We start from the raw sequence: 223933 nt of genomic DNA, 5'->3' as shown, positions 1-223933 counted from the left end.
TTCCGTAACCGCGTCCACCACTCGTTCGGACCTGTCGGTCACGATCGGGATGCGAATGGGTCTCATTCGCCGTCCACTGGTCAAAGTGAGACGTTTTCGGCAATGATCTCTGGTGGGACGGGAGGAGCGAATGGTGCGCAAGGCTCTGACGCTGGCGGTCGCGCTGGCAGCGACGATCACGCTGGCCGCCGGGTGCGGTTCGGAGGACACCCCTGATACGGGTGCGCAGGCTCCGTCCGTACTCCCCTCGGTCTCCACGGAGCCCAGCCCCTCACCCAGCGTGACCGAGTCGCCAACCCCGGCGCCCACGACGCCCTCTCCCACGGCGACGGCCAAGCCGCAGAAGCTCAAGATCGGCTCGAAGGGCCCGCAGGTGCTCGCGCTGCAGCAACGGCTCACCGACCTCGGGTACTGGAACGGCAAGGCGGACAGCAAGTTCGGCGGCACCACCCAGCAGGCCGTCCTCGCGATCCAGAAGGCGGCGGGCATCGGCCGGGACGGCACCGTCGGGCCCAAGACGCAGAAGGCACTGGACGACGGCGTACGCCCGAAGGCCAAGTCGAAGACGGGCACCGGCTACCTCGTCGAGATCAATTTGAAGAAGCAGCTGCTGATGTTCGTCAAGGACGGCGCGGTGGTGGCCACGCTCAACACCTCGACCGGTTCGAACGAGCATTACGAGTACGAGGGTCAGACCTACCTCGCCGACACCCCGACCGGCCACTTCAAGGTCGGCCGGCAGATCGACGGCGTGCGGCACGGCCCGCTCGGCGACCTGTTCCGCCCGAAGTACTTCAACGGCGGCATCGCGGTGCACGGGTCGCCCAGCATCCCGGGGTACGCGGCCTCGCACGGCTGCGCCCGGGTGTCGAACGCGGCGATCAACTGGATCTGGGCGACCGGCAAGATGCCGCTGAAGACCAAGGTCTGGGTCTACAGCGCCTGATTCACCCGTCGATCCGGGTGATGTTGCGGATCTTGTTGGAGGCGTCGAGGGCCGCCACCTTGTACGCCTCGGACAGCGTCGGATAGTTGAAGACCGCGTCGACCAGGTAGTCGACCGTGCCGCCGCAGCCCATCACGGCCTGCCCGATGTGCACGATCTCGGTGGCGCCGGTGCCGAAGACGTGCACGCCGAGCAGCTTGCCGTCCTCGGGGGCGACCAGCAGCTTCAGCATGCCGTACGAGTCGCCGACGATCTGGCCGCGGGCGAGCTCGCGGTAGCGCGCGATGCCGACCTCGAACGGCGTCGACGAGTCGGTCAGCTCGTCCTCGGTCTTACCGACGAAGCTGATCTCGGGGATCGTGTAGATGCCGATCGGCTGGAGCTGGCCGATCTCGCGCACCGGCTCGCCGCAGGCGTGGTGCGCGGCCAGGCGGCCCTGCTCCATCGAGGTGCTCGCGAGCGCCGGGAAGCCGATCACGTCGCCGACCGCGTAGATGTTGTCGACCGCCGTACGGTAATTGGCGTCGACCTCGATGCGGCCGCGACGGTCGGCAGCGAGCCCGGCCGCCTCGAGCGCGAGGTCGTCGGTCTGGCCCTGCCGGCCGGCCGAGTACATGACCGTGTCGGCGACGATCTTCTTGCCGCTCTTGAGGACGCAGAGCGCGGCCGTGGCGTGCCGCTCGACCGCCGCCACCTCCTCGCCGAAGCGGAAGGTGACGCTCAGGTCGCGCAGGTGGTACTTGAGCGACTCGATGATCTCGTCGTCGCAGAAGTCGAGCATCTGGTCCCGTCGCTCGACGACGGTGACCTTGGTGCCGAGCGCGGCGAACAGCGACGCGTACTCCATGCCGATGACGCCGGCGCCGACCACGACCATGCTGCGCGGGACCGCCTGCAGGTTGATCACACCGTCCGAGTCGACGATCGTACGGTCGTCGAAGTCCACACTGTCCGGCCGCGCGGGCCGGGTCCCGGCCGCGATGATGATCTTGTCGGCGGTGACCTTGTTTTCCCGGCCGCTGCCGCCGTCGACGTAGATCGAGTGCGCGTCGGCGAACCGCCCCACGCCGGTGATCATCTGGACGTGGTTGCGGGAGAGCTGGTTGCGGATGACGTCGGTCTGCCGGCTGATCACGTGCTGGGTGCGGGCGGCCAGGTCGGAGACGGTGATCTCGTCCTTGACCCGGTAGCTCGAGCCGTACAGGTCGCGCTGGCTCAGGCCGGTCAGGTAGAGCACCGCCTCGCGCAGGGTCTTGGACGGCACCGTGCCGGTGTTGATGCAGACGCCGCCGATCATGTCGCGGCGGTCCACTATGGCGACGCGGCGGCCCAGCTTGGACGCGGCGATCGCGGCCTTCTGACCGCTGGGCCCGGAGCCCAGCACCAACAGGTCGTAGTCATACACATCGCTTAGCGTCGCAGTCCGCGTGCACGGCAGTCCATGGGCGCCATCAGCTTTTTCCGCGGTGTTCGCGTGTTGATCTCGCGGCGCGGCGCCGGGACGGCCGCCGGCGGCAGAGCGGTCCCGTAGATCTCGGCGCAGATCACCACGCTCATCCACGGGACCCAGGGGCCGCTGAGCTCCACCGTCCGGTCCTGGAACCGCAGCGCCACCGACCATTCGCTGAGCCGCATGGCGGAGATGCCGGAAAGCAGGTATTCGTCGCCGACGATCAGCCGCCGGCTGGTGATCACCGCGATCCGGCGTTCGTTTTTCAGGGTGACCGGAAACCAGCCGTACTGCTTCTCCCCTGGGCGCAGCGCGACCGTCGGCGCGACGGCGGCCGGGCGCCCGCCCCGCCGCACCAGGCCGGCCAGCATGGTCATCGCGCGGAACCCCGCGCTGAGTTGTCCGGCGTCGTACTCCAACGCCCCACTCCGTTCTCGACGGACCGCCCCCGTGCGGCCACGTCCGATACTGACCGGTCCCGGGCCGCCCCGACCAGCCAATACCCTTCCCTGGGGGCCGGATTTGTCCGATCCGGCTAATCCTTTAGAAGCGCTCGCAGCTCACCCACTCATCGGGCGCGGGATCGGCGTTGCCGAGAACGCACTGATCCCCGCCCTCGCCGCCGTCCAGGTGGATCGGCTGCTCCGTCCACGCGTGGCCCCACAGCACGTCGTCGCCGTCGCCGCCGTAGAGGAAGGCGCCGCCTCCGCCGCCGAGCAGCGTGTCGTTGCCCCCGAGGCCGTAGATCACGTCGCCGCCGCCGTACCCGTCGATCCGGTTGTCCAGCTCGTTGCCGGTGAGCCGGTCGGCGTGCTGGTAGCTGCCCATCAGATCCTCGACGTCGGCGCCGACCGTGTCACCCTCGCCCGGCGCGCCGTCGTCGCCGGCCTCACCGTCGAGATCGACGACGACCGAGCCGTTGTGGTCGCGGTAATCGACCAGGTCACGGCCGTCTCCGCCCAAAATCACATCCGCGTACGGCTGAGCAGCGTCGCCCTTGAGCGTGTCGTCCCCGCCCCTGCCGTCGAGGTGGTCGCGCCCCGCCGCGCCTTCGAGGTAGTCGTTGCCGGGGCCGCCCTCGAGCGTGTCGTTGCCCGGCCCGCCGACCAGCGCCGTCCCGGTCGCCGAGGCGTACAGCCGGTCGTCCGCGTTGCCGCCGATGATCGCGTCGATGTCCGCGGCGATCGTGTCGCGCTCCCCCGCCTGGCCGTCGTCGCCGCTCACCCCATCGGCGTCGGCGGTCACCGGCAGGTTGCGGCCCGCGTAGGTCACCTCGTCGTGGGCGCTACCGCCGCCGCTGAGCAGGTCGGCGTCGGCCTGTCCCGGCCGGACCGCGGTGTCCTCCCGGATGTCGTCGAGGCCCGGCCCGCCGTACACCCGGTCGTTGCCGAGGTTGCCGCTGAGCTGGTTGGTGCCCGGCCCGCCGTACAGAACGTCGTTGCCCTCGCTGCCGTAGATCATGTCGTCGCCGGCCGCGCCGTTCAGGTAGTCGTCGCCGGCGTGCCCGACCAGGGTGTCGGCGCCGTTGCCGCCCTCGACGCGGTCGTTGCCGGCCTCGCCGTCGAGGCTGTCGTCGCCGTCCTGCCCGTACAGCGCGTCGTTGCCGTCCCGGCCGAAGAGCCGATCGATGCCCGTCCCGCCGTCGATGCCGTCGTTGCCGCTGCCGCCGTAGCTCGTGTCGTTGCCGTCCTGACCGTAGATCCGGTCGTTGCCGGCGCCGCCGTCGATGCCGTCGCTGCCGCTGCCGCCGTACACGACGTCGTTGCCGTTGCCGGCCCAGATGCCGTCGGCGCCGGCCTCGCCGTACAGGATGTCGGCCCCACTGCCGCCGTAGATCCGGTCGTTGCCGGCGCCCGCGAACGCCCGCATCGGCACCGCTGTCCGGTTGGCCACCGTGTCGTTGGAGTCGGAGAGCCACACCTGAATCAGCTTCGCGGTCTTGGCGGTGGTGCATCGGACCTTGGTCCTGTCGCCCTTGACCGCCTTGCAGCCCTTGCCGGCCCGGATGGCGACCCGATCGTCGATGGTGACCGTCAGCCCGCTGCGGGTGATGACGATGTTGTTCACCGCCCTCGCGGCCGCCCCGAAGCTGACCGTGGTCGACGACACCGAGGCCACGCCCGTAGCGGCGGCCTGGGCCGGCGCCGGCATCGCGAGCAGGCCGAGCGAAAGAGCGGTGGGCAACACCAGCCACAGTGGACGCATTTGCACGGCCGGAATGATAGATCATGACGCCTATTCCAAGCACTTGCTTTACATCGACCGTCGCCGAGCGGAGCATTCCAAGCATGTCTTTGGAATCGGAGGGTCGCAGGGTCGTCGGCGACGCCCTGGCGCTGCGCGCACTCGCCCATCCGTTGCGCCTCAAGCTGCACGCCCTGGTCGGCCGCGAGGGCTCGGTCACCGCCGCCGAGGCGGCCCGGCAGCTCGGCGTCAGCCAGGCGCTCGCCTCCCACCACCTGCGCCAGCTGGCAAAATACGGCTACGTCGAGCCCGCCGAGGCCGGCGACAACCGCGAGCGCCCGTGGCGGGTCACGCACACGTCCACCAGCTTCGAGCCGGAAAAGACGGACGAGGCGCAGGAGGCCGTCGAGGCCCTGGAGCGCTTCGTCATCGAGCGCACAGGCGCCCAGTTCGCCGACTGGCAACAACGCCGCGCCGACGCCGACCCTCGCTGGGCCGACCAGACCGGAATCTCCCAGAGCCTGGTCTACCTGACCCTCGACGAGATGACCGAGCTCCACCGAGCCTGGACCGAGCTCATCACCCCCCTGGTCGACCGCCGCCCCCTGGGCGACACAGCGGCCCGCCCCGCAGACGCGATCCCGGTCGACATCACGCTGATCGCCACCCCGCTACCGCCCACCGCCTCCGGCGGCTGACATGCGGGTCCTAGCCAACCGCGACTACCGCCTGCTGCTGGCCGCCAACTTCGTCTCGTTCACCGGCGACTGGATCCTCACCACCGGCCTGGCATACCAGGTCTACGTCCTAACCGGTTCCACTTTGGCCTCCGCCACGATGGTCCTGGCCGCACTGCTCCCACAGGTCACCCTGGGCTCGTTCGCCGGCGTCCTGGCCGACCGCTGGGACCGCCGCCGCACCATGATCGCCTGCAACCTCCTCCTGGCAGCCACCCTGCTGCCGCTGCTGCTGGTCACCCACCCCGGCCGAGCCCCGATCGTGTACGCCGTAGCAGCCATCCAGAGCACCCTGGCAGTCTGCTTCGCCGCAGCCGAGGCCGCCCTGGTGCCCACCCTCATCGCACAGAAGCACCCGCTCGCGCAGCCGGCCCCCGCCGCGCAGCCGGCCCCCGCCGCGCAGCCGGCCCCCGCCGCGCAGCCGGCCCCCGCCGCGCAGCCGGCCCCCGCCGCGCAGCCGGCCCCCGCCGCGCAGCCGGCCCTCACGGCGCAGCCGGACTCGGCCGCGGCGAAGGATCTGGTCACGGCGAACGCGCTGAACGGCCAAGCCCGCGACGTGGCCAGGCTGACAGGCGCGGCCCTGGGCGGTTTGCTGGCCGCCTCCGGCGGCATCCAACTAATCACCCTGGTCGACGCGGCAACCTTCGCCGTAGCCGCCGCCCTACTGACGGCAATCAGGCACCGGGTGGCCCGGGCAAGCTCCCCCGCCACGCCGCCGCGTTTCTTGCGCGACTGGCGAGAGGGCACCCGTATCGCCCTCGGCAACCGCACCCTGCGAACGCTGGCGGCCTTCGCACTGATCACCGGCGTGGGCGAGGCCATCATGATGACCCTCATGGCCCCGTTCGTCCGCGACGTCCTGCACGGCGGCAACGAGGCCTACGGCACCATCATGGCCGTCCAGGCGGTGGGCGGCCTGGCCGGCGGCATGACCGCTACACTGATCGGCCACCGCTTCTCCCCGCGCCTGCTACTGGGCGCCGGAGCAACCGTCTTCGGTCTGCTGGACCTGGTCCTGTTCCTCTATCCACTTGTCAACGACGCCCTCTGGCCCGCCCTCACCGTCATGGTCCTCGTAGGCCTCCCCGGCGCCTTGACCATGGCCGGCCTCACCACGGTCTTCCAGATCTCCACATCAGACAGCCACCGCGCCCGGGTCTTCGGCGCGATCACCGCCCTCAAGGCCACCGCCATGCTGGTCGGCATAACCCTGGCCGGCACCCTCCCATCGCACGCGGGCATAGTCCCGGTAATCGCCCTCCAGGGCGTCGGCTACCTATCCGCCGGCCTCCTGGTCCTGGCCGTCCTCCCCACCACCCGGCCTCCAACCGCCGACCAGACCTCCCGCTTCGCCGCTCACACCAACGCGCACCCGGCCCATCACTCCACCGACCAACCAGCCCCGCCCCCTCACCCCACCAGCCATCCGGGCTCCGCCGTCCAGCCAGCCAAGCCCCCGCACCTCACCCGCCATCCGGCTCCGCCTCCCAACCAGCCAAGCCCCCTCACCTGACCGGCCATCCGGGCTCCGCCGCCCAACCGGCCCTCGCCCCCTGGCCGCACCCAGCCGGCCGCCGAGACTGGCGTTTAGGCCGCCGCGCGGGTGGCCGACTGGCTCGCCTCGGGGAACCAGCTGTCGAGAGCGCGCCGCAGCTCCTCCAGGGGCGCGTCCTCACCCGGACCGGCCGCCCAGGCGATCACGCCGTCGGGTCGGAGCAGCACGGCGGACAAGCGGTCGTCGCCGAGATCGGTTGCCGTGACGGCCTCGACCCGGCCATCGTCGAGCCCTTTGGCATCGGGGTGCAGCAACAGCGCGTGGCCGCTGGTGGTGAGCTCTTCCAGCGGAACGCCGTCGACTGTCAGCGGCGGGCAGGCGGTGCCGGTCAGGGGATGCCTGGCGGGGTAAGGCATCTCGTGACGGATCGTGATGCCGGAGAGCAGGCGGCTCAGGTGCCTGTTGACCTCGGGCAAGTCCATGAGGTCGCTGACGATGTCGCGCAGCGCGTCGACGTGTGGCCCGGGCGCCAGCAACGCCGACTGGGCGCGGGTGTTGGCGAGGACGGCCGCGCCGACCGGATGCCGCTCGGCGGTGTAGGTGTCGAGCAAACTGGCGTTGCCATGGACCGCGGCGGCGAGCTTCCAGCCCAGGTTGACGGCGTCCATCAGGCCGAGATTGAGCCCCTGGCCACCGTTGGGCGAGTGGACGTGCGCGGCGTCGCCGGCCAGCAGCGTGTGCCCTCGCCGATAGGTGCCGGCCTGCCGGGCCTGATCGGTGAAGCGCATGCCGCCGTGAAAGTCGGTGATCTCGACATCGACGCCGGCCACCCGATGGACGCTCGCGCGCATCTCCTCGGCGGTCAGCGGCGCCGACCGATCGGGCTCGGTATCCAGGAAGTCGTAGGTGGCGACCATGCCGTCGCCGTGGAACAGCGTGCCGGCCGCGAGCCGCCCGGGCGCCGGAAGCGGACCGGTAACCCCGGCACGCGCGAACCGGATGGTCATCAGCGGCGGAGTGCCCGGGAACTCGAAACCGGCAAGCCCGCGCACGACGCTGTGCCCGCCGTCGCAGCCGACCACATAACCGGCCGCGACCCGCCTCGGCCCGGTCGGCGTGTCGACGGTCAGCACGCCACCGCTGTCGGCGGCATCCAGCCCCGTCACGGCGTGGCCGAAGAGCACCTCGACCCCGAGGTCGTGCAGGTGGCGACGCAGGAGGGCCTCGAGCGCGGGCTGACCGATCAGCACGCCGCGACGGCCCGGGTCGGCCGCCTCCAGGTCGATCTTGTGAATCCACGCGAAGTGGGACCTGGTCGTGCCGTGATCTTGCTCGAGCTTTCGCAGCCCGTGCTCGTGCTCGCGGTCGAGCTCGGCGCCCAGGCCCCGGCGGCGCAGCGCCTCGGCCGCCAGCGGGCCGATCCCGCGGGCCTTGGGGAGCTCACTCGGCCCGGCTAGGCGCTCCAGCACCATCGGCCGCACTCCCGCGAGCGCCAACTCGGCCGCGAGCAGCAGCCCCACCGGCCCGGCACCCACCACGACGACTTCAGCCTGCATGGCGAACCCCCGCTCCAACATGAGACGAGACGGTCTCGTCTTGAGTTCGACCATAGCGAGACGAGACGGTCTCGTCCAGAGATGGCGTAGGATTGGCCCGTGACCGGCGTTCCGTCCCAGGCCAAGCGGCAGGCCATCCTCGAGGCCGCCACCGAGACGTTCCTCCACTCCGGCTACGCCGCGAGCGTCGACGAGATCGCGGCCGTGGCCGGGGTCGGCAAACAGACCGTCTACCGCCATTTCCGCGATAAGCAGACGCTGTTCCTGGCCGCCGTCGCCGCGGCCCGAGCCACCACGACCGACCAACGCGCCGCAGGCCGGCCAAGAGCAGGCCACCCAGAAGCCGGCCACCCAGAAGCCGGCCACCCGGAAGCCGGCCACCCGGAAGCCGGCCACCCGGAAGCCGGCCACCCAGATACAGGCCACCCGGAAGCCGTCCAGCCCCACGGCGACTGGACGTTCGCGCCGGACGACCCCACCAAGACGCTGACCCGCCTGGGCGAGCGCATTCTCACCGCGGCGCTCTCACCGACCGTGGCCGCCCTGCACCGCCTCACGATCGCCGAGATCGGCAACCACCCCGAGCTCAGCGACCACTGGGGCGACGGCGCCGAGCCGTTCATAGACCACGAGCTGGCCGCCTATCTCCGCCGCTGGGACGAGTCCGGCGTCCTCGACGTGCCCGACCCGGTTCGCGCCGCACGCCAGTTCGCCTACCTGCTGATCACCGAGGGACGCATGGCCTCCGCGTACGGGACGAAGCACCTCACCGCCAAACGGCTCCACACCATCGCCGCCGAGACCGCCGACCTGATCATCCGCGCCCACCGGCCCACCTGATGTCACTCATCTCTCGGGGATGAGGTGCGGGCCGGAGCGCGCAAGAGACGCTCTGGGCACCCGGACGCCCTAGGGAGGCGCAGCGATGGCTTTCGACACGTTCATGGTGTATGCGGGGGTTTATCCGAGCGTTGCCGACGCGGAGGCCGACTACGACCTGGTCAAGGACCTGCATCGGAAAGCCGGACTGATCGACGCCTACGACGCCGCCGTGCTGGAGCGGCGCGAGGGCGGCAAGACCAAGATTGTCCGCAAGCACGAGACACCGACCCGGGTCGGCGGCGTGCTCGGCGGCGGGGTGGGGCTGGCCACCGGCCTGGTGGTGGCGCTGTTCCCGTTCGCGGCCATCGGCGGCGGGCTGCTGGCCGCCACCACCGGCGGCGGGGCGATCCTCGGCGCCGTGGCGGGTCACGCCGCCGCCGGGATGAGCCGGCACGACCTCAAGGAGCTCGGCGAGTATCTCGACGCCGGCCAGGCGGGCCTCGTCGTGGTCGCCGCCTCGGACATGGGCGCCAAGGTCGAGCAGGCCATGCGCCGCGCGGAGAAGCTCGAGGCCAAGGAGCTGAAGGCCGACACGGCCGAGATCGAGCAGGACGCCAAGACGGCAGCCGAACCAGCTTGATTCCCCGGGGGATGCGAACGGCCGCCGGCAGGGGGTGCCGGCGGCCGTTACGCTCCAAATGATCAGCGGCCGTACCGGGACTTCAGGTGTCGCCAGAAGTCCCGGAACATCCATTTGTCGAACTCGGTGATCGAGGTTGCGCTGCCGGCCTTCATGATGAAGCCCTGGCCGGGCAGTGGGTCCCAGTCATAGAAGTCATCCAATCCATAGGTATGCCCCATTTCATGGAGCAAAATATGGATGTTGGTGGCGTTCAGGTTGCTCATGAAGTACTCGGAACCGATCCGCTGACCCCAGTCGCCGCCCGCGCCACCACCGAAGCCGGCGGTGAGCCACAACGAGTGGTCGTAGTGATGTGACGCCCCACCCGGGCAGCCCGAGTAGTTGCCGTCCTGGTGGAAGAAGCGGCCGCACGACTCGACACACTGCGGCGCGTTCTCCCGGATGTTGTTGACGTAGATGTCGACCGACGTGTCGGTCCACTCCAACTGGGCCCGATCGCGCACCGCCCAGCCGACGACCTTCACCGGCACCTGCTTGTAGGGCCAGTTGTTCCAGGCCACGCCGTTGTCGAGCATCTGGTCCATCCACTTCTGGTACTGCCGCTGCAGCGCGGCTGCGACCGCGTCCCGCTGGGCGGCGGTCACGTGCGCGGTGGAGTCCCAGCGAACGCAGTAGTTGATCGCGCCACCGCCGGCGAAGAGCTGGTCCCACCCGTAGTTCTTGAACCCGTACAGGTCGCCGTAGGTCTGCTCCTCATGGGACCAGACCGCGGCGAGCGGCTGCACCAGGCTCGACGGCGGATTCCAGACATTTCCAGAGGGGGGAGCGCTAGTAGTGGGCGAAGTAGGAGGTGACGTGGACGGCGTGGTACTGCCGGTACAAGAAACCCCGTTGACGGAAAAGACCGTAGGGACCGGATTGGCCGTACCAAATGTCCCGGTAAATCCCACGCTCACCGTCCCGCCGCTGGCGACCGAGCCGTTCCAGCTCGCGGCCACCGCGGTGACCGACTGGCCCGACTGGCTCCAGGTGGCGCTCCAGCCCTGACCGACCTTCTGCGAGGCATCCGGGAAGGTGAAGCCCAGCGTCCACCCGTTGAGCGGATCGCCGAGGTTGGTGACCGTGACGGAGGCCTGGAAGCCGCCCTGCCATTGGTTCGGCACGGTGTAGGCGACACGGCAACCCACCGCCGCGTACGCCGGCTTCAGCACACCCACGATCGAGAACGCGACGAATATGCAGGCAAGTGCCCACGCGGCGCGACGTCTCATGGAAAGCTCCTAAGGCATGAAGGAGTGACAGCCCTCGGAACGTGGCACCGGTCCGGGCACAGCTTATATCGATGAAAACGAATGCGGTACCCGGAGATTCACAGGATGGCTCGCGCCGGTTAGCCGACCGGCCGCCTGGCGCCCCTAGGGTCGCAGCGAGGTGATCGCAATGTCCAAGAGCATGCTGGCCGGCAAACGGCCGCTGCCCGCGCACATCACCGTCTATCTCTTCGTCACCATCCCGTTCCTGGCGCTGCTCGCGGCCATCCCGTTCGCCTGGGGCTGGGGCCTGACCTGGCTCGACCTCGCGCTGGCCGCCGGCTTCTACGTGCTGACCTGCCTGGGCACCACGGTCGGCTACCACCGCTACTTCACGCACGGCTCGTTCAAGGCCAAGCGCCCGCTGCGGCTCGCGCTCGCCGTCGCCGGCAGCCTCGCCGTCCAGGGCCCGATCCTGCACTGGGTCGCCGATCACCGCCGGCATCACGCGTACGCCGACAAGGAGGGCGATCCTCATTCGCCCTGGCTGTTCGGCACCTCGCCGATCGCGCTGGCCCGCGGCTTCTGGCACGCGCATCTCGGCTGGATCCTCGACCGCGACCTCACCAACCAGGAGCGGTTCGCCCCCGACCTGCTCGCCGACCGGGACATGCGGATGGTGCACCGGCTGTTCGGGCCGCTGACCGTCCTCACGCTGATCGGTCCGGGCGTGCTCGGCGGGCTGATCACCTGGTCCTGGGCCGGCGCGCTCACCGCGTTCTTCTGGGCCGGGCTGGTCCGCATCACGTTCCTGCACCACGTGACCTGGTCGGTCAACTCGGTCTGCCACATGATCGGGGAGCGGCCGTTCGCGGCTCGCGACAAGTCGGCGAACTTCTGGCCGCTGGCGATCCTGAGCATGGGCGAGGCCTGGCACAACCTGCACCACGCCGACCCCACACAAGCCCGGCACGGCGTACGCCCCGGCCAGATCGACATCTCGGCCCGGGTGATCTGGATCTTCGAGCGGTTCGGGTGGGCACACGACGTGCACTGGCCGACGGCCGAGCGGCTGGCCAAGATAACCAGGGCGGCATAATGACCCGGTGCGAGAAGTAGTAGACGGCGTCTTCGAGCTCGGCCTGGGTTTCGTCAACGTCCACCTGGTGGTCACCGACGACGGCGTCGTGCTGATCGATACCGGTCTGCCCCGCCGCTCCTCGCGCATCGAAAAGGCGCTGAGCGAGATCCGCCGCCCGCTCGGCGAGGTGCGCACGATCCTGCTCACCCACCATCATTTCGACCACACCGGCAACGTCGCCGACCTGCGTACCCGCTCGGGCGCGCGGGTCTTCGCCCACGCCGCCGACGCGCCGGTGATCACCGGTGCGATCCGGCCGCCGGCGCCGAAGAAGCTGCTGGCCCGGATGGCGAGCAAGATGATGCACGCCGAGCCCACCAAGATCGACCAGCTGATCACGGCGGACGAGTCCGAGCCGTTGCCGGGCTTCAACGCGCTGCACACGCCGGGCCACACCCGCGGCCACGTCGCCTATCTGCTCGATCGGGCCGGCGGCGTGCTCTTCGCGGGCGACGCCGCGGCCGGCAACAAGGGCGAGGTCACGAGCGCGCCGCGCGCGGCGGCGGCCGATCTGGCCGAGCTGGACCGCAGCGTGATCAAGCTGGCCTCGTACGAGTTCGACCACGCCGTCTTCGGCCACGGCCAGGCGGTCAGCGGCCGAGCCGTCGACCGTTTCCGGAAGTATGCGGAGACGCTCGGCGAAAGCAACGGCACGTAACGCCGGAAAGTTGCGTTTAGTTTGGAAATCGGCTAACGACAATGCGGTGTGCCGGACATCGGCAGCAATCATCGTGACTGCATGCGAGTCGCTCTGGTCACGGAGTCCTTCCTGCCGGATGTCAACGGGGTCGCGCACTCGGTGGTGCGGGCGGCCGAGCATCTGATGCGTCGCGGGCACCAGCCGATGGTGATCGCCCCGCAGCCGCCGCCGGCGGTGCGTGATGCCCGGGTCGACGTGCCTTATCCGGTTGTGCGAATCGCTTCGCTACCCATGCCGGGCTATCCACAGATCCGCCTCGGGCTGCCCACACCGACGATGACCGGCGCCTTGAAGGCGCACGGCGCCGAGGTCGTGCATCTGGCCAGCCCCTTCGTCCTCGGCGCGTGGGGGATGGCGGCCGCGCGGTCGCTCAAGCTGCCCACCGTCGCCGTCTATCAGACCGATGTGGCCGCCTATGCCCGGGCGTACAAGGTGAGCATGACCGAGGGCGCGGCCTGGCGTTGGATTCGGACCGTGCACAACGCGGCATCCCGGACGCTGGTGCCGTCCAGCGAATCGAAGGCGGCGCTCGGCGCGCACGGCGTGGAGCGCATCCACCTGTGGCGGCGAGGCGTCGATGACGTGCAGTTCCACCCCGGACGCCGCACCGACGGAATGCGTCGCGTGCTGGCGCCCGACGGCGAGGTGGTGGTCGGCTTCGTCGGCCGGCTCGCCGTGGAGAAGCAGATCGACCTCCTCGCCGACGTGAGCCGGTTGCCGGGGGTAAGGCTGGTCATCGTGGGTGACGGCCCGGCCGGGCCGGCGTTGCGCAAGGCATTGCCCAAGGCCAAATTCCTCGGCGTACGGCGAGGGCTTCAGCTGGCGCGCATCTACGCGAGCTTCGACATCTTCGCCCACACCGGACCCTACGAGACCTTCGGGCAGGCGGTGCAGGAGGCGATGGCCAGCGGCCTGCCGGTGGTGGCGCCGCACGCGGGCGGCCCGGTGGATCTCGTGCAGCATGGGCGGACCGGTTATCTGGTGCCGCCGTTCGAGGCTGCCGGGTTCACCTCGGCCGTCCTCGACCTGGCGGCCTCGCCCGAGAAGCGGGCGATGTTCGGGGCGGCCGGTCGGCACGCCATCGAGGGCCGCAGCTGGGCGGCCGTTGGCGACGAGCTGATCGGGCACTATAGGGCCGTGTGTGAGAAGTCGGTCCTGGCGGCCGCCGCGTGAGAATTGTCCGAGTTGCCAATTTCATCGCGCCGCGATCGGGCGGGCTCAAAACGGCACTCCGCAACCTGGGCGCCGGATACCAGGCCGCCGGCCACGAGACCTCGCTAATCACCCCCGGTCCCGATTTTTCGGACATGACGACCGAGCAAGGCCGAGTGATCACCCTCCCCGGCCCACTTGTGCCGGGCGTCGGCGGGTACCGAGTCCTGCTCGACCGCCGCAACATAACCGAGACGATCAAGCGCTTGAAAGCCGACCGGATCGAGATCTCCGACCGCACCACCCTGCGCTGGCTCGGCAAATGGGCCCGCAAACAGGGAATCCCGTCCATGATGGTCTCGCACGAGAGCCTCGACGGCCTCCTGCGCCTGTTCGGCCCCGCATCCGGCCAGAAGATCGGCGACGTGCTCAACCGTCGCACCGCCCGGGACCACGACAAGATCGTCTGCACCACCCAGTGGGCCGCCAACGAGTTCGAGCGCATCGGCGTGCCCAATGTGACCCGCGTGCCGCTCGGCGTGGATCTGGACCGTTTCTCGCCGGAGCGCCACGACCCGGCCATGCGCGCCCGCTGGGCCTCCCCCGACGACGTGCTCCTGCTGCACTGCGGCCGGCTCTCGCCGGAGAAGAAACCCCGCCGTTCGCTTGCGGCCCTGGAGGGCTTGCGGTCTTCGGGAGTACGGGCGGTGCTAGTCGTCGCCGGCGCGGGGCCCCTCCGCAACGCGCTGCAGGAGGAGGCCGCCGACCGGGGACTGCCGGTCCGCTTCCTCGGCCACCTCAGCGACCCGCTCGAGGTGGCCGCCCTGCAAGCCAGTGTGGACGTGGCGATCGCGCCCGGCCCGATCGAGACGTTCGGCCTGTCCGCGCTCGAGACGCTGGCCAGCGGCACCCCGGTGATCGTGAGCTCGGAGAGCGCGCTGCCCGAGGTGATCGGCTCGGCCGGTCTCGCGGTCGGCGGCGAGGGACCCGCCTACACCGCCGCCGTCCAGGAGCTCATGTCCCGCCCGGAGGCCCAGCGCCGCGCCGCGGCCCGGGCGCAGGCCGAGAAGTTCCCATGGTCGGCGTCGGTCGCCGGCTTCCTAGCCGCACACGAGGTCGCTGCCGAACCGCTGCGGTGGAACGCCGGCCGCGCGTAGCTCGCCGGCAAGCTCGGGATTCGCGTTCCGCAGGAACACGACGACCTGATGATCGTCGGCGAGGCCGCAGAGCGCCGCGAGCGTGCCGAGGTTGATCGGGTCGATCGCGGCGACCTCGGCCAGGTCGACGATCAGCCGGAGCGGGCGCAGCTTGCGGACGGCGTGCACCAGCGTCTGCCGGAACTGGACGGCACAGTCGGCGTCCAGGGCACCGTGCGGGCGGATCACCAGGCTCCCGTCGGCGTCCGTCCGGACACCGATCGAGAAGTTTGACATCGGTCCACCTTCCGTCAACCCGGGCGGCACAGCCTATTCGGGCGACGGCATGGCGTCGATCAGTCATTCACCACGTGAATAAAGACTCAGAGCGCGCCAGTCGACAAACTTGAAGTCGGTGCTGACCCGGCCCTGGTCCGGAGTGTTCTCGCCGTCGTGCAGAACGAGCAGGCCGTGCGGGTATCCGGGCAGCGGCACCGAGGTGGCGGCCGCGCCGTCCGAGTGCTGCACGCCGTCGGTCCGCTTGCCGTCGACGACCTGGAAACTCTTGATCGGCCGGTTCGTGCGCCGGTCGTACACGTAGAACTTGCTGTCGCCCTGGCTCGAGACGATCAGATAGCCGTCCTTCTTGCCGGTCGAGTAGATCGTGGCGCCCTCGACATCGGCGCGGATGCGCCCGCCGAAGCCCGGGTCGTCACCGGCGACGCATTCCTCGGTCTCCGGGTCGTAGGTGGCCGGCACGCCGAACTCCGCGACCCGCTCGACGATCCGCGGCACGCTCGCGAAGCGGTCGCCGTCCAGCCGGATCTTCCAGAGCGCGACGTCCTCCTGCGCGGCGTAGAGCACGCCCGCCTCGGCGTCGACGACCATGCCCTCGACCTGCGGGTCCTCGCCCGGCTCCTCGCAGGGCGACCAGGTGGCGCCATTCGGCAGGCGGAACTCGCTGGGCAGGTCGAGCGTGTCGGTGACCCGGTAGGTGACCTTGCCGGCGCGCTCCTCCAGCCGGAAGATCCCGAGCCGGGTGCTGTGCCGCCGGCTGACCACGGCGTACCGCCCGTACGTGGCAAGACCGTAACCGGTCGCCTGGGTCTCCACCTCGTCCTGGCTCTTGGAGAACAGCAGCGGCGCGTCAGCGGCGGTGATGTCGACGAGGCGGCCGCTCGGCTCGATCCGGTAGATCCGCAGCTTGTCGCTCCCGCGATCGGTGACCACGGCCAGGTCTTCCTTCTTGCGGCCGAACCCGGTCACCAGATCGACGTTGTTGAACCGCCCGTCGGCCGGCGGCGCGATCGACTGCACCTCGCGTCCCGCCAGGTCGTAGACCCGCAACCCGCCGTTCTTGGCCGTGCCGATGACCCGGCTCTTCGCCCGGTCGGTCCGGTTGATCCAGATCGCCGGGTCGTCGGCGTCCGCGTCGCCGCCCGCCTCGTCGTCGAAGAGCGCCGGCGTCTCCACCGAAGCCGTGATCTCCTGCAGGTCGTTCGCGGGCTTTCCGGCGGCTTGCGCGGGTGCCGCGACGACGGTGGAGAGGGCGACAAGGGCGACAATGCCAGCGGTACGGCGCATGGCGCCGACGATTCCGGATGACTCTGGCGTACGGGTGACGCGGGTCTTAAATGTAGGTCATGACCGATCTCTGGCAGCGGACCGCCACCGACCTCGCCGCCCTGATCCGCCACCGCGAGGTGTCCCCGGTCGAGGTGGTGCAGGCGCACCTCGACCGGATAGCCGCCGTGAATCCGCAGATCAACGCGATCGTCACCCTGGATCCCGAGGCCGCCCTGTCCGCGGCGCGCTCCGACCTTCCGGAGGGCCCGCTGCACGGCCTGCCCATCGCCTTCAAGGACACCCACGAGACCCAGGGCATGCGTACGACGTTCGGCTCGCCCCTGTTCGCCGACCACGTCCCCGACTTCGACGCCCTGTGCGTCTCCCGCATCACCCGGGCCGGCGCCGTCCGCCTGGGCAAGACCAACGTCCCCGAGTTCGGCGCCGGCTCGCACACCTTCAACCCGGTCTTCGGCGTCACCCGCAACCCCCACGACCTGACCCGCTCCGCCGGCGGCAGCAGCGGCGGCGCCGCCGCGGCCCTGGCCTCGGGCATGCTTCCCCTGGCCGACGGCGGCGACATGGGCGGCTCGCTGCGCAACCCCGCTTCCTTGTGCGGCGTGGTCGGCTTCCGCCCTACTCCAGGCCGCGTGCCGTCCTGGCCCACCGAGACCCCGTGGGACACCCTGACCACCGCCGGCCCGATGGCCCGCAACGTCCCCGACGTGGCACTCCTGCTGTCGGTGATGGCCGGCCCCGACCCCCGCTCGCCCATCGCCTTGGATGCCCCCTTCGTGGCCGACCTTCCCCGCGACCTGACCGGCCTGCGCGTCGCGTGGTCCCCCACCCTCGGCGGCCTCCCCGTCGACCGCGCGGTCCTGGACGTCCTGACCCCCGCCGTGACGCTCTTCGAGTCCCTCGGCTGCAGCGTCGCCTTGGCCGACCCCGACCTCACCGAAGCCGAGCTCATCTTCCGCACCCTGCGCGCCCACCAGTTCAACCTGGCCTTCGGCCCGCTGTACGACGCCCACCCCGATTCCTTCAAGCCGTCGCTGGCCGAGAACATCCGAGCGGGCCGGTCCCTGACCGCTTCGGATCTGGGCCGGGCCGGCCAGGCCTGGGCACGCCAGTGGCGGGCCGGCCTCGACTTCTTCGACCGCTTCGACGTCCTGCTGGCCCCGGTGAGCCAGGTCCCACCCTTCGCCGCCGACTGGGAGTACCCCCACGAGGTGGCCGGCGTCCCCTCCGAGTCCTACTTGGACTGGATGCGCTCCGCCTACCACATCACCGTCCTGGGCGCCCCCGCCTTGTCAGTACCCGCCGGCCTCACCCCAGCGGGCCTTCCCATCGGCCTGCAGATAGTCACCCGCCCCCGCAGCGACCTCCTCACGTTGCAGGTGGGAAACGCCTTCGAGAACGCGCGCGGACCCCTGCTGACCAGCCGAAACGGCCTAGCGGTGGATACCTGATCGGCAACCGGTGGGGTCGCAGGTAGTCTGTGATCGCGGGCCGCTAGCTCAATGGCAGAGCTGAGGACTTTTAATCCTTAGGTTCGGGGTTCGAGTCCCCGGCGGCCCACGAGCGGCTGGGTGGAGTCTGCTCGCGGCGAGCGCGAGCCGGGGCCACTCGTCATGTCTGCTCCGGGGGCCGAGCCCCCGGACGCCCCGCGATGCGGTGGTCGCGCTCGCCGTTTGTGTCACGGGCGGGATTCGCGGAGCCGTGGCTCTAAAATCCTGATTCTTGTGCTTTGCACTTCCCTCGGCGCGAGGGAGGATCAGCCCATGGACGAACATCACGTCCCTGTTCTCGTGGTGGGCGGCAGCCTTGTCGGCCTGACCATGTCCGCGCTGCTCGCCAAGTATGGAGTGGCCAACTTGGTGGTCGAGAGCCATCCCGGCACTGCGATCCACCCGCGCGCGGCGTCGTTCCATCAACGGACGATGGAGGTCTTCCGCTCGGTCGGGCTTCAGCGCGAGGTCGAGGAAGCCGCCGCTCGTGAGTTCCGGCAGGGCGGGGCCATCGTCGCGGTGGAGAGCCTCGGCGGCAAGGAGCTGGCATATTTCTACCGGTCGTACAACGACGGGGTGGAAGGCCTCAGCCCGGCCGATCGCTTGTTCGTCACCCAGGTCGGGCTCGAACCGATCCTTCGCCGGCGGGCGACCGACCTTGGTGCGCAGCATTTGTTCGGATTCGATCTCGTCTCGTTCGAGCAGCAAGATGATCAGGTCGTGTCGGTCATCCGCCCCCACGCCGGCGGTGCCGAACAAGTCGTCACCTCCGACTACCTGGTTGCCGCCGACGGTGCGCACAGCGAGATCCGCGAGCACCTGGGCACACCGATGGACGGCCGGGGCAGCTTCGCCGACTGCGTCACGATCTACTTCCGGGCCGAGATCAACGACCTGATGCGCGAGCGCAACCTCAGCGTCGTGTACGTCAACAATCCCGGGCTGACCGGGTTCTTCCGGTTCTCGATCACGGGAGACTCGGGCTTCCTGGCCGTTTTCGCGACGCTCGACCCCGAAGGCCGCCGCGACACCCATGTGGGCCAGGACATCTCCGCACAACAGTGCGCCGACCTGGTGCGTACGGCATTGGGCGCCGACGCGGCCCGTCCGATCAGTGTCGAAAGCGTCCAACGCTGGAGCGCCATGGCGGTGACCGCCCGATCCTTCCGGAGCGGTCGGGTGTTCCTGGCCGGCGATTCCGCCCACGCGATGCCGCCGACCGGCGGGTTCGGCGGGAACACCGGTGTCGCGGACGCGCACAACTTGGCCTGGAAGCTCGCCTTCGTCACGCGAGGACTGGCCGGAGCCGAGCTGCTCGAGACGTACGACGCCGAGCGCCGCCCGATTTGCGCGCTCACCGTGGAACAGGCGTACACGCGGTACGCGCTGCGGGTGGATCCGTCGCTGCCGCGCGATGACCTGATGCCACCGCTCGACGACGCCGCCATAGAGCTCGGCGCGATCTACCGATCGACGGCCGTCCACGCCGAAGGGCCGCCGGAGAGCCCGCTCGACGACCCGCACGGGCGGTCCTGGGCGGTCGGCGCCCGAGTACCCCACGTCATGCTGCCCGGAACCGGCGGTCCCATCTCCACCCTTGACACCGCCGAGGAGGGATTCGCGCTCCTCGTCGAGGATGAGCGTGCGGGCCGGCGCGAGCTCGTGAACGCGCTCGGCATCCCGGTCGCCATCCACGCCCTCGGGCCGGGCGGCGCACCAGCGGGCGGCGCGCTGCTTCGTCCGGACGGAGTGATCGCGTGGAAGCCGGATAACGCCGGTGACCTGGTGTTCGAGCAGCTTCCCGGCGTCCTGTCAGAGCTGCTGTCGAGAAGATGAAGCGGCCGGTGATCTGGTCTCAGGGCCGGCCGGCGTGCGGCACGTTCACGTCGACCGCCAGGAGGCGACCGTCGCGGGCGTTCTTGCGGGCTTCCTCGTAGAAGTCCGGCGCGGAACACAGGAACAGCGTCCGTCCGTCGTCGCCGCCCAGCATGCAGGCGAACACGCCGCCGCCGGGCTCGACTGTCCGCTCGATCTTGCCGCCCTCGAAGACCCGGATCGCCCGCCCGCCGGTGGCGTCCGCGATCCAGAGCGCACCTTCGGCGTCCAGGCCGCAGCCGTCCGGCGCGACGACCAACTGGCCGATCAGCGGCTCGAGTTCCCGCTCGGTGGGCGTGGGACCGAACTCGGCCCAGGTACGTCGATTCTCGAGCGTTCCGTCCTCAGCGATGTCGAAGGCGGCTACCCGGTTGCCGAAGGTCTCGCAGACCAGCAACACGTTGTCGTCGGTGATGACGCTGCCGTTCGGGAAGAGCATCTCGTCCGCGGCGACGCTGACAGTTCCATCAGTGTCGACGCGGAGCAGCCGGGCCGGTGCCAGCGAAGCCCCGCCCATGAGGTCGAACCCGAACTCGCCGACGAACGCCCGCCCGCGGGAGTCCACGACCATGTCGTTGGGGTGTCCACTCACGTGACCGGACAGGTCGGCGTGGACGCTGAGGCTTCCGTCTGTCTCGACCCGCAGGATCCGTGCGTCTCGCATCGAGACGACGAGCAGTCTTCCGTCCGGCAACCAGCCCAGCCCCGAGGGTTGCTGGGGCACCTCGACCTCCTTGCGCAGGTCGCTGCCGTCGGCTGCAGCCGAGTACACGGCGTAGGTGTAGAAGTCGGAGAACCAGATCCGGCCGTCGTGCCACCGCGGGCACTCCAGGTAGGACAGGCCCTCGATCACGGTTCTGGGTTCCGTCGCGCTCATGGGTCGCTCCGTGTGTGGTCTGGTTGATGTGGACGGTTCAACGCGCGACCTCGAGGAAACGCTCGAGCTCCCGTTCCGGGTCAGGACCGCACGGCTGGAAGACGATCTCGGTGATTCCCTGCGAGCTGATCTGGTCGAGCTTGTCGCGCACCTGCGCACGGGTCCCGGTGAGGGTGACGTCGCGTAACGTGACGTTGCCGCCGGCGTTCCAGGCGGCCTGGTCCGCCTCGTTGAGGCCGACGCAGTGCTGGGCATGGACGGCGAGGTGACGCTCGGCGACCGGTGCACGCTCCACCACGTCCATCCACTGCTCACCACCCGGAAGCGCGCGGACGGCGTCGGGCCCACCGAACTCGAAGGCGCCGTGCAAGGACAATGCCCATCCCGGGCCGCCGGCGGCACGAGCGTGCTCGGAGTCGTCGCTCTCGTCGTCGTCGAGGACGGTGCCCCAGGCCAGGTAGGCCGACCAGGGGTAGTCGTTGGCGAACTCCGGCAGCAGCAAGGTGGTGAACAGTCCGTCGCCGAGCTCGTTGGCCACCTTGTTGCCCTTCGGGCCGAGTGCGCCAACGATCACCGGGACCTTCACCGGACGGTGTGGGGCGTGTCCGTCGGGGTGCAGCATCTGCATGCTGGCCCCTTCCCACTCGACCACCTCACCGCGCAGGAGGCCAAGGTAGGCGCGGATGTAGGAGTCCATGTACGACCAGGTGATCGCCCCGTAGCCCATCGCTCGACGCCCGGTGAACCCGGTGCCGAACGCCACCGCGACGCGGCCCGGAGCGAGGGCACACAGCGTCGCCGTGGCGGCAGCGTTGACCATCGGGTGCCGCAGGCTGGGGACCAGGACGCCCGGACCGAGGCCGATGCGCTCGGTCCGATCCGCTGCCAGGGCCAGCGTCATCCACACGTCCGGGCTCTGTTGCGGGGTGTCATAGACCCAAGCCCGCTCGTAGCCGAGGGTCTCGGCCACCGCGATCATCTCGGGCGAGTCCAGAGCCGTCGGAAAGGCACACGACACCTTCATGGCGAGTCCCTCATCTGGTAGACGGGGAGTACTTACTAAGCGCATAGTCACAGCTGCGCTAGAGTGTGTCAAGCGTCACACCGCACCCTTGGAAGGCGTCATCACCTTGGCTAAACCACGGCAGGCACGGCTGACCGCCGCCGAGGTCGGCCTGCTCCAAGAACTGGACGACGAGTCCCCCAACCTCTGGCCGGCCAACCTCAACGAGGTCGCTCGTAAGCTGCTGACCTCCGCGGTGCGCTGCTTCGCCTCGAATGGCTTCCACGGCACGACAACTCGCGACATCCCCGGCATGGTGGGCCTCAGTCCGGCAGCTCTCTACGTCTATTTCCCGTCCAAGGAGCAGGTGCTCTTCGAGCTCATCCGAACAGGGCACGAGAAAGCGCTCGACTACGTCCGGGCCCCGGAGATCCAGCACCTCGCGGACGCGGCCGAGCGCCTACGCCTCATCGTCTCGCGTTACACCGAGTGGCATGCGCGTCACCACGTGATCGCCAGGGTCTGCCAGTACGATCTCGCGTCCCTGAGCGTTGACCACTACAACGACATCCTCGAGCTACGACATCAGACGAACGCCGTGTTCCGCGGTGCCGTTCAGCAAGGCGTCGACGACGGGACGTTCGCGACCGTCGACGTCAACCGGGTCGCGCGCGCCATGCTGTCACTCGGCATCGACCTGGTCCGCTGGTACCGGCGAGACGGATCGGAGACACCCGAACAACTCGGCCGGTTCAACGCGGATCTCGCCTTGAAAATGGTCACTTCGTAACGGCCGTGACGGCGGACACAGGGCCGGAAACGCGCGCGTCACATATGAGCAACGGGTGGGAAATCAGGCGTTGCCACGCTGGCCACATCATCGCGCAGGATGCACCCGGAGGATGTGGATCGTGAGCTTCAAGGCAGAGTACATCTGGATCGACGGCACCGAGCCGACGGCGAAGCTCCGCTCCAAGACGAAGATCCTGGACGATCAGGCCAAGGGAGCCGAGCTGCCGATCTGGGGCTTCGACGGGTCCTCCACCAACCAGGCCAAGGGCCACTCCTCGGACCGCGTGCTCAAGCCGGTCTTCACCTGCCCCGACCCGATCCGCGGCGGCGACCACGTCCTCGTGCTGTGCGAGGTCCTCAACATCGACATGACGCCGCACGAGTCCAACACCCGGGCCGTGCTGGCCGAGGTCGCGGAGCGGTTCGCGGCGCAGGCTCCGATCTTCGGCATCGAGCAGGAGTACACCTTCTTCGACGGCGCCCGGCCGCTCGGCTTCCCCGCAGGCGGCTTCCCGGCCCCGCAGGGCGGCTACTACTGCGGCGTCGGCGCCGACGAGATCTTCGGCCGCGACGTCGTCGAGGCGCACCTGGAGAACTGCCTGAAGGCGGGGCTGACCATCTCGGGCATCAACGCCGAGGTCATGCCCGGCCAATGGGAGTTCCAGGTCGGCCCGCTGGCGCCGCTCGAGGTGGCCGACCAGTTGTGGGTGGCGCGCTGGCTGCTCTACCGCACGGCCGAGGACTTCAAGATCTCCGCGACCCTCGACCCGAAACCGGTGAAGGGCGACTGGAACGGCGCCGGGGCGCACACCAACTTCTCGACCAGGGCGATGCGCGAAGGTTACGACGCGATCATCACCGCCTGTGAGGCCCTCGGTGAGGGCTCCAAGCCGATGGACCACGTCAAGAACTACGGCGCCGGCATCGACGACCGCCTGACCGGCCTGCACGAGACCGCCCCGTGGAACGAGTACAGCTACGGCGTCTCGGACCGCGGCGCCTCGGTGCGCATCCCGTGGCAGGTCGAAAAGGACGGCAAGGGCTACATCGAGGACCGTCGGCCGAACGCCAACGTCGACCCGTACGTCGTGACCCGTTTGATCACCGACACCTGCTGCACCGCGCTGGAGAAGGCCGGGCAGGCCTGATCTGACTCACCCCAGCAACTCCAGGTGGCCGTCCGAGCCGACGGCCACCTTCGCGGCGTCCAACTACGCAGAGGCCCCAGAAGCGGATGATCCGGGACGATGATCCCGCGGTTCCGCTCGACTCGGCCACAGCCCGGCAATGGGACTGCGAAGATTCCTTCGCTGCTGCCCGCGAACTCCACCGCGCCGCAGCTGCGGCAGTCACCCGCCGCGACCTCGGCGCCTCGAGCCTGAACACTTTGCCGGCTGATCGGCAATGTCAGGTTGGAAGCGCGGAGTTTGCCGAGGAGGGCTATGGCTTCGGATGCGGATTTGATAGGCCGGTCGCTGGATGGCGATGTCGACGCCTTCGTGGAGGTGGTCGAGCGTCATGAGGGCGCAGTCGGTTCGTACCTCGCCCGCCGGGTGGGGCGCGATGCGGCTGAGGACCTATTGGGCGAGGTCTGGGTTGCGGCGTTCGAGTCGCGGCGATCGTACGACCGGTCGTACGACGACGCACTGCCGTGGCTGTACGGGGTGGCGCTGAATCGCTTGCGCCGCCACTGGCGGTCCCGGCCGCCCGAGGACCTGGTCGCGGACGTGACGGACCTGGCTACCGACTGGGATCCGTGGGCGGCGGTGGACCTCGCCGTGGACGCACGGTCGGTGCTCCGGTCGGCCCTGATGCGGCTCAAACCCGAAGAGCGGGAAGTCCTGAGGCTCGTCGCCTGGGAGGACCTGACCGCGGCCGATGCCGCGCGGGCTCTCGGCATGCCGGCCGGCACCGCCCGGCGGCTGCTCAGCCAGGCCCGGACGGCACTGCGCGACGCACCCGGGGTGTCCGCGCTTCTGAAGGATCGCAACAGCGCGAAGGAGAGACACCGATGACCGACGAGCTCGACCTGGTCGGTGAGTTGGGCGGCGCAGAACCACTGCGTCCCGAGGCGTATCAGCGAGCGCGGGCGGTTCTACGGGCCGCGATGGCCGACCCCGGAACCGTGCGGTTGCTGGGCGCGAATTCAGTGGAGGACACGACTGTGGAGACGACTTCGACCGTGGAAACGACAACCGTACGAGACCAGGCATCCAGCCCGGCGATTCAGCGCCGCCGCCGGGGCGGCGCGGCCGCCCGGCTCGGTATCGGCGCCGGGGTGGCGGTTGCCGCCGCAGCGGCGGTCGTCGCCGTGGTCGTCAGCACGTCGGGGAACGGGGGCGTGCAGCCGGCCAAGGATTCCACGGTGGCGGCCGCTGGGCCGGCGACCGCCGGCGGGTCCGGCGGCGGTGCGCCGCTGCTGACCCTGGCCGGATACATCAAGACGAACACCCCGTCGGACGGCGACGCGTGGCTGGTGAAGGCGACCCAGGTCAACGGCACCAAGACCATGCAGGTCGTCTACACGCTCTACACCGACGGTCACGCGATCTACACGGGCAACAGCGTGAAGGACATCAAGCGGGCGATCACCAAGCACCAGGACCAGATGAACGCCGGCGGCTACGCCCCGCTCGTGAAGGCGGCCATCCAGGCGGCGGACGCCAGCCCGGCCGACGGCCGGACCCGGATGCTCAAGGCCGCCAAGGACCCGCTGGTCGGCCTCGACACCGCCGCGCAGAAGGCGGAGTGGGACAAGCAGCAGGCGGCCGCCCAGGAGATCATCAAGGCGAAGGGCGGCAACGCCAAGCCGAAGCCGTACAGCCCTCAGGCCGTCCAGCAGCACTTCGACAACGCCCTGTGGACGTACAGCACCGAGGCGCTCTCCGCCGGCGACGGCAACATTGACGTACGGCAGGGCGTGCTGCGCCTGCTGTCCACCATCGCCGGGGTCAGCGTCAAGGAATCGACCACCAACGGCAAGGCCACGCTGACGATCACCGCCGGCTCCGGCGTGTTCGGCGGCCAGGACAGCGAGGTGCTGACCATCGACGCCAACACCGGCATGCTGGTCAAGGACGTGTCCACCGTGCCGGGGATCCCCCAGGCCTCCACCACGTACGAGTCTTCCCGGGTGACGGCGGCCAACCTCTAGGCCGGCAATCACCAAAGGTGCGGGCTGCCATCCAGGCGGCCCGCACCTGCCGTTTGAAGTCCCCGTTCAGTTTCTGGCGATGTTCGAATAAACTGAACAACATGCAAAACCGAACGCAGCTCGGGTCGGACGGCACGGAACGGCTCCTGCAGCCCGCCCGAGAGCGCCTGCGTGAGCTCGGCATAACCCTTGAAGAAGTGTCACCTGCTCCGGAGTCCGACCGCGGCGTCGATACGCTCGTCGTTCTGTCCCGAGGCGGCAACACCGCTGCTTATTCGGTGCAGGTGAAGGTCCCGATGACCCTGACCTCGGTGGCTCGCGAAAGATCCACCGGGCCTCACCCGCTGCTTGTGGTCGGCGACCGCATCAGCCGACGCAGCGCCGATGCGTTCCGCGACGCGAACATTCAGTTCATCGACGCCCTAGGAAACGCGTTCATAGTCTTCGGCAACGTCTATGTCGACGTGCGAGGACGCACCGATTCGGCCGACCAAGCGGATGCCTACTCGCATCGAAGCAGCGCCCGGCAGTCGGTGAATCTCTTCAGCCGGGGTCGGGCGCAGGTCATCCTTGCCCTGCTCTCCTGGCCGGAGCTGGCCGGCGAACGACGCCGGGAGATCGCAAATGCGGCCGGAACCTCAGTGGGACAGACGCATGAAGTTCTAGGTCAACTCGAAAAGGCCGGGTTCCTGCTTGCAACCTCACGGGAATTGGACCGATTCGACGAGCTTCTCGACTTGTGGACCGCCGCCTACTCGACCGGTCTCGGCCCGCGCCTCGCGGTCGCTCAGTTTCATGGCGATCCCGGCCGGCCGATCAAGAGCGATCGCGCTGTCTTTCTGAGCGGCGAAACGGCTGAGGGAGTCGACATCGCGCGGCCGGCAACGGTGACCGTCTACCTGGACTCCTTCGATCTGAAGCTCGCCGCTGCCAATCGCTGGAGTGCGAACCCGGACCGCGTGCGCAACGTCTCCGTCCGTCACAAGTTCTGGGTCTCGCCTCGCCCAGCTGAAGAAGATCCAGCGACGAAGCCGCGAAACGCTCCCTGGCCGCTGGTATACGCCGACCTCATGGCCACCGGCGATGCTCGCCTCGCCGAGGTGGCCAGGACCTGGAGGGCCGATCATGCTCGACCTGAGCAGAGCTGACCCGTCGCTGCTCCTCCTGGTCGACAAGGTGACGGCCGAGCTCCTGGCCAAGTCGACGCAGCTGGGTGCCGACGAAGTGATGCTCGTCGGGGCGCACTGCCGCGACGTCCTGCAAAGCGCATTCGGGCACGAATTCTCGTTACGCGTCACGGCCGACATCGACCTCGGGTTGGTAGTGGCGAACTGGGCTGCCTATGACGAGTTGGTCACGAGACTTCCGCCGACCGGCAACACCGGCATCCGCTTCCGGATCGCGCAAACTTCCACCGACCTTTTGCCTTTCGGACCAGTGGAGGATCCTCCCGGCACGGTGACGCCGACGTCTCGCCGAGATCCGATCAACGTGTGGGGGTTCGCCGAGGTCTTCGCGGCTTCTCTCTCGCTCGAACTGCCCACCGCGGGAACCATCCGGATTCCCACGGCTGCCGGTTATGCGGCGTTGAAACTTGCCGCGTGGCTGGACCGTAGCGCCTACGGCGAATACAAGGACGCCTCCGACATTGCCACAGTCCTCTACTGGTACTCGACGTCTCCCGCAGTTGAGACCTACATCTATGAGACGGCTCGCGGCCAGAATCTTCTTGTCGAGGCGAACCTGGACGATGCCGTTGCGGCGGCGCGCGTTCTCGGCGAGGACATCGCCGGCATCGTCGGCGCCAAGCGTCTGTCCGAGATCACCGGTCGCTGGTCGACGTCGCCCAAAGATCTCCTGGCTCACCACATGACGGTGACTAATGCACCCGCCTGGGTCGCCTCCTCGGACAGACGGCAGACGCTACTCACTGCGATGGAACGCGGCGCGGGCCTTGGCTGACGAAGCCGGGTGGATAGCCTCTAGCCATGCCGACGTTCGAGATCACCCCGATAGGCACGGTCCGGAACGGGCGGACGGATGTTCAGCACACGGACAACTGGGGTGCGGTTCGCAGCACGATCGTCGTCGATGAGCGGTTCGGGGAAGCCTGCCTTCAAGGGCTGGAAGGCTTCTCGCACGTGGAGGTCCTCTTCGTCTTCGACCAGCTCGCGGAGCTCGACGACTACCGCGAGCCCAAGCCGTACCGCGGCCGCGCCGACCTCCCGCCGGTGGGCATCTTCGCCGGGCGGGGGCCGCGCCGGCCGAACCGCATCGGGGTGACCACCTGCGCGATCGAGGCGGTCCAGGGCCGCGAATTGACGGTGGTGGGGCTCGACGCGGTCTCGGGCACCCCGGTCATCGACCTCAAGCCGGCGATGGTCGAGTTCACCCCGGCTGAGCTCAAGCAGCCGGAATGGGTCAGCCAGATGATGTCGGAGTATTTCCGGCCGTGACCATCAGCGGCAGGACGGCGCGCACCTGAGCGGCCAGGCCGTCCAGGACCGGCTCGCCGCCGGCGGTGTAGGCGAGCAGCGCCTGCTGGAACAGGCCGTCGAGCATCCCGTACGCGGCGGGCGAGGTGACCGACGGTGGGCGGCCGGACAAGGTGGCGTAGCGGTCGATGACCCGCCAGATCATGGCCTCGAGCGCGGCGTCGATCTCGGTGATGGCGCCGCGGAGGCCGTCCTCGAACATGCTCTGCGTGCGCAGGTCGTACCAGAGGCGGTGCATGGGCGCCTCTTCGCGGATGGTCTGCCCGAGCTTTGCCGCGAAGGCCTCGACCAGCTCGCCGGCGGAGGTCGAGTCGCGCACGACGGCGTCGTACCGGGTGACGCAGCGTGCCTTGTAGTAGCGAACGCTGTAGATGACCAGCTCGAGCTTGTCCTGGAAGTAGTAGTGCACGACGCCGTGGCTGAACGGTGAGTTGCCGGCGATCTCCCGCAGGCTGGCCCGGGCATATCCCATCTCACCTAGCGTGAGCAGCGCGGACTCGGCCAGCTCGTCGCGCCGGCGATCGAACTTGTCCACGGGTCGGGTCGGGCTCACGACAACATCGTACGGGTTCTTGACAAGCGTCCAAAGTTTTCTTGACAACTGTCAAGAAGCGGCATGTGATGTAGGTCTCGTCCGAGTCCGCACGCACCCACGGGAGCTTCCATGGCACAGATCGATCTCACCGGCCGCCGCGCCCTCGTCACCGGGGGCGCCCAGGGTCTGGGCGAAGGGATGGCCCGCGCGCTGGCGGCCGCCGGCGCCTCCGTCGTCGTCGCCGACCTGCAGGACGACCTAGGCCCGAAGGTCGCCGAGTCGCTGGGAAAAGAGTCGCTGGGAAACCAGAGCGGCTTCGTGCACCTCGACGTCACCGACGACGACAACTGGGCGGCCGCCGTCGAGCAGGCGATCGGCATCATGGGCGGGCTCGACATCGTGGTCAACAACGCCGGCGTCGAGATCACCAGCCTGATCGTCGACCTGGAGGCGGCCTCGGTCCGCAAGATGCTCGACGTCAACCTGCTCGGCACCGCGCTCGGCATCAAGCACGCCTTCCGCGCCATGCGTCCCGGCGGCGCCGCCGGCAATGGCGGAGTGGTCATCAACGTCGCCTCGGTGGCCGCGACCATCGCGTTCCCCGCCATCTCGGTCTACTCGGCCACCAAGTCCGGCGTCGACCGGCTCACGAGGGTGGCCGCCATGGAATCCGGCAAGCTCGGCTACGGCGTACGCGTCAATTGCATTTATCCCGGTCTCGTGCCGACGGCGATGGGCGCCGGCCTGGCCACCGATGTGGCTCGGATCGGGTTGTTCGCCTCGCCGGAGGAGGCAGTCGGCGCTGTTGTCGAGCTCACGCCGTCCGGCCGGTTGGGTGAAGTCGGTGACATGGCCGACGCCGTGGTGTTCCTGGCGTCCGACGCGGCCCGTTTCATCAACGGCGCCGGCCTGCCCGTCGACGGCGGAATGGGGATGTGACATGGCCGCCAAGCCCGTCATCGTCTACGGCGCCTCCGGCTACACCGGCCGGTTGATCTGCGAATACCTGCGCGAATACAACGTGCCGTTCGTCGCGGCCGGTCGCGACGCCGCCAAGCTCGAGGCGTCCATGCGGGAGAACGTGGCCGGGATCGAGACCGCCGACTACGAGGTCGTCGAGGTCGCGCACGACACCAAGGCGCTCACCGAGCTGTTCCGCGGATCCGCGGTCGTCTGCAACACGGTCGGGCCGTTCAGCGTGTACGGGCCGGAGGTCGCCGAGGCGTGCCTGGCGGCCGGCACGCACTACCTCGACACCACCGGCGAGCAGGACTGGATGATCACCTGCGACGAGAAGTACGGATCCGACTTCGCCGCCGCCGGACTGCTGCTGGCGCCGGGCATCGCGCAGATGTACACCACCGGCGAGATCGCGGCCGAGCTCTGCCTGGAGAAGCCGGGGCTCGACTCGCTCGACATCGCGGTGTTCTGGGGCGGCAGCCCGACCATCGCGTCGACGCTGACGATCCTGGTCAACGCTGCCACCTCCGGGGCGTACCGCCTCGAGCAGAACCGTTACGAGGCCTGGGATCCCGACGCCGGCCTGTACCAGCTGGTCCTGCCGGGTCAGCACGAGCTCGCGCTGGCGCTGCCGTGGGGCGGCACCTCCCACCCGGTCTGGTACCGCAACGACCCGCGGGTCGCCAACGTCAAGGTGCTCGGCGGCGTCTTCAACCGGGCGTTGATGAACGGCGTCCCCCAGATCGTGACGGCGGCCGTCGAGGCGACAAAAGACATGGACCCCGATGACAGGTACGCCGCCCTGACGGCAACCGCGGCGCAGGTGATGAACCAGATGCCGCCCCGGGAGAACCCCCGCCTCAACAAGTCGGTCGACTCGGTGCACGCCTCCGGACCGCTCGGCCGGGCGCACTGCGTCATCTACGGCAACTCGAACTACAAACAGACCGGCCTGATGCAGGCGTATGCGGCTTACCACCTGCTGCAGCGGCCACCACGACGTGTCGGCTTCGCGTCCGGCTGCCAGGCCTTCGGCCATCGCGAGCTGCTCGGCGTGCTGGAGAGCTTCGGCCTGGTCCGCGAGCCCACGGTCACGGTCGAGCGCTGAGTCATGCGGCTCGTCGACTACCTGGACAAGGGCGCTTCGCTCGATCCGGACGCTCCGTGCCTGACCACGGAGGGGGACACCCGGACGTACGGCGAGGTGCAGCGGCTCAGCGTCCGGATCGCGGCGGCGCTGGCCGCTCGGGGGGTCGTTCCCGGAGATCGTGTGGCGGTGCTCTCCGGGAACGACCCGACCGCCTTCACCTGCGTCTTCGGGATCAGCCGGGCCGGCGCGGTCTGGTGCCCGATCAACCCCCGCAACGAGGCGTACGAGAACCGCGAGCTGCTGGACCTGTTCGGCTGCAAGGCGCTGATCTATCAGGCGGCGTTCGCGCCGCTGGTGGCGAAGATCCGCGACGAGCTGCCGGCGCTGACCACCCTGGTGTGCCTGGAGACGGACTGGGACGACTTCCTCACGTCGGACGACCCGGTTGATCTCCCCGCCGCCGACGACCTCGCCATGATCGTCGGCACCGGCGGCACCACCGGGCGGCCCAAGGGCGTCGAGCTGACCGGGGCCAACCTCGAGGCGATGACCGCGATCACGCTGATGAGCTACCCCTGGCCGGACCGGCCGGTGTATCTGGCGCTCGCACCGCTCACCCACGCCGCCGGGGTGCTCTGCTTCCCCGTACTGGCCAAGGGCGGCGAGATCGTCATCATGCGCAAGCCCGACGTGGCCGCGTTCATCGCGAACATCGAGCAGCACCGGGTGACGCATACGTTCCTGCCACCGACGCTCATCTACATGGTGCTGGCGCATGCGGCATTGGATGCCACCGATCTGTCGTCACTGCGATGTTTCTGGTACGGCGCGGCGCCGATGTCCTCGAAGCGGCTGGAGGAGGCGCTGCTCCGGATCGGACCGGTGATGGCGCAACTCTTCGGCCAGACCGAGGCGCCGATGATGATCTCGACGATGGCGCCCGGCGACCACTACCTCGCCGACGGCAGCATCGCGGTGGCCCGCCTCTCCTCGGCCGGCCGCCCGTCGCCGCTGGTCACCGTGGCCATCATGGGACCGGAGGGCGAGCTGCTGCCGCGCGGCGCCACCGGCGAGATCGTGGCCCGCGGCTCGCTGGTGATGCGCGGGTACCACCGCGATCCGGTAGCCACCGCGACCGCCTCGGCGCACGGCTGGCACCACACGGGCGACATCGGCTACCTCGACGACGACAACTACTTGTTCATCGTCGACCGCGCCAAAGACATGGTGATCACCGGAGGTTTCAACGTGTACTCGACCGAGGTCGAACAGGCCCTCATGCAGCACCCGGCGATCCAGGACTGCGCGGTCATCGGCCTGCCCGACGACAAGTGGGGCGAGCGGGTGACCGCGATCCTCCAGCTGCGCGACGGCGCGACCGTCGACAAGGAGGAGATCGCCGCGTTCGTGAAGACGCGTATCGGCAGCGTGAAGACCCCCAAGCAGATCGAGATCTGGGAGGACCTGCCGAGGTCGAAGGTGGGCAAGATCCTAAAAGCCGATATCCGTACGCGTCTGTCAGGCGCGTCCTAGCCCGTTCTCCCTGGGTACGCTCCCACGGGGAGGGAACGTGCGGGGTGAGCTACACGGCCGGCGGCGCGAGCGTGAGGCGCTCGACCGCCTTGCCCAGGAGGTCCGGTCCGGCAGCAGCCGCGCGCTGGTGCTGCGGGGCGAGGCCGGCGTCGGCAAGACCGTCCTGCTCGACCACCTGGCCGAGCAGGCGGCCTTCGGCCGGGTGCTGCGCGCCGCCGGGGTCGAGCTCGAGTCCGAGATCGCGTATTCGGCGCTGCAGCAGCTCTGCGCACCCCTGATGGGCTACCTGGACCGTCTACCGGAGCCGCAGCGGGCCGCCCTGTCGACCGCCTTCGGCCTGAGCGCCGGCACCCCGCCCGAGCCCCTGCTGGTCGGCCTGGCCGTGCTGAGCCTGTTCGCCGAGAGCGCCGCCGAGCGCCCCCTGATCTGCATCGTCGACGACGTGCAGTGGCTCGACCGCATGTCGGAGCTGATCCTCACCTTCGTGGCCCGCCGCCTCGACTCCGAGTCGGTGGCGCTGGTCTTCGCCCTGCGCACGCTCGGCGAGGAGCGCCCGGCCCTGAGCGGCCTCCCCGAGCTGACCGTCGAGGGCCTGCCCACCGCCGACGCGCTGGTCCTGCTCGACTCCGTGCTCCCCGGCCCCGTGGACGCCCGCATCCGCGACCGGATCGTCGCCGAGACCCGCGGCAACCCGCTCGCCCTGCTGGAGCTGCCGCGCGGCCTTTCCCCCACCGAGCTGGCCTTCGGCTTCGGCGGGCTGAGCGCCGCCCCGCTCGCCGGCCGGGTGGAGGAGAATTTCCAGCGCCGCATCGCCGCCCTTCCGGCCGATACCCGCAAGGTGCTCCTGACCGCGGCCGTGGAGCCGGTGGGCGACGTCCCCCTCCTCTGGCGAGCCCTCGAGCTCCTGGGCGTAGGCCCCGACGCCGCCACTCCCGCCGAGGCGGAACGGCTCATCGAGCTCGGTCATCGCACCCAGTTCCCGCATCCTCTGGTGCGCTCGGCCGCGTGGCGTTCGGGCAAGGCCGCGGACCTGCGCGAGGTCCACCGTGCCCTGGCCGAGGTGACCGACCCCGCCACCGACCCCGACCGCCGCGCCTGGCACCGCGCCCACGCCGTGACCGGCCCCGACGAGGAGGTCGCCGACGAGCTGGAGCGCTCCGCCGACCGGGCCCGCGCCCGCGGCGGCCGCTCGGCCGCCGCGGCGTTCCTGGAACGCGCCGCCGAGCTGACCATCACCCCCGCCCGCCGCGCCACCCTGCTGATCGACGCCGCCCAGTCCCACGCCGACGCCGGCAACTTCACCCAGGTCCCCGAGCTCCTGGCCGCCGCCGAGATGGGCACCTTGCAACCTCTGCAGCGAGCCCGGGTGGAACGCCTGCGGGCGCACGTGGCCTTCGTCCTGAACCCGGGCCGCGCCGCCGGCCCGCCCCTCCTCGCGGCCGCGCACCGCCTGCTGGAGCTCGACCCGGCCGCCGCGCGCGAGACCTACCTGACCGCCATCGGGGCCGCCATCCACACCGGCCGCTTCGACGACCCGTTCCTTCGAGAGGTGGCACACGCCGCCGCCGAGGCCCCGCCCGGCACCGATGCCGCGGGCCTTCTGCTGACCGGCCTCACCAGCTGGGTCCTGGACGGCTACGCGGCGGCGGCGCCCACGCTGAACAGCGCCCTGGACGCCATCCAATCCGACGAAGACCTGCATCTCCTGTGGCTCGCGGCGCCTGTCGCCCACGAGGTCTTCCGCATCGACGTCCTGAACCGCATGTCCGACCGTGCGGTGCGGGTGGCCCGCGACACCGGGGCTCTCTCGATTCTTCCGACCGCCTTGGCCGTACGGGCCGGCGTGCTCCACTATCTGGGCCGGTTGGACGACTCGGCAGCGCTGGTGGACGAGGCCGAAGCCTTGATGCGCGCCACCGGAAGCGCCCTGCAGGCGTCCGGCGCGGTGCCCCTGGCCGCCTACCGTGGCCATGATCCCGAAGCGACCGTCCTGATCGACGCCATGTTCCAGGAGGCGAACTCGCGAGCCGAAGGTTGGTCGCTGGCCATCGCCGGCTTCTGTCGTGCCGCCCTGCACAATGGCCAGGGGGACTATCAAGCGGCGCTGACCGCGGCGCGGGATGCGGCCGCCTACCCGGACCTGGCCATCTACACCTGGACCCTGGGCGAGCTGATCGAAGCGGCAACCCGCACCGGCGACCACGACCAGGCGAAAGACGCCCGCGACCGTCTTGCCGCGCGAACCGCGGCGGCCGCGACCGAGTGGTCCCAGGGCGTCCAGGCATTGGCGGATGCCCTGACGACGCCGGCCGCCGAGGCCAAGTACCGCGAAGCCATCACTCATTTCGCCGGCTCGGGCCTGGCGATGCAGGAGGCCCGGGCACATCTGCTGTTCGGTGAGTGGCTACGCCGCGCCAACCGCAGGGCCGACGCGAGGGCGGAGCTCCGCATCGCCCACGAGTCCTTCACCCGGATGGGCGCCGAGGCTTTCACCGACCGGGCGGCCCGCGAGCTGCAGGCCACCGGCGAGGCGGTTCGCAAACGCGCCACGGCCCCGGACCAGCAGACCCTGACCCCTCAGGAAACCCAGATCGCCCGGCTCGCCGTCAACGGGCACACCAACCCGGAGATCGGCGCCACGCTGTTCCTGAGCCCGCGAACGGTCGAATGGCACCTACGGAAGATCTTCACCAAGCTGGGCATCACTAGCCGGCGCGAATTGGCCGGCACTTTCCACTAGCCGTTTTGCTCCAGGAATGCTTCAGGAATGCTTCAGGAATGCAGAAAGCCCGCCCCGATCGCTCGGGGCGGGCTTTCTGTTCACGTTGAGTCCGGCGGCGTCCTACTCTCCCACACCCTCCCGAGTGCAGTACCATCGGCGCTGGAGGGCTTAGCTTCCGGGTTCGGAATGAGACCGGGCGTTTCCCCTCCGCTATGACCACCGAAACAGCCGTCAGCGGCAGAACTACCAGCAACCCGTCGTGGTGACCGGGGTGGTTGTTCGTTTGCTGTGAATCACACAGTGGACGCGTTGAGCAAAAAGTTTAAGGTGGTTAAGCCCTCGGCTTATTAGTACCGGTCGACTGAACCAGTTACCTGGCTTACATCTCCGGCCTATCAACCCAGTCGTCTGGCTGGGAGCCTTACCCACTCAAATGGTGGTGGGATACCTCATCTCGAAGCGAGCTTCCCGCTTAGATGCTTTCAGCGGTTATCCCTTCCGAACGTAGCCAACCAGCCGTGCCCCTGGCGGGACAACTGGCACACCAGAGGTTCGTCCGTCCCGGTCCTCTCGTACTAGGGACAGCCCTTCTCAAGTATCCAACGCGCACGGCGGATAGGGACCGAACTGTCTCACGACGTTCTAAACCCAGCTCGCGTACCGCTTTAATGGGCGAACAGCCCAACCCTTGGGACCTGCTACAGCCCCAGGATGCGACGAGCCGACATCGAGGTGCCAAACCATCCCGTCGATATGGACTCTTGGGGAAGATCAGCCTGTTATCCCCGGGGTACCTTTTATCCGTTGAGCGACACCGCTTCCACACGCAAGTGCCGGATCACTAGTCCCGACTTTCGTCCCTGCTCGACCCGTCAGTCTCACAGTCAAGCTCCCTTGTGCACTTACACTCAACACCTGATTGCCAACCAGGCTGAGGGAACCTTTGGGCGCCTCCGTTACCCTTTAGGAGGCAACCGCCCCAGTTAAACTACCCACCAGACACTGTCCCTCGACCCGATCAGGGCCGCAAGTTAGATACCCAAACCCAACAGAGTGGTATTTCAAGATTGCCTCCACCCGAACTGGCGTCCGAGCTTCACAGGCTCCCACCTATCCTACACAATTAAATTCGGATACCAATGTCAAGCTATAGTAAAGGTCCCGGGGTCTTTCCGTCCTGCCGCGCGTAACGAGCATCTTTACTCGTACTGCAATTTCGCCGGGCCTGTGGTTGAGACAGTGGGGAAGTCGTTACGCCATTCGTGCAGGTCGGAACTTACCCGACAAGGAATTTCGCTACCTTAGGATGGTTATAGTTACCACCGCCGTTTACTGGCGCTTAAGTTCTCCGCTTCGCCCCGAAGAGCTAACAGGTCCCCTTAACGTTCCAGCACCGGGCAGGCGTCAGTCCATATACATCGTCTTACGACTTGGCATGGACCTGTGTTTTTAGTAAACAGTCGCTTCCCCCTGCTCTCTGCGGCCATACCACGCTCCACCCGCACAGGGCTTCACGCGTCCGGCCCCCCTTCTCCCTAAGTTACGGGGGCAATTTGCCGAGTTCCTTAACCACAGTTCGCCCGTCGCCTCGGTATTCTCTACCTGACCACCTGTGTCGGTTTCGGGTACGGGCCGCTCGGAACATCGCTAGAGGCTTTTCTCGGCAGCATAGGATCACTGACTTCACCTGATACGGCTCGGCATCACGTCTCACCCTCAATACACCACGGATTTGCCTATGGTGCGGGCTACACGCTTACCCCAGGACAACCACCGCCTGGGACCAGCTACCTTCCTGCGTCACCCCATCACTAAACTACTACCAACCAGGGTCCTAGACTCACCAGCCTTGGTCCGAAGACCGCCGCCGGCTCGCGTAGTTAGCATGGAAAGGTTCGTCTTGGGCGTTCCTTTGCGGGTACGGGAATATCAACCCGTTATCCATCGACTACGCCTCTCGGCCTCGCCTTAGGCCCCGACTCACCCAGGGCGGATTAGCCTGGCCCTGGAACCCTTGGTCATCCGGCGGAAGAGGTTCTCACTCTTCATTCGCTACTCATGCCTGCATTCTCACTCGTACAGCCTCCACGACTGGATTACTCCGCCGCTTCCCTGGCTGCACGACGCTCCCCTACCCATCCACACGACTGCACCAGCACCGCAAGGGCACTGGCGGATCATTATGTGAATGCCACAGCTTCGGCGGTGTGCTTGAGCCCCGCTACATTGTCGGCGCGGAACCACTTGACCAGTGAGCTATTACGCACTCTTTAAAGGGTGGCTGCTTCTAAGCCAACCTCCTGGTTGTCTAAGCGACCCCACATCCTTTTCCACTTAGCACACGCTTAGGGGCCTTAGCTGGTGATCTGGGCTGTTTCCCTCTCGACTACGAAGCTTATCCCCCGCAGTCTCACTGCCGCGCTCTCACTTACCGGCATTCGGAGTTTGGCTGATTTCGGTAAGCTTGTAGGCCCCCTAGACCATCCAGTGCTCTACCTCCGGCAAGAAACACACGACGCTGCACCTAAATGCATTTCGGGGAGAACCAGCTATCACGGAGTTTGATTGGCCTTTCACCCCTAACCACAGGTCATCCCCCAACTTTTCAACGTTGGTGGGTTCGGTCCTCCACGCAGTCTTACCCACGCTTCAACCTGCCCATGGCTAGATCACCCCGCTTCGGGTCTAGAACACGCGACTAAAAACGCCCTCTTCAGACTCGCTTTCGCTACGGCTACCCCACACGGGTTAACCTCGCCACGTGCCACTAACTCGCAGGCTCATTCTTCAAAAGGCACGCCATCACCCCAAAAGGCTCTGACGGATTGTAGGCGAACGGTTTCAGGTACTATTTCACTCCCCTCCCGGGGTACTTTTCACCATTCCCTCACGGTACTCGTCCGCTATCGGTCACCAGGAAGTATTCAGCCTTACCAGGTGGTCCTGGCAGATTCACAGCAGATTCTAGGAGTCCGCTGCTACTCGGGAACACTGTAAGAAGGTCACACGCTTTCGCTTACGGGGCTCTCACCCTCTACGGCCGGCTTTCCCACACCGTTCAACTAACGAATGACTTTGTAACTTCTCGACCATGTGTCAGCACAATCAAACAGGTCCCACAACCCCCCGCATGCAACGCCTGACAGCTATCACACATACAAGGTTTAGGCTCGATCCGCTTTCGCTCGCCACTACTCACGGAATCACGTTTGTTTTCTCTTCCTACGGGTACTGAGATGTTTCACTTCCCCGCGTTCCCTCTACCCAGCCTATGTATTCAGCTGGGAGTAACACGACATGACTCGTGCTAGGTTTCCCCATTCGGACACCCTGGGATCACAGCTAGGTTGACAGCTCCCCCAGGCCTATCGCGGCCTCCCACGTCCTTCATCGGCTCCTGGTGCCAAGGCATCCACCGTTCGCCCTTGACAACTTAACCACAGAAAACAAGATGCTCGCGTCCACTGTGCAATTCTCAACCAACGACCAACCCAAGACCATCTACGAAAACACCAACACCGTCACAACGGCAGGTATGCCTTCACAATCTTGCCTGGCATTGAAAAACAACCGCGGGATCAATCACCGCGACGGTTGTTCTTTCAGATACCCAACAGGGTGCATGTTTGATCGCCAGGAATTTCAGCCGCACCAGACCCACGTTCCACGCTGCAAGCAGCTGTACTAGCGAGGCCGGCCGTTGCCGAAACCTGACTGGCCAGTGTCTCCGCCTTTGAGCACCCCACCACCGCATTCGGGTGGCGCGGGCTACTGGATCGGTTTCCCGATCTAGTTGCTCCTTAGAAAGGAGGTGATCCAGCCGCACCTTCCGGTACGGCTACCTTGTTACGACTTCGTCCCAATCGCCAGCCCCACCTTCGACGGCTCCCTCCCTTACGGGTTAGGCCACCGGCTTCGGGTGTTGCCGACTTTCGTGACGTGACGGGCGGTGTGTACAAGGCCCGGGAACGTATTCACCGCAGCGTTGCTGATCTGCGATTACTAGCGACTCCGACTTCACGGGGTCGAGTTGCAGACCCCGATCCGAACTGAGACCGGCTTTTTCCGATTCGCTCCCCCTCACGGGCTCGCAACGGTTTGTACCGGCCATTGTAGCATGCGTGAAGCCCTGGACATAAGGGGCATGATGACTTGACGTCATCCCCACCTTCCTCCGAGTTGACCCCGGCAGTCTCCCATGAGTCCCCAACATGACTTGCTGGCAACATGGGACGAGGGTTGCGCTCGTTGCGGGACTTAACCCAACATCTCACGACACGAGCTGACGACAGCCATGCACCACCTGTGACCGCCCCCGAAGGACCTGCCATCTCTGACAGTTTTGCGGCCATGTCAAACCCAGGTAAGGTTCTTCGCGTTGCATCGAATTAATCCGCATGCTCCGCCGCTTGTGCGGGCCCCCGTCAATTCCTTTGAGTTTTAGCCTTGCGGCCGTACTCCCCAGGCGGGGCGCTTAATGCGTTAGCTGCGGCACAGAGAACCGGAGAGGCCCCCCACACCTAGCGCCCAACGTTTACAGCGTGGACTACCAGGGTATCTAATCCTGTTCGCTCCCCACGCTTTCGCTCCTCAGCGTCAGTATCGGCCCAGAGACCCGCCTTCGCCACCGGTGTTCCTCCTGATATCTGCGCATTTCACCGCTACACCAGGAATTCCAGTCTCCCCTACCGAACTCGAGCCTGCCCGTATCGACCGCAAGCCTGGAGTTGAGCCCCAGGTTTTCACGGACGACGCGACAAGCCGCCTACGAGCTCTTTACGCCCAATAAATCCGGACAACGCTCGCGCCCTACGTCTTACCGCGGCTGCTGGCACGTAGTTGGCCGGCGCTTCTTCTGCAGGTACCGTCACTCACGCTTCGTCCCTGCTGAAAGAGGTTTACAACCCGAAGGCCGTCATCCCTCACGCGGCGTCGCTGCATCAGGCTTCCGCCCATTGTGCAATATTCCCCACTGCTGCCTCCCGTAGGAGTCTGGGCCGTGTCTCAGTCCCAGTGTGGCCGGTCGCCCTCTCAGGCCGGCTACCCGTCGTCGCCTTGGTAGGCCATCACCCCACCAACAAGCTGATAGGCCGCGAGCCCATCCCAGACCGAAAAACTTTCCACCACCAACCATGCGATCAGCAGTCGTATCCGGTATTAGCCCCCGTTTCCGAGGGTTATCCCAAAGTCCAGGGCAGGTTACTCACGTGTTACTCACCCGTTCGCCGCTCGAGTACCCCGAAGGGCCTTTCCGCTCGACTTGCATGTGTTAAGCACGCCGCCAGCGTTCGTCCTGAGCCAGGATCAAACTCTCCAACAAAAACCTTTGGAAAAAATGTCCCGGCAACAAAAAGTTGCCAAAGGAATCCAAGCCGGATCAAACCGGCCAGGGAAAAAACTAATTGGCACTGGCTTTACAAGCACCCTGTTGAGTTCTCAAAGAACAACCGCTCCCGGGTCGACCTGCCCCCGGGGCACTCGTTCAACCTTACTAGGTCATCCGAGGATCGTCAACCGGTTTCTCCCGGTTGTACCCCATCTGCCCTAGTACCTCCCCCGCACCAGGCACGCAGCAAGACCGCGTTCCGTAGTTCGAAGGATTTGGCAGGACGGCCGCTGCGGATCTCTCCGCTCGCTCGTCCGCGTCCCTGCCGGCTCGGAAAACATTACAGCGTCGTTCCCCGGGCTCCAAATCGGGTATCACTCTTCCGCATAACCCCAGCTCAGCGCAGCGGAACCGGGAATCCCGCCGACCCAGGGGCTACCGTGCGCCACATGAAGGGCTTCATCGCACCCGGCTTCGAGGCCGTCGCCGACGCCTTCGCCACCGACCCAAGAGGCGGATCCGCCCTGACCGTCCTCCACCACGGCACTCCCGTGGTGGACGTCCACGAGGGTTGGTGTGACGCAGCGCACACTCGCCCCTGGGACGAGCAGACCTTGGTCAACATCTACTCGGTGGGCAAGCCGATCATGGCCGCCGCCGTCCTGCTCCTGGAACAACGCGGCCTGATCTCCTTGCCGGCGCCGACGGCGACTTACTGGCCGTCTTTCAAGACCCCAGCTTCCGTACGGGATCTGCTGGCGCACCTGGCCGCACTGCCAACGTTTCCCGTCCCTCGGCCGACCGAAGCTTGGTCCGATTGGGACCTGCTCTGCGGCGACCTGGCCAACGCCACTCCCGAATGGGAGCCCGGCACCGTGGCCGCCGAGCACGCCCTGACCTACGGCCACCTCCTGGGCGAGCTGGTCCGCCGGGTAGACGGCCGCCCACCCGCCCAGTTCGTAGCCGAGGAGATCGCCGCACCCCTGGACCTGGACCTGGCCTTCGCCCTGTCCACCCAGGACCAGTCCCGCTGCGCCGAGCTCGAGTTCGCAACCCCTGACTGGCCCGCCCAAATGCTCGGCCAGCCGGGTTCCGTACACGCGAGGGCCGTCTCCAACCCTCCAGGCGCCAGAGACCTAGCCGTAGTCAACTCCCCGCTGTGGCGCTCCGCCGCAATCCCCGCAGTCAACGTTCACGCCACGTCGTTGGCCATCGCCCGCTTCTACGCAGCCGTCCTGGACGGCCGCCTCCCCGCCCTTGCCAGACCCCAGCACACCGGAACAGACCTCTTCATAGAGCAGGAGGTCACCTGGGGCTTGGGAGTCCAGATAGAGCCCGACGGCACTTGGGGCCAGGGCGGCCTGGGCGGCAACGCCGGCTGGGCAGACCCCACCCGGGCCCTAGCAATCGCCTACGTAACAAGACGCCTGGGCGACTTCACCGCCGTAGACCGCATAGAACAGGCCCTACACCAGGCGATCCCACTCTGAACCACTCTGACAAAACCCTAATCCCGCCCCCACCCCAGCCGATCCTCACCGTCGCGGAAGAGGGATCAAAGCGGGCCCGTGAGGGGGCGATGGGAGACATGGCTGGTGTCCCCCATCCTCACACCCGCCACGCCGGCGCCGTCCACTGAAGGACGGCGCCGGCGAGTCCCGGCGAGTCCCGCCCAGTCCCGGCGAGTCCCGCCCAGTCCCGGCGGGCTAGTCCCGCATTCGCCGCTCAAAGCTGCCATCCGCCTCAGCACGAACGGTAGCCAACGCCACAGCAAGACCATCCCGAATCGCCCCGCAGCTAGAGCAGCCCGCGACCACACACCCTTGGTGAGCTTCCGCAATAAGCACGATCGCCTGATGCAGAGCCCGAGCCTCAAGCCGCACACGCGCCGCCCCCGGCACCCGCCGAAGCCCCCCAGCAGCAACTTGGATCACGCGCTCAGAAACGCCATAAGCCGCAACTTGCCGCCCAGTACGCAAGAGCACATCCCCAAGAGAATCCACCCCCCGATACTAGTCCCTTGACAACCAGAACCCACACCCCCACCAGCACACTTGGCACACCAGGCCCTCCAACAGCCACAAGCCGGGGCGCGGGGCCACAGGGGACGCGAGTCGCGGGGGGCGCGGCCGCCGGCCGCGCCCGCAGCGTCAGATCACGGGGCGCGTGGTCACGGGCCGCCTGGTCACGAGTCGGGGCCGCGGGGCGCGGGCGCCAGGCGCGGGCCGCACGGCCGCCGAGCGCGGGGCGAGTGGGCGCGAGATCAAGCGTTCCCCCCGCCTCGAGCGACGGAGTCGCAAAGAGCCCCACAGCGACCAGCGACGGCGAGTAAGTATGCGGCAGAGGGGGTGCGGGTGGCGTAGCCCCCGCTACGCGCGACGAAGTCGCGCCAGATAGGACGAGGCTGCCCGGCTCACGGTTTGTGTGAGCACAGTGCAGCCCCAGACTCGTGGCCAGGGGCGGGGTCGAACCGCCGACCTTCCGATTTTCAGTCGGACGCTCGTACCAACTGAGCTACCTGGCCTTGGTGTTACGTGCGGTCCTGACGGGACTTGAACCCGCGACCTCCGCCTTGACAGGGCGGCGAGCACTCCAACTGCTCCACAGGACCTTGCTATCCAGCTGTCTTTCCTGCCTGGCTGATCGGCAGCTTGCGCTACCAACTTACCAGTGCCCCCAACGGGATTCGAACCCGTGCTACCGCCTTGAAAGGGCGGCGTCCTGGGCCACTAGACGATGAGGGCAACTCCGCCAGTATGGCATGTCTGCGACACTGAGCGGCGTAGACCCCAACCGGGCCCCGCTTGAGGCTTGGAAAGCATACGTGATCCACCGCCCCGTCTCCAAACCGGTATCCCGATCGGCTCTGACCTGCGGAAACGTCACCGTGCGGCGGCGGAGACGAGGTTTGCGGCCTCGGCGAGGGTGGTGAGCTGAGCCACGCCGGCGGGCAGCGTGGGGCGCCAGCCGGGGCCGCCGGCGGCGACGAGCAGCGGTGGGTGCGGGTGGGAGAGGACTCGGGTCAGCTGGGCGGGGTCGCCGGTGTCCGCGATTTGTGACCAGAGCACGACGACGGCGGGGCCGGTGCGGGTGATGGCGTCGTCGAGGGCAAGCGGGGGTACGCGTCCGCCCAGCATCCGCGTCGGCACGCCGTTCTGGGCCAGGGCGGCCGCGAGGGCTTCGAGCGGAAGCGTGTGCTGTTCCTCGTCGGCGGCGGCGAGGAGCACCCGCACCGGCGACGAGGGCCGCGGCCGGGGCACCGCGCCGAGCACCTCGCTGACGCATCGCGAGATGAGGTGCTCGACCTCGACGAAGCGCTGGGTGGCCTGGTACCGCTCGCCGATCCCGACGAGCACCGGCACCGCCACGTCGTCCCAGGCCGGGACGACGCCCCAGTCGGCGACGGCCCGCTCGAGGATGGTCCGCATCACGGGCGCGTCCAGCCGCATCGCCGCCCGGGCCAGCCCTCGCGCGGCCGGCACCGCATGCCCGAGAGGTATCGCCTGTCCGCCGCCATCCCGCCCCGTGGCGGGAGACGTGCCGGGAGACGTGGCGGAAGACGTGGTGAGAGAGGTGGGGGGAGATACAGGGGAGGCGACGGAAGCCGATCCCCGGGCCCAAGCCGCCGCCTCGGCCGGGGCCACCCCCTGCGACGTCAGCCGCAGCATCACCTCGAGCCGGTCGAGGTCCTGTGCCGTGTACCGCCGATGCCGCCCCGGCTCGTGTCGAGACGGCCCCAGCCCGTACCGCTGGTGCCAGGTGCGCAGGGTGGTGACCGCCACGCCGAGGCGACGGGCCACCGCACCGGCGCTCAGCGCCTCATCGCCCACCCGACCGCTCCGGAGCCTCGTCGACGGATGCAACCGAAAAGTACGAGGCCAGGCATCCGGTCACCCCGGACAGCCACGGCGCGTACGACCCAGGCTCGGCGGCCAGCCCGGCCCGCAGCGCCGAAACCGATACCCACCGCGTGTCGGCCACCTCCGAGGGGTCCGGCGTCACCCGCGCGCCCGTTGGCAGGTCCCCCAGCAGCACATGGTCGTACTCGTGCTCGACCCGAGATGTCCCCGGATCCACCGCCCGATAGGTGTAGACCCCCACCGGCGTCAGCGAGACCCCCGTGACGCCGAGCTCTTCCGACAGCCGCCGCGCCGCCGCCGAAGCGACGTCCTCGCCCGGCGCCGGGTGCCCGCAGCACGAGTTGGCCCACCGCAGCGGGAACCGGGTCTTGACCGCGGCCCGCTGCTGCAGCAGCACCCGTCCGTTGGCCGGATCCCGCAGGAAGACCGAGAAGGCACGGTGCAGCATCCCCGGCGCCGCATGGGCGTCGGCCACCAACGCCGACCCGACCGAAGTACCCGTACCGTCGACGAGTTCGACGAGATGCGACTCCCGCGCCGTCATCCCACCACCCCCGTGATCCGCGCCGCCGCCAGCTTTCCCGAGATCAGCACCATGGGCACCCCGACGCCCGGTTGGGTCCCCGAACCGGTGAAGACCACGTTGGGAAAGACCGGGTGCAGGTTGCTCGGCCGGAACGGCCCGGTCTGCCCGAAGGTGTGCGCCGCCGCGAACGGCGTGCCGGCCGCCATCCCCTGCGCGGCCCAGTCGTCGGGCGTCACGATCCGCATCACCTCGATGCCGTCCCGGAACCCGACGTATCCGCGCCGCTCGAGCGTCCGCAGCACCGAATCCGCATACCGCGAGGCGAACTCGCCGCGCCAGTTCATCGGCCCGGCGACGAGGTTGGGTACCGGCGCAAGCACGTAATACGTCGTGGGGCTCGGGTTGGTGACCAGTAACGACGGATCGCTCATCAGCATCCCGTCGCGGATCACCTCGTCGAAGGTGCGCTTCCACTGGGCGCCGAAATGAATGTTGTGGTGCGCGATTTTCCCGTACGCGTGCCTGGACCCCACATGCAGCACCACGCAGGACGGTGAGTAACGCAGCCGCCTCGGGATCGCCGCAGGCAGAAGATCGCGGTAAGCGATCGGCAGATCGGGGTTGAGCACGACGACGTCGGCCGGGATCCGCGAGCCGTCAGCCGTGATCACGCCGGTGGCCCGGCCGCCCGAGGTCTCCACCCGGGTCACGGTGGTGTCGTAGCGGAACTCCACCCCGTGCTTCTCGGCCGCGCCGGCCAACGCGCGAGGGACCGCGTGCATGCCGCCCTTGGGATAGAACACGCCGGCGACCGAGTCGAGGTAGGCGATCACCGCGTAGATCGCGAGGGCGTCGTGCGGCGCGAGCCCGGCGTACATCGCCTGGAACGAGAAGATCCGCTGGGTGCGGGGGTCCTTGAAGAACGACGCGATCTTGGGCTGGAGGCGGCGGAACCCACCCATGCCGAGCAGCTTGAGCAGGTTGAGGTTGACCAGGTCGAGCGGGGTGTCGAGGTTGCGGCCGATGAAGTGGTCGCGTTCGAGCAGCCAGAGCTTGCGGGCGAAGTCGACGAAGCGCAGGTAGCCGTCCGCCTCGCGCGGCCCGCACACCCGGGAGATCTCGGCGGCCATCCGCACGGTGTCGGTACGCACGTCCAGAGTGGACCCGTCCGGATAGTAGGCCCGATACGCCGGGTCGAGCGGCGTGAGCTCCAGCCAGTCGTCGAGCCGTTCGCCCACCGCGGCGAGCGCCTCCTCGATCAGCGAAGGCATGGTCAGCACGGTGGGGCCGGTGTCGAACTCATAGCCGGCAACCCGAAGCTGCCCGGCCCGGCCGCCGGGAACCGACTCCCGCTCGACGACGGTGACCTGCCGCCCCGCGGCCGCCAGGTGCAGCGCGCACGCCAGCCCGCCGAGCCCCGCGCCCACCACGACCACCCGATCGGTGGGACCCGTCACGAATCGCATGCGGGACATCATGCCGGGCGCTGGGTGGCGCGGACCGCCAGCTCGATCATGGCGGCGCGCGATTCGGCGGCGAGAGGGGCCGTGGCCAGCGCGGCGATCGCCTCGGCGATCCGCTCCTGGATCATGGTTTCCACCCGAAGGACAGCGCCGGTGTCGGCGATGACCTCGGCGGCACGAGCCGGATCGCCATCGGACAGGACCGCCAGCTGCGCGGGGGTGGCGAGCTGGCGGGCAAGCAACAGCAGAGCGGTCGGTTTGCCGGTGAGCAGATCGTCGCCGGCCGGCTTGCCGGTGACCGACGGATCCCCGAAGACGCCGAGCAGGTCGTCGCGCAGCTGGAACGCCTCGCCCACCAGCGAGCCGTACCGTTCAAAACAAATGTCCAAAATATCCGAAGAAGACGGACCGGCAAGCGCCAGCCCGAACTGCAAAGGCCGCTGCACGGTATAGCTGGCGGTCTTGAGCCGGGCAACAAGCAGCGCACGATCGACCGACCACGAAACGCCAGGCGTCTCACCCAAAATGTCCAAATACTGACCCGCTACCGCCTCGACCCGCATGCGGTCGTAACGCGCCCGCACCCCGAAAAGCGTGGCGGTCGGCAGCGGCGCCCGGGCGATCAGCTGATCCGCCCAGACCAGGCAAAGATCGCCGACCAGGATCGCCGCCGACTTCCCGAACCGGGCTCCATGCTGCTGCTCGAAGATCCGATGCGCCGTCGGCCGCCCCCGCCGGGTCGCCGAGTCGTCCATCACGTCGTCGTGGACCAGAGCGAACGTGTGCATCAACTCGAGCGCCGCCAACGCCGGCAACACCGGTTCGAGCGGCTCCGCGGAGACCCCGCGCCACCCCCAGTAGGCAAAGGTCGGCCGCAGCCGCTTCCCGCCGGCCAGCACCAGATCCCGTGTGGTGCGGGCGAGACCGCCGAGCGCCGGGTCGACGGCGTCGAGCGAGGCGATCTGCGCGGCGAGGAAGTCGGCGAGGGTGCCCTCGATCGCGTCGAGCAGCGTGTCGGAACGGCCGGTGGTCTGGCGCGGTATCGGACGGCGACGATTCTGCTCGAGCGTGTCATTGGCCACGAGATTTACCGTACCCTAGGTTCGAGGTTGCGTCGATTGATGCGTCGATTTGGAAAGAGGACCCCGTGGAAGCGGACCTGGCGAGCGCCTACGAGCGCTGCCGTGCCCTGCACCGGCAGCATGGCCGCACCTACTACCTGGCGACCCGCCTTTTGCCCGCTTGGAAGCGCCGCCATGTGCACGCGCTCTACGGATTTACCCGCTACGCCGACGAGATCGTCGATCGCACCGAGGCGCTCCCGCCCGAGGATCGCGCCGCGCGGCTGACCGAGTGGTCCGAGAGCTTCGTCTCCGGCCTGCGCGGCGAGCCGGTCGACGATCCGCTGCTGCCGGCCGTGCTGCACACGATCGCCGTCTTCGACCTGGACGTGGACGACTTCGCGACGTTCCTGCGCAGCATGGCGATGGACCTGACGATCACGTCCTATGAGACCTACGACGACCTCCTCGACTACATGGAGGGGTCGGCCGCCGTGATCGGCACCATGATGCTGCCGATCCTCGGCTCCTCCGATCCGATCGCCGCGCGCGAGCCCGCACGACAGCTGGGCCTCGCCTTCCAGCTCACCAACTTCATCCGGGACGTCGCCGAGGATCTCGAGCGCGACCGCGTCTACCTGCCCGTCGAGGACCTGGCCCGCTTCGAGCTGACGCGCGACGATCTGCGGCCGGGCAACCCCAAGGTCAAGAGCCTCATCGCGTACGAGGTCAGCAGAGCGCGACGCCATTACGCGTTCGCCGCCCCCGGCATCCCCCTGCTCGACCCCGCCTCGCAGGCCTGCATGCGTACGGCGTACCAGCTCTACGGCGGCATCCTCGACGAGGTGGAGGCGGCGGGGTACGACGTGTTCGCCCGCCGCGCGACCGTGCCGAACAGCCGTCGCGCCTCGGTCGCCGTCCGCAGCCTGCTCACCCGCCCGGGCACGCCGGTGCGGTCATGAGCCGCACCGCGGTCGTTCTGTTCACCCGTGACCTGCGGGTGCACGACAACCCGGCCCTCGCCGCCGCGTGCGCCAACGCCGACAAGATCGTGCCGCTGTTCGTGCTCGACCCGAAGCTCGGCGACCTCTCGCCGAACCGGTCGCGCTTCCTGCACCAGTCCCTCGCCGATCTGCGTACGTCGTTGCGCGACCGCGGGGGCGACCTGGTGCTGCGCGCCGGCGACCCGGTCGAGGAGGCGATGCGGGTCGCTCGCGACGTGGAGGCGACGATGCTCGGCGTGGCCGCGGACGTCACCGCGTACGCGAAAAAGCGGGAAAGTCGCCTGCGCGACGCCTGCGACCAGGAGCGAGTCTCGCTGCGACTGTTCCCCGGGGTCACGATCGCCGATCCGGGCGAGCTGCGGCCGAGCGGCGGCGGGAACGCCTACAAGGTCTTCACGCCCTACCACCGGGCCTGGACGGCGGCGAAATGGCGGGACGAGGTGGCCACCCCGCGCAAGATCACGCTGCCGGAGATCGCGGCCGGGCGCCTGCCGGCGATGCCGGGCGGGGAGTCGCCCGAGGCCGCGGCGGGTGGCGAGAGCGAGGGCCGGCGTCGGCTCACCGCATGGTTGCGCGACCTTGACGCGTACGGGGAAATGCATGACGACCTGCCGGGCGACGGCACCAGCCGGCTCAGCCCCTATCTCCGCTTCGGATGTCTGTCGCCCCTGGCCGTGGCCGGCGCCGCGACGGCTCGCGACGCCGAGCCGTATCTGCGGCAGCTCTGCTGGCGCGACTTCTACTACCAGGTCGCGCTCTCGTTCCCGCGCATCTCCACGAAGCCGTTCCGGCCGAACGCCGGCGACGAGTGGCGCGACGATCCGGAAGCGCTGAAGCACTGGCAGGACGGGCTCACCGGGGTGCCGGTCGTCGACGCCGGGATGCGGCAGCTGCGGGCCGAGGGGTGGATGCACAACCGCGCCCGGCTGATCACCGCCGCCTTCCTCACCAAGCACCTGGGCGTCGACTGGCGGCACGGGCTGCGCTGGTTCTTCCGCTGGCTGCTCGACGGCGACGTTCCGAACAATTCCGGCAACTGGCAGTGGGTGGCCGGCACCGGGAACGACACCCGGCCCTACCGCCGTTTCAATCCGATCCGCCAGGCCGGCCGATTCGACCCCGAAGGCGTGTACGTTCGGCGCTACATACCCGAGCTCGCAGGCATCGACGGCCCGGCCGTCCACCAGCCGTGGCGCCTCCCCGACGAGGTTCGCCGCCGGCTGGATTACCCGGGCCCGCTGGAGTCACACCGCGACGAGGCGGTCTGGCTGCGGCCGTGACCCCCGCCCGGTACGCCTGGGCGGGTCCAGCGGGGCTCGCCGGCTCGTTGCGTCCGTCAAAACGCGGGGCCGGCGGGTCCCGCGCCGTCCACTGAGGACTGCCGGGCGCTCAGTTGCCCTCGCGCCAGCGGTTCTTGCCGTCCTTGGCCGCGGTGCCCTGCTCGTCGTCCTTGGCCGAGCCGCCGCAGACCACGACGTCGCCGTCGGCGGTGCGGGCCTTCGCGCCGGCCGGGGTGCAGTAACCGCCGAGAACCGGGTAGGCCGTGCGGCCCGGGACCGGCTTGCGGGGCAGCGCCGCGATCTGGCGCGCGTCCTCGGACGGGTCGATCGACGCCGGGGGTGTAGCGCTCTGCTGCGGGACGTGCGTCTCGGGCGGGTTCGCCATCGCGCGTGGGCTGCCCGCCGGGTTGGTGGTGGCGATCGTTTTCGCGGCGGGCACCGCCTTCGACGGGGGACCGGCCACGGCCGCCTGATCCGCCGCGACGCCCTTTTCGTACTTGCCGGACATAGCCAGGAGGCCGAAGAACATCGCACCGCCGAGCAACGCTACGAAAAGCAGCGCCGGCGCCACGAAGGCGCCTCGACGGGACGTCTGCGGGGAGGTCACAGGTACACCTTGACGCGCCGGAACGGCACCGCACATGGGCCCTTTGTCCATGCCCCGACGGAGATCCGGCGGAACCTTGGCGGCGGAAAGTCAGCCCGAGTCAAGTGGCCGACAGGACCTGTCGGAGCGTGATCATTCCGGTCGCCCCGGTGACGGCCGGGCGGTACCCGAGGCCGGCCGGCCACTCGCGGCCGAGCGCGACCCACGCCGTACGCAATCCGGCCGCCGCGCCGCCGCCGACGTCCTTCTCGGAGTTGTCGCCGACCATCCAGCCCTCCGCCGGGAGCGGGCGCCCGGCGGCGGCCGCGGCGATCTCGAAGATCCGCCGATCCGGCTTGCGCACCCCCACGCCCTCGGAGATCGTCCACCCGGCGACCAGCCGGTCCAGCCCGGTGCGGCGCAGCTTCGCCTCCTGCTGGGCGACGGTCCCGTTGGTCACCACGAACGGCACGAAGCCGGCCGCCTTCGCGTCGATCAGCGCCGCGTCGATTCCGGGGTCGGGCGACAGCTGCTCGACCATCCCGGCGCGCAGCTCGGTGAGCATCTCGCGCTCGTCGCCGCCGTAGCGGGCGGCGATTTTCGCCGCCAGGGCCTCGCGCTTCTCGTACCCGTCCTGGTCGGCCTCGACCAGCCACGGAACCTCGGATGCGCCGAAGCGCGACGCTGCCCAGCCCTTGTAGGCCGCCCGGCGGTCGATAAGAGTGTTGTCCAGATCGATAAGCAGCAACATTGAGGGTTGTTCACGACCTTCCTCGAGTTGCAGTAGGCGCGAGGTAGGCAACGTGGTCTCCACCGTCGTGAACAACCCTCACACTGTTAATCCTGACAGGCGCTTTTTCGAGGAGGACGGCGTGCTGACATTCACGAATGCGGCGGAACAGGCGGCGTGGACCTTGGCGGAGGCGCTGAGCGAGAAGGCCTTCGCCGCCATGAAACAGGCCGAGGAGGCCGCCGAGGCGTTCCAGTCCGGCAAGGCGGCGATGCGCCGGCAGTTCAAGTCCCGCGGCATGTCCCTGGTGGACGCCGACATCCGCTGGTCGGGGACGAGCCAGGCGCGCAAGGCGATCTCCGACAACGAGTGGTACATGGCCCAGGCGGCGATGTACAACGAGGCGGCGGCCGTGCAGTACGCGAAGGCGCTCTACCTGAAAAAGACTTAGGCGGCGCGGTGGCGGAGAGTCGCCACCGTCGAGCCGGCCAGGGCGAGCAGGCAGTCGGGGAGCTGGCCGTCGGCGATCGCGGCGCCGAAGAGGGCCTCGCCGGTGGGGACGTCGCCGTTCACGTACGCGCTGACGAAGCGCGCGACCCAGCGCTTGTCGTACCGCGCGTCGTCGATGCCGGGGAAGTCGAGGGTCCAGGCGCCGCCGAGCGGGACCTGGCCGACCATGGTGGCCGCGAGGCACCATGCGACGTCCCACGCCCCAACCACGCCGGATCGGTCGACGACCGCGTCGAACGTGCCGACCACGGCATCACTGTCGCCGCTGAGCGCACTCTGCAGAACGAGCGCCGCGTCGTCGAAAGCGTGCTGTGGTACCTCCGTCACGTGAAGAAAGGTACGTGGATCGGTCAAGGAACGCTCGCGTACGGGTCGACAAGCAACGGGATTTCACGCTCCGCGCAGAAGACAGGTGATCCGGGCGGTGCAGATGCGCTCCCCCGAGTCGTCGGAGATGACCACCTCGTAGGTCGCCATCGTGCGTCCCCGGTGCACCGGCGTCGCCACCCCGGTGACCAGGCCGGAGCGGGTGCCCTTGTGATGGGTGGCGTTGATGTCGACGCCCACCGCGAACGGCCGGTCCACCGTCTGCCCGTGCAGCACCGCGCCGACCGACCCGAGCGTCTCGGCCAGCACGCACGAGGCGCCGCCGTGCAGCAGCCCGTACGGCTGGGTGTTGCCCTCGACCGGCATGGTGCCCACGACCCGCTCGGGGGTGGCCTCCTTGAGCTCGATGCCCATGCGCTTGCCCAGGTCACCGCCGCCCCCGGAGGAGAGCAGGGTCTGCAGGGCGTCGGCCGCTATATCCATGAGGGGGAACGTTACCTGCCGGTTCCAGGCTTTCCAGCGACTTCGATCACACACCCCAGGTCGCGCGGCTGGCGCGCTGGTCCTAGGGTCTGCATGACCTATCCGGGCCTTGAGGAGATTCGATGAGCGAGCCCCAGGAGACCGTGGAGACGCGCGGCGACGACCGCGTCGACCTGATCGCCAACGACACCACCGGCGACGGCAAGCCCGACGTCTGGGTGTCCGACACAGACGGGGACGGCAAGCCCGACCTGTTCCAGTTCGACACCGACGGCGACGGCAAGGTCGACATCACCATGGTCGACCTCGACCAGGACGGCAACCCCGACGCGATCGTCGACGGCGACGGCGGCCTGCCGCCGCAGTCCTAAGACCCACCCAACGCCGACAGAGCAACCCAGAGGACGGCGATCGCCACCGCGGTGGTGACGATCGTGGAGGCCGTGTGCCGCCACGACCGCGGCCCGGTGATCGCCTCCGGGTGGCCCAGCTCGCGCAGCACCCGGCGCTGCTCGAGGATCTCGTCGCGGTTCGACGCCGCGTCCCGGCTGAGCGCCACGGCCAGCCGCGCCTGGGCGCTCTGCAGCCGCCGCACGGCCCGCCGCCCGGCGTGACCCACCCGCTCGCCCGCGAACCGGCGGGCCGCCGCCCGGGCCGAGCCGGAGCGCAGCACCGCGATCTCGGCCGGGGTGATGACCTCCGGGTCGCGCAGCGTGCCGAGCCGCTCGACGTAGTAGTCGGCCTCCCGGTCGTGCGCCCGCCGCACCAGCAACAGGATCAGCAGCAGCGGCGGCAGGCCCTTGAGCAGCAGCACGCCCAGCAGCGCCAGCGCGCCGTTGCCGAGCCCGTCGCCGAGCAGCGGCGAGTTCCACAGCACGTGCGACGCCCAGGCGCCGAGGAAGGCGAGCAGGGCCGCGCCGACCCGGTGCGCGGGCCGGCGGTCGCGGCGCACCACGAGATAGCCGATGCCCGCGCCGGCCAGCGCGCCGAAGAGCGTGTGACTCCAGACCCCGGAGAGGAAGCCGCGCAGCAGGAACGTGGCGATCACCGGCTGCACCTGGTCGCCCTGCCCGGCCAGCGCCACCGCGCCGACCGCGAACACGACGTCCTCGACGATCTGGAAGCCCAGCCCCACCATCGCGCCGTAGACGACGCCGTCCAGCACGCTGTTGACCTGGGAACGGGCGATCAGCACGACCGCCACCACGCCGAGCGTCTTGGCGGTCTCCTCGACCGTGGGCGCGGCCAGCGCGGCGCCCCAGTCGGCGGCGAAGTGCGGCGAGCCCAGCTTGGCGACGAGATCCTCCAGCGCGGCGCTCGCCGGGATCGAAACGCTGGTCGCCACCAGGCCACCCCACGCGAGGGCGAGCACGAGCAGCTCGGTCGGCTCCCGCTCGAGGAAGTCGAGCTCCGCGACGACCAGCCAGAACGGCACCGCGAGCAGGGCGAACAACAACACGGCCGCGGCCGTGGCGATCGGGTACGCCGACGCCAGCCGCCCCGCGATCTGCGACATCCGGATCGCGCCCGCGAGCAGCAGGGCGGCGATCACCCAGAACGCCGGGACGCGGGCCAGCGCGGAGAAACGAGCCCCGCCCTGAGCGGGGCGCACGGCGGCGGCCGTCACGGCTCGCGCCCGTCGGTCCGCAGGGTGCGGGTGCTGGCCTCGATCTGCGGGAGCGTGCGGCCCAGGTCGAGGTCGACGCCGCTGATGGTGACCTCGATGGTGAGCCCGTCGGAGACGAAGACCGCGTACCGGCCGCTGCGGCCCGGCGCGGTGTAGCCGCCCTGGAGGCCGATCAGCCCGCCGGCCGTGAAGACCTCCAGCTGCGGGCCGGTGACCTGGTATCCGGGCGTTCCGGTGATCCGCTGCCGGAGGCGCTCGCCGGCCGATCCGAGGTCGCCGGGGAAGGGCCGGACGGTGATCTTGTATTGCACGGCGCCGAGGCGGAAGAGCGCGGTGCCGGTCACGCCGCCGGGGCGGGTGCCGGTCACGTCGAGGGTGGACCCGACCGGCGGGATCACGGTGACGCCGGCGCCGACCGGGTACGGCTCGTTCGCGCTCACCGGCCGCTCGGCCGGCAGAGCGCGGTCGATCGCGGGAAGCCCGAAGGCGAGTCCGGCGAGGGTGGCGACGACCCCGAGAGCACCGAGGAGATTCATCAGCTCACGCCGGGTGACCCTCGCCATGCCCCTACGCTAAACGCTCCCCGGCCCCTCGGCGAGATACGCGGGCGGGACCGCGGAGGTCAACCAGACGCCGTTCTCACTGCGATGGAAGACGTAACCGGCGGCGGCCATCCCGGCCGCGTCGACGCGGAACACCACCACGTCGGAGGAACGGCGGCGCCCGACCACCAGGGCGGTTGGCACGTCCTTGGAAAGGTGGACGTGATGGCGGCTACGCGGGCGCAGCCCGTCCCGCAGGATCGGGTCGAGGTTCTCGCGCGGGGTGCCGTGGAACAGCACCTCGGGCGGCTCGGCCGGCGGCAGCCCCAGGTCGACCTCCACCCGGCGGGAGTGGCCCTGGCTGGCCCGGATCCACTCCACGCCGTCGTCGCGGCGGGCGACGGCGAACCGGGACTTGTCGTTGTTCTCGACGATGACATCGAGCTCGCCGCGGGTGATGCCCAGCGCGGCGAGAAGGTCGGCGACCGGCACCCAGCCGTTCGCGTCGAGCGTGAGCCCGGCCGACTCGGGCCGGTGCCGCAGGACCATCGAGATCCGGCGGCTCACCCGCACCTGGTCGCGGGTCAGGTCGGTCATGTCGAATCTCCGTTAATTTGGCAACTCCATGACCGCAAGGTAGTAAGGGCGGTCTTCGAGGTCGACCGATTTCATGCGCCACGGGGTGCCGCTCAGCAGCTTCTCGAGCTCGTCGGGCGAGCAGTTCAGGTAGTCGAACCACTCGGTGGCGAGACGCCGGTAGCGCAGGCGCAGGCGCAGCTGGCCGCCGATCCGGCCGCGCTCGCGGTTGCGCTGGTGGTACTCGGCGTGCACCGGGTCGGTCGTGCCGTACGGGTCGGTGCCCTGCGCCACGATGCGGGCGCCGGGCTTCGCCAGTTTCGCCAGAGCGGCGAGGAAGACCGGCGCGCGCTCGGCGCCCTCGAGGAGGCCGAGATTGTTGCCGAGCAGCAGGAAAGCGTCGTACCGGGTGGCCGCTCTTTCGGCGTACGCGTCAATGGTTGTCGCCACGACGTCGCGCAACCCGCGTCGCCGAGCTATCTCGATCGCGCCTCGCGAGGTGTCCAGACCGGTCACGGCCATGCCCCGCCGCTGCAGCTCGAGCGCCGTCCGTCCGGCGCCGGTCCCGATGTCGAGCACCTGCCCGCGGCAGAGACGCAAGGCCCGGTGGTCGTGCGGCTGCCACTCGTCGGGCCCGGCCAGATAGTGATCGGCCGGCGCGCCGTTGATCAAGCCGTCGTCCCGCTCGATCACCTCGATGACCGGCCGCGGCACCCGGCCGCCGGCGAGCGGTCTCGGCCCGATCCCGGTGCGCACGGCGTACGCGTCCCGGATCATCTCGCCCCAGACGTCGCCGATCAGTGGCTCATCCATGGTCACTAAACTTAGAGACGAAGAAGGGGCGTTCGCCTTCCCCAGCGCACGCCCCTTGCAACGATGCTACGTCCGACTGAAGTCCGTTCAGTCGCCCTGACGCTGCGTGGGAATCTGCCCCTGCAGCAGGGCGCGAACTTCCGACTCCCGGTAACGGCGGTGGCCGCCCAGCGTGCGGATTGCACTGAGCTTGCCGGCCTTCGCCCACCGGGTGACGGTCTTCGGGTCGACGCGGAACATCGACGCCACCTCGGCCGGCGTTAGTAGCGGCTCAGGATCGTGCGTACGCGATGCCATCGGTCACTCCTCCACAGGTACCTATAGACATCGGCCGGGGTCCCGCCGGCCGGTGCGTCTCTCATGGTCCGGCTAGTCCCCGATGTCCGACATGGGCCGAACGGACGAACGTCCCCCAATTAACGGATGAAGCATGCCCGATTTTTCCGTGTTTTCTACGCCAGATAGTGCCGCGTTTAGTCCGATTATCACGCTTCGGCGAGCCCTGATTACGAAGAGTATTCGCCTCGGGAGCGTTCCCACGGTCGCCAGAAAATCGGGATAAGTCCAGTTTTGGCAGGTCAGTTACAGCGCTCCAGCAGCTGTACGCCGCGCCAGCGATCGACGAGCTTCTCATAAGCCTCGGAAGCCGCGTCCGCGTCGCCCCGGGAGAGGGCGGAAAGTCCGGCCGCCACCAGTCCGGGTGAATCGTCCCCGCTGAGGTCGTCATCCGGGAGGAGGTTGACGAGGCCGCCGTAATCGAGCTCCACGATCGACCGGGGATGGAACTCCTCCAACCACCGGGTGCCCTCCTCGACCGCCTCGGTGATCGGCGCGTCCCCCAGCGACTTGCGCAGCACCGAGACGCCCCGGTGCGCGCGCCGGCGGGCCTTGGAAATCTCGGTGCGGTAGCGCAGGGTGCGCCGGCCGGCGGCGAGATCGATCTCGCGCTCCTCCAGATCGACGAAGACGAACCAGCGCAGCGGCACGCCCCACGTCGCGATCTGCTCGTGCACCCGCGGCACGCCGTGCTCGAGCACCTTGGCGCCGCTGCGCCAGTCCTCGACGATCGCGCGGGCCTGCCCGGCCAGCACCGGCGGCACGAACGCGTCGGCCAGCACGCTGGGCACGCCGTCGCGGGCGTTCAGGGCCGCCTCGGCGACCCGCAGGCGCAGGTTCCACGGGCAGACCAGCAGCGTGTCGCCCCACTCCAGCACGTACGCCTCGTCGGGCAGGTCGGGGAGGCGGGTCCAGCCCGCGCCGAGCGCCTCGAGCACGGCGGAGCGCTGCTTGACCGGACCCTCGACCGGGCCGAGAGCACGACCCTCCCGGGCGTACTTGCGCCAGAAAACCTGGCGGTCGCGGTCGAAGGCGGTCAGCGGTTCGTAAACCCGAAGGTACGACGCGAACAGTGACGGCACGGCGCGATCCTTTCATGAATTCCGCCCCAGCGAACTTCCCGCGCGGGCGTAATCACAGGGGCTTCCGCCCGACTACGCTCGCTATGTCCGGCACCACCCCGGCCGGGGCATCGGCCTCACAAGGGCCTCGACACCAGATCAGGAGAGCAGCGATGGGTGTGTTCGACACCGACGGCACCGACGCCAGCGGGCACGAACAGGTCGTCTTCTGCCAGGACCGGCAGACCGGCCTCAAGGCGATCATCGGCATCTATTCGACGGCCCTCGGGCCGGCGCTCGGCGGCACCCGCTTCTACCCGTACGAGAGCGAGGACGACGCCCTCGCCGATGTGCTCAAGCTGTCCCGCGGGATGGCGTACAAGAACGCGCTGGCCGGTCTCGACCTGGGCGGCGGCAAGGCGGTGATCTGGGGCGATCCGGCCCGCGCCAAATCCGAGGGCCTGCTGCGCGCCTACGGCCGCTTCGTCGAGTCCCTGCACGGCCGCTACTACACGGCCTGCGACGTCGGCACCTACGTGCCGGACATGGACGTCATCGCCCGCGAGACCCGCTACGTGACCGGCCGCAGCCTCGAGCACGGCGGCGCCGGCGACTCGTCCATCCTGACCGCCTGGGGCGTCTTCCAGGGCATGCGCGCGGCCGCCGAGCACACCTGGGGCTCGCCGACGCTCGCCGGCCGCACGGTGGGCATCGCCGGGCTCGGCAAGGTCGGGAAATATCTGGCCGGCCACCTCATCGAGGACGGCGCCGCGGTGGTCGCCACCGACGTCAACGAGACGGCCCTGGCCTGGGCCCGCGCGACCTACCCGCAGATCTCGCTCGTCGCGGACGTTCAGGAGCTGATCACCGCCGACATCGATGTGTACGCGCCCTGCGCGCTCGGCGGCGCCCTGAACGACGACACCGTCCCGGTCCTGCGCTCCAAGATCGTCGCCGGCGGCGCCAACAACCAGCTGGCCCACCCCGGCATCGAGAAGACACTTGCCGAACGAGGCATCCTCTACACGCCCGACTACCTGGTGAACGCCGGCGGCGTGATCCAGGTGGCCGACGAGATCGAGGGCTTCAACTTCGAGCGGGCCAAGCTGCGCGCCACCGGCATCTTCGACACCACCAAGCGGATCCTCGCGCTCGCCGACGAGGAGGGCGTCCTCCCCGCCGTGGCGGCCGACCGGCTGGCCGAGCAGAGGATGGCCGAGGTCGGCCGTCTGCGCGCGATCTACCTCGGCTAGGACCCGTTTTGCGCCCTGCCGCGCGTTCCGGGATGTAAAACCCGCGACGCGCGGCAGTGTCACACGCAACCCGAGGTGCCGAAGGCGGCATCGTCCATGTACCGTAAGACCCACGAGAGATGCCTGACGTCATCGGGGCCCGCCTTCGGGCTGCCCCGAATTCTGTGCGAGGGGGTCGAGCCATGGGGCGCGGCCGTGCTAAGGCCAAGCAGACGAAGGTGGCCCGGGAGCTGAAGTACCACTCCCCGAACACCGACCTCACCGCCTTGCAGCGCGAACTGGCAGGTGCCAGTGGTAAGTCCGACCGTCATTTCGACGACGACAACGATGAGTTCGTCGACGACGACGAGGACGACGCGGACGACGACCAGGACTCCTGGTCGCCTACAAGGCGCTGACCCGTATTGCACAGAGCACGCGGCTGACCGCGTGCTCCCGTGTGTCGCGGTCAACATCCCACGGTTCAAACAACACTGAAGCCCACGCGGGTACGCACCCGCGTGGGCTTCGAGCCTGACTTGCTGCCACCTCATTTTCGAGGACTCGCATCCGGGGAACTGCCCGCGATCGCCCCGCTGATGACGAGGCAGTCGGTTTTTCGTCGTAGCGGGGTTTGCTGCGCCGGAAAATCGCCTGCCTCGTCATCAGCCCCGGAGGGGCGATCGCCCGCGGCGCCGGAGGCGACGCCAGCTAGCAGAGCCAGCTAGCGCGGCCGGTTGTTCCAGTTGTAGAACGTCGGGATGTTCTCGAAGTGGTTCCAGGCGCACACCGCCGAACCGTCCTCTGACGTGCTCTCCGCACGGCGTTCGCGGGCTTGCTCCGCCTCCGCGATGAGAGCGGCCAAGCCGGCCCGGGTGTCTCGCACCCGTGCGGTCACCGGATCGACATCCACGTCCTCAGACGGCCGTGGGTTGGTGATCTCGGGCATGGTCCAGCACTCCCTCCAGTAGGCGAATCTTGCTGTTGCGGCAGTGGTCGGTCTCGGTCATGTCGAACCGGCCATGCTCGAAGTAGCGGTTCGCCGCGTGGGCGCCACCGCAGAAACCGAAGTACGGGCAGGCCTGGCGGCACGCCTCCACCCCGCGCAGGAACTCGGCGACCCACGGGGTGTCCGCGGCCGCCGCGAGGATCTCGCCGAGCGGAGTGGTCAGCACGTTGCCGCTGCTGAAATCGCCATACCGGGGATCGTGGAAGCCGGCCAGCTCGGGCGAGAGCAGCACCACCGAGCCGTCGTGGGCGACGGTGGGTATCGGGTCGAGCCGGCGCGGCAGCAGGTCGTCGGCCGTGCCGTCCAGCACCGCCGACGCGTACCGCAGCGACCACTCGACCTCGCGCAGGTGGATCCGGGGATCCTGGCGCCAGGCGCCGACCAGCTCGGCCCAGAAGGCGGTGACGTCGGCGGCCGCGTGCCGGTTGTCGCGGGTGTTGACGCCCTCGCGCTCCTCGACGTTGATGCCGAGCACCTCGCAACCCAACTCGAGGAAGTACTCGTACAGCTCCCCGGCCACGCCCGGTCGCGGATCGCCGACCACGCAGAGTGCCGAGAACGGGATGTCGTGCCGGCGCAGCGCCTCTATCCCCCGCACGATCCGGTCGTACGCGGGCTTGCCGCCGCGGGTGACTCGCTCGCCGTTGCGCGCCTCGGGGCCGTCGACGCTCACGCTGACCCGCACGTCGTGCTCGGCGAAGAACTCGCACCAGGCGTCGTCGACGAGGGTGGCGTTGGTCTGCACGTGATGCTCGACGCCGGTGAAGGGCGCCAGCAGCGCCGCCAGATGGTCCCGTCCGGCCGCCAGCGGCTCACCGCCGTGCCAGACCACCGAGAACCGGCCGGCCCGGGCGAAGCCCTCGACCGACGCCGCGACGGCCGCGGCCACCTCCACCGGCATCCGCTTGTCGACCGCGCGGAACGGAAGGTAACAGTAGGAACAGTCGAGGTTGCAGAGCGTGGTGGGCTGCATGACGACGTAGGTCGGGACGGCTGCTATGCCGTTCATTCCGCTCCACTTGTTGGCCATGCGCACCCCCGTCCGGCGTCCGCCTAGAGGCTAGGCCGCCCGATCCACCCCGTACATGAAAGATCCGCATGTGTCATAGATAGACACACACGGATTCTTCCACCGAATCGGTCAACCGCGGGTGTACTGCCCCATCATCTGCACCTCGCCGGTGCCGTCGATGACCTCGCCGACCTGCCAGGCCTCGACGCCACGACCGGTCAGGTAGGCCATCGCCCGGTCGGCGTCGTCGGACGAGACGATCGCGAACATGCCCACGCCCATGTTGAACGTGGCCTCCATCTCGGTGTCCTCGATCCGGCCCTTGGCCTGGATGAGGTCGAAGATCGGCTGCGGCCGCCAGGTGGAGCGATCGACCACCGCGTCCACGTGGTCGGGCAGGATGCGTACCAGGTTGCCGGGGATGCCGCCGCCGGTCACGTGGGAGAACGCCCGGACGTCGGTCTCCTCGATCAGGCCGAGGCAGTCCTTGGCGTAGATCTTGGTCGGGGTGAGCAGCTCCTCGCCGAGCGTGCGCTGGGTGCCGAAGTCGTCGACCACCGAGTCGAGGCGCATCCGGCCGGCGCCGAGCAGCACGTGCCGCACCAGCGAGTACCCGTTGGAGTGCAGGCCGGACGAGCGCATCGCGATCACCGCGTCGCCCACCTCGACCCGGTCCCGGCCGAGGATCTCGCTCTCCTCGACCACGCCGACGCCGGTGGCCGACACGTCGTACTCGTCGGGACGCAGCACGCCGGGGTGCTCGGCGGTCTCGCCGCCCAGCAGCGCGCAGCCCGCGTAGCGGCAGCCGTCGGCGATGCCGGCGCCGATCTCGGCGACCTTGTCCGGCACGACCTCGCCGCAGGCGATGTAGTCGAGCAGGAACAGCGGCTCGGCGCCGCAGGCCACCAGGTCGTCGACGACCATGGCGACCAGGTCGATGCCGATCGTGTCGTGGATGTCGAGCTGCTGCGCGATCACCAGCTTGGTGCCGACGCCGTCGGTCGACGAGGCCAGGATCGGGCTCTTGTACTTCTGGGTGTTGAGCCGGAACAGACCGGAGAAACCGCCCAGATCGCCCATCACCTCGGGGCGAGTGGTCTTTTTCACCTTCGACTTCAGGAGCTCCACGGCGCGGTCGCCGGCCTCGATCGAGACGCCGGCTTCCGCGTACGTGACCGACCGCTTACGAACGCCACGGCTCGCGCCCGCCTGCCAAGGCCGGCGGTCACCTTCGGCGCCGTTGGATCCGGCACTGTTGCGCTCGGACACGTGGGTCACGGTTTTCCCCTTAGAGCTGCGCTGTTCTTGAAGATCACGGGTGCTGCAGGGCGTTGCCGCCGCCGGGGCTGGCGACCAACCGGACGGTGTCCCGGTCGTCGTACTCGGTCTCGAGCTCGGCGACCGCGGCCGTGGCGGCTTCGTCGCTGGCGTCCGGCATCGACGCGCGCTTGCCGACGCCCTCCAGGACATGCTTGCCGATCAGATTGTCCGCGGGAAGGGGGATCGGGTAGTTGCCGTCGAAGCAGGCCATGCAGAGCCGCGATTTGGGCTGCTCGGTCGCCTGGATCAGGCTCTCCATCGAGACGTAGCCCAGCGAGTCGGCGCCGATCGACCGGCGGATCCCGTCGATCTCCAGCCCGTTCGCCAGGAGCTCGGCCCGGGTGGCGAAGTCGATGCCGTAGAAGCACGGCCATTTCACCGGCGGCGCCGAGATGCGCACGTGCACCTCGAGGGCGCCGGCCTCGCGCAGCATCCGCACCAGCGCCCGCTGGGTGTTGCCACGCACGATCGTGTCGTCGACCACCACGAGCCGCTTGCCCCGCACCACCTCGCGCAGCGGGTTGAGCTTGAGCCGGATGCCGAGCTGGCGGATCGTCTGCGACGGCTGGATGAAGGTGCGCCCGACGTATGCGTTCTTGGTGAGCCCGGCGCTGTACGGGATGCCGGAGGCCTCGGCGTAACCGATCGCCGCCGGGGTGCCCGACTCGGGGACCGGGATGACCAGGTCGGCCTCGACCGGGTGCTCCTTGGCGAGCCGGCGGCCGATCTCGACGCGGGCCGAGTACATGTTGCGGCCGGCGATCGTCGTGTCGGGGCGCGCCAGGTAGACGTACTCGAAAAGGCAGCCCTTGGGCTCGGGCGCGGCGAACCGGGTGGAGCGCAGGCCGTGCTCGTCGACCGCGAGCATCTCGCCCGGCTCGACCTCGCGGACGAAGCTGGCGCCGACGATGTCGAGCGCCGCCGTCTCGCTGGCGATCACCCAGCCGCGCTCCATCCGGCCGAGGACCAGCGGGCGTACGCCCTGGGCGTCGCGCGCCGCGTAGAGCGTGTTCTCGTCCATGAACACGAAGCTGAACGCGCCCCGCAGGCGCGGCAGCACCTCGAGCGCCGCCGCCTCGACCGACAGGTCGGGACGGCTGGCCAGCAGCGTGGTCACCAGAGCCGTGTCGGAGGTGGCGCCAATCTCGGAAGACCCAGTGGCCTCGAGACCGCGCTCGGCGACCTCGCGGGCCAGCTCGGCCGTGTTGACCAAGTTGCCGTTGTGGGCGAGGGCGATCGTCGTGCCGGCCGTGGTCGCGCGGATCGTGGGCTGGGCGTTCTCCCAGTTCGACCCGCCGGTCGTCGAGTACCGCGTGTGGCCGATCGCGAGGTGGCCGCGCAGGCTCGCCAGCGTCGGCTCGTCGAAGACCTGGGAGACCAGGCCGAGGTCCTTGTAGACCACCACGCCCGAGCCGTCACTCACCGCGATGCCGGCGGCCTCCTGGCCGCGGTGCTGGAGAGCGAAGAGCCCGAAATACGTGAGTTTGGCGACCTCTTCCTCGGGCGCCCAGACACCGAAGACGCCGCAGGCATCCTGGGGGCCGCGCTCCTGGGGGTCGAGATCGTCGGTCAACCGGCCGTCGCCGCCTCGGGGCACCTGATCGCTCCCTGCTCGCTTATCTTGGTCGTCCGCTCCGACCGGCCCAGTGTACGCGAGGCTGAGAGGTGCGGCTCGGCGTCAGTCTTCGGCAGGACGCGCGCCGAGCGGAAGGTATTCGGTGAGATCGGTGCGGATGCCGCTCGCGCGGAGACGACCGTCACTCAGCGCATCCGCCCAGCTCACACGCTGAGTGGCGACCAGCACCCAGGTGACCGGATCCGTTTCGACCACATTGGGGGGTGTGCCGCGCGTGTGCCGAGGGCCCGCGACACACTGAATCGCACCGAAAGGCGGAACTCGTACCTCCACCGAACGGCCCGGAGCACGAACGGACAACTCGGTCAGCAATGCTCGCACAGCGTCACGAAGCACGGACCGTTCGGGTTCGAGACCACGGTCCAGCGCGTCCAACGCCTGTTCAACGGACTCGGATTTATTGTGCGCAGGGGACACGTCGGGACGATACGACTCGCGTAGTTGAGATTGGTACGCGCCCCTGGGTCGCGCAATGGACGTACGACAAGGCATAGTGGCCGACGGTGTTTTTAGTCGCGGGACGTAACCGGCACCCTGAGACAGTCCGGGAAGACCGTGCGACCGGAAGGCGGTGGATGTGACAACGCACCTACGGACCCGAGCGGCCCAAGCCGGTGCGTTACTGGCGGTGGTCGCCGGCGGTATCGCCATGGCGCCCGCAGTGGCGCTGGCCGACCCACCCCAAGTGCAGATCACCAGCCTGCCGACCGACGTCGTGTCGGGCAGCTCGGTGACGATGCAGTACTCGGTGCGCGCGGTCAACAACGGCGGTGGTGGCGGCGGCGACAACGTGCAGGCCAACATCCAGGTGTCCGGCGACGGGATCAAGTGCAACAGCGGCTGTGGCCAGATCACCACGATCGACGGCAACGGCAAGTCCTTCAGCGCGCAGTTCACGGCGCCGACGGTCAACGCGGGCGCCACGAAGACCGCGAACATCAAGATCACCGTGACGGTCCCGAACGAGAACCCCGGGGAGACCACTCAGGCGGTCAACGTCAAGGGCCCCGACAAGCCGCAGACCGTCACGTCGGTCTCCGGCAAGGTCAAGGACCAGAACGGCAAGGCCATCTCGGGCGCGTCCGTCGCCATGAAGGACAGCGCCGGCACGCCGTTCGCGGCGACCACGAACGGCTCGGGCGGCTACTCGTTCAACTCGACCGACTCCAAGCCGATCGCGCCCGGCACGATCACCGTCGGCGCCCTCAAGGAGGGCTTCGACACGGCCACCGTGCAGGTGCAGGCCACGGCCGGCAAGAGCGTGAACGTGCCGCTGACGCTGAAGTCCGTCGAGGCCACCGCGTCGGCCTCGCCGTCCGCCTCCGCCTCGACCGCCCCGAGCGCAGAGGCCTCCGAGGATGCCGTGGCCGAGGAGCCGACCACCGAGGACTCGGCGCCGGCCGGCGCCGACACCAAGAACACCTCCGCCGACCAGGGCGGCGGTGGCGGCTCGCTGCTGTTCATCCTGCTGGGCGGCCTGCTCGTGGCGGCCGGTGTCGGCGCGATCGTGCTGGTGCTGATGCGCCGCAAGGGCAACGGCGGCGCCGGTGACGGCGTCGACGACGACCCGACCGCGATGGGCGGTGGCGGCGCGGTGCCGCCGAGCCAGGGCCGGTTCAACGACGCGACCCGGGTGGCCTCGCCGATGGGCGCGGGCCGGGACGCGACGATGATGGCGCCGCGGGCGGCCGGTTCGCCGATGGCCGACGCGCCGACCATGCTGCAGCGGCCGGTCGAGGACGAGTTCCCCGACCCGTACGGCGCGCCCGCACCCCGCCAGGGTGGCCAGTACGGCGGCGGCCAGTACGGCCACCCGCAGGACGACGGCTACGGCGCGGCGACGAGCGTCTACGGCGCGGCGCAGCCCGGCGGCGGCACCGGCACGTACGGCGCGACCTCCGCGGGCGCCGGCAACGAGTACGGCGCCGCCAACGAATATGGCGCGGGCAACGAGTACGGCGCCGGCAACCAGTACGGCGGTGGCGGCAACCAGTACGGCGCCGCCAACCAGTACGGCGGCGGTGGCCAGCAGCGGTACGACGAGCCCACCGGCATGTACCGCCCCGAATCCGGCCAGGACGACTACGACGACTACGACCAGCGCGGCGGCCAGTACGGCGCCGGCGGCGGTGCCGGCGCGAGCGGCGGCACCTACGGCGGCAGCCAGTACGGCGGCGGCGCCGGTGGCGGCGGCTACGACGACAACCGCGGTGGCTACGACCAGGGCGGCTACGACCAGGGCAACGGCTACGGCGCCCAGGGCGGCGGCACCTACGGTTCGGCGGCCCCAGCCGGTGGCCAGTACGGCGGCGGCCAGTACGGCGGCGCCCCCGCCGGCGGCGGCTACGAGGAGTACGACCAGGGCGGCTACGACCAGCGCGGCGGTCAGTACGGTGGCGGCGGCCAGTACGCCGGCAACGGCTACGACGACAACCGCAACGGCTACGAGCAGGGCGGTTACGACCAGCGTGGCGGCCGCGGCCAGGCCCAGCCGACCCACCCGGGCCAGCGTCGCCCGTCGGAGTGGGACAACTAGCCGGCACGAGACAGCACGAAAAAGCCGGCCAGCGCGAACGCTGGCCGGCTTTTTACTGTCCGTTGTGGATCACTCGGCGGGTTCGATCGGCCCACCCGGGACGGCGTCACCCTCGGAAATCTCCAACTCCACCGAGAGCGCCGCGCTCGAGGAAACCCCGTCGGCCTCGACCGGCGCCGCGGTCTCCATGGCAGCCCCCGCGGCGGCGGTGGCCAGCACGGCGTCGCCGTGGTCACCCACGGGAGCGTCCGGGTTGGCCGCGTGCTCCGGGTCGCCGTGCCTGCCGGCGATCTCCGCCACCCCGCCGAACAGCTTGGGCAGCGTCGACGTCCAGGCCTCGCGCAGCTCGGGCAGCGGGATCGAGAACTCGTCCCGAACCTCGAGCACCGGCTCCCGCGACGTCACGCCGATCGGGGTACACGGCACGCCGTAGTCGGCGGCCAGCGCCACGAACGCCTTGTCGTGCCCGCGCGGCACCGCCACCAGCGCTCGGCCGGCCGACTCGCTGAACAGGTACACGAAGGACGTGGTGCCGTCGTCGGGCAGCGCGATCCGCGCGCCGACCTCGTACCGCAGGCAGCTCTCGACCAGCGCCTGGGCGAGACCGCCGTCGGAGAGGTCGTGCGCCGCCGCGACGTGGCCGGCCTGCGAGGCCCGCGACATCAGCGCGCCGAGGCGCTGCTCCCGGACCAGATCGACCTTGGGCGGCCGGCCGCCGAGGTGGCCGTGGGTGACCCACGCCCACTCCGAGCCGGACAGCTCGGTGGCCGTCTCGCCGAGCAGGAACAGCTGGTCGCCGTCCCCACCCTGCGGGAAGCCCATCGGGATGCGGCGGGACACGTCGTCGAAGACGCCGAGCACACCCACCACCGGGGTCGGGTGGATCGCCGCCGCGCCGGTCTGGTTGTAGAAGCTGACGTTGCCGCCGGTCACCGGGGTGCCCAGCTGCTGGCAGCCGTCGGCGAGACCGCGCACGGCCTCGGCGAACTGCCACATCACGGCCGGGTCCTCGGGCGAGCCGAAGTTGAGGCAGTCGGTGACCGCGACCGGCTCGGCGCCGGTGACCGCGACGTTGCGGAACGCCTCGGCCAGCGCGAGTTTCGCCCCCTCGTACGGGTCGAGTCGCGCGAACCGTCCGTTGCCGTCCACCGACAGCGCCACGCCGAGGCCGGTGCGCTCGTCGATGCGCAGCACGCCCGAGTCTTCCGGCTGGGCCAGCACGGTGTTGCCGAGCACGTACCGGTCGTACTGCTCGGTGACCCACGTCTTGTCGCAGAGGTTGGGCGAGGCCACCATGCGCAGGACCGTCTCGCGCAGTTCGTCGCCCGTGGACGGACGCGGCAGCGTCTCGGCCTTGTCGGCCTGAAGCAGTATCAGGTCGGCGGGCTCGCGGATCGGCCGGGCGTAGACCGGGCCGTCGTCGGCGAGCGAGCCGGGCGGCACGTCGACGACCACGTGGTCGTTCCAGCTGATCACCAGGCGGCCGGGCGACCCGTCGGCCTCGGCCGGGGTGACCTCGCCGATCGCGGTGGCCCAGACGCCCCACTTCTCGGCGACGGCCAGCACCTGGGCGAGGTTTTCCGGCGTGACGATCAGGAGCATCCGCTCCTGCGACTCGCTGGCCAGGATCTCGGTGGGCGACATCGAGGCCTCGCGCAGCGGCACCCGCTCGAGCCACACCCGCATGCCGGTGCCGGCCGCGGCCGCGGTCTCGGTGAGCGCGCAGGTCAGGCCCGCGCCGCCGAGGTCCTGGATGCCGGCGACGAGGCCGGCGTCGTACAGCTCGAGGCAGCTCTCGATGAGCAGCTTCTCCATGAACGGGTCGCCGACCTGCACCGACGGGCGGCGCTGTTCGGCCTCCTCGTCGAAGGTCGCGGACGCCAGCACCGAGACGCCGCCGATGCCGTCCCGGCCGGTACGCGCGCCCAGCAGCACCACGACGTTGCCGACGCCGGCCGCCTCCTTGTGCTGCAGGCGGGACACCGGCAGCACGCCGATGCTCAGCGCGTTGACCAGCGGGTTGCCCTGGTAGGTCGGGTCGAAGACGATCTCGCCGCCGATGTTGGGCAGGCCCAGGCAGTTGCCGTAGCCGCCGATGCCGGCCACGACGCCGGGCAGCACCCGCGCGGTGTCGGGGTGGTCGGCCGCGCCGAAGCGCAGCGGGTCCATCACCGCGATCGGCCGGGCGCCCATGGCGAGGATGTCGCGCACGATGCCGCCGACGCCGGTCGCCGCGCCCTGATAGGGCTCGACGAAGCTGGGGTGGTTGTGCGACTCGACCTTGAAGGTGACGGCGAGGTCCTCGGAGATCTGCACGACGCCCGCGTTCTCCCCGATGCCCGCGAGCATCCGGGTGTTCTGCGGCGCCTTTTCGCCGAACTGGCGCAGGTGCACCTTGCTCGACTTGTACGAGCAGTGCTCGCTCCACATGATCGAGTACATCGCCAGCTCGGAGGCGGTGGGCCGCCGTCCGAGGATCTGCCGGATCCGGTCGTACTCGTCGTCCTTGAGGCCGAGCTCGGTGTGCGGCTGGATCTCTTCCGGCGTGCTGATCGCACGCTGAACGGTGTCCGGCCCGCCGTCGAACTCGCTGACGAGCACATCGGTCGCGGCGAAGCCGGTGGATTTTTCCGGCTGCGTCGTCATTTACTGTCCCCCTGGGTGCTGTCCGCCCGCGGCAGCCCCGGCCAGGGCACGCAGGACGGAAGTGAAGAAGCCGAGACCGTCCAGCGACGGGCCGGTCAGCGCCTCCACCGCGTGTTCCGGGTGCGGCATGATGCCGACGACGTTGCCGGCCTCATTGGTGATCGCGGCGATGTCGCGCTGCGATCCGTTGGGGTTGCCCCGGATGTACCGGGCGACGACCCGGCCCTCGGCCTCGAGCGCGTCGAGCGTCCGCTCGTCGGCGACGTAGCAGCCCTCGCCGTTCTTCACCGGGATCAGGATCTCCTGGCCACCGGTGTACCCGTTGGTCCAGGCCGTGTCGGTGGACTCGATGCGCAGGAGCTGGTCGCGGTTGCGGAAGTGCAGGTGCTGGTTGCGGGTGAGCGCGCCGGGAAGAAGGTGCGCCTCGCAGAGGATCTGGAAGCCGTTGCAGATGCCCAGCACCGGCAGGCCGCCACGGGCCGCGTCGATGACCGTCTCCATCACCGGGGCGAAGCGGGCGATCGCGCCGCAGCGCAGGGCGTCGCCGTAGGAGAAGCCGCCCGGGAGGATCACGGCGTCGACGCCGTACAGCTCGGGGTCGCCGTGCCAGAGGCGGACGGCCTCGGCGCCGGCGATGCGCGCGGCGCGGGCGGCGTCCCCGTCGTCGAGTGAGCCGGGGAAGGTGACCACACCGATGCGCATGGTCAGGCGACCTCCGCCGTAGCGCCATCCAGGTGGATGGTGAAGTCCTCGATCACCGGGTTGGCGAGCAGCTTGTCCGCGATCTCGCGGGCACGGTCGAGATCCGGCTCGCCGGCGAACTCGATCTCGATGCGCCGGCCGATGCGGACGGAGGAGACATCGTTGACGCCGAGCCGGGGCAGTGCGTTCGCCACCGCCTGGCCCTGCGGGTCGAGGATCTCCGGCTTGAGCATGACGTCGACCACGACGCGAGCCACGGGCACTCCTGACTGATAGGTGTGAGCATCGGCAGCCTACCTTGTGAACCTTTGGGCAAGCCCATCGGCCGGTGTCGGCAGCGCGACGCCAGCGGCGCTGAGCAGGCAATCTCGAAGGTGATCTCGACCACCTGTTCGATAGAAGCTTCAACCAAATCCCGGCCATCACACGGTGATATGTGGGAACTGAGGTCTTGGCGAGATCATCGCGGGCGCCTACGGTCGGGTCATCGATCTCCGGAAAGAGCCGGCGACGGCGCCCCCGCCGTCGCCGGTCCGGAAACATCGAGCGAGTCCCGCCGGGGTGCGGTGCGAGGGTCGAGCTCCGCTGCGCCTCGGCGGCGTATCAGAGAATGGGCGCCGGCGCGTAGTGCGCCGCGTCGGGGTGGCCCGCCACGATCGCCGCCACCCGCTCGGCCACCGCCCGCACCTGCGAGGGCGCCGCCCCCACGAACGCCGCCCGGTCGGCCACCAGAGTGTCGATCTCAGCCCGCGAGAGCCGCAGCCGCCCGTCGGCCGCCAGCCGGTCGAAGAGGTCGTTGACGGTCGCGCCCTTCTCCCGCATCGCGAGCGCCACGGCCACCGCGTGCTCCTTGATCACCTCGTGCGCGGCCTCCCGGCCCACGCCCTTGCGCACCGCGGCCACCAGGATCTTGGTGGTGGCGAGGAACGGCAGGAACCGGTCGAGCTCCCGGGCGATCACCGCGGGGTAGGCGCCGAACTCGTCGAGCACGGTCAGGAACGTCTGGAACAGACCGTCGGTCGCGAAGAACGCGTCGGGCAGCGCCACCCGGCGCACCACCGAGCAGGAGACGTCGCCCTCGTTCCACTGGTCCCCGGCCAGCTCGCCGACCATCGACAGGTAGCCCCGGATGATCACGGCGAGCCCGTTGACCCGCTCCGACGAGCGCGTGTTCATCTTGTGCGGCATCGCCGACGAGCCCACCTGGCCCGGCTTGAAACCCTCGGTCACCAGTTCCTGCCCCACCATCAGCCGGATCGTGGTGGCCAGCGACGACGGCCCGGCGGTGACCTGGGCCAGCGCGGCGACCACGTCGAAGTCGAGCGAGCGCGGGTAGACCTGTCCCACGCTGCTCAGCACCCGGTTGAACCCGAGGTGCCCGGCGACCCGCCGCTCCAGCGTGCCGAGCGCGTCGAAGTCGCCGTCGAGCAGGTCGAGCTGGTCGGCCGCGGTGCCCACCGGGCCCTTGATGCCGCGCAGCGGGTACCGCCCGATCAGGTCGTCGAGCCGCTCGTACGCGATCAGAAGCTCCTCGGCCGCCGAGGCGAAGCGCTTGCCGAGCGTGGTGGCCTGCGCCGCCACGTTGTGCGACCGGCCGGTCAGCACGAGATCCGAATACTCCACGGCGCGCTCGGTGAGCCGGGCCAGCGTGCTGACCACGCGCTCGCGGACCAGCTCGAGCGACGCCCGGATCTGCAGCTGCTCGACGTTTTCCGTCAGGTCGCGGGAGGTCATGCCTTTGTGGATCTGCTCGAAGCCGGCGAGCGCGCTGAACTCCTCGATCCGCGCCTTCACGTCGTGACGGGTGACGCGCTCGCGGGCCGCGATCGACGCGAGGTCGACGTTGTCGAGGACCGCCTCGTACGCCTCGACCGCGCCCTCCGGCACCGAGACGCCCAGATCGCGCTGGGCGCGCAGCACGGCGAGCCACAGCCGGCGCTCCATCCGGATCTTCTCCTCCGGCGACCAGAGGGCGGTGAGCTCGGCGGAGGCGTATCGGGCGGCCAGCACGTTCGGGATCGTCACGCGACCGATTCTTCCACGGGCCCCGTCGCCGGCTCGGGCAGCTTGTGCGGCAGGGTGCGCACGTCGCGGCTGCTCAGCATGAAGACGACCGCGGCGATCATCAGCAGCCCCGCGCCGACCAGTGTCGCCTCGCGGCCGGCCGCGTGCGAGATCGGGCCGACCGTCATCTCGCCGATCGGAATCGCCACGAACGAGCCGACCATGTCATAGGAATAGACCCGGGCGAGCTTGTCCGGCGGCACATGCTCCTGCATCGTCGTCTCCCACGCGACGCCGAACTGCTCGAGCGTCAGGCCCGCGACGAGCGACGTGACCATCAGCGCCCACACCTGTGGATAGGCGCCGAGCAGAAAGACCGGAATCGACAGCGGCAAACAGCAGGCGACGCCGAAGAACAAGAACCGCCGCAGCCGCAGCCGCATCGCGATCAGCCCGCCGACGATCATGCCGGCAGTCTGCGCGGCCAGCACGAATCCCCAGGCCCGCCGCCCGAAGGTGTCGTCCGCGACGACCGGCCCGAGCACGAAGAGCCCGCCGGCCCACGCCATGTTCATCACGCCGAAACCGGCGACCACCGTCCAGAGCCACCGCCGCGAGCGGAACTCCGACCACCCCACGCGCAGATCCGTGACGATGTTCGGCCTTTTCCTATCAACACCATTTTCGGGTACGCCGAGGGCAAGCTCGTCCGCGGCGACAAGCGATTCCGGATGATCCGCCTCGGCCGGCGCGGCCACGGGTTTCGGGGCGCCGAGCGCCATGAAACAGAACGCCGAGATCACGAAGGTGGCCGCGTCGACCGCGATGCCCCAGCCCGGCCCGACCGCCGCCACCACGACTCCCGCCGCCGGCGCCCCGAGGATCGCTGCCCCGTTCAGCGCCACCCGGCTGATCGCGTTCGCCTGCTGACGGATCTGATCCGGCACGGTCTGCGGCAGGATCGAGGCGCTCGCCGGCAGCGCCAGCGCGGCCACCATGCCGTTGATCGCCGCGAGGCCGATGAGCAGCGGAATCGTCGCCGAGCCGGTGAGCACCAGGGCGGCCACCGCGCCCTGGGTCAGCGCCGCTGCCAGGCTCGAGCCGACCATCAGCAGGCTTTTCGGCAGGCGATCGGCGAGCACGCCCCCGAAGAGCAGGAACGCGACGTTGACGATCGTGCGCGCGCCGACCACGAAGCCCAGGTCGCTGGCCGAACCGGTCAGGTCGAGGACGGCGAACGCGAGCGCGATCGGGGCGAACGCGTTGCCGAGCGCGTTGATCGTGCGGCCGGCCAGCAGGAGTCGGTAGGACCGGTACCGCAGCGGCGCCGAGACATTCATGCCTGATCCCCCATCTCGAACATCGCTGCCGTGGTGCTGGTGCGGATCGTGCCCGGGGTGCGCGGCGGCCGGGCCGCCTCGTGCAACTCGATGAGAGCCTGGCCGACCCGCTCCCGGATCTCCTGCCATTTGTCGGGGTCGACCCAGAGCTCGGCGTCGGCGAGAAGCTTGGGCCGCGGCGGGAAGTGCGCCTCACGCGTACGCCTGATCAGCTCGTGGGCGAACGCCGAGAACTCGAGCCGGAGCTGCTCGTCGGTCGGCGCCCCGCGGCGCGCCTGCCGCTGCTTGTCGTGGCCGACGTCGTAGCGATAACGCTTGGCAACGCCGCCGCGAATCTTTTCCTCGCCGTCGACCACGATCAGCCCGCCGGCGAGCAGGTTGCGCAGGTGATAGCTCGCGTTCGCATGAGTGAGGCCGAGCTCGCGGGCGACCTCGGCCGCCGTCATCGGCGCGGCGGTGAGCAGCGACATCATCCGCAGCCGTACGGGATGGGCCATCGCGCGCAGCGACGCTTTCTCCTCGCCTCCCAAAGACATGTTGGGGAGTCTAAGCATCCGCGTGCCGACTGTCCAACACTTATTTGGGAGTGGCACACTGCACGAAGAAGCGGCATTGTCGCTAGGGTTACTGACGAGTAGGTACAGCGTAGATACCGAAAGGTCCACCGATGACTGATTTCAACCCCGAGTCGCTCAACTCGATCGGCCCCAAGGAGTTCGCTCAGCTCGTCAAGGCGACGCCGGATTCGAGGATCACCGAGGTCATGTCCGGCGACGCGCGCGGCAAGATCCTCGACGAGGTCTTCAACCGCATGCCCACGCTGTTCCGCGCCGAGAAGGCCGGCAACACCTCGGCCGTCATCCACTGGATCATCACCGGCGCCCCCGGCGGCGGCAGCGACACCTACGAGACCGTCATCGAGAACGGCGCCTGCACGGTCACCAACCAGCCGGCCCGCGACCCCAAGCTCGCCATGACCATGGACGCCGTGACGTTCCTCAAGGTCGTCTCCGGCGACGGCAACCCGATGATGCTGTTCATGACCGGCAAGATCAAGGCGAAGGGCGACCTCGGCCTGGCGGCCAACGTGGCCAAGCTCTTCGACATCCCCAAGGCCTGACGCGCTCCCCGCGAGCGGTCTCCAGCTCCTCGCGGGCCGGTCTTCGGAAGGCCGGCCCGCTCAGAGCAGACCGTTGTCGCGGGCGTAGATCGCGGCCTGGGTGCGGTCGCGCAGCCCGAGCCGGCTCAGGATGTGCGACACGTGGTTCTTCACGGTCCCCTCGCTCACGAAGAGCTGCCGTGCGATCTCGCGGTTCGTGTCGCCCCGCGCGATCAGCCGGAGCACCGCGTGCTCCCGCTCGGTGAGGTCGAGCCGAGGCCCGCCGCCAGTGGGTGGCGCCTCCCGGTCGAGCACCTTCGCCAGCCGCCGGATGGCCGCGGCGTCGTGCTGATCGACACCCGCGTGCGCGAGCCGCACCGCCTGCGCCAGCTCGCGCGCCGGCAGATCCTTCAGCAGATAGCCGCCGGTCCCGGCCCGCAGCGCCCGCACCACGTACTCCTCGTCGTCGAACGTGGTCAGCATCAGCACCCGGCACCCGGGCATCCGCCGCCGCAGGGACTCGGCCGCCTGCAGCCCGTCGAGTACCGGCATCCGCACATCCATCAGCACCACGTCGGCCTCGCGGGACACCGCCAGCTCGACCGCCTCCCGCCCGTCCGCCGCCGTCCCGACCACCTCGATGCCCGGCTCGATCCCGAGCAGCGAAGCGATCCCTTCCCGGATCAGCGCCTGATCGTCGGCAACGAGCACCCGCACCGCCGCCGCCTCGGTCATCGCCCGCCCCGGCCGCGACCCGCGCCCAGGCCCCGGCCGCCCGCGTCCGCTCCCGCCGCGACCTGCGCGCCCTCGCCGAGGCCCCGGCCCCCATCGCCTGCCGCGACCTGCGCTCCCCTGCCGACGCCGAGTCCGTCCGCGCCCGGGACGCTCGCCGTGAGCCGGGTCCCGAGGCCGGGCGCCGAATCGATCAGCAGCGTCCCGCCCAGCGCGGCCATCCTTTCCCGCATGCCCGGCACCCCACTGCCGGCCGCCATCTCGCCGACCGCGAAGCCCCGCCCGTTGTCGGCCACCTCGAGCGTCGCCGCCTCCCCGAACCGCAGCGTCACCCGCACCCGGTCGGCGCCGGCGTGCCGGCGGGCGTTCGTCAGCGCCTCCTGCGCCACGCGATAGAGCGCCTCCAACCCGCCAGGATGATGCCCGGCCTCGCTGCCGCCGAGCTCCAGGGAGATCCGGAAGCCGGTGTCGTCGAGCCCTTCCGCGAGGGCCGCGACCGCCGTGGTCAGCGAGAACGACGCGGCACGCAGAGCGCCCACGGAATCCCGTACCTCCTGAAGGGCGCGACCGGTCGCCCGGCGTGCGTCGCCGACGGCACGGTCGGCCACCCCCGGCTCGCGTTGCCGGAAGGCCTCGGCCTTCGCCAGCTGCACGCTGATCACGGTGAGGTGGTGCCCGACGCTGTCGTGGATGTCGCGGGCCAGCCGGTTTCGCTCGGTCGCCGCGCTGAGCTCGGCCACCCGCCGCTGCGACGTCTGCAGCTCGCCCACCAGCCGCTCGGCTCGCAGCCGGCTGCGCTGCTGCTGATCGGCGACCGCCGCGGTCACCACCGACAGGACCATGCCGATGAAGAACATCAGCAGGTCGGACACGATCTCGGAGTCGGTCCACCAGGACGGCGTGAACGACACCCGCACCACCGCGGCGGTCAGATAGGCCCCGGCCAGCCCGATGCTCCAGCGCCGCCCGAGCGAGAAGTAGGCGAAGAACGGGACGAGCACATAGAGCACCCGGCCGAAGCCGGCCTGGTCGGTGGCCGCGACCACCTCGAGCAGCGCCATCCGCGCGATCAGCAACCCGATCGCCCACCGCCGATCGGCCTCATGCCGGCGCGCCACCTGCTCGACCCCGAGCAGCGCGACGAGCGCGGCCACGAAGCCGGCCAACCCGGCGGCCGACCACGCCGGCGACAGCCCGGCGAGCGCGTAGTAGACGCCGGTGACCAGGACGGCCGAATACAGCACAGAGGCCATCCACCGCAACGGAGGAACCACGTCGCACCGTCCTTTCCCGAGCGTCGGCGCCGGGAAGGCCAGGCTATGCGGGCGTGCCGGGGAAAGCCCAGGTCATCGACCAAAGTCTGGCCAAAGGTCATGTGCCGCATCGACCAAGGTCTGGCGGCCCGGCACTGTCGCCGTCGAGTGCCCGCGGAGCAGTTTCTTTAGAAAGCAAACCCGAAGGAGCTGACCGATATGTCCGATCGCTTCCTCTACCGCCTCGCCGCCTGGGCCGGCCTGCTGGGCGCCGTACTCACCCTGCTCGCCGCCGCCCGGCGCGGCGGCCTGGTGCCGGAGAACGCCCTGACCCACGCCCTCGCTCCACCCGCGACGGCCCTGCTGCTGTTCACCTTGACCGCGCTCTACCTACGCCAGCGCCGCGAGGCCGGCCGCCTCGGGCTGGCCGGCTTCGTCCTCAACCACCTGGGCCTGACCGGCCTGTTCGCGATCGAGTTCCTGACCCACGCGGTCCTGCAGTTCCAGGACGCGGCCACCCGAGAGCAGACCCTGACCGGCCCCGGCCGCCCGTACTTCCTGGTGGTGGCGCTGATCTTCCTGGCCGGCGTGCTGCTCTTCGGCGTCGCCTCGTGGCGGGCGGGCGTCCTGCCCCGCCCACCGCTGGCGCTCTACATGCTCGGGCTGACCGCCGCGGCCCTGCGCACCTCGGTCCCCGAGCCGGTCTATCTCGCCGGCCTGGCGATCGGCTCGGTGGCGGTCTTCTGGCTTTCCCTGGCCCTGCTGCCGGCGAGGGAGAGTGAACTGGTCAGAGCGTGATCCGGCCCTCGACCGCACCCAGCGCGATGTCCGTGCGGTACTGCGCGCCGTCCAGGCGGATGCCGTCCACCAGGGCGTAGGCCGCGTCCCGGGCCGCCGCCAGGTCCTCGCCGACCGCCGTGGCGCTCAGGACGCGGCCACCGGCCGAGATCAGAGCGCCGTCGTCGCGGCGGGCCGTGCCGGCGTGGATCACGCCGGGCACCTCGGCGCCGGTGATGACGTCGCCGGTACGCGGCGTGCCCGGGTAGTTCTTGCCGGCCACCACCACCGTGACGGCCGAGCCCTCGTGCCAGCGCAGCGGCGGCTGCTCGGCGAGCTTGCCGGTCGCCGCCGCGTGCAGCAGCCCCGCCAGCGGTGTCGCCAGCAGCGCCAGCACCACCTGCGTCTCAGGGTCGCCGAAGCGCGCGTTGAACTCGATGACCTTGGGCCCGGCCGGGGTCAGCGCGAGTCCGACGTAGAGCAGTCCGGCGAACGGGATCCCACGGGACCGCATCTCGGCCAGGGTCGGCTCGACCGTCTCCCGCATCACCCGCGGCACCAGGTCGGTGGGCGCCCAGGGCAGTGGCGCGTACGCACCCATGCCGCCGGTGTTCGGCCCCTCGTCGCCGTCGGCCAGCCGCTTGAAGTCCTGCGCCGGCATCAGCGGGACCGCCGCCGTGCCGTCGGTGACGACGAACAGCGACACTTCCGGACCCGGCAGATACTCCTCGATCACGACTGTTCCGCAGTCGGCGGCATGCCGCCGCGCGTCGTCGAGCGAGGACGTCACCACGACGCCCTTGCCGGCCGCGAGCCCGTCGTTCTTGACCACATACGGCGCGCCGGTCGCCGCCAGGGCGTGGTCCACCTCGTCGGCGGACGTGCACGCGTACGAGCCGGCGGTCGGCACCCCCGCCGCGGCCATCACGTCCTTGGCGAACGCCTTCGACCCCTCCAGCTGCGCCGCCGCCGCGCTGGGCCCGAAGCAGGCGATCCCCTTGGCCCGCACCGCGTCGGCGACCCCGGCGACCAGGGGCGCCTCCGGGCCGACCACCACCAGGTCGGCCGCGAGCTCGACGGCGAGCGCCGCCACCGAGGCCGGATCGGTCGCGGTCACGTCATACACGGATGCGACCTGCGCGATGCCCGGATTGCCGGGAGCGGCGGCGAGGAAGTCGACGGACGGGTCGGCGGCGAGGCCCACGGCGAGGGCGTGTTCCCGCCCGCCGGATCCGATCAGAAGTACGCGCACGACCGCCGATCCTACCGGCGGCCTCCTTCCGCACGTCGCACCGCAGGTCGGTCGCGTAAACTTCGGAAGTACCCGGGCATCGCCGAGTACGCGGCGTGTACAGGAGAAGAAGTGCCGGTAATCGTGTTGGTCGGCGCCCAATGGGGCGACGAGGGCAAGGGCAAGGCCACTGACCTGCTGGGCGACCGTCTCGACTACGTCGTCAAGTTCAACGGCGGCAACAACGCCGGCCACACGGTGGTGATCAACGGCGAGAAGTACGCGCTGCACCTGCTCCCCAGCGGCATCCTGACCTCGGGCGTGACCCCGGTGATCGGCAACGGCGTCGTGGTCGACCTCGCGGTGCTGTTCCAGGAGATCGACGGTCTCGAGGCCCGCGGCATCGACACGTCGCGGCTGCGCATCAGCGCGAACGCCCACGTGATCCCCTCGTACAACCGCTCGCTCGACAAGGTCAGCGAGCGGTACCTCGGCGCACGCCGGATCGGCACCACCGGTCGCGGCATCGGCCCGACGTACGCGGACAAGATGAACCGGATGGGCGTCCGCATCCAGGATCTCTTCGACGAGTCGATCCTGCGGCAAAAGGTCGAGGCGGCCCTGAGCTTCAAAAACCAGGTCCTCTCGAAGATCTACAACCGCCAGGCCGTGAAGCCCGAAGACGTGGTGAAAGAGCTGCTTTCGTACGTCGACCGCCTGCGCCCCTACGTCGGCGACACCGCGCTGGAGCTGTCCGAGGCGCTCGACGCCGGCAAGGTGGTCCTCTGCGAGGCGGGTCAGGCCACGCTGCTCGATGTGGACCACGGCACCTACCCCTTCGTGACCAGCTCCAACGCGACGGCCGGCGGCGCCTGCACCGGCTCCGGCATCCCGCCGACCCGCATCGACCGGGTGGTCGCGGTGCTCAAGGCGTTCACCAGCCGGGTCGGCGAGGGCCCGTTCCCGACCGAGCTGCACGACAAGTTCGGCGATTACCTGCGCGAGGTCGGCCACGAGTACGGCACGACCACCGGCCGGCCGCGCCGCATCGGCTGGCTCGACCTGGTGATCGGCCGCTACGCGCAGCGGATCAACGGGGTCACCGACTTCGCACTGACCAAGTTGGACAATTACGACGATCTCGACGAGATTCCAGTCTGCGTGGCCTACGACGTGAACGGTGTCCGCCACGACGAGATGCCGGTCAACCAGACCGACTTCCACCACGCGATCCCGATCTACGAGACGCTCCCGGGCTGGAAGCAGGACATCTCCGGCTGCCGCAGCTTCGACGAGCTGCCCAAGGACGCCCAGCGTTTCGTCGAGTTCGTCGAGCAACGGCTCGGCGCCCGCATCTCGATCGTCGGCGTCGGCCCCGGCCGCGAGGCGGTCATCGAGCGTCACTCGGTGCTGGGCGACGCCTGATGTACGACGTCGTCATCCTGAGCCTGGCCGAGGGCGCGGGCCCGGCGGACGCCTGCGGCGGGAGCTGCGGCGGCTGCGGCGCGGCCGAGAAGGAAGCATGCGACACCCCCCGGGTCCCGGTCCTCCAGCTGGCCGAGCTCCTGAAGGAAAAGGGCGCCCGCGTCAAGACGGTCACCGCCACCTCCGACGAGGAGATCGACGCGGTGCTGTCGCGCTTCGACGGCGATCCCCGCCCCGACGGCCTGACCTGGCCCGATGCCGAGAGCAAGGCCCGGCTGGTGGTGGCGACGGCGGTCGACGGCCAGCTGCGCGCCGTCCTGCGACGGCTCGTCCGCCGGTACGCGCCGGCGCCCAGCAAACGCCCCGCCGATCTGCGGTCCGATCGCACGGTTCCCGATCTCCCCGCGGTCGCCCTGCTGCCGCTGGACGTGACCAACACCACCGACCTCGCGGCCCAGCTCGACCTTCCGCGCACCCCCGCCGGCGTGGCCGAGGCGGTGCTCTCCGGCCAGGTGCGCCGCCTCGACCTGCTGCGCAACGACGGCGGCTCGGTGACTGTCGACGGCGCGCTCCTGGGCGGCGCCGACGACGACGGCCGCGCGGTGCCGTGGCGCGGCCGGGTCGAGGTCGACGACATGCTCCTGTCCGACGGCGAGGAGCCGATCCTGGCCTGCGCGATCGGTAACGGCGGCGGCTACGCGGAGTTCGGCGGTTTCCGCCTGCTGACCGACGGCGACCCCACCGACGGCCGCGTCGAGGTGGCCGTCGCGATACCCAAGGTGGTGAAGCAGCGCTTCCGCGGCACCAAGGTCCAGGTCGAGGTGCGCCGCGCCCGCGGCCGCGCCGTCTCGGTCCTGCCGCGCGACGGTGAGCTGCAGTTTCTCGACGACGGCGTCGGCGGATCGACGACCCGCAAGCGCTCCTGGTGGACCGAGCCGGGCGCCTGGGCGGTGTACGCGGCCAGACCTACCGTGAGAGTCTGAAGTAGTACTGAAGTACGACAATCTCGGGGAGGACGCTTCCGTGGAGGACGAGCACGCCGACCGCGTCTACGTCCCAGGGACGAACCCCACGCCGCCCGACCGGGACGTGGAGCCGTTCTGGGAGGAGGAGGTGGAGGCACCCGTGCACGGCCGGCCGGTGCCGCATCAGGCGCCGCCCCCCGTCCCACTGCCCGGCCCCCAGGGCACGACCGGCCCGCAGCCCGTCTACCGCCCGGTCCCCGTGCCACCCCCACCCGCCATCCCGGTCCCGCCACCCGCCTCCGCGCCACCGGCCGGGCAATACCCGCAAGCCCCGCAAATCCCACCGGCGCCGTCGACGACGCACATCCCGCCGGCCACCCACATCCCGGCGCCCCGCCCACCGATGACCACCCCGCCACCCGCGCACCAGCCGACCGCCGGGCAGCCGGCCGCCGGGCACGCGTCCGCGGCACCGGCGTCCGCCCTCCAACCGCCGGCGCCGAGCCAGCCCTGGCCCAATATCGAGCCCCGCGCCACCGCCGAGCCGCCCACATCTTCAGCGTCCCCGGCCACCGCGCCGGTCTCCGCCGAGCCGTCCGATGACCCGTCCGCGATGCCCACCTCGGGCTCCGGCGTGCACGGCAACCCGGATTCGCCCTGGTCACAGCCCCCGCAGCGAGCGACAGCCGAGGCGCCGACCGGCGAGACCCCACCTGCCCGCGCCACCGCTTCGGCCTCGGTGCCCGGCATCGTCCGCCCCGAGCAGATGCCCCCGGCGCCGCAGTCGTCGGCCCCACATGGCCAGACGCCGCAGTCCGCGGCCCCACACGGCCAGGCGTCCCAGTCCGCGGCTTCGCACGGCCCAAGCCCGCAGTCGCCGGCACCCGACCCGTCCAACGGCGCCATCTATCGCCCGGCCGCGCCGCAGCAAAACCCGGCGCGGCAAGGCCACGCGCAGCACCCGCAGGACCAGTCAAACCAGGGCCACCCCCACCCGGCCCAGCCGTTCCCGCCCCAGAACCCGGCGCAGCAATACCCGCCGCAGCCCAGTCCGGCGCAGCACAACCCCGGCCAGCACAACCCGGCGATCCCGCCCGGCCCGTATCCGCCGGCCATGGTCCCGCCGCAGATGCACGCCCCCGCACAGCCGACCCCGCCGCAGATGCACGCCCCCGCACAGCCGACCCCGCCGCAGGTGCACGCTCCGGCGCAGCCGGCCCCGCCGCAGGCGCCCACCCCCGGTCAGCCCTCGGCCGATCCGTTCGCCGACCTGCCGTGGGTCTCCGACGGCACCCCCACCGCCGAGGAGTTCGCCCGCCGCCGCCTGGCCAAGCCGGCCGAGCCGACCGCCACCATGGGCGCCCGCGCCGTGCTCAACAAGACCGCGCTGGGCCTGGTCAAGCTGGCCCCCGGCAAACGCGAGCAGGAGTACAAGCAGGACGTCGAGATGGTCCGCCGCAACTTCGGCGGCCTGCGCCAGGTCACCGTGGTCAACCCCAAGGGCGGCGCCGGCAAGACCGTCGCCGTGCTGCTGCTGGCCATGACGTTCGGGCAGAAGCGCGGCGGGTACGTGCTGGCCTGGGACAACAACGAGACCCAGGGCACCCTGGGCATGCGCGCCCAGCAGGACTTCCACGCCCGCACGGTCCGCGACATGATGCGCGACCTGCATCTGTTCCGCGGCTCGCACGGCCGGGTCGGCGACCTCTCGCAGTACGTCCGAGCCCAGGGCGAGGGCATGTTCGACGTGCTCGCCTCGGACGAGTCCGCGACCGCCGGCGAGATGCTGACCGCGGCGGCGTTCGGCGAGATCCGCGAGATCGTCAGCCGGTTCTACAAGCTGATCTTCGTGGACACCGGTAACAATGTGCGGGCGCAGAACTGGCAGGCGGCAACCGACGCCACCGACCAGCTGGTGATCAGCATGTCGGCGCGTAACGACTCGGCCGAGACCGCGGCCCGGATGCTCGACCACCTCGAGCAGAGCGGCCGCCAGCGGCTGGTGCGCCAGGCCGTCACGGTCGTCTCGCTGCCGCCGACCCGCAAGGACATCGACCTCCCCGCGATCCAGCGGCATTTCGCGGCTCGCACCCGGGCGGTCCTGATGGCGCCGTACGAGAAGCTCATCGACTCCGGCGAGCCGATCCGGTACGGCCAGCTGTCGCCCAACACCAAGGACGCCTGGTTGAAGATCGCCGCCGCGGTGGCCGAGGGCCTGTAACCGCGACGGCGACCTTTACCGAACTCAGGTCAGAGCGTCGGCCGCGGCCGGGTCGCTGTCGCGGAGGAATTGGGCGCAGCGGGCCGCCTCGTCGGCCTCGCCGATCTCGGCGGCGGCCTGCGACAGGCTGTGCAGGCAGCGCAGGAAGCCCTGGTTGGGCACGTGCGACCAGGGCACCGGCCCGTGGCCCTTCCACCCGTTGCGGCGCAGGGCGTCCAGGCCGCGGTGGTATCCGGTGCGGGCATAGGCGTAGGCGGTGACGGGCTCGCCGGCCGCGAGCGAGTCGGCGGCAAGAGCGGCCCAGCCGCCGCTGAATGCCGGGTGGGCGGCCGCAACCGCCTTGTAGGCCTCGGGGGTGCCGGTCTCGGCGGCCTTGGCCAGCGCGTTTTCGGCCTCGGCGTCGGCGGGCAGCAGCGTGGCCGGCGGCTCGGGAAGCAGATTCTGCATGACTTCATTCAACCGGCCGCATGGGCATGAATTCCCGGCGGGGGATCAATCCCACGCGTCGGACAGGCGAGCGAGTCTGTCCCCGTACTCAATCTGCGTTTGCCAGGCCGAAGGCCATGCTCTGAGCCCGAGTGACGCACCCGCGAAAGCCCCGGCGAGGCAGGCGATCGAGTCGGAGTCGCCCGAGGACGCCGCACCCCGCCCGATCACCGCGACCGGCTCGTCCGGCGAGATCAGGTAGCAGTACAGGGCCGTGGCCAGCGCTTCCTCCGCGATCCAGCCCTCGCCGGTCGCGCGGCACGGATCTCCCGCGAAGTCTCCGGCCGCCAGCGCGCTCTCCACGCGGTCCAGCGCCGCGAGGCATTCGTCCCATCCGTGCGCGATGAAATCCTCGGGCCCGTCGAAGCCCGGACGCTCCCAGAGATCGCCGAGCCAGTCAGTTCGGTAGATGCGGCGCTGCCTGCGGCAGCGATCTTGGAGGGCGGCGAGCAGATCGTCCGGGTCCAGGCCGTCTTTGAGCCAATGGCACGCGTACGCCGTCAGCTCGCTCGCCGCGAGGCCGGTCGGATGTCCGTGCGTGAGTCCCGCCTGAAGCTGGGCCGCGCCGGCCCGTTGATCGTCGCTCAGCCCCGGCATCAGCCCAACCGGCGTGACCCGCATGTTCGCACCGCAGCCCTTCGACCCGGCCTCGGTGGCCTGCTGCCAGGGCCGCCCGTCGGACAGCGCCGCGCACGCCCGCAAACAGGTCATCCCCGGCGCCCGGTTGTTGTCGGGGCTGGCCGCCCAGTCGAGGAAGGCCTGCCGCAGCAGCGGCTCGAGCACACCCGGAGTGATCGACGACGCGGCCAACAGCGACTCGCCCACCGCCAGCGCCATCTGCGTGTCGTCCGTGACCAGCGCCGGCGACCCGGTCAGCTCGCGCGGCCCGCCGGGCCCGTAGGCGGCCACGATCGTCGCGTAGTCCTGGAACTCGGTCGGCTTGCCGAGCGCGTCCCCGTACGCCAAGCCATAGAGCGATCCCGCCACGTTTCGCACGGTGGCTACCCTACGTGTGTGCCCGGAGATCCACTGCACCCCGTTCTCGGCGGGGACATCCCGTTCGACGCCAGCCCGCTCGAGGTCGAGTCGCGCGGCGAGTTCGATTCGCACCTGGCCCGGCGATCCCTGGCCGGGCTGGTGATCCTCGGGTTGCGGCTCGATCGGGACCCGCCCGACTTCACCGGCATCGACGTGAAGGGCGCCCTGTTCGTCGGCTGCCGCCTGGCCGGCCCCGATGTGGAGGTCGACCTGATCCGCCGGGGCGCGCACCTGGTGCCGCCGTTCGACGCGCGGCCGTACCCGACGCATCCGGCCACCCTCTACACCCCCGAGGACCTGTCGTTCGGCTTCGCCCAGGAGGGCTTCGCCGGCATGTACGACACCCTGGTCTACCACCACTTCGTCGAGCACGGCGGGGCCGGTCCCGACATCCGCGAGGCGCTGGCCCAGCGGCTGCACGACGCCGGCATCGACAACGCGCTCGGCAAGGCCCTCGCCGCCTGGTCGGCGACCCACCAGGCCAAGGCCGCGGTCGGCATCATGGGCGGGCACGCGGCGCCGCGCGGCTCGGCCGCCTACCGGATGGCCGCGACGCTGGCCTGGCGGCTCGCGTCGGTGGGCCGCCTGATCGTGACCGGCGGCGGCCCCGGCGTGATGGAGGCGGCCAACCTCGGCGCCTACTTCGCCGCCCGCCCGGCCGGCCAGCTCTCGGCCGCGATCGACCAGCTCTCGGCCGCGCCGCATTTCGCCGATCATGACCCCTACACGGCCGCGGCGCTCGCCGTGCGAGCGGCTTATCCGACCCCGGCGACGTCGGGGACCGACTTGGTGGGCAAGCTGCGGCATGGCGGTCTGGCGCTGCCCACTTGGCTGTACGGGCACGAGCCGGCCAACCTGTTCGCCGGCCAGATCGGCAAGTACTTCTCGAACGCCGTACGCGAGGACTCGATCCTGCGTCTCTCCCGGGGCGGCATCGTCTTCGCCCCCGGCTGGGCCGGCACCGTCCAGGAGATCTTCCAGGCCGCGACCAAGACCTTCTACCAGACCGACGGCCCGTCCGGCGCCTTCGTCTTCCTGGGCGTCGACCACTGGCGAGAGCTCCCGGTCGAGGCCCTGCTACGCCCGCTGCTCGCGAAGTCCCCGCACGGCGACCAGTCCAACTTGATCGTCGTCACCGACTCGCTCGACGTCGCGATGGCGGCCCTGTCCCGCTAGGCGATGTGGACGCGGCGCCAGCTCGTCGCGGGCAGGTCCGACTCGGGGACGTCGGTGAGGCCGTTCTCGTCCATCGCGTTGTAGATGGCGAGCCGCGCCCCCTCGAAGAGGAACTCGATCGCGTGCAGGATCCGCGGCCGCCACTCCGCCACCGTGACCAGCTCGATCACGTTGACCGCCCGGAGGATCCGGCCGCGGGCGTGGCGCAGCGCCGAGTGCGGGTCGGGCCGCCAGTCGAAGTGCTCGTACCAGTCGACCGGCTGGTTCAGGTCGATCTGGTCCCACGTGATCGCGCACTCGTCGAACTTACGGTGAGTGATCTCCACATGGGTGATTCCGAAGTCGAGGACCACCGGGCCGTCGGCGAACCAGCCGCGCTCGGCCATGTCCCACATGAGCCAGCCGGACCGCAGCTTCCGCCCGATGAGCCGCACAAACCTGGTGCGGTGAACGGCCGCGAGGGCTTCCGCGTCGTGGTGCCACGCGGGCTCATAGCCCTCGATACCGAGCACGATCATGATCCTCCGAGGGTCGGGGGGACGATCGTACACATACCTGTGAGTAACCTGCCAAGACGAAAGCGGCCAGTCCCCGCTTTCGGGGACCGGCCGCTCCGCAAAAACAGAAAGCGATTACTTCGAGAGAGTGGTCCCGGTCGAGCGGAGGTTCTCGCAGGCCTCGACGACGCGCTTGGCCAAGCCGTTCTCGGCGAGCTTGCCCCAGGCGCGCGGGTCGTACGCCTTCTTGTTGCCGACCTCGCCGTCGATCTTCAGAACACCGTCGTAGTTCTTGAACATGTGCTCGACGACCGGGCGGGTGAACGCGTACTGCGTGTCGGTGTCGATGTTCATCTTCACCACGCCGTAGTCCAGGGCGCCGTGGATCTCGGAGAGCAGCGAGCCGGAACCGCCGTGGAAGACCAGGTCGAACGGCTTCTCCTTGCCGTACTTGGCGCCGACCGCGTCCTGGATCTCCTTGAGGATCTCGGGGCGCAGCTTGACGTTGCCCGGCTTGTAGACGCCGTGCACGTTGCCGAAGGTCAGGGCGGTCATGTACCGGCCCTTCTCGCCCAGGCCGAGCGCGGCGGCGGTGGCCAGGCCGTCCTCGACGGTCGAGTACAGCTTGTCGTCGATCGCGGCGGAGACGCCGTCCTCCTCGCCACCGACCACGCCGACCTCGATCTCGAGGATGATGTGCGCGGCCGCGGCGTCCTTGAGCAGTGCCTCGGCAATCTGCAGGTTCTCGTCGACCGGCACGGCCGAGCCGTCCCACATGTGCGACTGGAACAGCGGCGCCCGGCCGTTGGCGACCCGCTCCTTGGAGATCGCGAGCAGCGGCCGGACGTACTTGTCCAGCTTGTCCTTGGGGCAGTGGTCGGTGTGCAGCGCGACGTTGATCGGGTAGTTCTTGGCCACCTCGTACGCGAACTCGGCGAGCGCGACCGCACCGGTGACCATGTTCTTCACCGTGGGGCCGGAGACGTACTCGGCGCCGCCGGTGCTGATCTGGATGATGCCGTCGCTGCCGGCCTCGGTGAAGCCCTGCAGGGCCGCGTTGAGGGTCTGCGAGGACGTCACGTTGATCGCCGGGTAGGCGAACGCGCCGGCCTTGGCGCGGTCGAGCATCTCGGCGTAGACCTCGGGAGAAGCGATGGGCATCGGTGCGCTCCTAGCTCAATTGCGAATGCGAGACAGAGGGCAGGACCGCGCTGTCCTCCTCTCCGCAGTATTCCGCAGTCGCTCGGACGAGGGGAAACCGCCCCGAAACTTGGCCGGTTTGCGCGCATGCTGGAGGGGAAACGGCGAGGAGGACACCCGAACTGAGAGAGGAGCGCGACATGACGTACCCCGACGACATCGACATGGAGACGCCGGAGGCGGACGCCGCTGAGCAGGCCACGACCGCGCGCCTCGAGGAGAACGACGGCGAGCCCGCCACGACGCTGGACGACGAGACCCCCGAGTGGGACGCCCAGGAGCAGCACCGGGTCGTGGAGCTGGAGGACGAATACCGCTGACAATTCGGTCGCCGCAACACCTTTGACCGCTGGATCATGGTGGCGTGCTGCTCACCGTGACGACCACCCACGCGCCCGCGACCGACCTCGGCTACCTGCTGGTCAAGCACCCCGGCAAGGTGCATTCGTTCGACGTGCCCACCGGCACGGCGTACGTGATGTACCCGGAGGCGACCGAGGCCAGGTGCACCGCGGCGCTGCTGCTGGACGTCGACCCGCAGCGGTTGCGGGCCCAGCGGGACGCGTTCGACCTGGGTCAGTACGTCAACGACCGCCCGTACGCGGCCTCCAGCCTGCTCGCCGCCGCGCTGGCCAAGGTCTTCCGCAGCGCCCTGCGCGGCGCCTCGAAGGATCGGCCCGAGCTCGCCGCCGAGCCGATTCCGCTGGAGATCCGGGTTCCGGTGCTGCGCGGCACCGCCGACCTGGCCACCCGCCTGTTCACGCCGCTCGGCTGGGCGGTGACGGCCGAGCCGATCCCGCTGGAGCCGGAGGTCGGCGGCGACAGCCGCTACCTCGACCTGCGCCTTTCCGGCACGCTGCGGCTGGCCGACGCGCTCAATCACCTGTACGTGCTGCTGCCCGTCCTCGACGACGCCAAGCACTACTGGGTCGCCCCCGACGAGATCGAGAAGCTGCTGCGCTCGGGCGAGGGCTGGCTGGCCGAGCACCCCGAAAAGGTGCTGATCGCCCGCCGCTACCTCGCGCACAAGCGCGCCCTGGCCGACTCCGCGCTCAAGCGCCTGGAAGCCGACGAGCCGGAGAAGGAGGAAGAGGACGAGCTTCCGGTCGCCCGGAAGTCGCCGCTCGCCGAGCAGCGCCGCGCCGCGGTGCTCCAGGCGCTCCACTACGTCGACGCCGCCCGCGTGCTCGATCTGGGCTGCGGTGGCGGCGCGCTGCTGACCGCCCTGGTCAAGGACCGTCGCTTCACCGAGATCGTCGGCTGCGACGTCTCGTCGCGGGCGCTCGACCAGGCCGCCCGCCGGCTGCGGCTCGACCGGCTGCCCGAGCGGCAGCGCGACCGCATCAAGCTCTGGCAGTCGGCGCTCACCTACCGCGACGACCGGCTGACCGGCTACGACGCCGCCGTGCTGATGGAGGTCATCGAGCACGTCGACCCGCCCCGGCTGCCGGCCCTGGAGGCGAGCGTCTTCGGCCACGCGAAGCCGCGCGCGGTCGTCGTGACCACGCCGAACGCCGAATACAACGTTCATTACGAGGGCCTGACCGGCATGCGCCACTCGGACCACCGCTTCGAGTGGACCCGGGCCGAGTTCCAGGCCTGGTCCGCGAGGACGGCCGAGCAGTACGGCTACACGGTTTCCTTCCGCCCGGTCGGCGAGGAGCACGAAGTAACAGGAGCACCGACCCAGATGGCAATTTTCGAGGTGACGGCATGATCGACGTACCCGAGCTCGCGCTCGTCGCCCTGGTCGGCATCTCCGGATCCGGCAAGTCGACCTTCGCTCGCGCCCATTTCAAGCCCACGCAGGTGCTGAGCTCCGACTACTTCCGCGGGCTGGTCGCCGACGACGAGAACGACCAGTCCGCCTCGGCCGAGGCCTTCGACGTGCTGCACTACGTGGCCGGCAAGCGCCTCGCCGCCGGCCGCCTCACCGTCGTCGACGCCACCAACCTGCAGCCGCACGCCCGCGCCGGCCTGGTCAAGGTCGCCAAGGAGCACGACGTGCTGCCGGTCGCGATCGTCCTCGACGTGCCCGAGGCGCTGGCCTGGGAGCGCACCCAGGCTCGCCCGGACCGCACCTTCGGCCGCCAGGTGCTCACCCGCATGCACCGTGACCTGCGGCGCTCGCTCGGGTCGCTGACCCGCGAGGGCTTCCGCAAGGTGCACGTGCTGCGTGGTCCCGACGAGATCGCGTCCACCGAGATCCGCTACGAGAAGCTGTTCAACGACAAGCGCGAGCTGACCGGCCCGTTCGACATCGTCGGCGACGTGCACGGCTGCCTGCCCGAGCTGTTGGCGCTGCTGGCCAAGCTCGGGTATGACGTGGTGCGCGACGACGCCGGTCGCGCTGTCAACGCCGTACACGTGGATGGCCGGACCTTGATCTTTGTTGGTGACCTGGTCGACCGCGGTCCCGACTCCCCGGGCGTGCTGCGCCTGGTCATGGGCATGGTGGCGGCCGGCACCGCGATCTGCGTGCCCGGAAACCACGAGCAGAAGCTGGCCCGCAAGCTCAACGGCCGCAACGTGCAGCTCACCCACGGCCTGCCGGAGACCCTCGAGCAGCTGTCGCGCGAACCCGAGGAGTTCGCCGGCGAGGTGAAGACCTTCATCGAAGGCCTGATCAGCCACTACGTGCTCGACGAGGGCAAGCTGGTGGTCGCGCACGCCGGCCTCAAGGAGGCCTACCAGGGCCGTGCGTCCGGCCGGGTGCGTAGCTTCGCGCTCTACGGCGAGACGACCGGAGAGACCGACGAGTACGGCCTGCCGGTGCGTTACCCGTGGGCGCGCGACTACCGGGGCTCGGCCGCGGTCGTCTACGGCCACACTCCGACCGTCAAGCCGGAGTGGATCAACAACACGATCTGCCTCGACACCGGCTGCGTCTTCGGCGGCGAGCTGACCGCGCTGCGCTGGCCGTCGCGCGAGCTGGTGGCGGTGCCGGCGGCCCGGGAGTACTACGCCCCGGTGCGACCTCTGGCCGTCCCGGCCAGGCCCGATGACGGCCTGGACATCGCGGACGTGACGGGCCGTCGTCATCTTGATTACGCGTACGGCCGGACGACCGTCGCCGCCGAGAACGCGGCCGCCGCCCTGGAGGTGATGAGCCGGTTCGCGCTCGACCCGGCCACGCTCGTCTGGCTGCCCCCGACGATGGCGCCCTGCTCGACCGCGACGGTCGACGGCTACCTCGAGCACCCGTCTACCGCCCTGGCCGACATGCGCGCGGCCGGGGTCTCCCGCGTGGTGTGCGAGGAGAAGCACATGGGCTCCCGGGCAGTTGTCCGGGTTTCGCGTACGGGTGCGGGCGATGCGATCTGGACGCGTACGGGCCGGCCGTTCTTCGGCCCCGCACTGGACGAGCCGCTGCTGGCCCGGGTCCGGGCCGCCGCCATGCCGCTGTTCGACGAGCTCGGCACCGACTGGCTGCTGATCGACGCCGAACTGCTGCCCTGGTCGGCGAAGGCGGGCGGCCTGATCCGGGAGCGCTACGCCGGGGTCGGCGCGGCCGGCCGGCACGCGCTGCCGGCCGCCCTCGCGGTGCTCGACCAGGTCGCGGCCCGCGGTCTGGACGTCGCGGCACTGCGGGACCGGATCGAGCTGCGCTCCTCCGAGATCGACGGCTACTCCGCGGCCTACCGGTCCTACGTGAAGCCGACCGAGGGCCTGACCGGCATCACGCTGGCGCCTTTTGCCCTGCTGGCCGGCGCGGGTGAGTCGTACGCGTCAAAGGATCATGGCTGGCACCTGGCGCAGGCGGACCGCCTGGTCGCGGCAGACCCGCAGCTCTTCACGACCACCCGGCGGATCGTGGTCGACCTGAGCGACCCGGCCGCCGAGGCGGAGGCCATCGACTGGTGGCTGTCGCTCACCGCCACCGGCGGCGAGGGCATGGTGGTCAAGCCGTACGCCGGGCTGGCCGTCACCGACGACAAGGGCCGGCTCGTGCAGCCCGGCGTGAAGTGCCGCGGCCGGGAGTACCTCCGAATCATCTACGGTCCCGAGTACACCCGCCCCGAGCAGCTCGCCGGCCTGCGGCAGCGCAACCTGGGCCGCAAGCGCAGCCTCGCGCTGCGCGAGCACGGGCTGGGCCTCGCGGCGCTCGACCGCCTGGCCGAGGGCGCGCCGCTGTGGCGGGTGCACGAGTTGGTGTTCGCGATCCTCGCCGCCGAATCGGAGCCGGTCGACCCGCGTCTCTGAAAACTTTTCCACAGGAGCTGTACAGGTACCGGCTACCCAACGGCCGGTACCCTGGCTCCTCGTGGACATCCGTGCGCTGACCGAGCAGCTCGCCCTCAACCCGATGGACCCGACGCAACTGATTCACACGTTCGGTCTCATCGGCGTTATCGCGATCATGTTCGCCGAGACCGGCCTGCTGGTCGGCTTCTTCTTCCCCGGCGACTCGCTGCTGTTCCTGGCCGGCGTGGCGTCCTCGCCCGTCGCTGACTCGATCTTCGGGGACAACACCCGCATCTCCTTCGCGGGCCTGCTGATCGGCGCACCGATTGCCGCCATCGTCGGCGCGCAGCTGGGCCACTGGTTAGGCGCGCGCTACGGCCGCCGGATGTTCGACAAGCCCGACTCCAAGCTCTTCAAGAAGGAGTACGTGGAGAAGGCGGAGTACTACTTCGAGAAGTTCGGCCCCGCCAAGGCCGTGGTGCTGGCGCGCTTCATCCCGATCGTCCGCACCTTCCTGAACCCGGTGGCGGGCACCCTGGGCATGCCGGCCCGCCAGTTCTTCGTGTGGAACGTCGTAGGCGCCGTCCTATGGACCGACGGCATCCTCATCATCGGCCACCTGCTGGCCCAGCAGATCTACGACGCCATCGGCGACAAGATCGACCACTACATCCTGCCCGTAGTGGTCCTGATCGTGCTGATCTCCCTGCTCCCCATCGTCATCGAGATGCTCCGCGAGCGAAAGCACAAGAAAAACGCTCCCACGTCGCAAGACCCCGAGCCTTCGGCAGCGATCGGCGTGGTAGCCGCCGCCAGCATCGCCGGCATAGTCGAGTCAATCCACGACGATGACGACGAAGACACCCCGCGCACCCCGCCCCGCTCACACCGCAGGCACTAGCACTTGCCGGCTTGAAAAGCCGGCCGATACCCCTTGTTGAGTGGGTGATCTCCTCGCCCACTCCCCCACCGCAACCCATACGCCCGTGATCTCCGAGCGATGGCCGGGGTGCGGGGCGGAGCCCTGCGGTCTTGCACACCGACCCGAGACACCACACGCCGGCGGGCAGCCCGCCGGCGTGTTCGCTTCTACGCTCGCCCCCGCAGCCAAAAATCGCCAAACCCCGCCCGCGCCACGAACCGCCCCCACCCGGTAGGGCGGGGCCAGTTAAGCAGCCGGGTACGACATTTCTTCGGAGCTGTCCACAACCTCAGACGGTCATCGCCGCGGACCCGGACAAGCGGTCCAGGAACTCCTCCGGGCAGTCGCGCAGGTTTTCCAGACGACCGGCCGCGAGGGCGCGATAAGTCAGCTGCGCCGCCTCTTCGAGGTTGCGGGCACGCTTGTGGGCCAGCTCGACCGAATCGCCCATGACCACGCAGCCGTGGTGGCTGAGCACGAGACAGTCCGTCCCGTCGGCGGCCATGGCCGCGGTGAGGGCCGCGATCTCGGGGCCGCCCGGCAGCCGGAACGGCACCGTGGAGACCCGCCGCAGGAAGTAGGCGTGGTCGGTGGTGACGATCCGGATGTGCTCGCCGAGCGCGTCGAGCAGCAGGGCGGTCTGCGGGTGCAGGTGGATGACGGCGTTGACGTCGGGCCGTGCCCTGTACAGCGCCAGGTGCAGGGCGATCTCGCTGGTCGGCTCGAGTCGTGACGGAGGCATGGCGCCCACCGAGGCGGGCTCTCCGTCGGCGACGCGCACCGAGGCGAACGTGCCCCGGCTGAGCCGATCGAGCCAGGAGCCGGCCGCGGTCACCCAGATCGCGTCCTCGTCGGGGATCCGCGCGGACAGGTTGCCGCCGGAACCGACGACCAGGCCGGCCTGGACCACGTCGTAGCCCACGTGCGCGAGCTGGTCGCGCAGATCACCCGGAACGTAGTTCATCCGTAACTCCTCTGGTCCGGGGGTGGACTGAGGGGCGGAGGAATTCTGCCTGGCGCCACGCCCCCATAACCGGGTGGCGCCAGGCGATCCCGCTGGTTGCGAGCGGTCAGCGCGCCTTCTTGGTGGCCCGCTTACGCGGCGGGGTCAGAAGGTCCGCGATGGTCGCGATGGCGGTCGGCACGAGGCGGTAGTACGCCCACACGCCGCGCTTCTCGCGCTCGAGGAGGCCGGCCTCCGTCAGGATCCGCAGGTGGTGGCTCACGGTCGGCTGCGACAGGCCCAAGGGGGCCGTCAGGTCGCAGACGCACGCCTCGCCGTCCGTCGCGGACTGGATGAGGCTCAGCAGCCGCAGCCGGGCCGGATCGGCGAGCGCCTTCAACACTCCCGCCAGCCGCTCGGCGTCGGCACGTTCAATTGGCTCGCCGGCAAGCGGCGAGATCTGAGGCATTGTCATTTCCGCCAACGCAGTTCCCACGATCTCCATCCTTCCACCAACTGCATCGATTCTCCTGCATGTGCGCAGGAACGAACCGGCTAACTTTCAGGCCGTAAGGCCGATATCGATCACCTTGTTGGTCGATCGCGGGAGGGCCTCCCGATCGACCTTTAGGTGGCACCGACTTCGGTCTCTGCCTCCTGCAACGCCTCAGCCGCCGTCTGGTCGCTGCCCGTGCGTGTCGGGCTCTCGATCCCCGCCCCCAGGGTGAGGAGCCCCACATTGTCAATTCGTCGATCCGTTTCGGGTCGCCGATCCGTATTCAGAGAGGTACGCACCTGCCTCGCCGTCGTCATCTCGCCACACTGCGCGATCACTCGGCCGGGGCGGCCCGGCACGAGATGTTCACGACCCGATGAAAGCACGGCACCACGCTCTGCGACGGCTAATTCAGTGATGAATTTACGCAGGTCGTGGCGTGCTTCCATCCATCGAGCGTACTGGCTGGAACGAAACAGGCACCTTTCGCCCCGGGGGGGCGGAAGGCGACTATTGACGCACAGCATTGGGTCTATCTGAAAATAAACTTAACAATTACGACGGTCCCTTTCGCCCGTTCCCGGAACCATCGATGCAGCTCAAAGCTCCTATGTCCCGCGTCACATGCGGCAGGGCCCACAGATCACCCGGTCGTGGCGCTGAGAAGGTCCTGTGAATCGTGCCATCGAGCGTTTACCCATTCAGCGAAAAACACCCTCCGACCGGATGGCCCAGGTCTACCCGGACAGCCGATAGGGGTACGTCGCCAGGGGACAAAGTTACCCGTTCGGGTGACCCATGACGGTCGATACGAGACAGCCCGTGACCAGTTAGTCCGTCGGCCGAGCCCAGAACTCGTCGCCTTCGGAGGCCTTCGGCGGGGACGCCGGCGAGGCCTTGCCGGGTTCCCCGGTCGCGCCGTCCCGGGCGAACGACTGATCGGATCCGACGCCGGCGGGGCGCTCGAACGGTGAGGCTTCGGCATCGTCGGAAGTAATGTCCGTCACACCATGGTCCGCCTCGGATGGTTTTCCGGCCGCCGCGGACGTCTGATCCGCCGGGGTAGCGGCCGCCGCGATGGGCGGGGAGGCCACGGCGGGGGGCGGGTCTATGGGCGCCGCGGGTGGGGCGCTCGCGTCGTTTCGGGCAGCGGCCGGCTCAGCGGGTGCAGCGCTCGGCTGGGTGGAGGCAGCGCCCGGCTGGGTGGAGGCAGCGCCCGGCTGGGCGGGCGCGACGCCTGGCTCGTCCGGTGCCGCACCTGCCTCGGCTGAGACGGGCCGTTGACCGGATTCGCTCGGTGAGCCGGATTCGGCCGTGGCACCCATGGCGGTGGGAGTTGAAGTGGCGTCCGCCGGCGCGGCGGGCCGCCCCCAAACCGAGGCCGGGTCGTGAGCGGGCGGCACGACCGGATAGCCGGGACCCGCCGCCGGATAACCCGGAATCGGATAGCCGGGCGCGGGCGGATAACCCGGTGCCGGCGGATGACCCGGAGGGGGCGGATAACCCGAAGCCGGCGGATAGCCCGGCCCAGGCGGCAGAACCCCGTAGCCGGGCTGCGGACCGTATCCACCCGGCGCCGGCGCACCATAGGCCCCAGGCGGGCCGTAGGCACCCGGCGGCGTGACCCAGGGCCCCTGCGGAGGCTGCGGCCCAAACCCAGGAGCCGGAGCCGCAGGCGGCGCGGAAGCAGGCGGCGCAGAGCCAGGCGGCGCAGAGGCAGGCCCGTAGGCAGGCGGCGTTGACGCAGGCCCGTAGGCGGGCGGCGCGGAAGCCGGGTCATAGGCCCCCTGCGCAGGCGGCGCCGAAGCCGGTCCGAAGACGCCGTACCCAGGAGGCGCAGCCGGATAGCCACCGGGATAGGGCGCCCCGTATTGCGGATAAGCCGTCGGCGCGGCAGCAGGCGCGGGCTCAGCCGCACCCCGGAAGAAAACCTTGGGGGCCGCCAGCACAAGGACAGCCACCAACACGTACGCGATGATCTGCGCCGCGGCGAGGGTGACGTTGACGCCCAGCCATCCACTCGGATAGGCCCGGCTGAGCTGATCCCCCAAGGACCAGGCCACGGTGTCGCCCGCCCGCTCGATGGCCACCGCGATCAGCGAGCCCGCCCCCGCGACCGCCCCGAGGCCGCAGACGACCAGGGTGGCTATCCGGGCGGCGTTGCTGCCCCGGCGCAGCGCGATGCCGAGCACCACGTACAGCGCGAAGACGATCACCGCGAGGACCAGGGCGATCGCCGCGCCGAGCCAGACGACGCCGACGTACGTGTCGGGGTCGGTCCCGCCGTCGAACTGCTGGAGCTCCTCGAACGTCCCGCCGATGGCGTCGCGGAAGCGGCTGATCGTCCCCGGCACCACCGCCATCGTCGCGACCGCGTAGAACAGCCCCACCGCCGCCATGATCCAGAGCAGGACGGCGGCGGCCGACACGACCGGCGGCCGCCCCGAGGGCGAGACCGGCACGATGCCCGCCGGCGGCTGAGTTGGGTACGACATCGACGACCCCCAAGGTGATCCGTTGCGCCCGAACCTACCCAAGCCGAGCCGTGATCGCGGAAAAACGCCCCGCCCTCGTGGTCGAGGGCGGGGCGTCGCGCGAAACGGGTCAGGCCGGATCGGTGGGCGGCCGGGGCGGCTGCTGCTGATCCGGCGGCGGCTGCTGCCCGGGATAGGGAGGCAGACCGGGCGCGGGCTGCCCAGGTTGCCCATACGACTGCGGGGCCGGCGGATAACCAGGCTGCGCGGCCGGCGGATAACCAGGCTGCCCGGCCGGCGGGTATCCCGGCTGTCCCGGCGGCGGATACGTCGGATACGGCACGGCCGGATCCCACCCCTGAGCGGGCTGCTTCCGGAAGTACGCGTTGGAAGCCGGCAGCGCCAGCAGGATGATCGTCGCCAGGATGGCAATCAGGACGATCACCGTGATGGTCATGGTGGCCGGCTGGTACCAGGACGGCAGCGCGTCGTTGAGGCGATCCTGGATCTCCGACTGGCTCGGCGCGCCGGCCGTGCTCCGGTCCTCCAGCGAGCCGGTGAGGGCGTTGCCGCCCAGCCCGGCGCCGACGCAGCAGAGCGCGATGCCGCCGATCACCCAGGTGATGATGCGGGACGGGTTCTTGCCGCGGCCGTTGAAGATGCCGAGCACGGCGAAGCCGGCCGCGAGCAGCAGGCTGATGCCCGCGCCGATGCCGTACACGATCCCGATGAGGTTGCCGGCGTCGTCGGCGTTGAGCGAGGTGTCCGCGTACGCGTCCTTGACGGCGTCGGTGGTCGTGCTGAGCGTGGTGAACACGAGGATCGCGCTGATCACCTCGAGGACGGCCACGAGATAGAGCAGGTAGGACGCCACCGTCACGACGGTTGGTCTCGTCCGTGGGGCGGGTGCCGGATATCCGGGAGACGAATAACTCGGGACGGTCACATTTCCCCCTAACTTGATCCACTCACGGTATCGGTAGAGGGCCACATTCGCGACCGTCCCGCACGCACCGTCCCGCTATGGCAACATCAGGCGAAGAAGACCGAAAAATCCGAATATAGGTCGCTCGTTAGAGGGCAGACACGCGCGATCGAGAGCCCCTACACTTCCCCCGTGGCGCAGGCTGAGCAGCAGAGACCTCCAGCCTCCCACCCTGCCCAAGTGCATGCGAGTCGCCGGCCGAGAGCCGAGGCCGACCGCATCCGGGCACCCAACCCATTAAGCCGGCCGCGTGACCACACCGCGGCCGCCCCAGACCTGACAAGGACCGGTGAGTCCCGTGCCCCACGCAGACACCCTGACCGTCGTTCACCATGACGACACCCGCACCAGGTTCAAGAACGTCCGTTACCGGCTGCACCGCGACGGCATACGGATCTGGACGGCCGACGGCGAGCACGTCGTCACCGACATCCTGATGACCGAGGCCTACCGGCAGCGGGCGCAAGAGTGAAAGAGCGGCCCCGGGGTTCTTCCCCGGGGCCGCTTTCGCATCAAGCGCGCGAAACCGTGAGCCCTTCCTTGGCGCCGCCGAGATCCACGATCACGGTGTCGCCGTCCCGGATCGACCCGGCGAGCAGCGCCTTCGCCAGCGAGTCGCCGATGGCCGACTGCACCAGCCGCCGCAGCGGTCGCGCGCCGTAGATCGGGTCGTACCCGTGCTCCCCGAGCCAGTCGATCGCCGCCGGCGTGACCTCGAGCCGCAGCCGGCGATCCGCCAGCCGCGCCCGCAGCCGCCCGATCTGGATGTCCACGATCGCCGACAGGTCCGCCTTGGTGAGCGCGTGGAACACCACGATGTCGTCGAGCCGGTTGAGGAACTCGGGCTTGAAGTGCGCCCGCACCACCGCGAGCACCTCGTCCCGCCGCTCCTCGTCGGTCATGGTGAAGTCGCCGGCCTGCGAGCCCAGGTTCGACGTCAGCACCAGGATCGCGTTGCGGAAGTCGACCGTCCGGCCCTGCCCGTCGGTGAGCCGGCCGTCGTCGAGCACCTGCAGCAGCACGTCGAAGACGTCGGGGTGGGCCTTCTCCACCTCGTCGAGCAGCACCACGCTGTACGGCCGCCGCCGCACCGCCTCGGTGAGCTGCCCGCCCTCCTCGTAGCCCACGTATCCGGGCGGCGCGCCCACGAGCCGGGCCACCGAGTGCTTCTCGCCGTACTCGCTCATGTCGATGCGGACCATGGCCCGCTCGTCGTCGAAGAGGAACCCGGCGAGCGCCTTGGCCAGCTCGGTCTTGCCGACGCCGGTGGGACCGAGGAAGAGGAAGCTGCCCGTGGGCCGGTCGGGGTCGGCGATCCCGGCGCGCGCCCGGCGGACCGCGCCCGCCACCGCGGCGACCGCCTCCTGCTGCCCGATGACCTTGGAAGCCAGCGAGTCCTCCATGCGCAGCAGCTTGGCGGTCTCGCCCTCCATCATCCGGCCGGCCGGAATGCCGGTCCACGAGGAGATGACCTCGGCGATGTCGTCGGCGCCGACCTCCTCCTTGACCATGGGCGGCTCGGTCTTCTCCTCCTCGTCGGCGGCCGACGCGCTGGCGATCTCGTGCTCCAGGGCCGGGATCTCCTGGTACTGAAGCCGCGATGCCTTTTCCCACTCCGCGTCGCGCTGCGCGCGCTCCAGGGCGTCACGAGCGGAGTCGAGCCGCTTCTTCAGCTCGCCGACCCGGTTGAGGCCGCCGCGCTCGCGCTCCCACCGGGCGTTCAGCGCCGTCAGCTCCTCCTCGCGGTCGGCCAGGTCGCGTTCCAGCCGCGACAGCCGGTCGCGCGACGCGGGGTCGGTCTCCTTCTCCAGCGCGAGCTTCTCGACCCGCATCCGGTCGACCTGCCGCTGGAGCTGGTCGAGCTCGACCGGCCGGGAGTCGATCTCCATGCGGAGCCGGGAGGCCGCCTCGTCGATCAGGTCGATCGCCTTGTCGGGCAGGAACCGGTCGCTGATGTACCGGTCGGACAGCGAGGCCGCCGCGACCAGCGCCGCGTCGGTGATCTGCACGCGGTGGTGGGCCTCGTAGCGGCCCTTGAGCCCGCGCAGGATGCCGATCGTGTCCTCGACCGTCGGCTCGCCGACCACGACCGGCTGGAAGCGCCGCTCGAGGGCCGGGTCCTTCTCGATGTGCTCGCGGTACTCGTCGAGCGTGGTCGCGCCGACCATGCGCAGCTCGCCGCGGGCCAGCATCGGCTTGAGCATGTTGCCGGCGTCCATCGAGCCCTCGCCCTTCCCGGCGCCGACGACCGTGTGCAGCTCGTCGAGGAACGTGACGACCTGCCCGTTGGAGCCGCGGATCTCCTCGAGGACGCTCTTGAGCCGCTCCTCGAACTGGCCCCGGTACTGCGCGCCGGCCACCATCGCGCCGAGGTCGAGCGAGACCAGCTTCTTGTCGCGCAGGGTCTCGGGCACGTCGCCGGCCACGATCCGCTGGGCGAGGCCCTCGACGATCGCGGTCTTGCCGACGCCGGGCTCGCCGATCAGCACGGGGTTGTTCTTGGTGCGGCGCGACAGGACCTGCACGACGCGGCGGATCTCGGTGTCCCGGCCGATCACCGGGTCGATCTTGCCGTCGCGGGCCAGCGCGGTGAGGTCGACACTGTATTTCTCCAGCGCCTGGTACGTCTGCTCGCCGTCGGGGGTGGTCACGCGGCGCTCGCCGCCGCGCACCTGCGGGAAGGCCGCGACCAGCGACTCCTCGGTGGCGCCGACGCCCTTGAGCGCGCGGCCGACGGCGCCGCCGACCCGGGCGAGGCCGGCCAGCAGGTGCTCGGTCGACACGTACTCGTCGCCGAGGGGCTGGGCGATCAGCTCGGACTCGCCGATCGCGTTCACGAACTCACGGGACAGCGACGGCTCGGCGGTGCTGGCGCCGCGGGCCGAGGGGATCTGCTCGAGGGCCCGCACCGCGGCGCGGCGCACGTCGGCCGGGTTGGCGCCGACGGCGCGCAGCAGCGCGGGCGCGGTGGAACCGCCGGTGTCGAGCAGCGCGAGCAGCAGGTGCCACGGCTCGACCGTGGCGTGCCCTCGGCGGCCCGCGTCGGCGACGGCGCCGGTGATGACGTCGCGGCTCTTGGTGGTCAAACGTTCGGCGTTCATCGACTCCACCTGATCGGAGAACTTGAGCGGGTGCCACTCAACTCTAGAAGCCTAAAACCACCTCGACAACGTCACAGGCCGAACGGCCGTGACGGTAGACACCAACCCTTCCGGGAGGGCACCCACCTCGCCGTAACGTAACGAATCATGGCCGTACCACCCCTGACCCGCCGGCTTCTTCCGCTTTCTCTGATCTTCATCGTGGTCGGCCTCGCGACCTCGTTCGTCGGTCCCTATCTCGCGCTCTTCCTGGCCGAGGGGGTGCACGCGGGCCCGGTCCGCACCACGGCCTTCCTGGTCGTCGCGCCGATCTCCGGCGTGGCCGTGTCGTGGCTGATCGGCCGCATCTCCGACCGCCGCCCGATCCGGCGCCAGCTGATGATCATCGCGGCGCTCGCCGGCGCCCTGGGCACCGGCCTCACGGCCGTCCTGCGGGACTACTGGGCGGTGCTTGCGGTCACCGTGACGCTCACGGCGATCGCCGGGTCGCTCTTCCCACAGAGTTTCGCGTACGCCCGGCAGATGCTCCACCAGAAGGATCCGGCTCGAGCGGCCTTCGGGATCAGTGCGCTCCGCACCCTGTTCTCGGCGGCCTGGGTCGGCGGTCCGCCGGTGGCCGCGCTCATCCTGGCCGCGCACGGCTTCGGCTGGACCTACGGCCTGGCCGGCGCCCTCTACCTGCTGGGCGCCCTGCTGATCGTCACGATGCTGCCGAAGGTGCCCACCCCGGCCGCCGGCGCCACGCCGAAGGCAGCGGCCGGCCGGGACAGCAACCCCCTCGCGCTCTTCCTGATCATCGCCAGCTTCACCGTGGTCACCACCGCGTCCACGCTCAACGTCCAGGCCATGCCGCTGTTCGTGCAGGACGACCTGGGCGGCACGATCAGCCAGGCCGGCCTGATCCTGGGCATCTGCGCGGCGCTGGAGATCCCGATGATGCTGATCCTCGGGGCGCTGACCACCCGCATCCCGGTCCGCCGGCTGATCTTCGTGGGCGTCCTCTGCGCCGTCGCCTATCACGCGGTCGCCGCCACGGCCACGCACGTCTGGGTCCTGGCCGCCGCCCAGGTGCTCCAGGCCATGGTCATCTCGACGGTCGGGGCGCTGAGCATCTCGTACGTGCAGGATCTGATGCCCGAGCACCCCGGGCGGGCCACCACCATGGTCACCAACACGTTCCCGATCGGCCAGATCGTGGCTGCCCCGCTGTTCGGCCTGGCGCAACACTTCGACTTCCGCCTCGCGTACGCCTTCAACCTCGCCCTCTGTGTGGTCGGCGTGCTCCTGCTGGTGGCCAGCGGCCGGGTCCGCACTCCGGCCCGGAAGCGGATCATTCAGCGCGAGCCCGCGATATCCGCCGCATAAGTCCGGCATATCGCCCATAGTGGAAGGGTGCCTCGCGGAACATCCAGTACGGTTGCAGGCGTGCGCGTACGGGTGGAACAGACTCCGCTGCCGGGGATAGGTGTCCGGCATGACCTGGTCACCTCGAGCGGTCGCACGGTCGGCGTGGTCTCGCACCGCAACGGCCGCCGCGACCTGGTGCTGTACGACGTGGACGACCCCGATTCGTGCCTCGCCTCGATCCCGCTGACCGACGGCGAGGCCGAGGCGCTCGCCGACGTGCTCGGCGCGTCGCTCATGCTCGGCCAGCTCGCCGGCCTGCGCCAGCAGGCGGCCGGGCTGCTCACCGAGCAGATCGCGCTGCCGGCCGGCTCGCTGTTCGTGGGCCGCAAGCTCGGCGACACCCGCGCGCGTACCCGCACCAGCGCGTCCATCGTGGCGGTTCTGCGCGACCGCGAGGTGATCGCCTCGCCCGGCCCGTCCTTCGTCTTCGAGGCGAACGACGTCGTGGTCACGGTCGGCACCCGTGAGGGCCTGGACGGCGTCACCGCCATCCTGGCCGGCGAGCACGACGACTAGGCCGGTCAACTCTATTTACCCGCGGCGGAAAACCCCAGAATAAAGGCGAAAGAGTGCACAGTACGACGATCCTCCTGATCGAGGTCGGCGCGCTGCTCTTCGCGCTGGGCATGCTCGGCCGGCTGGGCCGCAAGGTCGGCCTCTCCCCGATCCCGCTCTACCTGCTCGCCGGCCTCGCCTTCGGGCACGGCGGCCTGGTCCCGCTCTCGGCCAGCGAGGAGTTCATCCAGGTCGGCGCCGAGATCGGCGTCATCCTGCTGCTGGTCATGCTGGGCCTGGAGTACTCCGCCACCGAGCTGGTCGGCAACCTGCGCGCCGCCGCGCCCGCCGGGGTGATCGACGGCGTCCTCAACGCCCTGCCCGGCGCCGGCTTCGCGTTCCTGCTCGGCTGGGGCTGGCAGGCCGCCCTCGTGCTGGCCGGCATCACCTGGGTCTCCTCGTCCGGCGTGATCGCCAAGGTGCTCGCCGACCTGGGCCGCCTCGGTAACCGCGAGACCCCGGTCATCCTGAGCGTGCTGGTCATCGAGGACCTCGCGATGGCCTTCTATCTCCCGCTGGTCACCGCCGTGCTGGCCGGCGTGGGCCTGACCGGCGGCGTCAAGGCGCTGGCCGTCGCCGTGGTCACCGTGATCGCCGTCCTGGTGGTGGCGATCCGCTACGGCAGCACGATCAGCAGGTTCATGTCGGTGCAGGACCCCGAGGCGCTGCTGCTCAGCGTGCTCGGCCTGACCCTGTTCGTGGCCGGGGTGGCCGCCGAGCTCAAGGTCTCGGCCGCGGTCGGCGCGTTCCTGGTCGGCATCGCGCTCTCCGGCCCGGTCGCGCATCACGCGACCGAGATGCTCTCGCCGCTGCGTGACCTGTTCGCCGCGGTCTTCTTCGTCTTCTTCGGCCTCTCCACCGACCCCGCCGCCATGCCGCCGGTGCTGCTGCCCGCGCTCGGCCTGGCCGCGCTCACCATGGCGACCAAGGTGCTGACCGGCTATCTCGCCGCCAAGCGGGCCGGCATCGCGCTCCCCGGCCAGCTGCGCGCCGGCCTCGCGCTCGTGCCGCGGGGCGAATTCTCGGTGGTCATCGCCGGCCTGGCCGTGGCTTCCGGCGTCGAGCCGCGCCTCGCGCCACTGGCGACCGCGTACGTATTGATCACGGTGATCTCGGGTCCGATGCTGGCACGTCTGCCCGATTACCAGTGGTTCAAGAACTTCGTGCGACGCCGGATGGCCGTCCGGCGGCGGCCGGCAAGCCCTCTTCCCGCAGGTGAATAGGGAACGTACGGGCAAGACTGCTCAAAGCTACTGACCAGTATCCGATTGTGACCTCCTAACACTTCCGTAGGAACTTGGGGCGCGCTAGCGTTCGGGCTCGACAAGTTGTGTTAATCGGACTTTACGGCGGGGCGGCGGCGTGACAGTGCGTGAGTCTGCTTTCTACGGGTTCGCAAACCCGGTCGATCCACGGCCGGAGGAGCTGCAGGCCTGGGCATATCAGCCTGAGTCCGTACCACTGGACAACATGCCCCCCGACTGGGATCTGCTGATCGCCGGTGACGTCCTGGCGCCCACGCTCTTCGAGCTGGCGATGGACCGTCAGTGCCCCGCGCGCCGCTTCGCCCAGCACTGCATGTATATCTACGCGGCCGACGGCGTCCGGCAAAACGCCAGCAACCAGCGTAAACGCCGCCTCAAGAAGTATGTGGAGCGGGCCGAGGAGGTCGGCGACGAGCCCATGTCCATCTGGGCTCACAACTGCCGCGTCCTGATGAGCCGCCCCGAGGCCTTCGACTACTCCGACTGGATCGAGGGCGGCCTGGTCCGCCACCCCCGGCGCCTCGGCATGTTCGGCCGCACCACGGGCGGCGGCACTCTAGGGCGCTGAAAAGGCGGCCTCCCCCTGGGGAAGGCCGCCTCTGGTCGGCGCGCTATTTGTCGGAAGCGCGGCGCGGGCGCCACACCACCAGGGCCGTCGAGGGACGCTCCTGGCGCACCAGGTCACGGCCCGAGTACGGGCTCTCCATCTGAGCGATCCGGGTGTACGCCTCGTCGAGCTGGGCCTCCAGCTCGTGGATGCGCTGCTGCAGGTCGGCGACCAGCTGCTCGAGCCCGATGATGCGCTTGATGCCGGCCAGGTTGACGCCGTCGTCCTGGCTCAGCCGCTGCACCTCGCGCAGCAGCGCGACGTCCCGCTCGCTGTACCGGCGGCCGCCACCGCCCGCCCGGCCGGGCTGCACCAGCCCGAGCCGGTCGTACTGGCGGAGGGTCTGCGGGTGCATGCCGGCCAGCCGCGCGGCCACCGAGATGATCAGGACCTTCGCGTCGGAGGCCTGCTCCACCGAGATCTCAACCTCTTCATACATGTGCCACCTCCCGAGAACGTCCTAACCGCCCCGGCGCACGCGCGCCTCGAGCCGTTCCCGCCCGGCCGGCGGGGTCAGTTTCGCGAAACGCTCCAGCGCATCGCGTGCTTCCCCCGTGACACCGTCCGGCACCTGCACGTCAACCGTGACGATCAGGTCGCCGGGTGGTCCGCTCTTGCGAGCCACGCCCTTGCCCCGGGCCCGCAGCTTGCGCCCGCTCGGCGTGCCGGGCGGGACCCGCATGGTGACCGGGCCGTCCAGCGTGGGCACCCGCAGGTCGGCGCCGAGCACCGCCTCGACGATGCTGATCGGCAGGGTCAGCGTGAGGTCGTCGCCGCTGCGCCCGAACAGCTCGTCGGGACGGACGGCCACCTGCACGTACAGGTCGCCGGCCGGGCCGCCGCGGTCGCCGGGCTCGCCGCGTCCGCTGAGCCGGATCCGCTGGCCGTCGGCCACTCCGGACGGGAAGCGGACGTTGATCGTGCGGGTCTTGGTGACCCCGCCGGTGCCGCGGCACTCGGGGCACTTCTCGTCGACGATGGTGCCCGCGCCCTGGCACTCGCGGCACGGCTCGGAGAAGCTGAACGACCCCTGGTTCCGCGAGATCAGGCCACTGCCGTGGCACTGCGGGCAGGTCCGCGGCGTGGTGCCGGGCTTGGCGCCGTTGCCGTGGCAGGTGTCGCACTCGCCGGCCGAGCGCAGCGTCAGCGGCAACGTCGTGCCGCGTACCGCCTGGGTGAAGTCGAGGGTCACCTCGGTCTCCACGTCCCGCCCGCGGCGCGGGCCGCGCCGGGCCGCCCCACCGCCGGGACCCCCGCCCGAGAAGATCGAGCTGAAGATGTCGGAGAAGCCGGCGCCGCCGAACCGCCGGTCGCCGGCGCCGCCCTGGGCCCCCGCGTTGGAGAAGCCGCCGAACAGGTCGGACGGGTCGAACTGCCCACCCGGCGAGCCGGAGCGCGCGCCCCGGCGGAAGGCGCCCGAGCCGAACAGCGAGCGCATCTCGTCGTACTCTTTGCGCTTCTTGTCGTCGGAGAGCACGTCGTAGGCCTCGGACGCGGCCTTGAACTTCTCCTCGGCCTCCCGGTTGTCCGGGTTCCGATCGGGGTGCAGGTCGCGGGCGAGCTTGCGGTACGCCTTCTTGATCTCGTCGGTTGAGGCGGACTTGTTCACGCCGAGCACGGCGTAGAAGTCCTTCTCGAGCCAGTCCTTCGAGCTCATCTCGTCCACCTCCTCCTAGCGGTAGTCCCGCCCACCGCGTCGCGGTGGGCGGGACGAGCTCCGCCGACTGATAGTCCAGGCTTGGGTTGAGGCACAGCCTGTGAGATCACTCGGGGTCGGCGACCGCGACCAGGGCGGGCCGCAGCAGCCGCTCGCCCAGGGTGTAGCCGCGGCGCATGACCTCGACGCAGGTCGGCTCCGTGACGTCGGCGGACGTCTGGTGCGCGACCGCCTCGTGCCGGTTCGGGTCGAAGGGGTCGCCCTTCTCGCCGAACGCGGTGAGACCCAGCTTGCCGGTCACCGCGGTGAGCGATTCCGCCACCGAGGCGAACGGCCCGACCAGGTCGCCGTGCTCGCGGGCCCGGTCGATGTCGTCGAGCACCGGCAGCAGTGCGGTGAGCACCGCTCCCGTGGTGAGCTCGGCGGCGGCCGCCCGGTCCCGGTCGACCCGCTTGCGGTAGTTGGCGTACTCGGCGGTGACCCGCTGCAGGTCGTGGGTCCGCTCGTCGAGCTCGCCCCGCACCGCCTCGAGCTCGGCTCCGAGCGCGGGCTTCTTGTCCTCGTCATCGACGGGGACCTCGGCACCCTCCTCCGGCTCGGCGGCGCGGTGCGCGCCGCCGTTGGAGGACTTGTCCTTGACCGCGGCGGTGCCCTTGGCGCCGCCCTCGGCCTTCGGATCTATCTTGCGTCGGTCCCGGATGACGACCCGCTCGGTCGCCTGACCGTCGTTCTCGTCGTCCGCGGCAGTCACTTCTTGTCGTCCTCCACGATCTCGGCGTCGACGACGTCGTCGCCACCCCCAGCGGCCGGGCCGGCGCCGGTCGCGCCGGGGGCGTCGGAGGCGCCGCCGGGCGCCTGCGTGCCGTCCGCGCCACCGGTGGCGGCCTGGGTGCCGTCACCCTGCGAGTAAAGCAGCGAGCCGGCCTCCTGCGAGACCTGCGACAGCCGCTCGTGGGCCGCCTTGATCTTCTCGATGTCGGAGCCACCGAGGGCGCCGCGCAGCTCGCCGAGCGCCTCGCCGATCTTGTTCTTGCTGTCCTCGGGCAGCTTGTCGCCGCTCTCGGCCAGGAACTTCTCGGTCTGCCACTGCAGCTGCTCGGCCAGGTTGCGGGTCTCCGCGTCCTCGCGGCGCTTCTTGTCCTCGTCCGCGTGGTCCTGGGCGTCGCGCATCATGCGCTCGATGTCGTCCTTCGGCAGCGCCGAGCCGCCGGTGATCGTCATCTTCTGCTCCTTGCCCGTGCCCAGGTCCTTGGCGGACACGTGCACGATGCCGTTCGCGTCGATGTCGAAGGAGACCTCGATCTGCGGCACGCCGCGCGGGGCGGGCGCGATGCCGCTGAGCTCGAAGGTGCCGAGCTTCTTGTTGTACGCCGCCATCTCGCGCTCACCCTGGAAGACCTGGATCAGCACGGAAGGCTGGTTGTCGTCCGCGGTCGTGTAGACCTCGGACCGGTGCGCCGGGATGGTCGTGTTGCGCTCGACCAGCTTGTGCATGATGCCGCCCTTGGTCTCGATGCCAAGCGACAGCGGGGTCACGTCGAGGAGCAGAACGTCCTTGACCTCGCCCTTGAGCACGCCCGCCTGCAGCGCGGCGCCCACGGCGACGACCTCGTCCGGGTTGACGCCCTTGTTGGGCTCCTTGCCGGTCATGCTCTTGACCAGGTCGGCGACCGCCGGCATACGGGTCGAGCCGCCGACCAGGATGACGTGGTCGACGTCGGAGAGCTTGACGTCGGCGTCCTTGATCGCGGACTCGAACGGGCCCTTGCAGCGGTCGAGCAGGTCCTGCGTCATGCGCTGGAACTCGGCCCGGGACAGCGACATGTCCAGGTGCAGCGGACCGTCGGGGCCGGCCGTGATGTACGGCAGGTTGATGCTCGTGGTGGTCGCGGCGGACAGCTCGATCTTCGCCTTCTCCGCGGCCTCGCGCAGGCGCTGCAGGGCCATCTTGTCGGCGCCCAGGTCGATGCCGTGCTCGCCGCGGAAGGTCTTGACCAGGTGGTCGATGATCCGCTGGTCCCAGTCGTCGCCGCCCAGGTGGTTGTCGCCGGAGGTCGACTTGACCTCGATGACGCCGTCGCCCAGCTCGAGCAGCGAGACGTCGAAGGTGCCGCCGCCGAGGTCGAAGACCAGGACGGTCTGCTCGTGGGAGCCCTTGTCCAGGCCGTACGCGAGAGCGGCGGCGGTGGGCTCGTTGACGATGCGCAGGACGTTGAGGCCCGCGATCTCACCGGCCTCCTTGGTGGCCTGGCGCTGCGCGTCGTTGAAGTACGCCGGGACGGTGATGACCGCGTCGGTGACCGTCTCGCCGAGGTACGCCTCGGAGTCGCGCTTGAGCTTCATCAGCACGCGCGCCGAGATCTCCTGCGGCGTGTATTTCTTGCCGTCGATGTCGATCGACCAGTTGGTGCCGACCTCCCGCTTGACCGAACGGATGGTCCGGTCGGGGTTGGTCACCGCCTGGCGCTTCGCGACCTCACCGACGAGCACCTCGCCATTGCGGGCGAAGGCGACGATGGACGGGGTCGTCCGGGAGCCCTCCGCGTTGGCGATGACGGTGGGCTCGCCTCCTTCCAGAACGCTGACGCAGGAGTTCGTGGTGCCGAGGTCGATGCCGACCGCACGTGCCATGGTGTTCCTCGCTTCTTACAGAGCTCGGTTCGGTACAAAGGTTGAGTGGAACCGACTCAATGATGCCACGGGCCCGCCAGGCGTCAAATCCAAGTTGAGCCAACTCGGCGCAAGTGCGTATCCCGCCAGCACTTCGGCAGATACCTGTCCGGTCACGGCATACCGGCACCTGTTGTCCTGCATGCATAGATCGGGCACTCTTTACGCGTGACGACGCACGGTGACGCGGTCGGTCCATCGGCCACATCCGCCGTGGACGCCGCAACGCATGAGCCCGCCGGATCGGACGAGAAGGGCCTGACGAGCACGGTTTCGACCGACGCCGGGAACAACTCTGATCCTACGGAAGCCGTCTTGCCCCGTCAGCCACATCCCGATCCCGAGCCGGACGCGCCGACGCCGGACGATGCCGTGATCGCTGAGAGTGATCAGACCGCCAAGACCGAGTCACCGGAAACGTCCCCCGAACCGGTCGAATACCAGCCGGTAACCGAAAATTCACCGGCCGCCGAAGCCGAAGAAATCGGTCACGAGGAGCAACCAAGCGAGCCGCCACCGCCGCCGAGCGAGCCCCCGGCGATCGAGGCCCCACCGGTCGAGCCCACGCTGGTCGAGCCCACGCTGGTCGAGCCGCCCGCGGCGGTCGGGCACCTCGCCACCGCGCTGAGCCACCTGCGCGCGGCGATCGGCGGCGCCTCGTACCCCCTGGTCATGCCCTCCGCCGAGGAGGCCCGCCGGGTTGGCGCCGCCCTCGTCGCCCAGCTCGACGACTACCTGCTGCCCCGCCTGGCCCGGCTCGACGCGCCTCTGCTGGTCGTCGTCGGCGGCTCCACCGGCGCGGGCAAGTCGACCCTGGTCAACAGCCTGGTCCGGGCGCCGGTCAGCGCGGCCGGCGTGCTGCGCCCGACCACGCGCTCGCCCGTGCTGGTGAGCAACCCCTCCGACCTGGCCTGGTTCCGCCAGGGCCAGCTGCTGCCGGGCCTGGTGCGCACCCCCGAGTCCAGCCCCGACCCCCGTACGCTGCAAATCGTCTCCGCCCCCGCGCTCGGCGCCGGCCTCGCGTTCCTCGACGCGCCCGACGTCGACTCGGTGGTCGAGGGCAACCGCAAGCTGGCCGCCCAGCTGTTCGCGGCGGCCGACCTCTGGCTGTTCGTGACCACGGCCGCCCGCTATGCCGACAACGTGCCCTGGGAGCTGCTGACCACGGCCCGGCTGCGCGGCACGGTGATCGCCCTGGTCCTCGACCGGGTGCCCGCCGAGGCCGCCGGCGAGGTCACCGCCCACTTGCAGGAGATGCTGGTCGCGCGCAACCTCGGCGCCGCGCCGCTGTTCGTGCTGCCCGAGACCAGCCTGGACGGCCAGGGCCTGATCGCCGAGGACGTGATCGGCCCGCTGCACGATTGGTTCGGCCAGCTCGCGGCCGACTCCACCGCCCGCTCGGCGGTGGTGCGGCAGACCCTCGACGGCGCGCTCACCGCGCTCGGCCCGGCGGTGGAGGGCCTCGCCGACGCCGCCGACGAGCAGTCGGTGGCCGCCCGCGCGCTCGACGAGCGGGTGTCCGTCGCCTACCGCAACGCCCGGCAGATCGTGGTCGAGGGGTTGCGCGACGGCCGGCTGCTGCGCGGCGAGGTCCTGGCCCGCTGGCAGGAGTTCGTCGGCACCGGCGAGTTCATGCGCACCCTGGAAAACCGGGTTGGCCTGCTGCGCGACCGGTTCGTCTCGGCGATCACCGGCCGCCCGCTGCCCGGCCGCAACCTGCAGACCGCCCTGGAGTCGCAGCTGGTCACGCTGCTGCGCGGGGTCGCGACCGACGCGGCCGAGCAGGCCTATTCGGCGTGGCAGGCGCACCCGGCCGGGGCGGCGCTGCTCCAACCCGATCTCCAGCGGGCCTCCGCCGACCTGCCGCAGCGCGCCGACCGGCTGGTGCGGGACTGGCAGCAGTGGGTGCTCGGCCTGGTGCGCGAGCAGAGCGCGGAAAAGAGAGTGGTGGCGCGCGGCGCGGCGTACGCGGTCAACGGCGCCGGCCTGGCCGTCATGATCGCCGTCTTCACCTCGACCGCGTTCATCCCGACCGGGCTCGAGCTCGCGGTCGGCGCCGGCACCACGGTCGCGGCCCAGAAGGTCCTCGAGGCCGTCTTCGGCGACCAGGCGATCCGCGGGCTGGCCAACCGGGCCCGCGAGGACCTGCTGTTCCGGGTCGGCGAGCTGCTCGACGCCGAGGCCGCCCGATACACCGACCGCACCGCGGCGACCGGGCTGGACACGGCGCCCGCCGCCGACCTGCGCCGGGCCGCGCTCGACGTGGAGGCCGCGCGGGTGGAACTCGCGTTGACGGGGAGCGCGACATGAGCTTGATTGAGAAGGTGCGTGGCGCGCTGACCGGTGCCGACGGCCGGGTGGACGCCGAGGAGCTGGTGCAGCGCCTGGAGTCGCTGGCCAAGTTCCTCCGCCTCGTGGATCCGTATCTTCCCGACGCCGACCTGGTCCCCGCGCACACGCTGGTCGAGCGGGCCGGCAACCGGCTCTCGCTCTCCCGAGACCACACCGTGGTGGCGCTGGCGGGCAGCACCGGCAGCGGCAAGTCGAGCCTCTTCAACGCGCTCGCCCGTCTCAAGCTCTCGCCCGTCGGGGTGCGCCGGCCGACCACCGGCGCCGCGCACGCCTGCGTCTGGGGCCCGCTCGAGCCGGCCAACCAGCTGCTCGACTGGATCGGGGTGCTGCCGCGCCAGCGCTTCATCCGGGAGAGCGCCCTCGACGGCGACGACGAGGCCGCCCTGCGCGGGCTGGTGCTGCTCGACCTGCCCGACTTCGACTCGATCGAGCGCAGCCACCGCCTCGAGGTCGACCGGCTGCTCGGCCTGGTCGACCAGGTGGTCTGGGTGGTCGACCCGCAGAAGTACGGCGACCGGATCCTGCACCAGGCCTATCTCACCCAGTTCCGCGAGCACACCGGCGTGACGATCGTGGTGCTCAACCAGGCCGACCGGCTGTCCACGCACGACACCGAGGTCGTGCTGGGCGACCTGCGCCGCCTGCTCGAGGAGGACGGCCTTCCCGGCGCGCCGGTGCTGGCCACCTCGGCCAAGCAGCCCGGCATGCTGCACGAGCTGCGCGAGACCCTGGAAAAGACCGTCGCCGACCGGCAGGCCGCGCTGCGTCGCCTCGCCGGCGACCTGCAGACGGTCAGCGAGCCGCTCACCTCGATGATCGGCCCGCCGGCCGCCGAGGACGAGGTCGACCGGGCCACCGTCCGCCAGCTCTCCGAAGCGCTCGCCGCCTCGGCCGGCGTCGGCGCGGTCGCCGACGCCGCCGCGGGCTCCTACCGGCACCGGGCCGCCGCGGCGACCGGCTGGCCCGTCGTCCGCGGTCTGCGCCGCCTGCGTCCCGACCCGCTGCGCCGGCTGCACCTGGCCGAGAAGGCGCCGACCGACGCGGTCTCCACCGACATCGTGCCGCGCACGTCGCTGCCCGAGGCGGACGCCGCGCAGAAGTCGGCGGTCGGCCTCTCGGTGCGCGCCGTCGCCGCCCGCGCGGCCGCGCCCCTGCCGGCCATGTGGGCGCCGGCGCTGACCAACGCGGCCCGCTCCCGCGTCGACGACCTGCCCGACGCGCTCGACCGGGCGGTCGCCAAGACCGACCTCGGCGCCGGCCGCACCCCGCTGTGGTGGCGCGGCGTCGGCATCCTCCAATGGATCCTGGTCGCGGCCGCGGTGGCCGGGCTGGGCTGGCTGCTGACGGGCTACGCGGTCCGCCTCCTCGGCCTCCCCGAGCTGCACTACCCCAAGGTCGGCGCGGTGCCGCTGCCCACGCTGCTGCTGCTCGGCGGCGTCCTGGCCGGCCTGGTGCTCTGGCTGCTGCTCAAGCCGATCGTCGACTGGGGCGCCCGCCGGGCCCGGGTCAAGGCCGAGCAGCGGCTGCGCGCCTCGATCACCGAGGTGGCCCGGGAGTACGTCGTGGCGCCCGTCCGCGAGGTGCTGAACGCCTACGCGCAGGCTCGCGAAGCGCTCACGACCGTTCGTTCGGAGTAGTCTCCGCGCGTTCGAGGACCGGTACGCTCGCGATATGTCGCCATCATCGACCCCGTTCGAGGCGGTCCTGCACGCGGCCCGTGACGTGGCGAAGCTCGACTGCGCGCTGGACGCCGAAATGCTGGGCACCGCCCTGCTCGGCAGCGTCTACTCGATCGCCGAGGCTGACCGGGCCGCGGCGGTGCGCGACTTCGTCGGCGAGTTCCTCTCCGCGACCACCCGGCGCCGCACGGCCGCCGCCACCACCATCCGCGAGGTGTTCGCGGCGCTGGTGCCCGACGCCGCCGGCGCGGCCGAGGTCAGGCGGGGAGCGCAGGCGCCGTCGTGGGCGGCCGAGCTGGGTCGCGTACGCCCCACCGGCTGCTACGCGTACGGCGACGTCTACGGCGACCAGACGTCCTATCTGGTCACCTTCGCCTACGAGAACGAGGACGGCGGCCCCGAGCACGCGGTCGTCGCCCTGGTCGACCACAACATCGGCATCACCAAGGACGTTTTCGTCGGCTCCTCGGCCGAGCGCATCCTCCAGCAGGTGCGCGAGATGTGCGCCGAGGACGAGCTGACCTGGTTCCGCGAGGAAGATCCCGGCCGGGTCCGCGACGAGGTCGACCGCCACCTGGCAATCACCGACGGCCTGGGCGCCCTGCCCGCCGACGGCTCGCTGGCCACCGACCGCGCCCTGGCCGCCGCCCGCCTGGCGCTGCTGCCCAGCGCCAGCACGCCGCCGCTGGCCGAGCCGCCCCACCCGAGCCACACCGAGCTGGCCCGCGACTTCCTGGCCGGCCCCGAGGCCGCCGAGTTCGGCCTCGACAAGGTGAGCGCCGACGACGAGCTGGCGTCCTTGCACTTCTGCGTGAGCCTCCTGCTGGACCACGCCGCCACCCTGCCCGGCGCCGACCCGCTGCGCTGGAGCCCCGCCGTGGCCGGCCTGTTCCTGCTCGACTGGGTGCACCGCCGCGCGGTCCTGGACATGGACGACGCCGCCATGCTCCCCAAGGTGACCCGCGCCTGGTCGGCCTACTCCACGCGCCGGCGGGGCCTGCCCGAGGCGGCCACCATCCAGACCGACGAGCTGGTCGAGGAGATGATCCCCGAGTTCGCCCGCCTCTACGCGACCGGCGAGCGCCGCAGCCCCGCCACGGCCGCCGTGGCCCAGCTGATCTCCGAGGGCGTCGACCCCGACGACCACGAGGCCATCGACGCCTGGCTGGACGCCAACCGCCACCGCCTCGACGAATAGCCAGGGGTCACCAGCGGCCGGTGACGTCCTCGGTGGGCTCGGCGTGGTGGCGGCCCACCCGGGAGCTGCGGCGCTGGGCCGGGGTGTCGTCGGCGTGGTGCAGGCTGCCGGCCCGGTGGCTGCCGCGGTACGGGCGGTCGATCTGGTTCTCCTCGGTGCGCGCCTCGGGGATCAGGTGGCGGGTGTTGAGGCTGCCCGCCGGGTAGCTGCGCTCGAGGATGCGGGACGCTCGGATGTTCTGCGGACGTTCGGCCACGGGTGACCTCCGGCTGTGCTCGGACCGGTCGGGCGACCGGTCTTTGTCGGTGGAACGGGCGCATCGGCGCTGGTGGTGCTGCGGCGATAAGTCGCCGCTATCCGGAATATCCGATAAATCGTTGATGACGTCGCCGCCCTCGGCAAAGTCCACCGGATCGAGGGCGGAAGAAGCGGGCCGGGCAGGCCGGGCGGACCCCTCAGGTACCGACGGCAGGTTCGGAAGAGCGGGCATTCCGGGCAGCGCCGGGAAGGCGGCCGCGCTCGATCGGTGCGGCCTCGAAGACTTGTCAGAACCGGACTTTTTTGCCGAGCCGCCGCCGCGGGCCGCGTGCTTCCCGCCGTACGGATATGAAGAAACCCGGCGCTTGCCCGCCTCGCCCAGAAGCCGGCCCGCCCGCAGCGCCGTCCCGGCGACGCCGGGCGGCAGCAAGGGCGGCGAAGCACCCACCCGGGAGTCGGGATGCACGGGCCCGGGCAACGCCGGCGGCAGGAACGGGACGTCCATGGTGTCGGTGCCGCCATCCGCGAGCTCGCTGGACCCGGCGGTGATCGCCGCGAGCGTGGGCGCCGACGCCAGCCCCACCAGCAACGCCACGATCAGCACATACCGCCGGGTCGGTCCGGAGAATCCGGTATCGGCCCGGTACACCCCGTTCAGCCGCTTCCGCATGACCTTGAGGGGCGGCACGAGGTCCTCGTCTGGCACGGACGGTCCCCTCCTACGAAAATGATCAACATGGATCGGTCTCGGTCAGAAGGTCGAACGACGGATGCCACCCGGGGCTGCGGGACATATGGTCCATTCGTACGGTAGTGACCGTACGAAAACCGCTTATTAGGACAAATAAGGGCACCGATGTGACGGGGGAATTTCCCGACTGTGATCGACCCGACCTGTAACGGGGCTCACGTTCTCTGTCAGGATGAAGGCGACGGCACCGCTGCCGATCTTCCGGGGCGGTGGGCGCCGTCACTCCCCGGCGGGGCCCCGGCCCGCGCCGTACCGTCGCGCGGCAACCTCACCAAGGTCAGGCGCGGCGACCCAGCGGTTCGCCGCGCGGACGGGCAACACCCGCTGCGGGCGCAGAGATGAACAGGGAGACACGGATGGCGAACGGCGATCGCGAACCCGGAGCCGACGCTCCGGCGGGCGGCTTCGTCCAACTGCTCACCCCCGACGGGGAACGCGTCGACAGCGTCACCACGGCGGACGGCACGACGTACACCGTCGACTTCACCGACGACGAATACCGAGAGCTCTACCGCGACCTGGTGACGGTCCGGCGGCTGGACGCCGAGGCGACCGCCCTGCAGCGCCAGGGCGAGCTGGGCATCTGGGCCAGCCTGCTCGGCCAGGAGGCGGCGCAGGTCGGCTCGGGCCGCGCGATGCGCCCGCAGGACATGGCGTTCCCCACCTACCGCGAGCACGGCGTGCTCTACACCCGCGGGATCGACCCGATCATGCCGTTCGGCCTGTTCCGCGGCGTCGACCAGGGCGGTTGGGACCCCAACGAGTTCAAGTTCAACACCTACACGATCGTGATCGGCGCGCAGACGCTGCACGCCACCGGCTACGCCATGGGCATCACCATGGACGGCAAGACCGGCAACGCCGACGGCGAGGCCGTCATCGCCTACTTCGGCGACGGCGCGACCAGCCAGGGCGACGTCAACGAGGCGTTCGTCTGGTCCGGCGTGTTCCACGCCCCGATCGTGTTCTTCTGCCAGAACAACCAGTACGCGATCAGCGAGCCGCTCGAGCGGCAGACCCGCATCCCGCTGTACCGCCGGGCGCTCGGCTACGGCTTCCCCGGCGTGCGGATCGACGGCAACGACGTGCTGGCCACCTTCGCGGTCACCCGGGCCGCCCTCGACCAGGCCCGCAACGGGCAGGGCCCGACCCTGATCGAGGCGTACACCTACCGGATGGGCGCGCACACCAGCTCCGACGACCCGACCCGCTACCGCATCGCCAGCGAGGTCGAGTCGTGGAAGGCCAAGGACCCGATCGCCCGGGTGAAGGCGTTCCTCACCAAGCAGCGGATCGCCGACGACGACTTCTTCGGCGACGTCGACGAGGCCGCCAAGAAGCTCGCGCTCGACCTGCGCGAGCGGGTGCTGGCCATGCCCGACCCGCAGCCGGTGACCCTGTTCGACAACGTCTACCCGCACGGTTCGCCCGAGGTCGACGCCCAGAAGGCGGAGTTCGAGCGGTACCACGCGTCGTTCGAGGGGAGCGCCCACTGATGAGCGAGACGATCACCCTTGGCAAGGCCCTCAACCACGGCCTGCGCAAAGCCCTCGAGGACGACCCCAAGGTCATCATCATGGGCGAGGACGTCGGCAAGCTCGGCGGCGTCTTCCGCATCACCGACGGCCTGCAGAAGGACTTCGGCGAGGACCGGGTCATCGACACCCCGCTCGCCGAGTCGGGCATCGTCGGCACCGCGATCGGCCTGGCCATCCGGGGCTACCGGCCGGTCTGCGAGATCCAGTTCGACGGCTTCGTCTTCCCGGCGTTCAACCAGATCGTCGCCCAGGTGGCGAAGATGTTCTACCGCTCGCTCGGCAACGTGCGGCTGCCGATCGTCATCCGCATCCCGTTCGGCGGCGGCATCGGCGCGGTCGAGCACCACTCCGAGTCGCCCGAGGCGCTGTTCGCCCACATTCCGGGTCTCAAGGTCGTGAGCTGCGCCAACCCCGCCGACGCGTACACGATGATCCGCCAGGCGATCGCCTCGGACGACCCGATCGTGTTCTTCGAGCCCAAGCGCCGCTACTGGGAGAAGGGCGAGGTCGACCTCGCGGCCCCGCTCGAAAAAGCCTTCCCGCTGCACACGGCCCGGGTCGCCAAGCCGGGCGACGACGTGACCGTGCTGGCGTACGGCCCGATGGTGCGCACCTGCCTCGACGCGGCCATCGCGGCCGCCGAGGACGGGCGCAACCTCGAGGTCATCGACCTGCGCTCGCTCTCCCCGCTGGACATGGGCACGGTCTACGAGTCGGTGAAGCGCACCGGCCGCGCCGTCGTCGTGCACGAGGCGCCGGGCAACCTGGGCCTGGGCGCCGAGCTCGCGGCCCGGATCACCGAGGAGTGCTTCTACTCCCTGGAGGCGCCGGTGCTCCGCGTGACCGGCTACGACGTTCCCTACCCGGCCGCCCGGGTCGAGGAGGACTACCTCCCCGATCTCGACCGGGTGCTGGACGCCGTCGACCGCTCGTTCGGCTGGTGACGCCGATGCCGCGGATCAAGGAGTTCACGCTGCCCGACCTCGGCGAGGGCCTGACCGAGGGAGAGATCCTCTCCTGGCTGGTCAAGGTGGGCGACACGATCGAGCTCAACCAGCCGATCGTCGAGGTCGAGACGGCGAAGGCGGCCGTGGAGATCCCGGCGAAATGGGCCGGCGTCGTGACCAAGATCTTCCACGAGGCGGGCACGACGGTCGAGGTGGGCGCGCCCATCGTCGCCATCGACACGCAGCCGGGTGCCGGAGACCTTCCCGAGCCCTCCGCCGAGTCGCTGGCGGCCGTCGAGATCGCGCCGGCCGAAGGAGCGGTCGAGCCTGGCCTCATCGGTGGTCCAGCTCCGGGCGGACGCACGGCCGTCCTGGTGGGTTACGGCCCGAGAAACACAACGGCAAAACGCAGACCCCGATCCGGTACGGCTCCAGCACCGTCGACAACCGCAAGCAACGGCAGCACCCCGCCTGCGGCGGCTGCCACACTCGCGGAAGCACCCGCGGAGCAGCCCTCGAATGTTCCCGCGCCGGCCGCCAGGGCTCTGGCGAAGCCCCCGGTCCGGAAGTTGGCACGGGATCTGGGCGTCGACCTGACCTCGCTCGCGGGGACCGGGCCGATGGGTTCGGTCACTCGGGACGACGTACACCAGGCCGCGGCGCCTGCCCCGGCGGCCACCGCGGCTCCTTTTGACGCTTCTCGCGAGCAGCGGATCCCGATCAAGGGCGTCCGCAAGCTGACCGCGGAAAACATGGTCGCTTCCGCCTTCACCGCGCCGCACGTCACCGAGTTCCTCACGGTCGACGTCACCCGCACGATGAAGGCGCTCGAGAAGATCAAGGCGAGCCGCGACTTCCGCGACGTGCGGATCTCGCCGCTGCTGCTGGTGGCCAAGGCTGTGCTGCTCGCGGTCAAGCGCCACCCGATGGTCAACTCGAGCTGGGCGGGCGAGACCGGCGAGATCGTGGTGAAGGAGTACGTGAACCTCGGCATCGCCGCGGCGACCGAGCGGGGTCTCATCGTTCCCAACATCAAGGACGCCGGGCGTCTCACGCTGCGGGAGCTGGCCGAGGCGCTGAACACACTCGTCCAGGTGGCGAAGTCGGGTAAGACGCCGCCCGCCGACATGGCCGGCGGCACTCTCTCGATCACCAACGTCGGCGTGTTCGGGGTCGACACCGGCACCCCGATCCTGCCGCCGGGCGAGTCGGCCATCCTGGCGTTCGGCGCGGTCAAGCCCACGCCCTGGGTGCACAAAGACAAGATCAAGATCCGTCAGGTGACCACACTGGGGCTCTCGTTCGACCACCGGATCATCGATGGCGAGCTGGGCTCGAAGTTCCTGCGGGACATCGGCGAGTTCCTGACCGACCCGGAGGCGGCGCTACTCTCGTGGACGTAGGCACACGATCGAAACTTAGGCAAGCAATTATTTCGACCTTCGATCGTTAGGCACGTGCTCACGATCACCCCCTAAATCGTTGGCAGCTCGGTTCGGGGCGAGTCACAATGGACTTGCCTCGAACAGAGCATCGAAACGTTTGGCCTCACGAGGGCCGAAGGGGAAGTGACCAGCACCATGAGCATCGTCGACCGCGTCCGTCAGCGCCGGATGATCAACCGCGAGAACCGTGCCATCGACCGGGCGTGGAAGTCCGCGCCGACCCAGGCCATGCGCGACGAGATCGCCATCTTCGCCCAGCGCAAGACCTTCTGATAGCAGCGTCACAAAGAGCCCGTCCGGAGTCCTCCGGGCGGGCTCCTTCTTGTCTGAAGTCTCCCTTAAAGATCAGCGCAGCGTCCCCTTCCGGGCGTACACCGGGATTCCTCACGCCGCCCCGGCCCGGTACGGTTGGGCACGGTTCCCACGCCGGCTCGGCCGGTCGGCACGGAAACCGGGGCCTCAAGGCGCGCCCCGCGCCGGCGGGTCCCGCACGGCCTGGCCTCAGAGCTGGGCACGGCGCTCCGGTGCGATTCGCCGGTGAGTCGCGTCCGTGCAAAGCTGGCACGGCCGCATTGACGAGGAGGCGCTCATGACGTCCGAGGGGCAGTACGCCGGTACGCAACCGGCCGAAACCACGTCGGGCGGCCACACGTCGGACGACTTCCCGCCGGACGCCGACGGCCGCCGAGCCGCCGGTCGGGTCTCGGCGCCGCCGCCCACCGAGGGTTTCCCCAGCTCGTATGCTCCGCCTCCGCAGGCCACGCCGAACGGCGGCTCGCCGTTCGTGGTCCCCGCGGTCCGCACCTTCGGCTCCGGGTCCGACGTGGCCCGGCCCGCCACCCCGAGCGGCACGTCCTACGGTTCGGCCCGCATCCCCGCGCCCGAGGGCGACACGTCACTGCCGCAGCGGGGCGCCGCCTCGCCGTACGGCTCGGTTTCCCCCGGCGCGGCCGCGTCTTCCTACGGCGCCGCGACGCCGCCCGCCGCTTCCTCCCCCTTCGAGCAGCCACCCGCCGCTGCGGGCTCCGCCTCCGGCTCTTCATTCGCTCAGCCGCCCGCCACGCCCGGCTCCTCGTTCGGCCAGCAGCCCGCCGCTGCGGAATCCTCGTTCGGCCAGCCGCCCGCTTCGTCGGGTTCGTCGTTCGTCCCGGCCTCCGGCAATGCCCCCGAGCCACCGCGCTCGGCGTGGGCGCCCCAGCAGGCCGAGGGCGACAGCGCCATCCCGCTGCCCCAGCGCACCCCCGCTTCGGTCGACCCCGGCACGATCGGCGAGTTCGACGGCTTCGCGGCCGGCTCGCCCGGCCGCGGCACACTCCCCGACCAGCCCGCGGCACCTGACGTAGACCCGGCCACCGGCCGCCCGCCCGGCATCTCCGCCTTCGGCGCCCAGCGCGTCCGCGTGCCCGGCGCCACCCTCGGCGACCTGCCCGACGCCCCACCGTCGGCGCGCACCCCGAGCGGCGGCTTCCCCGTGCGCGGCAGCGCCACCCCCGCCACTTCCGGCCCCGCTTCGTCCGTCCTGCCGGGCTCTGGCCCTGCCTCCTCCGGCCTGCCGGGCTCCGGCCCTGCATCCTCCGGCCTGCCGGGCTCCGGCCCTGCATCTTCCAGCTTCGCCCCCGCTTCCGGCCTCCCCGGCTCGACGCCCGGCCTCGGCTCCGCGCCCGACGATGGACGCTCAGGCGATGGCGGCTTCCCCCTGCGCGGCGGCGGCAGCGCCACCTTCCCGACCCGCCGGGGCGAGAGCGGCGGCTTCCCGCTCCGCGGCGCCTCGACGATCCCGCCGGCCCCATCGGCCGAGCCCACGTCGGAACCGCCGGCCGCCCAGCCCCCACCCCCCGTCACCGACCTGCCGATCCGCAGCCAGCAGGCACCGTTCGGTCCGCCGCCCACCGCGGGCGAGCCCGACGGTTCGTTCAGCGCGTTCGGCCCGCCGGCCCCCGGTCTCACGTCAAAGGACGAGCAACTGTCCGACCCCTTCGGCCGCCGCCCCGGCGCCGACCAGCAGCCACCCACCACCCGCCCCGGCGAGTCCGGCCTGCCCGGGTCATCCGGCCTGCCCGGGTCATCCGGCCTGCCCGGGTCATCCGGCCTGCCCGGGTCGTCCAGCCTGCCCGGATCATCCGGCCTGCCCGCCTCCGGTGGCCTGCCCGACCCGTTCGGCCGCACCGCCCCTGGCGACCAGCCGGCCGAGGCACCGTCCTACGGCTCGGCCCGGCCCGCGCCGTTCGGCCAGGCCAGCGACCAGCCGGCCGAAGCGCCCTCTTACGGCTCGGCCCGTTCCGCGCCGTTCGGCCAGGCCGACAACCAGCCAGCCGAAGCGCCGTCCTACGGCTCCGCCCGCCCCGCGCCGTTCGGCCAGGCCAGCGACCAGCCAGCTGAAGCGCCGTCTTACGGCTCCGCCCGCCCCGTCCCCTTCGGCGAGGCCGGCGACCAGACTTCCTTCGGCGCCGCGAGCCCGTCGGCCGACGACAAGCCCTACGGCTCTGCCCGCCCGGCCTCCCCCGTGGCCGGCACCTACGGCTCGGCGAGGCCCGCCCCGTCGTTCGGCGAGCCCGAGGCCACCCCGTTCACCCGCGCCGCCGAGCCCGACTCGGGCGCGTTCGGCACCGCACAGCCACAGGCCCCGTTCGGCGACGAAGCTTCGCCCTACGCCGCCCGCTCCGCGTCGCCGTTCGGCGAGCGCCCCTCCTCGGCGGAGCCCGCCTCTTTCGGCGAGCGCCCCTCCTCGGCCGAGCCCGCCTCTTTCGGCGAGCGCCCGGCCTCCGGCGCCCCCGCATCCGGCGGCCCCGCATCTGGTGCCGCCGCAGCCTTCGGCAATCGCCCGGCTTCCGGCGCGGCCGCAGCGTTCGGAGACCGCCCGGCTTCCGGCGCCTACGGTGACCGCCCTGCCTCCGGCCCTTACGGTGACCGCCCCGCGTCCGGCGCACCCACGTCCTTCGGTGACCGCCCCGCGTCCGGCGCACCCACGTCCTTCGGTGACCGCCCCGCGTCCGGCGCACCCACGTCCTTCGGTGACCGCCCCGCGTCCGGCGCACCCACCTCCTTCGGCGACCGCCCGGCATCGGGCGCTCCCGCCCCGTTCGGCGACCGCCCGGCGTCCGGCGCGCCCGCCACCTACGGTGACCGGTCCGCTTCCCCGTTCGGTGAGCGTCCCGACGACCGCTCAGCCTCCCCCTTCGGTGAGCGCCCCGACGACCGCCCGTCCTCGCCCTACGGTGAGCGCCCTGACGACCGCTCGGCATCACCTTTCGGTGAGCGCCCCGACGACCGGTCCGCCTCGCCTTTCGGTGAGCGTCCCGACGACTGGTCCGCCTCGCCCTTCGGTGAGCGTCCCGGCGGTCGTTCAGCCTCGCCCTACGGTGAGCGCCCAGCCTCCGGCACCCCCACGGCCTTCGGAAACGAGCCGTTCGCGGCCGGCGGCGACCAGTTCGGCTCGCCCTCCGACGGCGGCCAGGACGACCACGCGCTCTACCGCCGCCCCGACTCCCCGGCCGACCCCGACCGGGGCAGCGGCAGCGGCGGATACCCCCAGCGGGTGCCCGGGGCCGCGCTCGGTTCCGCCGCCGGTGCTCCGGTCGTGGCCGAGAGCCGCAACGGCTCGGTCCCGGCTCCGCGCGACCCCGCCGAGCACCAGGGCGCCGTCGGCTCGGCCCGCCCGGTCACCGCGAGCGCCTCAGTGCCCTCGGCCAGCCGGGTGGCGCCCGTCGACCCTGGCGAGCTTCCGCCGCCGGCCGCCGCTCCGCAGGCCCGTGTCTACGGCCGTCCCGCGGCTCCGGCCGAGCCCGAGGACGACCAGCCCTCCGGCGACCTGCCCGCGTCACCGGCGCCCGGCGGGTTCGGCTCACCCGCGTACCCGCAAACCTCTGGTGACCACAACGGACCCGGCGGCGAGCCGGGCGCTCCGGGCATCGCCCCGCAGTCGCCGGCGCGCGCCACCGCCCGGGCCTCGGCGAGCGCCCGTGTCGCCCCGCCCGCGCCGCCGGCGAACCCGGCAAACCCAATGAATCCGGCAAACCCGGCTAGTTCCGCGAACCCGCCGTTCGCCGACTTCATCAGCCCCGGCGCCCCGGCCGAGCAGCCGCCGTTCGGCGGGACCGAGCAGCCGCGCAACCTGCCGCCGTTCGGTGATTTCACCAACCCGGCGCCGCAGCAGTCGCCCTTCAACGACCCGCAGCAGCAGCCGTTCGGTGACTTCACCAACCCGGGCGCGCCCCAGCCGCAGTTCGGCGACTTCGGCAACCCGCCGCCGAACCCCTACGCGCCCGAGCAGTACAGCGAGCACACCACCGACATCGCAGGCCGGGAGAATCCTTACTCCCCGCCGCAGTTCCCGCCGCCGGGCGCCGGCTCGCCGGAGATCTCGGACGCGATCAGCCGTGCCACGGTGACCCCGCCGGGGCCGGACGACACCACCAACTGGCCGGGCCCGGCCGGGCAGGGCCGGTTCGACCAGTTCAAGCCGGAAGCCGAGGCGCCGGCCAAGCCGGAGACGCCGCGGGTCCGGATGTTCCCGATCCTGATCGCGGTCGTGATCGGCGCGGTGTTGCTGCTCGGTCTCGCGCTCGGCGTGGTCTACCTGGTCGCCGGCGACAAGAGCAAGGCGATCAGCGTGAGCGCCGGCGAGTGCGTGAAGCGCGACGGCGACGCCGCGGTGAAGGCCGACTGCGGCGACGCCCAGTCGTTCCAGGTCGTGTCGATCGTCAGCGACGTTTCCAAGTGCGAGGACCCGAAGCAGCCGTACGTCGTGAACCCGACCGACAACGGCCAGAACCAGGTGCTCTGCCTCAAGCCACACAGCTGATGTCATCCTGACCACCATCGCGTCGCCCCGGCCTCCGGGTGCGGCACGATGGTGCGATAACTGCACGTGCGTGGTCGCTTACCGTGGGGCTGGTGATTCTGCTTGCGCAGCAATGGCATCTGGGCTGGTCCTGCTACGGGCGCCCGCGCTGCGGGGCCACGGTTGGCTGAACTCCGGTGGCGAGAATTCCACCTGGCCAGCCTGCGCGGCAAGGGTCGCGCTGCTCGACTTCTGCCGGTTCTGAGTACAACTGCGATCCCTCCACAATGTTGTCGAGTGACGGTCCGAGCACGCTGCGACTAATTGGGCATGGTCCGTCGCGCCGTGCCGGCGGCGGCGACGTCCACGCCGTTGACTTCAATATTCTGAGTCAACTGGGATACTGTTATCCCTGCGAGCCACATACACCACTGCGGATCCGGGAAGATTCATTGGTGTAAGGCCCGGTGGCGACCAGCGGTCCCGACAGACCTACTTCGAGCTGGTCGCCGCTTGCTATTCAGCCATCGGGCTCCAAGCTCTCGCTCGGCCTCATCGGTAGATCCGGCGAGGAAGACACGGCCTCGTCGAAGGCAAGACTTTTCACGAACGCAGCGATACGGTCGGCGTCCGCAGTCGTGAGCCGGATCGGCAAGGTCATGTTCACGAGTAGGTTCGGACGGAGCGGGAGCGTGTACGAGACGGTCTCCGCGCTACGGTCTAGGGCGACGGCAGCCTGGTCTTGCTCCGCATTCGGCGGGATCGTGTTGCCCGTCGAGCGTTGGACCTCCTGCTTTGTCGGCGAATTGCCCGGCTTTTTCGGTGGCCCCCCCGCGTTCGAAGACGTACTTCGCGTGCGCACAACCCGATTCCAGCTGGCATCTTGGTCCAACCATGCCTGGTACATCGTGACCGCAGTGCGGAACCGAGATTTGTAAGCCGCGATCGTCGCGGACGAGTACCGGCTGCCGCTTCGGACCTCGAACCGTCGAAAGAGGTTATCAAGATCAAGGTCTGCGATCTGGACCGTCGATGGGTCATCCTCAACCTGGAGAACATTCGAGACCGCCACACGGAGATTGTGAGCCGTAGTGGCACGGATCTCGTGTTTTTTTGAGGCCCAGTCTAAGAAAGCCAGCAGGCCAGCACCGCTGCCATCGCGCAAGTCGGCCACCGTCAACACCTCCGATCCCGCAGTTAGTCACGCATCGAAGCTTAGCACTGACGGTCTAACTATCAAATAGACCGAACTATGGATCAAGGACAGTTGGACCTCTTGATAGTCGCTCCGTCGCGGAGGTCACGGACGGCTTGGTGGGAGCTGGCCATGATGTGCGGCACGATGGTGCGATGACTGCACGCGTACGGGCGCCCGAGCTGCGGGGCCACGGTTGGCTGAACACCGGTGGCAAGGACCTCACCCTGGCCGACCTGCGCGGCAAGGTCGTGCTGCTCGACTTCTGGACGTACGGCTGCATCAATTGCCTACATGTCCTCGACGAGCTGCGCCCCTTGGAGCAGAAGTACGGCGACGCCCTCGTGATCATCGGTGTGCACTCGCCGAAATTCGTGCATGAGCAGAACCACGAGGCGCTGGCCGCCGCCGTCGAGCGGTACGGCGTGCACCACCCGGTCATCGACGACGCCGACATGCACCTCTGGCAGCAGTACGCGGCGAAGGCCTGGCCGACGCTCGCGGTGATCGACCCGACCGGTTACCTGGTCGCCTCGATGGCCGGCGAGGGTCACGCCGAGGGCCTGTCCCGCCTGGTCGACGAGCTGATCGCGAAGCATTCCGCCGACGGCACGCTGCACCGCGGCGACGGCCCGTACGTCCCGCCCGCCCGCGCCGACACCCTGCTGCGCTTCCCCGGCAAGGCGATCGAGCTGCCCGGCGGCAACCTGCTGGTCTCCGACTCGGCTCGCCATTCGGTGGTCGAGCTGACCCCCGACGGCGAGACCCTGGTGCGCCGCTACGGGAGTGGCGAGCGCGGTGCGCCGTTCAGCGAGCCGCAGGGCCTGCTTCTGCTGCCCCCGGCCGTACGGGAAAAGCTTGGTTTTGATGTCGTCGTTGCCGATACCGTCAATCATCAGCTCCGTGGTCTCCGGCTCGACTCCGGCGAGATCACCTTGGTGGCCGGGTCCGGCAAGCCGTGGCGCGCCGCGGTCGAGGGCACGCAGCCGGCTCTCGAGGCCGACCTGTCCTCACCCTGGGACGTGGCCTGGTACGACGACAAGGTCATCGTGGCGATGGCCGGCATCCACGAGCTGTGGTGGTTCGACCCGACGGCCGGCACGGTCGGCGTCTACGCCGGCACCACCGTCGAGTCGTTGCGCGACGGCCCGATCCCCGACGTGTGGATGGCCCAGCCGTCCGGCCTGTCGGTGGGCGGCGACCGCCTGTGGATCGCCGACAGCGAGACGTCGGCGCTGCGCTACATCGAGGCCGGCGTGCTGCACACCACCGTCGGCCAGGGCCTGTTCGATTTCGGCCACGTCGACGGCCCCGCCAAGGAGGCCCTGTTCCAGCACCCGCTCGGCGTCGCGGCCCTGCCCGACGGCTCGGTGCTGGTCGCCGACACGTACAACGGCGCGGTCCGCCGCTACGACCCCGTCTCCGAAACCGTGTCCACCGTGGACTCGGGTCTCGCCGAGCCCAGCGACGTCCTGGTCACCGCCGCGGGCGAGGTCTTCGTCGTGGAGTCCGGCGGCCACCGCTTGGTCCACCTCGCTCCCGGCATCGTCAAGACCGTCACCGGCGAGCGCCACAAGACCGAGCGCCCGCCGTCCGAGATCGCCGCCGGCCCGCTGACGCTGGACATCATCTTCAGCCCCGCGCCCGGCCAGAAGCTCGACACCCAGTTCGGCCCGTCGACGCGGCTCGAGGTGTCGGCCGCACCGCCGGAGCTCCTGCTCGAGGGCGCCGGCGTGACCACCGACCTGTCCCGCCCGCTGGTGATCAACCCGGCCGTCGCGAAGGGCGTCCTGCAAGTGATCGCGCAGGCCGCGACCTGCGACGTCGACGAGGAGTTTCCCGCCTGCCACCTGACCCGCCAGGACTGGGGAGTGCCGGTCGTCGTCACCCCCGACGGCCCGTCCCGCCTGCCGTTGATCCTGCGCGGGATGGACGAGGGCTAGGCGAACGGCGCCACCACTCGGCCGGCGGCCACGAGGCCGGTTCGGACGCGCCCGGCCAGCTCCACCGCGCCGGGCGTATCCCCGTGCACGCAGATCGACTCGACCTCGCAGCTGACCACCACGCCGTCGGGGGTCTCGACCACACCCTCCACGGCCATCCGCACCGCCCGGGCGACCACCGCCTCCGGATCGTGGATCACCGCACCCGAAGCCGACCGGGGCACGAGCGTCCCGTCCGCCCGATAGCCCCGATCGGCAAACCCTTCCCCCACCACCGGCAGCCCCGCCGCCGATGCCAGCCGCGCGAGCACCGACCCCGGCTGGCACAGCACCGGCATCCCCGAGTCGTAGGCACGCACCGCCGCGACCACCGCCGAGGCCTGCCCCTCGTCGACGGCCGCGGTGTTGTAGAGCGCGCCATGCGGCTTCACATAGTCGACGCGCCCGCCCGCCACGCGACAGAACCCCTCCAACGCTCCAATTTGGTACAGAACGTCATCACGAAGCTCGTCGAGGTCGTAGTCGATCCGCCGCCGCCCGAAGCCCGCCAGATCGCGATAGCCGACCTGCGCGCCCACCGCCACGTCACGCGCCACCGCCGCACGACAGATCCGATGCATGGTGGCCGGGTCACCCGCGTGGAACCCGCACGCCACATTCGCCGAGGTCACGACGTCGAGCAGCGCCTCGTCGTCGCCGAGGGTCCACCGCCCGAAGCCCTCGCCGAGATCCGCGTTCAGGTCAATCGATCGCACGGAACCGCACCGTAGTCCCCGGCCGCGCCTGCGCCAGCGGCGTCACGTCGTCCACCACCCCGATCACCGGGTATCCGCCGGTCGTCGGATGATCCGCCAGAAAGATCAGCGGCTGCCCGTCCGCCGGCACCTGCACCGCCCCCAGCACCACGCCTTCGGAGGGCAATTCGCCGGCCTGGGCGCGGGTCAGGGCACTGCCGGCCAGCCGGCATCCGACGCGGTCGCTCAAAGGCGTGACCGTGTACGGCGACCCGAACAGTTCCCCCGTCACAAACCAATCGTCGCGCGGCCCGCCCCGCACCCCCAACACCAGCTCACCACCCCCTGTGGACAGCCAAGAAAAACTGTCAGACCCCCCTGCTTCACTGGGCCCCACCCAACCGGGCGGGGGCGGTCCGTGGCGCGCCGCCGAGGCTTCAAAATCGCGGACGAGCGGGCCGTGACGCGGCGGCGAGCCCCCAAAGTCGCCGTCGAGCGGACCCTGGCGCACAGGCGAGACCCCAAAATCACGGCCGAGCGTTCCGGGGCGCGACGCCGGGCCCCCAAAATCGCCGCCGAGCGTTCCGGGGCGCGCCGCCGAGTCCGCAACTTCGCCGCCGAGCGGACCCTGCCGCACCGCCGAGCCTCCAAACTCACGGCCGATGGGAAGGGTCATGCCGTCGACGAGCCGAGGCGGGCCCAGCCCCGACAGCGTGTCGGTCGAGCGACTCCCCAGCACCGGCTCGACGTCGATGCCGCCGGCCACCGCCACGTAGGACCGCACCCCACGCTGAGCCCGCCCGACATCAAGCACCGCCCCAGCCGCGACCGCAAAGGCGACCTCAAAAGCAGCCGCGGTCGAGACCGGCTGCTTGTCGACCCGCACCACCCCGAAGGCCCCGGTCACCGCCACCCGAGCCGCAACCTCGAACCGCAGCGCACACCCCATCAGGGTCGTCTCCAGGACGGCCGCCTCGACCGAGTTCCCGACCAGCGCGTTGGCCCGCCGCAACGCCGGCATGTCGAGCGCCCCGGAACGCGGAACCCCCAGATGCGCATAGCCGGGGCGGCCCAGATCCTGCACCGTGGTCAACGGACCCGCCCGCATCACCGTGATCATGCCGGCACCAGGCGCACGCGTGTGCCCGGCGTGAGCAGGGCCGGGTGCTCACGCCGTACGTCGAAAAGCCCTTGATCTGTATGACCCACCAGCCGCCACCCGCCCGGCGAAACCGCCGGATAAATCCCGACATAGTGGTCTGCTAGGGCTACCGAGCCGGCCGGAACGCGAGGCCGCGGAGCGGCGAGCCGAGGAACCGACCATTCGTCCGGGAGCCCGCGCATATAGGCAAATCCCGGAGCAAAGCCGCAAAAGGCCACCTGCAACGACGTCGACGCCAGGCGTTCCACAGCCGCCGACGGTGACACATTCCACCGCGCCGCGACATCTTCAAGATCTTCACCGTCGAAAGTGGTCGAAATCTCGACGAAAGACGCAGCCGCGACCGACGGCGCGGGCGGCGGCGGCAGCCCGGCCAGGAGCGCGGCCGTCGAGGAAATCACACCATCGAGCAGGATCGTTGTCGCGCCCGGCACGATGTCGACGAAGCGCAGCTCACCGGCCTCCCTGCGGCGCCACAGGTCGGCACGCCAGGCCTCCACCTCGTCACTGTCGCGACATTCGATAAGCAGCGCGCCGCTACCGACGGGCCTTACCCTCATGAACATCATCTTGCCGGACGCACCGGGGTGAGCGGACTCACTACTGGCCAGTAACTTACGGTGCCGTAACCTAGGAGGCGTGACGACTACCGCCCCGTTCCGGATGAAGCCGGCCGACCTCGGTAAACCCCGTCTGCGCGGCCGCCTCCATCAGTACGCGTTCTTCGTCGCCCTCGTCTGCGGCATCGTGCTCAGCTCGATCGCGCTCAGCCGCCCCGGCGTCGCCCCCTTTCTGAGCTGTGTCATCTACAGCGCCACCGTGTGCGGCCTGTTCGGGATCAGCGCGCTCTACCACCGCCGGGTGTGGAGCGAACGCGGCTACCAGATCATGCGCCGCATGGATCACTCGATGATCTTCATCTTCATCGCGGGCACCTACACACCCTTTTGCGTGGAGTTGCTGTCGCCCGGCAAGGCCACGCTGATGCTGGCCCTGATCTGGGGCGGCGCGATCGGCGGCGTGGCACTCAAGGTGATCTGGCCGCATCTGCCGCGATGGGCCGGCGCGCCGCTGTACGTGGCGCTGGGCTGGGCCGCGATCGCGATCCTGCCCGATGTGCTGCACCACGGCGGCGTCGCGTGCCTGGTGCTGCTGATCCTGGGCGGCGTGATCTACACGGTCGGTGCGGTCTTCTACGCCCTGCGCCGGCCGAACCCGTGGCCCAGCGTCTTCGGGCACCACGAGTTCTTTCACGCCTGCACGCTGGTCGCGGCCATCTGTCATCACATAGCGGTCTATTTCGCGTTGTACGCGTCGTAGGTCGAGCGAGCCGCCTGCACGTCCTCGATGTGCGTCTCGGCCCACTTCTCCAATCCCTCGACCAGCCCGTACAGGCTCTGCCCAAGTGAAGTGAGCGCGTAGTCCACCCGCGGCGGGACGACCGGATGAACCGTACGCGTGATCAGCCCGTCCCTCTCCAGCCCGCGCAGCGTCTGGGTGAGCATCTTGGGGCTGACGCCCTGGATGCGCTTGGCCAGCTCGGTGTACCGGTGGGTGCCGTCGGCCAGCATCACCACGACCAGCACGCTCCAGGTGTCGCCGATCCGGTCGAGGATCTGCCGGCTCGGGCAGTCGGCGGCGTAGGCATCAGGCAGCATCCCGCCAGTATCTCTCGGGTAAGTACCGCACTTCAAGGTGCCCACTATCTTTTGGGAAGTGATCTCTGACCTGCGGCGTTGGCTCCCTTTGACAGCCATATTAGGGAGAACACCATGACCATCGTCGTCACCGGCGCCACCGGGCACCTCGGCCGCCTCGCCATCGAGTCCCTGCTGGCCAAGGGGGTGCCGGCCAGTGAGATCGTCGGTCTCGGCCGCCAGGTCGACAAGATCGCCGACCTCGGGATCACCGTGAAGCAGGTCTCCTACGACGACGTCGACGCGCTCACTGACGCGTTCCGCGGCGCCGGCAAGGTGCTGTTCATCTCGGGCAGCGAGGTGGGCCGGCGCATCCAGCAGCACACCAACGTGGTTACCGCGGCCAAAAACGCCGGCGTCGGCCTGGTCGTCTACACCAGCGCACCCAAGGCTGACACCACCGACATGAAGCTGGCCGCCGAGCACCTGTTCACCGAGCGCCTGCTGGCCGACTCGGGCCTGCCGCACACGATCCTGCGCAACGGCTGGTACATCGAGAACTACAACGTCCAGCAGGCGCTGGAGCACGGCCTGTTCGGCGCGTCCGGCAACGGCCGGATCGCCGCGTCGCCGCGGGCCGACTACGCCGAGGCCGCGGCGTCCGTCATCGCGGGCGAGGGTCACGCCGGCAAGGTGTACGAGCTGGGCGGCGAGCCGTTCACGATGGAGGAGCTCGCCGCCGAGATCTCCCGGCAGTCCGGCCGGACGGTCACCTACACCGACCTGCCCGAGGAGAAGTACGTCGAGCTGCTGGTCGGGGTGGGCCTCCCGGAGGCCGCCGCCGAGATCTTCGCCGACTCGGACCGCGCGGCTTCGCAGGGCGCCCTCGACGTGCCGCGCACCGACCTCGAGGCGCTGCTCGGCCGCCCGGTCACGCCGCTGTCGACCTCGATCCGCAACGCCCTGTCCTGAGAAAGCGCGCGACGCCGACCCGGGCCGCCAGGGGGATGGACGGCTGCGGGTCGGCGTCGCGGGTTCGGGGGATCAGTAAGCGGGGGGCGGGGGCGGCGGCGCGTCGTCGCGCCGCGTCTCGCGATACTCGGCCGCGTAGCTCGGGCCGGCGACCGGAGTCTGGGTCTGTCGCGTCACCACGGTCCGGCGACGGCTGTTCCAGTACCACAGCGTGACGATCAGCCCGATCAAACCGGCAGCCATCAGGATCCACCCGATGACGTTGATGTCGAGTCCACTGATGTCCGCGTTGACGGCGAACGCCAGGATCGCCCCCACCGCCAGCAGGAAGATACTTCCGCCGATGCCCATCGCCGGGCCTCCTTGTTCCTTACCGGGGTCAATGCCTCGGTGTGGGGTTACCCAGGCGGTCCGATCTGTAATCAGGCAAGCTGGTTCCATGACCATTCGGACGCTCGTACTTCTCCGCCACGCCAAGGCCGAGACCCCCGGCGACGACCCCGATTTCGCCCGCAAACTCACCACACGCGGCGAGAACGACGCGGACGCGGCCGGCGCCTGGCTGGCCGACGAGCGTATCCATCCCGATCTGGTCTTCTGCTCGCCCGCGGCGCGCACCCGGCAGACCTGGCAGGGCGTCTCGATCGCGCTGGCCCAGGCGGGAAAGGGCGGCGTCAGCCCCGAGGTGCGTTACGAGAAGGGCCTGTACGCGGGCGGCCGCACCGAGGTCTTCGACCTGCTCCGCACGGTTCCCGACACCGTCCACACGGTGCTGGTGGTCGGCCACAACCCGACGGTGTCCGAGGTGTCCATCCTGCTCGTCCCCGACGCCGAGTGGGACGGGCAGGAGGTCGAGCTGCGCACCGCTGGGCTGGCCGTGCACCGCGCGAAAGGGCCGTGGGCGCAGACCGAACGGGGATCGATGTCCCTGATCGAGCGCCACACGGCCCGGGGCTGACGTGCTTTAGAAGACTTCCTCGGGAAGGTCCATGATGTCCAGCGTCGCGTTCTCGATGATGCGGCGGTCGGCGCCGACCCGCGGCAGCACCTCGCGGGCGAAGAAGCGGGCCGCCGCGACCTTGCCCTCGTAGAAATGCTTGTCGGCCTCGGAGACCTCGCGGCCGAGGGCCTTGAGCGCGATCTCTGCCTGGCGGAGCAACAGCCAGGCGAGTACGACGTCGCCGAGCGCGAGCAGGATGCGGCGGGAGTTCAGGCCCACCTTGTAGAGCTCGCGGGTCTCGCCGCCCTGGACCGCGCCGAGCCAGCCCATGGTCGCGCCGAGGATCTGCTGGAGCTCGCCGAGCGCCTTGCCGAGCGCGAGCCGCTCCTCCTTGAGCTGGCCGTTGCCGGCCTCGCTCTCGACGAAGCCCTGCATCTCGGTGGCGAGAGTGGCAAGCGAGCGGCCCTGGTCCTTCACGATCTTGCGGAAGATCAGGTCGAGGCTCTGGATCGCGGTGGTGCCCTCGTACAGGGTGTCGATCTTCGCGTCGCGGACGTACTGCTCGAGCGGGTAGTCCTGCAGGAAGCCGGAGCCGCCGTACGTCTGCAGCGCCTCGTGCCCGAGCAGCTCGTACGCCCGCTCGGAGCCCACGCCCTTGACCAGCGGAAGCAGCAGGTCGTTGACCTTGGCGGCGGCCTTGGCCGCCTTCTCGTCGCCGGCGGCCTGCGCGATGGCGACCTTGTCCTGCCAGGTGGCGGTGTAGATGACCAGCGCGCGCAGCGCCTCGGTGTACGACTTCTGCAGCATCAGCGAGCGGCGTACGTCGGGGTGGTGGGTGATCGTGACGCGAGGCGCGGCCTTGTCGTCGTTCTGCACCAGGTCGGCGCCCTGGACGCGGTTCTTGGCGTACTCGAGCGCGTTCAGGTAGCCGGTGGACAGGGTGGCGATCGCCTTCGTGCCGACCATCATCCGGGCGTACTCAATGATCATGAACATCTGCCGGATGCCCTGGTGCACGTCGCCCAGCAGCCAGCCCTTGGCCGGGGTCCCGTGCTCGCCGAAGGTCAGCTCGCAGGTGTTGGAGACCTTGAGGCCCATCTTGTGCTCGACGTTGGTGGCGTAGACGCCGTTGCGCTCGCCCAGCTCGCCGGTCTCGGCGTCGAAGTGGTACTTCGGCACGATGAACAGCGACAGGCCCTTGGTGCCCGGGCCGCCCACGCCCTCGACGCCGACCGGGCGGGCCAGCACGTAGTGGATGATGTTGTCGCTCAGGTCGTGCTCGCCGGACGTGATGAACCGCTTCACGCCCTCGATGTGCCACGAGCCGTCGGGCTGCGGGATGGCCCGCGCGCGGCCGGCGCCGACGTCCGAACCCGCGTCCGGCTCGGTGAGCACCATGGTCGAGCCCCACTGCTTCTCGACGAAGAGCTTGGCCCACTCCTTCTGCTCCGGAGTGCCCTCGGTGTGCACGACATGAGCGAAGGACGGGCCCGAGGAGTACATCCAAACGGGGGCGTTCGCGCCCAGAATTTTTTCCGCCAGCGCCCACCACAGGGCCCGCGGCGCCAGGGTGCCGCCGAGCTCGGAGGGCAGGTCGAGACGCCAGAACTCGGAGGCCATCCAGGTCGCGAACGACTTCTTGAACGACTCGGGCAGCGGCGCGGTGTGCGTGGCCGGGTCGAAGACCGGCGGGTTGCGGTCGGCGTCGATGTAGCTCGCCGCAAGATCCTCGGTCGCTAGCCGGTTGACCTCGGCGAGGACGTCGCGCGCGGTCTCGACGTCGATCTCGTCGTACGGCGCCTGGCCGAACGCACGATCAGCCTCGAAGACCTCGAACAGGTTGAACTGGAGGTCCCGAAGGTTGCTCTTGTAGTGAGTCATGGAGCTGGCCCCGCTTCCGAACGACGCGAGTGAAACGCGAGTTACCCGTCAGTAACTCCCACTGTATTACCCATCGGTAGGAGCGGACAAGCCGCAAGGGGTTCTGACACGAACCGGCGGATCGGTGGGCGGCGGCACAGCCGTTCGGTCAATAACCGTCGACGAGCGTCGCACCGACGTATCGAGCGGTCTCGTCGCTCGTTGCTTGGGATAGAGCTTCTCTCTTTGTCGGAGCCAAGGGGGCGCGCCATGTTCGCCACGATCAAAAATCTGATTCCCGAGCCTCGCCAGGCCGACCAGCCTCGCAACTACGTCGGCAAGCACCGCCAGGCCGACACCGTCCCACCGGCCTCGCCGGCCCCTTCCGAGGAGCCCGAGAAGGCCGACACGGCCGCCGCCTAACTGCCGGCGGCGCCGACCTCCCAGCTCGGCATGGGCACGGTCGGACCGTCGCCGGGACCCGTGTACTCCAGAAGCACCAGCGCGATGTCGTCCTCGAGACGGCCGTGCACCCAGTCGACCAGCGCGGTCTCCAGCGACGCCAGGCCGTCGCCGACCGTGCCGTGCCCGAGCAGCCGCCACGCTCGGTCCGCGGTTGGGAAGAACTCGCCGTCCTGTCGCGCCTCGCCCAGCCCGTCGGTGAACAGCAGCAGCCGATCCCCCGGCTCCAGGCGCTCGACCCGGGCCTTGACCTCCGGCATGAAGCCCAGCGGCGGCGCCGGTGCGGCCGGCTCCAGCGAGATCACCTGACCGCGACGCAGCAGCAGCGGCGCCGGATGTCCACAGTTGACGATCGTGAGCGTCCCGCCCCGCTCCTCGACCAGCGCGGCGGTCACGAAATCCTCGTCGCCGACGCTGCGGGCCACCGCCCGGTCGAGATCGGCGGCCACCGCCTTGAGATCGGCCCGCTCATAGGCCACATGCCGATAGGACCCGAGGACGATGCTCGCGAGGCGAACCGCGTCCAGTCCCTTGCCGCGCACGTCGCCGATGATGATGCGTACGCCGTAGGGCGTGTCCAGGGCTTCGTACAAGTCCCCGCCGATATCGGCGGCCGCGGTTGCCGAGATGTAGCGGCCGGCGACGGCGAGCGAACCCACCTGGGGCCCGATCGGACGCAGCACGGCCTGCTGGGCCACAGCCGCGAGCCGCTGCAGCTCCGCGATCCGGTCGGCCTGCCGCTGCCGGATCGTCGCCCCCGCCGCCGCGATGCCGGTGGCCACGATGACGCCGACGATGTTGACCACGCCGGACATGCCCTGCACGGGGTCGACCCCGACGAAGACCATCCCGACGATCGTGGCCAGCGCGCCCACCACCACGACGGTCTGCCAGAAGGCGAAGACCGCGGCGAGGAACGGGACGGCGGCGAGGAGGCCGACGAAATGCGCGTGCGGGCCGTCGGCCAGCTCCACGGCGGACACGACCGCGAGCAGCACGAGGGCCGCGCCGAGGCCGGCGCGGGATCCAGGACTGAGCGGGCGGCGACGGCCCGGCGTGAGAGTCGGCATGGTTACGCGGAACAGCATGCCCGATCAGGGCGAGTCACTGCATCAACTTGACCCCTAGTCTGACTCGGTTCTAACCACCCGTTTCATCGCAGGGGGGTCGGTCGGGCCGTTCGTGGTGACAGGATGTCCGCGTGTCAGTCGATCTTCGTGATCTCCTCCGGTCCCGCTTCCGCTGGACCGACCCCGGCGACGGCAGCGGCTACGTGGTCAGCGACCGCTCCGGCTGGTGGCGGGATCCTCTGATCATTTCCGGTCTCGGCGAGGCGCTGGCCGACCTGTTCCGCTCCTCCTCGCCGACCGTGGTCGTCTCGCCGGAGGTCACCGGGTTCCTGGTGGGTCCCCTGGTGGCGCGGGCTTTGGGCGCCGGTTTCGTGGAGGCATATCGCGCCGGGGCGCGGCGTCCGATCGCGGAGCCGATGATCTGGGCGACGGTTCCCAGTGATCATCGAGGAGATCAACAGCAGTTGGGTGTACGGGTGGGGCTGGCCGGCCCGGACGACCGGGTGCTGGTGGTCGACGACTGGGCGGCCACCGGGGCCCAGTGCCGGGCGTTGCGAAGCCTGTTTCCCGGCACGTACGTGGGCACCGCAGTCATCGTCGACGAATGTTCGCCCAATGTTTCCACCGAGCTGAACATTCGCGGACTCCTGAGCGGTCAGGACTTGCCGTAGTCCTTGAGCGCGCCGACGGTCGGGTTCCAGCCGCGCGCCTCGTACTCGGCGATCCCGCGCACCAGGTACGGGTCCCGCGAGATCACCTCGCGGGCCGCCGCCTCGTAGGCGACGTCGAGCAGCACCATGCCGCCCACCGGTGGATCCTGCCGGCCGGCCGCGACCAGCGTGCCCTGCGCGAACAGACCCTCCAAAAAGGCCAGATGCTCGTCGCGCACCTTCGCCACCTCGTCGAGCGGGACCAGATAAGTCGAGATCATCAGGTACACGGTGACGTTCCTCTCCGGGCGGTTGAACGCCCCCGATCGTACGATCCGAGGTGTGGACGACTTCGGGCGCTACGGAATCTGGATCTCCCGCAGGCACTGGCCGGACGACGCCGGGCAGACCGCAAGCGCCGCGCAGGAGCTGGAAAGCCTCGGCTTCGGCTCGGTCTGGATCGGCGGCAGCCCGCCGGATGATTTGCTGCTGCCCGAGGCCCTGCTGGCGGCAACGTCCCGCCTGGTCGTGGGGACCAGCATCGTGGATATCTGGCGCAGCGACGGCCCGCGTCTGGCGGCGTCGCACGCCCGGATCCAGGGCCAGTTCCCTGGCCGCTTCTACCTGGGCGTCGGCTCCGGTCACGCCCCCACCGCCGAGGCGATGGGCCAGCTCTACGAGAAGCCGCTGAGCCGCCTGCGCACGTTCCTGACCGAGAAGCTCCGCGAGGTGCCCCCGGCCGAGCGCATGATCGCGGCCCTGGGTCCCAAGACCCTCGCCGCGGCCCGCGACCTGACGGCCGGCGCCCTGCCGTACCTGATGCCACCGGCCCACACCGCCGAGGCCCGCTCGATCGTCGGCCCCGATCGCCTGCTGATCCCCGAGCAGAAGGTTTTCCTCGGCACCGACGCCGGCCACGCCCACGAGGTGGCCCGGCGCATGGCCCGCAGCTACCTGGCGATGCCCAACTACACGAACGCACTGCGCCGCTTCGACCTGACCGAGGCCGACCTGTCCGGCGAGGGCAGCGACCGCTTCCTCGACCAGGCCGTCATCTGGGGCGACGACGACGCGATCCGGGCCGGCATCGACGCCCACCTGTCCGCGGGCGCCGACCACGTGGCGATCCAGGTGCTCCCCGCCGACCCCACCGACCACCTCCCCCGCGAGGAATGGCGCCGCCTGGCCAAGCTGCTGAATCTCTGATCGGCTCCCCTCCGGGTCATCCGAGTGGCCTATGCCCGACTAGGCCCGGAAAAGTTACATTTTGGGAGTGTTCTTTCAGATCACCACCCGGCCGGACGCCCGGCTCGTTGCCTCGGCCGTGCGCCGCGGGCTGCGCCCCCTGTTGCTGACCGCCCGCGGGCTCGGCTGGGCCGCGATCGCCCTGGCCCTGATCCTCGAAGTGACGACGGACGGCGGCCCCTATCTGACGCTGCTGCTCGCCGGCGCCCTGATCGCGGTCGGCATTCCGATGTTCCTGGTCAACTCGGGCACCCGGGACGCGCTGCACGAAGGCGACCTCACCACCTACGAGATCAGCGACGGCGGCGTGGCGAGCTCCAACCTGGCCGCCCGCCACGCCTACGCCTGGAACGCCTTCCGCTCGGTCGAGGAGGCCCCCGGCCAGCTGATCTTCGGCCGCAGCCGCACCAGGTTCCTCACGGTCCCCACGACCGGCCTGACCGGGGCCCAGATCGAGCAGGTTCTAGGCGCCGCCTCCGTCCACGGCCTCCGGGTCCGCCGCATTTAGCGGTTTCACCCCCACGACGTACCCCTGCGGCTGTTTCTCCCTCGCCTCCGGCGCCCGCACCATCCGCATCTGCTCTTCGAAGCCCGCCTTGGCCAGCAGGTCGGTCATGAGCTCGACGGGATAGTCGTAGGTCTCCAGATCGACGTCGTGCCCGTAAGCACAGGTCAGCGCCCTCCGCTGATCACCGACTTTGAAGGCGACCAGCACAATCCCACCCGGCTCCAGAACGCGGAAGAACTCGGCAAACGCCGCCGGCAGCAGCGAAGCCGGCGTGTGGACCAGCGAATACCAGGCCACCAGCCCGGCCACGCTCGCGTCGGGACGGTCGATCTCGAACAGCGAGCCGACCTCGAACTTCAGCCCCGGATGCTCGTGCCGCGCTATATCCACCATCCGGGGTGACAGGTCGATCCCACTGGCATCGACATCCAAGTCAGCCAGGAACGCAGCCGCCCGCCCAGGCCCGCAGCCGACGTCGACGACCGGCCCCTTCACCAGGTCGGAAAACGCTTCCAGCATCGAACGATCCCAGGTGGAATCCGCCATGAGACCGCTGAGCATGTCGGTATAGCCGGCCGCCACCACGTCGTACGCGATGCGGGTCTTGCGGAGATAAGTGGTCGCTACTGGATCTTGAGTCACTGTCATGGCGACAGCCTTCCAGCGCGGCTCCAGAGGGCGCCACCGGCAATTTCCAGCCTGTGGATAACTCTGTCAGGCGGTCGGCCAGACCCGGAAGTTCTGCGCCGAACGGCTCGGCGTCGGGCCGCGTTGTCCCTGGTAGCGCGAGCCGTAGACGGCAGAGCCGTAGGGATGCTCGGCCGGCGAGGACAGGCGGAAGATGCAGAGCTGCCCGATCTTCATGCCCGGCCACAGCTTGATCGGCAGATTGGCCACGTTGGACAGCTCCAGCGTCACGTGCCCCGAGAAGCCCGGGTCGATGAAGCCGGCCGTCGAGTGCGTCAGCAGCCCCAGCCGCCCGAGGCTGCTCTTGCCCTCCAGCCGCCCAGCGAGCTGCTCGCCCAGCGTGATCACCTCGAGCGTCGAGGCGAGCACGAACTCGCCCGGGTGCAGCACGAACGCCTCGCCCGGGGCCACCTCGACCAGCGCGGTCAGATCGTCCTGCTGTTCGGCCGGGTCGATGTGGGTGTAAAGGTGGTTGTTGAACACCCGGAAGAACCTGTCCAGCCGCACGTCGATGCTGGACGGTTGCATGAGCGCCGGCTCGAACGGCTCGAGGGCGAGATCGCCTGACTTGATCTCACTGACGAGGTCGCGGTCGGAGAGCAGCATCGCAACACCATACCGAGCTGCACTTTCGGCGTGTTTCCCTGGGCGTGTCGAACATATGTTCGATAGAATCACCTCATGGCTTCCTGGTCCGATTTCGCCGCCGCCGACCCGTCGCTGGCTGCAGCCATCCGCGCCCTGTTCGAGCAGTACGGTCCCGGCATGGCCTACCTGGCCACAGTCCGCCCCGACGGCGGCCCCCGGGTCCACCCCGTCTCGCCGGTGATCACCGACGAGGCGCTCTACTGCTTCATAGTCGCGTCCCCCAAACGACGCGACCTGGCCCGCGACGGCCGTTACGCCTTGCACTCCTTTCCCCCGGAAGAGAGCGACGACGAGGCCTACCTGTCGGGCCGAGCCACCCGAGTCCACGACCCGGTCGTGATCGCCACCCTCTCCGAGGCTTGGCGCGCCTCCCCCGCGGTCGACTGGCACCTCTACGAGCTCCAGATCGACACGGCCACCCTCCGCCGCCATGGCCCGACCGGCGCCCTTCCTCTGGCAGCCACTCCCACCGTCCACCCCATGTCCCGCACCTGGAGAGCCGAGTTATCCCGCCCCCTGGCCATCGCGAGTTAGGGGCGGGCCGCTCCCGCCACGGCCGTCACAAATCAGGTACAGTGATGCCCGCCGCGGGTGTAGTTCAATGGCAGAACATCAGCTTCCCAAGCTGACAGTGCGGGTTCGATTCCCGTCACCCGCTCAGAGGCAGGGGCCCTGTGTCCGCGGAAAGCGCGGACCGGGGCCTCTTCGCATTCCACCCTGGGGGGCGACCCCCCAGACCCCCACGGTGACTGTTGGTTGCGGTGGGTGCATGGTTGGGCCTGCAGACCCCAGACCCACCCCAGACCCGCACGGTGACTAGTGGCTGCGGCGGGTGCAATGGTGGGGCCTGCAGACCCCAGACCCACCCCAGACCCGCACGGTGACTAGTGGCTGCGGCGGGTGCAATGGTGGGGCCTGCAGACCCCAGACCCACCCCAGACCCCACGGGTGCGATGGGCGCGCTTGCGGTCGGAAGCCGGCTGCGGGCCATTAGCGGGCCATTAGGCGGCCGACTCGTTGCTGGCGAGCGGCTTTGGCCGGCGCTTGCTCGGCTTGCGTCGAAGCGCCTTTACCGCCTTGTCCATCGCCGAGGCGGTCACGCACTCCGCCCACTTGACCAGCTGGTTGAAAGTGCCGCGCCATACAGTCCGGCCGCTCTCTCCGCTGAAGACGAACGCGTCCTCCGCCGCGCCGACATGCGCGGTCGAGTGTCTCTTCAGGGCGTAGCCGACGAGTCGGATCCGCTCGAGGTCCTGCGCTGGGCAGGCACGACAGGGAACCAGACCCTCACGAAGACCGTTGAAGACGCGCTCTGCGCGGCCGAGCTGCGCGCCGCCGAGAGCGCCGCACCCACCCTCCGTGTCCTATCGGCGTGGCGTGGCTGGGTCGTGGTTGTTGGTCTTTACCAAACGCCAGTGTCCTGCCAGCAGGCGCTGTGCCTCATCGAGGAAGGTCTTACGGTCAGCTTGTTGAGTGAAGCGGAAGGTCACCTCGTGCCCGCTCTTTCGCCAGTCGCCCTCTCCCGTGCCGCCCCAAGCAATCTGCTTGTACTTGCCTGACTCGCAGTACTGGCACAGCGCGCGAAGCAGATGCAGCACGGCGACGTCGGTTGTCGTGACGGTGACACTGAACTTGCAGGCCGCGTGATGAGCGCTCATCAGAAGCCTTCCTGGCGATGCAGTTAACAGAATCGGGGACGCGGTGCGCCGCCGGCCGGATCTCGTGCCTGATCAGGCGGTGACAGAGTCGTGGGGGCGGAACGCGATGTCGAGGTCGGCGTCCAGTGCTGCTGCGAGGCGGGCCAGCAGAGGCACGGTCGGGGTGGCTCCGCCGGACTCTAGGCGGGAAAGCTGCGGCTGGGTCATACCAGCGCGCTCCGCGAGGTCGGCTTGGGTCATCGCCAGTTCGATGCGCCGGTCGTGAACCATCTGCCCGAGCAGCAACGCCGCGCGGGCTTCCTCGTAGGCGGCCGCGTGTTCGTCGGCGCCGGTGCGCTCCCAACGGGTGTGACGCGTGGTCATCAGCGGTCCCTCCGGTTCCTCAGAGCCATTTCCGGTCGTAGATCTCGGTCGCAGGAGCGTGGGCCTCATGTCCTGACTCGCACACTTGCTGGGCTGTGATCGCTCGAGCGACCTCAGAACGCTCAATCTGCCTGGTCTTGCGAAACACGGTCAGCAACACCGCCCGTGCGCCCGGAGCCAGCCAGTAACTGATCCGAACCGCAGAGCGGTCAAGGTGAAACCTCAGCTCACGAGTCTTGCCGCTGAGATGCCGCGAGTAGGGCTCTCCGAGCATGTCAGCTCGTTCAGCAAGGATGTCCGCCATGGCCTCGACCTTCGCGTAGTCCTTGATCCGTAACAGGTCGAGCCAGTCCCGCACCTCGGGCTCCAGCTCGATGTCATAGCGGCCACCCACCGGGCGAGCATATACCGTCTTTGGTATATCGGCCAGATCATAGCCGCTCTGCAACCTGAGGCAGAGACCGCGCTCACACGCCAGCCGCGGCGCGGCTGTCCATGCTGACAATGCGGGTTCGGTTCCCGTCACCCGCTCCGAGGCAGCGCCCTCTGTCCGCGGAAGCGCGGACCGGGGCCTCTTCGCATTCCACCCTAAGGGGCGACCCCCAGACCCCCACGGTGACTGTTGGTTGCGGTGGGTGCATGGTGGGGCCTGCCCGTCGTCCGGCCGGTCTCTCCGCTGGGCGGCGATCGCCTGCGCACCTCGAAGTGGAACCACAGGGCGCTCGAGCTACGTGCCGACTCTCAATAGGCGGCGGGAGCGTCGGTACGATCGCGCGATCGCACGAGGCTGGAGGGGATTTATGCAGCTGCGGCTGAAGTATGCGCCGGCGCCGGAGAACGCGGGGCTGTTTGCGGCGGACATTGTTGGGTCGGCGGCTCAGGTCAGTGGGGTGGAGCTTGACTACACGCCGGAGAGTCTGGCGCTTGTGGACGGCATCTTTGACGAGTTTCGGGCTGACGGGGTCACCAGCGAGCAGCTTGCGGAGACGCTCTTCGGGTTCGGATGCTACGTCGGTGAGGTTCTGACCCGGAACGCGGGCGGGCGGTGGCGCGCGACGACCGAGCAAGAGCAGGCCCTCGCCGGGTGGCCGATGATGGTCGAGCTGGGCGAGCAGCGCTGGTGCAACCCGATCGCCAAGGCCTTCAAGCGCCTCGACAACGGCCCCGAGGACAGCCTCCGCTACTTCTACACCGTGTTCGCATCGGGCGGCGCCCACTGAGGGAAACGCAGGTCACGGGCGGGCGCGAAGCTCTGCGACGCTCATCGCCAAGCCTGAACGCTCCAGCCTGTCCAGGACATCGTCGATACCGCCGGGCGGGTTCTTCCACGAGTCAGCGATCTGCTGCACTGACGCGTAGATCGCGCTTCGGTCCAGGCTTATCTGGTCACGAACGAACTCGTCGGGAGACTTCGGGTCCACATCCCATTTGTGCAGCTCGTCGGCAGGGAAGTCACGGAGATTGGCGGTGACGATCACCTGGGCCCGTGCCTTGATCGCCGCCGCGAGCACGTGGCGATCGTCCGGATCGGGCAGCTTGAGGGAATCGATCAGCGCTTGGTGACCGCTGACCTTCCAATCCCGAACCGCCGTCGCCATGAGGCCTCGAGTCCGTTCCAGCTTGCGCCGGTCCAGATCGGGACGCTGCCGACGCAAGGCGTCGAACACCTCGTCGAGGATGTCTTCGGTCCACTTGGCCTGTACGAGGCCGGACTGCGCAATTCGGATGAGCAAATCCCTCAGCGTGCTCGGATAGAGCACGCTGGCGTCGTAGACCACGACGAAAGACATGCCGCTAACTCAGATCCATGTCCTGAGCCAACTGAGCCAGCTCGTCCGCCGCCGCTCGGCGCCGCGCGTCGTCGCGGATCTTGTAGGCGAGGACCGAGCCGGCCAGCACGCGGCGATGGGTGCCGACCTTGCGGAATTCGATCTCGCCGGCCTCCAGCAGGCCGATCAGGTATGGCCGCGACACGTTGAGCAGGTCGGCGGCCTGCTGGGTGGTCAACTCCGCGTGCTCTGGCACAACTGAGACGCCGTGCCCGTTGGCCATATGCGCCAGGATCCGAGCCAGCAACTCGACGGCTCCGCGCGGAACGACAAGCTCGGCGCCGTCTCCGTCGTCGATCACGCGAACGATTGCCGGACCGGAAGGGTGGGTGCGTAGGTATTGCTGGACGCGGGGAAGCGCTTCGGCCGCCACCGCTACCGACTCCTCGTCGGGGTTCACCGGGCTCAACGCCGCTGCTGACATCTCCACCTCCCCAATGTAAACGAATTATCCGCAGCAGTCGCAATAAACGCAACAGCGATAACCTAGTCGCCGATGGTGAGGAAGACGTTGTCTATCTCGCCGGCGTACTGGTCGTTGCCCTGAGCTGGGCCCTTACCTCCTACGCGCAGCGGCTCCGCGTTCGCGATCGACACCCGTGGTGGCACCCGGACCCACGCCCGCGGCACCCCGTCCACGATCGTGGTGAGGCGGTTGTTGGCGCGCACGCACGTCAAGTCGTGCCACCGGCCGTCGGCCACGTCGATCCAGGGCTCCGCGCGGTAGATGCGGCCGGTGCGGCCGGTGATGACGCAGCTGGGGTGACCAAGGCGGTGGTCGACCTGGAGCTTGAACTGGCTCACCCCGCCGACCGAATAGCCCTTCTGCAGCACATTCGCCCCGTCCGACAGGTCGCCGTGGGTCATCAGCACCGAGGCGCCGTACTGCAGGGTGCGTGTGCCGGGGTTGAGGTCGTCGTCGCGGAAGCCCTCGAGGATCGCCCGCGGGCAGTCGATCTCCTGGGTCAGCGTGCAACGGTCGGGATAAGCGACGGCAAGACCGACACCCTGGGGTACGAGGCGGAGCGCGCCACCGTTCTGGCCCAGCGGCCGCAGTTCGTGGCCGCCGGCCAGGTCGGTGATCGGCTGCCGCACGCCGCCGTCGAACGTGTAGCGCAGGCTCACCGGCGACGCGGCGACGCCGACCGCGCCCTCGACGACCGGCATGGGCGCCCGGAACCCCGCGGAGGGCAGGACGCCGGCGATCGGCGGCGTGATGGCTGAGGCCTGAGCGGGGACGAGCCCGGTGAGGATGAGGACCATCCCGGCGAGGGCGAGACGAGACATGCGGCAATTGTCCGGATTACCCGGCGAATAGCGAAATCCACACCGAACGCGCGCCCAAATCCCTCGGATTGCACCCGGAAGTGGTACCCAATGCGGGTGGCCCAAGCCGGGCCACCCGCACGAGAGTCAGAAGATCAACCGGTCGGGACTGCAGACGAGCTTCCCGTTCACAACCCGGCATTCACCTTGATAGCCGTGCGTGTACAACGGCGCCCCGAGCCACCGATACCCGACGGACGACGAGGTCCGCGGCGTGTAGGCGACGAAATTGGCCGCGTCGTCGGTGCTCCCCGACCCGTCGTAGCGAGCCACCGCCGGATACGGATAGACCGGCCGGGTGCGCGTCACGACCCCGGCGTCCACCTTGGACGCGATGATCTTGTACGGCGCCACGCCGTGCTCGACCCAGTTCATCACCGGCGTGAGCACGTCGAACGTGCTGGGACCGACCCCGCCGCCGCAATGCGCCATCCCGGGGAAGAGATACAGCCGCGCAAAGCTGTCCACCGCGCGGCCGCCCATGGTGGAACGCATGGCGTCGTAGTAGTTCAGCGTCGCCTGCGGCGAGATGTGCTGGTCGGACCACCCGTGCCAGAGGATCAGCTTGCCACCGCCGCGCCGGAACCGGGTGAGATCCGGGTCGGTCGCCGACAGGTACAGCGACGTCTGCACCGTCTTCCAGAACGACGCCTTCGTGAACTTCAAATCCGTCAAGGCATAGGAAGGCGAGGCCACGTTGAAGTAAGCGAGGTACCGCAGGAACGACAACGCGATGTTCTCGCTGAACGTCGTCTGCCCCTGCGCCGACGGCACGAACAACGTCCAGTCCAGCTCCGACCCCCACTCGTGCGAGATCGGCTGCTCGAGCCGGTTGCCGAAGGCGTCCGTGGCGCCGTCGTGCAGCTTGCGCACGACGGTAGCTTGCGCTCGGGTGAGACAAGACGCCGAGGAAGAGCAGACCATCGCGTACGGGTCGAAGTGGCAATTTCGCGGATCGTCGAGAACCCCGTCCACGACTCCGTCGAGCCCGTCACAGGCCGCCAGCACCGCGTTGTGGATCACCGGCAGCTTGTCCGCGAGCAGGATGTAGTTGCCCGCCGCGTCCTTGTTGGCCAGCACGTTCCACGCGTGGTGGAAGGTGTTCTGCACGACGATGTTGCTGGCCGGCGCCCCGGCCGCGATCCCGTCGAAGTCGTCGGGGTACCGCTGCGCCTCCATCACGGCCTCGCGCCCGCCGTCGGAGCACCCGTCGAAGTAGCTGTACGCCGGCGACCGCCCGTAGAACCGCTTGATGATCTCCTTGGCGACCACCGAGGTCACGTGCACCCCGCGGTACGCGAAGTCGATCTGCGCCTGCGGGTTCCCGGCCGCCCACGACCCGTCGTTCTGGCCCTGGTGGCCCATGTCGGTGGTGGCGCTGGCGATCGTCCCGTCGACGATCGGCTGGCAGGTCGCGGCCTGCGTGTAGTTGATGGTCGAGCTGCCGCAGAGCCCACCGCACCCGGTCTGCAGGTAGCGCTTCGTCCACCCCTGGGTGGGCAGGCGCATGACGATGGTGTTGTTCGGCGCGATGGTCCCGGTGACGGCGCAGTACGGCGCCGGCGCCCCCGCGCTGGTCACGGTGGCCGACTTGATCGTGACGCCGGGCAGGTGGATCCCGGTCACGTCCGCGCAGTTCATCACCGGTTCGACGACACGCGGCTCGTGCGAGGAGGAAGCGTTGGCCGGAGTGGGTAAGAGGAGGAGGGCGGCCACAACCGCCACGACTCTCAGCATGTGCGATCTCCTTTGCCGGAGGCCGAGCTGGATTGGGCCACACGCTAGACCTCGACACATCTGGGAAACAAGATGGCGGCCAATATTGTCAACAATCGGCGAAGCGGCCACTGCGAGAAGCCGACGGGCGCAGAATCCTGTCGGCGCGATTGTTGACAATCTGCGCGGGCCCCCTAGGCTCTAACCCGTAACAGCGGCGCAGCGGGGCGAGCGCGACGCGCCACCAAGTCCCGCCGGGATTTCGGAGGCTTGGGTATGAGGACCGTCGTGGTAACGGATCCGCCGCGGGCGGACATCGACGACGCCGACACCCTGGGCGGCTACGGCGTGGCCACCGTGCACGAGGCTCTCGGCCGGGTCGGCTATCTCGGCCCCGAGTTCCGCCCGGCCTGGCCCGGCGCGCGGATGGGCGGCACCGCGGTTACCGTGCTCTGCTGGCCCGGCGACAACCTGATGATCCACGTGGCGGTCGAGCAGTGCCGCCCCGGCGACGTCCTGGTCGTCGCGACGAACTCGCCGTCCACCGACGGCCTGTTCGGCGAGCTGTTCGCCACCGCCCTCCGCAGGCGCGGCGTACGCGGCGCGGTGCTGGCCAGCGGCGTACGAGATGTCTCTGATCTTCGTGAAATGCAGTTTCCCGTCTGGTCGCGGGCGATCAGCGCCCAGGGTTCGGTCAAGGCGACCGCCGGCGCCGTCAACGTGCCGATCGTGCTCGGCGGCCAGACGATCCACCCCGGCGACGTGATCCTCGGCGACGACGACGGCGTCACGCTCGTGCCCCGGCTCGACGTGCCCCGGGCCCTGAAGGCGGCCAAGGCGCGCCTCGACAAGGAGGCCGCGGCCCGGGCGGCCTTCGCCGAGGGCGAGCTCGGCCTCGACCGGTACGGCCTGCGCGAGAAGCTCCCCGGGCTGGGCATCGAGTACGTCTCCTACGAGGAGTACGTCAAAGGTGACTGATTACGACAGCACCGGCGTCCGCTGCATGATGCTGCGCGGCGGCACCTCGCGCGGTCTCTATTTCGAGCCCGCCGACCTGCCCGCCGACCCGGCCGAGCGCGACGACCTGTTGCTGCGCCTGATGGGCACGCCCGACCCGCGCCAGATCGACGGCCTCGGCGGCGCCACGTCGCTGACCAGCAAGGTTGCCGTGATCAGCCGTTCCGGGCACCCGTCGGCCGACATCGACTACCTGTTCCTGCAGCTCGGCGTCGACGAGCCCACCGTGAGCACCCAGCAGAACTGCGGCAACATCCTGGCCGGCGTGGGACCCTTCGCCGTCGAGCGGGGCCTCGTGGCCGCCGATGAGAAAGAGACCAGCGTCCGCATCCGCATGGTCAACTCGGACAGCATCGCGGTCGCCACCTTCGCCACCCCCGGCGGCAAGGTCGAGTACCGCGGCGACGTCGTCATCTCCGGTGTCCCGGGGAGCGCGGCCGGCATTGTGCTGGCGTTCGCCGACACCGAGGGCTCGGCCACCGGCAGCCTGCTGCCCACCGGCAACGTCCGCGACGAGATCGACGGCATCTCGGTGACCTGCGTCGACAACGGCATGCCGGTGGTGCTGGCGATGGCCGGGGAGTTCGGCCTGACCGGGTACGAGTCGCACGCGCTGCTCGCCGCCGACCAGCCGCTGCTCGGCCGGATCGACGCGTTCCGGCGCAAGGCCGCCCAGCTCATGGGCCTCGGCGACGATCCCGGCTCGGTCCCCAAGACCGTGCTGCTCGCCCCGCCCCGCGACGGCGGCCGGCTCAGCACCCGCTCGTTCATCCCGGTGCAGCCGCACACCTCGATCGGCGTGCTGGCCGCGATCAGCGTGGTCACCGGCATGCTGCTGCCCGGTGCGATCGGCAACGAGCTCACCGCGGACTGGCCGGCCGACAGTTCCCAGGTCGACGTCGAGCACCCGACCGGACACCTGCTGGTCGACGTGCTGGTCGACGGCGAGAAGGTCCTCCGCTCGGGTGTGGTCCGCACCGCCCGCAAGCTCTTCGACGGCATCGTCTATCCCCGGGGAGAATAAATGCACCAGATCGCGCATCTCGCGCACATCGAGCTCCGCACGCCGGTCCTCGAGGAGAGCGTCGCGTTCTTCACCAACTACCTGGGGCTGACCCCGAACGGCGAGGAGAACGGCTCGATCTTCCTCCGCGCCTGGGACGACTACGAGAACATCACGATCAAGCTCACCCCCCACGAGACGAGCGGCGTCGGGCGCACGTTCCTCCGAGCCGCGAGCCCCGAGGCACTCCAGAAATTGCAGGAGGAGATCGAGGCGACCGGCCGCGGCATCGGCTGGCAGGACGGCGATCCCGGTTACGGCCCGACCTACATCTTCACCGACCCCGACGGGCACGAGTTCGGCCTCTACTACGAGAGCGCTTGGTTCCGGCCGAGCGACGACCTGCGGCCGGCTTTGAAGAACCAGGCGCAGGCGTACCCGGCCCGGGGCGTCAGCGTGCGCCGCCTCGACCACATCAACTACCTGGGCGTCGACGTGGTCGCCAACCGGGACTTCCTGCGCGACACCCTGGGCGCGCTGGTCACCGAGCAGATCGTGCTCGACGACGGCAGCATCGCGGGCAGCTGGACGACCTTCACCAACAAGGGCTACGACGCCGTCTACACCCGCGACCGCACCGGCACGACCGGCCGCCTGCACCACATCGCGTTCGCGACCGACACCCGCGAGGACATCCTCAAGGCCGCCGACATCGCGTTGGAGCAGGGCGTCTTCATCGAGACCGGTCCCCACAAGCATGCCATTCAACAAACCTTCTTCCTGTACGTGTACGAGCCCGGCGGAAACCGCATCGAGTTGTGCAACGCCGGGGCCCGTCTGGTGATCGCCCCCGACTGGCAGCCGGTGGACTGGACCGAGGCCGAGCGGGCAAAGGGCCAGGCGTGGGGCCTGAAAACCATCGAGTCGTTCCACACGCACGGCACGCCGCCGGTCGCGTCGGGGGGAGAAACCAAGTGATCATCGACTGCCACGGGCACTACACGACGGTGCCCGCCGCGCACACGAACTGGCGCAAGGCGCAGCTCGCGGCGTGGGAGGCCGGCGACGCGACCCCGGTGTACCCGGAGATTTCGGACGACGAGATCCGGGAGTCGATCGAGGGCAGCCAGCTGCGGCTGATGCGCGAGCGCGGCGTCGACCTGACGATCTTCTCCCCGCGCGCCTCGGCGATGGCCCACCACGAGGGCGACGAGACCGTGAGCCGGCAGTGGGCCGAGGCCTGCAACGACCTGATCTACCGGGTCACCCAGCTGTACCCGGAGAGCTTCGCCGGGGTCTGCCAGCTGCCGCAGTCGCCGGGCGTGCCGATCGCCAACTCGATTGCCGAGCTGCGCCGCTGCGCCGAGGAGCTGGGCTTCGTCGGCTGCAACCTGAACCCCGACCCGAGCGGCGGCCACTGGACCTCGGCGCCGCTGACCGACCGCGGCTGGTACCCGTTCTACGAGGCCATGGTCGAGCTGGACGTGCCGGCCATGGTGCACGTCTCGGCGGTGACCAACCCGAACTTCCACGCCACCGGCTCGGCCTACTTGAACGCCGACACCACCGCGTTCATGCAGTTCCTGCAGGCCGACCTGTTCAAGGACTTCCCCGAGCTGCGGATCGTCATCCCGCACGGCGGCGGCGCGGTGCCGTACCACTGGGGTCGTTTCCGCGGCCTGGCCGACATGCTCGAGCGGCCGCCGGTGGAGGAGGCCGTGATGCGCAACGTCTTCTTCGACACCTGCGTCTACCACCAGCCCGGCATCGACCTGCTCTTCGAGGTCATCGACATCGACAACCTGCTGTTCGGCTCCGAGATGGTCGGCGCCGTGCGCGGCATCGATCCCCGGACCGGCAACTACTTCGACGACACCCGCCGGTACGTCGAAGCGTTGGATCTTGCGACCGGCGACCGCGAGAAGGTCTTCGAGAGCAACGCCCGGCGCGTCTACCCGCGACTGGAACAGCTGATCAAAGCCTGAGGAGAGCCCGGACCTTGCCTGCCGACGATCAGAAAGCCCGCGACGCCCGGGACGCCCTCCGTGACGCGATCCTCAACGGGGAGTACCTGCCGGGCGAGCGGCTCGTGGAGGCGCAGCTCTGCGAGCGCCTGGGCGTCAGCCGCTTCAACGTGCGCGCCGCCCTGCAGGATCTCGCGGCGGACGGCCTGGTCAAGGTCGAGCGCAACAAGGGCGCGCACGTCCGCAAGGTGACCCTCGACGAGGCCGTCGAGATCACCGAGGTGCGGATGGTGCTGGAGGGCCTGGTCGCGGCGCGCGCCGCGGCCCGGGTGACCGACGCGCAGGCCAGCGAGCTCGACGAGATCGGCCTGCTGATGCGGCGGGCGGTCAACGCCGGCGAGTTCCGCCGCTACGGCGACCTCAACCAGCGGCTGCACGGGCTGATCCGCGACATCGCCGGGCATCAGACCGCGGAGACCATCATCGAGACGCTGCGCGGCCAGCTCGTCCGCCACCAGTTCATGATCTCGCTCCACCCCGGGCGCCCGGCGATCTCGCTGCCGCAGCACGAGCGGATCATCGAGGCGATCCGGGATCGGGATCCCAAGTCCGCGGAGTCCGCGATGCGCGAGCACATCGCCAGCGTGATCGAGGCGCTTCGCGACATCGACGCGACGGAGTTGCGATGATCATCGCTGTTCTGGGGCTGGGCGAGGCCGGCGGCCTCATCTCGGCCGGCCTGGCGGAAGCGGGCGCCCAGGTGCGGGGATACGACCCGAAGGTCGCGCCGCCGCCGGGTGTGCAGCAGTGCGGCAGTGACGCCGAGGCGTGCGAGGGCGCTGCACTGGTATTGAGTCTCAACAGCGCCGCCGACGCCCCTCAGGCCCTGGCTGAGGGGTTGCCCGGCTGTGCGCCCGGCACGCTCTGGGCCGACCTCAACACCGCCTCTCCCGCCGAGAAGCTCGCCTTGCAGGAGACAGCCGCCGATCGCGTACGCGTGGTGGACGTGGCCCTGATGTCCCCGGTCCCCGGGCACGGCCTGCTCACCCCGATGACCGCGAGCGGCCCGGCGGCAAGCGAATATGCGGCGGTCATGCGCCCGCTCGGCGCCGCGGTCGATGTGCTCGACGGACCGGTCGGCGCCGCCGCCACGCACAAGCTGCTGCGCAGCGTGTTCTACAAGGGACTCGCGGCCGCCGTGCTGGAGGCGACCGCGGCGGCCCGGGCCGCCGGCCTTTCCGAGTGGCTGCGCGGCAACATCGCCGAGGAGCTGATCCGGGCGGACTCCGCCACGCTCCAGCGCCTGCTCACCGGCTCGAAGACGCACGCCGTACGCCGGATCCACGAGATGGAGGCGGCCGAGCGCCTGCTCGGCGACCTCGGCGTCCCGGCCCGGGTCACCCGCGCGAGCCGGGACTGGCTGGCCGACCTGGCCGACGGCGCCGAACCCTGAGCCGCTACCCAAAGTCCACCTCGAAGCGATGTCGTCATGATTGTTAACAATCGTATCGGGGCCGTACGGGCGCGCCATCTGCCGTTTCGCATCAGCTCCGCTACGGCTCGGCAAAATCGTTGACAATCCTGTAACCGAGGCTCTAGCGTTCCAGCAGTGGCACGGGACACACCCGCGCCCTCAGTGGCACGCGCAACGGTCGCGGATATTGGTCTACGCGAATGGTAGATCCCTCGTCGTCGCGCTAAGTACCGATCAATTCCAACCAGTGGAAATATCCGGTCCGGCTTCGATGACGTAGAGGTTGCTGAGAAACCATGCTGAGAACACGGCTCATCGCATTGCTGACCGTCACTGCGCTGGCGGCCACCACGGCCGCCTGCGGTGGCTCGGACGACACTTCGGACAACAACTCCGCGGCGGGCTCGCCCGACAAGGTGAAGGTCGGCGTCATCCCGATCGTCGACGTGGCGCCCATCTACCTGGGCAAAGCCAAGGGCTTCTTCCAGAAGCAGAACATCGACCTGACGCTCGAGCAGGCCCAGGGCGGCGCCGCGATCGTGCCGGCCGTGGTCAGCGGGCAGTACCAGTTCGGCTTCAGCAACGTGACGTCGCTGCTCCTCGGCGCGTCCAAGAACGTGCCGGTCAAGGTCGTGGCCAACGGCAACAACGCCACGGCCGACGCCGCCAAGGACTTCAGCGGCCTGCTCGTCAAGGACCCGGCCATCACCCGCCCCAAGGACCTCGAGGGCAAGACGGTCGCCGCCAACACGCTGAAGAACATCGTGGCCACCTCGGTGAACGAGATCGTCCGCAAGGACGGCGGCGACCCGACGAAGGTCAAGTACGTCGAGGTCGCGTTCCCCGACCAGGCGGCCGCGCTCGAGGGCGGCCGGGTCCAGGCGATCTTCCTGGTCGAGCCGTTCGTGTCGTCGGTGAAGCCGAAGGGCTGGAAGCAGCTCGGCTCGTTCGCCACCGTCAGCCCGAACCTCATGATCGCGGACTACTTCACCTCGGCTCAGCTGCTCGGCGAGAAGCCCGACCTGGCCAAGCGCTTCACCGCGGCCCTGAAGGAGTCGCTGGCCTACGCCGACGCCCACCCCGACGAGGTGCGGCAGATCGTCACCACCTACACGACGATCAAGGCGGACGCCGTGGCAGCCATGACCCTGCCGCAGTACAAGGCCGAGGTCGACACGGCCTCGTTGGACCTCATGAACAGCCTGATGGTCAAGGACGGCCTGCTCACGGCCCCGGTCGACACCTCGAAGCTCCTGCAGTGACGACTTCGCACGGAACCCTGCGCAGGGTCGGAGACTCTCCGGCCCTGCTCGGGCTCGTGGGGCTCGTCGCCTTCGGCGCGCTTCTGGAGATCCTGCCGCGGGTGGGCGTGCTCCCCGCCGAGTACTTCCCGCCGGCCAGCAGGATCGTGAGCGCGCTGGCCGATGAGTTCGGCCGCGCCGGCTTCTGGCAGGCGGTCTTCGGCACCGTGGCGACCTGGCTGCTCGGCCTCGCGATCGCGGTCGTGGCCGGCATCGTGCTCGGCATCGTCATCGGCTCCATCCCGGCGCTGCGGCTCGCCACCGCGTCGACCATCGAGTTCCTCCGGCCGATCCCCTCGGTGGCGCTGCTGCCGCTGGCGATCGTGCTGTTCAGCGCCCCGATCCGGTCGATCCTGCTGTTGGTCGTCTACGCGTCGTTCTGGCAGGTGCTGATCCAGGTGCTGCACGGTGTGGCCGACGTCGATCCGGTCGCCCGCGAGACCGCGGCGTCCTACCGGCTCGGCCGCTGGCGTCAGGCGCGCTATCTGGTCTGGCCGACCACATTGCCGTACGCGATGACGGGCATCCGCCTCGCCGCGTCGGTGGCCCTGGTCCTCACCATCACCGGCGAGCTGCTGATCGGCGGCACCAAGGGCATCGGCGAGGAGATCAACGTCGCGCAGAGCAGCATCGCGGTGCCGTCGATGTACGCGTTGATCGTCGTCGCCGGTCTCATCGGCCTGGCCGCCAACCTCGCCACCCGCCGCGCCGAGCGCTGGGTGCTCGCCTGGCACCCGTCGGTCCGAAGGGAGCTCCCCCTGTGACCCGCCTTCTCGGCCGGGCCGGCCTGCTCCTCGGCCTCCCGGTGATCCTGCTGGTCACCTGGTGGTTCGCCAGCGCCGGCAGCAAAAGCTTCTACCAGCCGCCGCTGGAAACGATCATCAAGGTCTTCCCGGACACGTGGACCGCGGAGCGGTTCCGCGAGGACGTGCTGCCGAGCATCATCCGGCTGTTCATCGGGTACGGCCTGGCCCTGTTCCTCGGCATCGCGCTCGGCGTGCTGATCGGCGCCAACCGCCGGCTGCGCTCGCTCGTCGAGCCGATCCTCGAGTTCCTCCGGGCGATCCCGCCGCCGGTGCTGGTGCCGATCCTGATTCTCATCGCCGGCATCGGCAACCCGACCAAGGTGCTCGTCATCGTGGTCGGCGGCATCTGGCCGGTCCTGCTGAACACTGTGGAGGGTGTGCGCGGCGTCGACGAGGTCCTCGCCGACACCTGCCGCAGCTACAAGATCCGCGGCTGGCTGCGGATGCGCACCTTCATCCTGCGCGCGGCGAGCCCGCAGATCGTCGTCGGCGCCCGCCAGGCGCTGTCGATCTGCATCATCATGATGGTCATCGGCGAGCTGCTCGGCGCCACCAACGGCCTCGGGTACACGGTCGTCGAGTTCCAGCGCGGCTTCCAGATCCCCGAGATGTGGAGCGGCGTGTTCGTGCTCGGACTGCTAGGCGTGCTGCTGTCGCTGGCCTTCACCCTGGTCGAGCGGCGAGTCTTGAACTGGTACCACGGAGCGCGCGCCGCCGAGCGCAGCGGACATTAGGGAGAACGGCAATGCTGGAGATCCAGTCCCTGCGCAAGACGTACGGCGGTCAGGGCCGCGTCGTCGAGGCGATCGGCGACATCACGCTGACCGTGGACGACGGCCAGTTCGCCTGCGTCGTCGGCCCGTCCGGCTGCGGCAAGACCACGCTGCTGCGCTGCCTCGGCGGGCTGCTCACCCCCACCTCCGGCGAGGTGAAGGTGAGCGGCCAGGCGGTGACCGGCCCGCCCGACGGCCTCGCGATCGTCTTCCAGGAGTACGGCCGCAGCCTGTTCCCGTGGCTACGCGTCGCCGAGAACATCGAGCTTCCGCTCAAGTCCAAAGGCATCGCCAAGGCCGAACGGCGCAAGCTCGTCGCCGAGTCGCTCAAGGCGGTCAGCCTCGGCGACGCCGGCAAGGCGTACCCGTGGCAGCTCTCCGGCGGCATGCAGCAGCGCGTCGCGATCGCCCGCGCGATCGCCTTCCAGCCCAAGGTCATGCTCATGGACGAGCCGTTCGCGGCGGTCGACGCGCAGACCCGGGCCGACCTGGAAGACCTGGTCCGATCGGTGTGGAAGCAGTTCGGGATGACGATGCTGTTCGTCACCCACGACATCGACGAGGCCGTCTATTTGGGCGAGCGGGTTGTCGTGCTCTCGTCGTCGCCGACGCACGTGCTGGAAAACCTCGACATCGACCTCCCCGACGAGCGCGACCAGCTCAAGACCCGCTCGGACGCGCGATTCGTCGAGCTGCGGTCACACGTCTACGCCCGCATCCAGGAGGCGAAGGGCGCGGCAACTGCCTCCTAGGCCAGGGCGTGGCCCGGCTCGCCGACCACGGCGTGGATCACGTCGTCCAGCGTGATCACGCCGAGTGGGCGCCGGCCGTCGCTGACCAGCACGATGTGCAGGCGGTCGCGGCGCATGGCGAGCAGCAGGTCGGCGAGCGTCCGCTCCGGGGGCACCACCGCGAGCGGGCGGATGATGTCGGACGGGATCGGGAGGCGGCGCTGCCCCGCCGCGTACCCGAGGATGTCTTTGACGTGCACGAAGCCCAGCACCCGGCGGGTTTCCCGCTGCACCACGGGAAAGCGCGAGCGGCCCGTGCGGGTCGAGATCGCCTCGATGGTCGCCGGTGACACGTCCTCGGCGACCGTGGTCACGCCCGACCAGGGGCGCAGCGTGTCGGCGGCGGTGCGGTCGTTGAGCCCGAGGGCGGCGTGGATCCGGGCGTACTGCTCCGTGCCGAGCAGGCCCTCGCTGCGCGCCTGGGTGACCATGCCGGCCAGCTCCTCGGCGGTGAAGACGGTCTTGACCGCGTCGGTGGCCTCGACCTTCCACAGCTTGAGCACCGTGCGCGAGGCCCAGCGCATCGCGTTGAGCAGCGGCTTGGTCGCGGTGCAGAACGCCAGCATGAACGGGCCGAGGATCAGCGCCGCGCGCTCGGGACCGGCCAGCGTGATGTTCTTGGGGACCATCTCGCCGATGACTGTGTGCAGGTAGACGACCACGATCAGGGCCAGCACGAACGAGACCGGGTGCAGCATGTCCTCGGGGAGGCCGAGCGCGCCGAACGGGCCCTCCAGCACGTGGGCGAGGGCGGGCTCGGCGATCGCGCCCAGGCCGAGCGAGCAGACCGTGATGCCGAGCTGAGCTCCGGCGATCATCAGCGGGATCTGGTTCATCGCCGACAGCGCCCAGCGGGCGGGCCGGGAGGTGGCGGCGAGCGGCTCGAGGGCGGTGCGGCGGGAGGCGATCAGCGCGAACTCGCCGCCGACGAACACGCCGTTGCCGATCAACAGCAGGATGGTGACCAGGATTTTAGTCATCGACGGACTCCGGCGTAGGCGCGACGACCCGCACCTGCTCGATGCGGTGCCGGTCGACCTCCATCACGGTGAACTCCCAGCCGCGCTCCTCGAGCGACTCGCCCACCACCGGGATGTGGCCCAGCCGGGCGAGCAGGAAGCCGGCCAGCGTCTCGTACGGCCCCTCGGGCAGCGTGAACCCGGTCTGCTCCATCAGCTCGTCCTCACGCAGCAGCCCGTCCACCAGGAACGTCTTGCCGCCGCTCGGCGCGGTCAGCTCCTGCGCGCCGGCCTCCTCGACGTCGGTGTCGTACTCGTCGGTGATCTCGCCGACCAGCTCCTCGATCAGGTCCTCGACAGTGACGACGCCGTCGGTGCCGCCGTACTCGTCGACCACGATCGCCAGGTCGGCGTCCGCCGCGCGCAGGGCCGCGAGAACCCGGTCGAGGCCGAGGCTCTCCGGCACGTACACGGGCTCCTTGGCAATCGTCGCGACGTGCGTCGCGGCACGGCGCTCGAGTGGCACCCCGAGCGCGTCCGGCACCCCGACCACCCCCATGACCACGTCGATCGTGTTCTCGTAGACGGGGAAGCGGGTGTGCCCCGTGTCGCGGGAGACCGCGATGAGGTCGGCGACGCTCGCGGTGGTCTTGAGCCCGACCACGTCGACCCGCGGGGTCATGGCCTTGGCCGCGCGCTTCTCGCCGAAGCGGATCGTGCGGCGCAGCAGCGTCGCGGTCTCGTTGGGCAGCGCGCCGGCCCGGGCGCTGATCGCGGCGAGCAGGCCCAGCTCCTCGGGCGAGCGGGCACTGGCCAGCTCCTCCTGCGGCTCGATGCCGATCCGGCGGACCAGCCAGTTCGCCGATCCGTTGAGCGCCGCGATCAGCCACTTGAAGAGCCGCGAGAAGGTGCGCAGCGGCGCCGCGGTCGCCAGCGCGATCGGCATCGGCCGGGCCAGCGCCGCGTTCTTGGGCACCAGCTCGCCGAAGAGCATCGACAGCAGCGTGGCGACGATCAGCGCGAGCGCGTGGGTGATCCCCGCGGTGGCGTCCCCGGCGATCGGCTTGATCAACGGGTCGAAGAGCTTCGAGAGGGCCGGCTCGGCCAGGTAACCGGTGAGGATCGTGGCCAGCGTGATGCCGAGCTGGGTGCCGGAGAGCTGGAACGAGAGGTTGTGCAGGACGTGCTGCACGGTGCGGGCCCGGCGATCTCCCTCGCCCGCGCGGGTGTCGATCTCGGCCCGGTCGACCGTGACGAGCCCGAACTCGGCCGCCACGAAGAACGCGTTCGCCGCCGTGAGCAGCGCGAACGCCGCCAATGGGAGCACCGCGGTCAGGAGCACGCCGTCCATGATCGGTTTCACCTCGGTCCTCATTGTGCCGGACCGGCCATTCGCATGCGTGAACACGGGCGCGTGAAGTACGTGTGCCGCACCACCCGCTACCGTCGAAGGATGAGCCTTCCCGAGGAGTTCCTGCTGCTGGCCTACGACGAGGACGGCACGCCGCTGACGGACGGCACCCGCCTGGACAACGGTCTGGGCGGCGCGATCCTGCTGGAGCTGGCGCTGGCCCGCCGGGTGGACATCGAGGACAAAAGGGTGGTGGTCGTCGATCGCGGGCCGATCGGGGACGCGCTCGTCGACGAGGCGCTCGCCCGGATCGCCGAGGAGAAGCCTCGCAAACCCGGCCACTGGGTCACGAAGCTCTCCAAGCAGGCCCGCCCTCGCATCCTCGAGAAGCTGGTCGCCGACGGCGTGCTCACCGTCGAGAAGGACCGGGTGCTCTGGGTCTTCCCCCGCACGAAGTACCCGTCAGCGAACGGCGTGCCCCCGGCCGTCGAGGCCGAGGCCCGCGAGCGGATCCGCGCGGCGGTGCTCGGCACCGGCGAGGTCGAGCCACATACAGCGGCGCTCTGCGCCCTGGTCGCCGCCACCGAGCTCGACCGCAAGATCCTCACCGGGGTCGACCGCAAGCGGGTGACGGCACGGCTCAAGGAGATCGGCGAGGGCGCGTGGGCCGCCGACGCGGTGCGCAAGACGATCGAGGAGATCCAGGCCGCCGTGATGGTCGCGATCATCGCGTCGACCACCGCGGCGACCGCGGGATCGTCGGCCTAGGCGTCCTGCTTGAGCGAGCGCAGCAGGACGGTCGCCACGTCGACGACCTCGACGTTGTCCTGCTGGGCCTTCGCGGTGACGCCGTCGCCGATCATCGTGTAGCAGAACGGGCAGCCGACGGCGATGGTCTTGGCGCCGGTGGAGAGGGCTTCCTCGGTGCGCTCGATGTTGATGCGCTTGCCGATCTTCTCCTCCATCCACATCCGGGCGCCGCCGGCGCCGCAGCAGAAGGATCGCTCCTGGTTACGCGGCATCTCCACGATGTTCGCCGCCTCACCGAGGACCTCGCGGGGAGCGTCGAAGACCCGGTTGTGCCGGCCCAGGTAGCAGGGATCGTGGTAGGTGACGTCGCCGTCGACCTTCTGCACCGGGGTGAGCTTGCCGGTGGCGACCAGGTGGGCCAGCAGCTGGGTGTGGTGCACGACCTCGACCTTGAGGCCGAGTTGCTCGTACTCGTTGCCGAGGGTGTTGAAGCAGTGCGGGCAGGTCGCGACGATCTTTTTGACCTTGGCCTCTTGCAGGGTCTCGACGTTCTGCTGGGCGAGCATCTGGAAGACGAACTCGTTGCCGATCCGGCGCGCGGGGTCACCCGTACACGTCTCGCCCTCGCCCAGAATGGCGAAATCGACGCCCGCCTCATGCAGCAGCTTGGCCACCGCCTGGGTGGTCTTCTTCGCCCGGTCCTCGAAGGCGCCCGCGCAACCGACCCAGAACAGGTACTCGAAGTCTTCGGTCTCGCCGACCCGCGGCACCTCGAAGTCCAGGCCCTTGGTCCAGTCCTCGCGAGTGTTCTGCGGGGCGCCCCACGGGTTGCCCTTGTTCTCCAGGTTGCGCAGCATCACGCCGGCCTCGGAAGGGAAGCTCGACTCGATCAGCACCTGGTAGCGGCGCATGTCGACGATGTGGTCGACGTGCTCGATGTCGACCGGGCACTGCTCGACGCAGGCGCCGCAAGTGGTGCACGACCAGAGCACGTCGGGGTCGATGATCCCGTTCTCGTCGGCGCCCCCGATCAGCGGCCGCTCCGACTCCGCCATCGCCAGCACGTCCACCTTGGCGAGCTGGTCCTGGGTGGCCTTCTCCTCACCGGTGAGGTCCTTGCCGCCGCCGGCCAGAAGATAAGGCGCTTTCGCGTACGCGTGATCGCGCAGTGACAGAACGAGCAGCTTCGGCGAGAGGGGCTTGGCGGTGTTCCACGCCGGGCACTGCGACTGGCACCGTCCGCACTCCGTACACGTGGAGAAGTCCAGAAGACCCTTCCAGGTGAACTGCTCCACCGCGGCGACGCCGAACTGGTCCTTCTCGGGGTCGGCCTCCTCGAAGTCGAGCGGCTTGCCCTCGCTCATCATCGGCCGCAGCGCGCCCAGGCCGGAACCGGCCGGCTTCTCGGGGCTGCGCTTGAAGAAGATGTTGAAGAACGCCAGGAAGCGGTGCCAGGCCACGCCCATCGTCGGGTTCAGCCCGATGGTGATCAGCCAGCCCATCGAGATCAGCAGCTTGACCAGCGCAACCCAGGTCGGGCCATCCTCGGCTGCCGGCAGGACGTTGCCGACCGCGTGCGACAGGGGGGTCGCCCAGGCCGGGAACTCGAAGGTGTCGTTGGCGACCTTGAAGCCCCGGATCAAGAACCCGCAGACGAGTACGCCGAGGATGACGCCCTCGACGAAGTAGGCCTGCCACATCGTCGAGCCCAGGAACCGGCTTTTCGGGGCTCTGATCGCCTTTTGGCGCACGAAGATCAAGTAGAGGATGCCGGCCAGGCCGAGGATGCCGATCCACTCGGTGACCAGGCCGTACGGCAGCCAGTGCCCGACGATCGGCAGGCCGCCCTCGGGGTCGACGACCTCGAAGTACGCCTCGACCACCAGCAGGAACAGGATCATGAAGGAGACCATCACGAACCAGTGGGCCGCGCCGATCGCCGACCACTTGAGCATCCGGGTGTGACCCAGCGTCTCCCGCAGCATCGTCGTCGTCCTCTTTTTAGGATCGACGAACCGCTCGGGGGCGGGCTGACCCTGCCGGATCACCGCCGTGATGGTCAGGACCGCACGCACCGCCAGCACGACAGCCGTGATCGTGACGGCGCCGGCCAGGACGGTGGCGACTATCTGCGCGATCCCCATCTGCGTTGCCTCCTCGATCGGCTGCCCTATGTTACCCATGAGTAATAGGCGGTCTCAACTTGCACTGTCAGTGCATATTGTTGAGATCTATCAAGGGCACAGCCGGGGCGCGAAAGCGCACCCCACTGCGTTAGCGGGGTGCGCTTAAACAGACGAAGGTCACATTACCTGCACTAAGCGGGCATCGCGGGCCTATCGCCAGCGGGACAAAATGCCCAGCGAGGCAACCATGCAGCCGAAACCGACCGCGAGGTTCCAGTACGACCATGACTCGACCGGCCACTTCTGCGAGGACAGGTAGTAGACGACGAGCCAGGCGATGCCCACCACGATGAGGGTGACCGCGGTGATCGGCAGCCAGGTCGGGCTCGGCTTCTTGGACGCCGCCGCCACCGCCGGACGGACGTCCGTCGGCGGGGTGTAGACCTTCTTCTTGCGAACCTGAGACTTCGGCACGGTGCTCTCCTGAAGGGCAACAAGTGGTGAACAACCCACCGCTGAGCGGCTCGGGATGCCCCGATTGCTGCCCGTGGCGAATACTGTTCGACAGCTAGCGTAGTCAAGGCGGCGCGCAGAGAGGCACCCGCCAGGCGAGGAAAATGCCCGGCGGGTCATTTCGGGAGGCTGTGCCCTCCGAAAGGATGGCGAGACTTGGAGTACACGACCGGCGCGCCGTCGTGGCGGCTCGTCCTGCGGCGTGCGCTCAGGGGGTTGCGACCCCGAACGGGTGGCTCGCGCACCCGTTGGACGGTCGGCGTGCCGCTCATCGCTCTCGTCGCCGGCCTGCTGTTCACCACGTCGGCGCGCACCGCCGACGGCACCCAGCTGCGTGACGACCGGCGGCCCCAGCTCGCCCAGCTCATCACCGACAAGCAGGTGCGCCTCGACGCCCGGGAGAAGACGGCGGCCAAGCTGCGCGCCGAGGTCGACCAGGACACGGCCCGGCTCGCCGAGGTCGACCAGCCGGTCAAGGACGCACGGGAGCGGGCCGACGCGCTGCGGGCCACGGCCGGGTTCACCGCGCTGCGCGGGCCGGGCGTCACCGTCGTCCTCAACGACTCGCCCCGGCGCGGCGCCGACCTGGGCCCCAACGCGCCCGAGAACGACGACCTCGTCGTCCACCAGGGTGACGTTCAGGCGGTCGTGAACGCCCTCTGGGCAGGTGGGGCCGAGGTAATGTCGATCATGGATGTCCGCGTCATCTCGACCAGCGCGGTACGCTGTGTCGGCAACACGCTGCTACTTCATGGCCAGGTCTTCTCACCACCATTCAAGATCACGGCGATTGGCGAACCCACAGCGATGCATCGCGCGTTGGAATCCGCGGAGGGAGTCCAGCAATTCCGGGATGCGGTCGCCGACTTCGGCCTCGGCTACACGGAAACCGTGGAGAGGAACGTGACTGTGCGGGCGTACGACGGGTCGAGTGACCTCCGATCCGCTCGGGTTGCCGAGTAATGACGGATCCGGACACCCCACCGGCGGGTAACAATTCGGGCCGGCACCGCGCTCCCGACGGTGACGCCCAGACGGCGTACATCCCGCGGATAACCGACGCGTCCCCCGACGGCGTGCCCGGCGGCCCGCTAGCGCCCCAGGTCGGCCTGGGCGCCCCCGCCACGCCGCCCGCCGCAGCCGCTCCGCCACCCGCCGCCCACCCGACGCCGCCCGCGGCCGCCCACCCAATGTCGCCGCCCGCGGCCGCCCACCCAATGTCGCCGCCCGCGGCCGCCCGGCCGATGTCGCCGCCGCCCATGGCTGCCCGGCCCACGTCGCCGCCGCCATCAACGCAGGCGGCCACCCCGGCAGTTGCGGCGGCCCGGCCCGTGCCGCCGATTGCCCCTCCCGTGGGCACCGCTCGACCCGTGCCCCCAGCGCCCGGCCAGCCGGTAGTTGCTCCCGTGGCCGCCGCCCGGTCGATGCCGCCCGCCCAGCCGGTCGCTCCTCCCGCGACCGCCGCCCGGTCAGTGCCCCCCGGCCAACCGGTCGCTCCTCCGGTGGGCGCCGCGCGGTCGGCGCCTAACCAGCCGGTTGCCCCTCCCGCGGCCGCCGCCCGGCCAGTGCCGCCGCCGACCGCCCAACCTTCGCTCACGCCAGCCTCGACAGCGCAGCCCGCGGTCGCGCAGCCGTCGGCGGCCGAGACCGCGGTGATCGGCACCGACGCCGCTGCGGAGCGTCGCATCGCGGCCGTCCGTGACAACTACACGCAGCCGACAAACCCGCACGTTTCGACCAATGTGCCCAGCCTCTCGTCCTCGATCGACGAGGTCCACGCCGCAGCCGCGGCCGCCCGTCGCCGCGAGCCCGAGCCGCAGGCGCCGAGCGCACCGGTCGACGACTCCTTCAGCTTCTTCGGCGGCGCGCCCGGCAGCGACGCGACCACCGGCGGCCCGGCGCGAACCGGCCACGACGTCAACCTGCGCTCATCCCCGGCGGCCGCCTATCCGCCGCCGGCGCGCGCTCACAGCGACGGCTTCCCGCACCCACCGGCAAATCCTCAGACACCGGTCAGCCCGGCCACGCCCGGCTACCCCCAGGCGCGCTCCGCCGCCCCGGCCTACTCCGCGGCGGCGTCCTACGGAGCTACCCAGCCGCTGTCGAGCACGCCCCCGGCCTCGGTCACGCAGCCTCTCCCCACCACGCCACCGCCGATCTCGGCCACCCAGCCACTCTCGCCCGCGCACAACGCCACCCAGCCCTTGCCCGCCGCGCACAACGGCAACCAGGGTCACCCGAGCGCCCACAACGGCACCCAGCCGTTCCCCGCCGGGCACAACGGCGCGCGGCAGGACCCCAACGAGACGGCGCTGATCCGCACTACGGACGCGCCCACCGGCGTACTCCCCTCGGTGCAACCGCAAGCCGCCACCCAGCCGCCACCCGCGCTCAAAGCCCCAACCGCCCTCATGTCCGCGGTCCCGGGTCTTGCGGCGAAGGCCGCGATGGCCGGCGCCGACCCCGACGCCGCCCTGGGCGCCGCCGCCGCGCCCCCGGTCCGCCCGGGCGGCCCCGACAAGGCCCCTGCGCCCACCGAGGAGTCCGACGACGTGCAGGCGAAACGCGGCGAGCGGGTGGTCAAGCTGCGTCCCGAGCAGACCGACGAGGGCTACAAGAGCGTCTACTCCGAGCTCACCCGCCCGACGGTCGGCTCGCGGATCCGGACCGGCATCCGCGTCTCCGGCGAGCTGATGATCACCTTCGGGCTGATCGTGCTGCTGTTCGCGGGCTACGAGGTCTTCGGCAACTCGGCGAAGGTGCAGGACGAGCAGAACGCCCTGACCGACGAGCTCGACCAGCAATGGAACGACCCGACCGTGGGCCCGTCGGCCGCCCCCACCACGCAGGGACCGGCCGCGCCCGGCGCCAGCCTCGTCGGCCGGCTGTACATCCCGAAGCTCGACAAGGAGTGGGTCGTCGTCAATGGCGTCCGCCCGCAGGACATCAAGTACGCCCCCGGCCACTACCCGGACACCGCGATGCCCGGCCAGGTCGGCAACTTCTCGGTCGCCGGCCACCGCATCCGCAAGATTTTCTGGCGGCTCGACGAGCTCAAACCGGGTGACGTGATCGGCGTGGAGACCCGCGACTTCTGGTACGTCTACAAGGTCTACGGCCACGAGGTGGTGACGCCCGACGCGGTCGAGGTCGTCGCCCCGGTGCCCGACAAGCCCGGCGTGAAACCGTCGAAGGCGCTGCTCACGCTGACCACCTGCAATCCGAAGTTCAACAACTATCAGCGGCTCATCGTGCACGCCGAGCTGGCGTCGAAGGTGCCGCGCAACCAGTCCCTGGCCGATGCCGGCATGCCGGCCGAGATGAAGACGAAGGCGTAGGCGATGTACGCCTGGATCTGGCGCAAACTCCCGTTCGGCATCTGGGGCAAGCTGGCCGGCTCGATCGGCTTGACCGTGGCCACCGTCGCCCTGCTCTGGTACGTGGTCTTCCCGTGGGCGACCCCGCTGCTGCCCTTCGACGACGTGCAGGTCGGGGCCGGGACCGAGCAGGGTCCGGCTCAGGAGGACCCCAACGCGGTCACCTCGGACAGCGACACCGGTCCCGACTCGATCCCTTACAGCACCGAGTCCAACGCCCCGCACCCTTCGACTTCCGCGACGCCCAAGAAGACGTCGACCGGCCTTCCAGGTGACTGACGTGCGCATTCTCGTGATCGACAACTACGACTCGTTCGTCTTCAACCTGGTGCAGTACCTGGGCCAGCTCGGCGCCGAGTGCGAGGTGCGGCGCAACGACGAGATCAGCGTGGCCGACGTCGGCACCTTCGGCGCCGCCGGCATTCTTCTCTCGCCGGGGCCGGGCACGCCGGAGCGCGCCGGCATCATGATGGAGACAATTCGGGCGTACGCCGGAAAAGTCCCCATGTTCGGCGTGTGCCTCGGTCATCAGGCCATCGGGGCCGCCTTCGGCGCCACCGTGACCCGCGCTCCCGAGCTGCTGCACGGCAAGACCTCCGAGGTCCGCCACACCGGCGCCGGCGTGCTCGCGGGTCTCCCCGATCCGTTCACCGCGACCCGCTACCACTCGCTGGCCGTGCTCCCGGAGACGCTGCCCGACGAGATCGAGGTGACCGGCCGCACCGATTCGGGCGTCGTGATGGCCATGCGCCACCGCACGCTGCCGATCGAGGGCGTCCAGTTCCACCCCGAGTCGGTGCTCACCGAGGGCGGCCACACCATGCTGGCGAACTGGCTGGCCTCCTGCGGCCTGCCCTCGGCCCTGGAAAAGGCGCCGCCGCTCGCCGCCGAGGTCGAGTCCCGGCGCCGAGCGGCGTTCGCTACCGCTTAGTCGTCCTAGTCGTTCGGTCGTACGATCGCGACGGCCTGCTCGATGACCTCGCCGCCGCCGGTCCCACCACCGTTGCCACCCGGTGTCGCCGTGTCGGTGGGCGTCGGATCGCCACTCGGGTTGGCCGGGTCGATCGCCACCGTGATCGTGACCGATTCGCCCTTCTCCACCGTCGTGCCCGGCTGCGGGTTCTGCTGCACGACCGTGCCGATCTGGCTCGGGTCGCCGGCCGGAACCTCTTTCCGGGAGACGTTGAAGGTGCCGGAGCCGGCCTGATCGAGGAGCGCCACCGCGGTCTCCTCGGACTGCCCGGTCACCTTGGGCATCTTGAGCTGGTTTTCCTTGGAGATGTTGACGGTGATCTCGGTGTTCGGATCGACCTTCTGTCCCTGCTTCTCCACGCTGGTGACCGTGTCCAGCGGCTTGGCGCTGTTGACCTTCACGAACTTCGGCACCAGGCCCTTGGCCTTCAGCTGCTGCTCCGCGTTCGCCTTCGTGCCGCCGACCAGGTCCTCCGGCACCGTGACCTGCTCGGGCGCCTGGCACAGCTGGTACGTGACCTGCTGGTCCTTGGGGATCTGGGTGTTGGCCTTCGGGTTCTGGGCGACCACCGTGCCGGTGCAGTCCTCGCGGGTCGTCGGCGCCTCGGGCGAGACGTTGGTGAGGCCGCGCTGGTTGAGCAGGTCCTGCGCGGCATCAGCGGTCTTGCCCGTGAGGTCGGGCATCGCGACGGTGACGGCCTGCGACTGGGTGCCGCCGTCGTTCGGCTTGTTGTTGTTGTTGCGTGACATCGCCAGCGCGACGCCGAGCACGACAACGACGAGCACGCCCAGGCCGGCCAGCACCGCCATCACCCACGACGAGCGTTTCTCCGGCGGCCGCGGCGGCATGCCCTGGACCGGGCGCTGCATGGTGGTGGCGGCCTGCGGCTGCCACTGCCGGGTGGCCTGCTGGCCCTGCAGCGCCATGGTCTCGGCCTGGCTCATCACCGGGGTGGCGAGCACCGGCCGGCCCGAGACGGCGCGCAACGCGTCGGCGCGCATCTCCTGGGCGCTCTGGTAGCGGTTCATCGGGTTCTTGGCGAGGGCCTTGAGCACGATCGCATCGATGTCGCGCGGCACCTCGGGGTTGACGTCGCTGGGCGCCCGCGGGTCCTCCCGGACGTGCTGGTACGCCACGCTGACCGGGCTGTCCCCGACGAACGGCGGGTGACCCACGAGCAGCTCGAAGAGGACACAGCCGGCCGCGTACACATCGGAGCGTGCGTCGACGGCCTCGCCGCGCGCCTGTTCGGGTGAAAGATATTGCGCGGTGCCGATCACGGCGCTGGTCTGCGTCATCGTGGTCGCGCCGCTGGCCAGGGCCCGGGCGATGCCGAAGTCCATGACCTTGACCTGGCCGTTCTGCGTGATCATCACGTTGCCGGGCTTGATGTCCCGGTGGATGATCCCGTGGCGGTGGCTGAACTCCAGCGCCGCGCAGATGTCCGCGATGATCTCGAGCGCGCGGCGCGGCTGGAGCCGCTGCTCCTGGGCGAGCACTTCCTTCAGAGTCCGCCCGTTGACGAACTCCATGACGATGAACGGCAGCTTCTCGCCGGTCGAGGAGATCTCCTCGCCGGTGTCGTAGACGGCGACGATCGCCGGGTGGTTGAGCGCCGCGGAGTTTTGCGCCTCGCGACGGAATCGCTCCTGGAAGGTCGCGTCGCGGGCCAGGTCGGTGCGCAGCATTTTGATGGCCACGTCACGGCCCAGCCGGAGGTCGCGTCCGCGGTGCACCTCGGCCATGCCGCCGTAGCCCAATAGCTCGCCGACCTGATACCTGCCACCGAGCAGGCGGGCCTGCGCCGTCATAGCGTCTGTCGTCCTTCGTTTCGGGTCCAGCCGGGTTTGGCGCCCGCCTGTCTGGTTAGACGGTACGACGCCGCCAACGGTTCATTGTCGGCGGTGCCCATGTGGACGACCGCCGCGGTGACGGGCCGGTCGCCCAGTGCGGTGCTCTTCTGCTTGCCCTGCTTGTAGAGGAACGAGATGACCCCGGCACACAGCAGGACCAGCAGTGCGAGGACGACGGCGAGAACGATGAGCACCTGCCGGCCGGCCGAGCCCTCGGGCTTGGCCGTGGACGCCGGCGGCTGGGCCGGCGCGCCGTAGGGCGGCCGGTACGGCTGCACCGGCGGTCCCGAGGGTACCGAGGCGGCACCGCGCGCTCCCGAGACGGGTCGGGGCACCGGTGGGTATGGCGGGCGGGCACTGCCGGTGATCGGCGAGCCCGGCGCGGCGGCGCCCGAATGCGGCCGCGCGGCCGGGCTCACCGGGCCCGCACCCGCGCCCGCCGCCCGCACGGGCTGAGCAGCGCCGGCGGGCTGCTGCGCGGTGTTGGCCAGGGCCGACGCGGCCTGGCGGGCGACCGCGGCCATCGCCGAGGCGGACGGCCAGCGCTCCTTGGGGTTCTTGGCCAGGGCGCGATCCACGATGGCGCGTACCGGCGGCGGGATGTCGGCGGGCAGCGGCCGCGGCGACTCGCGGACGTGCTTCATCGCGATCTCGATCGGCGTGGCGCCGTCGAACGGGCGGTGGCCCGAGAGGCACTGGTACGCGACCACGCCGAGCGCGTACACGTCGGACGCGGGCGTGGCGACCTCGCCGGACGCCTGCTCGGGCGAGATGTACGAGGCGGTGCCGAGCACCGAGCCGGCCACCGTGAGCTGACCCACCAGCGCCGACCGGGCGATCCCGAAGTCGGTCAGGACGAGCGTGCCGTTCGGCCGTACGAGAAGGTTGCCGGGTTTGACGTCCCGATGCACGATGCCGTTCGCGTGAGCGGCCTGAAGCGCGTCGGCGGCCTGCGCCACCAGCGCCATCGTGCGTGCCGGCGTCAGCCGGCCGACCCGGCTCAGCGTGCGGGACAGGGCGTCGCCCTCGACGTACTCCATGACCAGGAACGCCAGTTGCTGGTCGCTGCCGTAGTCGTAGACGTCGACGACCCCGGGGTGGTTGATCGTGGCCATGGTGCGCGCCTCGCCGCGGAACCGCTCGGCGAAGCCGGGCTCGTCCAGCAGCGCCGGGAGCAGGATCTTGACAGCGACCGTCCGGCCCAGCACCTCGTCGGTGCCGCGCCACACGTCGCCCATCCCGCCGCCGGCGATCCGCTCGTCGAGGCGGTAGCGGCCGCCGAGGGTCACCCCAGGGCTGATCATTCAGTCCCCTCCCCCGGCCGCGGCCTTCATGATGAGCCCGGAGATCCGGGCCGCCTCGGCGCTGGCGTGCCCGCCGGGCACGTTCTCCAGCATGACGCAGACCGCGGAGACCGCCTCACCCTTGTCGTTGAAGGCGAAGCCGATGAACCAGCCGTGCGGGTCGGCGCCGACCGCGTTCTGCGCCGTACCGGTCTTGCCGCCGACGTCGAACCCGCTGATCTTGGCCTTCTTGCCGGTGCCGTTCTCGACGACGCTGACCATCATGTCCTTGAGGTCGGCGGCGACGCTGTCAGTGATCGGCGTGCGCAGGGTCGTCGGGTTGGCGCTGTAGATCGTCCGGCGGTCCGGGCCGAGGAGCTTCTGCACCAGGTACGGCCGCATCTGCTTGCCGCCGTTGGCCACCGTGGCCGCCATCAGCGCGCCCTGCATCGTCGTCATCCGCACGTCGCGCTGGCCGATCGAGGACTGCGCCAGCGCGCCCTTGTCGACGCTGCCGTCCGGGTTGGCGATGTCGCCGGTGCGGCTCGCCGCCACCGGGAGGCCGGTGTTCTCCTTCAGGTTGCCGACCGTGAGCTTGTCGTCCTCGAAGCCGAACGCCTTCGCCATGCCGACGACCTTGTCACGGCCGAGCTTCACGCCGAGCTTCGCGAAACCGGTGTTGCAGCTCTCGGTCAGCGCCTCCTTGAGCGTGACCTCGCCGCCCGGGCAGACCTCGTCCTCGGCGTTGTGGATGACCGCGCCGCTCTCCTTGTAGGTGCTGCCGGCCGGGATCTCGGTGGACGGCGTGTACCCGTTGGAGAGCGCGGCCGCCGAGTCGATCACCTTGAAGGTCGAGCCGGGCGGCAGCGTCTCCTGCGTGGCGCGGTTGAGCAGCGGCTGGTCCTTGTCCTTGATCAGCTTGTTGTACGCCGCCGCGGCCGCCTTCTCGTCGTGGCTGACCAGCGGGTTCGGGTCGTAGCTGGGCATCGACACCATGGCCTGGATCGCGCCGGTGCGCGGGTCGATCGCGACCGCGGCGCCCTTGGTGACGCCCCGCTCGTTGTTGACCATTTCCTTCCAGGCGGTCTCCTGGGCCTTCGTGCTCAGCGACAGCACGACGTTCCCGCCACCGGTGTTGTTGCCGGTGAACATGTCCTTCACCCGGTCGGCGAAGAGCGTGTCGCTCTCCCCGGAGAGGAAGTCGTTCTCGCTGTTCTCGATGCCCGTGGCGCCGAGGCTGACCGGGCGGTACCCGATCACCGGCGCGTAGACCTCCTTCTTGGGATAGACCCGGAGGTACTTGAGCGTGTCGTCGGTGGCCTTGTTCTCGGCGAGGCCCTTGCCGTCCGCCTCGATCACGCCACGCGGGCGCTCGTACTGGGCGACCACCACCCGGCGGTTGTAGTCGCTGGTGCGGTAGTCGTCGGCCTTGTACGCCTGCACCCAGTTGAGGTTGGCGAAGAGGAGGCCGAACAGGACGAGGATGACCACGCCGGCCCGTCGCAGGGGAGCGTTCACGGCTTGATCACCTCCGTCATGGCGCCGTGCAGTTGAGTGGGTGCTTTCTTGGGTCCGGGTCCGGGGCGGTCCGTGCTGCCGCCGCTGTTCGCCGGGCCGCGCGCCGCGTTCGAGATCCGTAGCAGCATCGCGATCAACAGCCAGTTCGCCATCAGCGACGAGCCGCCCGCCGAGAGGAACGGCGTCGTCTGGCCCGTGAGCGGAATGAGTCCGGTGATGCCACCAAGGATGACGAAGACCTGCAAACCCAGGGTGAATGCCAGGCCGCCGGCGACCAGTTTGCCGAACGAGTCGCGCACGCCCAGAGCCGCGCGCAGGCCGCGCTCGACGATCAGCAGGTAGCAGACCAGCAGCGCGGCCAGGCCGAACAACCCGATCTCCTCACCCATGCCGGCGAAGATGAAGTCGGTGCGCACCTCGGGCACCAGGCCCGGCGAGCCGGCGCCCGGCCCGGAGCCGAACAGGCCGCCGGTGCCCAGCGCGAGCAGGCCCTGCACCAGCTGGTAGCTGCCGCCGTTACGGTCGTAGTTGGCCTGCGAGAACGGGTCCAGCCAGATCGACGCGCGGTCGTAGAAGTTGGCGAACGGGCCACCGACCGTGTCACCCAGCAGGTACGCCGTGTAGACGCCGCCGAAGAACAGCAGGAGACCGATGATCAGCCAGCTGGCCCGCTCGGTCGCGACGTAGAGCGTCACCACGAACAGGCCGAAATACAGCAATGCGGTGCCCAGGTCCTTCTCGAAGACCAGCACCAGAAGGCTGAGCAGCCAGACCGTGACGACCGGGCCGAGGTCGCGGCCGCGCGGGAAGTCGATGCCGAGGAAGCGGCGGCTCGCCAGCGACAGCACCTCGCGCTTGCGCACCAGGTAGTAGGCGAAGAACGAGACCAGCGCCAGCTTCGCGAACTCACCGGGCTGGATCGAGAAGGCGCCCAGCTTGATCCACAGCTTCGCGCCGTTGACCTCGGAGAGGCTGCCCGGCAGCACGGCCGGGATCATCACCAGCACGATGCCGACCAGGCCCAGGGTGTACGCGTACCGCGAGACCACCTTGTGATCGCGCACGACGACCAGCAGGATCGCCGCCAGGATCAGCGCGCCGAGCGTCCACGCCAGCTGCCGGCCGCCGGTGCCGGCGAAAATGCCGGGGATCTCCTGCTTGTTGGAGATGGCCCGGGCGATGTCGAGCCGTCGCAGGAAGGCCACGCCCAGCCCGTTGATCAACGCCACCGCCGGGATCAACACCGGATCCGCGTACGGCGCGGTGTAGCGCACCACGAAATGGAGTCCCAGGAAGAGCGCCCCGAGGAGCGCCGCCGGGATCCAGAACGTGGTGTGGATCGTGTCGAACTGGTTCGCCTCGACGGTGGCGGCGTAGATCGCCACCAGCGCCATCGCGAACGCGAGCAGGCCCAGCTCGGCATTCCGGTGGGTCTTCATCCCCGGGATACGCGACATCTCACCCGTGGAGGCGGGCGAAGGGGCCGGTACGGCGGGCGCGGTCAAGACATCCCCAGACGTTGTCGAGCGATGGTCAGTTGACTGTCCGGCACCCGTCCGCATCGTCCGCGGAAGGGGCGCTCTCGGAAGCCTGAGCGGACGGCGCGGCGGGCGCCGACGAGATCGTGGTGGCGGGAGCGGTGGCCGCCGGCGGCGTCGGGGTCGCGGACACACCCGCGGACGGCGCCGAGCACAGCGGCTTGAGGTTCGGGTTGGACGCGCTCTCGTCGGTCAGCTCGGAGAGCGTCTGCACGGCGTCCGACCTGTTCTGCGCGTGGATGCCCTGTTTCACCCGCTCCTGCGCGACGACGGTCAGGTCGTCGAGCCGGGCCGGGCTGGTCTCGTTCACGCTGGACAGGTCGAGGCCCGCGATCTGCCCCGGCACGCCGCGGAAGATCGCGATCTGGCCGGCGTCGGTCGCGCCCACGTAGTACTGGTCCTGCGTGTAGCGGTAGCCCAGCCACAGGCCGCCGCCGAGCACCCCCAGCAGCACCAGCACCAGCAGCGTCGTGCGGACCGGGTGGCCCTTCGGCTCCGGCTCGCGGTCGTACCCGTCGGACTCGGCCGGAACCGGCTGCGGCGCCCGCGGTTTCTGCAGCGCCGCGGCCCGGGCCGCCGAGGTCGAGGCGTCCGCCACCGTGGTGTTGCCCCGGTCGATGGCGGCCGCGCCACCCACGATCGGCGCCTGCTCCATGATGTCGGTGTCGATCGCGTCGGCGATCACGACCGTGATGTTGTCGGGGCCGCCGCCGCGCAGCGCCAGCTGCACGAGCCGCTCGACGCACGCCTGCGGGTCGGCGAGCTCGCGCATCGTCTGCCCGATCGTGTCGGCGCTGACCACGCCGGAGAGACCGTCGCTGCAGATCAGGTAGCGGTCGCCGGCGAGCACCTGACGCACCGAGTACTCGGGGTCGATGTCGCGTCCGTCGAGCGCGCGGGTCAGCAGTGAGCGCTGAGGATGGCTGCTCGCCTCCTCCGGGCTCACCCGGCCCTCGTCGACCAGCATCTGGACGTACGTGTCGTCCTTGGTGATCTGGGCGAACTCGCCGCGGCGCAACAGGTACGCACGGCTGTCGCCGATGTGCACCATGCCGAACTTGCTGCCGGAGAAGAGCACCGCGGTCAGCGTGGTGCCCATGCCTTCGAGCTGCGGGTTGGCGTCGACAGTGTCCCGCAGGTGCTGGTTGGCCGTCCCGACCGCATGACGGAGCGCGTCCACCAGGGCATCCCCGGGAACGTCCTCGTCGAGCGGCGCCATGGCGGCGATGACGATATTGGATGCGACGTCACCAGCGGCCATGCCACCCATACCGTCGGCGACAGCAAGAAGCCGCGGCCCGGCGTAGACGGAGTCCTGGTTGAGGTCTCGGATCAGACCGCGGTCGCTCTGAGCGGCATAGCGCAGGGTCAGGGTCATGGCCGTAACTCGAGAGATGTGCGACCGATCCGGATCGGTACGCCAAGGGGGACGGGAGTAGGTCCGGAGACCTTACCGCGATCGAGATAGGTCCCGTTCGTCGAGCCGAGATCCTCGACGAACCACTGGCCGTCTCGCGGGACTAGCCGGGCGTGCCGGGCCGAGGCGAAGTCGTCGGTGATGACGAGCGTCGAATCCTCTGCCCGACCGATAGTGATCGGAATATCACCCAGCGTGATGCGCGTGCCGGCAAGATTACCGGCCGTCACCACGAGTTGCCGTGCGGCCTTACCGCGCTTCACCTTCGCCGGCCGGCCCGCGGGCATCGCGCCACCCACCCCCCGAGGGCTGGCGACGATGCTCTTGGACCGGACCCCAGCGAAGAGATCCCGTCGGATCACTCCCACCACCGTGAACACGAATATCCACAGAAGGATCAGGAAGCCGAACCGGGCGACGGTGAGGACGAATTCGGGCAAGGTGCCTAGCCGTCCACTCGGAAGGTCAGCGTGGTGGTGCCCAGCTGGATCATGTCGCCCGGGTTGAGCGCCACGGCGGAAACCCGCTGGCCGTTCACCATCGTGCCGTTCGTCGAGCCCAGATCGGTCAGCACCACCTGGTTGCCGTCGTAGTCCAGACGGGCGTGGCGCCGCGAGATGCCGACGTCGGGCAGGCGAAGGTTCGCCTGGTCGCCGCGGCCGATCACGGTCGAGCCCATCTGCAACGGGTAGGTGCGCCCGTCACCGGACACCAGGCCCACACTGCGGCCGTTCGGCCCGCCGTGCTGCTGGTAACCGCCCTGGTGCTGGTCGTACGGCGGGTACTGCGGGCCGGCGTCGTACGCCGGCTGCTGCACCGGCGCCACCTCACCGCCCGTGTACACCTCGGCGGTAACCCGGAACATTCCCGTGTCCAGGCCCTCGCCGCGCTCGATCTCGACGATCACGTCGCCGTAGACCGTCCACGCCTGCTCACCGATGAACTCGGCCTGCGACTGCGCGAGCTCCTGCGCCAGCGCCGCCGCGTAGGGCGCCAACCGGCTGTGGTCATAAGGCGAGAGATCGATCACGTAGCGGTTCGGCACCAAGGTGCGGCCACCGGCAAGGATGGCCTTGTGCGCCTCGGCCTCCCGCTGCATGGCATTCAGAATCTCCACAGGGTGCACGACACCCTTGAACACCTTCGCGAAGGCCCCTTCGACCAGGCCTTCCAATCGCTTCTCAAAGCGCTGCAGCACGCTCACCGGCTCCTCCTCGGCTTCCGAGGACATGATGGTATCCGGCCGCCGCTTGCGCATCTCTAGCTCAAGAGCAGCCGGCACTTCTGACCCTCGTATGACCCCCGCTTACGCCGTGCTAGTCTTCCCTGGCGTTGGGGGCGACAACAACTCGCTTGGTGACGTGCGACAGCGTAGTCTGTCGCAGCCAGTAACAAAAAGTTGGCCCTGGGGGTCAACTTTGCCACGGGGATGTGGCGGAATGGCAGACGCGCACGGTTCAGGTCCGTGTGTCCGAAAGGACGTGGGGGTTCAACTCCCCCCATCCCCACTCGAGTCTAGGGGCCCTGTGTCCGCGGAAAGCGCGGACCGGGGCCTCTCGTTATGTCTGCTCCGGGGGCCGAGCCCCCGGAAGCCCCGCGTGCGTCTGGTCACTCGTTGCGATCTGGTCACGCTTCAATCCTTTCGTGTACGACTGGGGTGAGTACCCGGTGTGCAAAAGGTGTAACTTGGTGGGAAGCGGCACGTTCTTGTTGTTTTTGGGCTTGGGGTTGTGCTGATCTCTGGTTTGCGTGAGGCTGGCGCGGCGTCGCCGAACGGGGGAATTCGGGCGGGCGAACTATGCTCGCTGCTGGTCTTCTGGTTTCGGATCCTGGAGTGTCGTTGTTGTGACCGTCTCGCGTGCGGGTGTTGGCCAGGGGAAACGCAGCGTCCTCGGGGTTCTGGTGGATGTCACCGACTATCAGGACGCCACTGAGCGGATCATGCGGGCGGCCCGGGACCGGCGGGGGTACGCGGTCACGGCACTCGCGGTCCACGGGGTGATGACCGGGGTCGAGGATCCCGCGCACAATGCGCGGCTCAACTCCTTCGATCTTGTTACGCCCGATGGGCAGCCGGTGCGGTGGGCGTTGAACCTGGTTCATCACGCTGGGCTGGCCGAACGGGTCTATGGGCCGACGTTGACGCTCAAGGTCGTCGAGCAGGCCGCGGCCGAAGGCCTTCCTATCTATCTGTACGGGTCCACCGAGCCGACCCTGGAGCGGTTGGTGCCGGCGCTCGAAGCGATGTTCCCGGCGTTGAAGATCGCGGGGGTCGAGGCCTCCAAGTTCCGGAGCTCCCACGACGGGGAAGCCGTGGAGATCGCGGAGCGGATCAAGGCTTCGGGGGCCCGCATCGTGCTGGTGGGGCTCGGGTGTCCGCGGCAGGAAGTGTTCACCTACGCGATGCGGCCGCTGCTCGACATGCCGTTGCTCGCCGTGGGTGCGGCGTTCGACTATCACGCTGGGTTGCTGAAGAACCCGCCGCCGTGGATGCAGAAGTACGCCCTCGAGTGGCTCTGGCGTCTCGGCCTCGAGCCCAAACGGTTGTGGAAGCGTTATGTGCTGCTCAACCCGGCCTACCTGGCCCGCCTCGCCGCGCAGAAGTCCGGCTTGTGGAAGGCCACCCCACCAGCGCCTTCGAGCGAGGCGGTCAAGCAGTTCGCGGTGTGACCGCGTCCACAGAGGAACCTCAGGGCTTCCCCTACGGGATCCGAGTTGTGTGAGTCCGGTGATAACCCGGTTTCTTTGAGTTAGCCATGGGTGAAGGCTGTCGATGTGGACATCGCAGCGGACCTCATCCTCGCCGGCGCGCTCGCCGTGGCCTGGCTCGCCGCCGGGCTGGCCGCCGACGCCCTGCCGGGGGCGCGGACGGCGCGTGACCTTCGACGACGGGCCGGCAACCTGACCTGGCTGGTCGCCATCGGCGCGGCGGTGTTCGTGGCGGTGCCCTTGGTCACCTGGGTCGTCCCGGGCGTGTCCAACGCACCGGCGGCGGCGCTCCTGCCGGCGGTGCCGGGGCTGATCGTGCTGACCCTCGGCGTTCGCCGCCTCGGTCAGGTGCGTCGCGGCGCGGGGGCGTTCGCGACCGCGCCGCAGACGCCCGTTCCGCCGGCCCTGCGCGCGGCCGCCGCGCATCCGCTCATCCTCGTGCCGATGCAGGTCACCGGCCTCGCCGCGCTGGTCGGGCTGCCGATCGCGGCCGGCCTGGTGGAGATTCCGGGCGCCGACGTGGCCGGCATCGCGATCACCGTGGTGGGCGCCGCCGTCGTGGCGATCGGCGTGCGCGCGGCGGTGCGCCACAGCCGGCTCAGCCTTCTCGCCCTGGCCCCGATCGGCCGCGGCCGCCCGCGCGTCCCGGTCTCCCGCTAGCGGGGACTAGTTCTTCTTGGCTTCCTGCACGTAAAGCAGCTCGAGGATCGAACGGGCCGCCTCGAACCAGCGGTCCAGCCAGTCCGACGGCGGCAGCGTCCCGCGCGACGGCAGCTCGAGCAGCAGTCCGCGCAGCAGTGGGTGGTCGGCCATCGACTGCGAGCCCGAGTCCGGCCACCCCGACGACGGGAACACCGGTTCGGCGATGCCCTGCAGGTCGAGCGAGGGCAGCTTGGGCGCCCGGTCGAGCGCACCGGTCGGCTCGATGCTGTGCGACCGGCCCGGCGACCGCGTCGGCAAGCCCGAACTGCTCGCCCGCGACATCAGCTCGGTGTCGCCGCTGTCGCTGGACAGCTCCGCGCGCCGGTTCTGCCGGTATGCGCTCACTCCGCCGCTGAACCGGTCCTGTGCCGTCGTGGAGCCGTTGCTGAGGTTTTCGGAACCAATGCTCATATGTCTGCCTTGCCTCGCTCGGAGATGACCCGGCCGTCCGCGCGGACCGGTCCGCGCTTGTGCCGTTCAACGAGGCGAGCAGGAAAATGACTACGGCCGGCCGATCCGCGCGCCGCGGACAGGCCGGCCGCTATTCGACATGCGGCGAGGTCAGAGGTCGAACTCGCCGTCCTTCGCACCGCCCACGAACGCGTCCCACTCGGCGGGCGTGAAGATCAAGGCCGCGCCGTCCGGATTCTTGGAGTCGCGGACCACGATGGCCTCGTCGACGAACGCCACCTCGACGCAGTTGTCGGAGTTGGGACCGCTGCGTGTGCTCTTGAACCACTGTGCCGTGCTCAGATCGAGCCGGAAACCCTTCGCTTCGACTTCCACAATGGCTCCTCTGCCAGCATTTCAATCATCTCGATGGACTCCTCCGGCGGGAGGGCCGACGACCGGACGGCCTCGAAGAGGGGGATGTACTTGCCGAGCTCCTCGGACTTCTCCAGAAACAGTCCGCCGGTCGCGTTGTCGATGAACACCACATCCGCGTCTCCCTCCTCTTCGAACTCGAGAATCACGAACGAGCCATCCATGCCGGCATGAGCGCCGGCCGCAAACGGCAGGATCTGCAACGTGACGTTCGGCAGCCGGGCCGCCTCGATCAATTTCGCCAATTGATCAAGCATGACCGCGTCACCGCCGACCGGCCGGCTCAGCACCGCTTCATCGAGCACCACCCGAAGATCGATCGGATCGTCCTGAATCAATAACGCCTGTCTTTGCATCCGGACACGGACACGCTGCTCGATTTCTTGATCGGTGTCGCCCAGACGGGCGCCACGAATTAGGGCAATTGCGTACTCTTCGCTCTGAAGCAATCCCGGAACGACCTGCTGCTCATATGCTCGGATCGAGCGGGCGGCGGTCTCGAGACCCACGTATGCACCGGTCAGGACGGTGGAGTATGGGTGCCACCACCCCTTTTGCCGGGCCTCGCGGGCAATTTGGACCAGCTCCGCCTTGATCGAGTCATCTACGCCGTAGATGTCCAATATGTGCTGTACATCGCTGGGTGTAGCACTGGTATGTCCCGTCTCAATTCTGGACACTTTGGACGGCGAGCATCCGAGCCGATCGGCCACGACGTCGATCGTGATGCCCGCGTCCTCCCGATGCCGGCGCAACTCGACCCCGAGACGACGCCGGCGAATAGTGGGACTCCGGTGCTGATTCACTTCTTCAGTCTCTCTGTCGATCATTTAATCGTTCAAGACAACAGGTGCGACAAGACCAACAATCACGGAAGACGTACATGCAACTTGCATCGACACGACTCGTGGTGCAATCTTTTCGGTATGGCCCGCGTCACTCCACAACCTCGAGGGATGCGGCCTGGTCCGGCCCGACACGCCGAAACGGCATCGTCCACGGGGGTCCGGCAAACCGATAGTCCAGGGTGGACTGATCCACTCTACGACGTTGGCGAGATCGGCGACGGTAACGTTCCGCAACGCTTTTGACGATTGGCATTGTCATGAGCTTGCAATGGTGTTTCGACCGGGCACACTGAGTGCTTCCGTGTCAAGGTTGATCGCGCGACAAGTTCCAGGGCAGGAGACGACGTGTTACCTCGGTCCGGCGATGTCATACACGTGACGAAGGCTGCAAGCGTCCAATTCGCGGCGCCCATGCTCTTCCGGGTCATCCGGGTCCACGACTGGCCGACGTACGAGGGCTGGATCTGGCTTGACGGCTACGAGTTGAACACGGCGGGCGACGCGGTCGAGCGGCGCTCCATCTTCGTCCAGGTCAGCGGCCTGCGGGCGGTCGGCAAGGCCCCCGACCCGCGAGCGCGCAACGGCCGCCAGCCGGGCATGGTCTCCGGCACCATCCCCACCCGGGCCCGCACCAACCGCTAGCTCGTCGGCGTCGCGCTGGTCGGCGCGGTTGTCGTCGGGGTGGTGGTCGCGCCGGCCTGCTGGGCGACCACGATGGTGATTCTCGTATCCGGTGGTACTTCCTGCCCCTCCACCGGATCACTGTCGATCACCGTCCCGGGCGCCGCCGTGCTGTCGATCGGAAGCACGCGATACCGCAACCCCATGCGGTTCAGCGCTGCCCGCGCGTCCGCCAGCGACAGACCCTTGAGCGCTGGCACCGTGACCGACGTCGTCGGCTGCTGTGTCGTGGCCGTCGTGGTCGGAGCCGTGGTCGTCGGCGCCGTCGACGCCGCGGTGCTCGGCGCCGTCGACGGCGGGTTGGTCGTGGCCGCCGCGGTGGTCGAGGGCTTCGGCGCCGGCGTCTGGTCGCCGGCGTTCTGCACGATGATGTAGATCGCCCAGGCCAGCACGCCGAGCAGGAGCAGCACGACGATGCCGACGACGATCGGCATCCACCACCGGTCGCGCTGTCCCGGCGCCGCCACCGGCGCCGGCTCGTCCGACCACGCGGTGTCGTAGCTCGTCCGCCCCGGCTGCGGCGAGCGCACCTCGGCCCGCCCCGACCAGACCGGTTTGGCGCGGCTGGACGCCCAGTCGTCAGCCGGCTCGACCCGGGTCGCATCGTCACCCGGTGTCGCGGCCGGCGTGACCGAGGCGTCGTCCGCGAGCGTGTCGTCGAGCCGTTCCCCGGGAAGGGTCGAGTCGTCCACGGGCGGGACGCGCCGCGTCTCGTCGCTCTCGTCGGACATTGGTCGCTCCTCCGCGATCGTCACCCGGCCGGGTCAACGTATCCAATCTTGCGGGAGACGTGTCAACCGCGCTCCCGTTGAGACCACCGCCGATGGATTAGCAGGTATAGGCAGTGACCGCTACAGTGCCCCGCATGGCCGACAAGGGCTGGACAGCACGGGTGGCCACCGCGGCCGGAGTGGCCGCGGGCACGGGCGCCGCGCAACTTGGTCTGGGCTACGGCCTGGGCGTCATCGTCTGGCCGGTCACGGTGACCGAGGACCGGAGCGAGTGGCTGGGCAGCCTCGGCTGGGCCACGTGGATCACCGCGAGCGCCACGGTCTTCGGCGCGGTCATCGCGAGCCGGCTGGGTGGGGCGCAAGCTCCGCGGCTCACCTGGCCCTGGCGGGTGGCTTTCGCGGCCTCCGCAGGGGTCGGGGCCCTGGTGGCCGTCGCGCTGATCGCGCTTCCGGCCCGTTCCGCCGTACGCCTCGACGCACACTCGCCGCAGATGATCGCCGCGAGCTACGCCCTGCTCGGCGTGCTCCTGGGCGCGATCGTCGCCTACTGGGCGGTGTGTTCCCGCCCGGTGGCCGCGAACCTGATCGCCACCGCCGCCTGGCTCTGGGCCCTGGCCATCACGGCGATCATTGTGGAGCTGTCGGTGAACCGCGACAGCGCCACCTACCTGTCGAGCTGGCAGTTCGCCGAGCCCACCATCGCCGCCCGCTACGGCGTGATCTCCTGGCCGAGCGCCCTGCTGACCCTCAGCGCCGCCTTCCTGATCGGCGTCATCGCGGTAATTCCGGCCGTGCGCCGCGGCGACCTGGGCTTGGGCGCCGCCACCTCCGGCGCCGTCGGCCCGCTCCTGGTAGCCGTCTCGTTCCTGGCCCTCTCACCCCGTCTGACCGGCACCCCCGCCGCGATCGAGTCGGCCTACCTGATCGCGCCCTACGCGGTCCTGGCCGGCCTGGCCGGCTCCGCCCTGGCCGTCACCGCCGGAAAGTCCATGGCCATCCGCCCCGCGACCACGGCGGTGGAGCGGGCCGGCGACGACCCGCGCACCGCACCTCTCGACGAGCCCGAGTACCCCGCGACCGACGACCCCGAGCGACCGGCGACCGGAAAGGCCGCAGTCCCCGCCCGCACGCCGCGCCCGGCCGACCCCGCCACGTCGCCGCACCCGCGCCCCACCGCGACGCCGGCCCCCGCGCCGCGCCCGGCGCCCACACCGGCGTCGCCTCCCAAGCCCGACCCGAAGCCGGCGTCGTCCTCGGCGCGCACCCCCAACGCCCTGACGGACCCGCCCAAGGCCCCGGAGCCGATCACCACCCCGCCCAAGGCCCCCGACCCGATCTCCGGCCACCCCGGCGCACAGTCCGAAGCCGACGCCGAGATCGCCGCGGCCGCCCGCGTCGGCCGCCCGCGCGCCAAGAAGGCAGCCAGGCCCGCCGAGCAGCCCGATCCCAAGTCGACCGTCACACCCCCGCCGGCCACCCCCACGATCGCCCAGATCAACCCCAAGTCGGACTAATCGGTGGGCCAGGTGTGCACGGGCTCGTTGCTCTGCTGCAGGGCCCAGTAACGCATCAACATGTCGTGCAGCGCGGCCTGCCTGCTCAGGCCGCGCCGGAGCTCGGCTGTGCACACCGCCTCGGTCTGCCAGGCGGCGCCGTTGCGGCCGGTCCGGCAGCGTTCGTCGATGATGCCGAGCAGACGATCCCGGTGGGTGGGATCGACGCCCAAGCGGTCGAGCCCGCGGTACGCCTTGGGCAACAGCACCGCGCGGACCAGCTCGGTCACCGGCACCTCGCCCAGCGACGGCCAGTTCATGATCGCGGCGATGCCGTCCCGGGCGCCGCGGTGGAAGTTGTCCTCGGCGGCCGCGAAGGTCAGCTGTGACCAGACGGGCCGTTCCTCCTCGGCGAGCTGTCGTACCAGCCCGAAGTAGAAGGCCGCGTTGGCCAGCAGGTCGACGACCGTGGGGCCGGAGGGCAGCACCCGATTTTCCACACGCAGGTGCGGCCGGCCTCCCATCACGTCGTAGACCGGCCGGTTCCAGCGGTAGACCGTGCCATTGTGGAGGCGCAACTCGCCCAGGTAGGGCACGCCGCCCTCGGCGAGGATCCGGTTGGGGTCCTCGTCGGTCATGATCGGCAGCAGCGGCGGGAAATAGCGGACGTTCTCCTCGAACAGGTCGAACACCGAGGTGATCCACCGCTCGCCGAACCACACCCGCGGGCGTACGCCCTGGGCCTTGAGCTCGTCGGGACGCACGTCGGTGGCCTGCTCGAACAGGGCGATCCTGGTCTCGGCCCAGAGCCGCCGGCCGTGGAAGTACGGCGAGTTCGCCCCGATCGCCACCTGCACGCCGGCTATCGCCTGGGCGGCGTTCCAGTACCGGGCGAACCGGTCGGGCGACACCTGGAGGTGGAACTGCACGCTCGTGCACGCGGCCTCGGGCGCGATCGAGTCGCTGGTGCTCTGGAGCCGCTCGACGCCGCGGATGTCGAGGTGGAACTGCTCGCCGCGAGCGCCGACCATCTCGTCGTTGAGCAGGCGGTACCGGTGATTGGCGGAGAGGTTGGCGAGCACCAGGTCGTCGGGCGACAGGGTGGGCAGCATGCCGATCAGCACGATCCCGCTGTCGGCCTTGCCGGCGCGGTCGGCGGCACGCCGCAACGAGTCGAGGATCTCCCGCTCGTACGCCCCGAAGCCGTCACCCCCGATGAGCCGGGGCGGCGCGTTGAGCTCGAGGTTGAACTGCCCCAGCTCGGTCTGGAAGGTCGGGTCGGCGAGGTAGCCCAGCACCTCGGCGTTGCGCATGGCGGGCCGGCCGGCGTCGTCGACGAGATTGAGCTCGATCTCCAGACCCGTCATGCCGTCGGTGGTCGCGAACGCCTCGTCGTCGAGGAGCTGCGCGAGCACGTCGAGACATCGGCGCACCTTGTGCCGGTAGGTGACCCGGTCCTCGGGCGCAAAGGCGATCGTTGAGAGTTCCTTGCCCACGTACCCTCCCGGCACAGGGACGAGACGGACTTTCGATCACCCCGCTGTGAGCGAACAATTGCGCTCGGTCCACCTTGCCATCCCCGACCGGGAGAACGCCAGACAGCATCGAGCCGCCGTCCACGATGCGGACGGCGGCTCGATTGTGGACGATTGCCCAGCTGAAGCCCGGGAAAGGTCAGTCCTGGCGGACAGCCTCGCCCTCGATCTCGATCTTGACCTTCTTGCCGACCATGACGCCGCCCGACTCGAGGGCCACGTTCCAGGTCAGGCCCCAGTCCTCACGGTCGATCTCGGTGTGCGCGCTGAAGGCGAAGATGGCCTTGCCGTACCCGTTGACGGTGGCGCCCTCGAACTCGACGACCAGCTCGACCGGCTTGGTCACGCCCTTGATGGTGAGGTCGCCGTCGAGGACGAACTCGGCGCCGGCGTGCGACTTGATGCCGGTGCTGCGGAACTCGAGGGTCGGGTACTTCTCGGCCTCGAAGAAGTCGCCGCTGCGCAGGTGGTTGTCGCGGTCGACCTGGCCGGTCTCGATGCTGGCCGCGGTGATCGACGCGGTCACCGAGGACTGCAGCGGGTCCTCGCCGATGGTGATCGTCGCGGTCGCCTCGGCGAACTGGCCACGGACCTTGGCGATCATGAGGTGCTTTGCCACGAAGCCGACCCGCTTGTGTGCGGCGTCGAGCACGTAGGTGCCAGCGGCCGGGATCTGAAGACCCTCGAACGGGCGGGTGCTGGCGACGGACTCGGTCATGACTTCCTTCTTTCAAGCAAGTGATTAGGTCGTTTGCGTGACGCAACAACTATAGACCGCGCAACATTCCGCTTGTCAAGCGACTGAGGTAACATGAACCTGTGAGTACCGACCTGGATGACCCGCGTTTCACCGCGGTCGGCCTGTTCGCTGAGGCGTACACCGGGCTGACCGCTCGCTTTGCCACGCACTTCGAGGAGCACCGCCTCTCCGCCGTCGAGTTCGAGGTGCTCATGCGCCTCGCCCGCTCGCCCGGCCGCCGCCTCCGGATGACCGATCTCGCCGGCCAGACCTCCCTCTCGACCAGCGGCGTGACCCGCGTGGTCGACCGGATGGACCGTGACGGCCTGGTCCGCCGCGAGGCCTGTCCCAGCGACCGCCGCAGCTCGTACGCGGTGATCACCGACGCCGGCCGCGAGCGGTTGGACGCCGTTCTCCCTGGTCATCTCGCTCTCGTGCAGGAGTGGTTCATCGGGCAGCTCACCCCCGAGCAGCTCGCCGGCACGCTGGAGTCGCTGCGGACGATCCGCGACGCCGTCAATCCGTGCGCCACGGCCGGCGCCGCCGAGCAGTCCGTCGAGGCGGCCTGAGGCACCCGCTACGGGCCGAGATCGCCAAACCGGCAGAAGTACCGGCAGAACCGGGCGACTCGGGGGTCTTAACGGACAAATCTCCCGGGTGTGCGTTTCTCCCGCGGCTACTGTTCTCAGCGCAAGGGGGATGCGGCGCGACCATGGCGACTACGGGGCTGACGGGGGAGCCATCGTTCTCGCCGCGTTACTGGTGGGGCGTTGCGACGGTCGGCGCGTGGGGGGCACGAACGCCGGCCGTCGCCGCCACACCTCCCTTTGCAGGGGCCCCTAGTCTCAGAGACCGCCGAGGCGTTCTTTTTCCCGGGGTAGCAGGGTGATCCCGCCGGCCTCGCACAAGTCCGTCAGCCGGCGGGCCGTGGCGGTCCTCTCCTGCAGGTCGGGCGTGCTGACGATCAGGCCGACCAGCGCTTCCACCAGATCTCGCCGGTCGTGCGCGCCCTCGTAGGCCTCGGCCGCCCGCGCGAAGCACTCGGCCGCGCGCTTCTGTTCGCCCTGCCGCCACGCGATCGCCGCCTCGACCACCGCGGCCGGCCCGTCCGGCGGCAGCTCGTCGGGCAGTCGCAGTCGCTCCAGCACTTCGAGCGCGTCGTCGACCCGGCCCAGCTCGGCCAGCGCCAGCCCGATCGTGGCCCGCAGCCGCCGCCGATGGTTGGGGTCGCCGACCCGCTCGAGCTCGGGCATCGCCCCGAGGCCCAGCGTCTCGGCCTCCTGCGGGCGCCCCTCCAGCCGCGCCACCTCGGCGAGGTTGGCCATCGCGAGCGCGCGCAGGCGTTCCTCGCCGCACTGGCTGGCCAGGTCGTCCACCGCGGCGAGCCGGCGGCGGGCCGCGGTCAGGTCGCCCTCGCGGATCTCGTGCCAGGTCAGGTTGTTCTCCGCCACCGCCATGTCGCGGATCTTGTTGTTGCGGCGGGCCAGGGCCAGCGACGCCTCGCCGTGGCGCCGGGCCGCGTCGTAGCCACCCGTGGCCATGAACAGGCCGGCCAGCTGGGTGTGCGCGGCGAGTTGCCCGCCGACCGAGCTGAGCCGCTCGAACTCGGCCACCGCCGAGGTCGCCGAGTCGATCTCCTCGGCGCCGGCGCCGTGCTCGAGGGCCAACTGGGCCAGCCCGACCTTGGCCCACGCCCGGGTGGACGGGTCGGCGTCGGCGGTGCGCGGGTCGTCGAGCAGCCGCCGCAGCCACTGCCGGCCGCTCACGTCCCGCCCGCGGAACCGCCACCAGCGCGGCAGCGCGGCCGCGAGACGCAGCGCGGTGTGCGGATCCTCGCCGGCCGCGAAGGCGAGCGCCGTGCCGACGTCACCGGCCACGTCGTCGAGCCGGCTCGCGGCCTCGGCCAGCTTGGTGCCGATCAGGTCGGGCGCGATCTGCTGGGCCAGGTCGGCGAGCACCACCGCGTGCCGGCGTCGTGCCTCGGTGACCTCACCCTCGGCGGCCGCGCGCTCGGCCGCGTAGTCACGCACGAACTCGAGCAGCCGGAACCGGACCGTCCGGCTGCCACGCACGCTGACCAGGCCCAGCTCGAGCAGCCGGTCGAGCAGGTGGACGATGTCGGCGCCGTCGGTCTGCGCGCCCTCGGTGATCTGCTCGGCGAGCGACAGGGACCAGCGATAGCGGAACATGGCGAGCAGCCGCAGCGCCCGCTGCTCGCCGGGATTGAGCAGGTTGTAACTGGCGGCGACCGCATGGCGGAGCGAGACGGCGCCGCCGCCGGGCCGATCGAGGTCGAGCACGCGATCGCCGTACCGGTCGAGGATCTCGGGGATGGTGAGCACGCGACCGCGCGCCGCCGCCAGCTCGATGGCGAGCGGGAGACCGCCGAGACGGCGGACCAGATCGGTGAGCGGCGCGATCTCGTCGGGCTCGAGCTGGGTGCGGCGGACGCGGCCGAGACGTTCCAGGAACAAGCCCACCGCCGGGTACGCCGAGACGGCCGCCAGCGAGTTTGCCGTCTCGACCGGGGGCGCGACCAGCGGCGCGAGCGGCCAGACCCGTTCGGCGGGCAGCCCGACGGGGTGACGGCCGGTCGCCAGGAAGCGCAGGGACGGTATGCGGTCGAGCAGCCGGGCGATCATCTCGGCCACGGCCTCGGGTGAGCGCTCGACCGCGTCGATGAACAGCAACGCGGCCCGCCCCGCGAAGCGTCCACCCAGGTCGTCGGGGTGGCCGACCTCGAACGCGGCCGCGACGCTGCCGAGCATCTCGCCGACCGACGAGCCATCGGTGATCACGACGCCCGCGACGCCGCCCGGATAGGCCTCCGCCACGCGGTGCGAGACCACCACGGCGAGGCTGGTCTTGCCGACGCCGGCGATGCCGACCAGCGTCACGCCGCGCGGGCCGTCGGGCGCGCCGAGCCGGGCGGCCAGCTCGGCGACGTCGTCGTCGCGGCCGATCAGCTCGGCGGTCGGCGGGATCTTGAGGAACGAGGTGGGTGGCAGCGGATCCTCGGAGACCTGGCCGCGGGCGGCCGCCAGGAACGAATCCCGCTCGGCGCCGGACAGGCCCAGCGCGGCCGCGAGCAGCTCGACGGTCGTGCGCTGCGGGCGGGAGGCTCGGCCACGTTCGAGGTCACGGACGGTCCGCACCCCGATCGCGGCACGGGCGGCCAGCTCCTCCTGGGTGAGCTTGGCCCGCAGCCGGTGCCGGCGCAGCACGACGTCGAAGCCTGAGCCGCTCGGGCCCGCTTCCGCCTGTGCCATGGTCCGAACCTATGCACGTACGCCCATAGGGGCGAGCGCACATCCAACCGTGTCGGAAAGCGGACCGTAGGCTGGCCCTCATATGGGAGATATGTCCAGTTCAGAGACCCAGCCCGCGGGCGATCAACATGCGCTGGACCTCGGACGTTCCCTCGCCGACCTCGAGGATCTTGGCATCCCGGTAGAAGCGCCCGACCGCCGACTCGTTCATGAAGCCGTAGCCGCCGTGCACCTGCGTGGCGTAGCGACTGTTCTCCATGGCGGCGTTGCTGGCGTTCAGCTTGGCGATCGCCGCGTACCGCTTGAACTCCCCGCCGGCGAGCATCCGGGCCGCGGCGTCGTAGTAGCCGAGGCGGGCGGTGTGCGCCCGCATCTCCATGTCGGCGATCATGAACTGGACGGCCTGGTAGTTGCCGATCGGGCGGCCGAAGGCCTGGCGCTCGCCGGCGTACTTCACCGACTCGTCGACGCAGCCCTGCGCAAGCCCGACGGCGAGCGCCGCGATCGCTATCCGGCCCTCGTCGAGGATCTGCAGGAACTGGGCGAAGCCGCGGCCGCGCGAGCCGAGCAGGTTACCGGCCGGGACGCGTACGTCGTCGAAGGACAGCTCGTGCGTGTCCGAGGCGCACCAGCCGACCTTGGAGTAGCCGGGCGCCACCGTGAGGCCGGGGGTGCCGGCCGGCACGATGATCGTGGAGAGCTCCTTGGAGCCGTCGGGGTTGGTGCCGGTCGCCGCCATCACGGTGATCAGCACGGTGATGTCGGTGCCGGAGTTGGTGATGAACGCCTTGCTGCCGTTGATCACCCACTCGTTCGTCGACTCGTCGAGCTCGGCGCGGGTGGCGATCGCGGCGGCGTCGGTGCCCGAGCCCGGCTCGGTGAGCCCGAACGCGGCCAGCCCTTCGCCGCTGGTCAGCCGGGGCAGCCACCGCTCCTTCTGCTCCGGGGTGCCGAAGCGGTAGATCGGCGTGGCGCCCAGCGAGACCGCGGCCTCCAGGGTCACCGCGAGCGAGCTGTCCACTCTGGCCAGTTCCTCGAGGGCGATGCAGAGCGTGAAGTAATCACCGCCCATGCCGCCGTGCTCCTCGGAGAAGGGCAGCCCGAACAGACCCATCTTGCCCATCCGGCGCACCAGGTCGTACGGGAAAGTCTTGTTCTCGTAATGGTCGGCGATGACCGGCGCCACCTGCTCGCGCGCGAAGTCCCGCACGGTCGCGCGCAGCGCCTCCTGCTCCTCGTCGAGCCGGAAGTCCACCATGTCCTTACTCCTGTCAAACGGGCGTGACGCCGTGCCGGCGCCGCGAGAAGCCGCGATCCTTGCCGCGGGCGGCGGCGAGTCGGCGGATGATTTCGGTACGCAGGTCGCCCGGCTCGACGACCGCGTCGACGACCAGTTCGCTGGCGAGCCGCATGATGTCGATGTCGCGCTCGTACTCGGCGCGGCGCTCGGCGACGAAGGCGGCCCGCTCCTCCTCCGAGGCGAGCGCCGCGATCTTGTTGGCGTAGACGGCGTTCACCGCGGCCTCGGCGCCCATCACCGCGATCTTGGCGGTGGGCAGCGCGATCGTGGCGTCCGGGTCGAAGCCGGGCCCGGCCATCGCGTACAGGCCGGCGCCGTACGCCTTGCGGACCACCACGCAGATCTTGGGAACCGTGGCCTCGGAGACCGCGGTGATCATCTTGGCGCCGTGCCGGATGATGCCCTGCTTCTCCACCGCCGAGCCGACCATGAAGCCGGGCACGTCGGAGAGGAAGATCAGCGGCACGTTGAACGCGTCGCAGAGCTGGATGAAGCGGGTCGCCTTGTCGGCCGAGTCGACGAACAGCACCCCGCCCTTGAACATCGAGTTGTTGCCGAGGACGCCGACGACCTCGCCGTTCATCCGGGCGAAGCCGACCGTGAGCTCTCGCGCCCAGAGAGCCTGGATCTCGAAGAACGAATCCTTGTCGACCAGACCCTTGACGTACCGGCGCATGTCGAAAGCCTGACGCTCGCTCGCCGGAACCAAGGCGCCCAGATCGACGCCCGCCGGATCCTTCGCCTGCGTCGCAGGCGGATTGTTCTGCCAGTTTGACGGCAGGTACGACAGGTAGGCGCGGACGGTGTCGAGCGCCTCCTGCTCGGTCTTGGTGAGGAAGTGGCCGACGCCCGACTCGGCGCAGTGCACGCGCGCGCCGCCCATCGCCTCGAGCGTGGTCTTCTCCCCGGTGACCATCTCGACCATGCGGTCGGAGCCGAGGTACATGCTCGCGTTGCCCTCGACCATCACGACCACGTCGCAGAAGGCCGGGATGTAGGCCCCGCCGGCGGCGGACGGGCCGAACAGCGCGCACACCTGCGGGATCGAGCCGGAGGCCCGCACCTGGGTGTGGAAGATCTTGCCGGCACCGCGGCGGCCCGGGAAGAGGTCGACCTGGTCGGTGATCCGGGCGCCGGCCGAGTCGACCAGGTAGATCATCGGAACGCCGTACTGATAGGCCCGCTCGATGACGCGGATGATCTTTTCGACCGTGCGGGCGCCCCAGGAGCCGGCCTTGACGGTGGAGTCGTTGGCCATCAGGCAGACGTCGCGGCCGTCGATCCGGGCGGTTCCGGTGATCACGCCATCGGCGGGCAGGCTCTCGGCGAGACTGTTGGCATAGAGCCCATCCTCGACGAAAGAGCCCTCGTCGACCAGCAAGGCGACCCGCTCGCGGGCGAACAGCTTGCCCTTGGCCGCGTTGGCCGCGTGGTAACGCTCCGCCCCGCCGGCCAGCACGCGCTTGCGGGTCTGGGCGAGCGCCTCTTCGTCGATGGTCAACGGGTCCTCCCGACAGGCCTTAACGACCGTTAGAACCTTAACGAGCGTTAGGGTAGCGCACCGCGTCGAGGGTCGACAACGACGGACGGGAGCCTCCGCCGGCTGCGGAGACTCCCGTCCGTTTTGTTGCTCCCGGTGCCGTGGAGGGGCACCGGTCCTACCCGACGCCTCCTGGCGTCGCACGGGTCGCGCCCGGGACGGCGCTACCCGGTCCTACTTCGCTGACGCCTGGCGTTCAGCGCAGCGTGTTGAGCAGGCCCAGCTGGCCCAGACCCGGGGTGTCCGAGACGCTGCCGACGGCCTCGGTCAGGTCCGCGACCGGCGAGCCCTTGGCGGCCTCGCGGCCACCGTTGGAGTCGCTGCCCGAGCCCGCCGCGTCGTCCTGGACGTCGCCGTACGAGTCGTCGGCCTGGTCGTCCGCGACGTCGCCGTAGCCGTTCGACGCCGGCTTGGTGTCGCCGTAGCCGTTCGAAGCCGGCTTGGTGCCGCCGTAGCCGTTGTCGTCGGCGCCGTTGTCGCCCAGGTAGTCACCGTCGTCGTTGCCGTTGTCACCGGCGTTCTGGCCACCGTGCCCGTGACCGTGGCCCTTGTGGCCGTGGTGGTCGCCGTCCCAGCCCCAGTCGTCGTCGATGCCACCGAGGTCGTTCACGCAGCCGGCCGTGGAGCTGGCCGCGCCGAGGATACCGAGCGAGTTGCCGCAGACGTTGATCGGCACGTTGATCGGGATCGCGACCTGGGTGCCGTTCAGGATCCCGTTGTTGACGCCGGTCGCCTGGACGAAGTCGTCACCGTGGCCCGACTCGTTCTTCGAGACCGCGCGGGAGTTGGCGATGCCGGCGACGGCGACCGCGTTGCCGGACAGGTTCACCGGCAGGCTGATCGGCGCGAGCAGCTGGGTGCCGTTCGCGATGCCGTTGTTGGCGCCGGTGATCTGCCGGGCGCCGCCGGCGACCTGGCCGCTCTCCTTCTTCCAGTGGCCGCCCGAGTGACCGAAGCCGCCACCCGTGCTGTTGGCGCACAGCGCCTGCGAGTACGCGCCGCCCAGCAGGGCGATCGAGTTGCCGCAGACGTTGATCGGAACGTCGATCGGCGCGTAGATCTGCGTGCCGTTGAGGATGCCGTTGTTGGCGCCCGTGACCTGGCTGGCGCCGCCCCAGCCGCCCCAGCCGCCCTCGGTGGTGTGGCCGCTCTCGCGGACCCGGTTGACGCCCACGCCGGTCGAGCTGGCGGAGCCGAGCGCGGCGATCGAGTTGCCGACGACGTTCACCGGCACGTTGATCGGCAGGTACACCTGGCTGCCGTTGAGGATGCCGTTGTTGACCCCGGTGGCCTGCACGGCACGCGGGCCGCGACGGTGTCCCTCGGTGGTCTGGGCGCTCTCGAGCTGGTTGACACCGACGCCCTGCGCGCTCGCGATGCCGAGGATGCCCAGCGAGTTGCCGACGACGTTGACCGGCACCCGCACCGGCACCGCGATCTGCGTGCCGTTCAGGATCCCGTTGTTGACGCCGGTGGTCTGGCGGATGCCGCCGTTGTCGGCGTGCGCGGCGCCCGGGGCGAACAGCAGGGCGCCAGCGGCCAGGACACCGACGCTCAGAGTCTTGCGAACCCAAGTCTTCATGCGAAGAAATGCCTTTCAGAAATGTTTCGGCAAATGGTGTGACATATTCAGTTAAGGGTGTTCCGTACTGCATTTCGGGCGCAGCGGTGCCCTGGCTCTTTTTGTTCTTGCCCTGACTCCGCTTGTCGACATGCGCCCCTGTTGGCGCTTCGGTGCGGTTGCGTGTGATTCAGGCGTCGTGCGATTCGCCGCTTGTTCGCAAGCGGTTGGGGAATCGAGCCGGAACGCGGACACCGAAGCCGGTGCCGGCCGGTTGCCGGCGGTCGGGCGGACCGCCGGACGCCATCACTCAGTCAGGTGAGACGGTCGGTGCCTCGGCGTCGTGACGCCGGACCTCGACGTCGGACACGATCGGCAGCGGATGGCAGGCCATCGCGCTGCTCACGATCGCGGCCGGCAGGAAGGCCGCGGAGCCACCTTCCGTCCGTGTCCCCGACCCGGTGGTCGGGGTGCCGCTGACGTCTCCGAGGTGCAGTTGCAGTGGTGCGGCCGGTCCGTCTCCGTCCGGTCCGTCACCAGCCGGCCACGTCTCGCCGGCCGTCGCCCGTTCGGTCACCGCCGGATGGGCGGCACGATGCCGGTGGGCGAGGTGGTGCGAGGCGGCCTTGGTGTGCCGGATCACGGCGCCGGCGCGTACCGCGACGGCGGCCGGAGCCGGCATGGCCTTGCTGACTTGCGCGGGCGCCATCGGCGCTGCGTCGACCGCCGCCGGCGTTTCCGGGATCCCGGTTTCGGCCGGCAGCGGCGAAACCGCCGGCTGCTGAGGCCGTTCATCAACCAGATGAGCGTCCGGAACGGCGACAACGGTGTCGGTCACCGTGGCGATGACCCGCTGCGGTGCGAGGTCCGGTCCGCCGGTGAGGCGGAGTGGCCCGGCAACCTCTCGCAGGACCGTGGCGACCCCACCGACGGTGGTGTCCACTGTGGTCCCGGTGTGACCGTGGGTGACCTCGCTGACGGCTTCCACGGGATGGGTGAGCACCCGCCGTGGAACGTCGAGGATGTCGGCCACCACGTGGTGCCTGTGGGCCGGGACGGCCTCCGGCGGCTGGACGGCCGCCGTCAGGAGTCCGGTGACCGGCGCGGTGGCGTCGCCGCCGACAACCGTGCCGAGCAACGAGCCGTCGGGCTCGCCGGTTCGGTCCGCGGCGTTCGCGGCAGCGCCGGTGAGCAGCCAGGCCGCACCGGCCAGGCCACCGACGACGAGCAGGCGCAGACCCCACCGGCTCCGGCGCCGCTCCACCCCCTGGATGTGAGGTGGCAAGGGCGCGGGCGCTGCGGCGGGGGACACGGACGGCAGGTACGCCGCGCGCGCGATGCGCTCGACTCCCATCCCCGTCATCGGTCCCGCCCCTCGTCGACTTTCGAGCGACATCGGCCACTCGTTATTGGTAACGAAGCGGCCGAGCGAGGGTCACGCGGACAAATGGGAAAAATGATCGCGCCGCGATGCGGGAGAAATCACACCAATCTCGTACGCGGTCCCGCGCGCAGGACGCCCGACGGGAGGGTGCGGCCGAGCAGTTTTTCGGCCATCTCGGCGGTTTCGATCAGGCGGTCCAGGTCGATTCCGGTGTCGATGCCCATGTCGTGCAGCATGTGGACGACCTCCTCGGTCGCCACGTTGCCGGAGGCGCCCGGCGCGTACGGGCAGCCACCGATCCCGCCGACGCTCGCGTCGAACTCGGTCACCCCGAGGTCGAGCGCGGTCAGGATGTTCGCCAGGCCCGTACCCCTCGTGTTGTGGAAGTGCAGCAGATCGGGCCGTACGGCCGAAAGAAGATCTCGCACCCGGCGGGGAGTCGCCATGCCGGTCGTGTCGCCGAAGGCGATGCGGTCCGCGCCCTCGGCGCGGACGCGAGCCACGATGCCGGCCACCCGGTCGGGGTCGATGTCACCCTCGAACGGGCAACCGAAGCTGGTCGCCACGATCACCTCGAGGGTGGCGCCGGCGTCATGGACCAGGGGGATCAGCCCCGCGATGTCCTCGACCGACTCCTCAGTGGACCGGTTGAGGTTGCGGCGGTTGTGCGTGTCGCTGGCCGAGACCACGACCTCGATCTCGCGGAATCCCGCCGCGATCGCCCGCTGCGCGCCGCGAGTGTTCGGAATAAGCGACGAATACCGTACGTCCGGATTTTTCTGAATGGCTGCCCATACCGCGTCGGCGTCGGCCATCTGCGGGATCGCCTTCGGATGGACGAAGGAAACCGCCTCGATCCGCCGGACGCCCGTCTCGCTCAGCGCGTCGATCAGGCGCACCTTGGACTCGGTCGGGATCGGCTCCTCGTTCTGCAGGCCGTCCCGCGGCGCCACCTCACGAATGCTTATCGACGTCATGCCGCTCACCTCATCCGGGAAACGATGCCGGTGTCGTAGTCGCCGGAGAGGAACTCCTCGTTCTCCAGCAGCTCGGCAAAGAAGGGCAGGTTGTTCTTGGGGCCGGCGATCGCGAAACCGGCCACGGCGGCGCGCGCCTTGGCGATCGCGTCCGCCCGGTCGGCGCCGAAGACGATCAGTTTTGCCATCAGCGAGTCGTAGTGCGGGGTGACCGTGGTCCCCTCGGCATAACCGGAGTCGACGCGTACGCCCTCGCCAGTCGGCTCGACCCAGGTCGCCACCTTGCCGGGGCCGGGGAGAAATCGCTTGGGGTCCTCGGCGTTGATCCGCAGCTCGATCGCGTGGCCCTTTGTCTTTATTTCGTGAAATGTCGGTGCGAGGCCGGAGGCTATGCGCAGCTGCTCCTCGACCAGGTCGAGGCCGTGGATCAGCTCGGTGATCGGGTGCTCGACCTGCAGGCGCGTGTTCATCTCCAGGAAGAAGAACTCGCCGGTCGCCGGGTCGAGCAGGCACTCGACCGTGCCCGCGTTGCGGTAGCCGACCGCCTCGCCGGCCTTCACCGCGGCGGCCAGGAGCGCCGCCCGCTTCGAGGCGTCGACCGCGGGGGACGGCGCCTCCTCCAGGAGCTTCTGGTTGCGCCGCTGCACCGAGCACTCGCGCTCGCTCAGCGCGACCACCCGGCCGTCGGCGAGGCCGAGGATCTGCACCTCGACGTGGCGCACCCGGGGGAAGTAGCGCTCGATCAGCACCGAGCCGTCGCCGAACATCCGCTCGGCGAACGCGCGGACCTTGTCGTACTCGGCGCGCAGGCCGTTCTCGTCGGCGGCCACTGCCATGCCCATGCCGCCGCCACCGGCCGCGGCCTTGACCATCACCGGATACCCGATCGTGGTGGCGGCCTCGATCGCTTCCTCGACGGTGGCGGCCGGATCGTGCGTGCCCGGCGCGACCGGCACGCCGGCCTCGGCCATCAGGTTGCGGGCGTTGATCTTGTCGCCCATCGCAGCGATCGCGCCGGCCGGCGGCCCGACCCAGATCAGTCCGTGCGCCTCGACCGCGCGGGCGAAATCGGCGTTCTCGCTGAGGAAGCCGTAGCCGGGGTGGATGGCCTGGGCGCCGGTCGACTTCGCGGCGGCCAGGATCGCGTCTGCGTTGCGGTAGCTCTGCGGCGCGCCGATGCACACCGCCTCGTCCGCCTCGGTGACGAACGGCATACCGGTGTCCGCCTCCGAGTAGACGGCGATGGTGCGCACACCCAGCCGTTTGGCGGTCTTGATCACACGGCGGGCGATCTCGCCCCGATTGGCGATCAGCAATGACTCGATCATGGAAACCCTTTCACCGGCCGTGGGCGGTAACCCTGGCCGAAAAGACGGCTTTGCCCGGCTTGTGGCCAGACTTCTGCTCTGTGCTGAAGGGAATTCAGTGGCCGGTGAGGGCGTGCATCGTGGCATCGCGCAGCAGGGCGGCCCGACGGCGGCGGTCGACCTCGCCGCCCAGGAACGGCGTCGAGTTCATCAGGCCGAACGCCGAGTGGGCCAGCACCCGCGCCTCGGCCGGCTCGAGCTCGGGCCGCAACGTGCCGAGGACCGCGACCCATTCCTCGACGTAGAGACGCTGGAGGCGGCGGATCTGCCGGCGAGGCTCGTCCGGCAGGCGGTCGAGCTCGTGCAGGTGCAGGGCGATCACGGCCGGGTTGGCCAACGCGAACTCGACATGGAAGTCGATCAGATCGGCCAGCGCGGCCCCGGCGTCGTCGGGATGCTCGGCGACCCGGGCCTTGCCGCCGTGCAGGAGATTTTCGCTGACCGGGATCAGCGCGGCCACCAGCATCGCTTCCTTGCCGCGGAAGTGGTGGTAGAGGGCTGGGCCGGTGACCCCCGCGGCCGAGCCGATGTCGTCCATCGAGACGCCGTGATAGCCGCGCGCCGCGAACAGGCCCATGGCGATCTCGAGGATCTCGTCGCGCCGCGACCGCCGCCGGGGCGCGGGCGGCCCCGGTCGCTGCTGCTGATCAACCGTAGTCACAGGGCAACTTTAACCCGCTGTCAAGCCGGAGCCTTAACGGGCGTTCAGGATTTGCCAAGCGCCTGCCGAATCTCCGCCCACACCGTCTCGGCGACCTCGCGTCCCGGAGCGTCCGGCGCCATCCCCTCGAGCAGCGGTCCCAGCACCTTCTCGGCCTCGGCCGCCCGGCCCGTGCGCAGCAGCGCCTCGGCGTACATCCCGCCGAGATGGTCGGCGTCGTCGGTCGCGCCGATCGCCCGCAGCGGCTCCGCGGCGCCCCGCACGTACGGCAATGCGTCGGCCCACCGGCCACGGGACATCAGCACCCGGCCCGCCTCCCACATTGTCATGCCGTGGTGCCAGATCGCCTCCGGCTCGGCGGCTTTGTCGGCGGGAAGCTCGGCCCACCGCCGCCCGGCCAGCTCGACCGTCTCCTCGGCGGCGCCCGGGTCGTCGGCGAAGTGCAGCGCCGCTACCCGGCGGCGCAGCAGGCGCAGCTCGGCGACCAGGTCACCGACCTCGTGCAGCGTGCTCGCCGCGGCGCCGAACGCCTCGGCCGCGTCGGCGTCCCGGTCGAGGTCGAACAGCAGGCCGCCGGCCTCCTCGCCCATCTGGGCGCGGCCCCACGGGTTGTCGGCGAGCCGCTCGATCAGCTCGCGGTAGCGGGCCAGGGCGGCGTCGGTGTCGCCGAGCACCTGATACTGCTGGGCCAGCAGATACCGGGTGTTGGACCCGAAATGATCGTTGCCGGCCCGGTCGAAGAGCAGCACGGCCTCCTCGGCCACCTCAGCCGCCTCGACCGGGCGATCGGCCTGCGCGTACGCCTCGGCCAGCTTGAATCGGGCGAACGCGCCGCCGTCCTCGACCTCGTGCTCGGCGCAGAGCGCGACGGCCTCGGCCAGGTCGACGACCGCCTCGCCGGGTCGCTCCAGCCGCCGCAGCGCCTCCCCGCGGCCCATCCGGGCGAGCAGCGCGTTCGCCGGGTCGCCGGTGCCGATCGCGACGCCGAACAGCTCGGCCTGCTCGGCCGGTTCCTCGGTCACGCCGCCCAGGATTGTGGCCGCCTCGGCCAGCCGGCGCGCCGGACCGTGCTCGCGGAAGAACTCGTAGGCCGCCCGGGCCGCCGCGAGCGCCTCTTTTCCCCGGTTGGCGGCGGCGCGATTGCGGGCCCGCAGCAACGCGTGCCTCGCGATCAGCCGAGGATCACCGGTCTGCTCGGCGTAGGAGTCGGCACGGTCGCCGGCCTCGCCGGCCTCGGCGAACTCCTGACGCACCTGGTGCAGCACCGACATCCGCGCCCAGGCCAGGGCGCGCTCGCGCGGGCCGCCGTGCTCCTCCTGCCAAGCGACATCGGCCCGAAGTGGCGCATCGTCGGCCGCACCGGTGAACACCTGCTCGAGCGCCACGATCGCGCGCATTTCCGAGGCGTCGCCGTCGGCGCCCGCGGCGGCATACAGGCCGGCCGCCTCGCTCCACAGCTCCAGCGCCCGGTCGCGGTCGCCAGGCCGCACCCGGATCGCGTTCAGCTCGGCGCGCCGAGCCCTGAGCAGCGGATCGTCCAGAGTGGAGAAGCGGGCGTCGAGCGCGTCCAGCGCGGCGGCGAGAGCCGTTTGCCGCTCGGCGCGACTGTGCTCGTCGGCCAGGTCGAGCAGCTCCTTGGCGCCGAGCTGCCCGGGGATCTCGGGCGCCGGCTCGACGGGCGTGACGATCGGAGCGGTGCGGGTCTGCCGGGCTGCCGGGTCAAGGACCAGATCGACCCCGAACGGCTCGGCGACCAGCTGCTCGGCGACCCAGGCGCCCTGTGCGCCGGTGCCGTTGCGGGCGTCGAACCGCTCCGCGATCCCGGTCGCCATCGCGGCCAGCTCGTCGGCGAGCTCGGCGGCCGCGATGTCCTCGCGGTCCTTGCGGCGCACCATCAGGTCGCCGTGGCCCAGCGCGGTGATCCGGCGCAACACGTACGCCCCGTTGGTCGCGAAGCTCATCGCCGTGTACGGCGAGGGCGCCTTGTCGAGCCAGTCGATGTGACGCTGCAGGATCTCGAAGCCCCGGTGCTCGTTGCCGGTACGCGCGCAGAAGACCGCGTGCCATCCGATGTCTCCGAGATCGGCCAGCCTGGTCCGATGCGCCCGGTACGCCCGGCGGTGCGCGTCGACCGCCTCCTCGAGCCGCCCGGTCATCACGTACGGCTCCATCAGCTCGCTGAGGATGCTCTGCGGCTGCTCGTTGCAGGACAGCTCGCCGGCCAGCACCGGCTCGGCCAGCGCCACCGCGTCCTCGTACCGGCCGCGGCGGTTGAGGTAGACCAATACCGTCGTCGGGTCGCAGCCGGCGCAGTCCGACAGGTCGTCGCGCGGCGTCGCCTGCCACCGCTCGAACCACTCATCCTCCTGCGCGGCGTCGCCGAGGTGGCGGGCCACCAGGTGACGCCGCTTGTGGACGGCCTGGAGGCTGTGGCCGCCCTCGCGGTAACGGCGCTCCATGTCCTCGAGCACCGTGTAGGTGCGGTCCAACGGCACCTCGGGGAAGCGGGTCAGGCCGGACACCATGGCCTTGAAGTCCCACAGCAGGGTGCGTGCCCAGCGCTGGTGGTGCGGGGCGGGATTCTTGTCGAAATCGGCGACGCACCAGGCGAAGGTGGGGAACGCCTTGACCGGCTCGCCGCCGTAGATGTATGCCGAGGTCGCCAGGATGCGGGTGGTGAAGGCCAGATCGGGATCGCCGACCGCCTCGACGTGCCGCAGCACCTCCTCGATCAGCGCGATCTTCGCGGCGCCGTAGGGCAGGTCGCCCGACTGGCGCAGTAGGTCCCACAGCTCGTCGGGCGACTTCATCGCTCACTCCCGGGGACGGCGCGGTCGAGCAGGCCCAGCATCGACGAGGTCAGCAGCGCCGCGTCGGCCGGTCGGATCGGGTGGTGGCCGAGCATCAACGCCTGGCCGTAGAGCGACTCGACCGCGAGGCCCGCCAGCTCGGGGTCGCCGATCGCGGTGATCCGGCGGACCAGCGGGTTGCGGGCGTTGAGCACCAGCTGCGGGCGGTCGGGCGGCGCGGTGGTGGCGAGCGCGTCGAGCACGCCGCCCCAGATGTCGTCGGCACGGTCGCGGCCGGCGGTGAGCTCGTCGTGGAACGCGGCGGCCCGGCTGACCAGGTACAGCGCCGGGAGGGTGGCCGGCTCGTACGCCCGGATCACCACCTCGCAGCCGAGCCGGTCGAGGCGGCGCTGCACGGCCGCCAGGAACGGGCGCAGCCGCAACTCAGCCTCGGCGTCCAGGCCGGTGAAGCGGGTGGCCAGGTCGGACGGCTCGAGCCGCTCGGCGCGGATCTCGGGATCCACTGTGGCCAGTCGCTCGATGATCTCGGTGTCGTAGACGTACCCGCCGTTGACCAGGCCGACGTCCTGCGCGGCGGCGACGGCGGCGAGCTGCCGGAACTCGTCGGGAGTCGCCGCGTACCGGATCAGGCCGTGCCGCTCGCGGAACTCCGCCAGCGTGACCTGACCCATGTTGGTCTCCATCGGGTACCACTGATCGACGATGCTCAGCATCTCGTCGTCGTGCAGGGCGAGCGCCTTGACCCCGAGGTGATGCACGGTGAGGAAGCGAGCGAGCTTGCGCGGATCGGTGGTGGCCAGCCGCACCAGCCAGCCGCGCAGCTGGTCGGCGATCGCGTCGCGGGTCTCGCCGAGCAGGCCGTCGTCGTAGAGCGCCTCGCGGCTCGCGGTCGGCCGCAGCTCGGTGCTGTCCACGACGCAGCGGGCGAAGAACGCCCACTCGGGCAGCAGGCCCTCGACGCTCTCGGCCAGCAGCATGCGCTTGAGATAGACCCGGTGACCGCCGCGCGTCGCGGGGTTGACCGGCGTGGGCAGCACGAACGCGGCGCCCTTCAGGCCGGCCTGTGGCACGTCGAGCTCGATGATGTCGAAGGGCACAAATCCAAAGACCTTCTCCGCGTACGCGAAGAGCGCCGCGCGACCCGACTCCCACGGAACCGCGTCGGCGGTGACCCGCTCGCCGTCCACCTCGACCGTCACCGGCAACAGCGACCCGTACAACTCGGCGAGCTCGCGCACGGTCGTACCCGAAAGCAAATGCTCGGCGCCGCGGCGCGGCAGCAGGGTGACCGTGGTCCCCGGCTCGCGCTCCTCGCCGGGGCGGACCTCGTAGCGGCCGTCGGAATACCCGATCCAGAGCACCGGCTCGGCGCCGGCCCGCCGGGTGTGCACGCGGATCTCGTCGGCCACCAGGAAGCAGGAGAGCAGGCCGATGCCGAACTGGCCGAGGAACTCGTGGCGGGCGAAGCCCAGCTCGTCGCGTTTCGAGCTGCGGCCGATCGTCGCCAGCAACTCGTGCACCTGAGCCTGGGTGAGCCCGATCCCGTTGTCGGTGATCCGCAGCTCGTCTTCGCTGGTCGTGATGCGGACGCTTCCGGACGCGGGCGAGTCGGTCGCGGTGATCGCGTCCACCGCGTTCTGCAGCAGCTCACGGACGTACACGCGTGGGCTCGCGTAGAGGTGGTGACTCAGCAGATCGACGATGCCCCGCAGATCGACCTGGAACGTGTTGCTCACGGGCGAGAAAGCTACCGGTTGCTTCCGACAGTTTCTCGCCCGTTCCCGATCTTTAGTGCATGCCGCCCGGCTCGGGACCCTTCGCGATCGGCGCCCGCACCAGGTTGCCCCACTCCGTCCAGGAGCCGTCGTAGTTGCGGACCTGCGGGAATCCGAGCAGGTGGTGCAGCACGAACCAGGTGTGGCTGGACCGCTCGCCGATCCGGCAGTAGGCGATGATGTCGTCGGCCGACTCGAGACCCAGCTCGTCGTGGTAGATCTTGGTGAGCTCGTCGGCCGGCTTGAACGAGCCGTCCTCGTTGGCCGCCGACTTCCACGGCTTGCTCAGCGCCCCCGGGATGTGCCCGCCGCGTAGCGCGCCCTCCTGCGGGTAGGCCGCCATGTGCGTGAGCTCGCCCGTGTACTCCTGCGGCGAGCGCACGTCGACCAGCGGCCGGCCGCTCGCGATGTGGCCCATGACCTGGTCGCGGAACGCGCGGATCTCGGCGTCGTTGCGCACCGGCACCGGGTAGTCCGCCTTGGCGCGCTCGGTCTTCTCCCGGGTCAGCGGGCGGCCTTCGGCCACCCACTTCTGCCGGCCGCCGTCGAGCAGGCGGACGTCGCGGTGGCCGAAAAGGCTGAAGACCCAGAGCGCGTACGCGGCCCACCAGTTGAAGTTGTCGCCGTAGAAGACGATCGTGTCGTCCCGCCCGATGCCCTTGGCCTCGCACATGGCTGCGAACGCGGCGGGGTCGAGGTAGTCGCGCGTGACCTGGTCGTTGAGCTCGAGGTGCCAGTCGACCTTGACCGCGCCCGGGATGTGCCCGGTGTCGTAGAGCAGCACGTCCTCGTCCGACTCCACGACCACGAGGCCGGGCGTGTCGAGGTTGGCGGCCAGCCACTCGGTGGTGACCAGTTTGTCGGGGTGCGCGTACGCCTGTAGGGAAGGCGCCGGATCGCTCGCAACGGACATGCTGTTCACGCTAGCCCCTGAGTGCTCGCTCTATAGGGGCCAACGCGGGACGCTTGGCTGTGATCATGTCGCCACTCGAGTGGCCGCGCAGATGCCGGCCCATCCAGGGCACCAGGTGCTCGCGGGCCCAGCGCAGGTCGGCGCCGCGGGCCAGCAGCCACGGGGTCGGCTCGGGGGTCGGCGGCACCAGCATCCACTCGTCGTCGACGCCGACGCCGAGCGCGCTCAGCACGTGCGCGGCGACCCGCCGGTGGCCGGCCGCGGACAGGTGCAGGCGATCGGGCGCCCACATGTGCGGGTGGTGGAACTTGTCGTCGCCGAACAGGTCGATCACGTACGCGCCGTACTTCTCGCCGAGCATCGTGGCGCCGTCGTTGAGCACGGCCGCCCGCGGGCTCATGATCCGCTGACCGGGCAGGTGGGCGGTGACGTCGGCGAACCGGAAGAGGATCACGTCGGCCCCCTTCTGCCGCAGCTCGGCGACCATCGGTTCCATCCGGGCCACCAACGCGTGCGGATCGACCCTCGGGCGCAGCACGTCGTTGCCGCCGCCGGCGAAGCTGACCAGCCCCGGGCTCATCGCCAGGGTCGGCTCGAGCTGGTCGTCGATGATCTGGTTGAGCAGGCGGCCGCGGATCGCCAGGTTCGCGTAGCCGAAGTCGGGGCCGTAGTCGACCGCGAGCCGGGCCGCGACCAGGTCGGCCCAGCCGCGGAAGGTGCCATCGGGATACCGGTCGTCCAAGCCCTCGGTGAAGCTGTCCCCCATCGCCACGAAGCTGCGCCAGGCCATCGCCTGCCCCCTTTAACGTCGCTTCAGCTGTAGATGACAGTTAGCTTTACTCCTTACCGAGGACCAGCGCAGCGTGACGATGGCGACACACCCGTTAACCGGTGGCCTGTGTCGTACCCCCTCAATACGCTGCTCGGCATGCTGTTGAGAATGTCCACCTTGCTGCTCAAGACCTTGCGTGAGGAGCCGGCGGACGCGGAGGTGCCGAGTCATCGGCTGCTGCTGCGCGCCGGATTCATCCGTCGCGCCGCCCCGGGTGGCTACACCTGGCTCCCGCTCGGCAAGCTCGTCCTCGACCGGGTGACCGCCGTGGTCCGCGACGAGATGACCGCGATCGGCGGGCAGGAGGTCGCGTTCCCGGCGCTGCTGCCGCGCGAGCCCTACGACGTCAGCAACCGCTGGACCGAGTACGGCGACGACATCTTCACGCTGCACGACCGGCGCGGCGGGGAATACCTCCTCGCCCCCACCCACGAAGAGATGTTCACCCTGCTCGTGCAGGACATAACCAGCTCCTACCGCGACTTCCCGCGGCTGCTGTTCCAGGTGCAGACGAAATACCGCGACGAGGCGCGCCCGCGGGCCGGCCTGCTGCGCACCCGCGAGTTCCTGATGAAGGACGCGTATTCGTTCACCCTCACCGACGCCGAGCTCGCGTCGATGTACGACGCGGTCCGCGCTTCCTATCAGCGCGTCTTCGACCGGATCGGGCTGCGGCACACGATCGTCTCCGCGATGTCCGGTGCCATGGGCGGCTCGGCGTCGGAGGAGTTCCTGGCCACCTCCGATGTGGGCGAGGACACATTCGTCAGTTGCACCATGTGCACCTACGCGGCCAACACCGAGGCGGTCGTCACCGTCTTTCGCGGGTCACCCGCATCGGCCGGCCCGCTCACCGTGCACGACACCCCCGCGACCCCGACCATCGACTCCCTCGTCGATCTGGCGAACGACCGCGCGCTCGAGGGCCGCACCGACTGGACGGCGGCCGACACCCTCAAGAACGTGGTGGTGACCGTGCGCCAGCCCGGCGGCGACGAGGAGCTGCTGGTCATCGGCGTGCCCGGCGACCGCGAGGTCGACCTGAAGCGTCTCGACGCGGCGCTCGCCCCGGCGATGGCCACCCTCTTCGACGACTTCGAGTCCCACCCCGACCTGGTGAAGGGCTACATCGGCCCGCAGGGCATCAAGGCGCGCTACCTGGCCGACCCGCGGGTGGCGCCCGGCACCGCCTGGCTGACCGGCGCCAACGAGGCCGGCAAGCACGCGACCAACGTGGTGGCCGGCCGCGACTTCACCCCGGACGGCACGATCGAGGCGGCCGAGGTGCGGGCCGGCGATCCCTGCCCGCTGTGCGACGGCACCCTCACCATCCAGCGTGGCATCGAGATCGGGCACGTCTTCCAGCTCGGCCGCAAGTACACCGATGCTTTCAAGGTCGACGTGCTCGGGGTCGACGGCAAGCCGGTGCGCCCGACGATGGGCTCGTACGGGATCGGCGTCTCCCGCGCGGTGGCGGCGATCGCCGAGCAGCACCACGACGACCGCGGCCTGCTCTGGCCGGACGAGGTCGCGCCGGCCGATGTGCACGTGGTCGCGGCCGGCAAGGACGGCCAGGTGGAGGCCGCTCTCGAGCTCGCCGGTCGGCTGGCCGCCGACGGGCTGCGGGTGCTGGTCGACGATCGGCCGCAGCTCTCGGCCGGGGTCAAGTTCACCGACGCCGAGCTGATCGGCGTCGCCCGCTCGGTGGTGGTCGGGCGGCGGCTGGCCGACGGCATCGTGGAATTCCGCGACCGGCGTACCGGCGAGCGATCCGAGGTGGCATTGGCGGACGTAACACGTGTAATCAGGGATGCACTCGGGTAACCGGAGTCTCATAACGGGAGGTATCACCATGGCCAAGCTGTCGGTCGGCGAGGTGATGACGAGGCGTGTCGTCTACCTGCCCGAGGGCACCATGCTTGACGAGGCCGCGCAGGCGATGCGCGATCAGGGCATCGGCGACGTGGTGGTGACCAGCGGGCCGACCATGGTGGGCGTGGTCACCGATCGCGACATCGTGACCCGGGCGATCGCCGCGGATCTGCCACCCAAGCAGACCACTCTCGGCACGATCACGTCGCGTGAGCTGATCATGGTGGAGCAGTCGGCCACTGTGGAGGAGGCCGTGCAGGCGATGCGCGAGCGGGGCGTGCGGCGGCTGCTGGTCTGCGACGCCGACCGCAAGGTCGTCGGGATCATCAGCCTGAGTGACGTGGCCCTCTTCCCGACGTCGGCGCCTGCGTAGCAGCTCCGCGTAGGTTGGTGGGGTGACCGACATGCCCCCGAAGCTGGCCGAGATCGTCGGCGAGTTCGCGTCCGCCCCGCGCGACGTCGTTCTCGAGATGCTGATCGAGTTCGCCGACGCGATGCCGCCGCTGCCGGCCGATCTGGCCGGGCACGACGGCATGGAGCAGGTGCCCGAGTGCCAGACCCAGTTCTTCCTCAAGGCGGTCGTCGAGCCGGACGACACCGTGACCACCTGGTTCGACTGCCCGCCCGAGGCCCCGACGACCCGGGCCTTCGCGGGGGTGCTGGCCGAGGGTCTCGCGGGCGCCTCGACGGCCGAGATCCTCGCCGTTCCTGATGATCTTTACGCTCGGATGGGGCTGGGGCAGGCGATCAGCCCGCTGCGCATCCGTGGCGGGTCGGCGATCCTCGCCCGGCTCAAGCGGCAGATCGCCGCTCAGCTCTGACCGGGGGAGAGCCCATGGATATCCAGGTCTGGTCCGATGTCGTCTGCCCGTGGTGCTACCTCGGCAAGACGCGGCTCGAGAAGGCGATCGCCCAGTTCCCGGGCGAGGTGACAGTGACCTACCGGGCCTACCAGCTCGACCCGTCGCCGGTCCCGGCGCCGATGCGCACCAAGGACGCGCTGGCGGCCAAGTTCGGTGGTCACGAGCGCGCCGACGAGATGTTCGCGCACGTCACGTCGGTCGCGGCCGGCGACGGGCTGCATCTCGACTTCGACCGGTCGATCGCGGCCAACACCTTCGACGCGCACCGGCTGATCGCCTGGGCCGCGGGGCAGGATCGCCAGGCCGACATGCTCGACGCCCTGCAGCGCGCGCACTTCACCGACGGCATCGACATCGGCTCCCGCCAGGCGCTCGCCCAGGTGGCCGGCTCGATCGGGCTCGACCGGGGCGCCGCGTTCGAGTACCTCGCGTCGCCGGCGGGCACCGAGGCGGTGAACGCCGACCTGGCCGAGGCCCACGAGCTCGGCATCACCAGCGTGCCGACCTTCGTGATCGACGGGAAGTACGCGATCCAGGGCGCCCAGGAGCCGGCCACGATCCTCGCGGCGCTCGAGGAGATCGCCCGCCGCGAGACGATCGACGTCGTCGACATCGGTCAATGAGGTTTCACGTGGAACGCCATCGACGGATTTAGACCTGTCGGGCCAGGCCCTCGATCACCTCGGCGTTCGGGAGCGCGCCGAGCGCCGGCCCGGCGATGGCGATCTTGCTGTGCCGCACGCCCGATCCGACGATCACGTGCGGCGTCGCCGCCACCCGGGCATCGACCAGGATCGGCCAGTCGGCGGGCAGCCCGATCGGGGTGATGCCGCCGTACTCCATCCCGGTCAGCCGGACCGCCTCGTCCATCGGCGCGAAGCTGCACTTGCGGACGTCCAGGTGTCGGCGGACCACGCCGTTCACGTCGGCGCGGGTGGTGGCCAGGACGATGCACGCCGCGTACTTGGTGACCCCGCCGCGCGAGCCGGTCACGATCACACAGTTCGCCGAGACGTCCAGGCCCACCTCGTACGCCTCGCAGAACGCGGCGGTGTCGGCCAGGTCCGGGTCGATCGGCGCGACCATGACCTGGTCCACGTCGACCGGCGCGTCCTCCGGCCACACCGCCAGCGCCTTGGCCACCGGCGGGGCCACCAGGTCGGAGCGGGAGCGAGCGGCTTCGAGCTTGAGGGTTCCCATCACGCCCGCCATCTTTACTCAATACTTGGTGGCCAGGTAGTCGCGCCACGATCGGGTTCCGGTCGGCGTGGCGGTCGTGGTCTGTGCGCCCGATCGGATCGCCTTCGCCATGCCGCCCGGGATCCGCAGCCGCCAGATCGGCCGCTTCGCGTGGCGCGCCGCAAGCCAGGAGCGGGCGATCTCGTCGAACGTGAGGACCTCCGGTCCGCCGTACTCGATGATCTCGCCGGTCGGAGGCGCGGCGATCAGCTCGACGATCCGGTCGGCCACGTCCTCGACCGCGACCGGCTGCAGCCGCCAGCTTGGATCGATGAGCACCGGGCCGAGCCTGCTGGACGCCGACAGCAGCATCTCGACGAACACGTGGAACTGGGCGGCCCGCAGGATCGTGTACGGGATGCCGCTGCGCTCGACGATCTTCTCGGTGTCGAGCTTCGCCCGGTAGTAGCTGTAGGGCACCCGGTCGATGCCGTTGATCGAGACGTACAGGACGTGCTTCACGCCGGCCGGCGCGGCGACGGCGAGCAGCCGCTCGGTGCCCTGGACGTCGGTCTGCTGAGACTTGCCCGCCGCCGAGGCCAGGTGCACGATCACGTCCACGCCCTCGACCGCCTCGGCCAGCCCTTCCCCGGTACGCAGATCGCCGGCCACCCATCCGGGCTTCGCGTGGCGGCTCATCGGCCGTACCCGATAGCCCTCTGCCGCCAACAGGGGAACCATCACCGTTCCCAGCCGTCCGCTCGCCCCGGTCACCAGCACTGTCGTGTTCTCACTCATGCCATCCGGACGATCGGCACATCGCGAACGTGACGTGTCGCCGATCACTCCCGATCTCTAAGCCATCGGCGGATCTTGCCGACTGTCAGGGGTTGTGGAGGAACGTCGCAGCGCACGCATCGGGACCGTCAGCGGTCTTGCGCTGCTGGCCGGTGGAACCGCCGTCGCTGCGGTCGCCGGCGGCGCGCATTCGATCTTCGCGACGATCCTGCTCGGGCTGCTCGCCCTCGGCATGAGCCACTCGCTGCTGGTGGAGATCCGCCGGCAGGCGCGGCGGTGGACGCCGGGCGGCTGGGGCCGGGCCGACACGATCAACGCGGTCCTGCTGGGCTGCTGGGCCGAGGCCGCCCTGATCCTCACGATTCTCGAGGCGGGACCCGTTCCGGTGCGAATCGTGGGCGGGTTGCTCGCGGCCGCGTACTCCGGAAGCTGCGCCTATTTCGTCACCCAGCGGCGCCGGGCGCTCGCTGGCCGGGTCGCCGCGGAACCGGACGTCGTGGAAGCATCCGAGGACAGGGTCCCGGCGCGGCCGCGTCTTTGATCTACTGTCGCCGTGCGTCGTCGATCACTCGCCCTCCTTCTCGCCGCGGGCAGCCTCGCGGCCTGCAGTCCGCGCCGCTCCGGCACGCCGGCCGCCGCCGCGACCCCCCGCGCCGCGATCGCCGACGACTACCGCTGGTTCGCACACGAGCCCGACTTCAGCAAGGGTTTCTGCTTCACCTGGGTGCAGGGGCTCACCCCGCAGCAGGTGCTCGGCCGCCTGCACGGCAAGGAGCTGGAGCGGATCACCTGGCCGCAGCTCGTCGGCGCCGGCGACGGGCCGGTCGGCTACCCCGACCGGTACTTCATCGGCGTCACCCGGGTCGACGACTGGACGCTGATCGTCGAGGACAACGGCGACCTCGGGGTGAACGAGCAGCTGATGCGCCCGGTCTCGAAAGGCACCACCGTGGTGGCTCATCACCGCGGCGCCGACGGGCACGGCCGCTTCCTGCTGCTGCGCAAGGGCACGACCGAGCTCGACTTCGACCCGCTGAACCCCGCCAAGGCGTCCGGCAGCCGGGCCGCCGAGCTCGCGCCGATGCTCGCATCGGTGGGTTTCGGCGCCGACAACGACCCGGCCCGGCCGATGGAGGCGGCGTTCGCGCTGACCGAGCGGCTGACCGGCATGACCATGACCCAGGAACTGCTGCGTACCAACACGTACCTGTTCACGGTCGTCCCCCGCCCTCGCGGTTGAAAGAGTCAATAGCCGTTCGGTTGTTGCAATCGCGATCGGCCGGGTCCAACATTCACCCGTGGCGATGCGTTCTTCCGAGTTGCTGAGCATCGGCGAGGCGGCGATCCTGCTCCGCTCTTCGCGGCAGCAGGTCGTCGATCTCTGCGCGCGCGGCCTGTTGCCGTATGTCACCGTCGGCGCCCATCGGCGCCTGCGCCGGGCCGACGTCGAGGCCCTCATCCAGCCCGCCCTGACACGCGAGCAACTCGAGCAACTCTGGCTGCACCGCGCAATCGCCGGCAAGTTCGTGTCGAACCCGGCGGCGCTGCTGGCGGCCGCCTCGATCACTCTGCGGCGGCTGCGCCGCCTGCACCCCGAGGGGCACTCCTGGGAGTGGCTCGACCGATGGCAGGCCGTGATCGACAGCGGCGCCGAGGCGGTCCTGGACGCGTTGACCTCCTCGGCCGAGTACGCGATCGAATTGCGTGGCACGTCGCCGTTCACCGGCATATTGTCCGAAGTGGAGCGTAGGACCGTGCTGGACGCGCTGGCCGAGAGCCGGCACGACCGCGCACGTCAGATGCCCCAGGAAAAGCTCGAGCGAGTGTTACGCGCAGTGTGAGTCGTCGATCACAAAGCTACAAAAGGACCTTATGAAAATTGCCGCGTCGGGCGGATAGTGGATCAGTTCAACCCCTTGCTGGCAGGGCAAAAGCCTGCAGCAAACCCCGGCCGCGCCGATGCGATCTCGCAGCGCGACTGGCTGCGCCCCCGGGAGGTTCCCATGCCGACCATCACCCCCCACTCATCCGTCGCGACCAGGCTCAGCAGCCTCCTCGAGACGGTCCTGCAGACGCCGATGCCGGTCCGGATCAGAGCTTGGGATGGCTCGATCGCGGGCCCGGCCGACGCACCGACCCTGATCATTCGCCACAAGCGCGCGATGCGCCGCATCCTGTGGCAGCCCAACGAGTTGGGCCTGGCCCGGGCGTTCGTCGCCGGCGAGATCGACCTCGAGGGCGACATCTACGACGCCCTCGGCCGCCTCGAAGCCCTCGTCTGGCGATCGCCCGACGTCAAGGATCTGCCGTTCCGCACGGTCGCGGCCGATCTCGTACGCCTCGGCGTGCTCGGCACCCAGCCCAAGCCGCCGCCGGAGGAGATGCAGGTCACCGGCGCGCAACACAGCAAGCGCCGCGACCGGCAGGCGGTCAGCCAGCACTACGACGTGGGCAACGACTTCTATCGCATCGTGCTCGGCGAAAGCATGGTCTACTCCTGCGCCTACTGGACCTCGGACGCGCCCGGCTACGGCCTGGCCGACGCCCAGCGCGACAAGCTGGACCTGATCTGCCGCAAGCTCGACCTCAAGCCCGGCATGCGGCTGCTCGATGTCGGCTGCGGCTGGGGAAGTCTGGCCATGCACGCGGCCCGCGAGTACGGCGTGCAGGTGCTCGGCATCACGCTCTCCGGCGAGCAGGCCGACTACGCCCGCAAGGCGGTTGCCGAGGCCGGCCTCACCGACCAGGTCGAGATCCGCATCCAGGACTACCGCGACCTCGACGACGGCCCGTTCGACGCGATCTCCAGCGTCGGCATGGCCGAGCACGTGGGCACCGGTCCCTACAAGGAGTACGCCGAGATCCTGCACGGGCAGCTCAAGCCCGGCGGCCGGCTGCTCAACCACCAGATCGCCCGCCTGCACCTGCCGCCGAAGCAGCCGCACCAGCCGCGCAGCTTCATCGACGCGTACGTCTTCCCGGACGGCGAGCTGGCCCCGGTCGGCACGACGACCACCATCCTGGAGCAGGCCGGCTTCGAGGTGCGCGACGTGCACGCCCTGCGCGAGCACTACGCGAAGACGCTGCGCGCCTGGGTGACCAATCTGGAGTCCGACTGGTCCGCCGCGGTGGCCCTGACCAGCCCCGGACGTGCGCGTGTCTGGCGCCTCTACATGGCGGCGTCGGCGCTCGCCTTCGAGCGAGCCCAAATTGGGGTAAATCAGGTGCTGGCCGTCAAAACGCACCGTAACGGCGTCAGCGACATGCCCGCGACTCGCGCGGCTTTCGCGGCCTGATCGCCTGTCCCTTGTCCGCCGTGGTGCTCCGTCACCTGCCCCGATGGGGCGCCACGGCCCCTTAACCGTCCAAATCGGTCGGTGACGTGCCAGTTACTGCCCGATACCTCCGCAAGTTATCCACAACATTGAGCACAATCGTCGCCCACCCGCTAGCCTGCGGTTCGTGGAAGAACGAAAACGGGCAGCCGCCGTGATCGTCCGCGACGGCCGTGTCCTGATGGTGCACGAGCGGAGCCGGCGTTCCGGCGGCGGCGAGTGGTGGACCCTCCCCGGCGGCGGCGTAGAGCCCGGCGAGACCTTGGAGGAGGCGTTACGCCGAGAGGTCTTCGAGGAGACCGGCCTGGTAGTTTCCACCGCCCGCCACGTCCTGGAGATGCCCTACCCCACCGGCATGACCTCAGTCTTCGCAGTAACAGTCGCCGACGGCGAGCCCCGCGTACCCCACGACAACGGCACCGGCCCAGAGCCCCTGGGCCTGGATTGGCTCCCAGCTCCCGAGCTCCCCACAGAGTCCCACCACGGAGTCCCCATTCCCCCCATGATCGTCGTCCTCCCAGCCTGAGACCCGCCCGGATACGACGAATCCCCCTGTCCCGCATGGGCCAGGGGGATCTAAGAATTTCTCGTGGAGCCCAGGGGACTTGAACCCCTAACCCCCGCCTTGCAAAGGCGGTGCTCTGCCAGTTGAGCTAGGGCCCCCGGACTACAAAAGCCTATCGGAGGTCAGGCGCAGTGGTCGCCTCGTGCCACAACGCCCGCTCGTCACTAGAGGCCTTGACCTTCTTGACGACAAGAGCAGCAACGCCGGCGACAGCGGCAACGATCAGGAGCTTCTTCAGCACAGCTGACTCCTCAATTAGGCAGCGAGCCACACGTCCCCACCCGCCGCAACCACTAGGTCGCGGGGTTTCCGAGGGCTCGGCCCCCGGAATAGATATGACGAGCGACCCAGGTCCGCGCTTTCTGCGGACAGGGGACCCCCGTCGCTCGTGGGGCTAGCTGGAATCGAACCAGCGACCTCAGAGTTATCAGCTCTGCGCTCTAACCGACTGAGCTATAGCCCCGCGCGATTGCGACACCGAAGGTTACCCCACCGGGTCGCGGGCCACCAAAACGGGGTGGCCCGCGCCGGCGTCAGGTTCAGTCCCGTTCGGCGAGCGTCAGCTCAACGCCGCCGACGAGGTCGGCGCAGACGTTGTAGATGAACGCGCCGAGGGTGGCCAGCGCCGTGAACAGGACGACGTTGACCGCGCCGATGAGCATCGACGTGCCGATGACGCCCCAGGCGGTGATGCGGAAGCCGCCGCTCGAGGAGGCGTCGGTGCCGCCGCTGGCGCTCACCAGTTCCTTGAGGCTGTTGTTGACCTCACTCCAGACGCCCATGGCGTCGAGGGCGAGGTAGAGCACCGAGGTGGCGACGACCACGACGATGAACAGCACGACGGAGACGGCGAAGGAGAACTTCATCACGGACCAGGGGTCGATCCGCTTGAGGTTCAGCCGGGCGCGCCGGGGGCCGCGGGCGGCCGCCCCGGTGACCGTGGAGCGGGCCGAGCGAACCGCTTCGGTGACCCGGGCCGCGCCGACGGCGCCGGACTGCTGGCCGGGGCCGCCGGGGCGCTGCTGCGGCTTCGCGCTGCCGGTCACGTTGCCCGGCTGGCCGCCGGGACGCTGCGGTGCCGCCGCCGGGGGCGGACCGGGCCGGGAAGGCGCGGCGCCCTTGCCCTTGGTGACGATCGGCACGGTCGCCGAGCCCTTGGCCACGGCCGGGCCGGCGGGCCGTTTCGGGTCGGACGAACCGTCACTGTCGGCGGGCTCACCCGGCGGCGGGGCCATGCCCGGCGCCCGGGTGAACTTCGGCGGGGACGGGGCTTCGGCGGGGTTCGCAGCGCGTGCCGCGCCATCGCGCCCGTTCGCGGCGTCCTTCTTGGCCGCCTCGCCCGGAGTCGCTGAGGCCCCCGCGGCCCCCGACTTCGCCTGTGTCTCCGGCATCAACTAGTCCTGTTCGTCAGGCTCGTCGGCATTGCGAGCAAGCGCCACGATGGTTACACCTTCTGGGAGGTCCATCAGCTTGACCCCCATTGTGTTCCGATCCCGCGTGCGCCGTACAGGCTTCACGGGAGTCCGGATGACACCACCATTGCTGGTGATGGCAAATAGTTCATCCTCCGGGCTGATCACGAGCGCGCCCACCAGGCCACCACGTCGTTCCGTGATTTTCGCGGTGAGAACGCCCTTGCCGCCCCTGCCCTGTACCGGATACTCCTCGATCGGCGTCCGCTTTGCATACCCACCGTTGGTGGCGACCAACACATCCATGCCCTCGCGAACCACTTCCATCGCGAGGAGCTCGTCGTTGTCGCCGAAGCGCATGCCGATGACACCCGAGGTGGCCCGGCCCATCGGGCGCAGCGCCTCATCGGTCGCGTTGAACCGGATCGCCTGGGCGTGCTTGGAGACGAGCAGAAGATCGTTCTCCGATGCCGCCAGGGCAGCGCCCACCAACTCGTCATCCTCCCGCAGGTTGATGGCGATGATGCCACCGCTGCGGTTGGAGTCAAATTCTTCGAGTCGGGTCTTCTTCACGAGCCCATTCTTAGTGGCGAGCACAAGGTACGGCGCGACCTGGTAATTCGGGATCTGGATCACCTGGGCGATGTGCTCGTCGGGCTGGAAGGCGAGCAGGTTGGCGACGTGCTGGCCCTTGGCGACGCGGGCCGCCTCGGGCAGTTCGTACGCCTTCGCCCGGTAGACCCGGCCCTTGTTCGTGAAGAACAGGATCCAGTCGTGGGTCGAGATCACGAAGAAGTGCGAGACGATGTCGTCCTGCCGCAGCGTGGCACCGCTCACGCCCTTGCCGCCGCGCTTCTGCGACCGGTACATATCGGTCTTGGTGCGCTTCGCGTAACCGGTACGTGTGATGGTCACCACAACGTCCTCGCGGGCGATGAGGTCCTCCATGGAGACCTCGCCGTCGAACGGGATGATCTGCGTCAGCCGCTCGTCGCCGAACTTCTGCACGATCTCGCCGAGCTCCTCGGAGACGATCGCCCGCTGCCGCTCCGGCTTGGCGAGGATGTCCTTGAGGTCGGCGATCTCGATCTCGATCTTGGCCAGCTCGTCGATGATGCGCTGGCGCTCGAGGGCGGCCAGGCGGCGCAGCTGCATGTCGAGGATCGCGGTGGCCTGCACCTCGTCCACGTCGAGCAGCTGCATCAGGCCCTGGCGCGAGTCCTCGACGGTCGGCGAGCGCCGGATGAGGGCGATGACCTCGTCGAGCATGTCGAGCGCCTTGACCAGGCCGCGCAGGATGTGCGCGCGCTCCTCGGCCTTGCGCAGGCGGAATGCCGTACGCCTGCGAATGACCTCGATCTGGTGGTCGACGTAGTAGCGGATGAACTGGGCGAGGTTCAGCGTGCGGGGCACGCCGTCGACCAGCGCCAGCATGTTCGCGCCGAACGTCTCCTGCAGCTGAGTGTGCTTGTACAGGTTGTTGAGCACGACCTTGGCGACCGCGTCGCGCTTGAGGACGATGATCAACCGCATTCCCGTACGGCCGGAGGACTCGTCCTTGATGTCGGCGATGCCGGTGAGCTTGCCCTCCTTGACGAGCTCGGCGACCCGCTCGGCGAGGTTGTCGGGGTTCACCTGGTACGGCAGCTCGGTGACGACGAGGCAGGGCCGGCCGCGCGGGTCCTCCTCGACCTCGACGACCGCCCGCATCCGGATCGAGCCGCGCCCGGTCCGGTACGCGTCCTGGATCGCCTGCTGGCCGACGATCAGGCCCTTGGTCGGGAAGTCGGGGCCCTTGACCAGCCCGAGGCAGGCCTCGAGTGTCTCCGCCTCGTCCGCCTCCGGGTTGTCGAGGTACCACTGCACGGCGGCCGCGATCTCGCGCAGGTTGTGCGGCGGGATCTTGGTGGCCATGCCGACCGCGATGCCCTCGGAGCCGTTGACCAGCAGGTTGGGGAAGCGGGCCGGCAGGATCGTCGGCTCCTGCGTACGCCCGTCGTAGTTGTCCTGCATGTCGACGGTGTCTTCGTCGATGTCGCGCAGCATCTCCATCGCCAGCGGCGACAGCTTCGACTCGGTGTAGCGCATGGCCGCCGGCGGGTCGTTGCCCGGCGAGCCGAAGTTGCCGTTGCCGTCGATCAGCGGGTATCGCAGCGACCACGGCTGGCCCATGCGGACCAGGGCGTCGTAGATCGAGGAGTCGCCGTGCGGGTGGTAGTTGCCCATCACGTCGCCGACGACGCGGGCGCACTTCACGTAGCCGCGGTCCGGGCGGAAGCCCGAGTCGTACATCGCGTAGAGGATCTTGCGGTGCACCGGCTTGAGGCCGTCCCGCACGTCGGGCAGCGCGCGGCCCACGATCACGCTCATCGCGTAGTCGAGGTACGAGCGCTGCATCTCGACCTCGAGGCCGACCGGCTCGACTCGCTGGGTCACACCGCCGCCGGCCTCCTCGGGGGAGTTGTCGCCGACGGGGGTTTCCGGAGTGTCAGTCACTGTTAACCCTTACTCAAGGTGAAACCAGACAAGTACGGCCAAAGCGCGCATCTTGCTGTGGATAACGTTGTGGAAAGCCGGTGGGTGCTGTGGATATCCACAGCACCCCGACGCCCTCAGATGTCGAGGAACCGCACGTCCTTGGCGTTGCGCTGGATGAACGAGCGCCGCGCCTCGACGTCCTCACCCATCAAGACGCTGAAGAGCTCGTCCGCTGTTGCAGCGTCATCGAGCGTCACCTGACGCAGCGTGCGCGTCGCCGGATCCATCGTCGTGTCCCACAGCTCGTGGAAGTTCATCTCGCCGAGGCCCTTGAACCGCTGGATGTCGTCCGGCTTGGCGTTCGGCTTCTTCTGCTGGCGCAGCGCGATCAGGCCGTCCCGCTCCCGGTCAGAGTAGGCGTACTGCGCGTCGTCGCCCCGCTTGTTCCACTTGATCTTGTAAAGCGGCGGCGCGGCCAGGTAGACGTGGCCCTGCTCGACCAGCGGCCGCATGAAGCGGAACAGCAGTGTGAGCAGCAGTGTCTGGATGTGCTGGCCGTCGACGTCGGCGTCCGCCATCAGCACGATCTTGTGGTACCGCAGCTTGGCGATGTCGAAGTCGTCGTGGATGCCGGTGCCCAGCGCGGTGATCAGCGACTGGACCTCGTTGTTCTTCAGCACCCGGTCGATGCGGGCCTTCTCCACGTTCAGGATCTTGCCGCGGATCGGCAGGATGGCCTGGATCTGGCTGTTGCGGCCCTGCTTGGCCGAGCCGCCGGCCGAGTCGCCCTCGACGATGAACAGCTCGCTGACCCGCGGGTCGGTGGACTGGCAGTCGGCCAGCTTGCCCGGCATCGAGCCGGACTCCAGCAGCGACTTGCGCCGGGCCAGCTTGCGGGCCTGCTGTGCGGCGATGCGCGCGCGGGCCGCCTGCGAGGCCTTGGTGATGATGGTCTTCGCGTCGGCGGGGTTGCGGTCGAACCAGTCGGCCAGCTGCTCGTTGGTGACCCGCTGGACGAAGCTCTTCATGTCGGTGTTGCCGAGCTTGGTCTTGGTCTGGCCCTCGAACTGCGGGTTCTGCAGCTTCACCGAGATGATCGCGGCGAGGCCCTCGCGGATGTCCTCGCCGGAGAGCTTCTCGTCGCTCTTGAGGAACTTCTTCTCGGCGCCGTACCGGTTGACGATGCCGGTCAGCGCGGCGCGGAAGCCTTCCTCATGGGTGCCGCCCTCATGCGTGTTGATCGAGTTGGCGAAGGTGTAGACCGACTCGCCGTACGACTCGTTCCACTGCATGGCGATCTCGACGGCCATGCCTTCCTCGGCCGATTCCGAGCCGAAGTCGATGACCGTCTTGTGGATCGGGTTCTTCGTCATGTTCAGGTGGCGGACGAAGTCGGAGATGCCGTCCTCGTACATGAACGTGACCTTGCGGTGGTTGCCCTCTTCGTCGACCGAGCGCTCGTCGGTGAAGTTGATCCTCAGCGCCTTGTTGAGGAAGGCGTACTCCTGCAAGCGCCGGTAGATGGTCTGAAAGTCGTACTCGGTGGTCTCGAAGATCGTCGGGTCGGCCCAGAACTGCACGGTCGAGCCGCTCGTGGTGGTCGACTCGCCCTTCTGCAGCGGGCTGGGCTTCGAGGCGTTGTAGTCCTGGCGCCAGACGAAGCCGTCCTTGTGGATCTCGACGTGCATGCGGGTGGACAGCGCGTTGACGACCGAGACGCCGACGCCGTGCAGGCCGCCGGAGACCTTGTAGGCCGTGCCCTCGAACTTGCCGCCGGCGTGCAGGATCGTCAGCGCGACCTCGACGCCGGGCTTCTTGAGCTTCGGGTGGAGATCGACGGGGAAGCCACGGCCGTTGTCGGTGACCGAGACGCCACCGTCGGCCAGCAGGACCACGTCGACGGTGTCGCAGTAGCCGGCCATCGCCTCGTCGACGGCGTTGTCCACAACCTCCCAGACCAGGTGGTGGAGGCCGCGCTCGCCGGTCGAGCCGATGTACATGCCGGGACGCTTGCGGACTGCCTCGAGGCCTTCGAGCACGGTGATCTGACCCGCACCGTATTCCTGCTTCTTCTCTGCCACCCTCGGCCACTTTCTCGCGCCGGACCCCTGGTGAGAGGCCCGCAACGGGGTTGGCGGGCGCACGCGCGGACAACCGGCGGGCACGACGGGACACAGGCAGACGCCGCGGGGAGGAGCGGACCACCGGTGGAACCGTGCACGCCGGTCGCCGCGGCGGGTCCGCGGATCGTGATCGGCTGGAAAAACCGCGTAGCGTGACGGCTGTCAACGCTCAGCAATGCTTTCCCGGTCTGTGTCGATTCTACCTCGCCGAATCGAGTTCGCGGGGGTCCGGCACCCCGTCCGGGTGCCTCAGATCGCCGTAGCGCGATCGGAGCCGCCACCCACGTCTCCCCCTACACGGAAGAGCCGCCCAACGCAACGACAAGTCATCGGGCTGCCGATCGCCACCGCGCGCCTGCCGGACCGAGCGGCCACGCGCTGCGACACTGCCTCACAACACCGGGCCGTGGTGTCGTACTCTCGCCCGCGCGGATCCGGTGGATGGCCGGACGGCCGCGCAGCAGGTCGAGGAGGGGTGGCCCCCAACATGGCGCACGACAAGGGGCTGGAGAACGTCGCGGTGCACTGGCCGCGCACGAACCAGTATTACGACCCGGTGGCTCCCGCCGAGTTCGTCGACTTCGGGGCGATCGCCGACGCGCCCGAGATCGCCGCACCGACCGGGGCGCTGGCCCTGCACATCGCGAAGACCGGCACGGTGCGCGCCACCGCGTACACCGAGCTTGTCGACCTGCTGCTGGGCCTGGACGGCGTGCTCTACGCGACCGACGCCGCCGCCGAGGACGAGGACCCGGTGATCGATCCCGATGGCTGCGCGTGGATCGCCGGCGGCCTCGAGCGCTTCGTCGAGGGCCACGAGAAGTTCGGTGACCTGGTCACCTTCGACACCGTCGCCGAGGTGATGCGCGCCGCGATCAACCAGGGCCGCCTCGCCGAGCAGCAGCTGCGCTGGCTGGAGAACCGCCTGTCGGCCCTGCGCGACGACGCCGGCAACGCGCCGCACTGGAGCTTCGCCCGGTCCGAGCTGGCGATTTTGGGCGGCTTCTACCGCAGATGCGCCGATCGAGGATTTGCCGTTTTCGCCGATTACTGAGCAAGCGCGCAAACCACCTGCTGTCCCGTTACGCTCCGCCATCTCTTGAAACTTCAAATTCAAGAGCACAAAGCCGGATCAGCCGTACGTGTCCCGCGGGCCCCGCCCCTGCACGCGGCGCGGGCCCCGGCTCCACGACGGCGCGGCCGGCCCGTGGATGTTGAGCTTCTTGACCACGTTGTGGCCCACCTCGGTGGCGATGCTGCGCAGCAGCGACGCGGCGAGCAGGCGGAGCTGGGTGGCCCAGGCCGTCGACTCGGCCTCGACCGTCAGCACGCCGTCGTCCAGCTTCACCGGGCGGCTGTGCTTGGCGATCTCCGGCCCGACCACCCGCTCCCACGCCCCGAACACGGTCGCCTCGGCCTTCGGCTTCTCCCAGCCACGAGCCTTCATGATCCGGGCCAGAACGTCGCCGAACAGCTGCGGATCGCGCGGATCGGGACCCGGGCCCGAATAGCCCCGCGGACGCTTGCCGGTGGCGCCGGTCCCGCTGCGGCGGCGGGGGTTGGCCGCGGCGGCCTTGCGCTTGGCGAGCGCGGCGTCGAGCACCGCCCGCGCCAGCTCCGGCCCGGAAGCGCCCTCAGCGCCTCCCTGGGCCTCGGAATCCCCCGGACCCTGATCCACTCCTGCCCCCGGCTCCCGATCGGGCGCAGCGGCCCGCTCGCCGGGCTTTCCTTCCCGATCGTCCGGGGGCGGCGCGTCGTACCAGGACGGGGCGGTGTCGCCCTCGCCGAGGTGTGGATCGGGCTGTGGAAAGTCGCCCTTGGGGAAGAACCGCTCGGCGGTCGGGTCGTAGGGGCGGTCATCACTGGGCACGGGACACCGATCCGAGGGTCACGTCGAAGCGGGCGCCGCGCAGCGAAGACGGGACGTCCTCGGGCACCGCGCAGGTCACCAGCAGCTGGCCGGCGTCGGCGACCAGGGCGGCGAGGCGGTCGCGGCGGCCGCCGTCGAGCTCGGCGAACACGTCGTCGAGGACCAGCACCGGCTCGATGCCGTCGGAGCGCAGCAGGTCGTAGGCGGCCAGGCGCAGCGCCAGGGCGAACGACCAGGACTCGCCGTGGCTCGCGTAGCCCTTCGCCGGCAGGTCGCCCAGGGCCAGGGTGAGGTCGTCGCGGTGCGGGCCGACCAGGGTCACCCCGCGTTCGATCTCGGCGGTCCGGCGCTCCTGCAGGGCGGCGAGCAATGCCTGCTCGAGCGCGGCACGGTCGGGTGCGAGGGCGTCACCGAGGCTCGACGCGTACGCGATGGACGCGGCCGTCCTCCCGGCCGCCACCGCGTCATAGGCCTTGGTCAGGTGCGGGCCGAGCGCGGCGACCAGCTCGAGACGGCCGGCCAGCAGCTCGGCGCCGTGCTGGGCGAGGTGCTGGTCCCAGACCGCCAGCGTGGACAGGTCCTGGCCGCGGGTGCCGCCGACCTTGCGGGTCAGGTACGCCGTGCGCAGCAGGGCATTGCGCTGCTTGATCACCCTGTCGTAGTCGGCGCGGACGCCGGCGTAGCGGGGCTGGCGGGCGACGAGCAGGTCGTCGAGATAGCGCCGGCGTGCGGCCGGGTCGCCGCGGACCAGCTCGAGATCCTCGGGGGCGAACAACACCATGCGCAGCGCGCCGAGCACCTCGCGGGGACGGCGTACCGGCGAGCGGTTCAGCCGGGCCCGGTTGGCCTTGCCGGGGACGATCTCGAGCTCGACCAGCAGCTCGCGTCCATCGTGGACGATCGCGCACCGGATGACGGCGCTCGCCGCGCCCGCCCGGACCAGCGGAGCGTCGGTGGCCACCCGGTGACTGTCCAGTGTGGCCACGTAGCCGAGCGCCTCGACGAGGTTCGTCTTGCCCATGCCGTTCTGGCCGACCAGCACGGACACGCCCGGGTCGAGGTCGACCGCCACCCGCTCGTACGAGCGGAAGTCGGCCAACTCGACCCGGCGTACGTACATCTCCTCGATTTCCTTTGCAGTGCGGCGAAGCCGCCTGGGAAGCTCAGTGAATTCGCCCTGATCAGCCGACGACGGCGTGGCCGCCGAACTGCTGGCGCAGCGCGGCGACGGCCTTCATCGCCGGCGAGTCGATCTGGCGCGACTCGAATCGGGTGAACAGCGACGCGGCGATGACGTGGGCCGGCACGGCGAGACGCACGGCCTCGTCGACCGTCCAGCGGCCCTCGCCGGTGTCCTCGGCGTAGCCCTTGAGCTTGCCCAGCTCGGGGTCGCCGTCGAGCGCCCGGTCGAGCAGGTCGAGCAGCCAGGACTTGACGACGCTGCCCTCGCGCCAGCTCTTGATCGCGCCGGGGACGTCGTCCACGTACTCCGACGCCTCGAGCAGCTCCCAGCCCTCGGCGAGGGCCTGCATCATGCCGTACTCGATGCCGTTGTGAACCATCTTGGTGTAGTGGCCGGCGCCGACCGGGCCGGCGTGGACGAACCCGTACGGGCCGGCCGGCTTGAGCGCCTCGAAGATCGGCATCGCCTTCGCGACGTCCGCCTCGCTGCCACCGACCATCAGCGCGTACCCGTTCTGGCTGCCCCAGATGCCGCCGGAGACGCCGCAGTCCATGTACCCGATGCCCTTGGCGGCGAGCCGCTCCGCGCGGGGGCGGTCGTCGGTGAACTTGGAGTTGCCGCCGTCGATGATCAGGTCACCGTCGGAGAGCAGCTCGCTCAGCTGGTCGATCGTGCTCTCGGTGATCTCACCGGCCGGAACCATGGTCCACACGACCCGCGGCGCCTGGAGCTTCTCGACGAGCTCGGCGAGCGAGCTCACGTCCCTCTTGTCCGGGTGGTGATCGAATCCGACCACCTCGTGCCCCGCGGAACGGATTCGGTCGGCCATGTTGCCGCCCATCCGCCCGAGACCGATAAGGCCAAGCTGCATGGTGTTCCCCCTAGATGTGCGGTTCTCTCCAGCCCAGTATCAGCGCGTTACCCGGATCGGCATGATCAGATAGCGGTAACCGGGCACGATTTCGCCGTTTTCGCCTGCGGGGGAGATCACAGCCGGCTTGAACGCATCGACGAACGACAGGACCGCGTTGGGGGCGCCGAGGTTCTGCATGCCGTCGATCAGGTACTGCGGGTTGAAGCCGATGGTGAGCGCCTCGCCGGTGAACGTCGCCTCCATGGCCTCACTGGCCCGGGCCTCCTCGGTGGTACCAGCCTCGACGACCAGCCCGTCCTCGCTGAAGCTGAGCAGCACCGGGGTGGTGCGCTCGGCGACCAGGGCGACCCGGCGCACGACCTCGACCAGGGCGGCGACGCCGACCCGGGCCTCCGCGTTGTGGCTCGCGGGGAACAGCGAGCGCACCGGCGGGTAGTTGGCGCCGTCGAGCAGGCGGCTCGTGGTGCGGCGGGTGCCACCGGCGAAGCCGATCATCCCCTCGCCCGCGTTGCCCTGCGACAGCGCGAGCGTCACCGAGCCGCCGAGCGGGCCGAGGGTCTTGGCCGTGTCGTTCAGCGTCTTGGCCGGGACGAGCGCGTTGAGGCTGATCTCGGGGTCGTCCGGGTTCCACTCCATCTCGCGCATGGCGAGGCGGTAGCGGTCGGTCGCCAGCATCGCCATCGTGGAGCCGTTCAGCTCGATGCGGACGCCGGTCATCATCGGCAGCGTCTCGTCGCGGCCGGCGGCGATGGCCACCTGGGCGACCGCGGCCGCGAAGCCGGCGGCGTCGACAGTGCCGGCGCTCGACGGCATCTCCGGCAGGGTCGGGTAGTCCTCGACCGGCATCGTCGGCAGCGTGAACCGGGCGCTGCCGCAGACGAGCTCCAGATGCGCGCCGACCGCGGCGATGTCGACCGGCTTGGCCGGCAGCGCCTTGGTGATCTCGGCGAGCAGGCGGCCGGAGACCAGCGCGGCCCCGTCGGCGTCGGCCTGCACCTCGACGCTCACCTGGCTGGAGACCTCGTAGTCGAAACCTGAGACGTGCAACCGGCCGTCGGTGACTCGCAGCATGACGCCGGCGAGCACCGGCACCGACGGACGGCTGGGCAGGCTCTTGGCCGTCCATGCCACGGCGTCGGCGAGTGCGTCTCGCTCCACCCGGAACTTCATGCTGTCCTCCGCGTCGCTTCCTCTTGTCGGGGGCTTCTTGTCGGGGGCTTCGACCCCCACGAACTTTATTGCGGTCGGCAAGCCAGGGTGCGCCCGGCCCTGCCGTTGCTTCTTGCACTGCGAGGAGACGGGAGCCGCCGGCGGCCCAATCCACAACATCCCCAACGCCGTTGATTGCTTTTTGTTCTCTACTAGAAAACTTCTAGTCGTCTTAGTAGGGCCTGTGCACAGTGTGGAGAACTCAAGTTGGTGCAGGTCAACGGGTTATCCACCGGTGATTCACATGTGGGCAACCAGGGTACAAACCCCGGTCTGCGTCCACAGTCGTCGACCCGACTTCGGTTGTCCACCGTTGTCCACCGGCTATCCACCGGATATCCACGGGGTTTGTCCCCCGACCTGTGCATAGCGTCGGAACGCTACCGGGTCGTTCTCCCCAGATCCTTCAACAGGAAATCCACACGCGTCCACAGGCCGTGGACAGCCGCGTGACGGAGAGTGTCTGTCCACATCGATTTCCCCAGGCTTCGTCCACATCTGTGGGTTGAGCGGCCGAGGGTTGTCCACCGCTGGGGATAAAGGCCTGTGAACTCCTGTGGATTGGTGTGGATAACGTTGGCACGAAACGGTTCCGTTCTGACGTTGACAAGCGTGGGCTGTGTGTGAGTGGGGATTGACGTCGGTCTGGCGGATGTGCACCGGGGTTATGCACAGGCTGTGGGCAAAGGTATGGAAAACGCCTAAACGACACTCTTTCGGGTGGCCCAGCCTGTGGGTAACTCGTGATGTTGTGGACGACGGCAGAGCTCCTTGCCCCCGTCGGTGCTCGCTCCAGCTGCGGCCGTGGCGAGCGGCGTCGGGCGCTGGCGTTCCCAGATCTTGATGATGTGGCGTGCGGGAGGCGCGGGAAGTCATCACCGCCGGGCGCTCTCCCCACTGCCGGCGCCGAACTTTGGTGACTTGGTGTGCGAATCGAGCGCGAACTCATCAGGGGTTCCCGCTGCTGTGGACGGCCGCGGATTCTTGTCACACCCGGGTGCCAAACTGGCCCCGCCCTATGGGGTGGGGGCGGTCTGTGGCGGCGGCGCGGGCTGCGCGCGATCTTGAGGGGAGCGGCGGCGAGGGCCGCGGCGTGAGGGAGGCGCCGGAAACAGATCAGCCGCCACTGAGGGCGGCTGAGTCAGGGCGGCGCTGTCGACGCGTACGGAATCAGGTGTTCTGTTTGATTCTGTTGGTCAGCTCGGCGATCTGGTTGTAGAGCGAGCGCCGCTCGGCCATGTGCTGGCGGATCTTGCGGTCCGCGTGCATGACGGTGGTGTGGTCGCGGCCGCCGAAGGCCTGTCCGATGCGCGGCAGGGAGAGGTCGGTCAGCTCGCGACAGAGGTACATGGCCACCTGGCGGGCGTTCACCAGGACGCGGCTGCGGGAGTGGCCGCGGAGGTCCTCCAGCGAGACGCCGAAGTAGTCGGCGGTGGAGACCATGATCTGGTCGGCGGTGATCTCGGGGCCGGCGCCGTCGGGCATGAAGTCGCGCAGGACCTCTTCGGCCAGCGAGAGCTGCACCACCGAGCGGGTGAGGCTGGCGAACGCCGTCACCCGGATGAGGGCGCCCTCGAGCTCGCGAATCGAATTGGAGACGCGCGATGCGATGAACTCCAGCACGTCGTCCGGCGCGTACATCCGCTCCTGGGCGGCCTTCTTCTGGAGGATCGCGATACGCGTCTCGAGGTCGGGCGGCTGGATGTCGGCCAGCAGACCCCATTCGAAACGGGTGCGCATGCGGTCCTCGAGCGTGGCCAGCTGGCGCGGGGAACGGTCGGAGCTGATGACGATCTGCTTGTTGGCGTTGTGCAGCGTGTTGAAGGTGTGGAAGAACTCCTCCTGGGTGCGCTCGCGATTTTCCAGGAACTGGATGTCGTCGATCAGCAGAATGTCGACGTCGCGATAGCGCCGCTGGAACGCCTGGGTCTTGTCGTCGCGCAGGCTGTTGATGAAGTCGTTGGTGAATTCCTCGGTCGAAACGTAGCGCACCGCGCGGGCGTGGCCGAGCGTCGTGGCGTAATGGCCGATCGCGTGCAGCAGGTGCGTCTTGCCCAGACCGGAGCTGCCGTAGATGAACAGCGGGTTGTAGGCCTTCGCGGGTGACTCGGCGACGGCGACCGCGGCGGCGTGGGCGAAGCGGTTGGACGAGCCGATGACGAACGTCTCGAACATGTACTTCGGGTTGAGGCGGTTGCCGTCGTTCGTGCCACGCGGGTTGCTCGACGGCCGGATGTCCATGGGCGCGCGGCCGGGGCCGTTGTCGCCGCGGGTGGGCAGCGCGTCCTCGATCAGCGTGGGCCGGTTGTCCGGGCGGGGCTGATCACGCATCTGGTCCGGCGGCATCCGGTGCGGCGGCTCGCCGGCGGCCGGCTGCTCGGGCGCCATCGGCGGACGGCTCATCGGACTCATCGGACTCATCGGGCTGATCGGCGCGGGAGGCATCGGCGCGGGTTGCTGCGGTGCCGCGGGCGCGGCGTCAAAAAGGGCTTCCTGCCCACCCCGGGCCGTCGGCACGTTGCGATAGGAGGGCCGGCTTTCCGCGTACGGGTCATGCGCGTACGCCGGCATCTCGGGCTGCGGGCGCTGTTCCGGCTCGGCGTAGTGCCGCGGCTGCGGCTCTTCCTCGGTCGGCTGGTCGACGGGCGTGCCGTAGACAGTGCCGGGCAGCCCGGTGCCGTCCTCCGGGGGCTTCACGGTGACGGCGACCTGGATCGGCCGGTTCAGCCGGCGGCTCAGCGCCTCGGTGATCGCGGGGCGCAGCCGCGACTCGATCACGTCTCGGGTGAAGGCGTCCGGCACGGCCAGCAGCGCGGTGTCCTCGACGATGGCGCGCAGGTTGGTCAACTGGAGGTATGCCCTCTGCTGGCGCGACGAGATCTCGTCGGCCAGCTCCTCCAGCGTCGCCTTCCACACGTCGCTCAGGTCGACCTGATCGGCCAC

General features: G+C 69.8%; 203 protein-coding genes, 8 tRNA genes, 3 rRNA genes and 1 pseudogene. 96 read left to right on the top strand and 119 right to left on the bottom strand.

Features of this window, described 5'->3' with window-relative positions; all coding sequences use genetic code 11:
• Positions 1 to 130: 130 nt before the first annotated feature.
• Entirely contained in the window at positions 131 to 946 is an 816-nt protein-coding gene (locus ACQPZX_RS01075) for a L,D-transpeptidase family protein (RefSeq protein WP_433373056.1), read from the top strand.
• 1 nt (position 947) lies between these two features.
• Here the strand turns inward: ACQPZX_RS01075 and sthA are convergent, their stop codons facing one another.
• From sthA to ACQPZX_RS01060, 3 genes are all read right to left on the bottom strand, one after another.
• Positions 948 to 2351, bottom strand: a complete 1404-nt coding sequence (sthA, locus tag ACQPZX_RS01070; protein WP_433373054.1) for a Si-specific NAD(P)(+) transhydrogenase — start codon at positions 2349 to 2351, stop codon at positions 948 to 950.
• Positions 2352 to 2356: 5 nt separating this feature from the next.
• Positions 2357 to 2815 carry a hypothetical protein gene (locus ACQPZX_RS01065; RefSeq protein WP_433373051.1) on the bottom strand — a complete coding sequence of 153 codons (459 nt, stop codon included), beginning with the start codon at positions 2813 to 2815 and terminating at the stop codon, positions 2357 to 2359.
• 124 nt (positions 2816 to 2939) lie between these two features.
• Positions 2940 to 4601 (bottom strand): calcium-binding protein, encoded by a 1662-nt coding sequence (locus ACQPZX_RS01060; RefSeq protein ID WP_433384898.1) that lies wholly within the window; start codon positions 4599 to 4601, stop codon positions 2940 to 2942.
• A gap of 83 nt (positions 4602 to 4684) precedes the next feature.
• Between ACQPZX_RS01060 and ACQPZX_RS01055 the strand changes: the two genes are divergently transcribed.
• Both ACQPZX_RS01055 and ACQPZX_RS01050 read left to right on the top strand, forming a co-directional pair.
• Positions 4685 to 5278 (top strand): ArsR/SmtB family transcription factor, encoded by a 594-nt coding sequence (locus tag ACQPZX_RS01055; RefSeq protein ID WP_433373049.1) that lies wholly within the window; start codon positions 4685 to 4687, stop codon positions 5276 to 5278.
• 1 nt (position 5279) lies between these two features.
• Positions 5280 to 6830 (top strand): MFS transporter, encoded by a 1551-nt coding sequence (locus ACQPZX_RS01050; protein WP_433373046.1) that lies wholly within the window; start codon positions 5280 to 5282, stop codon positions 6828 to 6830.
• 74 nt (positions 6831 to 6904) lie between these two features.
• Here the strand turns inward: ACQPZX_RS01050 and ACQPZX_RS01045 are convergent, their stop codons facing one another.
• Positions 6905 to 8389, bottom strand: a complete 1485-nt coding sequence (locus tag ACQPZX_RS01045; RefSeq protein ID WP_433373043.1) for an FAD-dependent monooxygenase — start codon at positions 8387 to 8389, stop codon at positions 6905 to 6907.
• Between the two features lie 78 nt (positions 8390 to 8467).
• On the opposite strand from ACQPZX_RS01045, the gene ACQPZX_RS01040 reads away from it, so the two are divergent.
• Positions 8468 to 9208: a TetR/AcrR family transcriptional regulator C-terminal domain-containing protein gene (locus tag ACQPZX_RS01040; RefSeq protein WP_433373040.1), complete on the top strand. Its 741-nt coding sequence runs from the start codon at positions 8468 to 8470 to the stop codon at positions 9206 to 9208.
• A gap of 85 nt (positions 9209 to 9293) precedes the next feature.
• Positions 9294 to 9830 carry a hypothetical protein gene (locus tag ACQPZX_RS01035; RefSeq protein ID WP_433373038.1) on the top strand — a complete coding sequence of 179 codons (537 nt, stop codon included), beginning with the start codon at positions 9294 to 9296 and terminating at the stop codon, positions 9828 to 9830.
• 62 nt (positions 9831 to 9892) lie between these two features.
• On the opposite strand, the gene ACQPZX_RS01030 is transcribed toward ACQPZX_RS01035, so the two are convergent.
• Complete coding sequence (locus ACQPZX_RS01030) at positions 9893 to 11104, bottom strand: cellulose-binding domain-containing protein (protein WP_433373035.1); 1212 nt, start codon at positions 11102 to 11104, stop codon at positions 9893 to 9895.
• 169 nt (positions 11105 to 11273) lie between these two features.
• Here ACQPZX_RS01030 and ACQPZX_RS01025 point away from each other — a divergent pair, with 169 nt between their 5' ends.
• The 4 genes from ACQPZX_RS01025 to ACQPZX_RS01010 all read left to right on the top strand — a co-directional run bounded on the left by ACQPZX_RS01025 (position 11274) and on the right by ACQPZX_RS01010 (position 15233).
• The gene (locus tag ACQPZX_RS01025; protein WP_433373032.1) at positions 11274 to 12182 is read left to right on the top strand and encodes an acyl-CoA desaturase; all 909 of its coding nucleotides are present in this window, start codon (positions 11274 to 11276) and stop codon (positions 12180 to 12182) included.
• Positions 12183 to 12189: 7 nt separating this feature from the next.
• Positions 12190 to 12882, top strand: a complete 693-nt coding sequence (locus ACQPZX_RS01020; RefSeq protein ID WP_433373029.1) for an MBL fold metallo-hydrolase — start codon at positions 12190 to 12192, stop codon at positions 12880 to 12882.
• Positions 12883 to 12963: 81 nt separating this feature from the next.
• Positions 12964 to 14097, top strand: coding sequence for a glycosyltransferase family 4 protein (locus ACQPZX_RS01015; RefSeq protein ID WP_433373026.1), 1134 nt, complete (start codon positions 12964 to 12966; stop codon positions 14095 to 14097).
• A complete protein-coding gene (locus ACQPZX_RS01010; protein WP_433373023.1) occupies positions 14094 to 15233 on the top strand; it encodes a glycosyltransferase in 1140 nt (379 codons plus the stop codon). Before ACQPZX_RS01015 ends, ACQPZX_RS01010 begins: the two co-directional genes overlap by 4 nt.
• On the opposite strand, the gene ACQPZX_RS01005 is transcribed toward ACQPZX_RS01010, so the two are convergent.
• Together ACQPZX_RS01005 and ACQPZX_RS01000 are read right to left on the bottom strand one after the other, a co-directional pair.
• Positions 15177 to 15509: an STAS domain-containing protein gene (locus ACQPZX_RS01005; protein ID WP_433373021.1), complete on the bottom strand. Its 333-nt coding sequence runs from the start codon at positions 15507 to 15509 to the stop codon at positions 15177 to 15179. The genes ACQPZX_RS01010 and ACQPZX_RS01005 overlap by 57 nt on opposite strands.
• Positions 15510 to 15572: 63 nt before the next feature.
• Complete coding sequence (locus tag ACQPZX_RS01000; protein ID WP_433373019.1) at positions 15573 to 16796, bottom strand: phytase; 1224 nt, start codon at positions 16794 to 16796, stop codon at positions 15573 to 15575.
• 59 nt (positions 16797 to 16855) lie between these two features.
• Here ACQPZX_RS01000 and ACQPZX_RS00995 point away from each other — a divergent pair, with 59 nt between their 5' ends.
• From ACQPZX_RS00995 to ACQPZX_RS00985, 3 genes are all read left to right on the top strand, one after another.
• Positions 16856 to 18247 (top strand): amidase, encoded by a 1392-nt coding sequence (locus ACQPZX_RS00995; protein ID WP_433373016.1) that lies wholly within the window; start codon positions 16856 to 16858, stop codon positions 18245 to 18247.
• Positions 18248 to 18284: 37 nt separating this feature from the next.
• A tRNA-Lys gene (locus ACQPZX_RS00990) sits at positions 18285 to 18356 on the top strand.
• A gap of 11 nt (positions 18357 to 18367) precedes the next feature.
• Complete coding sequence (locus ACQPZX_RS00985; protein WP_433373013.1) at positions 18368 to 20122, top strand: FAD-dependent monooxygenase; 1755 nt, start codon at positions 18368 to 18370, stop codon at positions 20120 to 20122.
• 19 nt (positions 20123 to 20141) lie between these two features.
• On the opposite strand, the gene ACQPZX_RS00980 is transcribed toward ACQPZX_RS00985, so the two are convergent.
• Both ACQPZX_RS00980 and ACQPZX_RS00975 read right to left on the bottom strand, forming a co-directional pair.
• Positions 20142 to 21038 (bottom strand): SMP-30/gluconolactonase/LRE family protein, encoded by an 897-nt coding sequence (locus tag ACQPZX_RS00980; RefSeq protein WP_433373010.1) that lies wholly within the window; start codon positions 21036 to 21038, stop codon positions 20142 to 20144.
• 37 nt (positions 21039 to 21075) lie between these two features.
• Positions 21076 to 22062, bottom strand: coding sequence for an LLM class flavin-dependent oxidoreductase (locus tag ACQPZX_RS00975; RefSeq protein ID WP_433373007.1), 987 nt, complete (start codon positions 22060 to 22062; stop codon positions 21076 to 21078).
• 88 nt (positions 22063 to 22150) lie between these two features.
• On the opposite strand from ACQPZX_RS00975, the gene ACQPZX_RS00970 reads away from it, so the two are divergent.
• The 7 genes from ACQPZX_RS00970 to ACQPZX_RS00940 all read left to right on the top strand — a co-directional run bounded on the left by ACQPZX_RS00970 (position 22151) and on the right by ACQPZX_RS00940 (position 28443).
• A complete protein-coding gene (locus tag ACQPZX_RS00970) occupies positions 22151 to 22831 on the top strand; it encodes a TetR/AcrR family transcriptional regulator (protein WP_433373005.1) in 681 nt (226 codons plus the stop codon).
• A 121-nt stretch (positions 22832 to 22952) separates the two neighbouring features.
• On the top strand, positions 22953 to 23981 hold the full coding sequence (glnII, locus tag ACQPZX_RS00965; RefSeq protein WP_433373003.1) for a glutamine synthetase: 1029 nt from the start codon (positions 22953 to 22955) through the stop codon (positions 23979 to 23981).
• A gap of 294 nt (positions 23982 to 24275) precedes the next feature.
• Complete coding sequence (locus ACQPZX_RS00960) at positions 24276 to 24848, top strand: RNA polymerase sigma factor (protein ID WP_433373000.1); 573 nt, start codon at positions 24276 to 24278, stop codon at positions 24846 to 24848.
• Positions 24845 to 25987: a hypothetical protein gene (locus ACQPZX_RS00955; RefSeq protein ID WP_433372997.1), complete on the top strand. Its 1143-nt coding sequence runs from the start codon at positions 24845 to 24847 to the stop codon at positions 25985 to 25987. The genes ACQPZX_RS00960 and ACQPZX_RS00955 overlap by 4 nt, the downstream gene beginning before the upstream one ends.
• 101 nt (positions 25988 to 26088) lie before the next feature.
• Positions 26089 to 27135: a type IV toxin-antitoxin system AbiEi family antitoxin gene (locus ACQPZX_RS00950; protein WP_433372994.1), complete on the top strand. Its 1047-nt coding sequence runs from the start codon at positions 26089 to 26091 to the stop codon at positions 27133 to 27135.
• Positions 27113 to 27949, top strand: a complete 837-nt coding sequence (locus tag ACQPZX_RS00945) for a hypothetical protein (protein WP_433372991.1) — start codon at positions 27113 to 27115, stop codon at positions 27947 to 27949. Before ACQPZX_RS00950 ends, ACQPZX_RS00945 begins: the two co-directional genes overlap by 23 nt.
• Before the next feature lie 26 nt (positions 27950 to 27975).
• Positions 27976 to 28443, top strand: coding sequence for an SAM-dependent methyltransferase (locus tag ACQPZX_RS00940; RefSeq protein ID WP_433372988.1), 468 nt, complete (start codon positions 27976 to 27978; stop codon positions 28441 to 28443).
• Here ACQPZX_RS00940 and ACQPZX_RS00935 read toward each other — a convergent pair.
• Positions 28409 to 29035: a TetR/AcrR family transcriptional regulator gene (locus ACQPZX_RS00935; RefSeq protein ID WP_433372986.1), complete on the bottom strand. Its 627-nt coding sequence runs from the start codon at positions 29033 to 29035 to the stop codon at positions 28409 to 28411. The two genes, ACQPZX_RS00940 and ACQPZX_RS00935, sit on opposite strands and share 35 nt — an antisense overlap.
• Positions 29036 to 29146: 111 nt before the next feature.
• Between ACQPZX_RS00935 and ACQPZX_RS00930 the strand changes: the two genes are divergently transcribed.
• From ACQPZX_RS00930 to ACQPZX_RS00915, 4 genes are read left to right on the top strand one after another with little or no spacing between them, the layout of a single operon-like run.
• Positions 29147 to 29956, top strand: a complete 810-nt coding sequence (locus tag ACQPZX_RS00930; RefSeq protein WP_433372983.1) for an SDR family NAD(P)-dependent oxidoreductase — start codon at positions 29147 to 29149, stop codon at positions 29954 to 29956.
• Position 29957: 1 nt separating this feature from the next.
• Positions 29958 to 31085 (top strand): DUF5938 domain-containing protein, encoded by a 1128-nt coding sequence (locus ACQPZX_RS00925; protein WP_433372981.1) that lies wholly within the window; start codon positions 29958 to 29960, stop codon positions 31083 to 31085.
• Positions 31086 to 31088: 3 nt separating this feature from the next.
• Positions 31089 to 32600 carry an acyl-CoA synthetase gene (locus ACQPZX_RS00920; RefSeq protein ID WP_433372978.1) on the top strand — a complete coding sequence of 504 codons (1512 nt, stop codon included), beginning with the start codon at positions 31089 to 31091 and terminating at the stop codon, positions 32598 to 32600.
• A 37-nt stretch (positions 32601 to 32637) separates the two neighbouring features.
• Positions 32638 to 35340 (top strand): helix-turn-helix transcriptional regulator, encoded by a 2703-nt coding sequence (locus tag ACQPZX_RS00915; protein ID WP_433372976.1) that lies wholly within the window; start codon positions 32638 to 32640, stop codon positions 35338 to 35340.
• Positions 35341 to 35429: 89 nt separating this feature from the next.
• Here the strand turns inward: ACQPZX_RS00915 and rrf are convergent.
• The 3 genes from rrf to ACQPZX_RS00900 all read right to left on the bottom strand — a co-directional run bounded on the left by rrf (position 35430) and on the right by ACQPZX_RS00900 (position 40642).
• Positions 35430 to 35546: ribosomal RNA gene (gene rrf / locus ACQPZX_RS00910) — 5S ribosomal RNA — on the bottom strand.
• Between the two features lie 103 nt (positions 35547 to 35649).
• Positions 35650 to 38761: ribosomal RNA gene (locus ACQPZX_RS00905) — 23S ribosomal RNA — on the bottom strand.
• Between the two features lie 365 nt (positions 38762 to 39126).
• Positions 39127 to 40642, bottom strand: a 16S ribosomal RNA gene (locus ACQPZX_RS00900).
• The 16S, 23S and 5S rRNA genes sit together here, the layout of an rRNA operon.
• Before the next feature lie 455 nt (positions 40643 to 41097).
• Here ACQPZX_RS00900 and ACQPZX_RS00895 point away from each other — a divergent pair.
• Entirely contained in the window at positions 41098 to 42138 is a 1041-nt protein-coding gene (locus ACQPZX_RS00895) for a serine hydrolase domain-containing protein (protein WP_433372973.1), read from the top strand.
• Positions 42139 to 43098: 960 nt separating this feature from the next.
• Here the strand turns inward: ACQPZX_RS00895 and ACQPZX_RS00890 are convergent.
• The 7 genes from ACQPZX_RS00890 to ACQPZX_RS00860 all read right to left on the bottom strand — a co-directional run bounded on the left by ACQPZX_RS00890 (position 43099) and on the right by ACQPZX_RS00860 (position 47579).
• A tRNA-Phe gene (locus ACQPZX_RS00890) sits at positions 43099 to 43172 on the bottom strand.
• Between the two features lie 13 nt (positions 43173 to 43185).
• Positions 43186 to 43259: transfer RNA gene (locus tag ACQPZX_RS00885), tRNA-Asp, on the bottom strand.
• A gap of 60 nt (positions 43260 to 43319) precedes the next feature.
• Positions 43320 to 43392: transfer RNA gene (locus ACQPZX_RS00880), tRNA-Glu, on the bottom strand.
• Positions 43393 to 43530: 138 nt separating this feature from the next.
• Positions 43531 to 44478, bottom strand: coding sequence for a MerR family transcriptional regulator (locus tag ACQPZX_RS00875; protein WP_433372970.1), 948 nt, complete (start codon positions 44476 to 44478; stop codon positions 43531 to 43533).
• Entirely contained in the window at positions 44468 to 45052 is a 585-nt protein-coding gene (idi, locus tag ACQPZX_RS00870; protein ID WP_433372967.1) for an isopentenyl-diphosphate Delta-isomerase, read from the bottom strand. Before idi ends, ACQPZX_RS00875 begins: the two co-directional genes overlap by 11 nt.
• On the bottom strand, positions 45049 to 46500 hold the full coding sequence (crtI, locus tag ACQPZX_RS00865) for a phytoene desaturase family protein (protein WP_433372964.1): 1452 nt from the start codon (positions 46498 to 46500) through the stop codon (positions 45049 to 45051). The genes idi and crtI overlap by 4 nt, the downstream gene beginning before the upstream one ends.
• A gap of 8 nt (positions 46501 to 46508) precedes the next feature.
• Positions 46509 to 47579 carry a polyprenyl synthetase family protein gene (locus tag ACQPZX_RS00860; protein ID WP_433372962.1) on the bottom strand — a complete coding sequence of 357 codons (1071 nt, stop codon included), beginning with the start codon at positions 47577 to 47579 and terminating at the stop codon, positions 46509 to 46511.
• Positions 47580 to 47644: 65 nt separating this feature from the next.
• On the opposite strand from ACQPZX_RS00860, the gene ACQPZX_RS00855 reads away from it, so the two are divergent.
• Together ACQPZX_RS00855 and ACQPZX_RS00850 are read left to right on the top strand one after the other, a co-directional pair.
• The gene (locus ACQPZX_RS00855) at positions 47645 to 48520 is read left to right on the top strand and encodes a phytoene/squalene synthase family protein (protein ID WP_433372959.1); all 876 of its coding nucleotides are present in this window, start codon (positions 47645 to 47647) and stop codon (positions 48518 to 48520) included.
• On the top strand, positions 48517 to 49842 hold the full coding sequence (locus ACQPZX_RS00850; RefSeq protein ID WP_433372956.1) for a cryptochrome/photolyase family protein: 1326 nt from the start codon (positions 48517 to 48519) through the stop codon (positions 49840 to 49842). The genes ACQPZX_RS00855 and ACQPZX_RS00850 overlap by 4 nt, the downstream gene beginning before the upstream one ends.
• A gap of 109 nt (positions 49843 to 49951) precedes the next feature.
• Here ACQPZX_RS00850 and ACQPZX_RS00845 read toward each other — a convergent pair whose 3' ends face one another.
• Entirely contained in the window at positions 49952 to 50449 is a 498-nt protein-coding gene (locus ACQPZX_RS00845) for a hypothetical protein (protein WP_433372954.1), read from the bottom strand.
• A 100-nt stretch (positions 50450 to 50549) separates the two neighbouring features.
• Complete coding sequence (locus tag ACQPZX_RS00840; RefSeq protein ID WP_433372952.1) at positions 50550 to 51179, bottom strand: HAD family hydrolase; 630 nt, start codon at positions 51177 to 51179, stop codon at positions 50550 to 50552.
• A 52-nt stretch (positions 51180 to 51231) separates the two neighbouring features.
• On the opposite strand from ACQPZX_RS00840, the gene ACQPZX_RS00835 reads away from it, so the two are divergent.
• Positions 51232 to 51609 carry a hypothetical protein gene (locus ACQPZX_RS00835; protein WP_433372950.1) on the top strand — a complete coding sequence of 126 codons (378 nt, stop codon included), beginning with the start codon at positions 51232 to 51234 and terminating at the stop codon, positions 51607 to 51609.
• Here ACQPZX_RS00835 and ACQPZX_RS00830 read toward each other — a convergent pair.
• Together ACQPZX_RS00830 and ACQPZX_RS00825 are read right to left on the bottom strand one after the other, a co-directional pair.
• A complete protein-coding gene (locus ACQPZX_RS00830) occupies positions 51606 to 51995 on the bottom strand; it encodes a hypothetical protein (protein WP_378974093.1) in 390 nt (129 codons plus the stop codon). The genes ACQPZX_RS00835 and ACQPZX_RS00830 overlap by 4 nt on opposite strands.
• Positions 51996 to 52058: 63 nt before the next feature.
• Positions 52059 to 52478: a PaaI family thioesterase gene (locus tag ACQPZX_RS00825; RefSeq protein ID WP_433372948.1), complete on the bottom strand. Its 420-nt coding sequence runs from the start codon at positions 52476 to 52478 to the stop codon at positions 52059 to 52061.
• Positions 52479 to 52600: 122 nt separating this feature from the next.
• On the opposite strand from ACQPZX_RS00825, the gene ACQPZX_RS00820 reads away from it, so the two are divergent.
• A complete protein-coding gene (locus ACQPZX_RS00820) occupies positions 52601 to 52849 on the top strand; it encodes a hypothetical protein (protein ID WP_433372946.1) in 249 nt (82 codons plus the stop codon).
• Here the strand turns inward: ACQPZX_RS00820 and ACQPZX_RS00815 are convergent.
• The 6 genes from ACQPZX_RS00815 to ACQPZX_RS00790 all read right to left on the bottom strand — a co-directional run bounded on the left by ACQPZX_RS00815 (position 52846) and on the right by ACQPZX_RS00790 (position 57454).
• Complete coding sequence (locus ACQPZX_RS00815; RefSeq protein ID WP_433372944.1) at positions 52846 to 54105, bottom strand: PrsW family intramembrane metalloprotease; 1260 nt, start codon at positions 54103 to 54105, stop codon at positions 52846 to 52848. The genes ACQPZX_RS00820 and ACQPZX_RS00815 overlap by 4 nt on opposite strands.
• The gene (locus ACQPZX_RS00810) at positions 54102 to 54668 is read right to left on the bottom strand and encodes a hypothetical protein (RefSeq protein WP_433372942.1); all 567 of its coding nucleotides are present in this window, start codon (positions 54666 to 54668) and stop codon (positions 54102 to 54104) included. Before ACQPZX_RS00810 ends, ACQPZX_RS00815 begins: the two co-directional genes overlap by 4 nt.
• Before the next feature lie 9 nt (positions 54669 to 54677).
• Positions 54678 to 55244 carry an RNA 2'-phosphotransferase gene (locus ACQPZX_RS00805; protein WP_433372940.1) on the bottom strand — a complete coding sequence of 189 codons (567 nt, stop codon included), beginning with the start codon at positions 55242 to 55244 and terminating at the stop codon, positions 54678 to 54680.
• A 12-nt stretch (positions 55245 to 55256) separates the two neighbouring features.
• Positions 55257 to 56036 (bottom strand): class I SAM-dependent methyltransferase, encoded by a 780-nt coding sequence (locus tag ACQPZX_RS00800; protein WP_433372938.1) that lies wholly within the window; start codon positions 56034 to 56036, stop codon positions 55257 to 55259.
• Between the two features lie 87 nt (positions 56037 to 56123).
• Entirely contained in the window at positions 56124 to 56333 is a 210-nt protein-coding gene (locus ACQPZX_RS00795) for a BldC family transcriptional regulator (protein WP_014687221.1), read from the bottom strand.
• 281 nt (positions 56334 to 56614) lie between these two features.
• On the bottom strand, positions 56615 to 57454 hold the full coding sequence (locus ACQPZX_RS00790; protein ID WP_433372935.1) for a hypothetical protein: 840 nt from the start codon (positions 57452 to 57454) through the stop codon (positions 56615 to 56617).
• A 152-nt stretch (positions 57455 to 57606) separates the two neighbouring features.
• On the opposite strand from ACQPZX_RS00790, the gene ACQPZX_RS00785 reads away from it, so the two are divergent.
• Both ACQPZX_RS00785 and ACQPZX_RS00780 read left to right on the top strand, forming a co-directional pair.
• Complete coding sequence (locus ACQPZX_RS00785) at positions 57607 to 58686, top strand: Glu/Leu/Phe/Val family dehydrogenase (protein ID WP_433372932.1); 1080 nt, start codon at positions 57607 to 57609, stop codon at positions 58684 to 58686.
• 182 nt (positions 58687 to 58868) lie between these two features.
• Positions 58869 to 59084, top strand: a complete 216-nt coding sequence (locus tag ACQPZX_RS00780) for a DUF3073 domain-containing protein (protein ID WP_020516925.1) — start codon at positions 58869 to 58871, stop codon at positions 59082 to 59084.
• A 305-nt stretch (positions 59085 to 59389) separates the two neighbouring features.
• On the opposite strand, the gene amcA is transcribed toward ACQPZX_RS00780, so the two are convergent.
• The 5 genes from amcA to ACQPZX_RS00755 form a co-directional block, all read right to left on the bottom strand.
• Positions 59390 to 59614, bottom strand: a complete 225-nt coding sequence (gene amcA / locus ACQPZX_RS00775; protein ID WP_433372929.1) for a multiple cyclophane-containing RiPP AmcA — start codon at positions 59612 to 59614, stop codon at positions 59390 to 59392.
• Positions 59583 to 60683: a cyclophane-forming radical SAM peptide maturase AmcB gene (amcB, locus tag ACQPZX_RS00770; protein ID WP_433386062.1), complete on the bottom strand. Its 1101-nt coding sequence runs from the start codon at positions 60681 to 60683 to the stop codon at positions 59583 to 59585. The genes amcA and amcB overlap by 32 nt, the downstream gene beginning before the upstream one ends.
• A 132-nt stretch (positions 60684 to 60815) precedes the next feature.
• Positions 60816 to 61964: a phosphoribosylformylglycinamidine cyclo-ligase gene (purM, locus tag ACQPZX_RS00765; RefSeq protein ID WP_433372926.1), complete on the bottom strand. Its 1149-nt coding sequence runs from the start codon at positions 61962 to 61964 to the stop codon at positions 60816 to 60818.
• Positions 61965 to 61998: 34 nt separating this feature from the next.
• Positions 61999 to 63603 carry an amidophosphoribosyltransferase gene (gene purF / locus ACQPZX_RS00760; protein WP_433372924.1) on the bottom strand — a complete coding sequence of 535 codons (1605 nt, stop codon included), beginning with the start codon at positions 63601 to 63603 and terminating at the stop codon, positions 61999 to 62001.
• A gap of 81 nt (positions 63604 to 63684) precedes the next feature.
• The gene (locus ACQPZX_RS00755) at positions 63685 to 64059 is read right to left on the bottom strand and encodes a sterol carrier family protein (protein ID WP_433372922.1); all 375 of its coding nucleotides are present in this window, start codon (positions 64057 to 64059) and stop codon (positions 63685 to 63687) included.
• A gap of 232 nt (positions 64060 to 64291) precedes the next feature.
• Between ACQPZX_RS00755 and ACQPZX_RS00750 the strand changes: the two genes are divergently transcribed.
• Positions 64292 to 66178, top strand: a complete 1887-nt coding sequence (locus tag ACQPZX_RS00750; protein ID WP_433372919.1) for a carboxypeptidase-like regulatory domain-containing protein — start codon at positions 64292 to 64294, stop codon at positions 66176 to 66178.
• Between the two features lie 69 nt (positions 66179 to 66247).
• Here ACQPZX_RS00750 and purL read toward each other — a convergent pair whose 3' ends face one another.
• The 6 genes from purL to ACQPZX_RS00720 all read right to left on the bottom strand — a co-directional run bounded on the left by purL (position 66248) and on the right by ACQPZX_RS00720 (position 73406).
• Positions 66248 to 68824: a phosphoribosylformylglycinamidine synthase subunit PurL gene (purL, locus tag ACQPZX_RS00745; protein WP_433372916.1), complete on the bottom strand. Its 2577-nt coding sequence runs from the start codon at positions 68822 to 68824 to the stop codon at positions 66248 to 66250.
• Positions 68825 to 69532 carry a phosphoribosylformylglycinamidine synthase subunit PurQ gene (purQ, locus tag ACQPZX_RS00740; RefSeq protein ID WP_433386059.1) on the bottom strand — a complete coding sequence of 236 codons (708 nt, stop codon included), beginning with the start codon at positions 69530 to 69532 and terminating at the stop codon, positions 68825 to 68827.
• The gene (purS, locus tag ACQPZX_RS00735) at positions 69529 to 69783 is read right to left on the bottom strand and encodes a phosphoribosylformylglycinamidine synthase subunit PurS (protein ID WP_433372913.1); all 255 of its coding nucleotides are present in this window, start codon (positions 69781 to 69783) and stop codon (positions 69529 to 69531) included. Before purS ends, purQ begins: the two co-directional genes overlap by 4 nt.
• Positions 69784 to 70129: 346 nt before the next feature.
• Positions 70130 to 71551 (bottom strand): adenylosuccinate lyase, encoded by a 1422-nt coding sequence (gene purB / locus ACQPZX_RS00730; RefSeq protein ID WP_433372910.1) that lies wholly within the window; start codon positions 71549 to 71551, stop codon positions 70130 to 70132.
• The gene (locus ACQPZX_RS00725) at positions 71548 to 72870 is read right to left on the bottom strand and encodes an MFS transporter (RefSeq protein ID WP_433372908.1); all 1323 of its coding nucleotides are present in this window, start codon (positions 72868 to 72870) and stop codon (positions 71548 to 71550) included. Before ACQPZX_RS00725 ends, purB begins: the two co-directional genes overlap by 4 nt.
• A complete protein-coding gene (locus ACQPZX_RS00720) occupies positions 72867 to 73406 on the bottom strand; it encodes an ArsR/SmtB family transcription factor (protein ID WP_433372905.1) in 540 nt (179 codons plus the stop codon). The genes ACQPZX_RS00725 and ACQPZX_RS00720 overlap by 4 nt, the downstream gene beginning before the upstream one ends.
• Before the next feature lie 131 nt (positions 73407 to 73537).
• On the opposite strand from ACQPZX_RS00720, the gene ACQPZX_RS00715 reads away from it, so the two are divergent.
• Complete coding sequence (locus tag ACQPZX_RS00715) at positions 73538 to 73990, top strand: SCP2 sterol-binding domain-containing protein (RefSeq protein WP_433372902.1); 453 nt, start codon at positions 73538 to 73540, stop codon at positions 73988 to 73990.
• Between the two features lie 60 nt (positions 73991 to 74050).
• Here the strand turns inward: ACQPZX_RS00715 and ACQPZX_RS00710 are convergent, their stop codons facing one another.
• Positions 74051 to 74704: a response regulator gene (locus ACQPZX_RS00710; protein ID WP_433372899.1), complete on the bottom strand. Its 654-nt coding sequence runs from the start codon at positions 74702 to 74704 to the stop codon at positions 74051 to 74053.
• Entirely contained in the window at positions 74701 to 75954 is a 1254-nt protein-coding gene (locus ACQPZX_RS00705) for a sensor histidine kinase (protein ID WP_433372896.1), read from the bottom strand. The genes ACQPZX_RS00710 and ACQPZX_RS00705 overlap by 4 nt, the downstream gene beginning before the upstream one ends.
• 219 nt (positions 75955 to 76173) lie before the next feature.
• Between ACQPZX_RS00705 and ACQPZX_RS00700 the strand changes: the two genes are divergently transcribed.
• On the top strand, positions 76174 to 76752 hold the full coding sequence (locus ACQPZX_RS00700) for a hypothetical protein (RefSeq protein ID WP_433372894.1): 579 nt from the start codon (positions 76174 to 76176) through the stop codon (positions 76750 to 76752).
• Here the strand turns inward: ACQPZX_RS00700 and purD are convergent.
• Entirely contained in the window at positions 76742 to 77983 is a 1242-nt protein-coding gene (gene purD / locus ACQPZX_RS00695) for a phosphoribosylamine--glycine ligase (protein ID WP_433372891.1), read from the bottom strand. The two genes, ACQPZX_RS00700 and purD, sit on opposite strands and share 11 nt — an antisense overlap.
• 111 nt (positions 77984 to 78094) lie before the next feature.
• Here purD and ACQPZX_RS00690 point away from each other — a divergent pair, with 111 nt between their 5' ends.
• The 3 genes and pseudogenes from ACQPZX_RS00690 to ACQPZX_RS00680 form a co-directional block, all read left to right on the top strand.
• Positions 78095 to 79387: an adenylosuccinate synthase gene (locus ACQPZX_RS00690; RefSeq protein ID WP_433372888.1), complete on the top strand. Its 1293-nt coding sequence runs from the start codon at positions 78095 to 78097 to the stop codon at positions 79385 to 79387.
• Complete coding sequence (locus tag ACQPZX_RS00685; protein WP_433372886.1) at positions 79387 to 80370, top strand: hypothetical protein; 984 nt, start codon at positions 79387 to 79389, stop codon at positions 80368 to 80370. Before ACQPZX_RS00690 ends, ACQPZX_RS00685 begins: the two co-directional genes overlap by 1 nt.
• 981 nt (positions 80371 to 81351) lie before the next feature.
• A pseudogene (locus ACQPZX_RS00680) lies at positions 81352 to 82573 on the top strand (chromosome partitioning protein); the annotation flags it as partial.
• 24 nt (positions 82574 to 82597) lie between these two features.
• Here the strand turns inward: ACQPZX_RS00680 and ACQPZX_RS00675 are convergent.
• A complete protein-coding gene (locus ACQPZX_RS00675) occupies positions 82598 to 83020 on the bottom strand; it encodes a DUF3151 domain-containing protein (protein ID WP_433372883.1) in 423 nt (140 codons plus the stop codon).
• A gap of 45 nt (positions 83021 to 83065) precedes the next feature.
• Positions 83066 to 84055: an ADP-ribosylglycohydrolase family protein gene (locus ACQPZX_RS00670; RefSeq protein WP_433372880.1), complete on the bottom strand. Its 990-nt coding sequence runs from the start codon at positions 84053 to 84055 to the stop codon at positions 83066 to 83068.
• An 18-nt stretch (positions 84056 to 84073) separates the two neighbouring features.
• Between ACQPZX_RS00670 and ACQPZX_RS00665 the strand changes: the two genes are divergently transcribed.
• The gene (locus ACQPZX_RS00665; protein WP_433372877.1) at positions 84074 to 85273 is read left to right on the top strand and encodes an LOG family protein; all 1200 of its coding nucleotides are present in this window, start codon (positions 84074 to 84076) and stop codon (positions 85271 to 85273) included.
• Here ACQPZX_RS00665 and ACQPZX_RS00660 read toward each other — a convergent pair.
• A complete protein-coding gene (locus tag ACQPZX_RS00660; protein WP_433372874.1) occupies positions 85270 to 85791 on the bottom strand; it encodes a hypothetical protein in 522 nt (173 codons plus the stop codon). The genes ACQPZX_RS00665 and ACQPZX_RS00660 overlap by 4 nt on opposite strands.
• A 114-nt stretch (positions 85792 to 85905) precedes the next feature.
• Positions 85906 to 86931 (bottom strand): class II fructose-bisphosphate aldolase, encoded by a 1026-nt coding sequence (fbaA, locus tag ACQPZX_RS00655; RefSeq protein WP_433372871.1) that lies wholly within the window; start codon positions 86929 to 86931, stop codon positions 85906 to 85908.
• Between the two features lie 179 nt (positions 86932 to 87110).
• On the opposite strand from fbaA, the gene ACQPZX_RS00650 reads away from it, so the two are divergent.
• The 4 genes from ACQPZX_RS00650 to ACQPZX_RS00635 all read left to right on the top strand — a co-directional run bounded on the left by ACQPZX_RS00650 (position 87111) and on the right by ACQPZX_RS00635 (position 92056).
• Positions 87111 to 87290 (top strand): hypothetical protein, encoded by a 180-nt coding sequence (locus ACQPZX_RS00650; RefSeq protein ID WP_433372868.1) that lies wholly within the window; start codon positions 87111 to 87113, stop codon positions 87288 to 87290.
• Between the two features lie 44 nt (positions 87291 to 87334).
• A complete protein-coding gene (locus ACQPZX_RS00645; protein WP_433372865.1) occupies positions 87335 to 88687 on the top strand; it encodes a 3' terminal RNA ribose 2'-O-methyltransferase Hen1 in 1353 nt (450 codons plus the stop codon).
• Positions 88684 to 91173, top strand: coding sequence for a polynucleotide kinase-phosphatase (locus ACQPZX_RS00640; RefSeq protein ID WP_433372862.1), 2490 nt, complete (start codon positions 88684 to 88686; stop codon positions 91171 to 91173). The genes ACQPZX_RS00645 and ACQPZX_RS00640 overlap by 4 nt, the downstream gene beginning before the upstream one ends.
• A 61-nt stretch (positions 91174 to 91234) precedes the next feature.
• Positions 91235 to 92056, top strand: coding sequence for a DedA family protein (locus ACQPZX_RS00635; RefSeq protein ID WP_433372860.1), 822 nt, complete (start codon positions 91235 to 91237; stop codon positions 92054 to 92056).
• Positions 92057 to 92366: 310 nt separating this feature from the next.
• Here the strand turns inward: ACQPZX_RS00635 and ACQPZX_RS00630 are convergent, their stop codons facing one another.
• The 5 genes from ACQPZX_RS00630 to ACQPZX_RS00610 form a co-directional block, all read right to left on the bottom strand.
• Entirely contained in the window at positions 92367 to 93041 is a 675-nt protein-coding gene (locus tag ACQPZX_RS00630) for a class II aldolase/adducin family protein (RefSeq protein WP_433372857.1), read from the bottom strand.
• A gap of 106 nt (positions 93042 to 93147) precedes the next feature.
• The gene (locus ACQPZX_RS00625) at positions 93148 to 93525 is read right to left on the bottom strand and encodes an ArsR/SmtB family transcription factor (protein WP_014440216.1); all 378 of its coding nucleotides are present in this window, start codon (positions 93523 to 93525) and stop codon (positions 93148 to 93150) included.
• Between the two features lie 122 nt (positions 93526 to 93647).
• Complete coding sequence (locus tag ACQPZX_RS00620; protein ID WP_433372854.1) at positions 93648 to 93965, bottom strand: hypothetical protein; 318 nt, start codon at positions 93963 to 93965, stop codon at positions 93648 to 93650.
• Between the two features lie 381 nt (positions 93966 to 94346).
• The gene (locus ACQPZX_RS00615) at positions 94347 to 96011 is read right to left on the bottom strand and encodes a hypothetical protein (protein WP_433372852.1); all 1665 of its coding nucleotides are present in this window, start codon (positions 96009 to 96011) and stop codon (positions 94347 to 94349) included.
• 109 nt (positions 96012 to 96120) lie between these two features.
• On the bottom strand, positions 96121 to 96864 hold the full coding sequence (locus ACQPZX_RS00610) for a hypothetical protein (protein ID WP_433372849.1): 744 nt from the start codon (positions 96862 to 96864) through the stop codon (positions 96121 to 96123).
• 409 nt (positions 96865 to 97273) lie between these two features.
• Between ACQPZX_RS00610 and ACQPZX_RS00605 the strand changes: the two genes are divergently transcribed.
• Positions 97274 to 97447 carry a hypothetical protein gene (locus tag ACQPZX_RS00605; protein WP_433372846.1) on the top strand — a complete coding sequence of 58 codons (174 nt, stop codon included), beginning with the start codon at positions 97274 to 97276 and terminating at the stop codon, positions 97445 to 97447.
• A gap of 40 nt (positions 97448 to 97487) precedes the next feature.
• On the opposite strand, the gene clpB is transcribed toward ACQPZX_RS00605, so the two are convergent.
• On the bottom strand, positions 97488 to 100076 hold the full coding sequence (gene clpB / locus ACQPZX_RS00600) for an ATP-dependent chaperone ClpB (protein WP_433372843.1): 2589 nt from the start codon (positions 100074 to 100076) through the stop codon (positions 97488 to 97490).
• Between the two features lie 147 nt (positions 100077 to 100223).
• Between clpB and ACQPZX_RS00595 the strand changes: the two genes are divergently transcribed.
• From ACQPZX_RS00595 to ACQPZX_RS00580, 4 genes are all read left to right on the top strand, one after another.
• Positions 100224 to 101441, top strand: a complete 1218-nt coding sequence (locus tag ACQPZX_RS00595; RefSeq protein ID WP_433372840.1) for a sugar efflux transporter — start codon at positions 100224 to 100226, stop codon at positions 101439 to 101441.
• 60 nt (positions 101442 to 101501) lie between these two features.
• Entirely contained in the window at positions 101502 to 101999 is a 498-nt protein-coding gene (locus tag ACQPZX_RS00590; protein WP_433372837.1) for a cation:proton antiporter regulatory subunit, read from the top strand.
• A 53-nt stretch (positions 102000 to 102052) separates the two neighbouring features.
• Complete coding sequence (locus ACQPZX_RS00585) at positions 102053 to 103261, top strand: cation:proton antiporter (RefSeq protein WP_433372834.1); 1209 nt, start codon at positions 102053 to 102055, stop codon at positions 103259 to 103261.
• 139 nt (positions 103262 to 103400) lie between these two features.
• Positions 103401 to 103871 (top strand): hypothetical protein, encoded by a 471-nt coding sequence (locus tag ACQPZX_RS00580; protein WP_433372831.1) that lies wholly within the window; start codon positions 103401 to 103403, stop codon positions 103869 to 103871.
• Positions 103872 to 103914: 43 nt separating this feature from the next.
• On the opposite strand, the gene ACQPZX_RS00575 is transcribed toward ACQPZX_RS00580, so the two are convergent.
• The 4 genes from ACQPZX_RS00575 to dnaK all read right to left on the bottom strand — a co-directional run bounded on the left by ACQPZX_RS00575 (position 103915) and on the right by dnaK (position 108198).
• Positions 103915 to 104349, bottom strand: coding sequence for a heat shock protein transcriptional repressor HspR (locus ACQPZX_RS00575; RefSeq protein WP_433372828.1), 435 nt, complete (start codon positions 104347 to 104349; stop codon positions 103915 to 103917).
• A gap of 21 nt (positions 104350 to 104370) precedes the next feature.
• A complete protein-coding gene (gene dnaJ / locus ACQPZX_RS00570) occupies positions 104371 to 105567 on the bottom strand; it encodes a molecular chaperone DnaJ (RefSeq protein WP_433372825.1) in 1197 nt (398 codons plus the stop codon).
• A 106-nt stretch (positions 105568 to 105673) separates the two neighbouring features.
• Positions 105674 to 106318, bottom strand: coding sequence for a nucleotide exchange factor GrpE (gene grpE, locus ACQPZX_RS00565; protein ID WP_433372822.1), 645 nt, complete (start codon positions 106316 to 106318; stop codon positions 105674 to 105676).
• Positions 106315 to 108198, bottom strand: a complete 1884-nt coding sequence (gene dnaK, locus ACQPZX_RS00560; RefSeq protein ID WP_433372819.1) for a molecular chaperone DnaK — start codon at positions 108196 to 108198, stop codon at positions 106315 to 106317. Before dnaK ends, grpE begins: the two co-directional genes overlap by 4 nt.
• A gap of 711 nt (positions 108199 to 108909) precedes the next feature.
• Here dnaK and ACQPZX_RS00555 point away from each other — a divergent pair.
• The 3 genes from ACQPZX_RS00555 to ACQPZX_RS00545 are packed head-to-tail and all read left to right on the top strand — an operon-like array spanning position 108910 to position 113466.
• Positions 108910 to 110547, top strand: a complete 1638-nt coding sequence (locus ACQPZX_RS00555; RefSeq protein WP_433386056.1) for an ABC transporter — start codon at positions 108910 to 108912, stop codon at positions 110545 to 110547.
• Positions 110544 to 112226, top strand: a complete 1683-nt coding sequence (locus ACQPZX_RS00550) for a GTPase family protein (RefSeq protein WP_433372816.1) — start codon at positions 110544 to 110546, stop codon at positions 112224 to 112226. The genes ACQPZX_RS00555 and ACQPZX_RS00550 overlap by 4 nt, the downstream gene beginning before the upstream one ends.
• 34 nt (positions 112227 to 112260) lie before the next feature.
• Positions 112261 to 113466, top strand: a complete 1206-nt coding sequence (locus ACQPZX_RS00545) for a hypothetical protein (RefSeq protein WP_433372813.1) — start codon at positions 112261 to 112263, stop codon at positions 113464 to 113466.
• A gap of 7 nt (positions 113467 to 113473) precedes the next feature.
• On the opposite strand, the gene ACQPZX_RS00540 is transcribed toward ACQPZX_RS00545, so the two are convergent.
• Positions 113474 to 114430: a hypothetical protein gene (locus ACQPZX_RS00540; protein ID WP_433372810.1), complete on the bottom strand. Its 957-nt coding sequence runs from the start codon at positions 114428 to 114430 to the stop codon at positions 113474 to 113476.
• A 401-nt stretch (positions 114431 to 114831) separates the two neighbouring features.
• On the opposite strand from ACQPZX_RS00540, the gene pdhA reads away from it, so the two are divergent.
• The 5 genes from pdhA to ACQPZX_RS00515 all read left to right on the top strand — a co-directional run bounded on the left by pdhA (position 114832) and on the right by ACQPZX_RS00515 (position 123206).
• Positions 114832 to 115971, top strand: a complete 1140-nt coding sequence (pdhA, locus tag ACQPZX_RS00535) for a pyruvate dehydrogenase (acetyl-transferring) E1 component subunit alpha (protein WP_433372807.1) — start codon at positions 114832 to 114834, stop codon at positions 115969 to 115971.
• Positions 115968 to 116957 (top strand): alpha-ketoacid dehydrogenase subunit beta, encoded by a 990-nt coding sequence (locus tag ACQPZX_RS00530; RefSeq protein WP_433386053.1) that lies wholly within the window; start codon positions 115968 to 115970, stop codon positions 116955 to 116957. Before pdhA ends, ACQPZX_RS00530 begins: the two co-directional genes overlap by 4 nt.
• Before the next feature lie 5 nt (positions 116958 to 116962).
• On the top strand, positions 116963 to 118363 hold the full coding sequence (locus tag ACQPZX_RS00525; RefSeq protein ID WP_433372804.1) for a dihydrolipoamide acetyltransferase family protein: 1401 nt from the start codon (positions 116963 to 116965) through the stop codon (positions 118361 to 118363).
• A 165-nt stretch (positions 118364 to 118528) separates the two neighbouring features.
• Entirely contained in the window at positions 118529 to 118678 is a 150-nt protein-coding gene (locus ACQPZX_RS00520; RefSeq protein ID WP_433372802.1) for a hypothetical protein, read from the top strand.
• A gap of 316 nt (positions 118679 to 118994) precedes the next feature.
• Positions 118995 to 123206 (top strand): hypothetical protein, encoded by a 4212-nt coding sequence (locus tag ACQPZX_RS00515; RefSeq protein ID WP_433372799.1) that lies wholly within the window; start codon positions 118995 to 118997, stop codon positions 123204 to 123206.
• A gap of 499 nt (positions 123207 to 123705) precedes the next feature.
• Here the strand turns inward: ACQPZX_RS00515 and ACQPZX_RS00510 are convergent, their stop codons facing one another.
• On the bottom strand, positions 123706 to 124359 hold the full coding sequence (locus ACQPZX_RS00510; protein ID WP_433372796.1) for a hypothetical protein: 654 nt from the start codon (positions 124357 to 124359) through the stop codon (positions 123706 to 123708).
• A 176-nt stretch (positions 124360 to 124535) separates the two neighbouring features.
• Here ACQPZX_RS00510 and ACQPZX_RS00505 point away from each other — a divergent pair, with 176 nt between their 5' ends.
• Entirely contained in the window at positions 124536 to 126323 is a 1788-nt protein-coding gene (locus tag ACQPZX_RS00505; protein WP_433372793.1) for an NHL domain-containing thioredoxin family protein, read from the top strand.
• Here the strand turns inward: ACQPZX_RS00505 and ACQPZX_RS00500 are convergent.
• Genes ACQPZX_RS00500 through ACQPZX_RS00490 form a run of 3 tightly spaced genes read right to left on the bottom strand, consistent with a single transcriptional unit; the run spans position 126320 to position 128779 of the window.
• Positions 126320 to 127069: a LamB/YcsF family protein gene (locus ACQPZX_RS00500; RefSeq protein WP_433386050.1), complete on the bottom strand. Its 750-nt coding sequence runs from the start codon at positions 127067 to 127069 to the stop codon at positions 126320 to 126322. The genes ACQPZX_RS00505 and ACQPZX_RS00500 overlap by 4 nt on opposite strands.
• Positions 127065 to 128177 (bottom strand): biotin-dependent carboxyltransferase family protein, encoded by a 1113-nt coding sequence (locus ACQPZX_RS00495; RefSeq protein ID WP_433372790.1) that lies wholly within the window; start codon positions 128175 to 128177, stop codon positions 127065 to 127067. Before ACQPZX_RS00495 ends, ACQPZX_RS00500 begins: the two co-directional genes overlap by 5 nt.
• Entirely contained in the window at positions 128174 to 128779 is a 606-nt protein-coding gene (locus ACQPZX_RS00490) for a 5-oxoprolinase subunit B family protein (protein WP_433372787.1), read from the bottom strand. The genes ACQPZX_RS00495 and ACQPZX_RS00490 overlap by 4 nt, the downstream gene beginning before the upstream one ends.
• Before the next feature lie 79 nt (positions 128780 to 128858).
• On the opposite strand from ACQPZX_RS00490, the gene trhA reads away from it, so the two are divergent.
• Positions 128859 to 129539 (top strand): PAQR family membrane homeostasis protein TrhA, encoded by a 681-nt coding sequence (gene trhA / locus ACQPZX_RS00485; protein ID WP_433372784.1) that lies wholly within the window; start codon positions 128859 to 128861, stop codon positions 129537 to 129539.
• Here trhA and ACQPZX_RS00480 read toward each other — a convergent pair.
• Positions 129515 to 129877 (bottom strand): winged helix-turn-helix transcriptional regulator, encoded by a 363-nt coding sequence (locus ACQPZX_RS00480; protein ID WP_433372781.1) that lies wholly within the window; start codon positions 129875 to 129877, stop codon positions 129515 to 129517. The two genes, trhA and ACQPZX_RS00480, sit on opposite strands and share 25 nt — an antisense overlap.
• 114 nt (positions 129878 to 129991) lie before the next feature.
• Between ACQPZX_RS00480 and ACQPZX_RS00475 the strand changes: the two genes are divergently transcribed.
• A complete protein-coding gene (locus tag ACQPZX_RS00475; protein WP_433372777.1) occupies positions 129992 to 130828 on the top strand; it encodes an SDR family oxidoreductase in 837 nt (278 codons plus the stop codon).
• A gap of 72 nt (positions 130829 to 130900) precedes the next feature.
• Here the strand turns inward: ACQPZX_RS00475 and ACQPZX_RS00470 are convergent, their stop codons facing one another.
• Positions 130901 to 131179, bottom strand: coding sequence for a DUF6458 family protein (locus ACQPZX_RS00470; RefSeq protein WP_433372774.1), 279 nt, complete (start codon positions 131177 to 131179; stop codon positions 130901 to 130903).
• An 88-nt stretch (positions 131180 to 131267) separates the two neighbouring features.
• On the opposite strand from ACQPZX_RS00470, the gene ACQPZX_RS00465 reads away from it, so the two are divergent.
• Positions 131268 to 131786, top strand: a complete 519-nt coding sequence (locus tag ACQPZX_RS00465; RefSeq protein ID WP_433372771.1) for a SixA phosphatase family protein — start codon at positions 131268 to 131270, stop codon at positions 131784 to 131786.
• 6 nt (positions 131787 to 131792) lie between these two features.
• On the opposite strand, the gene ACQPZX_RS00460 is transcribed toward ACQPZX_RS00465, so the two are convergent.
• Entirely contained in the window at positions 131793 to 133649 is a 1857-nt protein-coding gene (locus tag ACQPZX_RS00460) for an acyl-CoA dehydrogenase (protein WP_433372768.1), read from the bottom strand.
• A 249-nt stretch (positions 133650 to 133898) separates the two neighbouring features.
• Here ACQPZX_RS00460 and ACQPZX_RS00455 point away from each other — a divergent pair, with 249 nt between their 5' ends.
• A complete protein-coding gene (locus tag ACQPZX_RS00455) occupies positions 133899 to 134051 on the top strand; it encodes a hypothetical protein (protein WP_433372765.1) in 153 nt (50 codons plus the stop codon).
• Here ACQPZX_RS00455 and ACQPZX_RS00450 read toward each other — a convergent pair.
• The gene (locus tag ACQPZX_RS00450; protein WP_433372763.1) at positions 134048 to 135178 is read right to left on the bottom strand and encodes a PP2C family protein-serine/threonine phosphatase; all 1131 of its coding nucleotides are present in this window, start codon (positions 135176 to 135178) and stop codon (positions 134048 to 134050) included. The two genes, ACQPZX_RS00455 and ACQPZX_RS00450, sit on opposite strands and share 4 nt — an antisense overlap.
• A gap of 113 nt (positions 135179 to 135291) precedes the next feature.
• On the opposite strand from ACQPZX_RS00450, the gene ACQPZX_RS00445 reads away from it, so the two are divergent.
• Positions 135292 to 135831 carry a phosphoribosyltransferase gene (locus ACQPZX_RS00445; RefSeq protein WP_433372760.1) on the top strand — a complete coding sequence of 180 codons (540 nt, stop codon included), beginning with the start codon at positions 135292 to 135294 and terminating at the stop codon, positions 135829 to 135831.
• Here the strand turns inward: ACQPZX_RS00445 and ACQPZX_RS00440 are convergent.
• The gene (locus ACQPZX_RS00440) at positions 135816 to 136091 is read right to left on the bottom strand and encodes a YciI family protein (RefSeq protein WP_433372757.1); all 276 of its coding nucleotides are present in this window, start codon (positions 136089 to 136091) and stop codon (positions 135816 to 135818) included. The two genes, ACQPZX_RS00445 and ACQPZX_RS00440, sit on opposite strands and share 16 nt — an antisense overlap.
• A gap of 61 nt (positions 136092 to 136152) precedes the next feature.
• Here ACQPZX_RS00440 and ACQPZX_RS00435 point away from each other — a divergent pair, with 61 nt between their 5' ends.
• Both ACQPZX_RS00435 and ACQPZX_RS00430 read left to right on the top strand, forming a co-directional pair.
• Positions 136153 to 137016: a TIGR03620 family F420-dependent LLM class oxidoreductase gene (locus ACQPZX_RS00435; RefSeq protein WP_433372754.1), complete on the top strand. Its 864-nt coding sequence runs from the start codon at positions 136153 to 136155 to the stop codon at positions 137014 to 137016.
• A 67-nt stretch (positions 137017 to 137083) separates the two neighbouring features.
• Positions 137084 to 137563, top strand: a complete 480-nt coding sequence (locus tag ACQPZX_RS00430; RefSeq protein ID WP_433372751.1) for a YcxB family protein — start codon at positions 137084 to 137086, stop codon at positions 137561 to 137563.
• On the opposite strand, the gene ACQPZX_RS00425 is transcribed toward ACQPZX_RS00430, so the two are convergent.
• Positions 137519 to 138211: a class I SAM-dependent DNA methyltransferase gene (locus tag ACQPZX_RS00425; protein ID WP_433372748.1), complete on the bottom strand. Its 693-nt coding sequence runs from the start codon at positions 138209 to 138211 to the stop codon at positions 137519 to 137521. The two genes, ACQPZX_RS00430 and ACQPZX_RS00425, sit on opposite strands and share 45 nt — an antisense overlap.
• A 66-nt stretch (positions 138212 to 138277) precedes the next feature.
• Positions 138278 to 138856 (bottom strand): dCTP deaminase, encoded by a 579-nt coding sequence (gene dcd, locus ACQPZX_RS00420; protein WP_433372745.1) that lies wholly within the window; start codon positions 138854 to 138856, stop codon positions 138278 to 138280.
• A gap of 75 nt (positions 138857 to 138931) precedes the next feature.
• On the opposite strand from dcd, the gene ACQPZX_RS00415 reads away from it, so the two are divergent.
• Together ACQPZX_RS00415 and ACQPZX_RS00410 are read left to right on the top strand one after the other, a co-directional pair.
• Positions 138932 to 139432 (top strand): pyridoxamine 5'-phosphate oxidase family protein, encoded by a 501-nt coding sequence (locus ACQPZX_RS00415; protein WP_433372742.1) that lies wholly within the window; start codon positions 138932 to 138934, stop codon positions 139430 to 139432.
• A gap of 53 nt (positions 139433 to 139485) precedes the next feature.
• Positions 139486 to 139556, top strand: a tRNA-Gly gene (locus tag ACQPZX_RS00410).
• Between the two features lie 706 nt (positions 139557 to 140262).
• On the opposite strand, the gene ACQPZX_RS00405 is transcribed toward ACQPZX_RS00410, so the two are convergent.
• The 3 genes from ACQPZX_RS00405 to ACQPZX_RS00395 form a co-directional block, all read right to left on the bottom strand.
• A complete protein-coding gene (locus tag ACQPZX_RS00405; RefSeq protein ID WP_433372739.1) occupies positions 140263 to 140556 on the bottom strand; it encodes a hypothetical protein in 294 nt (97 codons plus the stop codon).
• Between the two features lie 72 nt (positions 140557 to 140628).
• Positions 140629 to 140919: a helix-turn-helix domain-containing protein gene (locus ACQPZX_RS00400; protein WP_433372736.1), complete on the bottom strand. Its 291-nt coding sequence runs from the start codon at positions 140917 to 140919 to the stop codon at positions 140629 to 140631.
• A 19-nt stretch (positions 140920 to 140938) separates the two neighbouring features.
• Complete coding sequence (locus ACQPZX_RS00395; RefSeq protein WP_433372733.1) at positions 140939 to 141313, bottom strand: type II toxin-antitoxin system RelE/ParE family toxin; 375 nt, start codon at positions 141311 to 141313, stop codon at positions 140939 to 140941.
• 406 nt (positions 141314 to 141719) lie between these two features.
• Here ACQPZX_RS00395 and ACQPZX_RS00390 point away from each other — a divergent pair, with 406 nt between their 5' ends.
• Positions 141720 to 142139, top strand: a complete 420-nt coding sequence (locus ACQPZX_RS00390; RefSeq protein WP_433372730.1) for a DUF6278 family protein — start codon at positions 141720 to 141722, stop codon at positions 142137 to 142139.
• 12 nt (positions 142140 to 142151) lie between these two features.
• Here the strand turns inward: ACQPZX_RS00390 and ACQPZX_RS00385 are convergent, their stop codons facing one another.
• The 4 genes from ACQPZX_RS00385 to ACQPZX_RS00370 form a co-directional block, all read right to left on the bottom strand.
• Positions 142152 to 142709 (bottom strand): PIN domain-containing protein, encoded by a 558-nt coding sequence (locus tag ACQPZX_RS00385; protein ID WP_433372727.1) that lies wholly within the window; start codon positions 142707 to 142709, stop codon positions 142152 to 142154.
• Positions 142710 to 142713: 4 nt separating this feature from the next.
• On the bottom strand, positions 142714 to 143172 hold the full coding sequence (locus tag ACQPZX_RS00380) for an excisionase family DNA-binding protein (RefSeq protein WP_433372724.1): 459 nt from the start codon (positions 143170 to 143172) through the stop codon (positions 142714 to 142716).
• A 62-nt stretch (positions 143173 to 143234) separates the two neighbouring features.
• A complete protein-coding gene (locus tag ACQPZX_RS00375) occupies positions 143235 to 144035 on the bottom strand; it encodes a LamG-like jellyroll fold domain-containing protein (RefSeq protein WP_433372721.1) in 801 nt (266 codons plus the stop codon).
• A gap of 126 nt (positions 144036 to 144161) precedes the next feature.
• Positions 144162 to 145811: a tannase/feruloyl esterase family alpha/beta hydrolase gene (locus ACQPZX_RS00370; protein WP_433372718.1), complete on the bottom strand. Its 1650-nt coding sequence runs from the start codon at positions 145809 to 145811 to the stop codon at positions 144162 to 144164.
• Positions 145812 to 146066: 255 nt separating this feature from the next.
• On the opposite strand from ACQPZX_RS00370, the gene ACQPZX_RS00365 reads away from it, so the two are divergent.
• From ACQPZX_RS00365 to ACQPZX_RS00320, 10 genes are all read left to right on the top strand, one after another.
• On the top strand, positions 146067 to 146768 hold the full coding sequence (locus ACQPZX_RS00365; RefSeq protein WP_433372715.1) for a 4-carboxy-4-hydroxy-2-oxoadipate aldolase/oxaloacetate decarboxylase: 702 nt from the start codon (positions 146067 to 146069) through the stop codon (positions 146766 to 146768).
• Positions 146761 to 147831, top strand: coding sequence for a 4-oxalomesaconate tautomerase (locus ACQPZX_RS00360; protein WP_433372712.1), 1071 nt, complete (start codon positions 146761 to 146763; stop codon positions 147829 to 147831). The genes ACQPZX_RS00365 and ACQPZX_RS00360 overlap by 8 nt, the downstream gene beginning before the upstream one ends.
• Entirely contained in the window at positions 147832 to 148788 is a 957-nt protein-coding gene (locus ACQPZX_RS00355) for a VOC family protein (protein ID WP_433372710.1), read from the top strand. It begins immediately after the preceding gene.
• Positions 148785 to 149795: an amidohydrolase family protein gene (locus ACQPZX_RS00350; protein ID WP_433372707.1), complete on the top strand. Its 1011-nt coding sequence runs from the start codon at positions 148785 to 148787 to the stop codon at positions 149793 to 149795. The genes ACQPZX_RS00355 and ACQPZX_RS00350 overlap by 4 nt, the downstream gene beginning before the upstream one ends.
• A 14-nt stretch (positions 149796 to 149809) precedes the next feature.
• The gene (locus ACQPZX_RS00345; protein WP_433372704.1) at positions 149810 to 150463 is read left to right on the top strand and encodes a GntR family transcriptional regulator; all 654 of its coding nucleotides are present in this window, start codon (positions 149810 to 149812) and stop codon (positions 150461 to 150463) included.
• Positions 150460 to 151227 (top strand): DUF1932 domain-containing protein, encoded by a 768-nt coding sequence (locus tag ACQPZX_RS00340; RefSeq protein ID WP_433372701.1) that lies wholly within the window; start codon positions 150460 to 150462, stop codon positions 151225 to 151227. The genes ACQPZX_RS00345 and ACQPZX_RS00340 overlap by 4 nt, the downstream gene beginning before the upstream one ends.
• A 317-nt stretch (positions 151228 to 151544) precedes the next feature.
• Positions 151545 to 152510, top strand: a complete 966-nt coding sequence (locus tag ACQPZX_RS00335) for an ABC transporter substrate-binding protein (RefSeq protein WP_433372698.1) — start codon at positions 151545 to 151547, stop codon at positions 152508 to 152510.
• The gene (locus ACQPZX_RS00330; RefSeq protein WP_433372695.1) at positions 152507 to 153313 is read left to right on the top strand and encodes an ABC transporter permease; all 807 of its coding nucleotides are present in this window, start codon (positions 152507 to 152509) and stop codon (positions 153311 to 153313) included. The genes ACQPZX_RS00335 and ACQPZX_RS00330 overlap by 4 nt, the downstream gene beginning before the upstream one ends.
• Positions 153310 to 154089, top strand: a complete 780-nt coding sequence (locus ACQPZX_RS00325; protein ID WP_433372692.1) for an ABC transporter permease — start codon at positions 153310 to 153312, stop codon at positions 154087 to 154089. Before ACQPZX_RS00330 ends, ACQPZX_RS00325 begins: the two co-directional genes overlap by 4 nt.
• Positions 154090 to 154100: 11 nt before the next feature.
• A complete protein-coding gene (locus ACQPZX_RS00320) occupies positions 154101 to 154880 on the top strand; it encodes an ABC transporter ATP-binding protein (RefSeq protein WP_433372689.1) in 780 nt (259 codons plus the stop codon).
• Here the strand turns inward: ACQPZX_RS00320 and ACQPZX_RS00315 are convergent.
• Together ACQPZX_RS00315 and ACQPZX_RS00310 are read right to left on the bottom strand one after the other, a co-directional pair.
• On the bottom strand, positions 154877 to 155899 hold the full coding sequence (locus ACQPZX_RS00315) for a hemolysin family protein (RefSeq protein ID WP_433372686.1): 1023 nt from the start codon (positions 155897 to 155899) through the stop codon (positions 154877 to 154879). The two genes, ACQPZX_RS00320 and ACQPZX_RS00315, sit on opposite strands and share 4 nt — an antisense overlap.
• Positions 155892 to 157229, bottom strand: coding sequence for a hemolysin family protein (locus ACQPZX_RS00310; protein ID WP_433386048.1), 1338 nt, complete (start codon positions 157227 to 157229; stop codon positions 155892 to 155894). Before ACQPZX_RS00310 ends, ACQPZX_RS00315 begins: the two co-directional genes overlap by 8 nt.
• Before the next feature lie 102 nt (positions 157230 to 157331).
• Between ACQPZX_RS00310 and ACQPZX_RS00305 the strand changes: the two genes are divergently transcribed.
• Positions 157332 to 157997, top strand: coding sequence for a GOLPH3/VPS74 family protein (locus ACQPZX_RS00305; RefSeq protein WP_433372683.1), 666 nt, complete (start codon positions 157332 to 157334; stop codon positions 157995 to 157997).
• On the opposite strand, the gene ACQPZX_RS00300 is transcribed toward ACQPZX_RS00305, so the two are convergent.
• Both ACQPZX_RS00300 and ACQPZX_RS00295 read right to left on the bottom strand, forming a co-directional pair.
• Entirely contained in the window at positions 157994 to 160123 is a 2130-nt protein-coding gene (locus tag ACQPZX_RS00300; RefSeq protein WP_433386045.1) for a (Fe-S)-binding protein, read from the bottom strand. The two genes, ACQPZX_RS00305 and ACQPZX_RS00300, sit on opposite strands and share 4 nt — an antisense overlap.
• Before the next feature lie 192 nt (positions 160124 to 160315).
• Positions 160316 to 160579 carry a cell division protein CrgA gene (locus ACQPZX_RS00295; RefSeq protein WP_378975669.1) on the bottom strand — a complete coding sequence of 88 codons (264 nt, stop codon included), beginning with the start codon at positions 160577 to 160579 and terminating at the stop codon, positions 160316 to 160318.
• Positions 160580 to 160774: 195 nt separating this feature from the next.
• On the opposite strand from ACQPZX_RS00295, the gene ACQPZX_RS00290 reads away from it, so the two are divergent.
• The 4 genes from ACQPZX_RS00290 to ACQPZX_RS00275 all read left to right on the top strand — a co-directional run bounded on the left by ACQPZX_RS00290 (position 160775) and on the right by ACQPZX_RS00275 (position 164926).
• Positions 160775 to 161581 carry a DUF881 domain-containing protein gene (locus ACQPZX_RS00290; protein WP_433372680.1) on the top strand — a complete coding sequence of 269 codons (807 nt, stop codon included), beginning with the start codon at positions 160775 to 160777 and terminating at the stop codon, positions 161579 to 161581.
• 689 nt (positions 161582 to 162270) lie between these two features.
• Positions 162271 to 163956, top strand: coding sequence for a class E sortase (locus ACQPZX_RS00285; protein WP_433372677.1), 1686 nt, complete (start codon positions 162271 to 162273; stop codon positions 163954 to 163956).
• A gap of 3 nt (positions 163957 to 163959) precedes the next feature.
• On the top strand, positions 163960 to 164274 hold the full coding sequence (locus ACQPZX_RS00280; RefSeq protein WP_433372674.1) for a hypothetical protein: 315 nt from the start codon (positions 163960 to 163962) through the stop codon (positions 164272 to 164274).
• A gap of 1 nt (position 164275) precedes the next feature.
• On the top strand, positions 164276 to 164926 hold the full coding sequence (locus ACQPZX_RS00275; protein ID WP_433372672.1) for an aminodeoxychorismate/anthranilate synthase component II: 651 nt from the start codon (positions 164276 to 164278) through the stop codon (positions 164924 to 164926).
• A 5-nt stretch (positions 164927 to 164931) separates the two neighbouring features.
• On the opposite strand, the gene pknB is transcribed toward ACQPZX_RS00275, so the two are convergent.
• From pknB to ACQPZX_RS00240, 7 genes are all read right to left on the bottom strand, one after another.
• Complete coding sequence (gene pknB / locus ACQPZX_RS00270; protein WP_433372669.1) at positions 164932 to 166779, bottom strand: Stk1 family PASTA domain-containing Ser/Thr kinase; 1848 nt, start codon at positions 166777 to 166779, stop codon at positions 164932 to 164934.
• Positions 166776 to 168125, bottom strand: a complete 1350-nt coding sequence (locus tag ACQPZX_RS00265) for a protein kinase domain-containing protein (protein WP_433372666.1) — start codon at positions 168123 to 168125, stop codon at positions 166776 to 166778. The genes pknB and ACQPZX_RS00265 overlap by 4 nt, the downstream gene beginning before the upstream one ends.
• A complete protein-coding gene (locus ACQPZX_RS00260; RefSeq protein ID WP_433372663.1) occupies positions 168126 to 169622 on the bottom strand; it encodes a peptidoglycan D,D-transpeptidase FtsI family protein in 1497 nt (498 codons plus the stop codon).
• Positions 169619 to 171079: an FtsW/RodA/SpoVE family cell cycle protein gene (locus tag ACQPZX_RS00255; protein ID WP_433372660.1), complete on the bottom strand. Its 1461-nt coding sequence runs from the start codon at positions 171077 to 171079 to the stop codon at positions 169619 to 169621. The genes ACQPZX_RS00260 and ACQPZX_RS00255 overlap by 4 nt, the downstream gene beginning before the upstream one ends.
• Before the next feature lie 76 nt (positions 171080 to 171155).
• On the bottom strand, positions 171156 to 172538 hold the full coding sequence (locus ACQPZX_RS00250) for a PP2C family protein-serine/threonine phosphatase (protein ID WP_433372657.1): 1383 nt from the start codon (positions 172536 to 172538) through the stop codon (positions 171156 to 171158).
• Positions 172535 to 173017, bottom strand: coding sequence for an FHA domain-containing protein FhaB/FipA (locus ACQPZX_RS00245; RefSeq protein WP_360419898.1), 483 nt, complete (start codon positions 173015 to 173017; stop codon positions 172535 to 172537). Before ACQPZX_RS00245 ends, ACQPZX_RS00250 begins: the two co-directional genes overlap by 4 nt.
• Positions 173018 to 173022: 5 nt before the next feature.
• Positions 173023 to 173808, bottom strand: coding sequence for an FhaA domain-containing protein (locus tag ACQPZX_RS00240; protein WP_203732792.1), 786 nt, complete (start codon positions 173806 to 173808; stop codon positions 173023 to 173025).
• Positions 173809 to 174002: 194 nt separating this feature from the next.
• On the opposite strand from ACQPZX_RS00240, the gene ACQPZX_RS00235 reads away from it, so the two are divergent.
• The 3 genes from ACQPZX_RS00235 to ACQPZX_RS00225 all read left to right on the top strand — a co-directional run bounded on the left by ACQPZX_RS00235 (position 174003) and on the right by ACQPZX_RS00225 (position 175946).
• Positions 174003 to 174085: transfer RNA gene (locus ACQPZX_RS00235), tRNA-Leu, on the top strand.
• Between the two features lie 394 nt (positions 174086 to 174479).
• Entirely contained in the window at positions 174480 to 175247 is a 768-nt protein-coding gene (locus ACQPZX_RS00230) for a WecB/TagA/CpsF family glycosyltransferase (RefSeq protein WP_433386041.1), read from the top strand.
• Between the two features lie 105 nt (positions 175248 to 175352).
• The gene (locus ACQPZX_RS00225) at positions 175353 to 175946 is read left to right on the top strand and encodes a hypothetical protein (RefSeq protein WP_433372654.1); all 594 of its coding nucleotides are present in this window, start codon (positions 175353 to 175355) and stop codon (positions 175944 to 175946) included.
• Positions 175947 to 175952: 6 nt separating this feature from the next.
• On the opposite strand, the gene ACQPZX_RS00220 is transcribed toward ACQPZX_RS00225, so the two are convergent.
• The 3 genes from ACQPZX_RS00220 to ACQPZX_RS00210 form a co-directional block, all read right to left on the bottom strand.
• Entirely contained in the window at positions 175953 to 176399 is a 447-nt protein-coding gene (locus tag ACQPZX_RS00220) for a hypothetical protein (RefSeq protein ID WP_433372651.1), read from the bottom strand.
• Positions 176400 to 176549: 150 nt separating this feature from the next.
• Positions 176550 to 176774 (bottom strand): DUF397 domain-containing protein, encoded by a 225-nt coding sequence (locus ACQPZX_RS00215; RefSeq protein ID WP_433372648.1) that lies wholly within the window; start codon positions 176772 to 176774, stop codon positions 176550 to 176552.
• Positions 176738 to 177619 carry a helix-turn-helix domain-containing protein gene (locus ACQPZX_RS00210; protein ID WP_433386038.1) on the bottom strand — a complete coding sequence of 294 codons (882 nt, stop codon included), beginning with the start codon at positions 177617 to 177619 and terminating at the stop codon, positions 176738 to 176740. The genes ACQPZX_RS00215 and ACQPZX_RS00210 overlap by 37 nt, the downstream gene beginning before the upstream one ends.
• 387 nt (positions 177620 to 178006) lie before the next feature.
• Here ACQPZX_RS00210 and ACQPZX_RS00205 point away from each other — a divergent pair, with 387 nt between their 5' ends.
• Positions 178007 to 178303 (top strand): hypothetical protein, encoded by a 297-nt coding sequence (locus ACQPZX_RS00205; protein ID WP_396032505.1) that lies wholly within the window; start codon positions 178007 to 178009, stop codon positions 178301 to 178303.
• Here ACQPZX_RS00205 and ACQPZX_RS00200 read toward each other — a convergent pair.
• Positions 178300 to 179073: a PASTA domain-containing protein gene (locus ACQPZX_RS00200; RefSeq protein WP_433372645.1), complete on the bottom strand. Its 774-nt coding sequence runs from the start codon at positions 179071 to 179073 to the stop codon at positions 178300 to 178302. The genes ACQPZX_RS00205 and ACQPZX_RS00200 overlap by 4 nt on opposite strands.
• A 134-nt stretch (positions 179074 to 179207) precedes the next feature.
• Between ACQPZX_RS00200 and ACQPZX_RS00195 the strand changes: the two genes are divergently transcribed.
• Entirely contained in the window at positions 179208 to 180587 is a 1380-nt protein-coding gene (locus tag ACQPZX_RS00195) for a Hansenula MRAKII killer toxin-resistant protein 1 (RefSeq protein WP_433372642.1), read from the top strand.
• Here the strand turns inward: ACQPZX_RS00195 and ACQPZX_RS00190 are convergent.
• Both ACQPZX_RS00190 and ACQPZX_RS00185 read right to left on the bottom strand, forming a co-directional pair.
• Positions 180584 to 182062: a glutamate--cysteine ligase gene (locus tag ACQPZX_RS00190; protein WP_433372639.1), complete on the bottom strand. Its 1479-nt coding sequence runs from the start codon at positions 182060 to 182062 to the stop codon at positions 180584 to 180586. The two genes, ACQPZX_RS00195 and ACQPZX_RS00190, sit on opposite strands and share 4 nt — an antisense overlap.
• 178 nt (positions 182063 to 182240) lie before the next feature.
• Positions 182241 to 182819, bottom strand: coding sequence for a YceI family protein (locus ACQPZX_RS00185; protein WP_433372636.1), 579 nt, complete (start codon positions 182817 to 182819; stop codon positions 182241 to 182243).
• A gap of 101 nt (positions 182820 to 182920) precedes the next feature.
• On the opposite strand from ACQPZX_RS00185, the gene ACQPZX_RS00180 reads away from it, so the two are divergent.
• Positions 182921 to 183409, top strand: a complete 489-nt coding sequence (locus tag ACQPZX_RS00180) for a MarR family winged helix-turn-helix transcriptional regulator (RefSeq protein WP_433372633.1) — start codon at positions 182921 to 182923, stop codon at positions 183407 to 183409.
• A 276-nt stretch (positions 183410 to 183685) separates the two neighbouring features.
• Here ACQPZX_RS00180 and ACQPZX_RS00175 read toward each other — a convergent pair whose 3' ends face one another.
• From ACQPZX_RS00175 to ACQPZX_RS00120, 12 genes are all read right to left on the bottom strand, one after another.
• On the bottom strand, positions 183686 to 186109 hold the full coding sequence (locus ACQPZX_RS00175; protein ID WP_433372630.1) for an ATP-binding protein: 2424 nt from the start codon (positions 186107 to 186109) through the stop codon (positions 183686 to 183688).
• A 100-nt stretch (positions 186110 to 186209) separates the two neighbouring features.
• Positions 186210 to 187364, bottom strand: coding sequence for an acyl-CoA dehydrogenase family protein (locus ACQPZX_RS00170; protein WP_433386035.1), 1155 nt, complete (start codon positions 187362 to 187364; stop codon positions 186210 to 186212).
• 16 nt (positions 187365 to 187380) lie between these two features.
• Positions 187381 to 188910 carry an acyl-CoA carboxylase subunit beta gene (locus tag ACQPZX_RS00165; protein WP_433372627.1) on the bottom strand — a complete coding sequence of 510 codons (1530 nt, stop codon included), beginning with the start codon at positions 188908 to 188910 and terminating at the stop codon, positions 187381 to 187383.
• A gap of 235 nt (positions 188911 to 189145) precedes the next feature.
• On the bottom strand, positions 189146 to 190531 hold the full coding sequence (locus tag ACQPZX_RS00160) for a chaplin family protein (RefSeq protein WP_433372624.1): 1386 nt from the start codon (positions 190529 to 190531) through the stop codon (positions 189146 to 189148).
• Between the two features lie 289 nt (positions 190532 to 190820).
• Positions 190821 to 191873, bottom strand: coding sequence for a hypothetical protein (locus ACQPZX_RS00155; RefSeq protein ID WP_433372621.1), 1053 nt, complete (start codon positions 191871 to 191873; stop codon positions 190821 to 190823).
• A 119-nt stretch (positions 191874 to 191992) separates the two neighbouring features.
• Positions 191993 to 192871 carry a hydroxymethylglutaryl-CoA lyase gene (locus ACQPZX_RS00150; protein ID WP_433372618.1) on the bottom strand — a complete coding sequence of 293 codons (879 nt, stop codon included), beginning with the start codon at positions 192869 to 192871 and terminating at the stop codon, positions 191993 to 191995.
• A gap of 5 nt (positions 192872 to 192876) precedes the next feature.
• Positions 192877 to 194199: an acetyl-CoA carboxylase biotin carboxylase subunit gene (locus ACQPZX_RS00145; RefSeq protein WP_433372615.1), complete on the bottom strand. Its 1323-nt coding sequence runs from the start codon at positions 194197 to 194199 to the stop codon at positions 192877 to 192879.
• A gap of 94 nt (positions 194200 to 194293) precedes the next feature.
• Complete coding sequence (locus ACQPZX_RS00140; RefSeq protein WP_433386032.1) at positions 194294 to 194815, bottom strand: TetR/AcrR family transcriptional regulator; 522 nt, start codon at positions 194813 to 194815, stop codon at positions 194294 to 194296.
• A gap of 128 nt (positions 194816 to 194943) precedes the next feature.
• On the bottom strand, positions 194944 to 197709 hold the full coding sequence (locus tag ACQPZX_RS00135) for a tetratricopeptide repeat protein (RefSeq protein ID WP_433372612.1): 2766 nt from the start codon (positions 197707 to 197709) through the stop codon (positions 194944 to 194946).
• A complete protein-coding gene (locus tag ACQPZX_RS00130; protein WP_433372609.1) occupies positions 197706 to 199445 on the bottom strand; it encodes an HSP90 family protein in 1740 nt (579 codons plus the stop codon). Before ACQPZX_RS00130 ends, ACQPZX_RS00135 begins: the two co-directional genes overlap by 4 nt.
• 52 nt (positions 199446 to 199497) lie before the next feature.
• Complete coding sequence (locus ACQPZX_RS00125; RefSeq protein ID WP_433372606.1) at positions 199498 to 200397, bottom strand: sulfurtransferase; 900 nt, start codon at positions 200395 to 200397, stop codon at positions 199498 to 199500.
• A 10-nt stretch (positions 200398 to 200407) separates the two neighbouring features.
• Complete coding sequence (locus ACQPZX_RS00120; protein WP_433372603.1) at positions 200408 to 201187, bottom strand: SGNH/GDSL hydrolase family protein; 780 nt, start codon at positions 201185 to 201187, stop codon at positions 200408 to 200410.
• Positions 201188 to 201325: 138 nt separating this feature from the next.
• On the opposite strand from ACQPZX_RS00120, the gene ACQPZX_RS00115 reads away from it, so the two are divergent.
• From ACQPZX_RS00115 to ACQPZX_RS00100, 4 genes are read left to right on the top strand one after another with little or no spacing between them, the layout of a single operon-like run.
• Positions 201326 to 203053 carry a proline--tRNA ligase gene (locus tag ACQPZX_RS00115; protein ID WP_433372600.1) on the top strand — a complete coding sequence of 576 codons (1728 nt, stop codon included), beginning with the start codon at positions 201326 to 201328 and terminating at the stop codon, positions 203051 to 203053.
• A 28-nt stretch (positions 203054 to 203081) separates the two neighbouring features.
• On the top strand, positions 203082 to 203474 hold the full coding sequence (locus ACQPZX_RS00110) for a CBS domain-containing protein (RefSeq protein ID WP_433372597.1): 393 nt from the start codon (positions 203082 to 203084) through the stop codon (positions 203472 to 203474).
• 22 nt (positions 203475 to 203496) lie between these two features.
• The gene (locus tag ACQPZX_RS00105; RefSeq protein WP_433372594.1) at positions 203497 to 203922 is read left to right on the top strand and encodes a SufE family protein; all 426 of its coding nucleotides are present in this window, start codon (positions 203497 to 203499) and stop codon (positions 203920 to 203922) included.
• A 14-nt stretch (positions 203923 to 203936) separates the two neighbouring features.
• Positions 203937 to 204587 (top strand): DsbA family oxidoreductase, encoded by a 651-nt coding sequence (locus tag ACQPZX_RS00100; protein ID WP_433372591.1) that lies wholly within the window; start codon positions 203937 to 203939, stop codon positions 204585 to 204587.
• Positions 204588 to 204615: 28 nt separating this feature from the next.
• On the opposite strand, the gene ACQPZX_RS00095 is transcribed toward ACQPZX_RS00100, so the two are convergent.
• Both ACQPZX_RS00095 and ACQPZX_RS00090 read right to left on the bottom strand, forming a co-directional pair.
• Positions 204616 to 205164: a YbaK/EbsC family protein gene (locus ACQPZX_RS00095; RefSeq protein ID WP_433386030.1), complete on the bottom strand. Its 549-nt coding sequence runs from the start codon at positions 205162 to 205164 to the stop codon at positions 204616 to 204618.
• Positions 205165 to 205182: 18 nt separating this feature from the next.
• A complete protein-coding gene (locus ACQPZX_RS00090) occupies positions 205183 to 205941 on the bottom strand; it encodes an SDR family oxidoreductase (protein ID WP_433372588.1) in 759 nt (252 codons plus the stop codon).
• Positions 205942 to 206035: 94 nt separating this feature from the next.
• Here ACQPZX_RS00090 and ACQPZX_RS00085 point away from each other — a divergent pair, with 94 nt between their 5' ends.
• The 5 genes from ACQPZX_RS00085 (at position 206036) to ACQPZX_RS00065 (ending at position 209802) form a co-directional block, all read left to right on the top strand.
• On the top strand, positions 206036 to 206482 hold the full coding sequence (locus ACQPZX_RS00085) for a hypothetical protein (protein WP_433372585.1): 447 nt from the start codon (positions 206036 to 206038) through the stop codon (positions 206480 to 206482).
• Positions 206483 to 206494: 12 nt separating this feature from the next.
• Positions 206495 to 207181: a DUF6461 domain-containing protein gene (locus ACQPZX_RS00080; protein WP_433372583.1), complete on the top strand. Its 687-nt coding sequence runs from the start codon at positions 206495 to 206497 to the stop codon at positions 207179 to 207181.
• A 64-nt stretch (positions 207182 to 207245) separates the two neighbouring features.
• Positions 207246 to 207782: a helix-turn-helix domain-containing protein gene (locus ACQPZX_RS00075; protein ID WP_433386027.1), complete on the top strand. Its 537-nt coding sequence runs from the start codon at positions 207246 to 207248 to the stop codon at positions 207780 to 207782.
• A 162-nt stretch (positions 207783 to 207944) separates the two neighbouring features.
• Positions 207945 to 209237 carry a class I SAM-dependent methyltransferase gene (locus tag ACQPZX_RS00070; RefSeq protein WP_433372580.1) on the top strand — a complete coding sequence of 431 codons (1293 nt, stop codon included), beginning with the start codon at positions 207945 to 207947 and terminating at the stop codon, positions 209235 to 209237.
• A 166-nt stretch (positions 209238 to 209403) separates the two neighbouring features.
• Positions 209404 to 209802, top strand: coding sequence for an NUDIX domain-containing protein (locus tag ACQPZX_RS00065; RefSeq protein WP_433372577.1), 399 nt, complete (start codon positions 209404 to 209406; stop codon positions 209800 to 209802).
• 64 nt (positions 209803 to 209866) lie between these two features.
• Here the strand turns inward: ACQPZX_RS00065 and ACQPZX_RS00060 are convergent.
• The 6 genes from ACQPZX_RS00060 to gyrB form a co-directional block, all read right to left on the bottom strand.
• Positions 209867 to 209939 (bottom strand) — tRNA-Ala (locus ACQPZX_RS00060).
• Positions 209940 to 209953: 14 nt separating this feature from the next.
• The gene (locus tag ACQPZX_RS00055) at positions 209954 to 210082 is read right to left on the bottom strand and encodes a DLW-39 family protein (RefSeq protein ID WP_433372574.1); all 129 of its coding nucleotides are present in this window, start codon (positions 210080 to 210082) and stop codon (positions 209954 to 209956) included.
• A gap of 148 nt (positions 210083 to 210230) precedes the next feature.
• A tRNA-Ile gene (locus ACQPZX_RS00050) sits at positions 210231 to 210304 on the bottom strand.
• 76 nt (positions 210305 to 210380) lie between these two features.
• Complete coding sequence (locus ACQPZX_RS00045; RefSeq protein ID WP_433372572.1) at positions 210381 to 211232, bottom strand: DUF3566 domain-containing protein; 852 nt, start codon at positions 211230 to 211232, stop codon at positions 210381 to 210383.
• Positions 211233 to 211235: 3 nt separating this feature from the next.
• Positions 211236 to 213749, bottom strand: a complete 2514-nt coding sequence (gene gyrA, locus ACQPZX_RS00040; RefSeq protein ID WP_433372569.1) for a DNA gyrase subunit A — start codon at positions 213747 to 213749, stop codon at positions 211236 to 211238.
• A gap of 116 nt (positions 213750 to 213865) precedes the next feature.
• Positions 213866 to 215812: a DNA topoisomerase (ATP-hydrolyzing) subunit B gene (gyrB, locus tag ACQPZX_RS00035; protein WP_433372567.1), complete on the bottom strand. Its 1947-nt coding sequence runs from the start codon at positions 215810 to 215812 to the stop codon at positions 213866 to 213868.
• Positions 215813 to 216341: 529 nt separating this feature from the next.
• On the opposite strand from gyrB, the gene ACQPZX_RS00030 reads away from it, so the two are divergent.
• Positions 216342 to 216908 (top strand): hypothetical protein, encoded by a 567-nt coding sequence (locus ACQPZX_RS00030; RefSeq protein ID WP_378975586.1) that lies wholly within the window; start codon positions 216342 to 216344, stop codon positions 216906 to 216908.
• A gap of 78 nt (positions 216909 to 216986) precedes the next feature.
• On the opposite strand, the gene ACQPZX_RS00025 is transcribed toward ACQPZX_RS00030, so the two are convergent.
• The 5 genes from ACQPZX_RS00025 to dnaA all read right to left on the bottom strand — a co-directional run bounded on the left by ACQPZX_RS00025 (position 216987) and on the right by dnaA (position 223933).
• Entirely contained in the window at positions 216987 to 217532 is a 546-nt protein-coding gene (locus tag ACQPZX_RS00025) for a DUF721 domain-containing protein (RefSeq protein WP_433386024.1), read from the bottom strand.
• Between the two features lie 181 nt (positions 217533 to 217713).
• On the bottom strand, positions 217714 to 218844 hold the full coding sequence (gene recF / locus ACQPZX_RS00020) for a DNA replication/repair protein RecF (protein ID WP_433372565.1): 1131 nt from the start codon (positions 218842 to 218844) through the stop codon (positions 217714 to 217716).
• A 61-nt stretch (positions 218845 to 218905) separates the two neighbouring features.
• Positions 218906 to 219778 carry a phosphogluconate dehydrogenase (NAD(+)-dependent, decarboxylating) gene (gene gnd / locus ACQPZX_RS00015; RefSeq protein ID WP_433372562.1) on the bottom strand — a complete coding sequence of 291 codons (873 nt, stop codon included), beginning with the start codon at positions 219776 to 219778 and terminating at the stop codon, positions 218906 to 218908.
• Positions 219779 to 219817: 39 nt separating this feature from the next.
• Positions 219818 to 220951 (bottom strand): DNA polymerase III subunit beta, encoded by a 1134-nt coding sequence (dnaN, locus tag ACQPZX_RS00010; RefSeq protein ID WP_433386021.1) that lies wholly within the window; start codon positions 220949 to 220951, stop codon positions 219818 to 219820.
• A gap of 1209 nt (positions 220952 to 222160) precedes the next feature.
• Positions 222161 to 223933 carry a chromosomal replication initiator protein DnaA gene (gene dnaA, locus ACQPZX_RS00005; RefSeq protein WP_433372560.1) on the bottom strand — a complete coding sequence of 591 codons (1773 nt, stop codon included), beginning with the start codon at positions 223931 to 223933 and terminating at the stop codon, positions 222161 to 222163.

Source organism: Actinoplanes sp. CA-142083, assembly GCF_050942195.1.
GTDB lineage: Bacteria > Actinomycetota > Actinomycetes > Mycobacteriales > Micromonosporaceae > Actinoplanes.
Note: the sequence above shows the minus strand (reverse complement) of the source record. Positions and strands in the feature narration are given on the sequence as shown.

What these genes read in the sequence shown, in the direction of transcription:
- dnaN (WP_433386021.1), bottom strand. Translation starts at nt 220,951, where the DNA reads ATGAAGTTCCGGGTGGAGCGAGACGCACTCGCCGACGCCGTGGCATGG.
- ACQPZX_RS00780 (WP_020516925.1), top strand. Translation starts at nt 58,869, where the DNA reads ATGGGGCGCGGCCGTGCTAAGGCCAAGCAGACGAAGGTGGCCCGGGAG.
- ACQPZX_RS00850 (WP_433372956.1), top strand. Translation starts at nt 48,517, where the DNA reads ATGAGCCGCACCGCGGTCGTTCTGTTCACCCGTGACCTGCGGGTGCAC.
- ACQPZX_RS00630 (WP_433372857.1), bottom strand. Translation starts at nt 93,041, where the DNA reads ATGAACTACGTTCCGGGTGATCTGCGCGACCAGCTCGCGCACGTGGGC.
- amcB (WP_433386062.1), bottom strand. Translation starts at nt 60,683, where the DNA reads ATGAACGGCATAGCAGCCGTCCCGACCTACGTCGTCATGCAGCCCACC.
- ACQPZX_RS00100 (WP_433372591.1), top strand. Translation starts at nt 203,937, where the DNA reads ATGGATATCCAGGTCTGGTCCGATGTCGTCTGCCCGTGGTGCTACCTC.
- ACQPZX_RS00825 (WP_433372948.1), bottom strand. Translation starts at nt 52,478, where the DNA reads ATGGATATAGCGGCCGACGCCCTGCAGACCCTGCTCTCCTCCGGGGGC.
- ACQPZX_RS00800 (WP_433372938.1), bottom strand. Translation starts at nt 56,036, where the DNA reads ATGGATGAGCCACTGATCGGCGACGTCTGGGGCGAGATGATCCGGGAC.
- ACQPZX_RS01015 (WP_433373026.1), top strand. Translation starts at nt 12,964, where the DNA reads ATGCGAGTCGCTCTGGTCACGGAGTCCTTCCTGCCGGATGTCAACGGG.
- ACQPZX_RS00310 (WP_433386048.1), bottom strand. Translation starts at nt 157,229, where the DNA reads ATGGACGGCGTGCTCCTGACCGCGGTGCTCCCATTGGCGGCGTTCGCG.
- ACQPZX_RS00145 (WP_433372615.1), bottom strand. Translation starts at nt 194,199, where the DNA reads ATGATCGAGTCATTGCTGATCGCCAATCGGGGCGAGATCGCCCGCCGT.
- ACQPZX_RS00465 (WP_433372771.1), top strand. Translation starts at nt 131,268, where the DNA reads ATGACCATTCGGACGCTCGTACTTCTCCGCCACGCCAAGGCCGAGACC.
- dnaK (WP_433372819.1), bottom strand. Translation starts at nt 108,198, where the DNA reads ATGGCACGTGCGGTCGGCATCGACCTCGGCACCACGAACTCCTGCGTC.
- ACQPZX_RS00120 (WP_433372603.1), bottom strand. Translation starts at nt 201,187, where the DNA reads ATGGCCTGGCGCAGCTTCGTGGCGATGGGGGACAGCTTCACCGAGGGC.
- ACQPZX_RS00125 (WP_433372606.1), bottom strand. Translation starts at nt 200,397, where the DNA reads ATGTCCGTTGCGAGCGATCCGGCGCCTTCCCTACAGGCGTACGCGCAC.
- ACQPZX_RS00955 (WP_433372997.1), top strand. Translation starts at nt 24,845, where the DNA reads ATGACCGACGAGCTCGACCTGGTCGGTGAGTTGGGCGGCGCAGAACCA.
- ACQPZX_RS00515 (WP_433372799.1), top strand. Translation starts at nt 118,995, where the DNA reads ATGACGTCCGAGGGGCAGTACGCCGGTACGCAACCGGCCGAAACCACG.
- ACQPZX_RS00110 (WP_433372597.1), top strand. Translation starts at nt 203,082, where the DNA reads ATGGCCAAGCTGTCGGTCGGCGAGGTGATGACGAGGCGTGTCGTCTAC.
- ACQPZX_RS00455 (WP_433372765.1), top strand. Translation starts at nt 133,899, where the DNA reads ATGTTCGCCACGATCAAAAATCTGATTCCCGAGCCTCGCCAGGCCGAC.
- ACQPZX_RS00390 (WP_433372730.1), top strand. Translation starts at nt 141,720, where the DNA reads ATGCAGCTGCGGCTGAAGTATGCGCCGGCGCCGGAGAACGCGGGGCTG.
- ACQPZX_RS00315 (WP_433372686.1), bottom strand. Translation starts at nt 155,899, where the DNA reads ATGACTAAAATCCTGGTCACCATCCTGCTGTTGATCGGCAACGGCGTG.
- ACQPZX_RS00575 (WP_433372828.1), bottom strand. Translation starts at nt 104,349, where the DNA reads ATGTATGAAGAGGTTGAGATCTCGGTGGAGCAGGCCTCCGACGCGAAG.
- ACQPZX_RS01055 (WP_433373049.1), top strand. Translation starts at nt 4,685, where the DNA reads ATGTCTTTGGAATCGGAGGGTCGCAGGGTCGTCGGCGACGCCCTGGCG.
- ACQPZX_RS00045 (WP_433372572.1), bottom strand. Translation starts at nt 211,232, where the DNA reads ATGCCGGAGACACAGGCGAAGTCGGGGGCCGCGGGGGCCTCAGCGACT.
- ACQPZX_RS00550 (WP_433372816.1), top strand. Translation starts at nt 110,544, where the DNA reads ATGAGCTTGATTGAGAAGGTGCGTGGCGCGCTGACCGGTGCCGACGGC.
- ACQPZX_RS01045 (WP_433373043.1), bottom strand. Translation starts at nt 8,389, where the DNA reads ATGTTGGAGCGGGGGTTCGCCATGCAGGCTGAAGTCGTCGTGGTGGGT.
- ACQPZX_RS00700 (WP_433372894.1), top strand. Translation starts at nt 76,174, where the DNA reads ATGTCCGATCGCTTCCTCTACCGCCTCGCCGCCTGGGCCGGCCTGCTG.
- ACQPZX_RS00255 (WP_433372660.1), bottom strand. Translation starts at nt 171,079, where the DNA reads ATGTCGCGTATCCCGGGGATGAAGACCCACCGGAATGCCGAGCTGGGC.
- ACQPZX_RS00370 (WP_433372718.1), bottom strand. Translation starts at nt 145,811, where the DNA reads ATGCTGAGAGTCGTGGCGGTTGTGGCCGCCCTCCTCCTCTTACCCACT.
- ACQPZX_RS00660 (WP_433372874.1), bottom strand. Translation starts at nt 85,791, where the DNA reads ATGATCGTGCTCGGTATCGAGGGCTATGAGCCCGCGTGGCACCACGAC.
- ACQPZX_RS01060 (WP_433384898.1), bottom strand. Translation starts at nt 4,601, where the DNA reads ATGCGTCCACTGTGGCTGGTGTTGCCCACCGCTCTTTCGCTCGGCCTG.
- ACQPZX_RS00685 (WP_433372886.1), top strand. Translation starts at nt 79,387, where the DNA reads ATGTACGACGTCGTCATCCTGAGCCTGGCCGAGGGCGCGGGCCCGGCG.
- ACQPZX_RS00450 (WP_433372763.1), bottom strand. Translation starts at nt 135,178, where the DNA reads ATGCTGTTCCGCGTAACCATGCCGACTCTCACGCCGGGCCGTCGCCGC.
- ACQPZX_RS00950 (WP_433372994.1), top strand. Translation starts at nt 26,089, where the DNA reads ATGCAAAACCGAACGCAGCTCGGGTCGGACGGCACGGAACGGCTCCTG.
- ACQPZX_RS00785 (WP_433372932.1), top strand. Translation starts at nt 57,607, where the DNA reads ATGGGTGTGTTCGACACCGACGGCACCGACGCCAGCGGGCACGAACAG.
- ACQPZX_RS00710 (WP_433372899.1), bottom strand. Translation starts at nt 74,704, where the DNA reads ATGACCGAGGCGGCGGCGGTGCGGGTGCTCGTTGCCGACGATCAGGCG.
- ACQPZX_RS00460 (WP_433372768.1), bottom strand. Translation starts at nt 133,649, where the DNA reads ATGACTCACTACAAGAGCAACCTTCGGGACCTCCAGTTCAACCTGTTC.
- ACQPZX_RS00975 (WP_433373007.1), bottom strand. Translation starts at nt 22,062, where the DNA reads ATGAAGGTGTCGTGTGCCTTTCCGACGGCTCTGGACTCGCCCGAGATG.
- ACQPZX_RS00545 (WP_433372813.1), top strand. Translation starts at nt 112,261, where the DNA reads ATGTCGCCATCATCGACCCCGTTCGAGGCGGTCCTGCACGCGGCCCGT.
- fbaA (WP_433372871.1), bottom strand. Translation starts at nt 86,931, where the DNA reads ATGCCCATCGCTTCTCCCGAGGTCTACGCCGAGATGCTCGACCGCGCC.
- ACQPZX_RS00595 (WP_433372840.1), top strand. Translation starts at nt 100,224, where the DNA reads ATGGCCGTACCACCCCTGACCCGCCGGCTTCTTCCGCTTTCTCTGATC.
- ACQPZX_RS00925 (WP_433372981.1), top strand. Translation starts at nt 29,958, where the DNA reads ATGGCCGCCAAGCCCGTCATCGTCTACGGCGCCTCCGGCTACACCGGC.
- ACQPZX_RS00240 (WP_203732792.1), bottom strand. Translation starts at nt 173,808, where the DNA reads ATGTCCTCGGAAGCCGAGGAGGAGCCGGTGAGCGTGCTGCAGCGCTTT.
- ACQPZX_RS00715 (WP_433372902.1), top strand. Translation starts at nt 73,538, where the DNA reads ATGACTGATTTCAACCCCGAGTCGCTCAACTCGATCGGCCCCAAGGAG.
- ACQPZX_RS00380 (WP_433372724.1), bottom strand. Translation starts at nt 143,172, where the DNA reads ATGTCAGCAGCGGCGTTGAGCCCGGTGAACCCCGACGAGGAGTCGGTA.
- ACQPZX_RS00140 (WP_433386032.1), bottom strand. Translation starts at nt 194,815, where the DNA reads ATGGGCCTGTTCGCGGCGCGCGGCTATCACGGCGTCTCGATGGACGAC.
- ACQPZX_RS00160 (WP_433372624.1), bottom strand. Translation starts at nt 190,531, where the DNA reads ATGAAGACTTGGGTTCGCAAGACTCTGAGCGTCGGTGTCCTGGCCGCT.
- ACQPZX_RS00945 (WP_433372991.1), top strand. Translation starts at nt 27,113, where the DNA reads ATGCTCGACCTGAGCAGAGCTGACCCGTCGCTGCTCCTCCTGGTCGAC.
- ACQPZX_RS00650 (WP_433372868.1), top strand. Translation starts at nt 87,111, where the DNA reads ATGACGTACCCCGACGACATCGACATGGAGACGCCGGAGGCGGACGCC.
- ACQPZX_RS00480 (WP_433372781.1), bottom strand. Translation starts at nt 129,877, where the DNA reads ATGCTGCCTGATGCCTACGCCGCCGACTGCCCGAGCCGGCAGATCCTC.
- ACQPZX_RS00135 (WP_433372612.1), bottom strand. Translation starts at nt 197,709, where the DNA reads ATGAAGTCGCCCGACGAGCTGTGGGACCTACTGCGCCAGTCGGGCGAC.
- ACQPZX_RS00505 (WP_433372793.1), top strand. Translation starts at nt 124,536, where the DNA reads ATGACTGCACGCGTACGGGCGCCCGAGCTGCGGGGCCACGGTTGGCTG.
- ACQPZX_RS00075 (WP_433386027.1), top strand. Translation starts at nt 207,246, where the DNA reads ATGCGTTCTTCCGAGTTGCTGAGCATCGGCGAGGCGGCGATCCTGCTC.
- ACQPZX_RS00095 (WP_433386030.1), bottom strand. Translation starts at nt 205,164, where the DNA reads ATGGGAACCCTCAAGCTCGAAGCCGCTCGCTCCCGCTCCGACCTGGTG.
- ACQPZX_RS00960 (WP_433373000.1), top strand. Translation starts at nt 24,276, where the DNA reads ATGGCTTCGGATGCGGATTTGATAGGCCGGTCGCTGGATGGCGATGTC.
- crtI (WP_433372964.1), bottom strand. Translation starts at nt 46,500, where the DNA reads ATGCGATTCGTGACGGGTCCCACCGATCGGGTGGTCGTGGTGGGCGCG.
- ACQPZX_RS00840 (WP_433372952.1), bottom strand. Translation starts at nt 51,179, where the DNA reads ATGTTGCTGCTTATCGATCTGGACAACACTCTTATCGACCGCCGGGCG.
- ACQPZX_RS00155 (WP_433372621.1), bottom strand. Translation starts at nt 191,873, where the DNA reads ATGACGGGGATGGGAGTCGAGCGCATCGCGCGCGCGGCGTACCTGCCG.
- ACQPZX_RS00150 (WP_433372618.1), bottom strand. Translation starts at nt 192,871, where the DNA reads ATGACGTCGATAAGCATTCGTGAGGTGGCGCCGCGGGACGGCCTGCAG.
- ACQPZX_RS00705 (WP_433372896.1), bottom strand. Translation starts at nt 75,954, where the DNA reads ATGGCCTCTGTGCTGTATTCGGCCGTCCTGGTCACCGGCGTCTACTAC.
- ACQPZX_RS00300 (WP_433386045.1), bottom strand. Translation starts at nt 160,123, where the DNA reads ATGGGGATCGCGCAGATAGTCGCCACCGTCCTGGCCGGCGCCGTCACG.
- ACQPZX_RS00725 (WP_433372908.1), bottom strand. Translation starts at nt 72,870, where the DNA reads ATGAATGTCTCGGCGCCGCTGCGGTACCGGTCCTACCGACTCCTGCTG.
- ACQPZX_RS01035 (WP_433373038.1), top strand. Translation starts at nt 9,294, where the DNA reads ATGGCTTTCGACACGTTCATGGTGTATGCGGGGGTTTATCCGAGCGTT.
- ACQPZX_RS00615 (WP_433372852.1), bottom strand. Translation starts at nt 96,011, where the DNA reads ATGTCGTACCCAACTCAGCCGCCGGCGGGCATCGTGCCGGTCTCGCCC.
- ACQPZX_RS00440 (WP_433372757.1), bottom strand. Translation starts at nt 136,091, where the DNA reads ATGATCTCGACTTATCTGGTCCCGCTCGACGAGGTGGCGAAGGTGCGC.
- recF (WP_433372565.1), bottom strand. Translation starts at nt 218,844, where the DNA reads ATGTACGTACGCCGGGTCGAGTTGGCCGACTTCCGCTCGTACGAGCGG.
- ACQPZX_RS01030 (WP_433373035.1), bottom strand. Translation starts at nt 11,104, where the DNA reads ATGAGACGTCGCGCCGCGTGGGCACTTGCCTGCATATTCGTCGCGTTC.
- ACQPZX_RS00895 (WP_433372973.1), top strand. Translation starts at nt 41,098, where the DNA reads ATGAAGGGCTTCATCGCACCCGGCTTCGAGGCCGTCGCCGACGCCTTC.
- ACQPZX_RS00495 (WP_433372790.1), bottom strand. Translation starts at nt 128,177, where the DNA reads ATGATCACGGTGATGCGGGCGGGTCCGTTGACCACGGTGCAGGATCTG.
- ACQPZX_RS00280 (WP_433372674.1), top strand. Translation starts at nt 163,960, where the DNA reads ATGTACGCCTGGATCTGGCGCAAACTCCCGTTCGGCATCTGGGGCAAG.
- ACQPZX_RS01005 (WP_433373021.1), bottom strand. Translation starts at nt 15,509, where the DNA reads ATGTCAAACTTCTCGATCGGTGTCCGGACGGACGCCGACGGGAGCCTG.
- ACQPZX_RS01000 (WP_433373019.1), bottom strand. Translation starts at nt 16,796, where the DNA reads ATGCGCCGTACCGCTGGCATTGTCGCCCTTGTCGCCCTCTCCACCGTC.
- ACQPZX_RS00525 (WP_433372804.1), top strand. Translation starts at nt 116,963, where the DNA reads ATGCCGCGGATCAAGGAGTTCACGCTGCCCGACCTCGGCGAGGGCCTG.
- ACQPZX_RS00355 (WP_433372710.1), top strand. Translation starts at nt 147,832, where the DNA reads ATGCACCAGATCGCGCATCTCGCGCACATCGAGCTCCGCACGCCGGTC.
- ACQPZX_RS00385 (WP_433372727.1), bottom strand. Translation starts at nt 142,709, where the DNA reads ATGTCTTTCGTCGTGGTCTACGACGCCAGCGTGCTCTATCCGAGCACG.
- gnd (WP_433372562.1), bottom strand. Translation starts at nt 219,778, where the DNA reads ATGCAGCTTGGCCTTATCGGTCTCGGGCGGATGGGCGGCAACATGGCC.
- ACQPZX_RS00090 (WP_433372588.1), bottom strand. Translation starts at nt 205,941, where the DNA reads ATGAGTGAGAACACGACAGTGCTGGTGACCGGGGCGAGCGGACGGCTG.
- ACQPZX_RS00625 (WP_014440216.1), bottom strand. Translation starts at nt 93,525, where the DNA reads ATGGAGATCGTGGGAACTGCGTTGGCGGAAATGACAATGCCTCAGATC.
- ACQPZX_RS00195 (WP_433372642.1), top strand. Translation starts at nt 179,208, where the DNA reads ATGGCCGACAAGGGCTGGACAGCACGGGTGGCCACCGCGGCCGGAGTG.
- ACQPZX_RS01075 (WP_433373056.1), top strand. Translation starts at nt 131, where the DNA reads ATGGTGCGCAAGGCTCTGACGCTGGCGGTCGCGCTGGCAGCGACGATC.
- ACQPZX_RS00320 (WP_433372689.1), top strand. Translation starts at nt 154,101, where the DNA reads ATGCTGGAGATCCAGTCCCTGCGCAAGACGTACGGCGGTCAGGGCCGC.
- clpB (WP_433372843.1), bottom strand. Translation starts at nt 100,076, where the DNA reads ATGAACGCCGAACGTTTGACCACCAAGAGCCGCGACGTCATCACCGGC.
- ACQPZX_RS00805 (WP_433372940.1), bottom strand. Translation starts at nt 55,244, where the DNA reads ATGACCGACCTGACCCGCGACCAGGTGCGGGTGAGCCGCCGGATCTCG.
- ACQPZX_RS01050 (WP_433373046.1), top strand. Translation starts at nt 5,280, where the DNA reads ATGCGGGTCCTAGCCAACCGCGACTACCGCCTGCTGCTGGCCGCCAAC.
- ACQPZX_RS00555 (WP_433386056.1), top strand. Translation starts at nt 108,910, where the DNA reads ATGCCCTCCGCCGAGGAGGCCCGCCGGGTTGGCGCCGCCCTCGTCGCC.
- ACQPZX_RS00340 (WP_433372701.1), top strand. Translation starts at nt 150,460, where the DNA reads ATGATCATCGCTGTTCTGGGGCTGGGCGAGGCCGGCGGCCTCATCTCG.
- ACQPZX_RS00620 (WP_433372854.1), bottom strand. Translation starts at nt 93,965, where the DNA reads ATGGAAGCACGCCACGACCTGCGTAAATTCATCACTGAATTAGCCGTC.
- pknB (WP_433372669.1), bottom strand. Translation starts at nt 166,779, where the DNA reads ATGACGGCGCAGGCCCGCCTGCTCGGTGGCAGGTATCAGGTCGGCGAG.
- ACQPZX_RS00115 (WP_433372600.1), top strand. Translation starts at nt 201,326, where the DNA reads ATGCTGTTGAGAATGTCCACCTTGCTGCTCAAGACCTTGCGTGAGGAG.
- ACQPZX_RS00810 (WP_433372942.1), bottom strand. Translation starts at nt 54,668, where the DNA reads ATGGCGAGGGTCACCCGGCGTGAGCTGATGAATCTCCTCGGTGCTCTC.
- ACQPZX_RS00305 (WP_433372683.1), top strand. Translation starts at nt 157,332, where the DNA reads ATGAGCCTTCCCGAGGAGTTCCTGCTGCTGGCCTACGACGAGGACGGC.
- ACQPZX_RS00335 (WP_433372698.1), top strand. Translation starts at nt 151,545, where the DNA reads ATGCTGAGAACACGGCTCATCGCATTGCTGACCGTCACTGCGCTGGCG.
- ACQPZX_RS00405 (WP_433372739.1), bottom strand. Translation starts at nt 140,556, where the DNA reads ATGAGCGCTCATCACGCGGCCTGCAAGTTCAGTGTCACCGTCACGACA.
- dcd (WP_433372745.1), bottom strand. Translation starts at nt 138,856, where the DNA reads ATGCTGCTCTCCGACCGCGACCTCGTCAGTGAGATCAAGTCAGGCGAT.
- idi (WP_433372967.1), bottom strand. Translation starts at nt 45,052, where the DNA reads ATGACGGCGCGGGAGTCGCATCTCGTCGAACTCGTCGACGGTACGGGT.
- ACQPZX_RS00820 (WP_433372946.1), top strand. Translation starts at nt 52,601, where the DNA reads ATGAGCGAGCCCCAGGAGACCGTGGAGACGCGCGGCGACGACCGCGTC.
- ACQPZX_RS00175 (WP_433372630.1), bottom strand. Translation starts at nt 186,109, where the DNA reads ATGGCACAGGCGGAAGCGGGCCCGAGCGGCTCAGGCTTCGACGTCGTG.
- ACQPZX_RS00750 (WP_433372919.1), top strand. Translation starts at nt 64,292, where the DNA reads ATGGCGCCCGCAGTGGCGCTGGCCGACCCACCCCAAGTGCAGATCACC.
- ACQPZX_RS01025 (WP_433373032.1), top strand. Translation starts at nt 11,274, where the DNA reads ATGTCCAAGAGCATGCTGGCCGGCAAACGGCCGCTGCCCGCGCACATC.
- ACQPZX_RS00475 (WP_433372777.1), top strand. Translation starts at nt 129,992, where the DNA reads ATGACCATCGTCGTCACCGGCGCCACCGGGCACCTCGGCCGCCTCGCC.
- ACQPZX_RS00070 (WP_433372580.1), top strand. Translation starts at nt 207,945, where the DNA reads ATGCCGACCATCACCCCCCACTCATCCGTCGCGACCAGGCTCAGCAGC.
- ACQPZX_RS00720 (WP_433372905.1), bottom strand. Translation starts at nt 73,406, where the DNA reads ATGTCTTTGGGAGGCGAGGAGAAAGCGTCGCTGCGCGCGATGGCCCAT.
- ACQPZX_RS00795 (WP_014687221.1), bottom strand. Translation starts at nt 56,333, where the DNA reads ATGGCATCGCGTACGCACGATCCTGAGCCGCTACTAACGCCGGCCGAG.
- purL (WP_433372916.1), bottom strand. Translation starts at nt 68,824, where the DNA reads ATGACGACGCAGCCGGAAAAATCCACCGGCTTCGCCGCGACCGATGTG.
- ACQPZX_RS00375 (WP_433372721.1), bottom strand. Translation starts at nt 144,035, where the DNA reads ATGTCTCGTCTCGCCCTCGCCGGGATGGTCCTCATCCTCACCGGGCTC.
- ACQPZX_RS00675 (WP_433372883.1), bottom strand. Translation starts at nt 83,020, where the DNA reads ATGCAGAATCTGCTTCCCGAGCCGCCGGCCACGCTGCTGCCCGCCGAC.
- ACQPZX_RS00415 (WP_433372742.1), top strand. Translation starts at nt 138,932, where the DNA reads ATGGCTTCCTGGTCCGATTTCGCCGCCGCCGACCCGTCGCTGGCTGCA.
- ACQPZX_RS00930 (WP_433372983.1), top strand. Translation starts at nt 29,147, where the DNA reads ATGGCACAGATCGATCTCACCGGCCGCCGCGCCCTCGTCACCGGGGGC.
- ACQPZX_RS00980 (WP_433373010.1), bottom strand. Translation starts at nt 21,038, where the DNA reads ATGAGCGCGACGGAACCCAGAACCGTGATCGAGGGCCTGTCCTACCTG.
- pdhA (WP_433372807.1), top strand. Translation starts at nt 114,832, where the DNA reads ATGGCGAACGGCGATCGCGAACCCGGAGCCGACGCTCCGGCGGGCGGC.
- ACQPZX_RS00640 (WP_433372862.1), top strand. Translation starts at nt 88,684, where the DNA reads ATGATCGACGTACCCGAGCTCGCGCTCGTCGCCCTGGTCGGCATCTCC.
- ACQPZX_RS00030 (WP_378975586.1), top strand. Translation starts at nt 216,342, where the DNA reads ATGGCGCACGACAAGGGGCTGGAGAACGTCGCGGTGCACTGGCCGCGC.
- ACQPZX_RS00250 (WP_433372657.1), bottom strand. Translation starts at nt 172,538, where the DNA reads ATGACCCTGACCCTGCGCTATGCCGCTCAGAGCGACCGCGGTCTGATC.
- amcA (WP_433372929.1), bottom strand. Translation starts at nt 59,614, where the DNA reads ATGCCCGAGATCACCAACCCACGGCCGTCTGAGGACGTGGATGTCGAT.
- ACQPZX_RS00265 (WP_433372666.1), bottom strand. Translation starts at nt 168,125, where the DNA reads ATGATCAGCCCTGGGGTGACCCTCGGCGGCCGCTACCGCCTCGACGAG.
- ACQPZX_RS00220 (WP_433372651.1), bottom strand. Translation starts at nt 176,399, where the DNA reads ATGAGCATTGGTTCCGAAAACCTCAGCAACGGCTCCACGACGGCACAG.
- ACQPZX_RS00490 (WP_433372787.1), bottom strand. Translation starts at nt 128,779, where the DNA reads ATGAGGGTAAGGCCCGTCGGTAGCGGCGCGCTGCTTATCGAATGTCGC.
- ACQPZX_RS00365 (WP_433372715.1), top strand. Translation starts at nt 146,067, where the DNA reads ATGAGGACCGTCGTGGTAACGGATCCGCCGCGGGCGGACATCGACGAC.
- ACQPZX_RS00940 (WP_433372988.1), top strand. Translation starts at nt 27,976, where the DNA reads ATGCCGACGTTCGAGATCACCCCGATAGGCACGGTCCGGAACGGGCGG.
- ACQPZX_RS00400 (WP_433372736.1), bottom strand. Translation starts at nt 140,919, where the DNA reads ATGACCACGCGTCACACCCGTTGGGAGCGCACCGGCGCCGACGAACAC.
- dnaJ (WP_433372825.1), bottom strand. Translation starts at nt 105,567, where the DNA reads ATGAGCTCGAAGGACTGGCTCGAGAAGGACTTCTACGCCGTGCTCGGC.
- ACQPZX_RS00185 (WP_433372636.1), bottom strand. Translation starts at nt 182,819, where the DNA reads ATGACCGAGTCCGTCGCCAGCACCCGCCCGTTCGAGGGTCTTCAGATC.
- ACQPZX_RS00200 (WP_433372645.1), bottom strand. Translation starts at nt 179,073, where the DNA reads ATGTCCGACGAGAGCGACGAGACGCGGCGCGTCCCGCCCGTGGACGAC.
- ACQPZX_RS00995 (WP_433373016.1), top strand. Translation starts at nt 16,856, where the DNA reads ATGACCGATCTCTGGCAGCGGACCGCCACCGACCTCGCCGCCCTGATC.
- ACQPZX_RS00470 (WP_433372774.1), bottom strand. Translation starts at nt 131,179, where the DNA reads ATGGGCATCGGCGGAAGTATCTTCCTGCTGGCGGTGGGGGCGATCCTG.
- ACQPZX_RS00425 (WP_433372748.1), bottom strand. Translation starts at nt 138,211, where the DNA reads ATGACAGTGACTCAAGATCCAGTAGCGACCACTTATCTCCGCAAGACC.
- ACQPZX_RS00920 (WP_433372978.1), top strand. Translation starts at nt 31,089, where the DNA reads ATGCGGCTCGTCGACTACCTGGACAAGGGCGCTTCGCTCGATCCGGAC.